Annotated in this window: 220 protein-coding genes (2 of these 220 running past the window's edge); 108 read left to right on the top strand and 112 right to left on the bottom strand. The window is 62.0% G+C overall.

Going from position 1 to position 225,690, the window contains the following annotated elements; all coding sequences use genetic code 11:
* From HU764_RS25610 to HU764_RS25595, 4 genes are all read left to right on the top strand, one after another.
* A protein-coding gene (locus HU764_RS25610) for an energy transducer TonB (RefSeq protein WP_027592144.1) crosses the window boundary here: on the top strand, positions 1–84 show its end. It extends 648 nt beyond the left edge of the window; the window shows 84 of its 732 coding nt (coding positions 649–732); its start codon lies beyond the left edge, outside the window; it ends in the stop codon at positions 82–84.
* Between the two features lie 94 nt (positions 85–178).
* A complete protein-coding gene (locus tag HU764_RS25605; protein ID WP_027592143.1) occupies positions 179–1,105 on the top strand; it encodes a hydrogen peroxide-inducible genes activator in 927 nt (308 codons plus the stop codon).
* 3 nt (positions 1,106–1,108) lie between these two features.
* Entirely contained in the window at positions 1,109–3,187 is a 2,079-nt protein-coding gene (gene recG, locus HU764_RS25600) for an ATP-dependent DNA helicase RecG (RefSeq protein ID WP_186703066.1), read from the top strand.
* Positions 3,188–3,265: 78 nt separating this feature from the next.
* On the top strand, positions 3,266–4,669 hold the full coding sequence (locus HU764_RS25595; RefSeq protein ID WP_186679410.1) for an aminoacyl-tRNA deacylase and HDOD domain-containing protein: 1,404 nt from the start codon (positions 3,266–3,268) through the stop codon (positions 4,667–4,669).
* A gap of 131 nt (positions 4,670–4,800) precedes the next feature.
* Here HU764_RS25595 and HU764_RS25590 read toward each other — a convergent pair whose 3' ends face one another.
* From HU764_RS25590 to HU764_RS25575, 4 genes are all read right to left on the bottom strand, one after another.
* On the bottom strand, positions 4,801–5,175 hold the full coding sequence (locus HU764_RS25590) for a helicase (protein ID WP_027592140.1): 375 nt from the start codon (positions 5,173–5,175) through the stop codon (positions 4,801–4,803).
* A gap of 147 nt (positions 5,176–5,322) precedes the next feature.
* Positions 5,323–5,622, bottom strand: a complete 300-nt coding sequence (locus tag HU764_RS25585) for an HU family DNA-binding protein (RefSeq protein ID WP_027592139.1) — start codon at positions 5,620–5,622, stop codon at positions 5,323–5,325.
* 188 nt (positions 5,623–5,810) lie between these two features.
* The gene (locus HU764_RS25580; RefSeq protein ID WP_186679399.1) at positions 5,811–6,959 is read right to left on the bottom strand and encodes an NAD(P)/FAD-dependent oxidoreductase; all 1,149 of its coding nucleotides are present in this window, start codon (positions 6,957–6,959) and stop codon (positions 5,811–5,813) included.
* A 34-nt stretch (positions 6,960–6,993) separates the two neighbouring features.
* On the bottom strand, positions 6,994–7,161 hold the full coding sequence (locus HU764_RS25575; RefSeq protein WP_027592137.1) for a rubredoxin: 168 nt from the start codon (positions 7,159–7,161) through the stop codon (positions 6,994–6,996).
* A 169-nt stretch (positions 7,162–7,330) separates the two neighbouring features.
* On the opposite strand from HU764_RS25575, the gene HU764_RS25570 reads away from it, so the two are divergent.
* Together HU764_RS25570 and ubiA are read left to right on the top strand one after the other, a co-directional pair.
* On the top strand, positions 7,331–7,888 hold the full coding sequence (locus tag HU764_RS25570) for a chorismate--pyruvate lyase family protein (protein ID WP_027592136.1): 558 nt from the start codon (positions 7,331–7,333) through the stop codon (positions 7,886–7,888).
* A complete protein-coding gene (ubiA, locus tag HU764_RS25565; protein WP_186679396.1) occupies positions 7,888–8,778 on the top strand; it encodes a 4-hydroxybenzoate octaprenyltransferase in 891 nt (296 codons plus the stop codon). Before HU764_RS25570 ends, ubiA begins: the two co-directional genes overlap by 1 nt.
* 109 nt (positions 8,779–8,887) lie before the next feature.
* Here ubiA and HU764_RS25560 read toward each other — a convergent pair whose 3' ends face one another.
* Entirely contained in the window at positions 8,888–9,256 is a 369-nt protein-coding gene (locus tag HU764_RS25560; protein ID WP_186679393.1) for a COG4315 family predicted lipoprotein, read from the bottom strand.
* 172 nt (positions 9,257–9,428) lie between these two features.
* Here HU764_RS25560 and phoB point away from each other — a divergent pair, with 172 nt between their 5' ends.
* From phoB to HU764_RS25545, 3 genes are all read left to right on the top strand, one after another.
* Positions 9,429–10,118: a phosphate regulon transcriptional regulator PhoB gene (gene phoB / locus HU764_RS25555; protein WP_003253341.1), complete on the top strand. Its 690-nt coding sequence runs from the start codon at positions 9,429–9,431 to the stop codon at positions 10,116–10,118.
* Between the two features lie 45 nt (positions 10,119–10,163).
* A complete protein-coding gene (phoR, locus tag HU764_RS25550; protein WP_027592133.1) occupies positions 10,164–11,471 on the top strand; it encodes a phosphate regulon sensor histidine kinase PhoR in 1,308 nt (435 codons plus the stop codon).
* A 139-nt stretch (positions 11,472–11,610) separates the two neighbouring features.
* A complete protein-coding gene (locus HU764_RS25545; RefSeq protein ID WP_027592132.1) occupies positions 11,611–12,951 on the top strand; it encodes a hemolysin family protein in 1,341 nt (446 codons plus the stop codon).
* A gap of 16 nt (positions 12,952–12,967) precedes the next feature.
* On the opposite strand, the gene HU764_RS25540 is transcribed toward HU764_RS25545, so the two are convergent.
* From HU764_RS25540 to HU764_RS25505, 8 genes are all read right to left on the bottom strand, one after another.
* Positions 12,968–13,864, bottom strand: coding sequence for a peptidoglycan DD-metalloendopeptidase family protein (locus HU764_RS25540; protein ID WP_027592131.1), 897 nt, complete (start codon positions 13,862–13,864; stop codon positions 12,968–12,970).
* 236 nt (positions 13,865–14,100) lie between these two features.
* Positions 14,101–14,991 (bottom strand): response regulator, encoded by an 891-nt coding sequence (locus HU764_RS25535; RefSeq protein WP_027592130.1) that lies wholly within the window; start codon positions 14,989–14,991, stop codon positions 14,101–14,103.
* 165 nt (positions 14,992–15,156) lie between these two features.
* Entirely contained in the window at positions 15,157–15,927 is a 771-nt protein-coding gene (gene phoU, locus HU764_RS25530; RefSeq protein ID WP_027592129.1) for a phosphate signaling complex protein PhoU, read from the bottom strand.
* Between the two features lie 94 nt (positions 15,928–16,021).
* The gene (pstB, locus tag HU764_RS25525; protein WP_027592128.1) at positions 16,022–16,855 is read right to left on the bottom strand and encodes a phosphate ABC transporter ATP-binding protein PstB; all 834 of its coding nucleotides are present in this window, start codon (positions 16,853–16,855) and stop codon (positions 16,022–16,024) included.
* 72 nt (positions 16,856–16,927) lie between these two features.
* Positions 16,928–18,598: a phosphate ABC transporter permease PstA gene (pstA, locus tag HU764_RS25520; RefSeq protein WP_027592127.1), complete on the bottom strand. Its 1,671-nt coding sequence runs from the start codon at positions 18,596–18,598 to the stop codon at positions 16,928–16,930.
* 17 nt (positions 18,599–18,615) lie between these two features.
* The gene (locus HU764_RS25515; protein WP_085272157.1) at positions 18,616–20,904 is read right to left on the bottom strand and encodes an ABC transporter permease subunit; all 2,289 of its coding nucleotides are present in this window, start codon (positions 20,902–20,904) and stop codon (positions 18,616–18,618) included.
* A 139-nt stretch (positions 20,905–21,043) separates the two neighbouring features.
* Complete coding sequence (locus HU764_RS25510) at positions 21,044–22,042, bottom strand: phosphate ABC transporter substrate-binding protein PstS (RefSeq protein WP_027592125.1); 999 nt, start codon at positions 22,040–22,042, stop codon at positions 21,044–21,046.
* Positions 22,043–22,254: 212 nt separating this feature from the next.
* Positions 22,255–23,544 (bottom strand): MFS transporter, encoded by a 1,290-nt coding sequence (locus HU764_RS25505; RefSeq protein WP_027592124.1) that lies wholly within the window; start codon positions 23,542–23,544, stop codon positions 22,255–22,257.
* Positions 23,545–23,900: 356 nt separating this feature from the next.
* Here HU764_RS25505 and HU764_RS25500 point away from each other — a divergent pair, with 356 nt between their 5' ends.
* Together HU764_RS25500 and HU764_RS25495 are read left to right on the top strand one after the other, a co-directional pair.
* Positions 23,901–24,299 carry an acyl-CoA thioesterase gene (locus tag HU764_RS25500; protein ID WP_003253317.1) on the top strand — a complete coding sequence of 133 codons (399 nt, stop codon included), beginning with the start codon at positions 23,901–23,903 and terminating at the stop codon, positions 24,297–24,299.
* A gap of 72 nt (positions 24,300–24,371) precedes the next feature.
* Complete coding sequence (locus tag HU764_RS25495; RefSeq protein ID WP_186703065.1) at positions 24,372–25,268, top strand: D-hexose-6-phosphate mutarotase; 897 nt, start codon at positions 24,372–24,374, stop codon at positions 25,266–25,268.
* A gap of 95 nt (positions 25,269–25,363) precedes the next feature.
* Here HU764_RS25495 and HU764_RS25490 read toward each other — a convergent pair whose 3' ends face one another.
* The 5 genes from HU764_RS25490 to HU764_RS25470 all read right to left on the bottom strand — a co-directional run bounded on the left by HU764_RS25490 (position 25,364) and on the right by HU764_RS25470 (position 28,988).
* Positions 25,364–25,897 carry a DUF3299 domain-containing protein gene (locus tag HU764_RS25490; RefSeq protein ID WP_412765760.1) on the bottom strand — a complete coding sequence of 178 codons (534 nt, stop codon included), beginning with the start codon at positions 25,895–25,897 and terminating at the stop codon, positions 25,364–25,366.
* Positions 25,898–25,945: 48 nt separating this feature from the next.
* Positions 25,946–26,191, bottom strand: coding sequence for a GlsB/YeaQ/YmgE family stress response membrane protein (locus HU764_RS25485; protein ID WP_186679369.1), 246 nt, complete (start codon positions 26,189–26,191; stop codon positions 25,946–25,948).
* Positions 26,192–26,299: 108 nt separating this feature from the next.
* A complete protein-coding gene (locus HU764_RS25480) occupies positions 26,300–27,382 on the bottom strand; it encodes a 5-(carboxyamino)imidazole ribonucleotide synthase (RefSeq protein ID WP_099455735.1) in 1,083 nt (360 codons plus the stop codon).
* 10 nt (positions 27,383–27,392) lie between these two features.
* On the bottom strand, positions 27,393–27,884 hold the full coding sequence (gene purE, locus HU764_RS25475) for a 5-(carboxyamino)imidazole ribonucleotide mutase (protein WP_016489856.1): 492 nt from the start codon (positions 27,882–27,884) through the stop codon (positions 27,393–27,395).
* Between the two features lie 171 nt (positions 27,885–28,055).
* Positions 28,056–28,988, bottom strand: coding sequence for a LysR substrate-binding domain-containing protein (locus HU764_RS25470; protein ID WP_172960396.1), 933 nt, complete (start codon positions 28,986–28,988; stop codon positions 28,056–28,058).
* Between the two features lie 182 nt (positions 28,989–29,170).
* Between HU764_RS25470 and aspA the strand changes: the two genes are divergently transcribed.
* The 4 genes from aspA (at position 29,171) to HU764_RS25450 (ending at position 34,136) form a co-directional block, all read left to right on the top strand.
* A complete protein-coding gene (aspA, locus tag HU764_RS25465) occupies positions 29,171–30,595 on the top strand; it encodes an aspartate ammonia-lyase (RefSeq protein WP_027592118.1) in 1,425 nt (474 codons plus the stop codon).
* A 178-nt stretch (positions 30,596–30,773) separates the two neighbouring features.
* Positions 30,774–31,766: an AraC family transcriptional regulator gene (locus tag HU764_RS25460; RefSeq protein WP_027592117.1), complete on the top strand. Its 993-nt coding sequence runs from the start codon at positions 30,774–30,776 to the stop codon at positions 31,764–31,766.
* Between the two features lie 223 nt (positions 31,767–31,989).
* Positions 31,990–33,033, top strand: a complete 1,044-nt coding sequence (locus HU764_RS25455) for a histone deacetylase family protein (RefSeq protein WP_186679364.1) — start codon at positions 31,990–31,992, stop codon at positions 33,031–33,033.
* Positions 33,033–34,136, top strand: a complete 1,104-nt coding sequence (locus HU764_RS25450) for a polyamine ABC transporter substrate-binding protein (RefSeq protein ID WP_186679361.1) — start codon at positions 33,033–33,035, stop codon at positions 34,134–34,136. The genes HU764_RS25455 and HU764_RS25450 overlap by 1 nt, the downstream gene beginning before the upstream one ends.
* An 18-nt stretch (positions 34,137–34,154) precedes the next feature.
* Here the strand turns inward: HU764_RS25450 and pdxR are convergent, their stop codons facing one another.
* A complete protein-coding gene (gene pdxR, locus HU764_RS25445) occupies positions 34,155–35,684 on the bottom strand; it encodes a MocR-like pyridoxine biosynthesis transcription factor PdxR (RefSeq protein ID WP_186703064.1) in 1,530 nt (509 codons plus the stop codon).
* A gap of 89 nt (positions 35,685–35,773) precedes the next feature.
* Here pdxR and HU764_RS25440 point away from each other — a divergent pair, with 89 nt between their 5' ends.
* From HU764_RS25440 to HU764_RS25430, 3 genes are read left to right on the top strand one after another with little or no spacing between them, the layout of a single operon-like run.
* Complete coding sequence (locus HU764_RS25440; protein WP_186703063.1) at positions 35,774–36,403, top strand: FMN-binding negative transcriptional regulator; 630 nt, start codon at positions 35,774–35,776, stop codon at positions 36,401–36,403.
* Positions 36,404–36,414: 11 nt separating this feature from the next.
* Positions 36,415–36,861, top strand: coding sequence for a GNAT family N-acetyltransferase (locus HU764_RS25435; RefSeq protein ID WP_186703062.1), 447 nt, complete (start codon positions 36,415–36,417; stop codon positions 36,859–36,861).
* A 7-nt stretch (positions 36,862–36,868) separates the two neighbouring features.
* Positions 36,869–37,540: a GNAT family N-acetyltransferase gene (locus tag HU764_RS25430; protein WP_186703061.1), complete on the top strand. Its 672-nt coding sequence runs from the start codon at positions 36,869–36,871 to the stop codon at positions 37,538–37,540.
* Here HU764_RS25430 and HU764_RS25425 read toward each other — a convergent pair whose 3' ends face one another.
* A complete protein-coding gene (locus tag HU764_RS25425) occupies positions 37,541–38,440 on the bottom strand; it encodes a homocysteine S-methyltransferase family protein (protein WP_033693890.1) in 900 nt (299 codons plus the stop codon).
* Between the two features lie 105 nt (positions 38,441–38,545).
* Here HU764_RS25425 and HU764_RS25420 point away from each other — a divergent pair, with 105 nt between their 5' ends.
* Both HU764_RS25420 and HU764_RS25415 read left to right on the top strand, forming a co-directional pair.
* A complete protein-coding gene (locus tag HU764_RS25420; RefSeq protein ID WP_186703060.1) occupies positions 38,546–39,367 on the top strand; it encodes an ABC transporter substrate-binding protein in 822 nt (273 codons plus the stop codon).
* A complete protein-coding gene (locus tag HU764_RS25415) occupies positions 39,364–40,185 on the top strand; it encodes an amino acid ABC transporter permease (RefSeq protein WP_085272153.1) in 822 nt (273 codons plus the stop codon). Before HU764_RS25420 ends, HU764_RS25415 begins: the two co-directional genes overlap by 4 nt.
* A gap of 132 nt (positions 40,186–40,317) precedes the next feature.
* Here the strand turns inward: HU764_RS25415 and oadA are convergent, their stop codons facing one another.
* Both oadA and HU764_RS25405 read right to left on the bottom strand, forming a co-directional pair.
* The gene (gene oadA, locus HU764_RS25410) at positions 40,318–42,126 is read right to left on the bottom strand and encodes a sodium-extruding oxaloacetate decarboxylase subunit alpha (RefSeq protein WP_027592105.1); all 1,809 of its coding nucleotides are present in this window, start codon (positions 42,124–42,126) and stop codon (positions 40,318–40,320) included.
* A gap of 11 nt (positions 42,127–42,137) precedes the next feature.
* On the bottom strand, positions 42,138–43,553 hold the full coding sequence (locus HU764_RS25405) for an acetyl-CoA carboxylase biotin carboxylase subunit (protein WP_027592104.1): 1,416 nt from the start codon (positions 43,551–43,553) through the stop codon (positions 42,138–42,140).
* 189 nt (positions 43,554–43,742) lie between these two features.
* Here HU764_RS25405 and HU764_RS25400 point away from each other — a divergent pair, with 189 nt between their 5' ends.
* The gene (locus HU764_RS25400; RefSeq protein ID WP_027592103.1) at positions 43,743–44,705 is read left to right on the top strand and encodes a LysR family transcriptional regulator; all 963 of its coding nucleotides are present in this window, start codon (positions 43,743–43,745) and stop codon (positions 44,703–44,705) included.
* Here HU764_RS25400 and HU764_RS27795 read toward each other — a convergent pair.
* Positions 44,647–44,865 carry a PA3496 family putative envelope integrity protein gene (locus tag HU764_RS27795; RefSeq protein WP_081717438.1) on the bottom strand — a complete coding sequence of 73 codons (219 nt, stop codon included), beginning with the start codon at positions 44,863–44,865 and terminating at the stop codon, positions 44,647–44,649. The genes HU764_RS25400 and HU764_RS27795 overlap by 59 nt on opposite strands.
* A 243-nt stretch (positions 44,866–45,108) precedes the next feature.
* The gene (gene hexR / locus HU764_RS25395) at positions 45,109–45,975 is read right to left on the bottom strand and encodes a transcriptional regulator HexR (protein WP_027592102.1); all 867 of its coding nucleotides are present in this window, start codon (positions 45,973–45,975) and stop codon (positions 45,109–45,111) included.
* Between the two features lie 103 nt (positions 45,976–46,078).
* On the opposite strand from hexR, the gene zwf reads away from it, so the two are divergent.
* The 5 genes from zwf (at position 46,079) to HU764_RS25370 (ending at position 51,719) form a co-directional block, all read left to right on the top strand.
* Positions 46,079–47,521, top strand: a complete 1,443-nt coding sequence (gene zwf, locus HU764_RS25390; RefSeq protein ID WP_186703059.1) for a glucose-6-phosphate dehydrogenase — start codon at positions 46,079–46,081, stop codon at positions 47,519–47,521.
* Between the two features lie 85 nt (positions 47,522–47,606).
* Positions 47,607–47,924, top strand: coding sequence for a hypothetical protein (locus tag HU764_RS25385; RefSeq protein WP_027592100.1), 318 nt, complete (start codon positions 47,607–47,609; stop codon positions 47,922–47,924).
* A 122-nt stretch (positions 47,925–48,046) separates the two neighbouring features.
* Complete coding sequence (gene uvrD / locus HU764_RS25380) at positions 48,047–50,230, top strand: DNA helicase II (protein WP_099430829.1); 2,184 nt, start codon at positions 48,047–48,049, stop codon at positions 50,228–50,230.
* A gap of 113 nt (positions 50,231–50,343) precedes the next feature.
* Positions 50,344–51,198 carry a Tim44 domain-containing protein gene (locus tag HU764_RS25375; RefSeq protein WP_027592098.1) on the top strand — a complete coding sequence of 285 codons (855 nt, stop codon included), beginning with the start codon at positions 50,344–50,346 and terminating at the stop codon, positions 51,196–51,198.
* Positions 51,199–51,311: 113 nt separating this feature from the next.
* Positions 51,312–51,719 carry an SMI1/KNR4 family protein gene (locus HU764_RS25370; protein WP_099455749.1) on the top strand — a complete coding sequence of 136 codons (408 nt, stop codon included), beginning with the start codon at positions 51,312–51,314 and terminating at the stop codon, positions 51,717–51,719.
* A 157-nt stretch (positions 51,720–51,876) separates the two neighbouring features.
* Here HU764_RS25370 and HU764_RS25365 read toward each other — a convergent pair whose 3' ends face one another.
* Entirely contained in the window at positions 51,877–53,637 is a 1,761-nt protein-coding gene (locus tag HU764_RS25365) for a cation:proton antiporter (RefSeq protein ID WP_027592096.1), read from the bottom strand.
* Between the two features lie 323 nt (positions 53,638–53,960).
* On the opposite strand from HU764_RS25365, the gene HU764_RS25360 reads away from it, so the two are divergent.
* Entirely contained in the window at positions 53,961–54,446 is a 486-nt protein-coding gene (locus tag HU764_RS25360; RefSeq protein WP_027592095.1) for an acyl-CoA thioesterase, read from the top strand.
* On the opposite strand, the gene pdxY is transcribed toward HU764_RS25360, so the two are convergent.
* Positions 54,443–55,315 (bottom strand): pyridoxal kinase PdxY, encoded by an 873-nt coding sequence (pdxY, locus tag HU764_RS25355; protein WP_085272148.1) that lies wholly within the window; start codon positions 55,313–55,315, stop codon positions 54,443–54,445. The genes HU764_RS25360 and pdxY overlap by 4 nt on opposite strands.
* Before the next feature lie 120 nt (positions 55,316–55,435).
* Here pdxY and HU764_RS25350 point away from each other — a divergent pair, with 120 nt between their 5' ends.
* Positions 55,436–55,825, top strand: a complete 390-nt coding sequence (locus HU764_RS25350; RefSeq protein ID WP_027592093.1) for a DUF3301 domain-containing protein — start codon at positions 55,436–55,438, stop codon at positions 55,823–55,825.
* On the opposite strand, the gene HU764_RS25345 is transcribed toward HU764_RS25350, so the two are convergent.
* From HU764_RS25345 to zigA, 3 genes are read right to left on the bottom strand one after another with little or no spacing between them, the layout of a single operon-like run.
* The gene (locus HU764_RS25345; RefSeq protein ID WP_186679335.1) at positions 55,826–56,797 is read right to left on the bottom strand and encodes a CobW family GTP-binding protein; all 972 of its coding nucleotides are present in this window, start codon (positions 56,795–56,797) and stop codon (positions 55,826–55,828) included.
* Between the two features lie 40 nt (positions 56,798–56,837).
* Positions 56,838–57,464, bottom strand: coding sequence for a DUF1826 domain-containing protein (locus tag HU764_RS25340; protein ID WP_186703058.1), 627 nt, complete (start codon positions 57,462–57,464; stop codon positions 56,838–56,840).
* Positions 57,461–58,669, bottom strand: coding sequence for a zinc metallochaperone GTPase ZigA (gene zigA / locus HU764_RS25335; RefSeq protein ID WP_186703057.1), 1,209 nt, complete (start codon positions 58,667–58,669; stop codon positions 57,461–57,463). Before zigA ends, HU764_RS25340 begins: the two co-directional genes overlap by 4 nt.
* Positions 58,670–58,777: 108 nt before the next feature.
* Between zigA and HU764_RS25330 the strand changes: the two genes are divergently transcribed.
* Both HU764_RS25330 and folE2 read left to right on the top strand, forming a co-directional pair.
* Positions 58,778–59,164 carry a glutamine synthetase gene (locus HU764_RS25330; RefSeq protein WP_189662566.1) on the top strand — a complete coding sequence of 129 codons (387 nt, stop codon included), beginning with the start codon at positions 58,778–58,780 and terminating at the stop codon, positions 59,162–59,164.
* Between the two features lie 23 nt (positions 59,165–59,187).
* The gene (folE2, locus tag HU764_RS25325; protein WP_186703056.1) at positions 59,188–60,093 is read left to right on the top strand and encodes a GTP cyclohydrolase FolE2; all 906 of its coding nucleotides are present in this window, start codon (positions 59,188–59,190) and stop codon (positions 60,091–60,093) included.
* On the opposite strand, the gene HU764_RS25320 is transcribed toward folE2, so the two are convergent.
* On the bottom strand, positions 60,077–60,604 hold the full coding sequence (locus HU764_RS25320; RefSeq protein ID WP_186703055.1) for a DUF3617 domain-containing protein: 528 nt from the start codon (positions 60,602–60,604) through the stop codon (positions 60,077–60,079). The two genes, folE2 and HU764_RS25320, sit on opposite strands and share 17 nt — an antisense overlap.
* A gap of 130 nt (positions 60,605–60,734) precedes the next feature.
* On the opposite strand from HU764_RS25320, the gene cls reads away from it, so the two are divergent.
* Positions 60,735–62,174: a cardiolipin synthase gene (cls, locus tag HU764_RS25315; RefSeq protein WP_027592086.1), complete on the top strand. Its 1,440-nt coding sequence runs from the start codon at positions 60,735–60,737 to the stop codon at positions 62,172–62,174.
* Between the two features lie 134 nt (positions 62,175–62,308).
* Here cls and cfaB read toward each other — a convergent pair whose 3' ends face one another.
* Positions 62,309–63,493 carry a C17 cyclopropane fatty acid synthase CfaB gene (cfaB, locus tag HU764_RS25310; RefSeq protein WP_099455757.1) on the bottom strand — a complete coding sequence of 395 codons (1,185 nt, stop codon included), beginning with the start codon at positions 63,491–63,493 and terminating at the stop codon, positions 62,309–62,311.
* A gap of 208 nt (positions 63,494–63,701) precedes the next feature.
* Between cfaB and lpdA the strand changes: the two genes are divergently transcribed.
* Entirely contained in the window at positions 63,702–65,102 is a 1,401-nt protein-coding gene (lpdA, locus tag HU764_RS25305; RefSeq protein ID WP_085272144.1) for a dihydrolipoyl dehydrogenase, read from the top strand.
* 155 nt (positions 65,103–65,257) lie between these two features.
* Positions 65,258–66,865 carry a tyrosinase family protein gene (locus HU764_RS25300; protein ID WP_186703054.1) on the top strand — a complete coding sequence of 536 codons (1,608 nt, stop codon included), beginning with the start codon at positions 65,258–65,260 and terminating at the stop codon, positions 66,863–66,865.
* A 45-nt stretch (positions 66,866–66,910) separates the two neighbouring features.
* On the opposite strand, the gene HU764_RS25295 is transcribed toward HU764_RS25300, so the two are convergent.
* The 23 genes from HU764_RS25295 to rpmH all read right to left on the bottom strand — a co-directional run bounded on the left by HU764_RS25295 (position 66,911) and on the right by rpmH (position 88,912).
* A complete protein-coding gene (locus HU764_RS25295; RefSeq protein WP_186703053.1) occupies positions 66,911–67,612 on the bottom strand; it encodes a copper chaperone in 702 nt (233 codons plus the stop codon).
* 181 nt (positions 67,613–67,793) lie between these two features.
* Positions 67,794–68,207, bottom strand: a complete 414-nt coding sequence (locus HU764_RS25290) for a hypothetical protein (protein ID WP_081717437.1) — start codon at positions 68,205–68,207, stop codon at positions 67,794–67,796.
* 357 nt (positions 68,208–68,564) lie between these two features.
* Positions 68,565–70,400 (bottom strand): glutamine--fructose-6-phosphate transaminase (isomerizing), encoded by a 1,836-nt coding sequence (gene glmS, locus HU764_RS25285; protein ID WP_085272141.1) that lies wholly within the window; start codon positions 70,398–70,400, stop codon positions 68,565–68,567.
* A 2-nt stretch (positions 70,401–70,402) separates the two neighbouring features.
* A complete protein-coding gene (locus tag HU764_RS25280) occupies positions 70,403–71,179 on the bottom strand; it encodes a DeoR/GlpR family DNA-binding transcription regulator (protein ID WP_027592080.1) in 777 nt (258 codons plus the stop codon).
* A gap of 287 nt (positions 71,180–71,466) precedes the next feature.
* Positions 71,467–72,834 (bottom strand): bifunctional UDP-N-acetylglucosamine diphosphorylase/glucosamine-1-phosphate N-acetyltransferase GlmU, encoded by a 1,368-nt coding sequence (glmU, locus tag HU764_RS25275; protein WP_186679316.1) that lies wholly within the window; start codon positions 72,832–72,834, stop codon positions 71,467–71,469.
* Between the two features lie 122 nt (positions 72,835–72,956).
* On the bottom strand, positions 72,957–73,376 hold the full coding sequence (locus HU764_RS25270) for a F0F1 ATP synthase subunit epsilon (RefSeq protein ID WP_016489909.1): 420 nt from the start codon (positions 73,374–73,376) through the stop codon (positions 72,957–72,959).
* 43 nt (positions 73,377–73,419) lie between these two features.
* Positions 73,420–74,796 carry a F0F1 ATP synthase subunit beta gene (atpD, locus tag HU764_RS25265; protein ID WP_016489910.1) on the bottom strand — a complete coding sequence of 459 codons (1,377 nt, stop codon included), beginning with the start codon at positions 74,794–74,796 and terminating at the stop codon, positions 73,420–73,422.
* Between the two features lie 27 nt (positions 74,797–74,823).
* Entirely contained in the window at positions 74,824–75,684 is an 861-nt protein-coding gene (gene atpG / locus HU764_RS25260; protein WP_016489911.1) for a F0F1 ATP synthase subunit gamma, read from the bottom strand.
* Between the two features lie 48 nt (positions 75,685–75,732).
* Positions 75,733–77,277 (bottom strand): F0F1 ATP synthase subunit alpha, encoded by a 1,545-nt coding sequence (gene atpA, locus HU764_RS25255; RefSeq protein ID WP_027592078.1) that lies wholly within the window; start codon positions 77,275–77,277, stop codon positions 75,733–75,735.
* A 21-nt stretch (positions 77,278–77,298) separates the two neighbouring features.
* Positions 77,299–77,835, bottom strand: coding sequence for a F0F1 ATP synthase subunit delta (locus HU764_RS25250; RefSeq protein ID WP_003253191.1), 537 nt, complete (start codon positions 77,833–77,835; stop codon positions 77,299–77,301).
* 12 nt (positions 77,836–77,847) lie between these two features.
* Positions 77,848–78,318 (bottom strand): F0F1 ATP synthase subunit B, encoded by a 471-nt coding sequence (locus HU764_RS25245; RefSeq protein ID WP_003253189.1) that lies wholly within the window; start codon positions 78,316–78,318, stop codon positions 77,848–77,850.
* A gap of 57 nt (positions 78,319–78,375) precedes the next feature.
* Complete coding sequence (gene atpE / locus HU764_RS25240; RefSeq protein WP_003097235.1) at positions 78,376–78,633, bottom strand: F0F1 ATP synthase subunit C; 258 nt, start codon at positions 78,631–78,633, stop codon at positions 78,376–78,378.
* 142 nt (positions 78,634–78,775) lie between these two features.
* Positions 78,776–79,645, bottom strand: coding sequence for a F0F1 ATP synthase subunit A (atpB, locus tag HU764_RS25235; protein ID WP_016489912.1), 870 nt, complete (start codon positions 79,643–79,645; stop codon positions 78,776–78,778).
* Positions 79,646–79,661: 16 nt separating this feature from the next.
* Positions 79,662–80,069, bottom strand: coding sequence for a F0F1 ATP synthase subunit I (locus HU764_RS25230; RefSeq protein ID WP_027592077.1), 408 nt, complete (start codon positions 80,067–80,069; stop codon positions 79,662–79,664).
* 148 nt (positions 80,070–80,217) lie between these two features.
* Complete coding sequence (locus tag HU764_RS25225; RefSeq protein ID WP_027592076.1) at positions 80,218–81,090, bottom strand: ParB/RepB/Spo0J family partition protein; 873 nt, start codon at positions 81,088–81,090, stop codon at positions 80,218–80,220.
* Positions 81,091–81,099: 9 nt separating this feature from the next.
* Positions 81,100–81,891: a ParA family protein gene (locus tag HU764_RS25220; protein ID WP_027592075.1), complete on the bottom strand. Its 792-nt coding sequence runs from the start codon at positions 81,889–81,891 to the stop codon at positions 81,100–81,102.
* Positions 81,892–81,909: 18 nt separating this feature from the next.
* Positions 81,910–82,560, bottom strand: a complete 651-nt coding sequence (rsmG, locus tag HU764_RS25215) for a 16S rRNA (guanine(527)-N(7))-methyltransferase RsmG (protein WP_186679315.1) — start codon at positions 82,558–82,560, stop codon at positions 81,910–81,912.
* The gene (mnmG, locus tag HU764_RS25210) at positions 82,557–84,449 is read right to left on the bottom strand and encodes a tRNA uridine-5-carboxymethylaminomethyl(34) synthesis enzyme MnmG (RefSeq protein ID WP_186703052.1); all 1,893 of its coding nucleotides are present in this window, start codon (positions 84,447–84,449) and stop codon (positions 82,557–82,559) included. The genes rsmG and mnmG overlap by 4 nt, the downstream gene beginning before the upstream one ends.
* Before the next feature lie 534 nt (positions 84,450–84,983).
* Positions 84,984–86,354 carry a tRNA uridine-5-carboxymethylaminomethyl(34) synthesis GTPase MnmE gene (mnmE, locus tag HU764_RS25205; protein WP_027592072.1) on the bottom strand — a complete coding sequence of 457 codons (1,371 nt, stop codon included), beginning with the start codon at positions 86,352–86,354 and terminating at the stop codon, positions 84,984–84,986.
* Positions 86,355–86,436: 82 nt separating this feature from the next.
* Positions 86,437–88,119, bottom strand: coding sequence for a membrane protein insertase YidC (gene yidC, locus HU764_RS25200; RefSeq protein ID WP_186679308.1), 1,683 nt, complete (start codon positions 88,117–88,119; stop codon positions 86,437–86,439).
* A 2-nt stretch (positions 88,120–88,121) separates the two neighbouring features.
* Complete coding sequence (yidD, locus tag HU764_RS25195) at positions 88,122–88,367, bottom strand: membrane protein insertion efficiency factor YidD (RefSeq protein ID WP_075046823.1); 246 nt, start codon at positions 88,365–88,367, stop codon at positions 88,122–88,124.
* Positions 88,360–88,764, bottom strand: a complete 405-nt coding sequence (gene rnpA / locus HU764_RS25190; protein WP_077068714.1) for a ribonuclease P protein component — start codon at positions 88,762–88,764, stop codon at positions 88,360–88,362. Before rnpA ends, yidD begins: the two co-directional genes overlap by 8 nt.
* Before the next feature lie 13 nt (positions 88,765–88,777).
* A complete protein-coding gene (gene rpmH / locus HU764_RS25185; RefSeq protein WP_003253163.1) occupies positions 88,778–88,912 on the bottom strand; it encodes a 50S ribosomal protein L34 in 135 nt (44 codons plus the stop codon).
* A 596-nt stretch (positions 88,913–89,508) separates the two neighbouring features.
* On the opposite strand from rpmH, the gene dnaA reads away from it, so the two are divergent.
* From dnaA to gyrB, 4 genes are read left to right on the top strand one after another with little or no spacing between them, the layout of a single operon-like run.
* Complete coding sequence (dnaA, locus tag HU764_RS25180; protein ID WP_027592069.1) at positions 89,509–91,038, top strand: chromosomal replication initiator protein DnaA; 1,530 nt, start codon at positions 89,509–89,511, stop codon at positions 91,036–91,038.
* A gap of 40 nt (positions 91,039–91,078) precedes the next feature.
* Positions 91,079–92,182 carry a DNA polymerase III subunit beta gene (gene dnaN / locus HU764_RS25175; RefSeq protein ID WP_027592068.1) on the top strand — a complete coding sequence of 368 codons (1,104 nt, stop codon included), beginning with the start codon at positions 91,079–91,081 and terminating at the stop codon, positions 92,180–92,182.
* A 15-nt stretch (positions 92,183–92,197) separates the two neighbouring features.
* A complete protein-coding gene (gene recF, locus HU764_RS25170) occupies positions 92,198–93,301 on the top strand; it encodes a DNA replication/repair protein RecF (RefSeq protein ID WP_027592067.1) in 1,104 nt (367 codons plus the stop codon).
* Positions 93,302–93,305: 4 nt separating this feature from the next.
* The gene (gene gyrB, locus HU764_RS25165) at positions 93,306–95,726 is read left to right on the top strand and encodes a DNA topoisomerase (ATP-hydrolyzing) subunit B (protein ID WP_027592066.1); all 2,421 of its coding nucleotides are present in this window, start codon (positions 93,306–93,308) and stop codon (positions 95,724–95,726) included.
* Positions 95,727–95,794: 68 nt separating this feature from the next.
* Here gyrB and HU764_RS25160 read toward each other — a convergent pair whose 3' ends face one another.
* A complete protein-coding gene (locus HU764_RS25160) occupies positions 95,795–96,217 on the bottom strand; it encodes an RcnB family protein (protein WP_186679306.1) in 423 nt (140 codons plus the stop codon).
* Between the two features lie 140 nt (positions 96,218–96,357).
* The gene (locus tag HU764_RS25155; RefSeq protein WP_186703051.1) at positions 96,358–97,659 is read right to left on the bottom strand and encodes a sigma-54 interaction domain-containing protein; all 1,302 of its coding nucleotides are present in this window, start codon (positions 97,657–97,659) and stop codon (positions 96,358–96,360) included.
* Between the two features lie 222 nt (positions 97,660–97,881).
* Here HU764_RS25155 and HU764_RS25150 point away from each other — a divergent pair, with 222 nt between their 5' ends.
* Genes HU764_RS25150 through HU764_RS25140 form a run of 3 tightly spaced genes read left to right on the top strand, consistent with a single transcriptional unit; the run spans position 97,882 to position 100,901 of the window.
* A complete protein-coding gene (locus HU764_RS25150) occupies positions 97,882–98,766 on the top strand; it encodes an MBL fold metallo-hydrolase (protein WP_186703050.1) in 885 nt (294 codons plus the stop codon).
* 39 nt (positions 98,767–98,805) lie between these two features.
* Complete coding sequence (locus HU764_RS25145) at positions 98,806–100,086, top strand: NAD(P)/FAD-dependent oxidoreductase (RefSeq protein ID WP_186679278.1); 1,281 nt, start codon at positions 98,806–98,808, stop codon at positions 100,084–100,086.
* Complete coding sequence (locus HU764_RS25140; protein WP_027592061.1) at positions 100,083–100,901, top strand: sulfite exporter TauE/SafE family protein; 819 nt, start codon at positions 100,083–100,085, stop codon at positions 100,899–100,901. Before HU764_RS25145 ends, HU764_RS25140 begins: the two co-directional genes overlap by 4 nt.
* Here HU764_RS25140 and HU764_RS25135 read toward each other — a convergent pair.
* A complete protein-coding gene (locus HU764_RS25135; RefSeq protein ID WP_027592060.1) occupies positions 100,890–101,777 on the bottom strand; it encodes a LysR family transcriptional regulator in 888 nt (295 codons plus the stop codon). The two genes, HU764_RS25140 and HU764_RS25135, sit on opposite strands and share 12 nt — an antisense overlap.
* A gap of 160 nt (positions 101,778–101,937) precedes the next feature.
* Here HU764_RS25135 and HU764_RS25130 point away from each other — a divergent pair, with 160 nt between their 5' ends.
* On the top strand, positions 101,938–103,584 hold the full coding sequence (locus tag HU764_RS25130) for a GMC family oxidoreductase (protein ID WP_186703049.1): 1,647 nt from the start codon (positions 101,938–101,940) through the stop codon (positions 103,582–103,584).
* A 97-nt stretch (positions 103,585–103,681) separates the two neighbouring features.
* The gene (locus tag HU764_RS25125; protein ID WP_186679273.1) at positions 103,682–105,301 is read left to right on the top strand and encodes an MFS transporter; all 1,620 of its coding nucleotides are present in this window, start codon (positions 103,682–103,684) and stop codon (positions 105,299–105,301) included.
* 180 nt (positions 105,302–105,481) lie between these two features.
* Here the strand turns inward: HU764_RS25125 and HU764_RS25120 are convergent, their stop codons facing one another.
* Genes HU764_RS25120 through glyQ form a run of 4 tightly spaced genes read right to left on the bottom strand, consistent with a single transcriptional unit; the run spans position 105,482 to position 109,839 of the window.
* A complete protein-coding gene (locus tag HU764_RS25120; protein ID WP_027592057.1) occupies positions 105,482–106,252 on the bottom strand; it encodes a lysophospholipid acyltransferase family protein in 771 nt (256 codons plus the stop codon).
* 60 nt (positions 106,253–106,312) lie between these two features.
* Complete coding sequence (gene gmhB, locus HU764_RS25115; RefSeq protein WP_027592056.1) at positions 106,313–106,840, bottom strand: D-glycero-beta-D-manno-heptose 1,7-bisphosphate 7-phosphatase; 528 nt, start codon at positions 106,838–106,840, stop codon at positions 106,313–106,315.
* Positions 106,841–106,843: 3 nt separating this feature from the next.
* Positions 106,844–108,895 carry a glycine--tRNA ligase subunit beta gene (gene glyS, locus HU764_RS25110; protein WP_027592055.1) on the bottom strand — a complete coding sequence of 684 codons (2,052 nt, stop codon included), beginning with the start codon at positions 108,893–108,895 and terminating at the stop codon, positions 106,844–106,846.
* On the bottom strand, positions 108,892–109,839 hold the full coding sequence (glyQ, locus tag HU764_RS25105) for a glycine--tRNA ligase subunit alpha (RefSeq protein WP_027592054.1): 948 nt from the start codon (positions 109,837–109,839) through the stop codon (positions 108,892–108,894). Before glyQ ends, glyS begins: the two co-directional genes overlap by 4 nt.
* A gap of 83 nt (positions 109,840–109,922) precedes the next feature.
* Between glyQ and HU764_RS25100 the strand changes: the two genes are divergently transcribed.
* Both HU764_RS25100 and HU764_RS25095 read left to right on the top strand, forming a co-directional pair.
* Complete coding sequence (locus tag HU764_RS25100; RefSeq protein WP_027592053.1) at positions 109,923–110,474, top strand: DNA-3-methyladenine glycosylase I; 552 nt, start codon at positions 109,923–109,925, stop codon at positions 110,472–110,474.
* Positions 110,475–110,515: 41 nt separating this feature from the next.
* Positions 110,516–111,403: a lysophospholipid acyltransferase gene (locus HU764_RS25095; protein WP_186703048.1), complete on the top strand. Its 888-nt coding sequence runs from the start codon at positions 110,516–110,518 to the stop codon at positions 111,401–111,403.
* Between the two features lie 369 nt (positions 111,404–111,772).
* Here HU764_RS25095 and HU764_RS25090 read toward each other — a convergent pair whose 3' ends face one another.
* From HU764_RS25090 to def, 5 genes are read right to left on the bottom strand one after another with little or no spacing between them, the layout of a single operon-like run.
* Positions 111,773–112,081 carry a tetratricopeptide repeat protein gene (locus HU764_RS25090; RefSeq protein ID WP_027592051.1) on the bottom strand — a complete coding sequence of 103 codons (309 nt, stop codon included), beginning with the start codon at positions 112,079–112,081 and terminating at the stop codon, positions 111,773–111,775.
* An 11-nt stretch (positions 112,082–112,092) separates the two neighbouring features.
* Positions 112,093–113,466 (bottom strand): Trk system potassium transporter TrkA, encoded by a 1,374-nt coding sequence (trkA, locus tag HU764_RS25085; RefSeq protein ID WP_027592050.1) that lies wholly within the window; start codon positions 113,464–113,466, stop codon positions 112,093–112,095.
* A gap of 23 nt (positions 113,467–113,489) precedes the next feature.
* On the bottom strand, positions 113,490–114,800 hold the full coding sequence (gene rsmB / locus HU764_RS25080) for a 16S rRNA (cytosine(967)-C(5))-methyltransferase RsmB (protein ID WP_186679269.1): 1,311 nt from the start codon (positions 114,798–114,800) through the stop codon (positions 113,490–113,492).
* Positions 114,797–115,729, bottom strand: coding sequence for a methionyl-tRNA formyltransferase (gene fmt, locus HU764_RS25075; protein WP_186703907.1), 933 nt, complete (start codon positions 115,727–115,729; stop codon positions 114,797–114,799). The genes rsmB and fmt overlap by 4 nt, the downstream gene beginning before the upstream one ends.
* Before the next feature lie 60 nt (positions 115,730–115,789).
* The gene (gene def, locus HU764_RS25070; RefSeq protein ID WP_027592047.1) at positions 115,790–116,296 is read right to left on the bottom strand and encodes a peptide deformylase; all 507 of its coding nucleotides are present in this window, start codon (positions 116,294–116,296) and stop codon (positions 115,790–115,792) included.
* Between the two features lie 207 nt (positions 116,297–116,503).
* Here def and dprA point away from each other — a divergent pair, with 207 nt between their 5' ends.
* Together dprA and tsaC are read left to right on the top strand one after the other, a co-directional pair.
* A complete protein-coding gene (gene dprA / locus HU764_RS25065) occupies positions 116,504–117,601 on the top strand; it encodes a DNA-processing protein DprA (RefSeq protein WP_085272127.1) in 1,098 nt (365 codons plus the stop codon).
* Between the two features lie 42 nt (positions 117,602–117,643).
* On the top strand, positions 117,644–118,201 hold the full coding sequence (gene tsaC / locus HU764_RS25060; protein WP_027592045.1) for an L-threonylcarbamoyladenylate synthase type 1 TsaC: 558 nt from the start codon (positions 117,644–117,646) through the stop codon (positions 118,199–118,201).
* A gap of 136 nt (positions 118,202–118,337) precedes the next feature.
* Here tsaC and HU764_RS25055 read toward each other — a convergent pair whose 3' ends face one another.
* On the bottom strand, positions 118,338–119,315 hold the full coding sequence (locus HU764_RS25055) for an NADPH:quinone reductase (protein WP_186679257.1): 978 nt from the start codon (positions 119,313–119,315) through the stop codon (positions 118,338–118,340).
* Between the two features lie 134 nt (positions 119,316–119,449).
* Here HU764_RS25055 and hemF point away from each other — a divergent pair, with 134 nt between their 5' ends.
* Together hemF and aroE are read left to right on the top strand one after the other, a co-directional pair.
* Entirely contained in the window at positions 119,450–120,361 is a 912-nt protein-coding gene (gene hemF / locus HU764_RS25050; RefSeq protein ID WP_186703906.1) for an oxygen-dependent coproporphyrinogen oxidase, read from the top strand.
* Positions 120,362–120,386: 25 nt separating this feature from the next.
* Positions 120,387–121,211: a shikimate dehydrogenase gene (gene aroE, locus HU764_RS25045; RefSeq protein WP_027592041.1), complete on the top strand. Its 825-nt coding sequence runs from the start codon at positions 120,387–120,389 to the stop codon at positions 121,209–121,211.
* Between the two features lie 142 nt (positions 121,212–121,353).
* On the opposite strand, the gene HU764_RS25040 is transcribed toward aroE, so the two are convergent.
* The 3 genes from HU764_RS25040 to betC all read right to left on the bottom strand — a co-directional run bounded on the left by HU764_RS25040 (position 121,354) and on the right by betC (position 125,517).
* Complete coding sequence (locus HU764_RS25040; RefSeq protein WP_186703905.1) at positions 121,354–122,919, bottom strand: SulP family inorganic anion transporter; 1,566 nt, start codon at positions 122,917–122,919, stop codon at positions 121,354–121,356.
* Between the two features lie 142 nt (positions 122,920–123,061).
* The gene (choX, locus tag HU764_RS25035) at positions 123,062–123,985 is read right to left on the bottom strand and encodes a choline ABC transporter substrate-binding protein (protein ID WP_186703904.1); all 924 of its coding nucleotides are present in this window, start codon (positions 123,983–123,985) and stop codon (positions 123,062–123,064) included.
* Positions 123,986–123,999: 14 nt separating this feature from the next.
* Positions 124,000–125,517: a choline-sulfatase gene (gene betC, locus HU764_RS25030; RefSeq protein WP_186703903.1), complete on the bottom strand. Its 1,518-nt coding sequence runs from the start codon at positions 125,515–125,517 to the stop codon at positions 124,000–124,002.
* A 109-nt stretch (positions 125,518–125,626) separates the two neighbouring features.
* Here betC and HU764_RS25025 point away from each other — a divergent pair, with 109 nt between their 5' ends.
* The gene (locus HU764_RS25025; protein ID WP_186679245.1) at positions 125,627–126,526 is read left to right on the top strand and encodes a choline sulfate utilization transcriptional regulator; all 900 of its coding nucleotides are present in this window, start codon (positions 125,627–125,629) and stop codon (positions 126,524–126,526) included.
* A gap of 112 nt (positions 126,527–126,638) precedes the next feature.
* Here the strand turns inward: HU764_RS25025 and HU764_RS25020 are convergent, their stop codons facing one another.
* Complete coding sequence (locus HU764_RS25020) at positions 126,639–127,187, bottom strand: NAD(P)H-binding protein (RefSeq protein ID WP_099452520.1); 549 nt, start codon at positions 127,185–127,187, stop codon at positions 126,639–126,641.
* A gap of 52 nt (positions 127,188–127,239) precedes the next feature.
* Here HU764_RS25020 and HU764_RS25015 point away from each other — a divergent pair, with 52 nt between their 5' ends.
* The gene (locus HU764_RS25015) at positions 127,240–127,572 is read left to right on the top strand and encodes a DOPA 4,5-dioxygenase family protein (RefSeq protein ID WP_027592035.1); all 333 of its coding nucleotides are present in this window, start codon (positions 127,240–127,242) and stop codon (positions 127,570–127,572) included.
* 118 nt (positions 127,573–127,690) lie between these two features.
* Here HU764_RS25015 and trpA read toward each other — a convergent pair whose 3' ends face one another.
* Both trpA and trpB read right to left on the bottom strand, forming a co-directional pair.
* Positions 127,691–128,500 carry a tryptophan synthase subunit alpha gene (gene trpA / locus HU764_RS25010; RefSeq protein WP_186703902.1) on the bottom strand — a complete coding sequence of 270 codons (810 nt, stop codon included), beginning with the start codon at positions 128,498–128,500 and terminating at the stop codon, positions 127,691–127,693.
* Positions 128,497–129,714: a tryptophan synthase subunit beta gene (trpB, locus tag HU764_RS25005; RefSeq protein ID WP_027592033.1), complete on the bottom strand. Its 1,218-nt coding sequence runs from the start codon at positions 129,712–129,714 to the stop codon at positions 128,497–128,499. The genes trpA and trpB overlap by 4 nt, the downstream gene beginning before the upstream one ends.
* Before the next feature lie 109 nt (positions 129,715–129,823).
* Here trpB and HU764_RS25000 point away from each other — a divergent pair, with 109 nt between their 5' ends.
* A complete protein-coding gene (locus tag HU764_RS25000) occupies positions 129,824–130,720 on the top strand; it encodes a LysR family transcriptional regulator (RefSeq protein ID WP_186679241.1) in 897 nt (298 codons plus the stop codon).
* Here HU764_RS25000 and HU764_RS24995 read toward each other — a convergent pair.
* Entirely contained in the window at positions 130,717–131,040 is a 324-nt protein-coding gene (locus tag HU764_RS24995; protein ID WP_027592031.1) for an ElaB/YgaM/YqjD family protein, read from the bottom strand. The genes HU764_RS25000 and HU764_RS24995 overlap by 4 nt on opposite strands.
* Before the next feature lie 149 nt (positions 131,041–131,189).
* Here HU764_RS24995 and HU764_RS24990 point away from each other — a divergent pair, with 149 nt between their 5' ends.
* Positions 131,190–131,405, top strand: coding sequence for a dodecin (locus tag HU764_RS24990; protein ID WP_027592030.1), 216 nt, complete (start codon positions 131,190–131,192; stop codon positions 131,403–131,405).
* 101 nt (positions 131,406–131,506) lie between these two features.
* Positions 131,507–131,728 carry a DUF1161 domain-containing protein gene (locus tag HU764_RS24985; RefSeq protein WP_027592029.1) on the top strand — a complete coding sequence of 74 codons (222 nt, stop codon included), beginning with the start codon at positions 131,507–131,509 and terminating at the stop codon, positions 131,726–131,728.
* A gap of 66 nt (positions 131,729–131,794) precedes the next feature.
* Here the strand turns inward: HU764_RS24985 and HU764_RS24980 are convergent, their stop codons facing one another.
* The gene (locus HU764_RS24980; protein WP_186679234.1) at positions 131,795–132,799 is read right to left on the bottom strand and encodes an LLM class flavin-dependent oxidoreductase; all 1,005 of its coding nucleotides are present in this window, start codon (positions 132,797–132,799) and stop codon (positions 131,795–131,797) included.
* Between the two features lie 171 nt (positions 132,800–132,970).
* Between HU764_RS24980 and HU764_RS24975 the strand changes: the two genes are divergently transcribed.
* Entirely contained in the window at positions 132,971–133,396 is a 426-nt protein-coding gene (locus tag HU764_RS24975; RefSeq protein ID WP_027592027.1) for an OsmC family protein, read from the top strand.
* 73 nt (positions 133,397–133,469) lie between these two features.
* Positions 133,470–133,703 carry a DUF1161 domain-containing protein gene (locus tag HU764_RS24970; RefSeq protein ID WP_027592026.1) on the top strand — a complete coding sequence of 78 codons (234 nt, stop codon included), beginning with the start codon at positions 133,470–133,472 and terminating at the stop codon, positions 133,701–133,703.
* A gap of 117 nt (positions 133,704–133,820) precedes the next feature.
* On the opposite strand, the gene HU764_RS24965 is transcribed toward HU764_RS24970, so the two are convergent.
* Both HU764_RS24965 and HU764_RS24960 read right to left on the bottom strand, forming a co-directional pair.
* The gene (locus HU764_RS24965) at positions 133,821–134,234 is read right to left on the bottom strand and encodes a PA0061/PA0062 family lipoprotein (RefSeq protein WP_099452524.1); all 414 of its coding nucleotides are present in this window, start codon (positions 134,232–134,234) and stop codon (positions 133,821–133,823) included.
* A gap of 55 nt (positions 134,235–134,289) precedes the next feature.
* Positions 134,290–134,703 (bottom strand): PA0061/PA0062 family lipoprotein, encoded by a 414-nt coding sequence (locus tag HU764_RS24960; RefSeq protein WP_027592024.1) that lies wholly within the window; start codon positions 134,701–134,703, stop codon positions 134,290–134,292.
* 67 nt (positions 134,704–134,770) lie between these two features.
* Here HU764_RS24960 and HU764_RS24955 point away from each other — a divergent pair, with 67 nt between their 5' ends.
* Positions 134,771–135,862, top strand: a complete 1,092-nt coding sequence (locus tag HU764_RS24955; protein ID WP_225935776.1) for an aminopeptidase — start codon at positions 134,771–134,773, stop codon at positions 135,860–135,862.
* A 136-nt stretch (positions 135,863–135,998) separates the two neighbouring features.
* Here the strand turns inward: HU764_RS24955 and HU764_RS24950 are convergent, their stop codons facing one another.
* Together HU764_RS24950 and HU764_RS24945 are read right to left on the bottom strand one after the other, a co-directional pair.
* Positions 135,999–136,649 carry an HAD family hydrolase gene (locus tag HU764_RS24950; protein ID WP_186703900.1) on the bottom strand — a complete coding sequence of 217 codons (651 nt, stop codon included), beginning with the start codon at positions 136,647–136,649 and terminating at the stop codon, positions 135,999–136,001.
* Between the two features lie 19 nt (positions 136,650–136,668).
* Positions 136,669–137,217 (bottom strand): gamma carbonic anhydrase family protein, encoded by a 549-nt coding sequence (locus HU764_RS24945; protein WP_027592021.1) that lies wholly within the window; start codon positions 137,215–137,217, stop codon positions 136,669–136,671.
* Positions 137,218–137,319: 102 nt separating this feature from the next.
* On the opposite strand from HU764_RS24945, the gene prlC reads away from it, so the two are divergent.
* From prlC to HU764_RS24820, 25 genes are all read left to right on the top strand, one after another.
* On the top strand, positions 137,320–139,371 hold the full coding sequence (gene prlC / locus HU764_RS24940) for an oligopeptidase A (protein WP_338109088.1): 2,052 nt from the start codon (positions 137,320–137,322) through the stop codon (positions 139,369–139,371).
* The gene (locus tag HU764_RS24935) at positions 139,368–139,649 is read left to right on the top strand and encodes a YheV family putative zinc ribbon protein (RefSeq protein WP_027592019.1); all 282 of its coding nucleotides are present in this window, start codon (positions 139,368–139,370) and stop codon (positions 139,647–139,649) included. The genes prlC and HU764_RS24935 overlap by 4 nt, the downstream gene beginning before the upstream one ends.
* Positions 139,650–139,745: 96 nt before the next feature.
* Positions 139,746–141,740 (top strand): M3 family metallopeptidase, encoded by a 1,995-nt coding sequence (locus HU764_RS24930; RefSeq protein WP_186703898.1) that lies wholly within the window; start codon positions 139,746–139,748, stop codon positions 141,738–141,740.
* 65 nt (positions 141,741–141,805) lie between these two features.
* On the top strand, positions 141,806–142,864 hold the full coding sequence (locus HU764_RS24925; protein WP_186703909.1) for a PA0069 family radical SAM protein: 1,059 nt from the start codon (positions 141,806–141,808) through the stop codon (positions 142,862–142,864).
* A gap of 563 nt (positions 142,865–143,427) precedes the next feature.
* A complete protein-coding gene (trbB, locus tag HU764_RS24920) occupies positions 143,428–144,384 on the top strand; it encodes a P-type conjugative transfer ATPase TrbB (RefSeq protein ID WP_027592016.1) in 957 nt (318 codons plus the stop codon).
* A gap of 14 nt (positions 144,385–144,398) precedes the next feature.
* Entirely contained in the window at positions 144,399–144,791 is a 393-nt protein-coding gene (locus HU764_RS24915; protein WP_186679219.1) for a TrbC/VirB2 family protein, read from the top strand.
* Positions 144,792–144,794: 3 nt separating this feature from the next.
* The gene (locus tag HU764_RS24910; RefSeq protein ID WP_186679215.1) at positions 144,795–145,106 is read left to right on the top strand and encodes a conjugal transfer protein TrbD; all 312 of its coding nucleotides are present in this window, start codon (positions 144,795–144,797) and stop codon (positions 145,104–145,106) included.
* Positions 145,103–147,661: a VirB4 family type IV secretion/conjugal transfer ATPase gene (locus HU764_RS24905; protein ID WP_186679213.1), complete on the top strand. Its 2,559-nt coding sequence runs from the start codon at positions 145,103–145,105 to the stop codon at positions 147,659–147,661. Before HU764_RS24910 ends, HU764_RS24905 begins: the two co-directional genes overlap by 4 nt.
* On the top strand, positions 147,658–148,407 hold the full coding sequence (locus HU764_RS24900) for a conjugal transfer protein TrbF (protein WP_186679210.1): 750 nt from the start codon (positions 147,658–147,660) through the stop codon (positions 148,405–148,407). Before HU764_RS24905 ends, HU764_RS24900 begins: the two co-directional genes overlap by 4 nt.
* 10 nt (positions 148,408–148,417) lie before the next feature.
* Positions 148,418–149,308 carry a P-type conjugative transfer protein TrbG gene (gene trbG / locus HU764_RS24895; RefSeq protein ID WP_186679206.1) on the top strand — a complete coding sequence of 297 codons (891 nt, stop codon included), beginning with the start codon at positions 148,418–148,420 and terminating at the stop codon, positions 149,306–149,308.
* A 2-nt stretch (positions 149,309–149,310) separates the two neighbouring features.
* Positions 149,311–149,754, top strand: coding sequence for a conjugal transfer protein TrbH (locus HU764_RS24890; protein WP_186703897.1), 444 nt, complete (start codon positions 149,311–149,313; stop codon positions 149,752–149,754).
* Positions 149,755–149,760: 6 nt separating this feature from the next.
* Positions 149,761–151,146: a TrbI/VirB10 family protein gene (locus HU764_RS24885; protein ID WP_186679190.1), complete on the top strand. Its 1,386-nt coding sequence runs from the start codon at positions 149,761–149,763 to the stop codon at positions 151,144–151,146.
* A gap of 22 nt (positions 151,147–151,168) precedes the next feature.
* The gene (gene trbJ, locus HU764_RS24880) at positions 151,169–151,969 is read left to right on the top strand and encodes a P-type conjugative transfer protein TrbJ (RefSeq protein WP_186679189.1); all 801 of its coding nucleotides are present in this window, start codon (positions 151,169–151,171) and stop codon (positions 151,967–151,969) included.
* Between the two features lie 10 nt (positions 151,970–151,979).
* Positions 151,980–152,225 (top strand): entry exclusion lipoprotein TrbK, encoded by a 246-nt coding sequence (gene trbK / locus HU764_RS24875; RefSeq protein WP_186679188.1) that lies wholly within the window; start codon positions 151,980–151,982, stop codon positions 152,223–152,225.
* A gap of 15 nt (positions 152,226–152,240) precedes the next feature.
* Complete coding sequence (gene trbL / locus HU764_RS24870) at positions 152,241–153,995, top strand: P-type conjugative transfer protein TrbL (RefSeq protein WP_186703896.1); 1,755 nt, start codon at positions 152,241–152,243, stop codon at positions 153,993–153,995.
* Positions 153,996–154,008: 13 nt separating this feature from the next.
* Positions 154,009–154,311, top strand: coding sequence for a TrbM/KikA/MpfK family conjugal transfer protein (locus HU764_RS24865; RefSeq protein ID WP_186679179.1), 303 nt, complete (start codon positions 154,009–154,011; stop codon positions 154,309–154,311).
* An 11-nt stretch (positions 154,312–154,322) separates the two neighbouring features.
* Positions 154,323–154,928: a lysozyme family protein gene (locus HU764_RS24860; protein WP_186703895.1), complete on the top strand. Its 606-nt coding sequence runs from the start codon at positions 154,323–154,325 to the stop codon at positions 154,926–154,928.
* 77 nt (positions 154,929–155,005) lie between these two features.
* A complete protein-coding gene (locus tag HU764_RS24855; RefSeq protein ID WP_186703894.1) occupies positions 155,006–155,632 on the top strand; it encodes a hypothetical protein in 627 nt (208 codons plus the stop codon).
* Between the two features lie 68 nt (positions 155,633–155,700).
* Complete coding sequence (locus HU764_RS24850; RefSeq protein ID WP_186703893.1) at positions 155,701–157,416, top strand: phospholipase effector Tle1 domain-containing protein; 1,716 nt, start codon at positions 155,701–155,703, stop codon at positions 157,414–157,416.
* Positions 157,417–157,421: 5 nt separating this feature from the next.
* A complete protein-coding gene (locus HU764_RS24845) occupies positions 157,422–158,132 on the top strand; it encodes a TraX family protein (RefSeq protein ID WP_027592002.1) in 711 nt (236 codons plus the stop codon).
* A gap of 11 nt (positions 158,133–158,143) precedes the next feature.
* On the top strand, positions 158,144–158,683 hold the full coding sequence (locus HU764_RS24840) for an IncP plasmid survival protein KfrC family protein (RefSeq protein ID WP_186679173.1): 540 nt from the start codon (positions 158,144–158,146) through the stop codon (positions 158,681–158,683).
* Positions 158,684–158,728: 45 nt separating this feature from the next.
* Entirely contained in the window at positions 158,729–160,552 is a 1,824-nt protein-coding gene (locus HU764_RS24835) for a type IV secretory system conjugative DNA transfer family protein (RefSeq protein WP_027592001.1), read from the top strand.
* Positions 160,549–161,088 (top strand): conjugative transfer signal peptidase TraF, encoded by a 540-nt coding sequence (gene traF / locus HU764_RS24830; protein WP_186703892.1) that lies wholly within the window; start codon positions 160,549–160,551, stop codon positions 161,086–161,088. Before HU764_RS24835 ends, traF begins: the two co-directional genes overlap by 4 nt.
* 392 nt (positions 161,089–161,480) lie before the next feature.
* Positions 161,481–162,200 carry a carbonic anhydrase gene (locus HU764_RS24825; protein WP_099452544.1) on the top strand — a complete coding sequence of 240 codons (720 nt, stop codon included), beginning with the start codon at positions 161,481–161,483 and terminating at the stop codon, positions 162,198–162,200.
* A gap of 198 nt (positions 162,201–162,398) precedes the next feature.
* The gene (locus HU764_RS24820; protein ID WP_172960331.1) at positions 162,399–163,925 is read left to right on the top strand and encodes a SulP family inorganic anion transporter; all 1,527 of its coding nucleotides are present in this window, start codon (positions 162,399–162,401) and stop codon (positions 163,923–163,925) included.
* Positions 163,926–164,044: 119 nt separating this feature from the next.
* Here HU764_RS24820 and HU764_RS24815 read toward each other — a convergent pair whose 3' ends face one another.
* Entirely contained in the window at positions 164,045–164,686 is a 642-nt protein-coding gene (locus tag HU764_RS24815) for a hypothetical protein (protein ID WP_186703891.1), read from the bottom strand.
* A gap of 368 nt (positions 164,687–165,054) precedes the next feature.
* Here HU764_RS24815 and coxB point away from each other — a divergent pair, with 368 nt between their 5' ends.
* From coxB to HU764_RS24795, 4 genes are read left to right on the top strand one after another with little or no spacing between them, the layout of a single operon-like run.
* The gene (gene coxB / locus HU764_RS24810; protein WP_085272114.1) at positions 165,055–166,182 is read left to right on the top strand and encodes a cytochrome c oxidase subunit II; all 1,128 of its coding nucleotides are present in this window, start codon (positions 165,055–165,057) and stop codon (positions 166,180–166,182) included.
* A 43-nt stretch (positions 166,183–166,225) separates the two neighbouring features.
* A complete protein-coding gene (gene ctaD / locus HU764_RS24805; RefSeq protein ID WP_027591995.1) occupies positions 166,226–167,815 on the top strand; it encodes a cytochrome c oxidase subunit I in 1,590 nt (529 codons plus the stop codon).
* A gap of 2 nt (positions 167,816–167,817) precedes the next feature.
* The gene (locus tag HU764_RS24800; protein WP_027591994.1) at positions 167,818–168,384 is read left to right on the top strand and encodes a cytochrome c oxidase assembly protein; all 567 of its coding nucleotides are present in this window, start codon (positions 167,818–167,820) and stop codon (positions 168,382–168,384) included.
* Positions 168,385–168,400: 16 nt separating this feature from the next.
* Positions 168,401–169,288: a cytochrome c oxidase subunit 3 gene (locus HU764_RS24795; protein ID WP_027591993.1), complete on the top strand. Its 888-nt coding sequence runs from the start codon at positions 168,401–168,403 to the stop codon at positions 169,286–169,288.
* A gap of 32 nt (positions 169,289–169,320) precedes the next feature.
* Here the strand turns inward: HU764_RS24795 and HU764_RS24790 are convergent, their stop codons facing one another.
* A complete protein-coding gene (locus HU764_RS24790) occupies positions 169,321–169,524 on the bottom strand; it encodes a twin transmembrane helix small protein (RefSeq protein ID WP_027591992.1) in 204 nt (67 codons plus the stop codon).
* 51 nt (positions 169,525–169,575) lie between these two features.
* On the opposite strand from HU764_RS24790, the gene HU764_RS24785 reads away from it, so the two are divergent.
* From HU764_RS24785 to HU764_RS24765, 5 genes are read left to right on the top strand one after another with little or no spacing between them, the layout of a single operon-like run.
* Positions 169,576–170,319 carry an SURF1 family cytochrome oxidase biogenesis protein gene (locus HU764_RS24785; RefSeq protein WP_186703908.1) on the top strand — a complete coding sequence of 248 codons (744 nt, stop codon included), beginning with the start codon at positions 169,576–169,578 and terminating at the stop codon, positions 170,317–170,319.
* On the top strand, positions 170,285–170,869 hold the full coding sequence (locus tag HU764_RS24780; RefSeq protein WP_186703890.1) for a hypothetical protein: 585 nt from the start codon (positions 170,285–170,287) through the stop codon (positions 170,867–170,869). The genes HU764_RS24785 and HU764_RS24780 overlap by 35 nt, the downstream gene beginning before the upstream one ends.
* A 9-nt stretch (positions 170,870–170,878) precedes the next feature.
* Complete coding sequence (locus HU764_RS24775; RefSeq protein WP_027591989.1) at positions 170,879–171,952, top strand: COX15/CtaA family protein; 1,074 nt, start codon at positions 170,879–170,881, stop codon at positions 171,950–171,952.
* Entirely contained in the window at positions 171,937–172,830 is an 894-nt protein-coding gene (cyoE, locus tag HU764_RS24770; RefSeq protein ID WP_186703889.1) for a heme o synthase, read from the top strand. The genes HU764_RS24775 and cyoE overlap by 16 nt, the downstream gene beginning before the upstream one ends.
* Entirely contained in the window at positions 172,827–173,459 is a 633-nt protein-coding gene (locus tag HU764_RS24765) for an SCO family protein (protein ID WP_027591987.1), read from the top strand. Before cyoE ends, HU764_RS24765 begins: the two co-directional genes overlap by 4 nt.
* Before the next feature lie 121 nt (positions 173,460–173,580).
* Here HU764_RS24765 and HU764_RS24760 read toward each other — a convergent pair whose 3' ends face one another.
* The 3 genes from HU764_RS24760 to HU764_RS24750 form a co-directional block, all read right to left on the bottom strand.
* Entirely contained in the window at positions 173,581–174,351 is a 771-nt protein-coding gene (locus HU764_RS24760) for a MetQ/NlpA family ABC transporter substrate-binding protein (protein ID WP_186703888.1), read from the bottom strand.
* Positions 174,352–174,415: 64 nt separating this feature from the next.
* The gene (locus tag HU764_RS24755; RefSeq protein WP_027591985.1) at positions 174,416–175,087 is read right to left on the bottom strand and encodes a methionine ABC transporter permease; all 672 of its coding nucleotides are present in this window, start codon (positions 175,085–175,087) and stop codon (positions 174,416–174,418) included.
* Positions 175,087–176,094 carry a methionine ABC transporter ATP-binding protein gene (locus tag HU764_RS24750; RefSeq protein ID WP_027591984.1) on the bottom strand — a complete coding sequence of 336 codons (1,008 nt, stop codon included), beginning with the start codon at positions 176,092–176,094 and terminating at the stop codon, positions 175,087–175,089. Before HU764_RS24750 ends, HU764_RS24755 begins: the two co-directional genes overlap by 1 nt.
* Before the next feature lie 226 nt (positions 176,095–176,320).
* Here HU764_RS24750 and katE point away from each other — a divergent pair, with 226 nt between their 5' ends.
* The gene (gene katE / locus HU764_RS24745; protein ID WP_186703887.1) at positions 176,321–178,465 is read left to right on the top strand and encodes a catalase HPII; all 2,145 of its coding nucleotides are present in this window, start codon (positions 176,321–176,323) and stop codon (positions 178,463–178,465) included.
* 108 nt (positions 178,466–178,573) lie between these two features.
* On the opposite strand, the gene HU764_RS24740 is transcribed toward katE, so the two are convergent.
* The 4 genes from HU764_RS24740 to zur all read right to left on the bottom strand — a co-directional run bounded on the left by HU764_RS24740 (position 178,574) and on the right by zur (position 181,439).
* A complete protein-coding gene (locus HU764_RS24740) occupies positions 178,574–179,281 on the bottom strand; it encodes a PA5502 family lipoprotein (protein ID WP_186703886.1) in 708 nt (235 codons plus the stop codon).
* Between the two features lie 127 nt (positions 179,282–179,408).
* Positions 179,409–180,191: a zinc ABC transporter permease subunit ZnuB gene (znuB, locus tag HU764_RS24735; protein ID WP_085272110.1), complete on the bottom strand. Its 783-nt coding sequence runs from the start codon at positions 180,189–180,191 to the stop codon at positions 179,409–179,411.
* A complete protein-coding gene (gene znuC, locus HU764_RS24730; RefSeq protein WP_027591980.1) occupies positions 180,184–180,957 on the bottom strand; it encodes a zinc ABC transporter ATP-binding protein ZnuC in 774 nt (257 codons plus the stop codon). The genes znuB and znuC overlap by 8 nt, the downstream gene beginning before the upstream one ends.
* The gene (gene zur, locus HU764_RS24725) at positions 180,954–181,439 is read right to left on the bottom strand and encodes a zinc uptake transcriptional repressor Zur (protein ID WP_186679163.1); all 486 of its coding nucleotides are present in this window, start codon (positions 181,437–181,439) and stop codon (positions 180,954–180,956) included. Before zur ends, znuC begins: the two co-directional genes overlap by 4 nt.
* A gap of 18 nt (positions 181,440–181,457) precedes the next feature.
* Here zur and HU764_RS24720 point away from each other — a divergent pair, with 18 nt between their 5' ends.
* Positions 181,458–182,414 carry a zinc ABC transporter substrate-binding protein gene (locus tag HU764_RS24720; protein WP_186703885.1) on the top strand — a complete coding sequence of 319 codons (957 nt, stop codon included), beginning with the start codon at positions 181,458–181,460 and terminating at the stop codon, positions 182,412–182,414.
* 173 nt (positions 182,415–182,587) lie between these two features.
* Here HU764_RS24720 and HU764_RS24715 read toward each other — a convergent pair whose 3' ends face one another.
* Together HU764_RS24715 and HU764_RS24710 are read right to left on the bottom strand one after the other, a co-directional pair.
* Positions 182,588–183,538: a homoserine kinase gene (locus tag HU764_RS24715; protein ID WP_186703884.1), complete on the bottom strand. Its 951-nt coding sequence runs from the start codon at positions 183,536–183,538 to the stop codon at positions 182,588–182,590.
* 68 nt (positions 183,539–183,606) lie between these two features.
* Positions 183,607–183,894 carry a DUF2782 domain-containing protein gene (locus HU764_RS24710; protein ID WP_010951520.1) on the bottom strand — a complete coding sequence of 96 codons (288 nt, stop codon included), beginning with the start codon at positions 183,892–183,894 and terminating at the stop codon, positions 183,607–183,609.
* Positions 183,895–183,968: 74 nt separating this feature from the next.
* On the opposite strand from HU764_RS24710, the gene polA reads away from it, so the two are divergent.
* The gene (gene polA, locus HU764_RS24705; protein WP_186703883.1) at positions 183,969–186,722 is read left to right on the top strand and encodes a DNA polymerase I; all 2,754 of its coding nucleotides are present in this window, start codon (positions 183,969–183,971) and stop codon (positions 186,720–186,722) included.
* A gap of 427 nt (positions 186,723–187,149) precedes the next feature.
* On the opposite strand, the gene yihA is transcribed toward polA, so the two are convergent.
* Positions 187,150–187,782 (bottom strand): ribosome biogenesis GTP-binding protein YihA/YsxC, encoded by a 633-nt coding sequence (yihA, locus tag HU764_RS24700; RefSeq protein ID WP_186703882.1) that lies wholly within the window; start codon positions 187,780–187,782, stop codon positions 187,150–187,152.
* A gap of 201 nt (positions 187,783–187,983) precedes the next feature.
* On the opposite strand from yihA, the gene HU764_RS24695 reads away from it, so the two are divergent.
* The 7 genes from HU764_RS24695 to HU764_RS24665 all read left to right on the top strand — a co-directional run bounded on the left by HU764_RS24695 (position 187,984) and on the right by HU764_RS24665 (position 195,202).
* Positions 187,984–188,286 carry a c-type cytochrome gene (locus HU764_RS24695; RefSeq protein WP_186655332.1) on the top strand — a complete coding sequence of 101 codons (303 nt, stop codon included), beginning with the start codon at positions 187,984–187,986 and terminating at the stop codon, positions 188,284–188,286.
* Between the two features lie 31 nt (positions 188,287–188,317).
* Positions 188,318–188,935: a c-type cytochrome gene (locus HU764_RS24690; RefSeq protein ID WP_186679138.1), complete on the top strand. Its 618-nt coding sequence runs from the start codon at positions 188,318–188,320 to the stop codon at positions 188,933–188,935.
* 203 nt (positions 188,936–189,138) lie between these two features.
* Positions 189,139–189,771: a thiol:disulfide interchange protein DsbA gene (gene dsbA, locus HU764_RS24685; RefSeq protein ID WP_085272105.1), complete on the top strand. Its 633-nt coding sequence runs from the start codon at positions 189,139–189,141 to the stop codon at positions 189,769–189,771.
* Positions 189,772–189,782: 11 nt separating this feature from the next.
* Entirely contained in the window at positions 189,783–190,637 is an 855-nt protein-coding gene (locus HU764_RS24680) for an endonuclease/exonuclease/phosphatase family protein (RefSeq protein WP_027591971.1), read from the top strand.
* Positions 190,638–190,664: 27 nt separating this feature from the next.
* Positions 190,665–192,608, top strand: coding sequence for a GGDEF domain-containing protein (locus HU764_RS24675; protein ID WP_186703881.1), 1,944 nt, complete (start codon positions 190,665–190,667; stop codon positions 192,606–192,608).
* Between the two features lie 78 nt (positions 192,609–192,686).
* A complete protein-coding gene (locus HU764_RS24670; protein WP_186703880.1) occupies positions 192,687–193,475 on the top strand; it encodes an N-acetylmuramoyl-L-alanine amidase in 789 nt (262 codons plus the stop codon).
* Positions 193,476–193,582: 107 nt separating this feature from the next.
* Positions 193,583–195,202 carry an EAL domain-containing protein gene (locus HU764_RS24665; RefSeq protein WP_027591968.1) on the top strand — a complete coding sequence of 540 codons (1,620 nt, stop codon included), beginning with the start codon at positions 193,583–193,585 and terminating at the stop codon, positions 195,200–195,202.
* Between the two features lie 15 nt (positions 195,203–195,217).
* Here the strand turns inward: HU764_RS24665 and HU764_RS24660 are convergent, their stop codons facing one another.
* Positions 195,218–196,996 carry a KinB sensor domain-containing domain gene (locus tag HU764_RS24660; RefSeq protein ID WP_027591967.1) on the bottom strand — a complete coding sequence of 593 codons (1,779 nt, stop codon included), beginning with the start codon at positions 196,994–196,996 and terminating at the stop codon, positions 195,218–195,220.
* Positions 196,993–198,339 carry a sigma-54-dependent response regulator transcription factor AlgB gene (algB, locus tag HU764_RS24655; protein WP_027591966.1) on the bottom strand — a complete coding sequence of 449 codons (1,347 nt, stop codon included), beginning with the start codon at positions 198,337–198,339 and terminating at the stop codon, positions 196,993–196,995. Before algB ends, HU764_RS24660 begins: the two co-directional genes overlap by 4 nt.
* Positions 198,340–198,548: 209 nt before the next feature.
* Between algB and HU764_RS24650 the strand changes: the two genes are divergently transcribed.
* The 6 genes from HU764_RS24650 to HU764_RS24625 all read left to right on the top strand — a co-directional run bounded on the left by HU764_RS24650 (position 198,549) and on the right by HU764_RS24625 (position 204,166).
* Positions 198,549–199,370: a BON domain-containing protein gene (locus HU764_RS24650; RefSeq protein WP_186679095.1), complete on the top strand. Its 822-nt coding sequence runs from the start codon at positions 198,549–198,551 to the stop codon at positions 199,368–199,370.
* Positions 199,371–199,544: 174 nt separating this feature from the next.
* Positions 199,545–199,835: a hypothetical protein gene (locus tag HU764_RS24645; protein WP_186703879.1), complete on the top strand. Its 291-nt coding sequence runs from the start codon at positions 199,545–199,547 to the stop codon at positions 199,833–199,835.
* A 55-nt stretch (positions 199,836–199,890) separates the two neighbouring features.
* Positions 199,891–200,052, top strand: coding sequence for a DUF1328 domain-containing protein (locus HU764_RS24640; protein ID WP_003252966.1), 162 nt, complete (start codon positions 199,891–199,893; stop codon positions 200,050–200,052).
* Between the two features lie 2 nt (positions 200,053–200,054).
* Entirely contained in the window at positions 200,055–200,525 is a 471-nt protein-coding gene (locus HU764_RS24635) for an inhibitor of vertebrate lysozyme family protein (RefSeq protein WP_027591963.1), read from the top strand.
* Positions 200,526–201,287: 762 nt separating this feature from the next.
* Positions 201,288–202,616: a glutamate/aspartate:proton symporter GltP gene (gltP, locus tag HU764_RS24630; RefSeq protein ID WP_027591962.1), complete on the top strand. Its 1,329-nt coding sequence runs from the start codon at positions 201,288–201,290 to the stop codon at positions 202,614–202,616.
* A 320-nt stretch (positions 202,617–202,936) separates the two neighbouring features.
* Complete coding sequence (locus HU764_RS24625) at positions 202,937–204,166, top strand: nucleoside recognition domain-containing protein (protein WP_099428017.1); 1,230 nt, start codon at positions 202,937–202,939, stop codon at positions 204,164–204,166.
* Here HU764_RS24625 and HU764_RS24620 read toward each other — a convergent pair.
* From HU764_RS24620 to HU764_RS24580, 9 genes are all read right to left on the bottom strand, one after another.
* On the bottom strand, positions 204,148–204,771 hold the full coding sequence (locus HU764_RS24620) for an ABC-type transport auxiliary lipoprotein family protein (RefSeq protein ID WP_027591960.1): 624 nt from the start codon (positions 204,769–204,771) through the stop codon (positions 204,148–204,150). The two genes, HU764_RS24625 and HU764_RS24620, sit on opposite strands and share 19 nt — an antisense overlap.
* Positions 204,768–205,706 (bottom strand): MlaD family protein, encoded by a 939-nt coding sequence (locus HU764_RS24615; RefSeq protein ID WP_027591959.1) that lies wholly within the window; start codon positions 205,704–205,706, stop codon positions 204,768–204,770. The genes HU764_RS24620 and HU764_RS24615 overlap by 4 nt, the downstream gene beginning before the upstream one ends.
* 3 nt (positions 205,707–205,709) lie before the next feature.
* Positions 205,710–206,501, bottom strand: a complete 792-nt coding sequence (locus HU764_RS24610; RefSeq protein WP_027591958.1) for an ABC transporter ATP-binding protein — start codon at positions 206,499–206,501, stop codon at positions 205,710–205,712.
* Positions 206,498–207,634, bottom strand: a complete 1,137-nt coding sequence (locus HU764_RS24605; RefSeq protein WP_186679092.1) for an ABC transporter permease — start codon at positions 207,632–207,634, stop codon at positions 206,498–206,500. Before HU764_RS24605 ends, HU764_RS24610 begins: the two co-directional genes overlap by 4 nt.
* A gap of 143 nt (positions 207,635–207,777) precedes the next feature.
* Positions 207,778–208,800, bottom strand: a complete 1,023-nt coding sequence (locus HU764_RS24600; RefSeq protein ID WP_099452569.1) for a DUF5924 family protein — start codon at positions 208,798–208,800, stop codon at positions 207,778–207,780.
* A gap of 133 nt (positions 208,801–208,933) precedes the next feature.
* Positions 208,934–210,340, bottom strand: a complete 1,407-nt coding sequence (locus tag HU764_RS24595; RefSeq protein WP_186703878.1) for a M16 family metallopeptidase — start codon at positions 210,338–210,340, stop codon at positions 208,934–208,936.
* 30 nt (positions 210,341–210,370) lie between these two features.
* Positions 210,371–212,029 (bottom strand): Na/Pi cotransporter family protein, encoded by a 1,659-nt coding sequence (locus HU764_RS24590; RefSeq protein WP_186703877.1) that lies wholly within the window; start codon positions 212,027–212,029, stop codon positions 210,371–210,373.
* Between the two features lie 324 nt (positions 212,030–212,353).
* Entirely contained in the window at positions 212,354–213,124 is a 771-nt protein-coding gene (locus HU764_RS24585; protein ID WP_027591953.1) for a TerC family protein, read from the bottom strand.
* A gap of 73 nt (positions 213,125–213,197) precedes the next feature.
* Positions 213,198–214,505 (bottom strand): CitMHS family transporter, encoded by a 1,308-nt coding sequence (locus HU764_RS24580; RefSeq protein ID WP_085272100.1) that lies wholly within the window; start codon positions 214,503–214,505, stop codon positions 213,198–213,200.
* 267 nt (positions 214,506–214,772) lie between these two features.
* Between HU764_RS24580 and HU764_RS24575 the strand changes: the two genes are divergently transcribed.
* On the top strand, positions 214,773–215,174 hold the full coding sequence (locus HU764_RS24575; RefSeq protein ID WP_085272099.1) for a GFA family protein: 402 nt from the start codon (positions 214,773–214,775) through the stop codon (positions 215,172–215,174).
* 62 nt (positions 215,175–215,236) lie between these two features.
* On the opposite strand, the gene HU764_RS24570 is transcribed toward HU764_RS24575, so the two are convergent.
* The 10 genes from HU764_RS24570 to HU764_RS24525 all read right to left on the bottom strand — a co-directional run bounded on the left by HU764_RS24570 (position 215,237) and on the right by HU764_RS24525 (position 225,070).
* Positions 215,237–217,192 carry a DUF7844 domain-containing protein gene (locus HU764_RS24570; protein ID WP_186703876.1) on the bottom strand — a complete coding sequence of 652 codons (1,956 nt, stop codon included), beginning with the start codon at positions 217,190–217,192 and terminating at the stop codon, positions 215,237–215,239.
* On the bottom strand, positions 217,189–217,509 hold the full coding sequence (locus HU764_RS24565; protein ID WP_027591949.1) for a DUF2388 domain-containing protein: 321 nt from the start codon (positions 217,507–217,509) through the stop codon (positions 217,189–217,191). Before HU764_RS24565 ends, HU764_RS24570 begins: the two co-directional genes overlap by 4 nt.
* A gap of 36 nt (positions 217,510–217,545) precedes the next feature.
* Positions 217,546–217,851 (bottom strand): DUF2388 domain-containing protein, encoded by a 306-nt coding sequence (locus HU764_RS24560; RefSeq protein WP_186679088.1) that lies wholly within the window; start codon positions 217,849–217,851, stop codon positions 217,546–217,548.
* Between the two features lie 84 nt (positions 217,852–217,935).
* Positions 217,936–218,253: a DUF2388 domain-containing protein gene (locus tag HU764_RS24555; RefSeq protein WP_186679086.1), complete on the bottom strand. Its 318-nt coding sequence runs from the start codon at positions 218,251–218,253 to the stop codon at positions 217,936–217,938.
* A 295-nt stretch (positions 218,254–218,548) separates the two neighbouring features.
* On the bottom strand, positions 218,549–218,764 hold the full coding sequence (locus HU764_RS24550) for a DUF1127 domain-containing protein (RefSeq protein WP_012269957.1): 216 nt from the start codon (positions 218,762–218,764) through the stop codon (positions 218,549–218,551).
* A 406-nt stretch (positions 218,765–219,170) separates the two neighbouring features.
* A complete protein-coding gene (locus HU764_RS24545; protein WP_027591946.1) occupies positions 219,171–220,664 on the bottom strand; it encodes an acetyl-CoA hydrolase/transferase family protein in 1,494 nt (497 codons plus the stop codon).
* 187 nt (positions 220,665–220,851) lie between these two features.
* Positions 220,852–222,288 (bottom strand): NAD(P)(+) transhydrogenase (Re/Si-specific) subunit beta, encoded by a 1,437-nt coding sequence (locus HU764_RS24540; protein ID WP_027591945.1) that lies wholly within the window; start codon positions 222,286–222,288, stop codon positions 220,852–220,854.
* A 2-nt stretch (positions 222,289–222,290) separates the two neighbouring features.
* The gene (locus tag HU764_RS24535) at positions 222,291–222,605 is read right to left on the bottom strand and encodes an NAD(P) transhydrogenase subunit alpha part 2 (protein ID WP_027591944.1); all 315 of its coding nucleotides are present in this window, start codon (positions 222,603–222,605) and stop codon (positions 222,291–222,293) included.
* Between the two features lie 12 nt (positions 222,606–222,617).
* A complete protein-coding gene (locus tag HU764_RS24530) occupies positions 222,618–223,739 on the bottom strand; it encodes a Re/Si-specific NAD(P)(+) transhydrogenase subunit alpha (protein ID WP_186703875.1) in 1,122 nt (373 codons plus the stop codon).
* Positions 223,740–224,167: 428 nt separating this feature from the next.
* Positions 224,168–225,070 carry a LysR family transcriptional regulator gene (locus HU764_RS24525; protein WP_099428023.1) on the bottom strand — a complete coding sequence of 301 codons (903 nt, stop codon included), beginning with the start codon at positions 225,068–225,070 and terminating at the stop codon, positions 224,168–224,170.
* Between the two features lie 162 nt (positions 225,071–225,232).
* On the opposite strand from HU764_RS24525, the gene HU764_RS24520 reads away from it, so the two are divergent.
* A protein-coding gene (locus tag HU764_RS24520) for an acyl-CoA dehydrogenase (protein ID WP_027591941.1) crosses the window boundary here: on the top strand, positions 225,233–225,690 show its beginning. The gene runs 724 nt beyond the window's last position; 458 of the gene's 1,182 nt are visible here — the first part of the coding sequence; its start codon is at positions 225,233–225,235; its stop codon lies off the right edge, out of view.

Below are 225,690 nucleotides of genomic sequence, written 5' to 3'. Positions count from 1 at the left end.
GTACCCAAGCCGCCACCCGAGTTGTTGAACAACGGCACGATCGAAGTCGTGGCGCCGTTCGTCTACTCGCTGGACCGCCGCTGAGACTTTTGTTTCTGTCACAAATCGGCAAGTCTGATAACGTGCGTCTATCGATTGCAGCCGCTATGCTGGGCTCGCAACTTCATGGACGCACGTTATGACCCTCACAGAATTACGCTACATCGTCACACTCGCCCAGGAACAACATTTCGGCCACGCGGCCGAACGTTGCCACGTGAGCCAACCGACCCTGTCGGTCGGTGTGAAGAAGCTCGAGGACGAGCTTGGCGTGCTGATCTTCGAGCGCAGCAAGAGCGCAGTGCGCCTGACCCCGGTCGGTGAAAGCATCGTCGCCCAGGCGCAGAAGGTACTGGAACAGGCCCAAGGCATCCGCGAGCTGGCCCAGGCCGGCAAAAACCAGCTGACTGCCCCGCTCAAGGTCGGTGCCATCTATACCGTCGGCCCTTATCTGTTCCCGCACCTGATCCCGCAGCTGCACCGTGTGGCGCCGCAGATGCCGCTGTACATCGAAGAGAACTTCACCCATGTACTGCGCGAAAAACTGCGCAACGGCGAACTCGACGCAGTGATCATCGCCCTGCCGTTCAACGAAGCCGACGTGCTAACCCTGCCGCTGTACGATGAGCCATTCTGCGCCTTGATGCCTGCCGACCACCCATGGACGGCGAAAAAGACCATCGACACCGCCATGCTCAACGACAAGAGCCTGCTGCTGCTCGGTGAAGGCCACTGCTTCCGCGACCAGGTCCTGGAAGCCTGCCCGACATTGAACAAAGGCGGCGAAGGCTCCCGGCACACCACGGTGGAATCCAGCTCCCTGGAAACCATTCGGCACATGGTTGCCTCGGGCCTTGGCGTCTCGATCCTGCCGCTGTCGGCAGTGCACAGCCACCACTACGCGCCAGGCATCATCGAAGTGCGCCCGCTGACTGCGCCAGCACCGTTCCGCACCGTGGCCATCGCCTGGCGTGCCAGCTTCCCGCGGCCCAAGGCCATCGAGATCCTCGCTGACTCGATCCGCCTCTGCTCGGTCGCCAAACCTCCTGTGGAACAGCCGGCCTGAGTCATGAGTGAGCTGTCGAAGGTCCCGGTCACGGTGCTCAAAGGGGTGGGCGATGCCATGGCGGAAAAACTCGCCAAGGTGGGCCTGGAGAACCTGCAGGACATACTGTTCCACCTGCCCCTGCGCTACCAGGACCGCACCCGTGTGGTGCCCATTGGCGAGCTGCGCCCGGGGCAGGATGCCGTGATCGAAGGTGTAGTAAGCGGTGCGGACGTCACCATGGGCAAGCGCCGCAGCCTCGTGGTGCGCCTGGGTGACGGCAGCGGCGTATTGAGCCTGCGCTTCTATCACTTCAGCAATGCGCAAAAAGAAGGCCTGAAACGCGGCACGCACCTGCGTTGCTATGGCGAAGCCCGCCCCGGCGCCTCTGGCCTGGAGATCTACCACCCGGAGTACAGGGCGCTCAACGGCGATGAGCCACCGCCCCCGGTGGAACAGACCCTGACGCCGATCTACCCGTCCACCGAAGGGCTCACCCAGCAACGCCTGCGCCTGCTCTGCCAGCAGAGCCTTGGCATGCTTGGCCCGCGCAGCCTGCCAGACTGGCTGCCCGATGAGCTGGCCCGGGACTACCAATTGGCGCCGCTGGACGATGCCATCCGCTACCTGCACAACCCGCCGGCCGATGCCGACCTCGACGAACTTGCCGAAGGCCAGCATTGGGCTCAACACCGCCTGGCCTTCGAAGAGCTGCTGACCCACCAGCTGTCGCAGCAACGCCTGCGCGAGAGCCTGCGCAGCCTGCGTGCCCCCGTACTGCCCAAGGCCAGCCGGTTGCCCGCGCAGTACCTGGCCAACCTAGGCTTCAAGCCGACCGGCGCCCAGCAACGGGTGGCCAACGAAATTGCCTACGACCTGGCCCAGGCCGAGCCCATGATGCGCCTGGTACAGGGCGATGTCGGGGCCGGTAAAACGGTGGTCGCCGCACTGGCGGCACTGCAAGCGCTGGAGGCCGGTTACCAGGTGGCGTTGATGGCCCCCACCGAGATCCTCGCCGAACAGCACTTCATTACCTTCAAGCGCTGGCTCGAACCGCTGGGCATCGAGGTGGCATGGCTGGCCGGCAAGCTCAAGGGCAAGGCCCGGGCCAGCTCGCTGGAGCAAATCGCCAACGGCGCACCGATGGTGGTGGGCACCCATGCGCTGTTCCAAGAAGAGGTCAAATTCAAGCACCTGGCCCTGGCGATCATCGATGAACAACACCGGTTCGGTGTGCAGCAACGCCTGGCCCTGCGCAAAAAAGGCGTGGCCGGCGAGCTGTGCCCGCACCAGCTGATCATGACTGCGACGCCGATCCCTCGGACCTTGGCGATGAGCGCCTACGCCGACCTCGACACCTCGGTCCTCGACGAGCTGCCACCCGGGCGTACGCCGGTGAACACCGTGCTGGTGGCCGACAGCCGCCGTTTCGAAGTGGTCGAACGGGTACGCGCCGCCTGTGCCGAGGGGCGTCAGGCCTATTGGGTGTGCACCCTGATCGAAGAGTCCGAAGAACTGACCTGCCAAGCGGCCGAGAGCACCTATGAAGAGCTTGGCAGCGCCCTGGGCGAGCTACGCGTCGGCCTTATCCACGGGCGCATGAAGCCTGCGGAAAAGGCCGAGATCATGGCCCAGTTCAAGGCCGGTGAGCTGCAACTGCTGGTGGCAACCACGGTCATCGAGGTGGGCGTGGACGTGCCCAATGCCAGCCTGATGATCATCGAGAACCCCGAACGCCTGGGCCTGGCCCAACTGCACCAGCTGCGTGGCCGGGTTGGCCGGGGCAGCGCGGTGAGCCACTGCGTGTTGCTGTATCACCCGCCACTGTCGCAGATCGGCCGCGAACGCCTGGGGATCATGCGTGAAACCAACGATGGCTTCATCATCGCGGAAAAAGACCTGGAATTGCGCGGCCCCGGCGAGATGCTGGGAACACGCCAGACCGGCCTGCTACAGTTCAAGGTCGCTGACCTGATGCGTGATGCCGACCTGCTGCCAGCCGTACGTGATGCCGCCCAAGCGCTGATCGCGCGCTGGCCGGAGCATGTCAGCCCGTTGCTTGACCGCTGGCTGCGGCACGGCCAGCAATACGGCCAAGTGTGACGCCAGTCCCACAATGGATCCAGATTTGCGGCGGGACTGGTTATACTTCGCGTTTAAAAGAATTAGTGGATACGGACCATGACTGAAGTTGCCCTGGACACCGCAACCCCACACACGCCCTCTGTCATCCGGCTGCTGCTCGATAAGGTTGGCGTCACCTACCGCGAAGTGCTCGAGCATGCGCAATTGCCTGCCGCCTCGCGGGTGCAGGCGGTGCTCCTCGACGACGAAGTCGGCGCCCTGATGGTGTTGTTCCCGCAGAGCCAGCTGCTTGACCTGAATCGCCTGACCGAGCTGACCGGCCGCAAGCTGACCGCCGTATCGGTCCCCCGGCTCAAGCAGATGCTCGACAAGCACCACCTCAAGCGCCTGCCGGGCATTCCGGCGTTGACCAGCTCGCCGTGCCAGTACGAAAAAAGCCTGCTCGACTGTGAGACGGTGCTGATTCAGTCCGGCGAAGCCGGGCTGCTGCTGGAAATCGACCGCACGGACTTCAAGCGCATGCTCGCCAAGGCCAGCGCCAGCAGCTTTGGCCAGGAGGTGAAGGCCATCAGCCCGAACCTCGACCGGCCTGATGACGACTCCCACGAAATCACCCAAGCGGTCCAGGCCTTTACCGCCCGACGTATCCAGAAGCGCCTGGAAGAAACCATTGAAATCCCGCCGTTGGCCGACACGGCGCAGAAAATCATCAAGCTGCGGGTAGACCCAAACGCCAGCATCGATGACATCACCGGCGTGGTCGAGACCGACCCTGCGCTGGCTGCGCAGGTGGTCAGCTGGGCGGCATCGCCCTACTACGCCTCACCAGGCAAGATCCGTTCAGTGGAAGATGCCATCGTGCGCGTGCTGGGCTTCGACCTGGTCATCAACCTGGCTTTGGGGCTGGCCCTGGGCAAGACCCTGAGCCTGCCCAAGGATCACCCGCAGCAGGCCACACCGTATTGGCAGCAGTCGATCTACACCGCAGCCATCATCGAAGGCCTGACCCGCGCCATGCCCCGGGCAGAGCGCCCGGAGTCCGGCTTGACGTACCTGGCGGGGCTGCTGCACAACTTTGGCTATCTGCTGCTGGCGCACGTGTTCCCGCCGCACTTCTCGCTGATCTGCCGGCACCTGGAGGTCAACCCGCACCTGTGCCACACCTATGTGGAACAGCACCTGCTGGGCATCAACCGCGAACAGATCGGCGCGTGGTTGATGAAGCTGTGGGACATGCCAGAAGAGCTCTCGACGGCGCTGCGCTTCCAGCATGACCCGTCTTATGACGGCGACTATGCAGCGTTCCCCAACCTGGTGTGCCTGGCGACTCGCCTGCTGCGTTCGCGCGGTATTGGCTCGGGGCCTCAGGAAGAGGTACCCGATGAACTGCTGGAGCGGTTGGGGGTGACTCGGGAAAAGGCCGAGGATGTGGTGAACAAGGTGCTGGAGGCCGAAACCCTGCTGCGGGAACTGGCATCGCAGTTTCACGCCCCGCACTAATAGCTTGGGGCGTAATGCGCAACCCTTGTAGGAGCAGCCTTGCGCTGCGAAGAGGCCGGTGAAAACACAGTAAATCTTCGCTGCAGTCACCGGCCTCTTCGCAGCACAAGGCTGCTCCTACAGGGCCAGGCTCAGCGCTTTTTCTTCGGCTTGAGGTACTTCATCAAGCCCTGGAACCACATCACCAACGCCGGATTGCCCTTGATCTGGATGTGCTTGTCCTGAATCCCCTGCATGAAGGCCAACTGCTTGTTGCTTGCCTGCAGCGTGGCGAACCCGTAAGCGGCATCTTTGAACGCAATGGCGAACGCCGGCTGCGGGTGCACACCACCTTTGCTGCTGATGCGCTCGTCGCTGACGATGAAGTGCCGGGCGATTTTGCCATCCAGGGTCTGCATCTGGAAAACCAGATCCTTGTCCTTGAGTTGCTGCTTGAACGCCGGGTTGTTACGGCTGGCCCTGGCCATCAACAGCCCCATGGCCCAGAGAAGAAAGCGGAACTTCATCAACGCGCCTCGAATAAAAAATGACTGAGTCGCGCAGTTTATCCTCTTCCAGAACTATTTATGCAAGTTCGCAACATATCCCTACAGAAAGCACAACGGGCGCCCTGGGGCGCCCGCTGAACCGACACTGGGGATGTCAGGATTCGATCACTTACCTTTCTTGGCTGGCTTGGCCGGCACGTTGACGCTGTCACGCAGGTTCTTGCCGGGCTTGAAGGCTACGGTGTTGCTGGCCTTGATCTTCACCGGCTCGCCGGTCTGGGGGTTCTTGCCGGTACGCGCACCACGGTGACGTTTTTCAAAGGTGCCGAAACCGACCAGGGTCACGGTGTCCTTGTCCAGCGCACCGGTAATGCTGTCGAGGATCGCATTCAGCACCACGTTGGCCTTTTCCTTGGTCAGATCGGCCTTTTCGGCGATGACAGCGGCGAGTTCTGGTTTGCGCATAGTGAAGCCTCTTTGACGGGATTTTTTGTTGTTATGCCGTGCTGCCTCTGGGAGCAGCGCTCAAGGCACCGCAGGCTCTAATCTGCGGCAGACGGGAGTGAGAATGGCACGCCCACCGAGGCCGCGCCAGTATCTGGGCGGCCATTGTGTGAGCAATAACAGGATAAACCCGACAGAACGCCCGCTATTTACGCCATAACCGGCGGTAACTGACGATTCAGGGCCAGCTTTTCCATCACGGCCGCACCGGTCAGGGCATAGCCCAGCAGCTTGCCGTCGGCATCGTGGCAGAGCACCTTGAGGTCGCTGCCCTGCCCCTCCACCTGCCAGTTGCCGTCGTGCCCTTGCGGGGGCGGCGAGACCACCAGCGGGCACGCTGGGGTCTTCACGGTGATCGGCATCGCCCCGTAACTGACGGCCGTTGGGTTACCGACCAGGGTTTGCGCCAAGGCGCGGGCACAGCTCATCAGCGGCATCACATAGAGCAGATTGATGCCGTCCACCTCGGCGCAGTCGCCCAGGGCGAAGATATTGGCGTGGGACGTGCGCAACTGCCGGTCCACCACCACGCCGCGATTAGTCTGCAGGCCAGCAGCGGCGGCAAGATCAGTACGGGGGCGCAAGCCGATGGCTGAAACCACCAGGTCGCAGGCGATCACGCTACCGTCGGACAAGTGCGCCTCAAGGCCCTGCGCAACCTGCTGCAGGCGCGTCAGCACCGGGCCCAGGTGGAAGCGCACGCCAAGGCCTTCTAGCCCGGCCTGCACGGCAGCGGCGGCGGCTGGGTGCAACAGGGTCGGCATCACCTGCTCGCACGGGGCCACCACCTCGACCTGGAACCCGCCCAGGCTCATGTCATTGGCGAATTCGCAGCCAATCAGGCCTGCGCCCAGAATCAGCACGCGCTGCTTACCGGCAGCGGCGGCGCGAAAGCGTGCGTAATCCTCCAGGTCGTTGATCGGGAAGACCTGCCCGCCAGCGTCACCCTCGATCGGCACCTGCACAGTCTGGGCGCCCCAGGCCAACACCAAGTCACGATAGGCCACGGCCTCTTCACCGATCCACAGGCGCTTGTGGCCGGGGTCGATGCCGCTGATACGGGTGTGGGTACGGATTTCGGCCTTGAGCTGCTCGGCCATCGCGCCTGGCTCGGCCATGCACAACCCATCGGCATCCTTGAGCTTGGCAAAACCCGTGGAGAGCATGGGCTTGGAGTAGGAACGACCATCGTCGGCGGTAATCAACAGCAGCGGCGTCTCGCCATCGAGCTTGCGAAATTCACGGGCCAGGTTGTAGCCGGCCAGGCCAGTACCGATGATGACTACGGGGGACGTCATGTCGTGCTTACCTCAGGGTGGGAACAGGGGATGATCAGCCGATGGCGATCATTTCGAAGTCGCTCTTGCCGACGCCGCAGTCGGGGCACAGCCAGTCTGCAGGCACGTCTTCCCAACGGGTGCCGGGGGCGATGCCGTCGTCGGGCCAGCCTTCGGCTTCGTCATAGATCAGGCCACAGACAATACATTGCCATTTTTTCATCGGTACGGATTCCTCGTTTCAGGCTCGGGCTTGTGTCGCTGCTGATGGCCCGCCAGGGGGCCGCCGCGCAATCTTTGGGGGCTTTTTACTGGCCCTGCCAGCAGTATGCAAGCAGTCGGGGCAATCATGCTAAGCTCGCCGCCTCTCTGGCTGTAACAAGCATACCGACGTGTCGTACGAATCCCCGCAAGCAGCCGCTGTCGCGTGGCTGCCGTATTCACAGCTGGCGACCGAGATCGACCAGCCGACCCTGGACTGGCTGTTCGACGAGGGCTCGCTGACCCGCCGCCTGACCCGCCTGTCCCACGATCATTTCTCCGTCACCCCGCTGCTGGAAGGCTGGCAGCCACTGCGTGATGACGAATGCCTGGCCCTGGGCATCGCGCCGGGGGCGCAAGGCTGGGTGCGCGAGGTGTACCTGCGTGGCCACGGCCAGCCCTGGGTGTTCGCCCGCAGCGTGGCCAGCCGCAGTGCCCTGGAGCGCGGTGGCCTGGACCTCGAGACCCTAGGCAGCCGCTCGCTGGGCGAGTTGCTGTTCTGTGACCAGGCGTTCATTCGCCACCCCCTGCAAGTGTGCAGTTATCCACAAGCCTGGTTACCGACCGAGGCCCGCCATGATGCGCTTTGGGGCCGACGCTCACGCTTTGAACGGGACGGCCTGGACCTGCTGGTAGCCGAGGTGTTCCTGCCAGCCCTGTGGCAAGCGGCCAAGGAGGAAAACCGCTGATGTACCTGCAACTGCTCAAGTCGCTCAACCGCGTGCACCCGCGCGCCTGGGACTTTGTCCAGCTCAGCCGCATGGACCGCCCCATCGGCATCTACCTGCTGCTGTGGCCGACCCTGTCGGCCGTGTGGATTGCAGGGCAAGGTTCACCGACCCTGGCCAACGTGCTGATCTTCGGCCTCGGCGTGGTGCTGATGCGCGCTGCAGGCTGCTGCATCAATGACTTTGCCGACCGCAAGGTCGATGGCCACGTCAAACGCACCGCCGACCGCCCCTTGGCCAGCGGCCGGGTCGAGCCGCGCGAGGCGCTGGCACTGTTCGCGATCCTGGTCGGGGTGAGTTTCCTGCTGGTGCTGTGCACCAACAGCCGGACCGTCTGGCTGTCGTTCGGCGCCGTGGCCTTGGCGTTCTGCTACCCGTTCATGAAGCGCTATACCTATTACCCGCAGGTGGTGCTGGGCGCCGCGTATTCCTGGGGTATCCCCATGGCCTTCACCGCTGCCGGGGGCGAGCTGCCGGCCAGTGCCTGGCTGCTGTACATCGCCAACCTGCTGTGGACCGTGGGCTACGACACTTACTACGCCATGGTCGACCGCGACGATGACCTGAAGATCGGCGTGAAATCGACGGCCATTCTGTTTGGCGAAGCCGATCGGGTGATCATCCTGACCTTGCAGTTGCTGTCGTTGGCTTGCCTGCTGTTGGCCGGGAGCCGCTTCGAGCTGGGCGGCTGGTTCCACCTGGGGCTGCTGGGGGCGGCGTTGTGCTTTGCCTGGGAGTTCTGGTCGACGCGCAAGCTGGACCGCGAGTCGTGCTTCAAGGCGTTTCTGCACAATCACTGGGCGGGGTTGCTGGTGTTCATTGGGGTCGTGCTGGATTACGCACTGCGCTGACTTTTCCGGCCCTATCGCCGGCAAGCCGGCTCCCACAGAGTTTGCATAGCTGCTGCCCCTGTGGGAGCCGGCTTGCCGGCGATAGGGCCGCACAGCGGCCCCGGCTATCTCACGGCTTGGCCACGTGCCAGACGTCTTTCATGCCGTCACCGGTGGTATCGCCAGCCTTCTTGTCCTTGACGAAGGTGTACAGCGGCTTGCCGTCATAGGCCCATTGCATCGTGCCATCGTCACGCTTGATCTGCGTCCACTTGCCCTCTGCCTTTTCACTCGCTTTAGCCGTCAACGGCGGCCAATTCTTTGCGCAATCGCCATTGCACATCGACTTGCCCCCAGCGTCTTTGTCAAAGGTGTACAACGTCATGCCGGCATGGTCGACCAGCATGCCGTTCTTCACCATCTCATGGTCGGCCGAGGCCACCCCCGGGAGTGCCAGCGCAGCAAGAAGGGCCATCCAGCTCAGCGTATGTCGTGTCATTGGATTCACCATTGTTTCCGGGGAAATGAGTTCTGATAGCCGCCGCAGCGGCCCTTTCAAGCCTAGTTCAGTCATGGAATGTCGCCAGAACAGCCAATGCTCTGTCACACAGCTGCAATAATTCCGTTATCTAATGCGGGCCAGACACGATTTTCCAGGAGAGGTTTTGAGCATGGTTGGCAGGAACATTCTGATCGTCGACGACGAAGCGCCTATTCGCGAGATGATCGCCGTTGCATTGGAAATGGCCGGCTACGACTGCCTGGAAGCGGAGAACTCGCAACAGGCACACGCGATCATCGTCGACCGCAAGCCTGACCTGATCCTGCTCGACTGGATGCTGCCGGGCACCTCGGGCATCGAACTGGCCCGCCGCCTGAAGCGTGACGAGCTGACCGGGGACATCCCGATCATCATGCTCACCGCCAAAGGTGAAGAGGACAACAAGATCCAAGGCCTGGAAGTGGGCGCCGATGACTACATCACCAAACCCTTCTCGCCCCGCGAGCTGGTCGCCCGCCTGAAAGCCGTGCTGCGTCGCACCGGCCCGAGCGACAGCGAGGCGCCGATCGAAGTCGGTGGCCTGCTGCTTGACCCGATCAGCCACCGCGTGACCATCGACGGCAAACCGGCCGAGATGGGCCCCACCGAATACCGCCTGCTGCAGTTCTTCATGACCCACCAAGAGCGCGCCTACACCCGTGGCCAGTTGCTGGACCAGGTTTGGGGCGGCAACGTCTATGTCGAGGAGCGTACTGTCGACGTGCACATCCGCCGCTTGCGCAAGGCGCTGGGTGAAGCCTACGAAAATCTGGTACAAACCGTCCGCGGCACTGGCTACCGTTTCTCGACCAAGAGCTGACACGCCTGCACGCCTGGCTGCACGACGTTGTACAAGGACCGTCAATTGAACCAGAACTGGCACGCGACCCTGATTCGCCACCTGCTGCTGCTGATCTCTGTCTGCCTGCTCGGTGGGCTGGTCAGCGGTTATTACGGCTGGAGCCTGGCCATCGGCCTGGCCCTTTACCTGGGTTGGACCCTCAAGCAGCTGCTGCGCCTGCATGACTGGCTGCGCAACCATCAACCCGACGAGGCCCCGCCAGACGGCTACGGCCTGTGGGGCGAAGTGTTCGACAGCATCTACCACCTGCAACGTCGCGACCAACGCGTACGCGGCCGCCTGCAGGCGGTGATCGACCGGGTGCAGGAGTCCACTGCCGCGCTGCGCGACGCGGTGATCATGCTCGACAGCGACGGCAACCTGGAATGGTGGAACCGCGCCGCCGAAACCCTGCTGGGCTTCAAGACCCCGCAGGACGGCGGCCAGCAGGTGACCAACCTGGTGCGCCACCCTCGCTTCAAGGAATATTTCGAGGCGGAGAACTACGTCGAACCGTTGGAAATCCCTTCGCCGATCAATGACCGGATGCGTGTGCAACTGCACATCACCCGCTACGGCAATAATGAGCACCTGATGCTGGTGCGCGATGTCACCCGCATCCATCAGCTCGAACAGATGCGCAAAGACTTCGTCGCCAACGTTTCCCATGAGTTGCGTACGCCGCTGACGGTGATTACCGGCTACCTGGAAACCTTGCTCGACAACGTCGAGGACGTGAACCCGCGCTGGACCCGGGCCCTGCAGCAGATGAGCCAGCAAGGCTCACGCATGCAGACCCTGCTCAATGACTTGCTGTTGCTGGCCAAGCTGGAGGCCACCGACTACCCCTCCGACAACCTGCCCGTGCCCGTCGATGCCCTGCTGCAGTCGATCAAGGGCGATGCCCAGGCGCTGTCCGGCCCACGTAACCAGCGCATCAGCCTGGAAGCCGCACCCGGCGTCAGCCTCAAGGGCAGCGAGGCAGAGCTACGCAGTGCGTTCTCCAACCTGGTGTTCAACGCGGTCAAGTACACCCCGGACGAGGGCAGCATTCGCATCCGCTGGTGGGCCGATGCCCAGGGTGCGCACCTCAGCGTGCAGGATTCGGGTATCGGCATCGATGCCAAGCATTTGCCACGGCTGACCGAGCGCTTCTACCGCGTCGACTCCAGCCGGGCGTCCAATACCGGGGGCACCGGGTTGGGCCTGGCGATCGTCAAGCATGTGCTGCTGCGCCATCGCGGGCGCCTGGAGATCAGCAGCGTGCCGGGGCATGGCAGCACCTTTACCTGTCACTTTGCGCCGGCACAATTGGCCAACGGCAAGGGTTGAGAAGGCTGCACCGCAACCCCATCAAGACCATCACCCTTTGCTTTTGCGGTTTCAACCGCTACATTGGACCCCCTGTGCCAGCCTGTGCTGGCACTTTTTTTCTCCATTCCTCAAAGACGGACCCCGTAAAAACTCCATCATGGACCCTTCCCCTGGTATCAGCCTCACCTCGTTATTCGCCGATTTCGGCATGATCATCTTTGCCTTGCTCCTGGTGCTGCTCAACGGCTTTTTCGTTGCCGCCGAGTTCGCCATGGTCAAGCTGCGCTCAACCCGCGTCGATTCCATCGCCGAACTGCACGGCTGGCGTGGCAGCATCCTGCGCAAGGTGCACAACCAGCTCGACGCCTACCTGTCCGCCTGCCAGCTGGGCATCACCCTCGCCTCCCTGGGCCTGGGCTGGGTCGGCGAGCCGGCGTTCGCCCACCTGCTGGAGCCGCTGCTGGCCTACATGGGCGTGGACACGCCAGAGCTGATCAAGGGCATTTCGTTCTTCGTCGCCTTCTTCGTCATCTCTTACCTGCACATTGTGGTCGGTGAGCTGGCGCCCAAGTCCTGGGCGATCCGCAAGCCCGAGCTGCTGTCGCTGTGGACCGCGGTGCCGCTGTACCTGTTCTACTGGGCGATGTACCCGGCCATCTACCTGCTCAATGCCAGCGCCAACACCATCCTGCGCATTGCTGGCCAAGGTGAGCCTGGCCCGCACCATGAGCATCACTACAGCCGCGAAGAGCTCAAGCTGATCCTGCACTCCAGCCGTGGCCAAGACCCGAGCGACCAGGGCATGCGCGTGCTGGCCTCGGCAGTGGAAATGGGCGAGCTGGAAGTGGTCGACTGGGCTAACTCCCGCGAGGACATGGTCAGCATCGACGCGCACGCGCCGCTCAAGCAGATCCTGGCCCTGCTGCGCCGCCACAAGTTCAGCCGTTACCCGGTCTACGACGCCGAGCGCGAAGAGTTCACCGGGTTGCTGCACATCAAGGACCTGTTGCTGGAGTTGGCCGAACTCGACCACCTGCCCGAAACCATCGACCTCGAAGACCTGGCCCGGCCGCTGGAGCGGGTTTCCCGGCATATGCCGCTGTCGCAGTTGCTGGAGCAGTTCCGCAAGGGCGGCGCGCATTTCGTGCTGGTCGAGGAAGCCGATGGCAAGGTAATCGGCTACCTGACCATGGAAGACGTGCTGGAAGTACTGGTCGGCGATATCCAGGATGAACACCGCAAGACTGAGCGCGGCATCCTCGCCTACCAGCCGGGCAAGCTGCTGGTGCGTGGTGACACGCCGCTGTTCAAGGTCGAGCGCCTGCTGGGCATCGACCTGGACCACATCGAGGCGGAGACCCTGGCTGGGCTGGTGTATGAAACGCTCAAACGCGTCCCCGAAGAGGAAGAAGTGCTTGAGGTTGAAGGCCTGCGCATCATCATCAAGAAGATGAAAGGGCCGAAGATCGTGCTGGCCAAGGTGCTGAAGCTGGATTGACCTTACGGTCCCTCGTTCAGGGGTTGCCCGCCGTAAAGTCGGGCAGCCCACTGATCGGCCTGTCGAACTGATAGGGTATCGACTCCAGCGCCAACCCTACGTTGCGCTGCACCACAAAATGCAGGTGCGGGCCAGTGCTGTTGCCGGTGTTGCCGGACTTGGCCAGCATCTGCCCCTGCTTCACCCGCTGCCCCTCAGCCACTACAACCGAACCGCGCATCAGGTGCAGGTACACGCCCATGGTGCCGTCGGCGTGCAGGACCCTGACAAAATTGCCCGACGGGTTGCTGCCACGCCCGGTCTGGCTGTTCTCGACATTCACCACCACCCCTTCCCGGGCCGCAATGATGGTCGTGCCCTCAGGCATGGCGATATCCATGGCATAGCGCCCCTTGGGGCCAAAATGGCTGAAGCGCCCGTTGGGCCCCTGCGTCACCCGAAACGGCCCGCCCAGCCAGGGGAAGGCGTACCGATAACCCTGAGGCCGCAGCCCCGGGTCGCCCATTGCCTGCAGCAGCGTCGAGCGATAGCCCAGCAACGTCCCAGGGCGGCCTCGCAGCACGCTGAGCATCTGGGTTGAACGCCCTGGCAGCACCCTGCGCACGATCCGCGGCGCATTGCCGCCTTGGGCGTTGATCAGCTTGTCCAGGTGCAATTCGACCTGCACCGGCACATGCGATTCATTGCGCGCAGAAAAGCTCACGCCGCCCTGGAACACGATCGCGTTGAGCCGCACCTGGCTTTCCTGCCGCTCGACCATGGATTCATGCAGCTCGATCGGCTTGGCCCCGGGGCCTGGCCGGTCGGTATAGGCACCCACACCGTTGGCATCGGTAATCGGGTAGAGGGTCACGCCCAGGCTCGACGCCGAGGCCATGAGCAATGCACAGAACAGCAGCAGGCGGGCGGGCATGATAGTGGCTTTTTGACAGTTGTGATCTGTCGAAGCCTAGCAGCCGGTTTGGCGGGGGATATGACAGTTGGTCGGATGGTTATTCCGCGCCAAATACGATCCCTTGTAGGAGCGGCCTTGCGTCGCGAAAGGGCCGCAAAGCGGCCCCAGCAATATCTGCGTCAACGTCGAAATCGTGGGGCTGCTGCGCAGCCCTTTCGCGACGCAAGGCGGCTCCTAAAAAGGGGCAGCGTGGATCAGGCGCCGGGCGTGAAGTGCTTCTGCGCCGTGCCGCGGGCAATCAGCCGCGACAGGTAGTCGAGCTTCTGCGCATCCTGATCGACGAACTTGAAGGTCAGCTGCAGCCAGTCACTGTCTGGCTTGGGCTCCAGCGCCGCAACGGCATGCAGGTAACCGTTCAGGCGCGCGACTTCGGCGTTTTCGCCTTGCTCCAGGTCCAGTACCGCGCCCTCCAGCACCTGCGGCAGCGCTTCGCTGCGGCGCACCACCAGCAGCGCCTCTTTCAGGCTCAACGCCTTGATCACGCACGGCTGTGTGCCGCTAGACAGGCGCAGCTGGCCTTGGCCACGGCCACTGGGTGCAGCCGCAGGCGGTGCCGGTGCATTGATCAACGGCTTGGCCGGCGCGGCAGCAGGCGCCGCGACCTTGACGGCTTCAGGCTTGCCGCCCGTCAGCGCGCTCAGCGAATCGTTGGCAAACGCCGAATTCGCCCGCGCAGGCCCAGTGGCCATCAGGCTGTCGAGTTTGCCGATCTTGGTCAGGGCTTTCTTTACCTTGGTCAGCAACTGCTCGTTGGTGAACGGCTTGCCGACAAAATCGGACACACCGGCCTGAATGGCCTGGATCACGTTCTCCTTGTCACCACGGCTGGTCACCATGATGAACTGCAGGCTCTTCAACGCGGGCTGCTGACGGCACCAGCTGAGCAGCTCCAGGCCCGACATCTCAGGCATTTCCCAGTCACACAGGACCAGGTCGAACGGCTCCTTGCCCAACATGGCCATGGCCTTGCGACCGTTGACCGCATCGTCGATGACCATGCCCGGAAAGGCATTGCGCAGGCACTTCCTGACCAGATCGCGGATGAACGGGGCGTCATCCACGACCAGCACATTGACTTTACTCATCGATACTCCTCTTGAATCCCGACTAGCCTACCGGCAAGTGATGGCTACTTGCCACAACTGCGCGTGGAGCGGGACTTCTTCACACCGTTCGCGGGTGCCTGATGGCTGCTCGACCGCAAACGAAAACGCCCGGCCTAAGCCGGGCGTTGAGGCTCGGGAGCAATACTATTTATCGTCCGCTTGGCCCGGAACATTAGCGCTTTCGGCCTCATCGCCGCTGGTGCCCTGCACTTCCGCCTTCATGCGCTTGAGGCCCATGTGGCGGACGTCGGTGCCGCGTACCAGGTAAATCACCAGCTCGGAAATGTTGCGGGCGTGGTCGCCAATACGCTCCAGCGAACGCAAGGCCCAGATGACGCTCAGCACCCGCGAAATCGAACGCGGGTCTTCCATCATGTAGGTCACCAGTTCGCGCAGCGCGGTTTTGTACTCGCGGTCGATGGTCTTGTCGTACTGCGCCACCGACAACGCCAGGTCGGCATCGAAGCGGGCAAAGGCGTCCAGCGCGTCGCGCACCATGTTGCGCACCTGGTCGCCGATGTGGCGCACCTCGACGTAGCCGCGTGGCGACTCGCCTTCTTCGCACAGCTGGATGGCGCGACGGGCGATCTTGGTCGACTCGTCACCGATGCGTTCCAAGTCGATCACCGACTTGGAGATGCTGATGATCAGGCGCAGGTCGGACGCCGCTGGCTGGCGGCGGGCGAGGATGCGGACGCACTCCTCGTCGATGTTGCGCTCCATCTGGTTGATCTGCTCATCGACCTCGCGCACCTGCTGGGCCAGGCCCGAATCGGCCTCGATCAGCGCGGTTACCGCGTCGTTGACCTGTTTCTCGACCAGGCCGCCCATGGCCAGGAGGTGGCTGCGCACCTCTTCAAGCTCGGCGTTGAACTGCTGGGAGATGTGATGCGTAAGGCTTTCTTTGTTGATCATCGTTTCGCTCCGCGAAAAAGCTGCAAGCCTCAAGCCGCAAGCTTCAAGTCGTTCGTGTTATCCCTTGGCCCCAGGCCTGCGGCTGGCAGACCGACTAGCCATAGCGACCGGTGATGTAGTCTTCGGTCTGCTTCTTCGCCGGGTTGGTGAACAGGGTATCGGTGTCCCCGAATTCGACCAGTTTGCCCATGTACATGAAGGCGGTGTAGTCCGAGACGCGCGCCGCCTGTTGCATGTTGTGGGTCACGATGACGATGGTGTACTTGGATTTCAATTCGTAGATCAGCTCTTCGACCTTCAGCGTCGAGATCGGGTCCAGTGCCGAGCACGGTTCGTCGAGCAGCAATACTTCTGGCTCCACGGCGATGGTGCGGGCAATGACCAGACGTTGCTGCTGGCCACCCGACAGGCCCAGGGCCGAATCGTGCAGGCGGTCTTTGACCTCATCCCACAGGGCGGCGCCCTTCAGTGCCCATTCGACGGCTTCGTCGAGGGTGCGCTTCTTGTTGATGCCCTGGATGCGCAGGCCGTAGACGACGTTCTCATAGATGGTCTTGGGGAACGGGTTCGGCTTCTGGAACACCATGCCCACACGGCGGCGCAGCTCGGCCACGTCTTCGCCCTTGCGGTAGATATTGGTGCCATACAGGTTGATGGCGCCCTCCACGCGGCAACCGTCAACCAGGTCGTTCATGCGGTTGAAGGTACGCAGGAGGGTCGACTTGCCGCAGCCGGACGGGCCGATGAAGGCGGTCACGCGCTGCTTGGGGATATTCATGCTGACGTCGAACAAGGCTTGCTTGTCGCCGTAGAACAGGCTCAGGCCCGGTACTTCGATGGCCACGGTCTCTTCGGCCAGGCGCAGGCTCTGCTTGTCGCGGCCCAGGGCAGACATGTCGATGCCGTGGGTATGGGATTCGTGCTGCATGGTCAACTCCATACGCTATCAATTCGTTTCAAAGGGCCGCCCGGCTTGCAGGCGGCACGCTTGTAATCAGGATCAGTGGTCCAGCGCCTTGTACTTCTCGCGCAGGTGGTTACGGATCCACACCGCCGAGAGGTTGAGGGTGGCGATCACCAGCACCAGCAGCAGCGCGGTGGCGTACACCAGCGGCCGTGCGGCCTCGACGTTAGGGCTCTGGAAGCCGACGTCATAGATGTGGAAGCCCAGGTGCATGATCTTCTGGTCCAGGTGCAGGTACGGGTAGTTGCCATCCAGTGGCAACGACGGCGCCAGCTTCACCACACCCACCAGCATCAGCGGCGCCACTTCACCGGCGGCGCGGGCCACGGCGAGGATCATGCCGGTCATCATGGCCGGGCTGGCCATCGGCAGGACGATTTTCCACAGGGTCTCGGCCTTGGTCGCGCCCAGGGCCAGCGAGCCCTCGCGCACGGTGCGTGGAATCCGCGCCAGGCCTTCTTCGGTGGCCACGATCACCACCGGTACCGCCAGCAGCGCCAGGGTCAGCGAGGCCCACAGCAGGCCCGGGGTACCCAGGGTGGGTGCCGGCAGCGACTCGGGGAAGAACAGCCGGTCGATCGAGCCACCCAGTACATAGACGAAGAAGCCCAGGCCGAACACGCCGTAGACGATCGCCGGTACACCCGCCAGGTTGTTCACCGCGATGCGGATCAGGCGCGTCACCGGGCCCTGCTTGGCGTATTCGCGCAGGTAGACTGCAGCCAGCACGCCGAACGGGGTCACGATCACGGCCATGATCAGGGTCATCATCACGGTACCGAAGATGGCCGGGAAGATGCCGCCCTCGGTGTTGGCTTCACGCGGGTCGTCGCTGAGGAACTCCCAGACCTTGGCGAAGTAAGTGCCCATCTTGGTCAGCCCGGACATGCCGTTCGGCTGGATAGCGTGCACCACCTTGCTCAGGTTGATCTCCACTTCGCGGCCGTTGGCATCACGTGCCACCAAGCTGTCACGGGAGAAGGCCTGGTGCAGGCCGCTGAGGCGGTCTTCGATGGCCTTGTAGCGGCTGTTCAGCTCGGCACGCTCGGCGTCCATGTCGGCCTGGGCAGCGGCGTCGAGCTTGCCCTCCAACTCCAGCTTGCGGCTATGCAAACGCAGGCGTTCGAGGCCATGGTTGATGGCGCCGATGTCTTTTTTCTCGAGTTGCTGCAATTCGCCATTGAGCTGGTTGGCGCGCTTGAGGCGGGCCTGCAGTTCGTTCCAGGCAGCAGGGCCTTCGGCGACCACGCGGCCTTCTTCCTTGACGCTGACCAGGTAGCCGTAGAAGTTGCCCCACTCGCGGCGTTCCAGCGCCATCAGGTCGACCGGGCGTTGCTCATCGACCAGCCAGTCGCCCACCACCCAAGTGAAGTCGCTGCCGTTGAGGTCGCGGTTACCGACCTTGATCAGCTCACGGGTCATGAATTCCGGGCCCTGCTCAGGTACCGGCAAGCCGGCACCCTTCAGGCGTGCACGGGGCACTTCTTCTTTTTGCACCACTTCGCCGACGACGATGTGATCAGCCTGGCCAGGCACCTTGTAGGTGGCCTGGACCAGGTCGGCCGGCCAGAAGTGGCCCAGGCCTCGCACGGCGATGACCGACAGCAGGCCGATGGTCATGATCACCGCCATGGCAACCGCGCCACCGCTGATCCAGACGCCTGGGGCGCCGCTCTTGAACCAGCCTTTGAGGGAATCCTTTTTCACGGATCTCTACCTTTCTATCAAAGCGACGAGTATTTCTTGCGCAGACGCTGGCGAATCAGCTCGGCCAAGGTGTTCATGATGAAGGTGAACATCAGCAGCACGAGGGCCGCCAGGAACAGCACGCGATAGTGGCTGCCACCGACTTCCGACTCCGGCATTTCTACCGCCACGTTGGCGGCCAGGGTGCGCATGCCTTCGAACAGGTTCATCTCCATCACCGGGGTGTTGCCGGTGGCCATGAGCACGATCATGGTCTCGCCCACCGCACGGCCCATGCCGATCATCAGCGCCGAGAAGATACCCGGGCTGGCGGTGAGGATGACCACGCGGGTCAGGGTCTGCCACGGCGTCGCACCCAGGGCCAGGGAGCCCAGGGTCAGGCTGCGCGGCACGCTGAACACGGCGTCTTCGGCAATCGAGTAGATGTTCGGGATAACCGCGAAGCCCATGGCGATGCCGACTACCAGGGCGTTGCGCTGGTCGTAGGTGATGCCCAGGTCGTTGGTGATCCACAGGCGCATGTCGCCGCCGAAGAACCAGGTCTCCAGGTAAGGGCTCATGGTCAGGGCGAACCAGCCGGTGAACAGGATCACGGGGATCAGGATCGCCGCTTCCCAGCCATCCGGCACGCGCAGGCGGATCGACTCCGGCAGGCGGCTCCAGACGAAACCGGCCAGCAGGATGCCGAACGGCATCAGTACGAACAGGCTGAACACACCCGGCAAGTGGCCTTCGAGGTACGGCGCGAGGAACAGGCCGGCGAAGAAGCCGAGGATCACCGTCGGCATCGCTTCCATCAGCTCGATCACCGGCTTGACCTTGCGGCGCATGCCAGGGGCCATGAAGTAGGCGGTGTAGATGGCGGCGGCAATGGCCAGCGGGGCGGCCAGGATCATCGCGTAGAACGCAGCCTTCAGGGTACCGAAGGTCAGCGGCGACAGGCTCAGCTTGGGCTCGAAGTCGGTGTTCGACGCAGTCGACTGCCAGACGTACTTGGGCTCGTCATAGTTCTCGTACCAGACCTTGCCCCACAGCGCGCTGAAGGAGACTTCCGGGTGCGGGTTCTTCAGGCTCAGCGGCAGCAGCTTGCCGCCTTCCTCGATGATGATGCGGTTGGCACGCGGCGACAGGGCCAGGATACCCGCGCCTTCTGCAGCCGGCTCGACCAGCAGGGTGCGGTGCGCGGTGCTGTGGAATACACCAAGCTTGCCTTCGGCGTCCAGGGCGATGAAGCCCTTGCGGCGCTCTTCGGCATCGATCTGGACGATCGGCGCGTTGCCCATCTGGAAGCTGCGGATCAACTTGAAGCGCGACTCGCCATCGGGATCGCGGGCCATGAACCACTGGTTCAAGCCACCTTTGGAGTCACCGAAGATCAGCGAGATACCGCCCACCAACTGGCCACTGGCCGTGATCTCGGCATTGCCATCTTCCAGCAGCTTGTAGCGGCCGTTGAGGCTCTTGTCACGCAGGCTGAAGACGTCGGCGGTGGCACGGCCGTTGACCACGTACAGCCATTGCTGGCGCGGGTCGACGTAAATGGCCTTGACCGGCTCGGTCATCTGCGGGAGGTCGATACGGTTCTGCTCGCTGGTGACCTCGCCGGTCATCATGTTCTCTTCGCGGGTCAGTTGGGTGACCTGCAGGTGCGAACCGGTGGAACCTGCCAGCAGCAGGGTTTCGCCGTTGACGTTGACGCTCACGTGCTCCAGAGGGCGGCCCTGGTCGTCAAGCACGAACGCGTCCTTGCCGTAGGGGTAGTCGATGCCTGGGGTGATGGTCTTCTTATTGTCCGGGTAGGTGATCTTGTAGGTGTGGTGGAACACCAGCGCCTGACCATTGGACAGACCCAGCACAACCAGCGGGCTACCCGGCTGATCGGTGCTGATGGAGCTCACCTGGGTACCGGCCGGCAGCGGCAGGTCGACGCGCTGCAGCTCGGCACCGGTCTTGGTGTCGAAGAACAGTGCCTGCCCCTTGTCGGAAACCCGCATGCCCACCAGGTTCTGCTCTTCAAGCGCGATCATCAGCGGCTTGCCGACATCCTGTTGCAGCCAGGTCGGCTCCAGGGCCTTCTTGCTGGTCAGCTCAGCGCCCTGGAACAGCGGCAGCACCACGTAGGCCAGGTAGAAGAAAATCAGGGTAATTGCCGCCAATACGGCAAGCCCGCCCACCAGTACATACCAGCGAGTCAGGCGGTCCTTGAGCGCACGCATGCGGCGCTTACGTTGCAACTCGGGCGTATTGAAGTCAATCCGCACGGGTTGGGAATTTTGGGTCATGGTGGAGTTGGCCAGATCATTCATGCGCACACCCTAGCGGTCCCGTATGACAAAAACATGACAATGCAGTGACGCAAGAAAGCCCGACGCTCAGGGGTTCTGGCTTCGGACTGAGAATTCGTGGAAGCGGCCGGGCTTAGGCACCGGCCGATTCCTCAGTTACTTACTTCTTTGCGACGTTACCAGCGTGGGACAGGCCCAGGTCAGCCAGGGTCTTGTCGACCACTTTGGCCGGCAGCGGGATGTAGCCATCCTTCACCACGACCTGCTGGCCAGCTTGCGACAGCACCAGCTTGATGAACTCGGCGTCCAGCGGGGCCAGAGGCTTGTTCGGGGCCTTGTTGACGTAGACGTACAGGAAGCGGGACAGCGGGTACTTGCCGTTCAGGGCGTTTTCTTCGTTGTCTTCGATGAACTCGCCGCCTTCTTTCTTGGCCAGGGCTACGGTCTTGACGCTAGCGGTCTTGTAGCCGATGCCCGAGTAGCCAATGCCGTTCAGCGAGGAGCTGATCGACTGCACGACCGAAGCCGAGCCAGGCTGTTCGTTGACGTTAGGCTTGAAGTCGCCTTTGCACAGGGCTTCTTCCTTGAAGTAGCCGTAGGTGCCCGATACCGAGTTACGGCCGAACAGCTGCACTGGCTTGTTGGCCAGGTCGCCGGTCACGCCCAGGTCGCCCCAGGTTTTGACATCGGCCTTGGCGCCGCACAGGCGGGTGGACGAGAAGATCGCATCGACCTGAGCCATGGTCAGCCCCTTGATCGGGTTGTCCTTGTGGACGAATACAGCCAGGGCGTCAACGGCGACCGGGATGGCGGTCGGCTTGTAGCCGTACTTCTGCTCGAAGGCCTGCAGTTCGACGTCCTTCATCTTGCGGCTCATCGGGCCCAGGTTGGCGGTGCCTTCGGTCAGCGCGGGTGGCGCGGTGGAGGAGCCGGCGGCCTGGATCTGGATGTTTACGTTCGGATATTCCTTCTTGTAGGCCTCAGCCCACAGGGTCATCAGGTTGGCGAGGGTGTCCGAACCGACGCTGGAGAGGTTGCCCGAAACACCGGTGGTCTTGGTGTAGGTCGGGATTGCTGGGTCGACAGCGGCTACCGCATTGGCGGTTGCAACGCCAGCGGCGGCGAAGGTAAGGGCCGCCATCAAACGCTTCAGTTTCATGCCTTGCTCCTAGCAGGAATATTGGGGGTGTTGGATGGATCGGGCCCAAGTATCTGCAGGCCGCATGAATACGATATGACTTCAATGTGACAATTGGATGAAAGGCCATCACCCGGTGCCGGGGATGGCCTTTTCAAGATGTTGCAGAGGCGCGGGGTAACCGCTCAGGCTCTTCGCCTACCCCAATGAGGGAGGCAATTGATGCAAGCCGATCAGCGCTTATTGGCGAACAGATAAACGCCTACGGCCAGCCCGACAGCACACAGCCCCGCCACATAATAGGCCGGCGCCATTGGGCTGACCTTCAACAGCGCGGTCACCACCATCGGCGTCAGCCCGCCGAAGATGGCGTAGGCGACGTTGTAAGAGAACGACAAGCCGCTGAAACGCACCACCGGTGGGAAGGCCTTGACCATCACATAGGGCACGGCGCCGACGATACCGACGCACAGGCCGGTCAGCGCATACAACGGGAACAGCAGGTCGGGGCGGGTCGGCAGGCTGTGGTAGAAGGTCCAGGAGCTGGCCAGCAACAGCAGGCTGCCGACGATGAACACACGCCCAGCGCCGATGCGGTCGGCCAGGCTACCGGCACCGATGCAGCCGAGGCTGAGCAGCACAATGGCCAGGCTGTTGGCCTTGAGCGAGTCGGTCGGGCTGATTTGGTAGAAGCTCTGCAGCAGCGCCGGGGTCATCAGGATCACCACCACGATGCCAGCCGACAGCAGCCAGGTCAGCAGCATCGACAAAATGATCGCGCCACGGTGATCACGCAGCACGGCACGCAGCGGCAGCTCTTCGGCCAGGGCCTTGCGCTGCTGCATCTCGGCGAACACTGGGGTTTCGTGCAGCCAGCGGCGCAGGTACACCGAGAACAGGCCGAACACACCCCCCAGCAAGAACGGTATACGCCAGGCGTAATCGGCAACTTCACCTGGGGTATAAATGCTGTTGATCAGGGTCGCGACCAGCGAGCCGAGCAAAATGCCCGAGGTCAGGCCGGCGGTCAGCGTGCCGCAGGCGTAGCCGGTATTGCGCGCTGGTACGTGCTCAGAGACGAACACCCAGGCGCCAGGCACTTCGCCACCAATCGCCGCGCCCTGAATGACGCGCATCAGCAGCAGCAAAACAGGTGCCCACAGGCCAATCTGCGCGTAGGTCGGCAGCAGGCCCATGATCAGGGTGGGCAGCGCCATCATGAAGATGCTCAGGGTGAACATCTTCTTGCGCCCGAGCAGGTCACCGAAGTGCGCCATGACGATGCCGCCCAGCGGCCGCGCCAGGTAGCCGGCGGCAAAGATGCCGAAAGTCTGCATCAAGCGCAGCCATTCCGGCATGTCGGCAGGGAAGAACAGCTTGCCGACCACCGTAGCGAAGAACACGAAGATGATGAAGTCGTAGAACTCCAGTGCACCGCCCAGGGCGGACAGTGAAAGGGTCTTGTAGTCGCTGCGGGTCAGCGGCCGTGAAGGCTGCTCGATACTGCTCGGCACGGAGGTCATCGATCTTTCTCTTGTAGGTCATGCAGGTCGCTTGGCGCGCGACTTCTGGATTGGTAGACGAGCGAAGATAGCAAATTGCCGAGGCGCGCCGAAAGCGATACAAAAACCATACAGATATTCATGAATGCGCGGTCGTCGCTGGCCGTTATGCTCTATATACTGGCAGTTCGTAGGAAAAGGTTGCTCCTAGCGTGGGATGTTGTGCGAAAACGCCGGTCTGCATGTCAGGCGGTTTCGCAGAGTTTCCCTACGGCCGCCCAGTGAAACGAAATCGGCGTAGTATGTTTCCAGCTGAATCGTTTACCCGGCCTTTGCGCCACACCAACGAAAGCGTCACGGGTCAGAGGCCCCATCGCATGATTGAGCTCGAACAAGAAGATCCAATCCCGCAAGGCGACCTGGCCTTGCAAATCACCGCACTCCCTCGTGAGACCAACGGCTTTGGTGACATCTTTGGCGGCTGGCTGGTCGCCCAGATGGATTTGGCCGGCACTGCCATGGCCAGCCGTGTCGCGGGTGGCCGTGTGGCCACGGTGGCCATCGATCGCATGGCCTTCCTGGTGCCGGTCGCCGTGGGTGCCCAGCTGTCGTTCTATACCCAGACCCTGGAAATCGGCCGCAGCTCGATCCAGATGATGGTCGAAGTGTGGAGCGACGACCCGCTGTCCAGTGAATGGCGTAAGGTGACCGAAGCGGTATTCGTCTTCGTCGCCATCGACGGCAGTGGCCGCACCCGCTCTGTGCCTCGTCGCTGAGCCACGCCGGCGGTAAACTCATTGCACGTGCCCGGGTCCAAGGCCCACAGGGCAATCAATGAGACGAGTGCAATGGCTACTTTCAAGGTCGACACCGAGCAACACGGCGAACTCAATTGCTGGCGCATCACCAGCGAGCATGCCGAACTACTGATCGCCCAGCAGGGCGCGCAGATCCTCAGCTACCAGCGTGTGGGCGAACCGCCGCTGCTGTGGCTGAGCGACCAGGCCATTTTCCGCCAGGGCAAATCCGTGCGCGCCGGGGTACCGGTGTGCTGGCCGTGGTTTGGCAACCTGCAGCGCAACCCCCAGGCTGTTCAGGCCATGTACCACGACGAGCAGGCGCCTGCCCACGGGCTGGCGCGCTCGCGAGACTGGCAGCTGCTGGGTATTGAGAAAGCGGGCAACGGCCTGCGTATCGAATTCGCACTGCCTGAAGCGCGGGGCGACCTGCCCGGCTGGCCTCAAGACGTCGAGCTGAAGCTGGTGGTGGAGCTGGATGAGGCGTTGAAGCTGAACCTGACCAGCCGCAACATGGGCAATACCCCCGTTACCATCAGCCAGGCCCTGCACAGCTACTTTGCCGTCAGCGACGTGCGCCAGGCGCGGGTCGAGGGTGTGGACGGGTTGAGCTACATCGAGACCTTGGCCGACTGGGAGCAGCGCCAGCAGCAAGGTGCGCTGGCATTTGCCGGGGAGACTGACCGGATCTACCTGGATACCCCGCAAACCCTGAGCATTGTCGACCCGCACTGGGCGCGGCGGATTACCCTGACCAGCAGTGGCTCGCGCTCGGCGGTGATTTGGAACCCTTGGACCGAGCGGGCGCGGGAGCTGCCGGACATGGCGGAAGATGGCTGGCAGCGGATGCTGTGCATCGAGACAGCGAATGTGTGGGATGACGTGGTGACGCTGAGGCCTGGGACGAGTTGCTCGCTGAGCGTCAGTATCGGCAGTGAAGCGATCTGAGCCTTGCGTTGATTTTACCGGCCTCTTCGCGGGGCAAGCCCGCTCCCACAGGATGGGAGCGGGCTTGCCCCGCGAAGAGGCCAGCACAGCCCCACTCAGAGGTCGGCGTCCTCCACCACCCTCACCTTCTGCGCATCCAGCGCATAGGCCGCATCCGCCAGGTCGTTGCTGACCTTCTCCACCTTCAACGCCCCGCTAACCCACAGCGGCGTGTAGATGTCGTCGATTTTCAGCCCCTTCGGGTAGCGCACCAGCACCAACTGGTTCGGTGGCGGTGGCGGCACGTGGATGCAGGCGCCCGGGTATGGCACCAGGAAAAATAGTGTGCTGTTGCCCTTGGCATCGCTCTCCAGCGGTACCGGGTAACCGCCCAAGCGAATCTGCTTGCCGTTCATGGCGGGCACGGTCTTGGTCGAATACATCACCGCCGGCAACCCTTTGCTCTGCTTGAGGCCGCCCTTGTCGGTGAAGGTGCCCATGGCCTCCGGCGAGTTGTGGTCGATTTCGGGCATCTGCTCAAGGGCCTTCTGGTCCGACTTGGGCATCAGCTCCAGCCAGTCGGTTTCGGGCAGCTCGGCACGGGCCAGGGTGCTGGCCAGAAGCAAGGGGATGAGAAATAAGGCACGCATGAAAATGCTCGGCAACTCGGATGAATTGCCGAGCATTCTAAACGGTATTCAGCGTTTCTTGATTAATCCGTAGATCACCAGAAGGACGACGGCACCGACCAGCGCGCCGAAGAACCCTGCGGCCTGCCCAGCCTGATAAATGCCCAGTGCCTGACCGCCGTAGGTGGCGATCAAGGAGCCGGCAATACCCAGCAGGATGGTCATGATCCAGCCCATGCTGTCGTCGCCCGGCTTGATGAAGCGGGCCAGCAGGCCAACGATGAGGCCGATGAAGATGGTTCCAATGATGCCCATGGCAATCCCTCTGCAGTGAAGATGGAACAAGCCAAAGCCTAGACGGGCTTTGGCCTGTTGCCATGTTCAGAGGGCAAGCCGCTTGCAGAAGTTCGATTTACAGCCCGATCAGTTGCTGATCAGCGCCTCTACTTCGGCAATCTTGCGCTTGAGGGTGGCCATGTCCTGGCAACGCAGGGTGGCATGGCCAACCTTGCGCCCGACCTTGAAGGCCTTGCCATAGTGGTGCAGGTGGCAGTCTTCGATAGCGACCACTTTATCCACCGCAGGTACTTCACCGATGAAGTTGAGCATGGCGCTTTCACCGACCTTGGCGGTCGAGCCCAGCGGCAGGCCGGCGACAGCGCGCAGGTGGTTCTCGAACTGGCTGCACTCGGCGCCTTCGATGGTCCAGTGCCCGGAGTTGTGCACACGCGGGGCGATTTCGTTGGCCTTGAGGCCACCGTCGACTTCGAAGAACTCGAACGCCATCACGCCGACATAGTCCAGCTGCTTCAGCACACGGCCGACGTAGTCTTCGGCCAGGCCTTGCAGCGGGTGCGCTTCGCTGGCCACCGACAGACGCAGGATGCCGCTCTCGTGGGTGTTGTGCACCAACGGATAGAAGCGGGTTTCGCCATCGCGGGCACGGACGGCCACCAGCGAGACTTCGCCGGTGAACGGCACGAAGCCTTCCAGCAGGCACGGCACGCTGCCCAGCTCGGCGAAGGTGTCGACCACGTCTTCAGCACTGCGCAGGACCTTCTGGCCCTTGCCGTCGTAGCCCAGGGTGCGGGTCTTGAGCACGGCTGGCAGGCCGATGCTGGCGACCGCGGCGTCCAGGTCTGCCTGGGAGAGGATGTCGGCAAAGGCCGGGGTCGGAATACCCAGGTCGCGGAACATGCTCTTCTCGAACAGGCGGTCGCGGGCAATACGCAGCGCTTCGGCGCTTGGGTAGACCGGGACGAACTGCGAGAGGAAGGCCACGGTTTCGGCCGGGACGCTTTCGAACTCGAAGGTCACCAGGTCGACTTCGTCGGCCAGCTGGCGCAGATGGTCCTGGTCACCGTAGTCGGCGCGCAGGTGCTCGCCCAGAGGGGCGGCGCAGGCATCTGCAGCCGGGTCGAGGAACGCGAAGTTCATGCCCAGCGGAGTACCCGCCAGGGCCAGCATGCGGCCGAGCTGGCCGCCACCGATTACACCGATCTTCATGGGGTCAGCCTCAAGCCTGGCGCGGGTCTGGATTGTCCAGCACGGTGTCGGTCTGTTCCGTGCGGAACTGCTTGAGCGCCGCGTGGTACTGCGGGTACTTGGCGCCCAGGATGCTCGCCGACAGCAATGCAGCGTTGATCGCGCCCGCCCGGCCGATGGCCAGGGTCGCGACCGGAACGCCCGCCGGCATCTGCACGATCGACAGCAGCGAATCGACACCCGACAGCATCGACGACTGCACCGGCACGCCCAGCACCGGCAGGTGGGTCTTGGCGGCGCACATGCCTGGCAGGTGGGCTGCGCCACCGGCACCGGCGATGATCACCTCGATGCCACGGCCTTCGGCCTCTTCGGCATACTGGAACAGCAGATCCGGGGTGCGGTGGGCGGAAACCACCTTCACTTCGTAGGGAATGCCGAGTTTTTCCAGCATATCGGCGGTGTGGCTAAGGGTGGACCAATCGGACTTGGAGCCCATGATCACGCCAACCAGTGCACTCATCGTCGAGCCTCTTCGCTTGTGCGCCCTTGGGCGCGTCAAAAAACAACAAGCCACGCGGGACGACCGGCGTGGCTTGTTTGCTGATCAGGACCGGAGCTATCCGGTCTAAAGGCCGCGCAGTATACCGTAACCCTGGGCGATGCTGGCACCCCCGGCGACCAACTGTCGGCCTTATTTTTCGGGGCTTTGGCTGACTTTTGGGTCAACCGCCGCCGCCCCTTCCAGCTTGCGCCACAACAAGCGCACGTTGGCCTTACGCACCAGGGCGCAGCGGTACAGGCGGATTTCCAGGGGCACGTGCCATTGGCTGCCACCGCAGATGGCCAGCTCACCCCGCTCCAGCTCGCCGCGCATCGACAGGCGTGGCACCCAGGCAATGCCCATGCCCTCCAGCGCCATGCTCTTGAGGCTGTCGGCCATGGCGGTTTCATAAACAGTGGTGTAGCGCAGGTTGCGCTGGCGCAGCAACAGGTTCACCGAACGGCCGAGGAAGGCACCGGCGGTGTAGGCCAAAAGTGGCACGCTGCCCTCGCCTTCCAGATCGAACAAGGGCTGGCCGTCGGCATCCACGGCACACACCGGCAACATTTCGGTGGTGCCCATGTGCAGCGACGGGAAGATCTCGGCATCCATCTGCAGCGCGGCATCGGGGTCATAGAAGGCCAGCATCAGGTCGCAACCGCCTTCGCGCAGGGCATGCACCGCATCACCCACGTTGGTCGCCACCAGACGGGTGGCAATGTTCAACCCGTCGTTGCGCAACTGGGCCACCCAACGTGGGAAAAACCCCGACGCCAGGGAGTGCGCCGCCGCCACTTGGATAACCTCGCCCTGGCCACCTTCGAGGTGGTGCAAATGGCGCAGAATTTCGCTCAACTGGTCGACAACGGTGCGCGCAGTGACCAGAAACAGCTGCCCGGCCTCGGTCAGTTCAATCGGGGTGCGGGAACGATTCACCAGCTGCAGGCCCAAGGCTGCTTCGAGGCTGCGAATACGTCGACTGAAGGCCGGTTGAGTGACGAAACGCCGCTCTGCCGCTTGCGAAAAACTGCGCGTGGCAGCCAGGGCGCTGAAGTCTTCCAGCCATTTGCTTTCCAGGTTCACGAAGCACATCTCCCGGCATGCACCAAAATGGAACACGCTCGAATGTCAATTGGCGTCACATGAAACACTATGCCGTTTGTGCATAGGTTAGCGTGCAACAGCATTGGCCGCAAAATCCTCTTCGGGCCTAGGATTAGCGCCATTCCGGCATGTGCCGGGTCAAATTCGAGATGATATACATCATGTCTGCCGCTGCATCGTTCCGCGTCGAAAAAGATCTGCTGGGTACCCTTGAAGTTCCTGCTGATGCCTACTACGGCATCCAGACCCTGCGCGCTGCCAACAACTTCCACCTCTCCGGTGTTCCGCTGTCGCACTACCCGAAACTGGTAGTGGGCCTGGCGATGGTCAAGCAGGCTGCTGCTGACGCCAACCGAGAGCTGGGGCACCTGAGCGATGCCAAGCACGCCGCCATCAGCGCCGCCTGCGGCCGGCTGATCAAAGGCGACTACCACGAGCAGTTCGTGGTGGACATGATTCAAGGCGGTGCTGGTACTTCTACCAACATGAACGCCAACGAAGTCATCGCCAACATCGCGCTGGAGGCCATGGGCCACCAGAAGGGTGAGTACCAGTACCTGCACCCGAACAACGACGTGAACATGGCGCAGTCGACCAACGACGCCTACCCAACTGCGATCCGCCTGGGTCTGCTGCTGGGTCATGACGCCCTGCTCGCCAGCCTCGACAGCCTGATCCAGGCCTTCGCCGCCAAAGGTAAAGAGTTCGACCACGTACTGAAGATGGGCCGTACCCAGCTGCAGGACGCCGTGCCGATGACCCTGGGCCAGGAATTCCGCGCCTTCGCCACCACCATGACCGAAGACCTCAACCGTCTGCGTTCGCTGGCGCCGGAGCTGCTGACCGAAATCAACCTGGGTGGTACTGCCATCGGTACCGGCATCAACGCCGACCCGGGCTACCAGATGCTCGCCGTACAGCGCCTGGCAACCATCAGCGGCCAGCCGCTGGTCCCGGCTGCCGACCTGATCGAAGCCACCTCCGACATGGGCGCCTTCGTGCTGTTCTCCGGCATGCTCAAGCGTACCGCGGTCAAGCTGTCGAAGATCTGCAACGACCTGCGCCTGCTGTCCAGCGGCCCGCGTACCGGCATCAACGAGATCAACCTGCCAGCGCGTCAGCCAGGCAGCTCGATCATGCCAGGCAAGGTCAACCCGGTTATCCCGGAAGCCGTCAACCAGGTGGCCTTCGCCATCATGGGCAACGACCTGGCCCTGACCGTCGCCGCCGAAGGTGGCCAGCTGCAGCTGAACGTGATGGAGCCGCTGATCGCCTACAAGATCTTCGACTCGATCCGCCTGCTCCAGCGCGCCATGGACATGCTGCGCGAGCACTGCATCGTCGGCATCACTGCCAACGAACAGCGCTGCCGTGAACTGGTCGAGCACTCGATCGGCCTGGTCACAGCCCTGAACCCTTACATCGGCTACGAAAACGCCACCCGTATCGCCCGTGTTGCTCTGGAAACAGGCCGCGGTGTGCTGGAACTGGTACGCGAAGAGAAGCTGCTGGACGAAGAGATGCTCAACGACATCCTGCGCCCAGAAAACATGATTGCACCGCGTCTGGTTCCGCTGAAGGCGTAACCGACCGCTTCAACTGTCTCACCAGGTCGAGGGACTAGACACCTCTCAACCTTTCAAAGGCCCGAGCGCATGCATCGGGCCTTTTTTTTTGCCTGCATGATCTAGCGCGGTTGCGCTGCCCCAGGTTTGCGGCACACAACTTGCTCCATAATGCATCCCAACCAACGGGATACCGAGCATGCTGCACAGCCACCTGACCACCCTCAACGCGGTTTCGCTGATCCTCAACGTCTTTCAGGCAGAGGGTTGCGAGGCTTCGGCCTTGCTCGCCGGCAGTGGCATCGGCCCGGCGGACCTGGGGCATGCAGACGCGCGCATCACCACCCAGCAAGAGCTGCAGGTGTGTGCCAATGCCGTCGCCCGGCGCGAAGACATCGGCCTGGAGCTGGGCCAGCGCATGCACGTGTCGTGCTATGGCATGCTCGGTTACGCCCTGCTCTCCAGTGCCACTTTGGGTGACGCCTTGCGCCTGGCGCTGCGCTTTCCGGCACTGCTGGGAACAGTCTTCCAACTGCGCCTGATCGACGACGGCCAGCGTGTCTGGCTCAGCGCCAGCGATTACCGCGACAGCCCGGCGCTGACTGCTTTCAATGCAGAGTTCTGCCTGGTCTCGCTGAAAGTGATTTGCGACGACTTGCTGGGCCGGCCCCTGCCACTGCTTGGCAGCCGCTTCGAGCATGCCCGGCCGGGCTACCACAGCCTCTATACCCGTGCCTTCCAATGCCCAATCGGCTTCGAGGCCGAGGACAACGCGTTTGCCTTCGAGCGGCGCTGGCTGGATACCCCGCTACCATTGGCCGACCCCATTACCCACAAAGCCATGAGCGAGCGCTGCCGACGCCTGAACCTCGAATTCACAGGGCGTCAGGCCTGGCTGGGCAAGATACGCCAGCTGCTGGCCCAGCAACTGGACGCAGCGCCGGGGCTTGAGGGTTTGGCGCGGCAGATGAACTGCTCATCGCGGACCTTGCGCCGGCACCTGCAGGCGCTGGGCAGCAGTTATCAACAGCTGCTCGATGAGCTGCGTTTCGAGCGGGCCAAGCAGTTGTTGGCCGATGAGCAGATGCCGATCTACCGGATTGCCGAAACCTTAGGGTTCAGCGAAACGGCCAGCTTCCGCCATGCATTCCAGCGCTGGAGTGGCGTGGCGCCCAGCCACTTTCGCGGTTGACCTGGGCGGGCCTCTTCGCGGGCAAGCCCGCTCCCACAGGATCTCCACAACTCTGGGATATTGTGGTGTACCTGTGGGAGCGGGCTTGCCCGCGAAAAGGCCGGCACATTAAACCCGGCCAGCGACCTTGGCCACATCGATCCCCTTTTGGCCGTTTGCGTCGTTCTCCGCTACCGGGCTGCCCCTGAAAATGGGCCCACGCCAGTCCAACCGGAGAACAACAATGCTGACGATCTATTCCGATGACCACCGCCTGCACCACGGCCGCTGCGAGCTGATCGACGGCAAGCTGATGCCCTGCTTCGAAATGCCTTCGCGCGCCGACCATGTGCTCGATCAAGTGAACAAGCGCCAGCTGGGCGACGTGAAGGCGCCGGACGACTTCGGCCGCGCGCCGCTGCTGCGCGTCCACAGCGCCGACTACCTGGACTTCTTTGAAGGCGCTTGGGCGCGCTGGGCCGCGTTGGGCCACGAAGGCGACCTGCTGCCTTTCACCTGGCCAGCCCGCACCCTGCGCCAGGTTAAACCCACCGGCCTGCATGGCGAGCTTGGCTACTACAGCTTCGACGCCGGTGCACCGATTACTGCCGGTACCTGGCAAGCCGCCTACAGCGCCGCCCAGGTCGCGCTCACGGCCCAGGCCGCCATCCAGCAAGGCGCCCATGCGGCGTTCGCCCTGTGCCGCCCACCGGGGCACCATGCCGCCGGCGAAGTCATGGGCGGTTACTGCTACCTGAACAACGCTGCCATCGCTGCCCAGGCCTTCCTGGACCAAGGCCGCGCCAAAGTCGCCATCCTCGACGTCGACTATCACCACGGCAACGGCACCCAAGACATCTTCTACAGCCGCAGCGATGTGTTCTTCGCCTCGATCCACGGCGACCCGCAGGACGAATTCCCGTTCTTCCTCGGCTATGCCGACGAAACGGGCGAAGGCGCAGGTGAAGGCTGCAACATCAACTACCCGTTGCCGGCCGGCAGTGACTGGGCCGCCTGGAGCGCAGCGCTGGAAGACGCGTGCCAGCGCATCGCTGCCTACGACGCCGATGTGCTGGTGATCTCGCTCGGGGTGGACACCTTCAAGGACGACCCAATCTCCCAGTTCAAGCTGGACAGCCCTGACTACCTGGAAATGGGCAAACGCATCGCCCAGCTCGGCAAGCCGACCCTGTTCGTGATGGAAGGCGGCTACGCTGTGGAAGAAATCGGCATCAATGCGGTCAATGTGCTGGAAGGTTTCCAGCGCGCCCAGCCAGGAGCCCGATAATGGCCCGACTCAAGCGTCTGCTCGCCCCGATCATCGCTGCCACCCTGTTCACCGGCGCCCTGCAGGCCCAGGCCGAACAGCGCACCCTGCGGGTCTACAACTGGTTCGACTACATCACCCCGCAGACCTTGGTCGACTTCCAGAAAGACAGCGGCGTAAAGCTGATCTACGACATTTTCGACACCAATGAGGCACTGGAAGCCAAGCTGCTGACCGGCAACTCCGGGTATGACGTGGTGGTGCCGTCCAACGTGTTCCTTGCCAAGCAGATCGAGGCTGGCGTGTTCCAGCCACTGGACCGCAGCAAGCTGCCGAACTGGCAACACCTGGACCCGGCACTGATGAAGCTGATCGAGGCCAACGACCCCGGCAACACGTTTGCCGTGCCCTACATGTACGGCACCGTGCTGATCGGCTTCAACCCGGCCAAGGTCAAGGCTGCGCTGGGTGAGAACGCGCCTGTGGACAGCTGGGACCTGATCTTCAAGGAAGAGAACATCGCCAAGCTCAAGCAGTGCGGCGTTGCCTTGCTCGATTCGCCCTCGGAGATCTTGCCACTGGCCCTGCAATACCTGGGCTTGCCGCCCAACAGCGACAAGCCGGCCGACTACAAGAAGGCCGAGGAGCTGCTGCTGAAGATTCGCCCGCACGTGACGTATTTCCATTCCTCCAAGTACATGGCCGACATCGCCAACGGCGACATCTGTGTGGCGGTGGGCTACAGCGGTAGCTTCTCGCAGGCCGCCAACCGGGCCCGCGATGCGAAGAATGGCGTGGTGGTCGACATGCGCCTGCCCAAGGAAGGTGCGCCGATCTGGTTCGATATGCTGGCCATTCCGAAAAACGCCGCCAACGCCGAAGACGCCCACACCTTCATCAACTACCTGCTGCGCCCGGAGGTGATTGCGCCGATCAGTGATTTTGTCGGCTATCCGAACCCGAACAAGGACGCCACCGAGAAGGTGAACCCGGCGATTCGCAATAACCCCAACCTTTACCCGACGGCGGAAGCGATGGCCAAGCTGTACACCCTCAAGCCGTTGCCACGCGATGCCGAGCGCGCGCGCACCAGGGCCTGGACGCGCATCAAGTCCGGCACCTAAATGTATGTAGGCCACAGCTCACATTCGCCAGGCACTGCGCAATCGCATCAGTGCATTGGCGATGTCGCCTTCCGGCACGGCCGCAAACCCCAGCACCAACCCTGCCCGCTTATCCACAGGCACCTCGCTGTCATCCAACCAGTAACTACTCAGTGGATTCACCTCAACGCCAACCGCTTCAGCCTTGGCGACCAAGGCTTGTTCCCGCGCAAAGTTATCCACATCCACCTTCACGTGTAGTCCTGCCGCCACTTCCGGCATGGCGCCCAAGCCTGGAACATCCACAGGCCAGCCCGCCTTGAGCACGTTACGCCGGCTCAACGCCGCCCGGCGCATACGCCGTATGTGCCGCTGGAAATGCCCTTGGGCCATGAACTCGGCCATCACACACTGGCTACTGACCTCCGAATGCCGCATGGCCAACGCCCGCCCCTGGCTGAAGGCCTGCACCAGGCGCCCAGGCAGCACCAGGTAGCCCAGGCGTAACGCGGGGAAGGCAATCTTGCCGAACGTGCCGATGTACAGCACCCGCCCCTGCCGGTCCAATGCCGCGAGCGGTGCCAATGGCGCACCGCTGTAGCGGTACTCGCCGTCGTAATCGTCTTCGATGATCCAACCATCGCTACGCTCGGCCCAGGCCAGCAATGCCAGGCGCCGTGCCAGGCTCATGGTTACCCCGGTCGGGTACTGGTGGGCTGGCGTCACATAGGCCAAGCGGCAGTCCGCCAGCTGCATCAGCCGCTGGCAATCCATACCCTCGTCATCCACTGGCACGCCCATCACCCTGCCACCCGCCACGGCGAAGGTATGCCCGGCGGCCCGGTAGCCCGGGTTTTCCACAGCCACCCCCTCGCCAGGCTGCAACAGCAACTGTGCACAAAGGCTGATGGCCTGCTGTGCACCACTGGTGATCACAATTTGTTCAGCCGTGCACGATAAGCCCCGCGAACGGCGTAAATAGGTGGCAATCAGCTCGCGCAGCTGCAGCTCACCTGCCGGTTCACCGTAGCCCAGCTGCGCAGGGTCCGGGTTACGCCAGAAACCCGCTTGCAGCTTGGCCCAGACGTCAAACGGGAACAGATCGAAGGCAGGAATGCCCACCCGGAATGCGCGCGGCGCACCACTTCTGGGAGGCGGCAAATGGTTACTTTTCAGACGCTCCAAAGGCTCGCTGGTACGCTCACTGCTGGATAAATCCTCAGTCTTTTCCGAGGAAAATGTGGATAACCCTGTTGATAAACCTAGGGATAACCCTGTGGACAGTTGTGTGGATAGTTTATCGAGCTGGGTCACATAGGTGCCGTCCCCCACCCGGCTCTCGATATACCCTTCGGCATACAACTGGTCATAGGCACGCACCACACTGTTGCGCGACAGCGCGAGGATGGCTGCCAGGTCACGGCTGGCCGGTAACCGCGTACCGCTGCTCAAGCGCCCATCCAGCACCCGTGCACGCAAGGCCTGGTAAAGCTGCTGGCTGAGCCCTCGCTGGCGGTCCAGCACGATGCCAGCGGGGTCGAAGGGCAAGATGAGGGGGCGCTTGTTCACCGTATTGGACCTGTCAAATCAGTCATAAATGGATCTTACACAGAACCAATAGCCTGCCTAGGATGGAGCCATTCGACAAGGAACCCACCATGTACAACAGCAAGCCCCACCAGGAACACGACCTCGATCGCCTGCACCAGCACATGGCCGATACTCGCCTTGCCGTGCTTATCAGCCACGGCGAACACGGGCTGCTGGCCACCCACCTGCCGGTGTTGATTGACCCCGAGCAAGGCGAGTTCGGCACGGTCTACGCGCACTTGGCGCGGGCCAATGCTCAGTGGAAAGACCTGGCGCAAGGCACTGAAGCGCTGCTGGTGTTCCCCGGCGCTGACGCTTATGTCAGCCCCAGCTACTACCCCAGCAAGGCCGAGAACCCCAAGGTGGTACCGACCTGGAACTACCTGGCGGTGCACGCCTACGGCCCGGTTGAAGTGATCCACGAAGCCGCGCCCCTGCTGCAGATCGTCAGCCGCCTGACCGACCGTCACGAGCAGGGCCGCAGTGAACCCTGGAAGGTCTCCGACGCCCCCAGCGACTACATCGACGGCATGCTGCGCGCCATTGTCGGCATACGCCTGCCGATCGCCCGCCTGCAAGGCGCCCGCAAGCTCAGCCAAAACCGTTCGGCCGAGGACATCGCAGGCGTGCGTGAAGGCCTGAGCGGCAGTGCCGACTACCCTGACAACCAACTGGCGGCGCACATGCGCCAACTCTGAAGGAAAAGCCCATGCCCAACGTCACTCTGCGCCCCGTCAGCGCCAACGACCATGCAGCCTGGCTTGCCCTGTGGCAGGCTTACTTGCGCTTCTATGAGACCGAATTGGCCGAAGCGATCAGCGCCAACACCTGGCAGCGCCTGCTCGACCCCAACGAGCCCACCCACTCGGCCCTGGCCTGGGTCGATGGCAAGGCCGTAGGAATGGTCAACTGGATCTATCATCGTTCCAACTGGAGCATCGAAAATTCGTGCTACCTGCAGGACCTTTATGTGGATAACACGCAGCGCGGCCTGGGCATCGGCCGCCAACTGATCGAGCATGTCTATGCCACTGCCAAGGCTGCCGGCTGCGCTAAGGTGCACTGGCTGACCCACGAGACCAACGCCACCGCCATCAGCCTGTACCAACAGGTCGCCGAGCGGCCGGGCTTCATTCAATTCCGCAAAGGGCTGTAGGCACGACATGACTGACGCACTGAACTGGAAACCCGCCACCGCGCCCACGGCAGCGCCCATCGAGGGCCGCTTCATCCGCCTGGAAAAACTCGACCCGGCACGCCACGGCGACGACCTCTGGGACGTACTGCAAGGCCCGGATGCCGACCCGGTTCTGTGGGATTACCTGCCTTATGGGCCATTCCCGGAACGCGGCGCCTTCGACCGCTGGCTGCAAGGCAATGCCGCCAGCCCGGACCCGTTGTTCTTTACCGTCATCGACCGCCCCACCGGCCAGGCCCAGGGCATTCTCAGCCTGATGTCGATCGTGCCCGACCATGGCCGCATCGAGATCGGCCACATCGCCTTCGGCGCCGCCATGCAGCGCACGCCCAAGGGCACCGAAGCGGTGTACCTGCTGGGCAAGCGGGCGTTCGAGCTGGGCAACCGCAGGCTCGAGTGGAAGTGCAACAACGCCAATGCCCGCTCCAAGCGCGCGGCAGAACGGTTTGGCTTTGTCTACGAAGGGGTTTTCCGCAAGCACCTGGTGGTCAAGGACCACAACCGCGACACCGCGTGGTACTCGATTACCGATGATGAATGGCCACAGGTAGCGGCAGGGTTCGAGCGCTGGTTGAGTGCCGACAACCAGCGCCCTGAGGGGCAAGCCAGGACGCTGGAAGCCTGCCGCAACGGGTGATCAGGCCAGGTTGGCCTTGAGCGCCGAAATGTGCTCCGGGCCAATCCCACAGCAACCGCCGAGCAGGCTCGCGCCGCGTTGCCGCCAGTTGCTGGCCCAGCTCAGGTAGCCCGGTGGGTCAAGGTCTTCACGCAGCTCATCGAGGCCATCGTTGGCGGTGGCGTCCTTGGGCTGTGGCGGGAAGGCATTGGCGTAGGCGCCGATGGCGATGTCCACGCCCAGGCGCTCGAACGTCTCGCGCGCTACATCCAGCGCCGCGCCAATCACCTCAGGCTGGCTGCAGTTGAACAACAGCGTACTGACACCCAGCCCGGCAATCGCTTCGGCCGCGTCGGCGACCGTTTGTCCGGAACGCAGCCGCGGCACGTCGATGTCACCTTCGTCCTGCAGCGTGAACGATACCCAGAACGGCCTGCCGTCCTGGGGCAGTTGCGCGCCGATGGCCCGAACTTCTTCGATCGAGCTCTGGGTTTCTGCCAGCCACAGGTCCACGTAGGGGGACAGGCCTGCCAGCAGGGGGGTCAGCACTTCGGCGACGCGCTCGGGCTGATACAGGTCCGGGCGATAAGAGCCGAACAACGGCGGCAGCGAACCGGCCACGCGTACCGGCGCGGCAGCCGCATCGGCTGCCGCACGGGCCAATTGCCCCGCCGTTGCAGCCAAGGTGCGCCCTTCCTGGGCGAACCGCTCTTCACCAATATGGAAGGGCACTACCGCATAGCTGTTGCTGGTGATGACCTGAGCCCCGGCCTCGATATACGCCGTATGCACCGCCAGCACCGCCTCAGGTGCTTCGCTCAAGGCCAGCGCTGACCACTCGGGCTGCCGAAACGGCGCACCACGACGCTGCAGCTCTCGCCCCATACCGCCATCCAGAATTACCAGCGATCGTTCGCCCATATGACTATCACTTATATGTTTATGAATAAAATTCATTAGTGTGTAACTTGTTATAACTATTAAATACCCAGCACCGATTGTCCAACAACTTTTTCAGGTACTTCCATGCGCTTGCTTACCTTGCTCGGCACCGGCCTCATCGCCCTGTGTGCCACCACTCAAGCCTTCGCAGGCGCCACGTTGGACCGAGTGGAATCGCGCAAGGAAATGGTCAACGTGCTGATGGAAAGCTATCCGCCGTTCTCGTTCCTGAACGCGCAGAACCAGCTCGATGGTTTTGACGTGGAGGTGGCCAAGGCCGTCGCCGAAAAACTGGGCGTCAAGCTGCGCCTGGAAACGCCGTCCTGGGATGTGATTGCCGCGGGCCGCTGGAGTGGCCGCTACGACCTTTGCATCTGCTCCATGACGCCAAGTAAGGCGCGCGCCGAGGTGTTTGATTTCCCGGTCGAGTACTACGCCTCACCCGCCGTGATCGTGGTCAACGCCAAGGACGATCGCATTCATTCGGCCAAGGACCTGGATGGCCGCAAGGTCGGCTTGACCAGCGCATCCAGCTACGAGAGCTACCTGAACAAGAACCTGGTCATCGAAGGCAACGAAGACAAAAAAATCGATTACCCCTTCGAAATGGTGCAAATCGCCCCCTACGACACCGACAACGTCGCCTTCCAGGACCTGGGCCTGGGTGCCGGCGTGCGCCTGGACGCGATCCTGACCAACCTGGTCACCGCCCAGCCCCGCCTCGACCAGGACAAACGCTTCAAACTGGCCGGCGCGCCGCTTTATGAAGAACCCAACTCGGTGGCCATCGAAAAAGGCGACCCGGAGTGGGATGCCAAGCTGCGCCAAGTTTTCGCCGAGCTCAAGGCCGACGGTACCTTGGCCAAGCTGTCCCAGAAATGGATCGGCGCCGATATCAGTAAATGAGTGCTCATCAACCTGCCCCTCGCCCGACTGCCAAAACCTCGGGCGCTGGACTGTTCGGATTCCGCACACGCCTATACCTGACCTGGGTTGGGCTGTTTGTGCTGTTTGCCGCGTTTTTCCTGAGCTTTGATCTCAAGTTTTCGATCATTGTCGAGAAATTCCCGTATCTGGCGGGGTTCAAGCTGGGGCCGAACGGGTTCTTGCAAGGCGCGGCACTGACCCTGTTCCTGTGCGTGTGCTCCATCGTCGTTTCCGTGGCACTGGGCTTCGCTGCAGCGCTGGCACGCCTGTCGAGCAGCGCAGTGCTACTGGGCATCGCCAGCTTCTACACGTCATTCTTCCGTGGCACACCGCTGCTGATCCAGATCCTGCTGATCTACCTGGGCTTGCCGCAGCTCGGTGTGGTGCCTGGGGCCATCAGTGCCGGCATCATCGCCCTGTCGCTGAACTATGGCGCCTACCTCAGCGAAATCTTCCGAGCCGGCATTCTTGGCGTGGCACCCGGGCAACGCCAGGCGGCGATGGCGCTAGGCCTCGGCCCTGCGCAGATCTTCTGGCACGTCACCCTGCCCCAGGCCATGCGCACCATCATCCCGCCAAGCGCCAACCAGTTCATCTCGATGCTCAAGGACTCGTCGCTGATTTCGGTGATGGGCGTGTGGGAAGTGATGTTCCTGGCCCAGTCCTATGGCCGTTCCAGCTACCGCTACCTGGAGATGCTGACGACCGCAGCGGTGATCTACTGGGTACTGTCGATTTTGCTGGAACTGGTGCAGGCCAAGCTGGAGCGGCATTTTGGCAAGGGCTATCAGCACTGAAAGCCGGCATCGTACAGATATGCATTAAATTGCATATCTTCGCCATGCATCGCTAAAAATATGCAATTTAATGCATAAAAAAGGGGAGCATCCGCTCCCCAGAGGTAAACCGTTTTTAGCTAAAGGTTTTTATCAACCTTCAATCTCGATCAGGATCTCGCCCGGGGTCACGCGGTCGCCCTTGGCCACGTGGATGGCCACGACTTTGCCGGCGATCGCTGCCTGCACTTCGGTCTCCATTTTCATGGCTTCGGTGATCAGCACGGCTTGGCCGGCCTTGACCATATCGCCTTCCTTGACCAGTACATCGACGATGTTGCCAGGCATGGTGGTGCTGACATGGCCAGGGTCGGTGGCCTGCTTACGCTTGCTGCCGCCGCCGCCGACGAACTCGTTGAGCGGCTCGAACACCACTTCTTCCGGCATGCCGTCGATCGACAGGTAGAAGTGACGCTTGCCCTCTGCCTTGACGCCCACACCGGTGATGTCCACACGGTAGGTTTCGCCGTGCACGTCGATGACGAACTCGGTCGGCACGCCTTCGCCGCCAGGTGCGGCAATAGCGCCGGCTTCCGGGATCGGCAACAGGGCTTCGGGGGTCAGGGTGCCGGCTTCACGCTCTTCGAGGAACTTGCGGCCGATGTCCGGGAACATGGCGAAGGTCAGCACGTCTTCTTCGCAGCGAGCCAGGGCGCCGATGTCGTTACGCAGCTTGGTCATTTCTGGCTTGAGCAGGTCGGCCGGGCGCACGTCGATCACTTCTTCGCTGCCAATGGCCTGGCGGCGCAGTTGCTCGTTGACCACGCCCGGGGCCTTGCCGTAACCGCCTTGCAGGTACAGCTTCACCTCGTTGGTGATGGTCTTGTAGCGCTCGCCGGCCAGCACGTTGAAGAACGCCTGGGTACCGACGATCTGCGAAGTCGGGGTGACCAGCGGAGGGAAGCCGAGGTCTTCACGCACCCGCGGGATTTCCGCCAGCACTTCGTTCATGCGGTTGAGGGCGCCCTGCTCCTTGAGCTGGTTGGCCAGGTTGGAAATCATGCCGCCCGGCACCTGGTTGACCTGCACGCGGGTGTCCACCGCAGTGAACTCGCTTTCGAACTGGTGGTACTTCTTGCGCACGGCGTAGAAGTACAGACCGATTTCCTGCAGCAGCTCCAGGTCCAGGCCGGTGTCGAACTCGCTGCCCTTGAGCGCCGCGACCATCGACTCGGTACCCGGGTGGCTGGTGCCCCAGGCGAAGCTGGAGATTGCGGTGTCGATGTGGTCGGCACCGTTTTCCACAGCCTTGAGCTGGCACATGGCAGCCAGGCCAGCGGTGTCGTGGGAGTGGATGAACACCGGCAGCGACTGCTCGGCCTTCAGTGCCTTGACCAGCTCGCCCGTGGCAAACGGGGTCAGCAGGCCGGCCATGTCCTTGATCGCCACCGAGTCGCAACCCATGGCTTCCATCTGCTTGGCCTGGTTCACGAAGGCTTCGATGGTGTGCACCGGGCTGGTGGTGTAGGCGATGGTGCCCTGGGCGTGCTTGCCGGCGGCCTTTACCGCTTCGATGGCCACGCGCAGGTTACGCACATCGTTCATGGCGTCGAAGATGCGGAACACATCGATGCCGTTGACGGCGGCCTTGGCGACAAAGGCTTTGACCACGTCATCGCTGTAGTGGCGGTAGCCCAGCAGGTTCTGGCCGCGCAGCAGCATTTGCAGGCGGGTATTGGGCAGCGCGGCGCGCAGCTTGCGCAGGCGCTCCCACGGGTCTTCCTTGAGGAAGCGCACACAGGCGTCGAAGGTGGCACCGCCCCAGACTTCCAGCGACCAGTAGCCGACTTTGTCGAGCTTTTCGCAGATCGGCAGCATGTCTTCGGTACGCATGCGGGTGGCCAGCAGGGACTGGTGGGCGTCGCGCAGGATCGTGTCGGTTACGTGGATTTTCTTGGACATTATTAGGTTCCTCACAGGCCTGCGTGGGCGGCGATGGCGGCGGCGATGGCCAGGGCCAGCTCTTCGGGTTTGCGCTTGATCGAGTAGTTGGTCAGTTCAGGGTGGCTTTCGACGAAGCTGGTGTTGAACTGGCCGCTACGGAATTCCGGGTTGCGCAGGATTTCCTGGTAATACGCTGCAGTGGTCTTCACCCCTTGCACGCGCATGTCGTCCAGGGCCCGCAGGCCGCGGTCCATGGCTTCTTCCCAGGTCAATGCCCAGACCACCAGTTTCAGGCACATGGAGTCGTAGAACGGCGGAATGGTGTAGCCGGTGTAGATGGCCGTGTCGGTGCGCACGCCTGGGCCGCCGGGTGCGTAGTAACGGGTGATCTTGCCAAAGCTGGGCAGGAAGTTGTTTTTCGGGTCTTCGGCGTTGATCCGGAACTGCAGCGCGTAGCCGCGGTGCTGGATGTCTTCCTGCTTGACCGACAGCGGCAGGCCCGATGCGATGCGGATCTGCTCACGCACGATGTCGATGCCGGTGATTTCCTCGGTGATGGTGTGCTCCACCTGCACCCGGGTGTTCATTTCCATGAAGTACACCTCGCCATCGGCGAGCAAGAACTCCACGGTACCGGCGTTTTCGTAATTCACAGCCTTGGCTGCACGCACCGCCAGGTCGCCGATGTAGGCGCGCTGCTCGGGGGTGAGCTGTGGGCTTGGGGCGATCTCGATGAGCTTCTGGTTGCGGCGCTGGATCGAGCAATCGCGCTCGAACAGGTGCACCACGTTGCCAAAGCTGTCACCGAGAATCTGCGCCTCGATGTGCTTGGGGTTGACGATGCACTTTTCCAGGAACACTTCCGCCGAACCGAAGGCCTTGGTAGCCTCGGAAATCACTCGGGGGAAGTTCTGCTCCAGCTCTTCACGGCTGTTGCAACGGCGAATACCGCGGCCGCCACCGCCGGAGGTGGCCTTGAGCATCACCGGGTAACCGATGCGGTCACCTTCGCTCAGGGCTTCATGGATATCGGCAACGTTACCTTCGGTGCCCGGTGTGACCGGGACGCCGGCCTTGATCATGGTGCGGCGCGCTTCGGTCTTGTCGCCCATGCGGCGAATGACTTCGGCAGCCGGGCCGATGAACTTGATCCCGCGCTCGGCGCAGATCTCTGCCAGTTCAGCGTTTTCCGACAGGAAACCGTAACCCGGGTGCAGGGCATCACAACCGGTTTCGACAGCGAGGTTCACCAGCTTGCGCGGGTTCAGGTACCCGGCCAGCGGCTCGGCACCGATGCTGTGGGCCTCGTCAGCGCGCTTCACGTGCAGCGCATGACGGTCGGCGTCGGAATAGATCGCTACCGAGCGAATGCCCATCTCGGCGCAGGCACGCACGATCCGAACTGCGATTTCACCTCGGTTGGCGATCAGGATTTTTTTTATCACTGGAGTCTTCCCAAAGCCGTAGGAACAGTCGAGCCGGTTCTACCGGTCGGCGCGTGACCAGACGTTGCTGGCCAGTCGCACATTCACCCTAGCGCTGTAGGTCGATAAACAAAAATCAATATTTGTTAGGGGCAGTATTAGCAAAAGCTTATAGTGCCGTAACAAGGTTTTGCCGGAGCCTGGATTAAAATGCGTAAGTCCTTGATGCGTATGACTTTACGTCAGTTACAGATCTTCAACGAAGTGTGCGATTTGCGCTCGTACAGCCGCGCGGCCGAGGAGATGGCGCTCACGCAACCCGCCGTTAGTCTACAGATCCGCCAGCTTGAAGAACTGATCGGCCAGCCGCTGTTCGAGTACGTCGGCAAGAAGCTCTACCTGACCGAAGCGGCCGAAGCGCTGCAGCGCGCCAGCCGCGACATCTTCGGCCGGCTAGAAAGCCTCGACATGCAACTGTCGGACATGCAGGGCTCACTGCAAGGGCAGCTGAAGCTGGCGATCGAGTCCAGTGCCAAGTACTTCGTGCCACACCTGTTCGCCGCCTTCAAGCAACGACACCCGGAGGTCAACCTGACGCTCACGGTGGTCAACCGCGCCCAGGCGATCCGGCGCCTTTCGGACAACCGTGACGACCTGATCATCATGTCCATGGTGCCGCAGGACATGGGCCTGGAATTCCTGCCGTTCCTGAACAACCCGATCGTCGCCGTGGCACCGCCGGACCATCCACTGTGCAAGCTCGAGCACCTGCGCCTGCAAGACCTTGAGCCTCATACCCTGCTGGTCCGCGAACAAGGCTCGGGCACCCGCAAGGCGTGCGAGGAGTACTTCAAGGACAAGCGCGTGCACTTCACCCAGACCCTCGAAGTGGCCTCGGCCGATGCCCAGCGCGAGTGTGTGATCGCAGGCTTGGGCATCGCCCTGCTGACCCGCCATGCGTTGAACATGGAGCTGGCCACGGGGGTGCTGAAAGAGTTGCCGGTGGAGGAACTGCCGCTGTACCGAAGCTGGTGCGTGGTACAGGCCAAGGCCAAGCGGCAGTCACCGGTGGCCCTGGCATTTTTAGCGTTCATCCGCAGCGAACGCGTGCTTATCAGCGCAATTGTGGAGCGTTTTTCGGGGAAGTCGCTGCCGACGCCTGCCACACCGTAAGTGCTTGTAGCTCAGGGTAGTCGGCCAAGTCACGAAGCAATTGACGCTGGTCGCAGTAGCTTTCGATCGCGCGGCGATACTCCATGCGGCGCTGATCCTTTTCCTGCTGCTTGCGAGCCTTGGCGTTGGGTTGGTACGTACCGTCGAAGTCACGAGCCATTGCCTGTCTCCCAGTTAGGATGCGGGAGTTTCAGACTGGCGCTGGCGGTTTACGGTTTTGCGGTGGGGAGGTTACAAAACCATGAATTTTCGCTGGCTTCATGCTCGGACATTGCCCCCGCTGTAGGAGCAGCCTTGTGCTGCGAAGAGGCCATTGATAGCAGCGAAGATTCATGGCGTTTTCACCGGCCTCTTCGCAGCGCCAGGCTGCTCCTACAAAGGGCCGTGCAGATGATCGCGAGGGTCAGTCGTCGGTAGCCTTGATCGACTTGGGCGACAACCGCAGGCTGCGCAAACTGCGCTTCACGCTCTTGAGGTGGTTGACCAGGCTCGGCCCACGCGCCATGGCAACGCCCATGGCCAGCACATCGATCACCACCAGGTGCGCAATGCGGGAGGTCAGCGGGGTATAGATCTCGGTGTCTTCATGCACGTCGATCGCCAAGTTGACGGTGGAAAGCTCCGCCAACGGGGTTGCGCTCGGGCACAGAGTGATCAGGTTGGCGCCACTTTCACGCACCAGGTTGGCGGTGATCAGCAGGTCTTTGGAACGGCCCGACTGGGAAATGCACACCGCTACATCGCCTGGCTTCAAGGTGACCGCCGACATGGCCTGCATGTGCGGGTCGGAATAGGCGGCGGCACTGAGCAGCAGGCGGAAGAATTTGTGCTGGGCATCGGCAGCCACCGCGCCGGACGCGCCAAAACCGTAGAACTCCACACGCTGCGCCTGCGCCATCGCGCTCACGGCCTGCTGCAGCGCCTGCGGGTCGAGGTGCTCGCGCACTTCCATCAGCGTGTGCAAGGTAGTGTCGAAGATCTTCAGGCTGTAATCGGCGACCGAATCATCTTCATGGATCGCGAACTGGCCAAAACTGGCCCCGGCGGCCAGGCTCTGCGCCAGCTTCAACTTGAGGTCCTGGAAACCTGAACAACCTATCGCCCGGCAGAAACGCACGATGGTCGGTTCACTGATACCCACGTTGTGCGCCAAGTCGGCCATCGAGCTGTGCATGACGGCAGCCGGGTCTAGCAGCACGTGGTCGGCCACTTTCAGTTCCGATTTGCGCAGCAGGTGGCGCGATTGGGCGATATGTTGCAACAGATTCACGGGCTGGACTCGGTTATGATCGGCTGGCCGGGATGTAGCTTTCTTGTAGTTATACTACATGGGCGCCAACCCGCCCAGTTAAACGAACGTGGAGAGTGGTGGTTTGACTATTCCTTGCGACATTCTGGTCTTCGGTGGCACCGGCGATCTGGCCCTGCACAAACTGCTTCCAGCGCTCTATCACCTGTTTCGCGAGGCTCGCCTGAACAACGCCGTGCGGATCATCGCCCTGGCGCGGCGCAACCTGCCACGTAACGACTACCTGAAGCTCGCCGAGCGCCACTGCCGGGCGCAAATTGCCCGTAATGACTTCGACGAAGAGGTCTGGCAGCGGTTCTCCGCCCGGCTCGACTACTTCGCCATGGACGCTGCGCAAAGCGCCGACTTCGGCCGCCTGGCACGCTACCTCGGCGAGCCCGGCGGGCTGACGCGGATCTTCTACCTGGCCACCGCCCCCAACCTGTTCGTGCCCATCGCCAACCACCTGCGCATCGCCGGCCTGGCCGACCCCGAGGCCCGTATCGTGCTGGAAAAACCGATTGGCCATTCACACGCGTCCGCCACAGCCATCAATGAAGCGATTGGCGCGGTGTTCGAGGAAACCCAGGTGTTCCGCATCGACCACTACCTGGGCAAGGAGACCGTGCAGAACCTGATGGCCCTGCGTTTCGCCAACGCCCTGCTGGAGCCGGTCTGGCGCAACAGCCAGGTCGACCATGTGCAGATCAGCGTCTGCGAAACCCTGGGTGTGGAGAACCGCGGCGGCTACTACGACCGCGCTGGCGCAACCCGCGACATGCTGCAAAACCACCTGCTGCAGTTGCTGTGCCTGGTGGCCATGGAGCCGCCGGCGCAGTTCGAGGCCGAGGCGGTGCGGGACGAGAAAGTGAAGATTCTACGTGCCCTGAAGCCGATCACCGGCCAGGACGTACAGGACACCACCGTACGCGGCCAATATGGCGCCGGGCGCATCGGCGGGCAGGAAGTGCCGGCGTACTACTTCGAAAAAGACGTGGACAACGACAGCGACACCGAGACCTTCGTTGCCGTGCAGGCCCACATCGATAGCTGGCGCTGGGCCGGCGTGCCCTTTTACCTGCGCACCGGCAAACGCATGGCGCGGCGCTCGTCGCAGATCGTCATCCAGTTCAAGCCAGTGCCCCACGAGCTGTTCAACGGCGGCCAGGTCAACCAGCTGCTGATCCAGCTGCAGCCTGAAGAACGTATCAGCTTGCGCATGATGACCAAGAGCCCTGGCAAGGGCATGCGCCTAGAGCCGGTCGACCTGGACCTGAACTTGGCTCAGGTATTTGGCCAGACGCGCCGCTGGGACGCCTATGAACGCCTGTTGCTGGACATTTTGGAGGGTGATTCGACGCTGTTCATGCGCCGCGATGAGGTCGAAGCGGCCTGGGCCTGGATCGACCCGATCATCAAGGGTTGGGAGGAGCACTTCCAGGCCCCACGCCCCTACGCGGCTGGCAGTAACGGGCCTGAGCAGGCCAACAGCCTGCTGGCGCACCAGGGCAGGCATTGGCACAGCTGAACTGTTTCTGGCTGCGATGATGTTCGTGGGTGCATGACCCTGTGCTCACGCGGCACTTCGTCGCGCAACTTCGGAGAACAGAAACATGACCCTCGACACTAAAGGCTGGGTTGCCCAGATGGACAACATGCCTGGCGCTACCGCATTTCGCGTATCCGGCAGCGTCATGGTTGGCCACCCCGGTATCCACCCGACCCTGAGCCTGCGCAAGATACAAGACAAGTCCTTCGCGCTGGCACTTGAATTGACGCTCGAAACCGACCAAGGCATTTATCCACAGGTGGTCACGCAAAAGCCGGTGAGCTTCAACATGCCAGGCGACCACAGCAACATCCCCAAGGTAGACATCTTTCACGATGGCGCCCTGATCACCAGCATCAGCGAGATCATGGTGACCTACTGAGCACCCGGCCTGCCTTTAAGGCAGGCCCTTGCTCGGGCACTCGGATGAACGGTGGGCCTGCAGGGTGAACATTTATACAGTAGACGTTTGCCCCATCCCTTGCCTCGCCCTAGAATGGCCCGATGCGCACAGATGACCTCTCCCTCCTGCTGAACTCCCTCAATGACGCCCAACGCCAGGCCGTAGCCGCCTCGCTCGGGCGTCAACTGGTGCTTGCCGGCGCCGGTTCCGGTAAAACCCGCGTGCTGGTGCACCGCATCGCCTGGCTGATCCAGGTCGAGCAGGCCTCGCCGCACTCGATCTTGTCGGTGACCTTCACCAACAAGGCCGCGGCAGAAATGCGCCAGCGGATCGAGCAGTTGCTGGGGATAAACCCGGCGGGCATGTGGGTGGGCACGTTCCACGGCCTGGCCCATCGCCTGCTGCGCGCGCACTGGCAGGAAGCCCGGCTGGTGCAGAACTTCCAGATTCTCGACAGCGATGACCAGCAGCGCCTGGTCAAGCGGGTGATGCGCGAGCTTGGCCTCGATGAGCAGAAGTGGCCAGCACGCCAGGCGCAGTGGTTCATCAACGGGCAGAAAGACGAAGGCCTGCGCCCCCAGCATATCCAGCCCGGCGGTGACCTGTTCCTGTCGACCATGCGCGACGTCTACACCGCCTACGAACAGGCCTGTGAGCGCGCCGGGGTCATCGACTTCTCCGAGCTGCTGTTGCGTGCCCTGGACCTGTGGCGCGATCACCCTGGCCTGCTGGAGCATTACCAGCGGCGCTTCCGCCATGTGCTGGTGGACGAGTTCCAGGACACCAACGCCGTGCAGTACGCCTGGTTGCGCCTGCTCGCGCGCGGTGGCGACAGCCTGATGGCGGTGGGTGACGACGACCAGTCAATCTACGGCTGGCGCGGCGCCAAGATCGAAAACATCCACCAGTACACAGCCGACTTCCCCGACGCCGAGATGATCCGCCTGGAGCAGAACTACCGCTCCACCGGCGGCATCCTCAAGGCCGCCAACGCCTTGATCGCCAACAACAGCGGGCGCCTGGGCAAAGAGCTGTGGACCGACATGGGCGAAGGCGAACCGCTGACCCTGTACGCGGCCTACAACGAACACGATGAAGCGCGCTACGTGGTGGAAACCATCGAGAGCCTGATCAAGCAAGGCAATGCGCGCAACGAAATCGCCATTCTGTACCGCTCCAACGCCCAGTCGCGGGTACTGGAAGAAGCCCTGCTGCGCGAACGCATTCCGTACCGCATCTACGGCGGCCAGCGCTTCTTCGAACGTGCCGAAATCAAGAACGCCATGGCCTACCTGCGCCTGCTCGAAGGCCGTGGCAACGATGCAGCGCTGGAGCGGGTCATCAACGTGCCACCGCGCGGTATCGGCGAGAAAACCGTCGAAGCCATCCGCGACCACGCCCGCCACAGCCAGCTGTCGATGTGGGAGGCGATGTGCCAATTGATCGCCGCCAAAGCCCTCAAGGGCCGCGCCGCCAGCGCCCTGGGAGCGTTCATCGAGTTGATCGAGGGCTTGGCCGCCAAGGTTGTGGACATGCCACTGCATACCATGACCCAAGTCACCATCGAACAGTCCGGCCTGATCCTCTATCACCAGGAAGAAAAGGGTGAAAAGGGCCAGGCACGGGTAGAAAACCTTGAGGAACTGGTCAGCGCTGCGCGCAACTTCGAGTCCAGCGACGAAGACGCCGACCTCTCGCCGCTCTCCGCCTTCCTTGGCCATGCATCGCTCGAAGCGGGCGATACCCAGGCCGACGAGCATGAAGACAGCATTCAGCTGATGACCTTGCACAGCGCCAAAGGCCTGGAATTCCCCTACGTGTTCCTGGTGGGCATGGAAGAAGGCCTGTTCCCGCACAAGATGAGCCTGGAAGAGCCTGGCCGCCTTGAAGAGGAACGCCGCCTGGCCTACGTGGGCATTACCCGCGCCATGCGCCAGCTGGTCATGACCTACGCCGAGACACGTCGCCTGTATGGCAGCGAGACCTACAACAAGGTGTCGCGTTTCGTACGCGAAATTCCGGCAGGCCTGGTCCAGGAAGTGCGCCTGTCCAACAGTGTCAGCCGCCCGTTCGGCGGGGCGAAGGCCACCACCAGCAACCTGTTCGCCAATGCCAACATTCCGCAAACCGCCTTCAATCTCGGGCAGCGGGTGCAGCATGCGGTGTTCGGCGAAGGGGTTATCCTCAACTTCGAAGGCTCTGGCGCCCAGGCCCGTGTGCAGGTGAATTTTGCCGAAGGCAGCAAGTGGCTGATGCTGGGGTACGCCAAGCTCGAGGCGGTGTAGGCAGCGCCTTGTAACATTCAGGCAAAAGCTCGAAACATTATGTCGCTGGTCATGTGCCCGGGAACCTGTGCACCATGACGCGCGTGCAATCCACAACAGGGGATATCCCACTTATGCAACGTTTTCTTAGCATCGCTCTGGCGCTCTGCGTCGGCTTGACGCTGAGCCTGGACGCCAACGCCAAGCGGTTCGGCGGCGGCAAGAGCTCGGGCTCCGCGCCTATTCACCAGACCCGTCAGGCCACGCCAACCACGCCTGCCGCCGCGCCGACCGCGCCAGGCCGTGCACCGGCTGCCGCCAGCGGTGCTTCGCGCTGGCTGGGCCCACTGGCCGGCCTCGCCGCCGGTGGCCTGCTGGCCTCCATGTTCATGGGTGACGGCTTCCAGGGCATGCAGATCATGGACTTCCTGATCATGGGCCTGATCGCCTTCCTGGTGTTCCGCTTCATTGCCGCGCGTCGCCGCCAGCAGCAGCCGCAAATGGCCGCACCGGGCCATGCGCCGTTCCAGCGTGAAGCCCACGCACAGCCTGCCCAGCCGTCGGTCTTCGGTGGCTCGGCCGCACCTGCCGCTGCAGCCGCTCCGGTGATCAACGCACCGGCCTGGTTCAACGAGCAGAGCTTCCTGGCTGCCGCGCAAAGCCACTTCCAGTCGCTGCAGCAGCACTGGGATGCCAACGAGATGGACAAGATCGCCGAGTTCGTCACGCCGCAGATGCTCGAGTTCCTCAAGCGCGAACGTGCCGAGTTGGGTGATGGCTTCCAGGCCACCTACATCGACAACCTCGAAGTGCAGCTGGACGGTGTAGACGACCGCGCCGACCGTACCGACGCCACCCTGACCTTCCGTGGCGTGTCGAAGACCTCGCGCTTCGACCAGGGCGAAGTGTTCAGCGAAAGCTGGCACATGGTTCGCGCCCAGGGCGAGAACCAGCCTTGGCTGGTCGCCGGTATCCGTCAAAACGGCTAACCGACAGGCGCACTACAAAAACCCCGGGCCTTGTCCCGGGGTTTTTGCTTTTGCCACACTGGGCTACTAGGGTATAACGCGCAGCGTTGTCATCAGGTAAGAGGAAGTGAACCGTGGAAGAAGTGATCGAACAACTCCGTGAAGCCAATGAACCGGTACCGGTACCTTTGGAGCTTCCCGATGAAGATCAGCTGGTAGAAATCGAAGAGCAGCTGTTCATCAACATTCCCTTCGTGTTCAAGGAGTTTCTGCTGACCGTCAGTGATGTGGTCTACGGCTCCCTGGAACCGGTCACGGTTACCGACCCACAGTCGCATACCTACCTGCCAGATGTTGCATCCAATGCCTGGGATGCCGGCGTGCCGCGCGAACTGATCCCGATCTGCCAGGACGGTGATAACTATTACTGCGTGGAAGAAGACGGCACTGTCGTGCTGTGGGACGCCGAAGAAGAAATCGTCCTTGAAGACAGCTGGGAGTCGGTCTGGCACTGGGCGCGGGACGTCTGGCTGGAAAGCTGATTATTCCTACAAAAGCATCAGAAATATCGCTAGGAAAAACAATGGCTCATAGCCATTAATGCGACTAAAATCGCCAGGCTTTCTGCGCCTGGCGACATCGCTACCGCTCCATCCCCTCGGACGACGGTGAAATCTTGCGCAGGGAGCATTACCTCCCTCAGTGCGAATTCTCGCGGCTGTTCTCCAGCGTCTCTAGCAAGGCAATCTGCATGCGCGTGTGCACGCGGATAAACCAACGCCACAGTAAAGCCACCACCACTGCCGCCACCACCGCAATGACCAATAGCAGTTCACTGGTGGGCAGGATGCTCGCCGACAGCGCCGACAACAGCAGGAAGATCACCAGCAGCGACAGCAGCGGGATCACCTCGGCAATCACACGACGCACACGCTGGGTGTGACGCCCCGCCATTTCAGGCTTAACGCCCATTTCCGCCAGCAGCATCGACAGCGCCTTGAGCTTGCGATAGGCCGCAATCAGGAACGGCAGCGACAGCAGCAATGCCGCCCCCCAGATCACCGCCTTTTGCTGGCTGACATCGGTGAACCACTCACTGAGCCAATTGCCAATGCGCCCAGCGAAGTAACCACCGGTGAAGAAGATGGCAATCACCAGTGCCAAGTTAACGCCAACCTGCAACAGGATGCGGCGGATCATGGCTGCCAGCATGGCACCCTCACCTTGCGGCTGAATGTTGCGCAGCCATTCGCCATACAGCGACAGCACACGCGCCAGACGGCTCGGCACCACCTTACCCAGCTTCAATGACAGGGGGTCGGCCGCACGGATCAGATAAGGCGTCAGCAGTGTGGTAATGGCCGAAACAGCAACCGCCACCGGATAAAGAAAATCGCTGGTGACCTGCAGGGTCATGCCCAGCGCGGCGATGATGAACGAGAACTCGCCGATCTGCGAAAGCCCCATGCCGACACGCAACGAAGTGCGGCCATCATTGCCCGCGATAAACGCCCCCATGCCACAGGACAGCATCTTGCCAAGTACTACCGCCAAGGTGATGACCACGATCGGCCAGGCGTAGTCGATCAGTACCTGAGGGTCGATCATCAGGCCGATGGCGACAAAGAAAATGGCGCTGAACAGGTCACGTACCGGCTCGATCAGTTGCTCAATCTTCAGCAGTTGGCGCGACTCGGCCATGATCGCGCCAATCAGGAAGGCGCCCAGGACCATGCTGTACTCCAGCTTCACCACCAGCAGGCAGAACCCGAAACACAGGCCCAACACGGTAATCAGCAACATCTCGTTGCTTTCGAATTTCGCCACATAGGCCAACAGCCGCGGCACCAGCAAGATGCCGATGACCAGCGCGACAATCATGAACAGCGACAGCTTGCCGACCGTGGAAAACACCTCGCCAGAACTGACCGTGCCGCTGACGGCGATGCCCGAGAGCAAGGCGATGATGCCGATACCGAGGATATCCTCGACGATCAGCACGCCGAATATCAGTTGAGCGAAGCGCTCGTTCTTCATCTTCAGGTCGTTGAGCGCCTTGACGATGATGGTGGTCGAGGAGATCGCCAGGATTGCGCCGAGGAACAACGAATCCATGGTGTTCCAACCGAACCAGCGACCGATCTCGAACCCGATCCAGATCATCAGCACGATTTCCAGGAACGCCGCGATAAACGCTGTGGCGCCGACCTTGAACAGCTTGCGCAGGCTGAACTCGAGCCCCAAGCAGAACATCAGGAAGATCACCCCGAGCTCGGCGAGGGTCTTGATGGTGTCTTCATCGTGGATCAGGCCAAACGGCGGTGTGTGTGGGCCGATGATGAAGCCGGCGACGATATAGCCCAACACGACGGGTTGCTTGAGGCGGTGGAAGAGAATCGTGACCACCCCGGCAACCAGCATGATCACTGCCAGGTCCTGGATGAAGCTGATGGCATGCATGGCGCGATACTCCTTTTATCGAATGCCCGGGCAGACCGCTCCTCTGCCAAGGCAAACCGAGCGAGCAGCAAGTACATACTGTATTGAATGCAGGAAAGCCCATGTTGCATGGGCGTACTCAGGTTAACATCGCACCCCGCCGCATAACGCCGGTGCAATATGTAGAAACAGATCGGCAGGTTAACCGCCGCCGATGGCGTGATCAGCGTGACCATGGCGCATTAGCCAACGTCCCGTACCAGGCAGGCAAACTCAAAGAGGGGAAACAGAACGTGTCAGAAGATACCCGCCCCGATTCAGCGCAACCTCACCGTGAGCACACTATGGAACCTGGAAACGCCCAGCTGAGCATGACCGTCCTGATGACCCCGGACATGGCCAACTTCTCCGGCAACGTGCATGGCGGCACCTTGCTCAAATACCTGGACGAAGTCGCCTATGCCTGTGCAAGCCGCTACGCCGGCAGCTACGTGGTGACCCTGTCGGTCGACCAGGTGATCTTCCGTGAACCCGTGCACGTGGGTGAACTGGTGACGTTCCTCGCATCGGTCAACTACACCGGCAACACCTCGATGGAGGTGGGCATCAAGGTGGTGACCGAAAACATCCGGGAACGCTCGGTACGCCATTCCAACAGCTGCTTCTTCACCATGGTGGCGGTCGATGACAACCGCCGCCCGGTAGCGGTGCCGCCGCGCCAACCGCACAGCAGCGAGGAGAAGCGCCGGTTCCTGCAGGGCCAGCAACGCCGGCAAATCCGCCAGGAGCTGGAAAAACGCTATCAGGACCTCAAGACCGACGCCGTTTAAAGCGCCAGGCGCTGCGCTTCGAAGCGCACGCGCGGGTGGGCGATACGATCCTGGGCCCGCACCAGCTGCAGCTCGTAGCTGGCACAGGCCTGGGTTTCGAGCAGCACTTCATGCACTGCCGAGGCCGTGAACTCGAACGCCTGCAGCCACGTGTCGCCAAGTAGCACACGGGCCAGGAACAGGCCGGACGTCAGGTCGCCCACGCCCACCGGCTGACGCGGAAAAGCCAGCAGCGGGCGGCGCAGGTGCCAGCTGTCTTCGGCGGTCACCAACAGCATCTCGAACTGGTCCTCGGCGCGCCCGGGATACGCCAGGTGCTTGACCAGCACCACTCTCGGCCCGCGCGCGAGCAGGCTGCGCGCCATCTGCACGCAATCTTCCAGCGACTGCGCACGGCGGCCACAAAAACTGTCCAGCTCCAGCTGATTAGGGCAAAGGATGTCGGCCCGGGCGGCCGCTTCTTCAAGCAGAAACTCGCTCACTTCCTGCGGCACGATGCAGCCTTTCTCGGGGTGGCCCATGACCGGGTCGCACAGGTACAGCGCTTTGGGGTTCACGCCCTTGATGCGCTCGACCCCCGCCAGGATCGCCCGCCCCTGTTCGGCACTGCCCAGGTAGCCAGAAAGCACCGCATCGCAGTGGCCCAGCTCGCCGATGTTGGAAATGCCTTCCACCAACGCAGGAATTTGCGCTGGAGCAAGCACGTCGCCTGCCCACTGGCCATACTGAGTATGATTGGAAAACTGCACGGTATTGAGCGGCCAGACATTGACCCCAATACGCTGCATCGGAAACACCGCGGCGCTGTTGCCGGCGTGGCCGAACACCACATGTGACTGGATGGCGAGCAGGTGCGGGGTACGTTTCATGCGGGAGATTTCCAAAGCTGTTTCAAGGATTGTGCGCAGCGCAGTATGAACTCGATTGCCACCTGTACGACAGGCCAGGGACGCAGTTAAGCTGGTTCGACCTGTTTGGAGCATACGCAAATGTTGACCCTGGAGAATCTCTTCGTCCTGATGCTGGTCGCCACGGCAGGCGCTTGGTTGTGGCACAACCATGGGTTGCGCGAGAAAGCCTTGGAGCGGGTCAAGCAGCATTGCGCCAAGCTAGACCTCGAACTGCTCGACGATGCCGTTGCCCTCAAGCGCATCGCTTTTGTCCGTGACGCCAACGGCAAAAAGCGCCTGGCGCGCATCTATGCCTTCGAGTTCACCGTGACGGGTGAGCAGCGTCACCCCGGCACCGTCACCCAGTTCGGCGCCCACAGCGTGCAGATCGAATTGGCGCCCTACCCGTTCGAGATCAAGACGCCACCGCGCACTGACAATGTGATAGAGATGCAGCAGTGGCGCCAAGAGCACAACCGCTGGCGCTGATCAACGCATAAGGCATTCCTTCAAGCCGGCCTCCAGGGCCGGCTGCGGTTGAGCGTGATCAAAAATCAGCTCGATGCGCGTATCCCTGCGCCAGTCGCTCGGCTGCCAGTCCGGTAGCAACCCATCCAGCCCATTGAAAGACTGCCAACCTTGCCCTGTGTGGATAACTCCCTTGGCGCGGCGCCACGGCCAGGCGTGCAAAAACGCTAATACGCGTTGTGGATAAAATTGCTGGCTGGGATGCCAGCGCCAGCCAATACTCCAACCTCCCTCCCCTTGCTGCGCACTGCAGATCGGCTCATTGGGCTTATTCCATAGGGTTGCAGGCGTATTTACCAGATTGTCGACAATCCTGTTATCCACATCTTGCGGCGAAATAGCTCCTGTGGATGAAATCGGAAGCCGCGAAATGGGCAGCATTCCCTGGCTTGTCCAAAGCATATCTTTTTGTGGAAATTTCTTAGTTATCAACAACCTATGATATTCATCCACAGCCTCAGATTTGTTGAAAACCACTGTCGTGCAGGCCTCGAAAGCGCGCAGTTGAGCCTGTGGAAGCGGCTCGTCGCGGAGCATTTTCTGAGCATCCACAACCATGAGAAATGGCTGGATTGTCAGCACTCCAACCCAAGGCGCTTGCTGAAGTTGAGCGAGCAACTGCAACGGATGGCCTAGGCCGGAGGGCTCTATGAACAATCGATCAGGTCGGGCCTTGCGCAACAGCCGGCCCAAACCCACCTGGAACGGCATGCCATTGACGCAGCACAGGCAGCCCCCAGCGACTTCACCGATGGCGATGCCGTCCTCGTCGCGGCTAAGCAAGGCGGCATCGAGCCCCACCAGGCCGAACTCATTGATCAACACGGCCCAACGCTCACCGGCGGGGCGTTGGGCCAGCAAATGACGGATGAGCGTGGTCTTGCCGGCGCCCAGTGGGCCGGCAATCACGTGGGTAGGGATGTTCTGCAACATGGCATGGCTTCAGGCTGGGGGTTCGCCTCACTATGCGCCGTCACGCCAGCCAGTCAAGGCTGAGCAACAAGCGCCCTTGGCGCCCGGAGGGTGAGCGATGAACCAACCCAGCACCCTCGTTGCCCTGCCACTTCTCGCCTTTGAGCAGGGCCACTTCGCCTGCCTGCAGGCACTGAATGTTATCCACAGGTGGCATGTCCTCCTGCAACCCGCGCCGGTTCACTGCACCTTCTTTCAGCCACTCGCTACCGGGGCCTGCATAGCTGGTAAGCAAGCGCACCGGCACGTGGTCCACATGGAAGCGCGGGCACATCGGCCCTTGCAGCACACGCAGGCGCAGGCCCACTCGGCGCGCGCCGAGCAGGCAGGTATAGGCAGCCACCAGCCAGCTGACATCGGCGACGAAGCTCTCATAGCCTTGCAGGTCGGCAGCTTCGCGCAACAGGCCGGTCAACGCCGGCATCTGCTGTTCGTCCACATCGATTACGCGCTGATCAGCCAAGGGTTGGCCTAGGCTGATGACCAGCTGTGCAAAATCCTCCAGCTGGGCCGGCAAGCGCCGACGCCATACCGCCAGGTTCACGCCGTCCTGCAAAACCTCGGTCAGCACCTGAGGCGAATCACCGAACACCTGAAAGATATCCACAGGGCTACGCGCGAGGTTCATGCTGCCGCCTCTTCATGCCAAGGGCCGAATGGATCGGGCAGACGCAACCAACCCATCGGGCCCAATTCCATTTCTGCATCCGTCAACAGGCAGCTTTCAAGCTCTGTGGATAACTTTTCGAAGTCGATATTCTGCCCGATGAACACCAACTCCTGGCGGCAGTCACCCGCCTCCTCATTCCAGTATTTCAGTATCGCCTCGGCGTTATCCACATCCTGCGGCCACTGTTCACGCGGTACGAATCGCCACCAGCGACCGGCCATGCCATGGCGCATCATGCCCCCTGCCTGAGACCAGCTACCGGCCTCCTGATACTTGCTGGCCAGCCAGAAAAAACCCTTCGAACGCAGCAGCCTGCCGTTGCTCCAGGGCTTGTGGATAAAGTCGAAAAAGCGTTGTGGATGAAGTGGGCGCCTCGCTTGCCAGGTGCTGGAGGCGATGCCGTACTCTTCGGTTTCCGGCACATGCTCGCCACGCAACTCCTGCAGCCAGCCGGGGGCTTGTGCGGCCTGGTCGAAGTCGAACAGGCCCGTGTCGAGGATGCGCGCCAGCGGTACCTCCCCCATCACCATGGGCACAATCTGCGCCCTGGCATTGAGGCTGCGCAAAATGGCCATAAGCTCTTCACGTTCGTGCTGGCTGATCAAGTCGATCTTGCTCAACAGCAACACGTCGGCGAACTCGACCTGCTCGATCAGCAGGTCGCTGATTGAACGCTCATCGTCATCACCCAGGGTCTCGCCACGGCTGGCCAGGCTGTCCGCTGCCTGGTAGTCGCGCATGAAGTTGAGGCCATCGACCACCGTGACCATGGTGTCCAGCCGGGCCATGTCGGACAGGCTGCGGCCCTGCTCATCGCGAAAGGTGAACGTCTCGGCCACCGGTAGCGGCTCGGATATGCCGGTGGACTCGATCAGCAAATAATCGAAGCGCCCCGCTTCAGCTAACCGCGCCACTTCCTCGAGCAGGTCTTCGCGCAGCGTGCAGCAGATGCAGCCGTTGCTCATCTCAACGAGTTTTTCTTCTGCGCGGTTCAGGCTTACGTTGCGTTGCACCTCGCTGGCATCGATGTTGATTTCACTCATGTCGTTCACGATCACCGCGACGCGCAGGTTGTCGCGGTTACGCAGTACATGGTTGAGCAAGGTGCTCTTGCCGGCACCAAGAAAGCCAGACAGCACGGTAACGGGGAGACGGTTGGGCATGGCGAAACCTCTTCAGGCAGACGCATTCGAAACGATGCATTGCATAATGTTATAAAGTAACAATACAATTTCGCCAAGCTGTTCTCGTCGGAAGAGTGATCGCCGGAGATGAAAATAAAGCCTCCACGCGCTGTGCTGATGCTGTTGCTGGCCATGCCCGCAACGCTGCTAGCCATGCCACAGAGCAACCCGTTGGCACTGTGTACCCGCAGCGCGACCTTGTTGGCCTGCCAGGATGGCAAGGGCAGTTACTACAGTGTGCGCACTGAAGGCAGCACGTTCTATCTGCGTGGCTATGAGCACGTGAGCCGCCGTTCATGGGCGCAAACCAACAGCCGCTATGGTGGGTTGACCTTCTACACCGGCCTGGCCAGCGACGGTGAGGCTTGGGTGGGCTATAGCCGCCGTATCGGCTGGACTACGTTGAACCGGGTGTCCAGCTCCAGTGGGCAGCGCTTCAACCTGCACTGCAGCTTGATCGGCGGTTGCCGCTGAAACCTTTTCGTTTGGAATGACACATGACCCAACTCACGCTTCCCGACATCGCCGCACAAGCTCAACAGTACGCCTTACCCCTCGACTGGGTAGGTATGTGCGGGATCGCTGTGCCTGTGCAATTCGAAGGTCGCACAGCCGCTGCCACTGTCGACGCGGGCGTGAGCCTGGTGGACGGTAGCTCACGCGGTATCCACATGTCGCGCCTGTACCTGGCATTGGAATCACTGGAACATCAACCGCTCACCCCCCTCGCGATTCGTCAGCTACTGGCAGATTTTCTGAGCAGCCATGAAGGGCTCTCTTCCGCTGCTTATCTGCGCCTCACCTTCGAGCACCTGCTGAAACGGCCAGCTCTGATCAGCCCATTGGCAGGTTGGAAAAGCTATCCGATTACCCTCGATGCCCGCATCGAAAGTGAAGTGTTCCACGTGGAACTATTTGTTTCTGTGCCTTACTCATCGACGTGCCCGTGCTCTGCAGCACTCGCAAGGCAGCTGATTCAGCAGCAGTTTCAGGCGGACTTTGCAGAGGAGCGCTTGGATAAAGACAGTGTGTTGGAGTGGCTGGGCAGCAGCCAGGGCATTGTTGCGACGCCCCATAGCCAACGCAGTAGCGCGAAAATTCACGTGCGCCTGAAACGTAATTTGCTAGCGCTGCCGATTACCGAGTTGATCGACCGTGTCGAGGCCAGCTTGGGAACAGCCGTGCAAACGGCGGTTAAGCGCGCGGACGAACAAGCGTTCGCATTGGCCAACGGGCAGAACCTCATGTTCTGCGAAGACGCCGCACGACGACTGCATCAATCGTTGCGACAAATAGAATGGGCCACGGCCTTCAAGCTCCGCGTGGAACATGCAGAGAGCCTGCATGCCCACGACGCAGTCGCCACCAGCCAATGGCAATGGAACCTCACGTGCGCGGTTTGACCGCGCCACAATCATTGCTCAACCAGACGGCTCGGGTGTTCATGCTGCCTTGCTGCTGCACCCCCGATGCGTTGAACGTACCACTGACCTGGGTGGTGAATTCCTTATCACTGAGGAAGGTAGCCTGCCCAGTGCCCTGAGCCTTGGGGCAGCTGAACTGGAACTTCCAGACATTACCGGTGCGGTCGGTAATCTTCTGCGTGCAACCCGACTTCGGGTCTTGCAGCGGGATATCGTTGGTTGCCACCTGCTCTTGCGTCAGGCACGAGCGCACGCCCTTGCCCCCCACTGTCACACCCTGTTTGGCCAGTACTCCTTCCATCATGGCGCGCTGCTCTGGCGGTAGGTTTTTCAACTGGCCGAGCATGAACTCCATGTCGGGTAACGGCTTGCCATCGACCTGCATGTTGCTGGTGGTCAGCTCCCACAAGCCGGGCTGCAACATCTGTGCATGCACCAATGGGCTGCTCAGGCCAAGGGCCAACGCCAACAGTGGCAGACGAATCTTCATGGACGAACGCTCCTGGAAAAACCGGCCAACGGGCCGGGCTGAGGCTTAGACGCCAAATCCAGCTGCAGGTTGCAAGCCGCACCTGGAACGTGTTCTGTTACCCACAGTGTACTCGGCAAGCAGGATGCATATGGATTACCACAGCCCCTACTTCTTCGGTTATGTGCTCGGCCTGATTCACCTGTTGGGCATCGTCGCCGCACTGCATGCAGTGTTCACCGTGCGCACCGCTCAAGGTGCGATTGCCTGGGCCATGCCCCTGGTCTTCATTCCCTACCTGACGCTCATCCCCTACCTGATCTTCGGTGCCCGCTCCTTCTATGCCTACATCAAGGCACGGCGCCAGGCCAACCAGGAAATGCACGTGGCCATGGCCAACCTCAACTGGCGCCCCTGGGTAGAAGAGGCCCTCACCGCCCGAGAGTCGGAAAGCTATGCCGCCCTGCGCGCCATGCCCAAACTTGGGCGCATGCCTTGCCTGGCGAACAACCAGGTAAAGCTGTTGATCGACGGCAAGGCGACTTTCGATGCCATCTTCGCCGCCATCCATCAAGCCCGCGACGTGGTGCTGGTACAGTTCTTCATCATCCACGACGACACGTTGGGCAAAGCACTGCAGCAGTTGCTGTTGCGCAAAGCGGCTGAAGGCGTGAAGGTTTTCGTGCTGTATGACCGCGTCGGCAGCCATGCCTTGCCGGCCAGCTACAGCCAGGTACTGCGTGACGGTGGCGTGGAGATTCATGCCTTCGCTACACGCCGTGGTTGGTTCAACCGCTTTCAGGTCAACTTCCGCAACCACCGCAAGATTGTGGTGGTGGATGGCCTGACGGGTTTCATCGGCGGGCACAACGTGGGTGACGAGTACCTGGGTGAGCACCCGCAACTGTCGCCCTGGCGCGATACCCATGTGCAGATCGGTGGCCCGGTACTGGCCTGTTTGCAGGAGTCGTTCGCCGAAGACTGGTACTGGGCGACGCGCCAGCTGCCGCCGTTGATCCTACCCGATACCTACCCGGAGAACGGCGTACTGTGCCAAGCCCTCGCCAGCGGGCCGGCAGACCCGCAGGAAACCTGCTCGCTGTTCTTCCTCGAAGCGATCCATTCGGCGACACGCAGGGTGTGGATCACCAGCCCCTACTTCATCCCGGACGAGGCCGTTTTTGCCGCGTTGCGCCTGGCGGTTCTGCGCGGTGTGGATGTGCGCATCCTCATTCCGTCACGGCCCGACCACCGGATTGTCTACGCGGCCTCCAGCCTGTTTGCCTTCGAAGCCGTACGTGCCGGTGTGCGCATGTTCCGTTACTTGCCGGGCTTTCTGCACCAGAAGGTGGTGCTGGTAGATGACGAGGTCAGCGCGATCGGCAGTGCGAACCTGGATAACCGTTCGTTCCGCCTGAACTTCGAAATCACCTTGCTGACCGTCGATCGCGTTTTCGCCGACCAGGTCGAACAGATGCTGCTGCGTGACTTTGATCAAGCCCGGGAAATCACCCCAGAAGACAGTCTCGATACCCATCGGCTGCAACAGCTTGGGATGCGAATAGCCCGGTTGATCTCGCCGATTCTTTGAGTTGAGATTCAAGCTTACTCAATCTCTGTAGGAGCAGCCTTGTGCTGCGAAGAGGCCGGTGCAGGCACCCGCAATCGAGGGTGTTTGCCCCGGCCTCTTCGCAGCACAAGGCTGCTCCTACAAAGGGTGGACGTTCAGCGGTAAAGATCCTCGCGGGTCCAAGGCAGGTCATGGTGACCATCGGCATAGGGCTTCACAGCCAAAATCTGGTGCAGGTTGATCCAGCCCTTCTCAAAGGCATAGGCACAACCGGCGAGGTACAGCCGCCAGATACGCAAGGTCTTTTCCGGCACCATCGCCGCGGCGCGGTGCAGCTGGTTCTCCAGGTTCTCGCTCCAGTGGTGCAAGGTCTTGGCATAATGCAGGCGAAGGCTTTCTACATCGACCACCTCGAGCCCTGTTTCACAGATGCTCGCACTGATCATCGACAGGTGGGGTAGCTCGCCATGGGGGAACACATAACGGTCGATGAACTCCCCTGCCCCCCGCCCTACCGGCCGGCCATCCACATGCTTGGCGGTGATGCCATGGTTCATCACCAAGCCACCTTCGCGCACGGCACCGAACAGCTTCTGGCAATACAACGGCAGGTTGGCATGCCCCACGTGTTCGAACATGCCGACACTGACCACCTTGTCGAAACGCCCATCCTGGGGAAGGTCACGGTAATCGAGGATCTGCAGGTCGACCTGATCGGCCAGCCCCTCCTCCTTCACCCGCTGACGGCCCAGCTTGAGTTGCTCCTTGCTCAAGGTAATGCCGAATACCTTGGCACCGTATTCGCGCGCGGCGAAGCGTGACAGGCCGCCCCAGCCACAGCCGACGTCCAGCAGGTAGTCGCCGGCCTGCAGGCGCAACTTGCGGCACAGGTGATCGAACTTGTCCTGCTGGGCCTGGGCCAGGGTGTTGTCTGGCTCACGGAAGTAGCCACAGGAATAAGCCATGTCCGGGTCCAGCCACAGCTGGTAGAACGCGTTGGACAGGTCGTAGTGGTAGGAAATGGCTTCGGCATCGGTGTGTTTGTCATGGGCGGTACGCTGTGGAACAGCGTCCTCGTCGTCACTCAGCAGCGCCTCGCTGAGTTCGTCGCATACCCGAATGACCTCGCCGATATCGCCTTCAAGCTCCAGCTTGCCTTCAACGAAAGCCTCACCCAGCTCGTTCAAGCTCGGGTGGGTCAGCTGGCTGATCAGTTGAGGCTCCTTGATCAGGATCGTGACTTGCGGGCTGGGCCCAAGATCGAACTGGTTGCCGTCCCACAACTTCAGACGCAAAGGTAAGTGCAGGCTCTGCAACGCAGGTGGAAGTTGCGCAAGCATCAATGACCCTCCCTTCAGGTAACGGGGCGTCACGCCTCATAATTTCGGACGCCTCCGGATCAGGGTAGTTCATTGGTGCCGATTTTGGGTTTTACACGACGATGGTCTAGAACAAACAGACATGAAAGACACGCAGATTGTATACAACTTTAAACGCACAGACTAACCTTGTGCCCCTCTCGCGCTTCTTCATCCTGGAGTTGAACCCATGAAATCCTATGACGTGGTGATCATTGGCGGTGGCCCTGGCGGCTATAACGCGGCAATCCGTGCAGGCCAGCTGGGCCTGACCGTTGCCTGTGTGGAAGGCCGCTCGACCTTGGGCGGCACCTGCCTCAATGTCGGCTGCATGCCGTCCAAGGCGCTGCTGCATGCATCCGAGCTGTACGAGGCCGCCAGCGGCGAGGAGTTCGCCCACCTCGGTATCGAAGTGAAGCCCACCTTGAACCTCGCCCAGATGATGAAGCAGAAGGACGAGAGCGTTACCGGCCTGACCAAGGGCATCGAGTACCTGTTCCGCAAGAACAAGGTCGACTGGGTCAAGGGTTGGGGGCGTCTGGATGGCGTTGGCAAAGTCGTGGTCAAGGCCGAGGACGGCAGCGAAAGCACCCTTCACGCCAAGGACATCGTCATTGCCACCGGCTCCGAGCCCACGCCCCTGCCAGGCGTGACCATCGACAATCAGCGCATCATCGATTCGACCGGTGCCCTGTCCCTGCCCCAGGTGCCCAAGCACCTGATCGTCATCGGCGCCGGCGTCATCGGCCTCGAGCTGGGTTCGGTATGGCGCCGCCTGGGCAGCGAAGTGACTGTCATCGAATACCTCGACCGCATCTGCCCGGGCACCGATGAAGAAACCGCCAAGACCTTGCAGAAGGCCTTGGCCAAGCAAGGCATGAGCTTCAAGCTCGGCAGCAAAGTCACCCAGGCCACCTCGTCGGCTGATGGCGTCAGCCTGACGTTGGAGCCCGCCGCCGGTGGCGACGCACAAACCTTGCAGGCCGACTACGTGCTGGTGGCCATCGGTCGCCGCCCCTACACCCAGGGCCTGAACCTGGAAAGCGTAGGCCTGGCGACCGACAAGCGCGGCATGCTCAGCAACGATCATCACCGCAGCTCGGTGCCTGGCATCTGGGTGATCGGCGATGTCACCTCAGGCCCGATGCTGGCGCACAAGGCTGAAGATGAAGCGGTGTCGTGCATCGAGCGCATCGCTGGCAAGGCCCATGAGGTCAACTACAACCTGATCCCCGGTGTCATTTATACCCGCCCCGAGCTGGCCAGCGTCGGCAAGACCGAAGAACAGCTCAAGGCCGAAGGCCGCGCCTACAAGGTGGGCAAGTTCCCCTTCACCGCCAACAGCCGCGCCAAGATCAACCATGAGACCGAAGGGTTCGCCAAGGTGCTCGCCGATGCCAACACCGACGAGGTACTGGGCGTGCACCTGGTGGGCCCGAGTGTCAGTGAGATGATCGGTGAATTCTGCGTGGCCATGGAGTTCTCGGCGTCGGCAGAGGACATCGCCCTCACCTGCCACCCGCACCCGACCCGCTCCGAGGCGTTGCGCCAGGCGGCGATGAATGTGGAAGGGATGGCGATGCAGATCTGACAAAACCTCGGCCACAGGGGCCGGTGCTGGCACGGTTGATACGGAGATCAACCGTCTGGCGCCCTCCCAGGCAGATTTTTACAACCCGGATATGCTGGACGATGGAGCAGTAAACCCCCGAGTTTTCGGGACCAGTGGCAACAAGGAGGTTCACCATGTCATCCACCCCGCGTGTACGTCGTTCGCTCAGCGATATCCAGGCCGACTACGACCAAGGCAAAAAAGCAGAACTTGAGAACCTGATCCGCGCCTGGAAGGGCATCAAGGATCTTCCCGCTAACGACCCAAACTCCTTCTTCACCCTCGGCGGCCTGCATGGCGAGCCATTCCGTGACAAGGGCAAGACAGACCCCAACTGGTGGGGCGGCTACTGCCAGCACGGGACGGTGCTGTTCCCAAGCTGGCACCGCGCCTACCTCTGGCGCCTGGAAGAGGCGTTGCGCAGCATCCCCGGCTGCAAAGACGTGACCTTGCCGTTCTGGGATGAATGCAGCGATGCATCACGGGAAAACGGTATCCCGTCGGCCCTGACCCAAGAATATTTCATGCTCGATGGCCAGAAGATCGCCAACCCTCTGCGCTCCTTCGTGTTCCCGAAAGCCATCACCGACGAGGTGGAGGACACGCCGATCATCTACAGCAAGCCGGAAGGCTACGAGACAGTGCGTTACCCGCTGTCCGGTTTGGTGGGCACTGATGAGGACCGCGCAAAGACCGACGCCCATAACGCGCAATTCCCAGACCCAGAGCAGAACATCGGCTACCTCAATAGCAACATCAGTACCTGGCTGAGCGGCAAGATCAAGATCGGTGGCAGGTGGCGTGGCGAGGTGTTCACCCGCTTCGAAAACTGCCTGGACGCGCCCACCTACACCCTGTTCTCCAATACCACGTCGGCCGCCGCGAAAAACAAGGCTGACCCAGCGGGCACTCACCATGTCTCCCTGGAAGAGCCGCATAACTTCATGCACCTGGCCGTCGGCGGCTTCGACTACCCGGGGCAAGGCAACAATTCGGCGATCCCGGGTGCCAACGGCGACATGGGCGAGAACGAGACCGCCGGCCTGGACCCGATCTTCTTCTTCCACCACTGCTTCATCGACTATGTGTTCTGGACCTGGCAGCGTCGGCAAGGCGCAACTGATGAATTCAGCATCGATGCCACCGATCCCGGCGCCAGCTACTACAAGCCCGATGGCGTGCAACCGCCAGCAGGGGCAGCAGGCCTGGACCCGAATGCCATCCTGAGCCTGGACACCACGCTTGACCCGTTCGTGAAGGCCGACGGCAGCCCTTTCACCACCCGTGACTGCTTCAACATCGAAACCCAGCTGGGCTATGGCTATGGCAAAGGCTCGCTGGACGCCTACACCCAACCCAACAAGCCGTTGCTGTTCAAGGCCGAGGCCGTGCAACCCGCTGGCAAGACCTTGCGCGTCAGCCGCATCAACCGGGGCAAGATCCGCGGTTCGTTCCTGATCAGCGCCTACGCCAAGGTCGATGGCAAGCGCGAATACCTGGGTACCCGGCCGATTCTCAGCCGCTGGCATGTCGAAGGCTGCATGAACTGCCAGACCCATCTGGAAGCCACCGCTACCTTCAAGCTGCCACTCAACGCCGACAACTCGGCGATTGATGAAGGCACAATCGAAGTGGAAGTACAGACCCGTGACACGGTGCTCAAACGGCCAGAGGGGGCCAAACTGCTCAATAGCAGCAACGCTGTAGCCGCTGACGTGCCATTCAAACTGGAAACCTACTGAGCCACCGCCGGCGCAGCATCCTAAGTCTGGCTTCGGGTGCTGCGCTCAGGCGCTTGAACGCTGTCGGTCCCTACGCTCATAGGCAATGATGATTGCACCGGCGATCATCACGGGCAGATGAACAGGCGGCAGGCAAAATGCGATCAGCATCAACGGCCAGCAGGTGGCGTAGCACCACACCCCATGCAGCGTCCCCTTGGCCAATGGGTTGGCGACGCGGGCGGGCCGATGGCAGTGCGCTAGGCAACGCGCCCTGAACGCGCACAACTGCCACCCCCCTGCCCCTATCAGCGCCAGCAATCCTGCTGCGAGTGGCGAGCCGGTGAAAGAAACCAGCAACAGCGCAATCATCAACAGCAGTGCACTGCCCGCCAGCCACACGCCAAAATACCCCAGCAGAAATGCCGCGACAGCGGGCGCTCGGTGGTAGGGCCTTGATTGATGCCACAGATGCGCCAATGGCCCCTGCAGCGCGGGCAGCATCATCGCGACCAGCATCAACCCCACCGCACCGGTGAAGACGGCGAAGTCCATGCTGGAATAATAGAGGCGCACGTTCAGCCATCCCTCGGTCAACATCGAGGGCGAGCCGGAAATACAGAACGATTCAAGATCGTGGTGGCTGTCGTTATTGAGCGCCATCCAGATAAAAGCAACGAGGCTGGCAGCCCATAACGCGCATTTGAGCGGATCACTGCAGGTATCGCGCACCCATGCTGGCAGGGGCGCATTAGCCTGGCGCGCCATCAGACGACCTCCCTGTCATCGGCTAGACGGCCTGGCTCATTGCCTGTGCCGCGCTAGTGACTATAGAGCAGGTTGCTAAGGCTTGCCGGTACGCCGACTGATGGTGACAGGCACGCCCGGATGCTACGCAGGCTATGCCGCAGCGCCCTGCAAACAAGAGCGCCGCAGCCTGGCATCACCTTCAGAACGTCGCGTTCTTGAGCGAGATGTGGCAGTTCTTGTAGTCGTAGTCGACCAGTGTCACGACACCGGAAACATTCGATTTTTTCCCAACGGAAAGCGCATTGACCATGCTGGTATTGGTCGATTCAGCGTGGATATCCACGTCGCCAACGCTCAGCACTACCCGATACGCCTCGAGCCCTTGATTGATCATGGCGACTTCACCGTTAGTGGAGAAGGTCTTGCCGCGGTACAGGCTGTTTGCACGCACCTTGTTTTCTTTCGTGACACGGCAGATTTCTGCAAGGCTTTGATCGATAGCAACTGGCGCGGTCGCCTTCTGAATTTCCTGCATTGTTTGCTCGAAATTCGCGCAACCCGAAAGGGCTACGAAAGGCAGCGCGGCGAAGAGGCAATTACGAAGAGCTTTCATGTGGACAACCTTACAGATGATTGAAGAAGTGCTTTGGCCTTGAGCACACCCTGACTGGAGAAATTTCAGACAGTTCCATACGAACCTCGCGGGCTAATGCAGGCGTGGCCGATAGGCGATGGCTAGGCGTTGGGCTGACTTGCGGAAAATCGGGCACTACCGGTCAGGACGACGGCGGCAGCGAAGTAAGAAGGGGGGACAGCAGGCATCAGTCATTCCTTTGAGGCGCGTTTGAATGTGTTCAATCCCTTGAACCGGCCGAAAGTTATACCAAAATCGGTTTTATTGCGCAAAAAAGCACCAGCACCTGCTGTTGATCACAGCGGGGCCGGTGCTTTTTAACGGTTGCCCGTAGGTTTATTCCACCGTCACCGATTTTGCCAAGTTGCGCGGCTGGTCAACGTCGGTGCCCTTGAGCACCGCCACGTAGTACGACAGCAACTGCAGCGGGATGGTGTACAGGATCGGCGCCAGGGCGTCAGCGATGTGCGGCACCTTGATCACGTGGGTGCCTTCACCATTGGTCATGCCAGCGTGCTCGTCGGCAAACACTACCAACTCACCGCCACGGGCACGCACTTCCTGCAGGTTGGACTTGAGCTTCTCCAGCAGTTCGTTGTTCGGCGCCACAGTCACGACTGGCATATCGTTATCCACAAGTGCCAGCGGGCCGTGCTTCAGCTCGCCTGCCGGGTAGGCTTCGGCGTGGATGTAGGAGATTTCCTTGAGCTTGAGCGCGCCTTCCATCGCTACCGGGTACTGGGCGCCGCGGCCCAGGAACAGGGTGTGGTGCTTGTCGGCGAACAGCTCGGCGATCTTCTCGACAGTTGCGTCCATGGCCAGTGCCTCGCCCAGGCGGGCCGGCAGGCGACGCAATTCTTCAACCAGCTCGGCTTCGACACCGGCTTCGAGGGTGCCGCGTACCTGGCCCAGGGCCAGGGTCAGCATCATCAGCGAGACCAGCTGGGTGGTGAACGCCTTGGTCGAAGCAACGCCGATTTCCGGGCCAGCCAGGGTCAGCAGGGTCAGGTCGGATTCACGCACCAGCGAGCTGATGCCGACGTTGCAGATCGCCAGGCTGCCGAGGAAGCCCAGCTCCTTGGCGTTGCGCAGGGCAGCCAGGGTGTCGGCAGTCTCACCGGATTGCGAGATCGAGACGAACAGGGTGTCGGGCTGCACCACCACCTTGCGGTAGCGGAACTCACTGGCGACTTCAACCTGGCAAGGGATGCCGGCCAGGCTTTCCAGCCAGTAACGGGCGACCATGCCGGCGTGGTAGCTGGTGCCGCAGGCAACGATCTGTACGTTGCGCACTTTGGCGAACAGGTCGGCAGCTTTCGGGCCAAAGGCCTGTACCAGCACGTGGTCTTTGCCCAGACGGCCTTCCAGGGTGCGCTGGACCACGCTTGGCTGCTCGTGGATTTCTTTGAGCATGAAGTGACGGTAGTTGCCCTTGTCCGCCGCTTCTGCACCTTCGTGATATTGCACGGTTTCACGTTGGACCTTGTTGCCAGCCTGGTCCCAGATGCTGACCTGGTCACGGCGGATTTCAGCGATATCGCCTTCTTCCAGGTACATGAAACGGTCGGTGACCTGGCGCAGGGCCAGCTGGTCCGAGGCCAGGAAGTTCTCGCCAAGGCCCAGGCCGATCACCAGCGGGCTGCCGCTGCGGGCAGCTACCAGGCGGTCTGGCTGTTTAGCGCTGATCAGGGCCAGGCCATAAGCACCGTGCAGGCGCTTCACCGCAGCCTTCAGCGCGTCGGTCAGGTCTGCAACGGTCTTGAGCGTGTGGTGGATCAGGTGGACGATGACTTCGGTATCGGTCTGCGAGGTGAACACGTAGCCGAGGCCTTTGAGCTCTTCACGCAGTTCTTCGTGGTTCTCGATGATGCCGTTGTGCACGACCGCCAATTCACTGCCCGAGAAGTGTGGGTGGGCATTGCCTTCGGTTGGCGCGCCGTGGGTAGCCCAACGCGTGTGTGCGATACCCAGCTGGCCGACGAGCGGCTCGGCGGCCACGGCAGCTTCCAGCTCGCTGACCTTGCCAATCCGGCGGCGACGCTCCAGCCCACCCTGCTGGCTGTAGACCGCCAGGCCGGCACTGTCGTACCCGCGGTACTCAAGGCGCTTGAGGCCTTCGATCAGGATGGCGGTGATATTACGTTCGGCTACGGCACCAACGATTCCACACATGTTCATTGCTCCTGGCTGATCGCGGCGCAAATCAGGTTGATGCCGCGGGCTTGAATTTGTTCGCGTGCCGCTGCGGGCAGGCGTTCGTCAGTAATGAGGGTATTCACGCTGCCCCACGGCAGCTCAAGGTTGGGGATCTTGCGCCCCACCTTGTCGGACTCGACCATCACGATCACCTCACGGGCGACCTCGGCCATGACTCGGCTCAGGCCCAGCAGCTCATTGAAGGTGGTGGTACCACGGTTGAGGTCGATGCCATCGGCACCGATGAACAGCTGATCGAAATCGTAGGAGCGCAACACCTGCTCGGCAACCTGCCCCTGGAACGACTCGGAGTGCGGGTCCCAGGTACCACCGGTCATGAGCAGTACAGGCTCATGCTCGAGATCGCTGATGGCACGGGCCACGTTCAAGGAATTGGTCATCACCACCAGGCCAGGCTGTCGGCCCAGCTCGGGAATCATCGCCGCAGTGGTGCTGCCACTGTCGATGATGATCCGCGCATGTTCGCGGATACGCCCTACCGCCGCACGGGCAATGGCCTTCTTGTAGGCAGACACGGGCTGGGCCGGCTCACCGAGCAGCTCTTGCGGCACCGGTACCGCACCGCCATAGCGGCGTAGCAACAGGCCGTTGGTTTCTAGGGCAGCGAGGTCTTTGCGAATGGTCACTTCCGAGGTTTCGAAGCGCTTGGCCAATGCATCCACACTCACCTCCCCTTGCTCACTGAGCATGGCCAGGATGTTGTGGCGGCGTTGAGGCGTGTTACGTTTCGACATGAGCGCTTAAGTTTCGTTTCGAAAGATAATGGTTGCAATCAAAACCTAAGACGCACGTTTCGTCAAGCAGTTGCTGCCCTGTGGATAGTTTCACCCTTGTAGGAGCGGCCTTGTGTCGCGATGGGCCGCAACGCGGCCCCAGTGATTTCGAGGTAAAGCTCCATTTTTGGGGCTGCGTTGCAGCCCATCGCGACACAAGGCCGCTCCTACAGGGACAGCAACTCACGCCCAAAAAAAAGCCGACTTATTCACATAAGTCGGCTTCGATCGAAACAGCTGTGTATAACTCAGCTCTTCTTGATCTTCTCCGGCCGCTTCCAGCCATCGATGTTGCGCTGGCGCGCACGGCCCACGGCGAGCTGGCCCGCTTCTACCGTCTGGGTGATGGTGGAACCGGCGGCCGTCGTAGCGCCGGATTGGATATCCACAGGCGCCACCAACGAATTGTTCGAACCGATGAACACGTCCTCACCCATCACGGTCTTGAACTTGTTGGCGCCATCATAGTTGCAGGTGATGGTGCCAGCGCCGATGTTGGTGCGCGCGCCGATTTCGGCGTCGCCCAGGTAGCTCAGGTGGCCTGCCTTGGCGCCTTCGCCCAAGTGAGCGTTTTTCAGCTCGACGAAGTTACCCACATGGGCCTTGGCATCCAGCACGCTGCCGGGGCGCAGGCGAGCGAACGGGCCGGCATCGCTGCCCTCGCCCATCACCGCACCTTCGATGTGGCTGTTAGCCTTGACCACCACACCCTTGCGCAGGGTGCTGTTCTTGATCACGCAGTTGGGGCCGATCTCTACGCCGTCTTCGATGACCACCTGGCCTTCGAGGATCACGTTGATGTCGATCAGCACATCGCGACCAACGGTCACTTCACCCCGTACATCGAACCGCGCCGGGTCACGCAGGGTGACGCCCTGGGCCATCAGGCGGCGGCCTGCGCGCAGCTGATAGTGGCGCTCGAGCTCGGACAGCTGGCGACGGTCGTTGGCGCCCTGCACTTCCATCGGGTCTTCGGGTTGCTCGGTGGCAACCACCAGGCCATCGGACACCGCCATGGCGATGACGTCGGTCAGGTAGTACTCGCCTTGGGCATTGTTATTCGACAAGCGGCTCATCCAGTCCGCCAGGCGCGCCGCAGGCAGAGCCAGAATGCCGGTGTTGCCTTCCTTGATCGCTTTCTGCGCGTCGCTGGCATCCTTGTGCTCAACGATGGCCGTCACCTTGCCCTGCTCGTCACGCACGATACGGCCATAGCCGGTCGGGTCTTCGAGGGTGACCGTGAGCAAGCCCAGCTGTTGATCATTGGCCTTGGCCAACAGGCGCTGCAAGGTCTCCACCTCGATCAACGGCACATCACCGTACAGCACCAGAACGGTGTCAGCGGACAATGCTGGCAGCGCCTGGGCCACGGCATGGCCTGTGCCCAGCTGCTTGTCCTGCATGACAAAGTTCAGATCGTCAGCTGCCAGGCGCTCACGCACCTGCTCGGCACCATGGCCAATGACCACGTGGATACCTTGCGGCTGGAGTTGACGCGCGCTGTGGATAACATGGCCAAGCATGGAGTTTCCGGCAACCGGGTGCAGCACCTTGGGCAGCGCCGAGCGCATGCGGGTACCTTGGCCGGCGGCGAGAATAACGATATCGAGTGACATTACTGGCTACCAATCCTGGGCGGTCAGTGAAATGACCGGGGGGAGAAATTCGGAAAAAGAAAAAGGGTAGCCGAGGCTACCCTTTTACTCAATCGCAACAGAAGTGATCAGCCCAGGGCCGATTACTTGCCTTTGCGCATTTGCTGGACGGTACGCAGCTGAGCTGCGGCCTCGGCCAGACGTGCGGCGGCGGCGCCGTAGTCGAAGTCCGCGCCTTTCAGATTCAGGGCGTTCTCGGCAGCCTTGAGGGCTTCCTGAGCCTGAGCTTCATCCAGGTCTGCAGCACGTTGCACGGTATCGGCAAGCACCTTGACCATGTTCGGCTGAACCTCGAGGAAACCACCAGAGATGTAGAACACCTCTTGGGCGCCACCCTGCTTGGTCAGCGTGATCGGACCTGGCTTCAGATTGGTGATCAGCGGCGCGTGGCCCGGAGCGATACCAAGATCACCCAGGTTACCGTGCGCAACCACCATCTCGACCAGACCGGAGAAAATCTCTCCTTCCGCGCTGACGATATCGCAATGGACTGTCATAGCCATCTGCTTGCCTCAACCTGATAGCGCCCCTTGCGGGGCGCAGGAATTACAGTTTCTTGGCTTTCTCGATCGCTTCGTCGATGCTGCCGACCATGTAGAACGCTTGTTCTGGCAGGTGGTCGTAGTCACCTTTGAGGATGCCGCTGAAGCCAGCGATGGTGTCTTTCAGGGAAACGTACTTGCCTGGCGAACCGGTGAAGACTTCGGCCACGAAGAACGGCTGCGACAGGAAGCGCTGGATCTTACGAGCGCGGGCTACCAGTTGCTTGTCGGTCTCGGACAGTTCGTCCATACCCAGGATGGCGATGATGTCTTTCAGCTCTTTGTAGCGCTGCAGAACATACTGAACGCCACGCGCGGTGTCGTAGTGCTCGTTGCCGATCACGTTCGGGTCCAGCTGGCGCGAAGTCGAGTCCAGTGGGTCGACCGCTGGGTAGATACCCAGGGAGGCGATGTCACGGGACAGAACGACGGTGGCGTCCAAGTGGGCGAAGGTGGTCGCTGGCGACGGGTCGGTCAAGTCGTCCGCAGGTACGTATACGGCCTGGACGGAGGTGATCGAACCTTCCTTGGTGGAGGTGATGCGCTCTTGCAGAACGCCCATCTCTTCAGCCAGGGTCGGCTGGTAACCTACTGCCGAAGGCATACGGCCCAGCAGTGCGGATACTTCAGTACCGGCCAGGGTGTAACGATAGATGTTGTCGACGAACAGCAGAACGTCGTTACCTTCGTCACGGAACTTCTCAGCCATGGTCAGGCCGGTCAGCGCTACGCGCAGACGGTTTCCTGGTGGCTCGTTCATCTGACCGTAGACCAGCGCTACTTTGTCGAGAACGTTGGAGTCCTTCATCTCGTGGTAGAAGTCGTTACCCTCACGAGTACGCTCACCCACACCAGCGAACACGGAGTAACCGCTGTGTTCCATGGCGATGTTACGGATCAGTTCCATCATGTTTACGGTCTTGCCGACACCGGCACCACCAAACAGACCAACTTTACCACCCTTGGCGAACGGGCAAACCAGGTCGATAACCTTGATGCCGGTTTCCAGCAGGTCGTTGCCGCCTGCCTGGTCAGCGAACGAAGGCGCTGGCTGGTGGATACCGCGACGCTCTTCTTCACCGATCGGGCCGGCTTCGTCGATCGGGTTGCCCAGTACGTCCATGATACGGCCCAGGGTGGCCTTACCAACAGGAACGGAAATGGCAGCGCCGGTGTCGACGACATCCAGACCGCGCTTCAAGCCTTCGGTCGAGCCCATCGCAATAGTACGAACCACGCCGTCGCCCAGCTGCTGCTGAACTTCGAGGGTGGTTTCCGCGCCTTGTACTTTCAGCGCGTTGTATACACTCGGCACGACGTCACGTGGGAATTCCACGTCGATGACGGCGCCGATGATTTGAACGATACGTCCGCTACTCATAGCTGGATCCTCTGAATATGTGAACCGTTAAACCGCGGCAGCGCCGCCGACGATTTCCGAGATCTCCTGGGTGATCGCAGCCTGACGCGCCTTGTTGTAGATCAACTGAAGCTCTTTGATCAAATCACCGGCGTTGTCTGTGGCGTTCTTCATGGCGATCATCCGGGCCGCTTGTTCAGCAGCGTTGTTCTCGACCACCGCCTGGTATACCTGCGACTCCACATAACGCACCATCAAGCCGTCCAGCAGCTCTTTTGCGTCGGGTTCGTACAGGTAATCCCAGTGATGCTTGAGATCCTGATCCGGGGTTGCCACCAACGGTACCAATTGCTCGACCGTTGGCTTCTGGGTCATGGTATTGATGAACTTGTTCGAAACCACGGAGAGGCGATCGATACGGCCGTCCAGGTAGGCGTCCAGCATCACTTTGACGGAGCCGATCAGATCGTTGATCGATGGCTCTTCGCCCAGGTGGCTGATCGCGGCTACGACGTTGCCGCCAAAGATGCGGAAGAAAGTCGCACCCTTGCTGCCGATCACGCACAGGTCGATTTCCACGCCCTGTTCGCGGTTTGCGTTCATGTCCTTGACCAGGGCCTTGAACAGGTTGGTGTTCAAGCCACCGCACAGACCACGGTCACTGCTCACCACGATATAACCGGTGCGCTTAACAGGGCGCTCGATCATGAAAGGGTGGCGGTATTCCGGGTTGGCGTTGGCCAGATGACCGATCACCTGGCGGATACGCTCCGCGTAAGGACGGCTAGCAGCCATGCGCATTTGTGCCTTGCGCATTTTGCTGACCGCCACTTTCTCCATGGCGCTGGTAATTTTTTGCGTGCTTTTGATGCTCGCAATCTTACTGCGAATCTCTTTTGCGCCTGCCATGTATCACCTATCAGGTTAGCAAGCGGGGGCCTGGGCCCCCGCTGCGGCTTACCAGGTCTGGGTGGCCTTGAACTTCTCGATACCGGCTTTCAGGCCAGCGTCGATTTCGTCGTTGAAGTCACCCTTCACGTTGATCTTCGCCATCAGTTCAGCGTGATCACGGTTGAAGAAGGCGATCAGTGCTTGCTCGAAGCTACCGATCTTGGAGACTTCTACGTCAGTCAGGAAACCACGCTCAGCGGCGTACAGCGACAGGGCCATGTCCGCGATGGACATTGGCGCGTACTGCTTCTGCTTCATCAGCTCGGTAACGCGCTGACCATGCTCCAGCTGCTTGCGGGTCGCTTCGTCCAGATCGGAAGCGAACTGGGCGAATGCAGCCAGTTCACGGTACTGAGCCAGAGCGGTACGAATACCACCGGACAGCTTCTTGATGATCTTGGTCTGAGCGGCACCACCTACGCGGGATACCGAAACACCGGCGTTCACTGCAGGGCGGATGCCCGAGTTGAACATGGCCGATTCCAGGAAGATCTGACCGTCGGTGATCGAGATCACGTTGGTCGGAACGAACGCGGAAACGTCGCCAGCCTGGGTTTCGATGATCGGCAGCGCGGTCAGGGAACCGGTTTTGCCAGTCACAGCACCGTTGGTGAACTTCTCGACGTACTCTTCCGAAACGCGCGATGCACGCTCCAGCAGACGGGAGTGGAGATAGAACACGTCGCCTGGGTACGCTTCACGTCCTGGTGGACGGCGCAGCAGCAGGGAGATCTGACGGTAGGCAACGGCCTGCTTGGACAGGTCATCGTAAACGATCAGTGCGTCTTCACCGCGGTCACGGAAGAACTCGCCCATGGTGCAACCGGCGTATGGCGCCAGGAATTGCAGTGCGGCGGATTCCGAAGCACTGGCAACCACCACGATGGTGTTTTTCAGTGCGTCGTTTTCTTCCAGCTTGCGAACGATGTTGGCAACGGTGGAACGCTTCTGGCCGACAGCAACATACACACAGAAAATACCGGAGTCTTTCTGGTTGATGATGGCGTCGATGGCCATGGCGGTCTTGCCGATCTGACGGTCACCGATGATCAGCTCACGCTGGCCACGGCCGACAGGGATCATGGCGTCAACGGACTTGTAGCCAGTCTGTACAGGCTGGTCTACCGACTTACGCCAGATCACGCCTGGAGCAACTTTCTCGACCGCGTCGGTCTGAGTGTTGCCCAGCGGGCCTTTGCCGTCGATCGGGTTGCCCAGTGCGTCGACGACGCGACCCAGCAGTTCCTTACCAACCGGAACTTCCAGGATGCGGCCGGTGCACTTGGCGCTCATGCCTTCGGCGAGGGTGTCGTATGCACCCAGGATCACTGCACCTACGGAGTCTTGCTCCAGGTTCAGGGCCATGCCGTAGACGCCGCCAGGGAACTCGATCATTTCGCCGTACATGACGTCGGCCAGACCGTGGATCCGCACGATACCGTCGGAAACCGAAACGACGGTACCTTCGTTACGGGCTTGGGAGCTCACATCGAGGTTGTCGATGCGGCCCTTGATGATTTCACTAATTTCGGAAGGATTGAGTTGCTGCATTGCTCTGCTGCCCCTTCAAACTCAAGATTTCAATGCTTCGGCCAGTTTCGCGATTTTGCCGCGAACAGAGCCATCGATTACCAGGTCACCAGCGCGGATGACGACGCCGCCAATCAGGCTGGCATCCTCCGACGCGTGCAGGCGCACTTCCTGGCCTAACCGTGCACTGAGAACCTTGGCGAGTTTGTCTTGCTGTTCTTGGTTCAACGCGAAGGCACTGGTGACTTCCACGTCCACGGATTTCTCTTGCTCGGCCTTGTACAGGTCGAACAGAGCGGCAATCTCCGGCAGAAGCAGGAGACGGTCGTTTTCCGCGGCAACATGAATGAAATTCTGTGCCTGTGCATTGAACTTGTCACCGCACACGTCAATGAACGTGGCGGCCTTTTCTGCGCTCGTCAGTCGCGGGGCCTTGAGCAGGCGCTGCATGGTGTCGTCTTGCGACACCGCAGCAGCCAGGCCGAGCATGGCTGACCAATTGGCCAGTTGCTGATGGGCCTGGGCATGCTCAAAGGCAGCCTTAGCGTAAGGTCGGGCCAACGTGGTCAGTTCTGCCATGATCGCCCTCGCTTAAATTTCAGCGGCCAGTTTGTTAACCAGCTCCGCATGCGCGTTTTGATCGATTGTGGCGCCAAGGATCTTTTCAGCACCGCCAACGGCCAGAGCACCCACTTGGGCACGCAGGGCGTCTTTAGCGCTGTTCAGTTCCTGTTCGATCTCGGCCAGAGCCTGAGCCTTCACACGGTCAGCTTCGACGCGGGCCTGTTCACGGGCTTCCTCGACAAGCTGAGCAGCGCGTTTCTTGCTTTGCTCAATGATTTCGGCTGCCTGTGCTTTAGCTTCACGCAGTTGCTGACCCGCTTTCTCTTGGGCCAGCTCCAGGTCGCGAGCTGCGCGGTTGGCAGCGTCCAAGCCATCGGCAATCTTCTTTTGGCGCTCTTGCAGAGCAGTGATGACCGGAGGCCATACGTACTTCATGCAGAAGAGTACAAAAATCAGGAAAGCAACGGATTGGCCAATCAGGGTTGCATTAATGTTCACGCCAACACCTCGCTCGGTCTTAATTCATACAGCAAATCAACTCGTGGTGACGAGTGATTAGCCGGCGATCTGACCAACGAACGGATTCGCGAAGGTGAAGAACAGAGCGATACCAACACCGATCATGGTTACGGCGTCGAGCAGACCGGCAACGATGAACATTTTAACCTGCAGCATCGGAACCATTTCTGGTTGACGAGCAGCGCCTTCCAGGAATTTGCCGCCCAGCAGGCCGAAACCAATGGCGGTACCCAGAGCACCCAGGCCGATCAGCAGAGCAACAGCGATAGCGGTCAGACCAACTACAGTTTCCATCTTTCCTCCCGACTTTTACGTCGTATTGGTTAGGTTTTTAGTTTGAAGCGGTAAAACAAATCGTGAGTACAGCTGCCCTTGCGGACTTTTTAAGCCCTCCCCCCGTACCGGCGAGGAAGGCTATCAGACACGCCAGGCGGTCTTAATGGTTATCTTCGTGCGCCATCGACAGGTAGACGATGGTCAGCATCATGAAGATGAAAGCTTGCAGGGTGATGATCAGGATGTGGAACACAGCCCACGCCCATTGCAGCACCACACCCAGGCCGCTCAGCCAGAGCAGGCCGGAGCCGAACATGACGGCGATCAGGATGAACACCAGCTCACCGGCGTACATGTTGCCGAACAGACGCAGTGCCAGCGAGATCGGCTTGGCGATCAGGGTGACGAATTCGAGCAGGAAGTTCACTGGGATCAGCAGGATCTGTACAAAGATGTTCTTGCTGCCGAACGGGTGCAGGGTCAGCTCACCGATGAAGCCGCCCAGGCCCTTGACCTTGATGCTGTAGAAGATGATCAGGGCGAACACGCTGAAGGCCATGGCCAGGGTCGCGTTCGGGTCGGTGGTCGACACGGCGCGGAACGGAATGTGCGGATCACCGGAGATCAGGATGGCCAGCTGAGGAATCCAGTCGACCGGTACCAGGTCGACGGCGTTCATCAGGAATACCCAGACGAAGATGGTCAGCGCCAGCGGTGCGATCACCGGGCTACGGCCGTGGAAGGAGTCCTTCACGCTGCCGTTGACGAAGTCGACCATCACTTCGACGAAGTTCTGCAGACCGCCAGGTTGGCCGGAGGTCGCCTTCTTCGCCGCCATGCGGAAGATGAACAGGAAGATCAGACCCAGCGCAACGGACCAGCCCAGGGTGTCCAGGTGGAACGCCCAGAAGCCCATTGCCTTGGCTTCTGCAGCCGAATGGGCGAAGCCCCAGCTGCCGTCTGGTAGTTGACCGTAGGTCAGGTTCTGCAAGTGGTGCTGGATATAGCCCGAAGCGGTTTCTGCTGCCATGGTTGCCTCAAACGCCCTAAGGTCTCGAAAGTCTTTTATTCATTAGCAGTGGCGCGAACCAGCTGACCATTAGGGTCAGCAGGAAGACGCCGAATACTGCTAACGGCGCCAATGGCTTCACTCCTGCGAAGGTCAGTGCAAACAGCACTGCCGTCAAAATCATTTTGCCTGCCTCGCCAGCGTAGAACGACTTGACGATGGCCTGCGCTGCCCGGGCTCCGCTGAAGCGAAATGCCTTCCAGGCGAAATACACATTGGGTAGCCAGGCAATCAAACCTCCGCAGAGACCTGAATATCCACTGACCGCCCCTTTCCACTGCCACAACACCAACGTTGCCAACAGCAGTACAACACATTGAGTCAGCAGTACCGGAAAAACCGCCCAGCGATGGAAAGGCAAGCGGTTTGGCGTGCGTATTTCCATCACAACTGCTCCTCGGAAGTCGACCAACAAGTCAGCTATGACTTGGCATAATTTGTGCCGACAAAATGCGCGCAGAGTATAGGGGTGGATTAACCCCTATTCAACTCTTCGTAGTGATTTCCGACTGCGCGCTACAACAGGAATTGTTTCAGCGGATGTGAGCAAGGACGCCTTGCAACTCGTCAAGCGAGTTATAGCGAATAACCAACTGGCCCTTGCCCTTGTTGCCATGACGGATCTGTACGGCAGAGCCCAGGCGCTCTGCGAGCCGCTGTTCAAGGCGTGCGATATCCGGATCAGGTTTGCTCGGTTCGACCGGATCAGGCTTATCGCTGAGCCATTGACGCACCAGTGCCTCGGTTTGGCGCACGGTGAGGCCACGTGCGACAACATGACGCGCCCCCTCTTCCTGACGATGCTCTTCAAGACCGAGCAAAGCGCGCGCATGACCCATCTCCAGGTCTCCGTGGGCGAGCATGGTCTTGATCGCTTCAGGCAGGGTGATCAGGCGCAGCAGGTTGGCCACGGTAACCCGCGACTTGCCCACGGCATCCGCTACCTGCTGCTGGGTCAGTTCGAACTCCTGCTGCAGGCGCTGCAGCGCGAGGGCCTCTTCCAGGGGGTTGAGGTCTTCGCGCTGGATGTTCTCGATCAGCGCCATGGCAATGGCCGTTTCGTCCGGCACTTCGCGGACCATGGCCGGCACGGTGTCCAGGCCAGCCTGCTGGGTGGCGCGCCAACGGCGCTCACCGGCGATGATCTCGTAGCGGTTGTCGGCAATCGGGCGAACCACGATCGGCTGCATCACGCCATGGGTGCGAATCGAGTGCGCGAGTTCTTCCAGCGCCACCGGGTCCATGTCGCGACGCGGCTGGTACTTGCCACGTTGAATCAGCTCGACCGGCAGGTGTTGCAGTTCTTTCTGGTCGATCTTGACAGCCTGCTCTTCGAGCGCGCTGACGGAAGGACCACTGAGCAGTGCATCCAACCCACGTCCGAGACCCCGTTTCTTAACGGCCATACGGATTCCTTAAGTTGTTTGTGCAGTGCGGGATGGACGGCGCTGACGGCGTACCAGTTCCCCAGCCAGGGCCAGATAAGCCAGCGCGCCACGCGATTGCTTGTCGTAGGCCAGGGCCGGCATGCCGAAGCTTGGGGCCTCGGCCAGGCGAATGTTGCGCGGGATGACCGTGTCGTACAGCTGCTCGCCGAAGTGTTCCTTGAGCTGGGCCGAAACATCGTTGTTCAGGCTCAGGCGCGGGTCGAACATGGTCCGCAACAGGCCTTCGATCTTCAGCTCCGGGTTCAACCGGGCGGCGATGCGCTTGATGTTATCCACAAGGTCACTGAGACCTTCCAGTGCGTAGTACTCGCACTGCATGGGGATGATGACGCCATCGGAGGCCACCAACGCATTCAGCGTCAGCATCGACAACGACGGCGGACAGTCGATGAGAATGAAGTCGTAGTTCTCGCGGATCGGCGCCAGGGCGTTGCGCAGGCGGCTTTCCTTGACCTGCATTTCCAGCAGCACCACTTCGGCGGCGGTCAGGTCACGGTTGGCCGGCAACAGCTGGAAACCACCGTGCTCGGAGTAATGCATGGCCTGAGCCAGGTCGCATTCCCCGATCAGCAGGTCGTATACCGAGTGCTCGAGCTCGTGCTTGTCGACACCGCTGCCCATGGTGGCGTTGCCTTGCGGATCGAGGTCGATCAGCAGCACACGACGTTTGGTCGCGGCCAGCGAAGCGGCGAGATTGATACAGGTGGTGGTCTTGCCCACACCACCTTTCTGGTTCGCGATTGCGAATACCTTAGCCATTGATGCGCGTGTTCCCAGTCATGCCTTGCGGCGCAGTATCAGCAGATGGCGCTGGCCCTGGCAACCCGGAACGGTCAGGGCCTGCTCGCTTTCCACTGTGAAGTCTGCGGGCAATGCTACCAGTTCATCGGCAGGATGCAGCCCCTTCATTGCAAGCCATTGCGTCCCGGTGTCGCCCAGATGGCGGGTCCAGTTGGTGAAGTTCTCCATGCTGCTGAAGGCACGAGAGATGATTCCGCTGAACGGTTGCGCCGGTTTGAATGCTTCGACCCGGCTGTGGATAACCTGCAGGTTGTCCAGCTTGAGTTCCATTTTGACCTGGGTCAGGAAGCGGGTCTTCTTGCCATTGCTGTCCAGAACCGTCACTTGCTTGTGCGGGTGCAGGATAGCCAAGGGTATGCCTGGCATGCCACCCCCACTGCCGACATCCAGCCAGTTATCGCGCTCGCTGTGGATAAACGACATGACGCTGAGGCTGTCGAGCAGATGCCGCGAAACCATCTCGTCCGGATCACGCACGGCAGTCAGGTTGTAGGCCTTGTTCCATTTGATCAACAGGGCCAGGTAGCCCAGCAGCATCTCGTGCTGCTGCGCGCTCAGCTCGATGCCGAGCTGGCGCGCGCCTGTGGACAATTCTTCGGCGTGTTGCGGGGTGACCAGGGAACTCAAGCGCTTTGCTCCAATTCGCGGCCTGCGCCGCGTTTTTTCAGATGAATCAGCAGCAGCGAAATGGCCGCTGGTGTCACACCAGGGATACGCGAAGCCTGACCCAACGTCTCGGGACGGGTCTGGCCAAGCTTGCCCTGGATTTCCTTCGACAGGCCAGAAATCGTGGTGTAGTCGATATCCACAGGCAGGCGGGTGTCTTCGCTGGCGCGCAGCCGAGCGATTTCGTCCTGCTGGCGGTCGATGTAGCCCGCGTACTTGGTCTTGATCTCGACCTGCTCGGCAACCTGTGGATCAATTTCATCACCACCGGTGGCCTCGATCAGGCCGGCGTAGTCGATTTCCGGCCGCGCCAGCAGGTTGAGCAGGCTGTATTCGTGGCTCAACGGCGTGCCGAACTTATCCACAACTGCCTGGCCCTGCGGGGTATTCGGGCGAACCCAGGTCGACTTCAGGCGCTGTTCCTCACGCTCGATGCCGTCACGCTTGGCGCAGAACGCGGCCCAACGCTGGTCATCGATCAGGCCCAGTTCGCGGCCTTTTTCGGTCAGGCGCAGGTCGGCGTTGTCTTCGCGCAGGATCAGCCGGTACTCGGCACGCGAGGTGAACATGCGGTACGGCTCCTGGGTACCCAGGGTGATCAGGTCGTCGACCAGTACGCCGATGTACGCCTCGTCGCGGCGCGGGCACCAGCTTTCGCGGCCTTGCGCACGCAGTGCAGCGTTGGTACCGGCCAACAGGCCTTGTGCACCGGCTTCTTCGTAACCGGTGGTGCCGTTGATCTGGCCAGCGAAGAACAGGCCGCCGATGACTTTGGTCTCGAGGCTGTACTTCAGGTCACGCGGGTCGAAGTAGTCGTACTCGATGGCGTAGCCCGGGCGCACGATGTGGGCGTTTTCCATGCCGCGAATCGAGCGCACCAGCTCCAGCTGCACGTCGAACGGCAGCGAAGTCGAGATGCCGTTGGGGTACAGCTCATGGGTGTTCAGGCCTTCCGGCTCGATGAATACCTGGTGGCTTTCCTTGTCGGCAAAACGGTGGATCTTGTCTTCGATCGATGGGCAGTAGCGCGGGCCAACACCTTCGATCACACCCGAGTACATCGGCGAACGGTCGAGGTTCGACGCGATGATTTCGTGGGTGCGGGCGTTGGTGTGGGTAATCCAGCAGCTCACCTGGCGCGGATGCATCTGCGCGTTGCCCATGAACGACATGACCGGGATCGGCGTATCGCCCGGTTGCTCGGTCATGACCGAGAAGTCTACCGACCGGCCATCGATACGCGGCGGGGTACCGGTTTTCAAACGGCCTACGCGCAGCGGCAGTTCACGCATGCGGTGCGCCAGGGCAATCGAAGGCGGATCGCCGGCGCGACCGCCGGAATGGTTTTGCAAACCGATGTGGATAAGGCCACCGAGGAAGGTCCCGGTCGTCAGCACCACGGAATCGGCAAAGAAGCGCAGGCCCATCTGGGTCACTACGCCTTTGACTTGGTCCCGTTCGACGATCAGGTCGTCGCAGGACTGCTGGAATATCCACAGGTTTGGCTGGTTTTCCAGGATTTCGCGAACCACAGCCTTGTAAATGGCGCGGTCAGCTTGCGCTCGGGTGGCGCGTACGGCCGGGCCTTTGCGGTTGTTCAAAACGCGGAACTGGATGCCGCTCTTGTCGGTGGCCAATGCCATGGCACCGCCGAGCGCATCGATCTCTTTGACCAGATGGCTTTTGCCAATACCGCCAATCGCGGGGTTGCAGCTCATGTGACCGAGGGTTTCCACGTTATGGGTCAGCAGCAGGGTTTTCACCCCCATGCGTGCAGACGCAAGCGCAGCCTCGGTACCGGCATGGCCGCCGCCGATGACGATCACTTCAAAACGGGAAGGGAAATCCACCACGCACCTCGTGCCTGTTTTGCGAATAGAGAAGGTAAGCGGACAAGTATAGGGACTTACCCCCTTGCAAAGGAACCGCTTGCGCAAAATTTGATCAGGCTGTGGATGAGTGGCAGACAACAAAAACAACGAAGAGAGATTTAAAAAAGCTTTGTTTTTATGTTTATTCTTATGCACACACCTTTCTGTGGATAAAGTTACACAGCCCTTACACTGCGCAGTGTACAGAGAAATTAAACCCTGTTATCCAAGTGCCATAAGGCCTCTGGATAACGTCCTTTAGCCTGTGGATTAAAGTGCTACTTATGCACAAGCGGTTTTTTCCTCAAGAAAAAGAGTGGGTTATCAAGAGAGCTGATGGAGGGTTTTCCACAGGGTACAGGCGAGTGTTTTGGCTGCTGTGGATGAAATAAAACCGGAAGTCGAGCTGTGCTTTTGCTCTCCACAGCCCCTTGCTAACCAATCGCCGGGCAAAAAAAAGCCGCTCCCAAAGGAGCGGCCTGGTGTTGCGAGTGCCTTTTGAAGGCCTGTGGGTTACTTACCGATGCAGAAACTGGAGAAGATGCGCCCCAGCAGGTCATCCGAGCTGAACGCCCCTGTGATCTCTCCCAGGGCTTGCTGAGCCTGTCGCAAGTCCTCAGCCAGCAGCTCACCGGCCCCCGCGAGGGTCAATTGCGCGCGGCCATGCTCCAGGTGATCGCTGGCCTGGCGCAGAGCATCGAGGTGGCGCCGGCGGGCGCTGAAACCGCTCTCGGCGGTCTGTTCATAACCCATGCAGGCCTTGAGGTGGTCGCGCAGCAACTGCAAGCCACTGTCGTCGTCCTTGGCGCTGAGGGTGATGGTCACATGGCCGTCGTCACACTGTTCCAGGCCCACGGCCTCACCACTGAGGTCAGCCTTGTTGCGGATCAGGGTGACTTTGCCAGGGTCTGGTCGCTGATCGAGGAACTCCGGCCAGAGGGCAAACGGGTCTGCGGCTTCCGGGGCTGTGGAATCCACCACCAGCAATACACGATCCGCTTCGCCAATAGCCTTGAGCGCCCGCTCGACGCCGATTTTTTCCACATGGTCATCGGTATCACGCAGGCCTGCAGTGTCGACCACATGCAACGGCATGCCATCGATGTGGATATGTTCACGCAGGATGTCGCGGGTGGTGCCGGCGATGTCGGTGACGATGGCGGCTTCGCGGCCCGCAAGGCGGTTCAGCAGGCTGGATTTACCCGCATTCGGACGGCCGGCAATAACTACGGTCATGCCATCGCGCAGCAAAGCGCCCTGCCCGGCTTCGCGTTGCACTGTGGACAACTCGCCACGCACCGCGTCCAGCATCGACAGCACGTGGCCATCGGCGAGGAAGTCGATCTCCTCCTCAGGAAAGTCGATCGCCGCTTCGACATAGATCCGCAAGGCGATCAGCGCCTCGGTAAGGCTGTGCACACGCTTGGAGAACTCACCTTGTAGCGAACGCAAGGCATTGCGCGCGGCCTGGCTGGAGCTGGCCTCGATAAGGTCGGCGATCGCCTCGGCTTGCGCCAGGTCGAGCTTGTCGTTGAGAAACGCACGCTCGCTGAATTCACCGGGCCGGGCCAGGCGGCAACCAAGTTGTACACAGCGTTGCAGCAGCATGTCGAGGACCACCGGCCCACCATGCCCCTGCAGCTCGAGCACATCCTCACCGGTGAACGAGTTCGGCCCCGGGAAGTACAACGCGATGCCTTCGTCCAGGACCAGGCCCTGGTCATCACGGAAGGGCCCGTAATGCGCATGGCGAGGCGTTAGGGTGCGGCCGGTGATGAGCTGGCCTGCCTTGGCCGCCAGAGGGCCAGACAAGCGGACAATGCCCACGCCACCGCGGCCTTGGGCGGTAGCGATGGCAGCGATGGTCTCACGCACAGTGTTCATGCTCGAAAGCCTCTACGACAAAAACGACAGATAGCAAAAACGCCCCACTAGGGGGCGTTTTTATTCACAGACTAGCAGCCCGTCAAGCAGCAGCTTTTTTAGTCGCTGCTTCGATATTGCGGGTGATGTACCACTGCTGCGAAATCGACAGGCAGTTGTTCACAACCCAGTACAGCACCAGGCCAGCCGGGAACCACAGGAAGAAGAAGGTGAAGATGATTGGCATCATTTTCATTACCTTGGCCTGCATCGGATCCGGCGGCGTCGGGTTCAGACGCTGCTGAATGAACATGGTGGCGCCCATGATGATCGGCAGGATGAAGAACGGATCCTTGATCGACAGGTCAGTGATCCACAGCATCCATGGGGCCTGGCGCATTTCTACGCTTTCCAGCAGTACCCAGTACAGGGCCAGGAATACCGGCATCTGAACCAGGATCGGCAGGCAGCCACCCAGCGGGTTGATCTTCTCTTTCTTGTACAGCTCCATCATCGCCTGGGACATCTTCTGGCGATCATCACCGAAGCGTTCCTTCAGCGCAGCGAGCTTCGGCGCCACGGCACGCATGCGCGCCATCGAGCGGTAGCTGGCAGCCGACAGCGGGAAGAACAGGCCTTTGATCAGCATGGTCAGGACGATGATCGACCAGCCCCAGTTACCCAGCAGGCTGTGGATATGTTGCAGCAGCCAGAAGATCGGTTGGGCAATGAACCACAGGAAGCCGTAGTCGACGGTCAGTTCCAGGCCTGGGGACAACTCTTTGAGCTTGGACTGGATCTTCGGACCGGCGTACAGCATGGCGCTGGTTTCGACCTTGCCGCCAGCCGGAACGCTGATGGCTGGGCCGGTGTAGCCGATGATGTAGTTGCCTTGGCTGTCCTTGCGGGTCTGGACAACGTTGTTGTCCGACTTGGCCGGGATCCAGGCAGTAACGAAGTAGTGCTGCAGCCAGGCGACCCAGCCGCCGGACACATTTTCTTTCAAACTACCTTTGTCGATGTCCTTCATCGACACTTTCTTGTACGGCTCGGCAGCTGTCCACAGGGCGGCGCCCAGGTAGGTAGCGGTGCCGGTCGCCGTGCTCGAAGACGGATCGCCACTGGCGTCACGCTTGAGCTGGGCAAACATGTTGCCGCTCCAAGCCTGGCTGCTCTGGTTGTCGATCAGGTAGCTGACGGTCAGGTCGTACTCACCGCGCTTGAAGCTGAAGCGCTTGATGTAGTTCACACCGTTGTCGCTGAACTTCAGGTCCACCACCAGTTGTTCCTGGCCATCGGCCAGCTGGTAGTTGCGCTGTTCAGCCGCGTACAGCGGGCGACCCGTGGAACGGGCGTCCGGGCCATTGGCGCCGGTCAGGCCGCTCTGGGCCAGGTAGACACGCTCGCCACCGTTGTCGAACAACTGGAACGGAATGTTCGGGTGGTCCTGACGGCGTGGGTACTTCGGCAGGTTCAGCTGGACGATGTCACCACCCACCGGGTCGATAGCCAGTTCCAGAACATCGGTCTTGACGCGGACCAGATCCTTGCTGAGTGCGACCGGTGCCAGTTCGGCAGGGCTCGATTCGGCGTTGGCGCTCGGTACATCGGCGCTGGCACCGTTGTTACCGGCCGGCACGCCATCGGGCAAGCCCGGAGCAACAGTGCTGGCAGCAGTATTCTGAGTCGGCAGGGCAGCTTGGCCGTAGTCATCGTTCCACTTCAGGACCATGACGTAGGACACGACTGCCAGCGCGGCGATCAGGATCGTGCGTTTAATATCCATGATTACTCGGCTATCGAAGAAGTTCGGGAGGAAGGAGCGGGTGGAACGGGATCGAAACCGCCGTCGTTCCACGGATGACAACGCCCCAGGCGACGAACGGCCAGCCACCCACCACGCCATAAGCCATGGTTTTCGATGGCTTCGTAAGCGTAACAGGAGCAGCTGGGGAAGAAACGACAGTGACTGGCCATCAGAGGACTGATGGCATAACGGTAAAACTGGATCGGAACGAGTGCCAGTTTACGCATCTTGGCTGTCTACCCCTGCGGAATCGGCGCTAACCGCTGGAGAAGGCCGGCTGCGCGCCAGGCGTTTCCAGAGCTTGCCAAAGTGTTGATGCAATTCCGGGTTTTCTACCTCACCCAATCCCTTGCGCGCGACGATCACGATGTCCAGGCCAGCGAGTATCTGCTGGTTCAGACGAAAGGAATCGCGCATCAAGCGCTTGAGGCGATTGCGTTGAACGGCGAGCTTGACGCTCTTCTTGCCGATCACCAGGCCAAGGCGCGGATGATCGAGGCCGTTCTCGCGAGCAAGGATCAGCAGGTTTTTCCCTGGAACCTTGCCGGTTGGGGAGTCGAAGACCGCTTTGAAATGTCGGGGTGTAAGCAGTCGCTTTTCCCGACTGAAGTCCTGACTCACCACCTGTGCCGAAAAATCAAATGGCCAGACGCTTACGGCCTTTGGCACGACGACGCGACAGAACAGCGCGGCCGTTCTTGGTAGCCATACGAGCACGGAAACCGTGAGTGCGCGCGCGCTTGATGGTGCTTGGTTGGAAAGTACGTTTCATGGCGTGTTACCTGGGTTTGTCGACGACGGCCGGGATGGCCCCCTTTTTAAGAGACCGGCGATTCTAGAGAAAGCAAGCCAATAGGTCAATTTCCAACCAGTCATTCCTTATAGAAGGCGTGACGGGCTCGGTCGATCAGACGCTGCCCAGACACGGCCTTAGCGTGAACGCACATCGGGGGATAACATGAAAAAAAAGAAGAGACATTTAAAAAGCTTTCTTAAAGAACTTATAAATCTTAAGTGGATAACTTTCTGTGGATAACGTTCTGCAGCCCAGAAATAGCGGGCTGTACAGAGTTTTGAAACCCTGTCGGTATCCGGTGCTGCGCTTGTGCTCCGCATGCGCAGAAGCTGTGGATTAAAGTGCTCATTATCCACAGGTGAATTATCCACGGATCTCAACCCAGGGTTGTGCATAGCCCTCAGGTGCGGTTATCCACAGAGCTTATGCACAGCGCAATAAAGCCGTTTTGGTCGATAAATGGCTGTTTTGTCATGGCTCCTAACGTATCCACATGTGGATAACTGATCGCTCGACCGGTACAATGGCGGTTTGTTTTTGCCTCATCCGGCTTTCAAACTCAGGGGATATCCGTGTCAGTGGAACTTTGGCAGCAGTGCGTGGAGCTTCTGCGCGATGAACTGCCTGCCCAGCAATTCAACACCTGGATCCGTCCGCTACAGGTCGAAGCCGAAGGCGACGAGTTGCGCGTCTATGCGCCTAACCGTTTCGTTCTCGATTGGGTCAATGAAAAGTACCTGGGTCGTCTGCTCGAGCTGTTGGGTGAGAACGGCAGCGGCATTGCGCCTGCCCTTTCCTTATTAATAGGCAGCCGTCGCAGCTCGGCGCCGCGGGCCGCGCCCAATGCGCCGGTCAGTGCCGCTGTGGCCGCTTCGCTGGCGCAGACCCAGGTACAAAAAGCCGCGCCTGCTGCGATGTCGGTAGAGCCTGCCGCTGCGCCTGTGGAAGCTGCGCAGGTCAATGAGGTTGCCGAGCCTTCGTCGCGTGACAGCTTTGATGCCATGGCCGAGCCTGCGCCGGCACCGGCTACCAACACCCGCACCGAACAGCGCACTGTTCAGGTTGAAGGTGCCCTCAAGCACACCAGTTACCTGAACCGCACGTTCACTTTCGACACCTTCGTCGAAGGTAAGTCGAACCAGCTGGCGCGGGCCGCTGCCTGGCAGGTCGCCGACAACCCGAAGCATGGCTACAACCCGCTCTTCCTTTATGGGGGTGTGGGCTTGGGTAAAACCCACTTGATGCATGCTGTGGGTAACCACCTGCTGAAGAAAAATCCGAATGCCAAGGTGGTCTACTTGCATTCGGAGCGTTTCGTCGCGGACATGGTCAAGGCGCTGCAGCTCAATGCCATCAACGAATTCAAGCGCTTCTACCGCTCGGTCGATGCGTTGCTGATCGACGACATCCAGTTCTTCGCCCGCAAAGAGCGTTCCCAGGAAGAGTTTTTCCACACCTTCAACGCCCTGCTCGAGGGCGGCCAGCAGGTGATCCTCACCTCCGACCGCTACCCGAAGGAAATCGAAGGCCTGGAAGAACGTCTGAAATCCCGCTTCGGCTGGGGCCTCACCGTTGCGGTAGAGCCTCCCGAGCTGGAAACGCGTGTCGCGATTCTGATGAAGAAGGCGGACCAAGCTAAAGTCGAGCTGCCGCATGACGCTGCCTTCTTTATTGCCCAGCGCATCCGCTCTAACGTCCGCGAACTGGAAGGTGCCCTGAAGCGGGTGATCGCTCACTCGCACTTCATGGGCCGCGACATCACCATCGAACTGATTCGCGAATCGCTCAAAGACTTGCTGGCGCTGCAAGACAAGCTGGTCAGTGTGGATAACATTCAGCGCACAGTGGCCGAGTACTACAAGATCAAGATCTCCGATCTGTTGTCCAAGCGTCGCTCGCGTTCTGTCGCGCGCCCGCGCCAGGTAGCCATGGCCCTGTCGAAGGAGCTGACCAACCACAGTCTGCCGGAGATCGGCGATATGTTTGGTGGTCGCGACCACACGACCGTGCTGCACGCCTGCCGCAAAATCAACGAACTGAAGGAATCCGACGCGGACATCCGCGAGGACTACAAGAACCTGCTGCGGACGCTGACGACCTGATGGCCGTCTGCGCAGCTAATTGAAGGCAAGGGACTAGACCATGCATTTCACCATTCAACGCGAAGCCCTGTTGAAACCCCTGCAACTGGTCGCCGGTGTCGTCGAGCGCCGTCAGACCTTGCCGGTCCTGTCTAACGTATTGCTGGTTGTGCAAGGCCAGCAGCTGTCGTTGACCGGTACCGACCTGGAAGTCGAACTGGTAGGCCGCGTGCAACTGGAAGAGCCAGCCGAGCCTGGCGAAATCACTGTCCCGGCCCGTAAGCTGATGGACATCTGCAAAAGCCTGCCAAACGACGTCCTGATCGATATCAAGGTCGACGAGCAAAAACTGTTGGTCAAGGCCGGCCGCAGCCGCTTCACCCTGTCGACCCTGCCCGCCAATGACTTCCCGACGGTGGAAGAAGGCCCAGGCTCGCTGACCTGCAACTTGGAACAGAGCAAGCTGCGCCGCCTGATCGAGCGCACCAGCTTTGCCATGGCTCAACAGGATGTGCGCTACTACCTCAACGGCATGCTGCTGGAGGTGTCGCGTAACACCCTGCGCGCTGTTTCTACCGATGGCCACCGCCTGGCGCTGTGCTCCATGAGCGCGCCCATCGAGCAGGATGATCGCCACCAGGTGATCGTGCCGCGCAAAGGTATCCTGGAGCTCGCGCGCCTGCTGACTGATCCGGAAGGCATGGTCAGCATCGTCCTGGGGCAACACCACATTCGCGCAACCACCGGCGAGTTCACCTTCACCTCCAAGCTGGTGGACGGCAAGTTCCCGGACTACGAGCGTGTACTGCCTAAGGGTGGCGATAAGCTGGTGGTCGGTGATCGTCAGGCGCTGCGTGAGGCATTCAGCCGTACCGCGATCCTGTCCAACGAAAAGTACCGCGGCATTCGCCTGCAACTGGCCGCTGGCCAACTGAAGATTCAGGCCAACAACCCTGAGCAGGAAGAAGCGGAAGAAGAGATCAGCGTCGACTACAACGGCAGCGCGCTGGAGATCGGCTTCAACGTCAGCTACTTGCTGGATGTGCTGGGCGTGATGACGACCGAGCAAGTGCGTCTGATTCTGTCCGACTCCAACAGCAGTGCGCTGCTGCAGGAGGCTGGCAATGATGACTCTTCCTACGTTGTCATGCCGATGCGTCTGTAACCTGTAGCAGACTGAATGTCCCTTCGACGTATCATGGTCACCGCGGTGCGCAACCTGCACCCGGTGACCCTCTCACCCTCTCCCCGCATCAACATCCTCTACGGTGCTAACGGCAGCGGCAAAACCAGTGTGCTCGAAGCTGTGCACTTGCTGGGGCTGGCGCGCTCGTTCCGCAGTACCCGTCTGAACCCGGTCATCCAGTACGAGCAGCCAGCTTGCACCGTGTTTGGCGAGGTTGAGTTGACGTCGGGGGGCACCAGCAACCTGGGCGTATCTCGCGAGCGGCAAGGTGATTTCACCATCCGTATCGACGGGCAGAATGCCAAAAGCGCGGCGCAGTTGGCCGAGTTGCTGCCCCTGCAGCTGATTAACCCAGACAGTTTCAGGCTGTTGGAAGGCGCCCCGAAAATTCGCCGCCAATTCCTGGATTGGGGAGTGTTCCACGTGGAACCTCGTTTTCTGCCTGCCTGGCAACGTCTGCAGAAGGCGCTCCGGCAGCGGAACTCGTGGTTGCGGCATGGTACACTTGACCCAGCTTCGCAAGCCGCCTGGGATCGGGAATTGTGCCTGGCCAGCGCGGAAATAGATGAATACCGTCGCAACTACATCAAGGCCTTGAAGCCCGTCTTCGAGCGAACCCTGAGCGAACTGGTCGAGCTTGACGGGTTGACCCTGAGCTATTACCGAGGCTGGGACAAGGACCGGGAACTCAACGAAGTACTCGCCTCCTCTCTTCTTCGTGACCAGCAAATGGGCCACACCCAGGCCGGTCCGCAGCGTGCTGATCTGCGTCTTCGTTTGGCTGCCAATAACGCAGCCGACATTCTGTCGCGAGGGCAGCAGAAACTTGTGGTGTGTGCGCTACGCATTGCCCAAGGGCACCTCGTCAGCCAGGCTCGCCGCGGTCACTGTATTTATCTCGTGGATGACTTGCCGTCAGAACTGGACGAGCAACACCGCCGCGCATTGTGCCGCTTGCTAGAAGAATTACGCTGCCAGGTGTTCATCACCTGTGTAGATCACGAATTACTGAGGGAAGGCTGGCAGACGGAAACGCCAGTTGCTTTGTTCCACGTGGAACAGGGCCGTATCACCCAGACCCACGACCATCGGGAGTGAAGGCATGAGCGAAAATCAAACGTACGACTCCTCCAGCATTAAAGTGCTGAAAGGTTTGGATGCCGTACGCAAGCGTCCCGGCATGTACATTGGCGACACCGATGATGGTAGCGGCCTGCACCACATGGTCTTCGAAGTGGTCGACAACTCGATCGACGAAGCCCTCGCCGGTCATTGCGATGACATCACTGTCATCATCCACACGGATGAATCCATCAGCGTGCGCGACAACGGTCGCGGCATTCCGGTTGACGTGCATAAAGAAGAAGGCGTATCGGCAGCCGAGGTCATCATGACCGTGCTGCACGCCGGCGGTAAGTTCGACGACAACTCGTACAAAGTTTCGGGCGGCCTGCACGGTGTGGGTGTTTCCGTGGTTAACGCCCTGTCCGAGAAGCTGGTGCTGACCGTGCGTCGCAGCGGCAAGATCTGGGAGCAAACCTACGTTCATGGTGTCCCTCAAGCGCCGATGGCGATTGTAGGTGACAGCGAAACGACCGGTACCCACATCCACTTCAAGCCTTCGGCTGAGACGTTCAAGAACATCCACTTCAGCTGGGACATCCTGGCCAAGCGGATCCGTGAACTGTCGTTCCTCAACTCGGGCGTCGGCATTCTGCTCAAGGATGAACGCAGCGGTAAGGAAGAGTTCTTCAAGTACGAAGGCGGCCTGCGTGCGTTCGTCGAGTACCTGAACACCAACAAGACGCCGGTGAACAACCAGGTGTTCCACTTCAACGTCCAGCGTGACGATGGCGTGGGTGTTGAAGTGGCCCTGCAGTGGAACGACAGCTTCAACGAAAACCTGCTGTGCTTCACCAACAACATTCCGCAGCGCGATGGCGGTACTCACTTGGTGGGTTTCCGTTCTTCGCTGACCCGCAGCCTGAACAGCTACATCGAGCAGGAAGGCCTGGCCAAGAAGAACAAGGTGGCGACCACGGGCGATGACGCCCGTGAAGGCCTGACCGCGATCATCTCGGTCAAGGTCCCTGACCCCAAGTTCAGCTCCCAGACCAAAGACAAGCTGGTTTCCTCGGAGGTGAAAACCGCCGTGGAACAGGAGATGAACAAGTACTTCTCGGACTTCCTGCTCGAGAACCCGAATGAAGCCAAAGCTGTTGTCGGCAAGATGATCGACGCCGCCCGTGCCCGCGAAGCCGCGCGCAAGGCGCGTGAAATGACTCGCCGCAAAGGTGCACTGGACATCGCGGGCTTGCCAGGCAAGTTGGCCGACTGCCAGGAGAAGGACCCTGCCCTTTCCGAACTGTACCTGGTGGAGGGTGACTCCGCCGGTGGTTCGGCCAAGCAAGGTCGTAACCGTCGCACTCAGGCGATCCTGCCGTTGAAGGGTAAGATCCTCAACGTCGAGAAGGCTCGCTTCGACAAGATGATCTCGTCCCAGGAGGTCGGTACGCTGATCACCGCACTGGGCTGTGGTATCGGTCGCGAAGAGTACAACATCGACAAACTGCGTTATCACAACATCATCATCATGACCGATGCTGACGTTGACGGTTCGCACATCCGTACCCTGCTGCTGACCTTCTTCTTCCGTCAGCTGCCGGAGCTGGTCGAGCGTGGCTACATCTACATTGCCCAGCCACCGTTGTACAAGGTGAAGAAAGGCAAGCAGGAGCAGTACATCAAGGACGACGAGGCCATGGAAGAATACATGACCCAATCGGCCCTGGAAGATGCCAGCCTGCACCTGGACGAGTCGGCGCCAGCGGTTTCCGGTGTTCAGCTGGAAAGCCTGGTGAACGAGTTCCGTGGCGTGATGAAGACCCTCAAGCGTTTGTCGCGCCTGTATCCACAGGAGCTGACCGAGCACTTCATCTACCTGCCGGAAGTTACCCTGGAGCAACTGGGCGACCACGCTGTGATGCAGGCCTGGCTGGCCAAGTTCCAGGAGCGTCTGAGCAGCACCCAGAAGTCGGGCTTGGCGTATCAAGCCAGCCTGCGCGAAGACAAGGAGCGCAATGTCTGGCTGCCGGAAGTGGAAATCACCTCGCACGGCCTGGCCAGCTACATCACCTTCAACCGCGATTTCTTCGGCAGCAACGACTACCGTACCGTGGTCAACATCGGTTCCAAGCTGGCAAGCCTGCTGGGCGAAGGTGCTTATGTGCAGCGTGGCGAGCGCCGCAAGGCAATCGTCGAGTTCAAGGAAGGCCTGGACTGGCTGATGAACGAAAGCACCAAGCGCCACACCATCCAGCGATACAAAGGGCTGGGTGAGATGAACCCGGACCAGCTGTGGGAAACCACCATGGACCCAACCGTGCGCCGCATGCTCAAGGTCACCATCGAAGACGCGATCGCTGCCGATCAGATCTTCAACACCTTGATGGGCGACGCAGTGGAACCTCGCCGCGAGTTCATCGAAAGCAACGCGCTGTCGGTATCGAACCTGGACTTCTGATCAGGTGTAGGTTGAACGACAAAAAAAGCCCGCGAAAGCGGGCTTTTTTATGCGTGCGATACGGTGGGTCAGTAGCCGCTGAGAATGTTCACGATCACCCCACTGGCAATCGCCACCAGCACATAGTCGCCATTCACAGCCAACCAACGGTGGTCACGCGGTGGCGCATAGAGGTGACGTGCACGCCAGTCGGTTACCCAGTAGCGATCGCCGCGGTAATGGGGGTCAACGGCATGCCCGCGTTGCCATTGCTGATGAGGTATCGGCATACCCGGCTGTGGACGGAAGTTCGGGTTTTGGTAAGGGGCTGGCGCATGGCCGTTACCCGGCCGACCCTGCGGCTGTTTGCCGTGCTGGCCGTTGCCATGCGGTGTGTTGCCCTGATGGGAGGGGCCGTTGTCATGCCCCGGGGGTGGGCCCGGTTGAGCAAAGCTGGCCAGCGGCGCGCTGAACATCAGCGCGGCGCACAGCACGGTCAGGGTTTTCTTCATGTGTTGCTGATCCTCTGCATGTTAATGCCCAGCGCAAGTTCTGTTCGCCTGGTGCGGTTAACGGATCAGACAGCGGTTTTGCCAAGCTACTCCTTGGCTCGAGGTAAAGGTCAGGTAAAGGTGGGCAAGGCCTAGACTGCCTACGTGCCCAGGCCCAGTGCCTTCAGGCGTCGATAGAGGGTGCGCTCACTCATGCCCAAGTGGCGCGCCAGCTCACTGCGTGGGCCCTGAAACTGCTCCAGCGCCTGCGCCAGCTCACTCAGGTCGCTATGGCCTCGGCCCCTGGTCACGCCGGGTGCAATCGGTGGGCCGATGTCGTCAGGCAGGTGCTCGGGACGGATCAGCCCGTCATCGGCAAACAGCCGTGCCCGCTCAAGGATGTTACGCAACTCGCGGATATTGCCCGGGAACGGATGCAGCCCGAGGTGCTTCAATGCGTCATCGGCCAACCTGGGCGCGGGCTGCCCAGCCATACGCTGGAGCAGGCTCTCGACCAGCAATGGCAGGTCCTCCACGCGCTCACGCAGGGCAGGCAGCCGTATAGGAAAGCCACTGATGCGGTAATACAGATCCTCACGGAACGTACCTTCGGCGACCATTCTCTTGAGCGGCTTGTGCGTGGCCGAGACCAAACGGAAATCCGAGTGCACGGTCCGCAGGCTGCCCACCGGGCGGAAGCTGCCGGACTCGATCAGGCGCAGCAGCTTGACCTGCATGGCCATCGGCACTTCGCCGATTTCGTCGAGGAACAACGTGCCGCCATGTGCGGCTTCGGCCAGGCCGATCTTGCGTTGGTTGGCGCCGGTGAACGCCCCTTTCTCGTAGCCGAACAGCTCGCTCTCGAACAGCGACTCGGTCAAGCCGGTGCAGTCGACCACGACCAACGGCCCGTTTGCGCGCGGGCTGCCCATGTGCAGGGCGCGGGCGAACAGCTCTTTGCCGGTACCCGATTCGCCCTGGAGCAACACTGGGATTTGCGCGGGCGCCGCGCGCTGCAGGCTGGCCAATGCTGCCTTGAACGCTGGCGCCCGCCCTACCAAGCCCTGCTGCTGAGGTTGCGCCGCGGCGAGCGTGATGGTGGTGAGGCGCTCGACAAAGGCCACCACCCTGCCCTGCTCATCCAGGATCGGCCGCAGCTCGACGTCCACATGCTCAGGGCCGCGTGGCGTGTGATGAATGTGCAGCACACGTTCCGGCACCTTGCTGTCCCATGCCTTGCGCATGGGGCAAGGCTCGCCGGCCTGGTCGCACGGCACGGCATAGTGATGCGAGACCTTGTGGCATTTTTCACCCAGCGGCGCCTGCTGGTCTCGGCCGAACTGGCGGCGGTAGGCCGCGTTGGCTGCGAGGATGTTGTAGTCCGTGTCCAGCACGATGGTGGGCAGGGCATCGTGTTCGAGGTAGGAAACCAACGCTAGGATGATGTGATGAGGCTCAGGCATGACGGCACCGATGTGATAACCCGGCGGAGGGTAGCAAGGACTGCCAAACACTGCCATTGGCTGACAGTCGACTGCCAACGTGGCTGCCATGTTGCCAGGCAAGCGCCAGCCTGGCCCGTATTCATTGGCCAAGGCCTGTGAAAAACCCTGGCATGCATCTTGATAAACCTCCGGTCACTGCCTACGCCTCTATAGGGGGCGTAGGAAACTTTGGAGAACGTGATGATCATCGGTAACAACCTTCACGTGGAAGCCTTCTTCGACGAGGCGACCTCGACCATCAGCTACTTGCTCATGGACGGCGAGACGCGCAAATGCGCGTTGATCGACAGCGTTTTGGATTACGACCCCAAGTCGGGGCGCACCTGCACCGCCTCGGCAGACCGGTTGATCACCCGGGTAAAGGCGCTCGATGCCGAGGTGCAGTGGATACTGGAAACCCATGTGCATGCAGACCACCTGTCGGCCGCGGCCTATCTGAAGGACAAGCTTGGCGGCCACACCGCCATCGGTGCGCAGATCACCCAGGTGCAGAAAGTGTTTGGCGCGCTGTTCAATGCCGAACCCGACTTTGCCCGGGATGGCAGCCAGTTCGATGTCCTGCTGGAGGATGAGGAAGGTTTCCGTATCGGCAACCTGCATGCCCGTGCTTTGCACACGCCGGGGCACACCCCCGCCTGCATGAGCTATGTGGTGGTCGATGGCGGTGAAACGGCGGTGTTCGTCGGTGACACGCTGTTCATGCCCGACTATGGCACGGCCCGTTGCGACTTCCCCGGCGCCGATGCCCGCACCCTGTATCGCTCGATCCGCCGCCTGCTGGCCTTCCCCGACCAGACCCGGTTGTTCATGTGCCACGACTACTTGCCGGGCGGGCGCGACATGCAATACGTCACGACCGTGGCCGAGCAACGAGGCAGCAACGTCCACATTCACCACGGCATCGACGAAGACAGCTTCGTGGCCATGCGCGAAGCCCGCGACAAGACCCTCGACATGCCCGTGCTGATCCTGCCATCGGTGCAGGTCAACATGCGCAGCGGCCACTTCCCTGAGCCCGAGGCCAATGGCGTGAGCTACCTGAAGATTCCTTTGAACACGCTTTAACCGCTTTTACCCATAACGAGATTTCCAGGAAATACCGCCATGCCTGCCTTGCTCCACCCTGCCAACACGCTCAATACCGACCACCACAAAGTGGTGATCGTCGGTGCCGGCGCTGCCGGTATCGCCACCGCGTCCAGCCTGATCAGCCGTGATCCGTCACTGGATATCGCCCTGATCGACCCCGCCGACGTGCATTACTACCAGCCCGGCTGGACCCTGGTCGGTGCCGGTGTGTTCAAGGCGCCAGACACGGCGCGCACCATGGCCTCGACCCTTCCTCGTGGCGTACATTGGATCAAGGCGCGCGTGCAGGGCTTCGACCCTTTGGGCCAGTTGGTCGTACTCGAAGATGGCCGCGCTATCAGCTATGAACAGTTGGTGGTTTGCCCAGGCCTGAAACTCGATTGGCAGGCCATCGACGGCCTGAGCGAGACACTGGGCCGTAACGGCGTGACCTCCAACTACCGCTACGACCTGGCCTCGTACACCTGGCAACTGGTGCAGCAGCTCAAGCAGGGCCGCGCCTTGTTCACCCAACCGCCGATGCCGATCAAGTGCGCTGGTGCGCCGCAGAAGGCGCTGTACCTGTCTTGCGACCACTGGCTGCGCCACGGGCACTTGGGGGATGTGAAAGCCAGTTACTTCAACGCCGGGGCCGTGCTGTTTGGCGTGGCCGACTACGTGCCCGCACTGATGGCTTACATCGACAAGTACGCCGTGGACCTTAACTACGCCCATCGCCTGGTGGCGGTCGATGGCCCCGGCAAGCGCGCGACGTTCGTGCGTACCTTGGCCGACGGCAGCACTGAAACCCGAGTCGAGGCCTTCGACATGCTGCACGTGGTGCCGCCGCAGGTGGCGCCAGACTTCATTCGCGAGAGCCCGTTAGCAGACAGCGCGGGCTGGGTCGACGTCGACCCGCAGACCTTGCGCCATCGAAAGTTCACCACTATCCATGCCCTGGGCGACGTGGCCAACACCAGTAATGCCAAGACTGCTGCGGCAGCGCGCAAGCAGGCGCCGGTAGTGGCCAATAACGTGCTGGTGGCGTTGGGCAGGCTCCCTACCCTTGCCATGTACGACGGCTATGGTTCGTGCCCGCTGACTGTCGAGCGCGGCAAGATCGTGCTGGCCGAGTTCACCTACGGCGGCAAAGTGGCGCCGAGCTTCCCCCGTTGGCTACTCGATGGCCGACGGCCGACGCGCCTGGCCTGGTTGCTCAAGGCGCGGGTACTGCCGCCGTTGTACTGGAAAGGCATGCTCAAGGGGCGTGAATGGTTGGCGCGGCCGCAGCCATTGGTAGCTGAGGCCAAACAGTGATCGAACACCAACTGTTGGGCGCAGGCTTGGGGGCGGTCATCGGTGCCGTGCTGGCCTTGACCGGTGCGGGGGGCGGTATTCTAGCGGTGCCATTGCTGGTGTTTGGCCTTGGCCTGTCGATGGCCGAGGCGGCGCCAGTCGGCCTGTTGGCGGTGGGCCTTGCTGCCGCCGTGGGGGCAGTGCTGGGTTTGCGTCAGGGGTTGGTGCGCTACCGAGCGGCGTTGTTCATTGCCCTGATCGGCATCGCGGTCGCGCCCTTCGGCCTCATGCTGGCGCACCGGGTGCCCAACACGCCGCTGGCATTGGTATTCGCCGGCGTGCTGGTCTACGCCTGCCTGCGCATTTGGCGCAAGGCGGCCAGGGAGCTGCGCGGTGAAGCCAACGATGCTCACCGCTACATCGAACCCTGCGTGCTCAACCCGCTGCAGGGCCGTTTACGCTGGACGTTGCCCTGCGCACGCGCCCTGGCCTTTACCGGCGCGCTGTCGGGGTTGCTGTCCGGGTTGCTGGGCGTGGGCGGTGGGTTTGTGATCATCCCCGCCTTGAACCGCTACACCAATTTGCGCATGGCCAGCATTGTCTCGACCTCGCTGGCGGTGATTGCACTGGTGTCCACGGGGAGCGTGGTCAGCGCCAGCCTGGCGGGGGTGATGCACTGGCAGGTCGGCGCACCGTTTGCGCTCGGTGCGGTGGTCGGTTTGCTGCTGGCGCGGCCATTGGCAGCCAAACTCGCCGGGCCGCGCTTGCAGCAGATGTTTGCCGTGGCCGGTTGGGCGGCCGCCCTGCTGTTGGCCGGCAAGGCGCTACTGGGCTAGCAGCTCGCCCTGTTCGGCGGCACACAGCGCCAGCAGGTAGTCCCACACTACCCGCAGGCGCACCGATTTGTGCAGCTCGCGACGGGTGCAGATCCAATAGCTGCGCTGGATGGTTTCGCTGGGCAGCACCCGGACCAGCGTCGGGTCATGGCGCGCCATGAAGTTGGGCAGCACGGCAATGCCAAGGCCCGCGCGCGCCGCGTGTTGCTGGGCGATCACACTGGTGCTGCGAAACGCTACGTTGGGCGCGCGGCAGAAACTGTTGAGAAACAGCAGCTCCTGGCTGAACAGCAGGTCATCGACGTAGCCGATCCAGCTGTGTCGAGCCAAGTCTTCGCGGTTGCGCAGCGGCGGTGCGCGGTCGAGGTACGCTTGGCTGGCGTAGAGCGCCAGGCGGTAGTCGGTGAGCTTGCGGGTGATCAGCAGGTCGGCGTTGGGCCGCTCCAGGTGGATGCTGATTTCCGCCTCGCGGTTGAGGATGCTGACGAAGCGCGGCACCGCCACCAGTTCCACCTCAAGGCCTGGGTAGCGCTCGAACAGCGCGTTCATGCGCGGGGTGAAGAACATGATGCCAATGCCTTCGGTCACCCCCAGGCGGATCTTGCCCAGCGGGGTGATGGCTTGGGTGATTTCTTCCTGCGCCAGCAAGGCGACGTTTTCCATGGCTTCGGCGTGCTTGAGCAGGGCCTGCCCGGACGGGGTCAAGTCGTAGCCTTGGGCATGCTGCACGAACAGTGGCGTGCCCAGGCTTTTCTCGATGCTCTCGATATGCCGGGCGACGGTGCTGTGGGTGGTATTGAGGCGTTTGGCGGCAGTGAGCAAACGGCCGCTGCGCTGCAACTCGAGGAAAAACCGCAGATCGTTCCAGTCGAACATGCTGATCCTTTTGGGCTGTTCACTCTGGCCGGCGATGGCCAAAGCAGACATGTCACTGTGCTAAAACGCACAGCGGCTGCGCGAAATCTCGTGTTTCCACAGCGAAATTAATCAATAAGATGGTTCGGGACAAGAACAATAATCAGGCGCGAGGTTGCACATGCCATCAGCCGATTCTGTCTTCGACTACGTGGTCGTGGGCGCCGGTCCAGCCGGGTGCCTGCTGGCCAATCGATTGTCCGCCGACCCTTCCTGCCGCGTGCTGCTGCTGGAAGCGGGTGGCCGTGACAACTATCCCTGGATCCACATCCCCGTCGGCTACCTCTATTGCATCGGCAACCCCCGCACCGACTGGTGCTTCAAGACCGAAGCACAACGCGGCCTGGGTGGTCGCAGCCTGGGTTATCCACGGGGCAAGGTGCTGGGCGGTTGTTCATCGATCAACGGCATGATCTACATGCGCGGCCAGGCGGCTGACTATGACCACTGGGCCGAGCAAGGCAACCCAGGCTGGGCCTGGAAGGACGTACTGCCACTGTTCAAGGCCAGTGAAAACCATTTTGCCGGTGACAGCGAGCACCATGGCGCTGCCGGCGAATGGCGGGTCGAGCGCCAGCGTTACAGCTGGCCGATCCTCGATGCGTTCCGCGAGGCGGCCGAGCAAAGTGGCATCGCCAAGGTCGACGACTTCAACACCGGTGACAACCAGGGCTGTGGATACTTTCAGGTCAACCAGCGCAGTGGCGTGCGCTGGAACGCGTCAAAGGCGTTTCTTCGGCCCGTGCTCAGCCGGTCCAACCTGATGGTGCTGACCGGTGTAGAGGTCGATCAGGTACTGCTCAACAACACCCGTGCCCGTGCGGTAAAAGCCCGCTGGCAAGGTGCCTGGCACGAGTTCGCTGCCCGTCGCGAGATCATTCTGTGCGCCGGCGCCGTAGGCTCGCCGGGGATCCTGCAACGGTCTGGCATCGGCCCGCGCAAGCTGCTCGAAGACTTGGGCATTGGCGTGCGGCATGACATGCCCGGTGTCGGCGGCAACCTGCAGGACCACCTGCAATTGCGCCTGATCTACCAGATCCGCAACACCCGTACCCTGAACCAGATGGCCAACAGCCTGTGGGGCAAGATGGGCATGGGCCTGCGTTATCTCTATGACCGCAGCGGCCCGCTGGCCATGGCGCCTAGCCAGTTGGGGGCGTTTGTGCGCTCCAGCCCCGAACAGGCCACGGCCAACTTGCAGTACCACGTGCAGCCCTTGTCGCTGGAGCGGTTCGGCGAGCCATTGCACCGCTTCCCGGCCTTCACCGCTTCGGTGTGCAACCTGCGCCCGCTCAGCCGCGGGCGCATCGACATCCGCGCCGCTGATATGCACAGCGCGCCACTGATCGACCCCAACTACCTCAGTGACCCACAGGACTTGCGGGTCGCCGCAGACGCCATCCGCATGACGCGGCGCATCGTCCAGGCCCCTGCCCTCGCGGCCTTCGCCCCACAGGAATACCTGCCGGGCCCGGCCCTGCAAAGCGAAGACGAGTTGTTTGAGGCCGCTGGCAAGATTGGCACCACCATCTTCCATCCCGTGGGCACCTGCCGCATGGGCAGTGGCCCAGAGGATGTTGTGGATAACCAGTTGCGCGTGCATGGCATCCCAGGCTTACGGGTGGCGGATGCCTCGATCATGCCGCAGATCACCTCCGGCAATACCTGTTCACCCACGCTGATGATCGCCGAAAAGGCGGCGCAACTTATCCTCAAAGGAGCTGCGACCCAGACCTACCTAAACGAAGACGCAATACCGACGCCCTGACCCGGGTGCGTGCAACACCGGCAGCTTGCGGTCGGAGGCTGCCGACAGTGGAACAAAAAGAATAATCACTGTGGCCTGTGGGCCGAGGACAGCAACGATGTCGGATTACATCCAAGAGCAGGGTGCGACGGCCAGCAGCGCCAGCCGTCGTGAAGAAAGAAAGATCATTTTCGCGTCATCCCTCGGGACGGTTTTCGAGTGGTATGACTTTTTTCTCTATGGCGCGCTGGCGGCGGTCATCAGCAAGCAGTTCTTTGCTGGGGTCAACGACACCACGGCCTTCATCTTTGCCTTGATGGCCTTCGCCGCCGGCTTCCTGGTTCGCCCCTTCGGTGCGCTGGTGTTTGGCCGGCTGGGCGACATGATCGGGCGCAAGTACACCTTCCTGGTGACCATCGTGCTGATGGGCCTGTCGACCTTTGCCGTCGGCCTGCTGCCCACCTATGCCAGCATTGGTATTGCGGCACCGATCATTCTGGTGATCCTGCGCATGCTGCAGGGCCTGGCGCTTGGGGGTGAGTACGGTGGCGCGGCCACCTACGTGGCCGAGCATGCCCCGCCAGGTAAACGCGGCTTCCATACCGGTTTCATTCAATCCACCGCCACCCTGGGCCTGCTGCTGTCGTTGCTGGTCGTACTGGGCAGTCGTTACATCAGTGGTGACCAGTTCGAAACCTGGGGCTGGCGCCTGCCGTTCCTGCTGTCGATTTTCCTGCTGGCGATTTCCACCTGGATTCGCATGAGCATGCACGAGTCGCCTGCCTTCGTGAAAATGAAGGCCCAGGGCAAGATCAGCAAATCGCCGATCCGCGAGTCGTTCACCTCCTGGCCGAACCTCAAGGTGGTGCTCACTGCCCTGTTCAGCATCAATGCTGGCCAGGCGGTGACCTTCTACACCGCGCAGTTCTACGTGCTGTTCTTCATGACCCAGATGCTCAAGATGGACCCCGCCCAGGCCAACACGTTGCTGATCATCAGTGTGGTGATCGGCGCGCCGTTCTTCGTGTTCTTCGGTTGGCTGTCGGACCGGATCGGGCGTAAGCCGATTCTGATGCTCGGTCTGCTGCTGGCCACGGTGCTGTACTTCCCGCTGTTCAAGGCGCTCAGCCATTACGCCAACCCGCAGATCGACGCCGCCAGCCGCCAGGCACCGATCGTCGTGACCGCCGACCCGCAGGGCTGCACCTTCCAGTTCGACCCGGTTGGCAAGGCGCGCTTCGACAGCCCATGCGACAAGGTCAAGACGTTCCTGGTCAAGCAAGGCCTGCCGTACAGCTCGGTGAGCGTGGCTGGCAGCGAGGTGGTGGTCAACATTGGCGACAAGACCATCAATGGCTTCGACGAGACCGCCATGCGCTCGGCGATCGAGCAGGCGGGGTACCCAGCCAAGGCTGATCCGGGGCAGGTCAACCAGGTGATGGTGGTGGTGCTGATCGTGGCGATGATCCTGATCGCGACCATGACCTATGGCCCACTGGCGGCGGTGATGGTCGAGCTGTTCCCGACCCGTATCCGCTATACCTCGATGTCCCTGCCCTACCACATCGGCAACGGCTGGTTCGGTGGCTTCCTGCCGACGGTGTCGTTCGCGCTGGTGGTGTATACCGGGGATATCTTCTACGGGCTGTGGTACCCGGTGCTGGTGACCGGCATCAGCCTGGTGGTGGGGATTTTCTGCCTGAAAGAAACCAAGGACGTGGACATCGACAAGGTCTGACGCGGCTCAGGTTCACCCATAAAAAAACCGGCTTTAAAAGCCGGTTTTTTTATGCCGCGAAAAAACTTATGCACGTTTTTCGCAAATCTGTCATGTGAAGAAATAAACAGCTAATTCAATCACTTACTGCATACATAGAACAGATCGCAGAAAAACTGCTCACAAGTTATCCACAGAAACTCAAGCAGTCTGCTCCTGTGGCTTTTCAGCCGCGGGTGGCAGCGAACCCAGGGCCCTTTGCGTGGCCTCGTTCCAGGCGGCGGCGCGGTCATTGAGCTCGGCAATTGCACGAGGGCCGGTGCCGTTGGCGTACATCGGCTCACCGATCACCACCTCGATGGTGCCGGCACGCTTGCCCCAGCCAGCCTTGGGCCAGAACTTGCCCGCGTTGTGCGCAATGGGCAGCACCGGCAGGCCGGCATTGACCGCCAGCGCGGTACCGCCACGGGAGAACTTGCCGACGGTGCCAAACGGCACGCGGGTGCCCTCTGGGAAGATCAGCACCCACACACCCTGCTTGAGCAGTTCATCACCTTGGCTGGCGACCTGACGCAGGGCTTCTTTAGGGTTGTCGCGGTTGATCGCGATGGGCCGCAGCATCGCCATGGCCCAGCCGAAGAACGGCACGTACAGCAGCTCGCGCTTGAGCACTTGGCTGAGCGGCGAGAAGTACTGGGAAAGGAAGAAGGTCTCCCAGGTGCTCTGATGGTTGGACAGGATCACACACGGCTCATTCGGCACATTCTCGGCGCCGGTGATCTTGTAATCGATGCCAAGGATGGTGCGGGTCAAAAATAACGCGCAACGGCACCAGTACACGTTGATGAACGTGTAACGCTTGGGGAACGACAAGAAGGGCGCGACAAAAAAGCTCAGGGAGCACCACAGCAACGAGCTGGTGCCCAGCAGCAGGTAAAAAAGAAAGATTCTGATCGCCTGCAGGATCGACATAGTGGCATGTACCGTTGCGGGGCGTGCCCGCCTGAGAAAATGCGCCCTAAGGCGCACTGTTTAAATTAGTTCTCTGGCGATAGCTGCCAGATCGTCGAAAATCAGTGTAGTTTCAGGGACACCTTTTTCCAGGGTCCGCTCGCCCTTGCCGGTTTTCACCAACACCGGTTGTGCACCGACGGCCAGGGCGGCCTGAAGGTCACCTTGGCTGTCGCCGACAAACCAAACGCCGCCAAGGTCGGCCTGGTAGTGCTCGGCAATCGCCCGCAGCATGCCCGGCTTGGGCTTGCGGCAATCGCAGCCTTCATCCGGGCCATGTGGGCAATAGACGATATGGCCCACTTCGCCGCCCTGCTCGGCCACCAACGCACGCAGGCGCGCGTGCATGGCCTCGAGGGTTTGCACCGGGTAATAGCCGCGGGCAATGCCGGACTGGTTAGTGGCCACGGCCACCGTCCAGCCCGCTTTGCTCAACTGCGCGATGGCCTCGACCGAGCCGGGGATGGGGATCCACTCCTCCAGCGACTTGATGTAAGCGTCGGAGTCATAGTTGATCACCCCGTCTCGATCGAGAATCAGCAGTTTCAAGGCTTACCCCAGCAGCGAGATGTCGGCCACACCCAGGAACAGACCGCGCAGGCGGCTGAGCAGGGCATAACGGTTGGCGCGGACCTTGGCGTCCTCGGCGTTGACCATCACCGCCTCGAAGAAGGCGTCGACCGGGTCACGCAGGGCTGCCAGGCGGGCCAGCGACTCGCTGTACTGGCGCGCAGCGGCCATCGGTTGCACGGCCTGGTCGGCCTGCTGAATGGCCGAGTACAGGGAGAACTCGTTGGCGTTGTCGAAGTACTTCGGCTCGACCTGTTCGGCGATGGCGCCTTCGGCCTTGCTCAGCAGGTTCGATACGCGCTTGTTCACCGCGGCCAGGGCTTCGGCTTCCGGCAGTTTGCGGAACGCCTGCACGGCCTGCACACGCTGGTCGAAGTCCAGGGCAGAGCCCGGCTTCAGGGCGCGTACCGACAGGTAGGTGGCCACGTCGATGCCTTCGTCTTCGTAGCGTGCACGCAAGCGATCGAAGATGAACTCCAGCACTTGCTCAGCCAGGCCGGCAGCCTTGACCTTGGCACCGAACTGCTTGACCGCGAACTCGGCCGCACCGGTCAGGTCCAGGTCCAGCTGCTTCTCGATCAGGATGCGCAGCACGCCCAGCGCGGCGCGGCGCAGTGCGTACGGGTCTTTGCTGCCGGTTGGCAGCATGCCGATGCCGAAGATACCGACCAGGGTGTCGAGCTTGTCAGCGATCGCCACGGCAGCACCGGTGACGGTCTCTGGCAGCTCGGCGCCAGCGCCGCGCGGCATGTACTGCTCGTTCAGCGCCATGGCGACGTCTTGCGGCTCGCCATCGTTGAGCGCGTAGTAGTAACCGGCAACGCCCTGCATCTCAGGGAACTCGCCGACCATCTCGGTGGCCAGGTCGCACTTGGACAGCAGGCCGGCACGCGCGGCGCGCTGGGCGTCGCCGCCAATCAGCGGGGCAATGAACGCGGCCAGCTTGGAAACACGCTCGGCCTTGTCGTACACGGTGCCCAGTTGAGCCTGGAACACCACGTTCTTGAGGCGCTCGTTGAAGGTTTCCAGCGGCTGCTTCTTGTCTTGCTTGAAGAAGAACTCGGCATCGGTCAGGCGTGGGCGCACGACCTTTTCGTTGCCTTCGATGATCTGCTTCGGGTCACGGCTTTCGACGTTGGCCACGGTGATGAAGCGCGGCAGCAGCTTGCCTTCGCTGTCCAGCAGGCAGAAGTACTTCTGGTTGTCCTGCATGGTGGTGATCAGGGCTTCTTGCGGCACGTCGAGGAAACGCTCCTCGAACGAGCACACCAGCGGCACTGGCCACTCGACCAGCGCGGTCACTTCGTCCAGCAGCGCCGGCGGCACGATGGCGCTGCCTTCCTGCTGCAGGGCCAGTTCGGCGGTGCGCTTGGCAATCAGCTCGCGGCGCTCGGCGAAGTCGGCCAGCACGTAGGCTTTGCGCAGGTCTTCGACGTAGTTGGCCGGGGTGGTGATAACCACGTTTTCCGGGTGGTGGAAGCGGTGGCCACGGGACTCACGGCCGGCCTGCTGGGCGAGGATGGTGCAGTCGACGACCTGGTCGCCAAGCAGCATCACCAGCCACTGGGTTGGGCGCACGAACTCTTCGCGGCTGGCGCCCCAGCGCATGCGCTTGGGGATCGGCAGGTCGTTGAGCGAGTCTTCGACGATGGTCGGCAGCAGGCTGGTAGTGGCCTTGCCCGGGATGTGCTGGGAGAAACGCAGCTTGGCGCCGCTCTGGTCGATTTCCGACAGCTCTACACCGCACTTCTTGGCAAAGCCCAGGGCCGCTTGGGTCGGCTCGCCGTCTTTGAAAGCAGCCTGCAGGGGCGGGCCGTCGATGTTGATGCTGCGGTCAGGCTGCTGCACGTCGAGTTGGCGGATCAGTACGGCCAGGCGGCGCGGCGCGGCGTATACCGATTTGCTGGCGTAGTTCAGGCCAGCGGCCTGCAGGCCTTTCTCGATACCGGCCAGGAAGGCGTCGCCCAGGCTGGCGAGGGCCTTGGGTGGCAGCTCTTCGGTGCCCAGTTCTACCAGGAAATCTTGAGCACTCATTGTGCAGCCTCCAGCTTAGCCAACACTTCGTCACGCAATTCAGGGGTGGCCATCGGGAAGCCCAGGCGTGCGCGGGCTTGCAGATAGCTTTGCGCCACGTCCCGGGCCAGGGTACGTACGCGCAGGATGTAACGCTGGCGCTCGGTCACCGAGATGGCGCGGCGGGCGTCGAGCAGGTTGAAGGTGTGCGAAGCCTTCAGGACCATTTCGTAGGTCGGCAGCGGCAGCTCCAGCTTGATCAGGCGGTTCGCTTCGCTTTCGTAGAAGTCGAACAGCTCGAACAGTTTCTCGACGTTGGCGTGTTCGAAGTTGTAGGTCGACTGCTCGACTTCGTTCTGGTGGAACACGTCGCCGTAGGTAACCTTGCCGAACGGGCCATCGGCCCATACCAGGTCGTAGACCGAGTCGACACCCTGGATGTACATGGCCAGGCGTTCGAGGCCGTAGGTGATTTCACCGGTGACCGGGTAGCACTCGATGCCGCCCACTTGCTGGAAGTAGGTGAACTGGGTCACCTCCATGCCGTTGAGCCAGATTTCCCAGCCCAGGCCCCAGGCGCCGAGGGTTGGCGATTCCCAGTTGTCTTCGACGAAACGGATATCGTGGACCAGCGGATCCAGGCCAATGGCTTTAAGCGAGCCGAGGTACAGCTCCTGGAAGTTGGCCGGGTTCGGCTTGAGCACCACCTGGAACTGGTAGTAGTGCTGCAGGCGGTTTGGGTTTTCGCCATACCGCCCGTCGGCAGGGCGACGGCTAGGCTGCACGTAGGCGGCGTTCCAGGTCTCTGGGCCGACGGCGCGCAGGAACGTGGCGGTATGGAAAGTGCCGGCGCCTACTTCCATATCGTAGGGCTGAAGCACCACACAACCTTGAGCTGCCCAGTAGTTCTGCAGGGCGAGGATCAGGTCTTGGAAGGTACGCACGGCTGGCGTAGGCTGGCTCACGAAATTCACCTGTATCTGGGGATGCGGATGTAAAGAGCGGGAGTATAACCTGATTCGCCTCGCCCTCTACTCATTGGAGCCTTATGCCACGCTGCTTTTGGTGTACCGACGATCCGTTGTACCAGGCCTACCACGACCAGGAATGGGGAACACCGCAGCGTGATCCGGCGTTGCTGTTCGAGATGCTTTTGCTCGAAGGGTTCCAGGCGGGGCTGTCATGGATCACGGTTTTACGTAAACGCGAGCGTTATCGCGAGGTGATGCATGGCTTCGACCCGGTGAAGTTGGCGCAGATGAGCGATGAACGCATCGAAGCACTGATGCTCGACGCCGGCATCATCCGCAACCGCCTCAAGCTCAAGGCGGCCCGGCGCAACGCCCAGGCCTGGCTGGCTGTGGATAACCCAGCCGAGTGGCTCTGGTCGTTTGTGGGCGGCACGCCCAAAGTCAACCATTTCAAGGACCGAAGCGAAATGCCTGCCGTTACCGATGAAGCGAAGGCAATGAGCAAGGCCCTGCAAAAAGCCGGCTTCACGTTTGTCGGCCCAACCATCTGTTATGCCTTCATGCAGGCCACCGGTATGGTCATGGACCACACCACCGATTGTGATCGCTACGCCGCCTTGGCGCGCTGACGGGGTACAATGCGCGCCTTGCTGAAATAAGGAATTCGCCTGTGGAAAAGTTCAAGGGCGCCCTGATGGTCGGGGTGCTTCGACTGTTCGCCAAGTTGCCCTGGGGCGCTGTGCAGCGCGTCGGCGCCGGTATCGGCTGGCTGATGTGGAAGGTCCCGAACGGGTCGCGCAACGTGGTGCGTATCAACCTCGCCAAGTGTTTCCCGGAGATGGACCCGGCCGAACGTGAGCAACTGGTCGGCCGTGCGCTGAGAGACATCGGCAAATCCTTTGTCGAAAGCGCTTGTGCCTGGATCTGGCCACCGCAGCGTTCGCTGGAACTGGTCAAGGAAGTGCACGGCCTGGAAGTGCTGGAGCAGGCCCTGGCCTCGGGCAAGGGCGTGGTGGGCATCACCAGCCACCTGGGTAACTGGGAAGTGTTGAACCACTTCTATTGCAACCAGTGCAAACCGATCATCTTCTACCGCCCGCCAAAGCTCAAAGCTGTGGATGATTTGTTGCGTGAACAGCGAGTGCAGATGGGTAACCGCGTGGCGCCTTCGACCAAGGAAGGCATCCTCAGCGTGATCAAGGAAGTGCGCCGCGGGGGCCAGGTGGGCATTCCGGCGGACCCGGAACCTGCTGAGTCGGCGGGTGTGTTCGTGCCGTTCCTGGGCACCCAGGCGCTGACCAGCAAGTTCGTGCCGAACATGCTGGCCGGTGGCAAGGCGGTGGGTGTGTTCCTGCATGCGTTGCGGCTGCCGGATGGGTCTGGGTTCCGGGTGATTCTGGAAGCGGCGCCGGAGGCGATGTACAGCACGGATGTGACCGAGTCGGCGGCGGCCATGAGCCAGGTGGTCGAGCGGTATGTGCGTGAGTATCCGAGCCAGTACATGTGGAGCATGAAGCGCTTCAAGAAGCGCCCGGCGGGTGAGCCGCGTTGGTATTGAGATAGTTGGGGGCGCTTTGCGCCCCATTCGCGGGGCAAGCCCGCTCCCACAAGGTACAGAGTGACCCTCAGGTTGTGCAGGACTTGTGGGAGATGGCCAGCCCATTCGCGGGGCAAGCCCGCTCCCACAAGGTACAGAGTGACCCTCAGGTTGCGCAGGACTTGTGGGAGATGGCCAGCCCATTCGCGGGGCAAGCCCGCTCCCACAAGGTACAGAGTGACCCTCAGGTTGCGCAGGACTTGTGGGAGATGGCCAGCCCATTCGCGGGGCAAGCCCGCTCCCACAAGGTATAGAGTGACCCTCAGGCTGCGCAGGACTTGTGGGAGCGGGCTTGCCCCGCGAATGGGCTGCAAAGCAGCCCCGGCAATCTCAGACTTTATTCAACTTCTTGAGAAATACAGTCATCTCTTTCTCGGCCTGCTTATCCCCATGGGCCTGCGCCGCCACGATCCCGTCCTCCCAGGCCTTGCGCGCCGCCGCCAAATCCCCCTGCAACTGATACGCCTTACCCAGCAACTTCCACGCTGCCGAATACTTCGGGTCCTGTTCCACGCAACGCGCCAGGTGCACCGCCGCCTCAGCGCCATTGCCCTCGTCCAGCCAGGCCTTGCCAAGGCCGAACCTCAACAGCGGGTTATCCACACCCTTGGCCAGCATCTTTTCCAGCGATTCGCGCATGCCCTCTTCTCCTAGAAGAAACTCAAGCCGACGTGGAACAGCTTCTCCACATCCCGAATGTGCTTTTTATCCACAACGAACAGAATCACATGGTCACCCGATTCGATCACTGTGTCGTCGTGGGCAATCATCACCTCTTCGTCACGAATGATCGCGCCAATGGTGGTGCCTGGCGGCAGGGCGATGTCTTCGATGGCCTTGCCGACCACTTTGCTCGACTTCGAATCGCCATGCGCCACGGCTTCGATGGCCTCGGCCGCGCCGCGGCGCAGTGAGTGCACGCTGACGATATCGCCACGCCGCACGTGGGCCAGCAAGGTACCAATGGTGGCCAACTGTGGGCTGATGGCGATGTCGATCTCGCCGCCCTGCACCAGGTCCACATAGGCCGGGTTGTTGATGATGGTCATCACCTTGCGCGCACCCAGGCGCTTGGCCAGCAGCGACGACATGATGTTGGCCTCGTCGTCGTTGGTCAGGGCCAGGAAGATGTCGGCGTCGGCGATGTTCTCTTCGAGCATCAGGTCCTTGTCTGACGCACTGCCCTGCAGCACCACGGTGCTTTCCAGGGTGTCGGAGAGGTGGCGGCAGCGGGCCGGGTTCATCTCGATGATCTTCACCTGATAGCGACTTTCGATGGCCTCGGCCAAGCGCTCGCCAATCTGCCCGCCACCGGCGATGACCACGCGCTTGTTGGTCTCGTCGATGCGTCGCAGCTCGCCCATCACGGCGCGGATGTCTTTTTTCGCAGCGATGAAGAACACTTCGTCATCGGCCTCGATCACGGTGTCGCCGCGTGGGGTGATCGGCCGGTCACGGCGGAAGATCGCCGCCACACGGGTGTCGACGTTGGGCATGTGCGCACGGATCTGGCGCAACTGCTGGCCCACCAGCGGGCCGCCGTAGTACGCCTTGACCGCCACCAGTTGCGCCTTGCCTTCGGCGAAGTCGATTACCTGCAGTGAACCTGGGTGCTCGATCAGGCGCTTGATGTAGTTGGTCACCACCTGCTCGGGGCTGATCAGCACATCGACCGGGATGTGGTCGTTGTGGAACAGCTCTTCGCGGGTGAGGTAGGCCGACTCCCGTACCCGGGCGATCTTGGTCGGGGTGTGGAACAACGAGTAGGCGACCTGGCAGGCCACCATGTTGGTCTCGTCGCTGTTGGTCACCGCCACCAGCATGTCGGCGTCGTCGGCACCGGCCTGGCGCAGCACCGTCGGCAGCGAGCCGCGGCCTTGCACCGTGCGGATGTCCAGGCGGTCGCCGAGGTCGCGCAGGCGCTCGCCGTCGGTGTCGACCACGGTAATGTCGTTGGCCTCGCTGGCCAGGTGTTCTGCCAGCGTACCGCCCACCTGCCCCGCGCCGAGGATGATGATCTTCATCCGCTACTCCCTAACCGTTGTGCTTATCCGCGTGACGCGGCGATCTTGATCAGCTTGGCATAGTAGAACCCGTCGTGGCCGCCTTCCTGGGCCAGCAACTGGCGGCCATGTGGCTGGCGCAGGCCGGCCTCGGTGGCCAGGTCCAACTCACGGGCGCCCGGGGTGCGGGCGAGGAAGGCGTCGATCACCTCGGTGTTCTCGGTCGGCAAGCTCGAGCAGGTGGCGTAAAGCAGCATGCCGCCCACTTCCAGGGTTGGCCACAGGGCATCGAGCAGCTCGCCCTGCAACATGGCCAGGGCCGGAATGTCGTCGGCCTGACGGGTCAGTTTGATGTCCGGGTGGCGGCGGATTACACCGGTGGCCGAGCACGGGGCGTCGAGCAGGATGCGCTGGAACGTTTTGCCGTCCCACCAGCTGGCGGTGTCGCGGGCATCGCAGGCGATCAGCTCGGCGTCCAGTTGCAGGCGATCGAGGTTCTCGCGCACGCGGGTCAGGCGCTTGGCTTCCAGGTCGATGGCCACCACCTGCGCCAGGCCAGCTTCGGCTTCGAGCAAGTGGCAAGTCTTGCCGCCCGGGGCACAGCAGGCGTCGAGCACGCGTTGGCCGGGGGCCAGTTCGAGCAGGTCGGCGGACAGCTGCGCGGCTTCGTCCTGCACGCTCACCCAGCCTTCGGCAAAGCCAGGCAGGCTGCGCACATCGCAGGGCTCATTCAGCACGATGCCGTCACGGCTGTACTGGCAGGCGCTGGCGCCCACGCCGGCCTCAGCCAGCAAGGCCAGGTAGGCATCGCGGCTGTGGTGGCGGCGGTTGACCCGCAAAATCATCGGCGGGTGGGCGTTGTTGGCGGCGCAGATGGCTTCCCATTGCTCGGGCCAGAAGGCCTTCAGCGATTTCTGCAGCCAGCGCGGGTGGGCAGTGCGCACCACCGGGTCGCGCTCCATGCCAGCGAGCAGCGCTTCGCCTTCACGCTGCGCGCGGCGCAGCACGGCGTTGAGCAGGCCTTTGGCCCACGGCTTTTTCAGCTTGTCGGCGCAACCCACGGTTTCGCCGATGGCGGCGTGCGCCGGAATGCGCGTGTAGAACAGCTGGTACAGGCCGACCAGCATCAAGGCCTGCACATCGGCATCGGCCGCTTTGAACGGCTTCTGCAGCAACTGCGCAGCGAGCAGGTCGAGGCGCGGCTGCCAGCGGGCGGTGCCGAAGGCCAGGTCTTGGGTCAGGCCCCGGTCGCGTTCGTCGACCTTGTCCAGTTGTGCCGGCAACGAGCTGTTCAGCGAAGCCTTGCCGCTGAGCACAGCGGCCAAGGCACGGGCGGCGGCCAGGCGAGGGTTCATTGGCCGAGCACCTTGCCGTTGGCGAATTTCTCGCGGCGGCTGTTGAACAAGTCGCTGAAGTTCAGTGCCTTGCCGCCGGGCAGTTGCAGGCGGGTCAGGCTCAGTGCCTGGTCACCGCAGGCGACTACCAGGCCGTCCTTGCTGGCAGACAGGATCTCGCCAGGGGCGCCGTTGCCTGTGGACAACGTGGCAGCCAGCACCTTCACGCTTTCGCCGTCCAGGGTGCTGTGGCACACCGGCCACGGGTTGAAAGCACGCACCAGGCGCTCCAGCTCCACGGCCGGGCGGCGCCAGTCAATGCGTGCTTCGTCTTTGTTCAGCTTGTGGGCATAGGTGGCCAGGGCGTCATCCTGGGCTTCACCCTGCAGCGAGCCGTCGGCAAGGCCAGCAATGGCCTGAATCACCGCAGGCGGGCCCATTTCGGCGAGGCGGTCATGCAGGGTGCCGCCGGTGTCTTCAGCGCTGATCGGGGTGACCACCTTGAGCAGCATCGGGCCGGTGTCCAGGCCCGCTTCCATGCGCATCACGGTCACGCCGCTCTCAGCATCGCCGGCTTCCACGGCGCGCTGGATCGGCGCCGCACCGCGCCAGCGTGGCAGCAAGGAGGCGTGGCTGTTGATGCAACCAAGGCGCGGAATATCCAGCACGGCCTGGGGCAGGATAAGGCCGTAGGCGACCACCACCATCAGGTCGGGCTTGAGCGCGGCGAGTTCCGCCTGGGCATCGGCATTGCGCAGGGTTGGCGGCTGCAGCACCGGGATGTCGTGGGCCACGGCCAGTGCTTTGACCGCGCTCGGCATGAGCTTCTGGCCACGCCCGGCTGGGCGGTCCGGCTGGGTGTAGACGGCCACGATCTCATAGGGGCTGTCGAGCAGTGCCTTGAGGTGTTCGGCGGCAAACTCTGGAGTGCCTGCGAAGACGATGCGCATGGAGTTCTCGCTGCAAAAAAGAAAAAGGCTTGCCGGAGCAAGCCTTCTGGAAGGTGGGGATCAGGCTTGCTGGCGGTGCTGCTTTTCCAGTTTCTTCTTGATCCGGTCGCGTTTGAGCGTGGACAGGTAATCGACGAACAGCTTGCCGTTGAGGTGATCGAACTCGTGCTGCACGCACACGGCCAGCAGGCCTTCGGCTTCGAGCTCAAACGGCTTGCCGTCGCGGTCCTGGGCTTTGACGCGCACCCGCAGGGGGCGGTCGACGTTTTCGTAGAAGCCAGGCACCGACAGGCAACCTTCCTGGTACTGGCCCATGTCGTGGGTCAGTTCTTCGACGACGGGGTTGATGAAGACCCGCGGTTCGCTGCGGTCTTCGCTCAAGTCCATCACCACCACTTGCTTGTGGACGTTGACCTGAGTCGCAGCCAGGCCGATGCCAGGCGCTTCATACATGGTTTCAAACATGTCGTCGATCAGCTGGCTCAGGGCGTCGTCGAACACCGTCACCGGTTTGGCGAGGGTGCGCAGGCGCGGGTCCGGGAATTCGAGAATGTTCAAGATGGCCATAAGGTCGGGCAGTCACTGTGCGTTCGGTTGAAAACTGAGCACACATAATAAAGGTAATCGGGGCATTCGGCACCTGGCAAAGCTCGGCTAGGGTTTAAACGGACGGCTTATCACCCATTTGATGGACAGGTTGTCAAAGCGTTATCAACACAGTTATCCACAGGTTGTGCCACGTCGATGGCCCCGTTTCGATCAAGGATGATCCTCATGTTGACCCACCATTCGTCGCCTTGCGCGCCTGCCGAACTGGAGGCGAGGTTGCGCCTGCACCGCCTGCCGGACACAGGGTTACGCCGCTTTCACAGCCTGCTGAAAGCTTTTGGCAGCGCGTCTTCGGCGCTGAGTGCGCCGGCCGCAGCCTGGCGCGCACTGGGCATTCCGCAAGCCAGCATCGAAGCCCGAAGAAGCGCCGAAGTGCGTGACGGTGCACTGGCTGCAATGGCCTGGTTAGAGCGCCCGGGCCAGCATTTACTGATGTGGGACAGCCCTGGCTACCCTGCTCTGCTGGCCGAAACCGACGACCCGCCGCCGTTGCTTTTCGTCGCTGGCGACCCCGCATTACTGGAAAGGCCACAGTTGGCAATTGTGGGCAGCAGGCGTGCTTCACCGCCCGCGCTCGACACTGCCCGGGCATTTTCTCGCTACTTGGCGCAGACGGGTTTCACCATTACCAGCGGCCTGGCACTGGGTATCGATGGTGCCGCTCATCGGGCAGCGTTGCAGGCCGGGGGCGGCACAATTGGGGTGCTCGGGACGGGGCTGCAAAAACTTTATCCACAGCGCCATCGCGAGCTTGCCCAAGCGATGATCGACAGCGGCAGCGCGCTGGTTTCCGAGTACCCGCTGGATGCCGGCCCGCTGCCGGGCAATTTTCCGCGGCGTAATCGCATCATCAGTGGCTTGTCGCTGGGCGTATTGGTTGTGGAGGCGAGCTTGGCCAGTGGCTCGTTGATCACGGCGCGCTTGGCGGCTGAGCAGGGCCGCGAGGTGTATGCCATCCCAGGCTCCATCCACCACCCGGGGGCCAAAGGCTGCCACCAGTTGATTCGCGACGGTGCGCTGCTGGTGGAGAGCGTGGAACAGATTCTGGAAAGCCTGCAGGGCTGGCAGAACTTGCCCCCGGCCATTGTTGAACAGCGTGATCACCCCCTGCTCGCCTTGCTGCATGCCGCGCCACAGACTACCGAGAGCCTGGCCCACTGCAGCGAACTGACGTTGGCTCAGGTGATGGCGCAGCTCACCGAACTGGAGCTTGAAGGGCGGGTCAGCAATGAAGCCGGGCGTTGGTTTGCCCGCGTTGGCTAAGTACACTGCTCACAAGCAAGGTATATAGGCGGAGAGACAGCAATGGTGAGCAGTTTTCGTGTGCAACAAGCCGCACGTGAGATCCGGGCGGGCGCGGTTATCGCCTACCCGACGGAAGCGGTCTGGGGCCTGGGCTGTGACCCGTGGAACGAGGACGCGGTGTATCGCCTGCTGGCGCTCAAGTCGCGGCCTGTGGATAAAGGCTTGATCCTGATCGCCGACAATATCCGCCAGTTCGACTTTTTGTTCGAGGATTTCCCCGAGGACTGGATTGACCGCATGGGCAGCACCTGGCCAGGCCCGAACACCTGGCTGGTGCCGCACCAGGACCTGTTGCCGGAGTGGGTGACCGGCCAGCACGACACGGTGGCGCTGCGGGTCAGTGACCACCCGCAGGTGCGTGAGCTGTGCGCGCTGGTCGGGCCGCTGATTTCCACCTCGTGCAACCCCGGCGGTCGCCCGGCGGCGAAGAGCCGCTTGCGGGTGGAGCAGTACTTCCATGGCCAGCTGGACCTGGTACTGGGCGGGGCGTTGGGCGGGCGGAAGAACCCAAGTGTGATTCGCAACCTGGCGACGGGCGAAGTCGTTCGGCCGGGCTAAATTGCCAAGCGCCAATACACCTCCTTGTGGGAGCGGGCTTGCCCCGCGAAGCGCCGCGCGGGCGGCGCTCGATTTCACAGGCGCTGAAATTCTCAAGCCAAGCACCTGCCCGCCCCGATGCGATCGCGTACCTAAATCAAGGCAACAAAACAGTCGACCCCACAGTCCGTCGAGCCGACAGTTCCGCCTGCGCCTTGGCTGCCTCACTCAGCGGATACCGCTGCTGGATATCCACAACCAGCTTCCCACTCGCAATCATCGCAAACAGGTCATCGGCCATGGCCTGGGTGTTCTCGGCATTGTTGGCATAGCTCGCCAGGGTCGGGCGGGTGACATACAGCGAGCCCTTCTGCGCCAGAATCCCCAGGTTCACCCCGCTCACCGCGCCCGAAGCATTGCCAAAGCTCACCATCAACCCACGCGGCTGCAGGCAGTCCAGCGAGGTCAGCCAGGTATCGGCCCCCACGCCGTCGTACACCACCGGGCATTTCTTGCCGTCGGTCAACTCCAGTACGCGCTTGGCCACATCTTCATGGCTGTAGTCGATGGTTTCCCATGCCCCCAGCGCCTTCGCCCGCTCGGCCTTCTCAGCGGAGCTGACAGTACCGATCAACTTGGCCCCCAGCGCCTTGGCCCATTGGCAGGCCAGCGAACCCACGCCACCGGCAGCGGCATGGAACAGGATCACTTCGCCCGGTTGCACCGCATAAGTCTGCTTGAGCAGGTACTGCACGGTCAGGCCTTTGAGCATCACCGCCGCTGCCTGCTCAAAGCTGATGTTATCCGGCAGTTTGACCAGGTTGGCCTCGGGCAGCGTATGCACTTCGCTGTAGGCACCCAGCGGGCCGCCGGCATGGGCAACCCGGTCGCCGACTTTCAGGCGGGTGACGCCCTCACCCACGGCGTCGACCACACCAGCGGCCTCGGTGCCGAGCCCGGAAGGCAAGGATGGCGGTGCGTACAAGCCGCTGCGGAAATAGGTGTCGATGAAGTTCAGGCCAATCGCCTGGTTACGCACGCGGACCTGCTGTGGCCCAGGTGGGGCGGGGTCGAACTCTACAAGCTGCAGAACTTCCGGGCCGCCATGCTGGCTGAACTGGATACGCTTGGCCATCTCGCACTCCTGTTGTCGGGATTGGTAACAGCCCTCTATCGGACGCCTTTGCTTGATCGCCGTCAACTGCGGCGCGTCAGCCGCCGGTGGTATGCTACGCGGCGAATTCTTCTCTGCCCGCTCCAGGTGACCCGATGACCAGCCGCACCGAGGCCGTGAAAGCCTACCTGCTCGACCTGCAAGACCGCATCTGCTCCGCCCTTGAACGTGAGGACGGCGGCGCCCGCTTTGTCGAGGACGCCTGGACGCGTGAAGCCGGTGGCGGGGGCCGCACGCGGGTGATCGGTGAGGGCAAGGTGATCGAGAAAGGTGGGGTCAACTTCTCCCACGTGTTCGGTGCCGGCCTGCCACCGTCGGCCAGCGCCCACCGCCCCGAGCTGGCGGGCCGTGGTTTCGAGGCCCTGGGGGTGTCGCTGGTGATCCACCCGCACAACCCGCACGTGCCGACGTCCCACGCCAATGTGCGCTTCTTCATCGCCGAAAAAGAAGGTGAAGAGGCGGTGTGGTGGTTCGGCGGCGGTTTCGACCTGACCCCGTACTACGGCAACGAAGAAGACTGCATCCACTGGCACCGTGTGGCCGAGCAGGCCTGCGCGCCATTCGGTGCTGACGTGTACCCGCGCTACAAAGCCTGGTGCGACCGCTACTTCCACCTCAAGCACCGTGGCGAACCACGTGGCATTGGCGGGCTGTTCTTCGACGACCTGAACGAGTGGGACTTCGACACCTGCTTTGCTTTCATCCGTGCCATTGGCGATGCCTTCGTCGAGGCCTACCTGCCGATCGTCCAACGCCGCAAGGACACGCCCTATACCGCCGAGCAGCGCGAGTTCCAAGAGTACCGTCGCGGTCGCTACGTGGAGTTCAACCTGGTCTACGACCGTGGCACCTTGTTCGGCCTGCAATCGGGTGGGCGTACCGAGTCGATCCTTATGTCGCTGCCGCCGCAGGTCCGCTGGGGCTACGACTGGAAGGCCGTGCCCGGCAGCGAAGAAGCGCGCCTGACCGAGTACTTCCTGCAAGACCGCGACTGGCTCGCCCAGTAAACCTGTGGATAACCGAGGAGCCCCCATGGACCAGTACGTCGTTTTCGGTAACCCCATCGGCCACAGCAAGTCGCCGCTGATCCACCGCCTGTTCGCCGAGCAGACCGGCCAGGACCTGGAATACGCCACCCTGCTGGCGCCGCTGGACGAGTTCAGCGATTGTGCCCGCGGTTTCTTCAAGCAAGGCAGTGGCGGCAATGTCACGGTGCCGTTCAAGGAAGAAGCCTACCGCCTGTGCGACAGCCTGACCCCACGTGCCCAGCGGGCGGGTGCGGTGAATACCCTGAGCAAGCTGGCGGATGGCTCGCTGCGGGGGGACAACACTGACGGTGCTGGCCTTGTGCGCGACCTGACCGTGAATGCGGGGGTCGAGCTGGCGGGCAAGCGTATCCTCATTTTGGGCGCGGGGGGGGCGGTGCGCGGGGTGCTGGAGCCGATTCTGGCGCACGATCCGCAGTCGCTGGTGATCGCCAACCGCACGGTAGAAAAGGCCGAGCAACTGGCGCGTGAGTTCGCTGAGCTTGGGCCGGTGGTGGCCAGTGGGTTCAGCTGGCTGCAGGAGCCGGTGGACGTGATCATCAACGCCACCTCGGCGAGCCTGGCGGGCGAGATGCCGCCGATTGCCGACAGCCTGGTCGAGGCGGGGCGCACGGTTTGCTACGACATGATGTACGGCAAGGAGCCGACGCCGTTTTGCCAATGGGCTACCAACCTAGGTGCGGCCAAGGTGCTGGATGGGCTGGGGATGCTGGCTGAGCAGGCGGCTGAGGCGTTCTTTATCTGGCGTGGCGTGAGGCCGGATACGGCGCCGGTGCTGGCTGAACTGCGCCGACAGCTTGCTCGGGGTTGACGCTGTCGGGGCCGCTTCGCGGCCCATCGCAGGCAAGCCAGCTCCTACAGGGATATCGCAAGGCCCGAGGTTGGCGCTGTACTTGTAGGAGCTGGCTTGCCTGCGATGGGCTGCAAAGCAGCCCCAAGATCTCAACCCAACCTCACTCTTCAAACCTGATGGGACACAAATCCACCCCTTCCAACTTCTGCAATTCCTCGACCACCTGCGGCCGCGCCCGCTGCAAGGTCAAACTCCCCCCTGCTCGCCGTAACCGCCGTGCCTCTCGGTGCAACATATCCACACCCGAATAATCGATAAAATTCACCTGCCGCGCATCAATCACCACATGCGGCCCCTGGCAGCGCTGCAAGCGCACCTGCAGGTAATGCGCCGCGCCAAAGAAGATCGACCCGCCCACCCGCAGCACGTCGGCCTGCCCTTCGCGGCTCTGCTGCACCCGTGGCCGGGACGTGCGTTTGAGGTAAAAGAACAGCGAAGCCAGCACCCCGGCATAGATCGCAGTCTGTAGCTCCAGCAGCAAGGTCGCGGCGGCGGTCAGGGCCATGACCAGGAACTCCGAGCGGCTGACCCTGAACAGCGCCCGAATGCCACGGTGATCCACCAACCCCCAACAGATCAGCAGGATGCTGCCCGCCATCGCCGGGATCGGCAGGTGGGCGATCAGCCCTGCCCCTGCGACGGCAAACAGCGCGACCCACAGGGCCGAGAACACCCCGGCCAGCGGTGAGCGGGCGCCGGCGTCATAACTTAAGCCTGAACGGGTGAAAGAGCCTGATGACAGGTAACCGGAGAAGAACGCGCCGACGATGTTCGACAGGCCCTGGGCGCGGATTTCCTGGTCGGCGTCGATCAATTGTTCAGAGCGCGCACACAGCGACCGGGCAATCGACAGGCTGGTGACCAGGCCGAGCATGCCCACCGCCACCGCCGTCGGCAGCAGCCGCAGCATCAACTCCACGTCCAGTAGCGGCAGTGGGCTCAACGGGGGCAATTGGCCAGTGAAGGCAGGTACCCGCGGCACATGGCCAAAAAAGCCAGGCAGTGACCAGGCCAGCAAACTGACCACGATCAGGCTTATCAACAGGCTCGGCCAGCGGGGCCGCCAGAGTTTGAAGGCCATGCCGATCAGCACCGTGGTCAGCCCCAGTATCAGCGACGGCAGGTCGACCTCCCCGGCGTGGCTGGCCAGGTCTTGCACGGTTTTCAACGCCGTGGCCTGGCTTGGCAAGTCCATGCCCAGCAGGTTGGGCAACTGGCCGAGGGCGATGACGATGGCGGCGCCCAGGGTGAAGCCGAGCACCACCGAGTGGGAGACGAAATTGACCAGTGCGCCGAAGCGCAGCAGGCCGAGCAAGAGCTGGAAGATGCCGGCGAGCAATGTCAGCAGCAGGACCAGCGTGATGTAGTCCGCGCTGCCCGGTACCGCCAGGGGGCTGACGCTGGCGTAGAGGACGATCGAGATGGCTGCGGTCGGGCCGCAGATCAGGTGCCAGGAAGACCCCCACAAGCAGGCGATGAGCACCGGGACGATGGCGGCGAACAGGCCGTATTCGGCGGGCAGGCCGGCGATCAGGGCGTAGGCGATGGATTGCGGCAGGGCAAGGATGGCACCGCTCAGGCCGACCAGCAGGTCCTGGCGCAGGCTGCGGCCCGATTGGCGGGGGAGCCAGGCAAGGAAAGGCAGCAGCTGGATGAGGCGGTGCATGGGTTATCCACATTCCTGAAGTTGCGCTGTGCCTCTGTGGGAGCGGGCTTGCCCGCGAAGAAGCCACCGCGGTGCATGGCACCGGCTTCGCCGGTATTCGCGGGCAAGCCCGCTCCCACAGGGGATTGCAGCGTGCGGTTGATCAGAGTTTGTCTTTGACGGCCGCGAGGGCATCGCCACCGGACTGGGTGCTGACCCCAGCCAACCACCCTTCCAGTACTTCGGGATGCGCCTTCACCCAAGCCTTGGCTGCTTCATCGAAGCTCACTTTCTTATCCACAACCTCGGCCATGATGCTGTTTTCCATGTCCAGGGTAAATGTCAGGTTGCCCAGCAGCTTCGCTGTATTCGGGCACGCCTGTGCATAACCTTTGCGGGTCAGGGTGTAGACCTGGCCCTTGCTGCCAAACCACTTTTCCCCACCCGTGAGGTAGTGCATCTTCAGCTTCACGTTCATCGGGTGCGGTGTCCAGCCAAGGAAGGTGATGAATTGCTGCTTCTTCACGGCACGGTCCACTTGCGCAAGCATCGCCTGCTCACTCGACTCCACCAGCTTCCACTGGCCGAGGTCGAACTGGTTCTCATCGATGATTTCTTTCAGCGACAGGTTGGCAGGCGCGCCAGCGCCGATCCCATACAGTTTCTTGTCGAACTGGTCCGCGTGCTTTTGCAGGTCGGCGAAGTCTTTGACCCCGGCGTTCCACACATAGTCGGGCACCGCGAGGGTGAACTCGGTGCCTTCAAGGTTGCGCGACAACTGCTGCACATCACCATTGGCGATGAACTTGTCATGAAACCCCTGGTGCGCCGGCATCCAGTTGCCGAGGAAGGCATCGACGCGCCCGTCCTTGAGGCCGCCATAGATGATCGGCACGGCCAGGCTGTCGATTTTTACTTGGTAGCCGAGGCTTTCCAGCAGCAGGCGGGCGATGGCGTTGGTGGTGGCGATATCGCTCCAGCCGGGGTCGGCCATCTTCACGGTGCTGCATTGCGCGTCGTCGGCGTGAGCCGTGGCAGCGCCCAGGCCGAGGGCCAGGGCAAGCACGGCGGCGGAGATTTTTTGCATGGCGAACTCTCTTCTCAATCCAGAGGGGCGGGCTGTGGATAACGGGCCTTGCGCTCGAGGTCGTCGAGATCGATGTGGTTGCGCATGTACTGTTGGCTGGCGTCCACCAACGGTTGGTGGTCCCAGCTTTTCAGCTTGCCGATGGCCAGGGCTTCGGCCACCAGGCGGCGGCGGCGCTGGCTGGCTAGCACCTGTTGGCGCAGGGTGGGGATGTCCCAGCGCTGCCGGGCTTCATCGGCAAATGCCTGCAGCAGCGCCTGATGGTCGGGGCTGCTGGCGAGGTTCTCCCGCTCGTGCGGGTCGCGACTCAGGTCATAGAGTAGCCATGGGTCGTCTTCGCTGTACACGAACTTGTACGGGCCACGGCGGATCATCATCAGCGGGCCGACCGTGCCTTCGGCCATGTATTCGCCAATGACCTCGTCGTGGCCACCCTGCCCTTGCAGGTGGCCCAGCAGCGAGCGGCCGTCCAGATGCAGGGACGTGTCCACGGCACCGCCGGCCAGTTCGACCAGGGTCGGCAGCAGGTCGCAGGTGGAGACCGACGCACTCACGCGCGCGGCGGCAAAGCGTTTGGGGGCGTGGATCAGCAGTGGCACGCGCGCCGACATTTCGAACCAGTGCATCTTGTACCAAAGGCCGCGCTCGCCAAGCATGTCGCCGTGGTCGCCGGAGAACACGATCAACGTGTCCTCCGCCAAGCCGCATTCCTCAAGGGTTTGCAGCAACTGGCCAATGTTGTCGTCGATGTAGCTGCAGGCGCCAAAGTAGGCGCGGCGGGCATCGCGGATCTTGTCCACAGGCAGGGGCTTGTTCCACAGGTCGTAGACCTTGAGCAGGCGCTGCGAGTGCGGGTCTTGCTCGCGCTGGTCAAACTCGGCGCTGGGCATTGGGATATCCACACCCTCATAGCGATCCCAGTAGCGCTTGGGAATGGTGTACGGGTCGTGGGGGTGAGTCATCGACACGGTTAGGCAAAACGGCCGGCCATCGTTTTCGCGCACATGGTCGTAGAGGTACTGGCGGGCTTTGAACACCACCTCCTCGTCGAAATCCAGCTGGTTGGTGCGCACGCATGGGCCGGCCTGCAGCACCGACGACATGTTGTGGTACCAGCTCGGGCGCGCGTCCGGGGCGTCCCAGTTCACGGCCCAGCCGTAATCGGCGGGGTAGATATCGCTGGTCAGGCGTTCTTCGTAGCCGTGCAACTGGTCTGGGCCGCAGAAGTGCATCTTGCCCGACAGCGCAGTGCGGTAGCCGAGACGGCGCAGGTAATGGGCGTAGGTGGGCACATCGGCGGGGAAGTCAGCGGCGTTATCGTAAGCGCCAATACGGCTGGGCAACTGGCCGCTGACCAGGGTGAAGCGCGACGGTGCGCACAGCGGGCTGTTGCAGTACGCCGAGTCGAACACCACCGCCTGGTCGGCGAGGCGGGCGAGGTTTGGCATCTGGATGGGCGAAGGGGCGTAGATCGGCAGCAGGGGGGCGGCCATCTGGTCGGCCATGATGAACAGGATATTCGGGCGCGTCATGGTTGGCTTCCATCGTTGAAGGTTATGCGAACCGCTTGCCTTCCAAGATGCGACTCTGGATAACATGGGTAAAGCCCATAGCGGGCAATGACTAGGATTAGCTGAGCTTATGTTTGAGCGCCTTGGCGAGCTGTCGTTGGATACCCTGCGTGTGTTCGAGGCCGCAGCGCGGTTGCGCGGCTTTACGGCCGCAGCGCTTGAGCTGGGGACCACGCAGCCCGCCGTGAGCCAGCAGGTGAAGCGCCTGGAAGCCCAGCTGGGTACCCGGCTGTTCGACCGGATCTACCGGGGCATTGCGCTGACCGAGGCCGGCCAGTTGCTGTTCGAACAGGTGCACCAAGGGCTACAGGCCATGGACGATGGGCTTGCCTTGGTCAGCGGGCGAGGCCAGCGCGAGGTGCTTCAGGTGGCGACCGACTTCGCCTTCGCGGCGTTTTGGCTGATGCCCCGGTTGCAACGCTTTCATGAAGCTTATCCACAGGTGGATGTGAGCTTGGTAACGGGTGAGCGCAGCCAGGCGATGCTGCGGCCGGATATCGATGTGGCGGTGCTGTTTGGTGATGGGCGTTTCCATCAAGGCGAGAGCCGGTGGTTGTTCGATGAGGAGGTATTCCCCGTCTGCAGCCCCCGCCTGACTCATGGCAAACCCTTGTCAGCCGTGGCTTTGCAGCGTTTGCCGTTGCTTCACCTGCGCGGTGAGCAGGCCAGCCGTTGGTTTGATTGGGCGGGTGTGTTTCGTGGGTTTGGCGTAGACAGCCCACCGCCACCGGGGCAGTTGCGTTTTGATAATTACACCTTGTTGATCCAGGCGGCGATTGCCGGGCAAGGGGTAGCGATTGGCTGGGGGCACCTGGTCGATGGGCTGGTTGAACAGGGGCTGCTGTGCCGGCCTTTGGAGGGCAGTTTGCGCTCGGAACGCGGGTATTATGCGGTTTTGCCACCGCGCAAGCGGCGTGGGGCGCTGATTGAGCGGTTTGTCGATTGGCTGGAGGATGAGCGGGGGGGGTGAGATTTTGGGGCTGCTGTGCAGCCCATCGCAGGCAAGCCAGCTCCTACAGAAGTGCGCGGTCCCCCTGTAGGAGCTGGCTTGCCTGCGATGGGCTGCGAAGCGGCCCCAAAATCTAGACCACGAAGTTCAAATGCTCGCCCCGATGCAACCCTAGGTCCAGCATATCGGCCATCCCCGCCGCTACCCTCTCCAGGTCGACCAACGTCTGGGGTGCATTGATCAGGGTCCAGTGCAACGCGCTGCGCTGCAACCCATCGACAACCTGGTCCACGCCTTCGCGCGCTTCATCGGTGTAATCGCCTGGCCTGTCCAGCACATCGAAATCGCCCACCAGCAACAGCCGGCGTATAGTCGTACGCGCAAGCCCGGCCACCAGCGCTTCGCTCATTTGCCATTGCGCAGGCAGGTCACCGGGTGCCAAGGCTGACACCAAGGCAACTACCGCCGAGCCGCCTGCGGCACCCTGCTCCGCCTGGTCGGCACTCGCCAGCCCGCCTATCTTGAAATGCAGGCCAGGGCGTGGCGCATGGCGGTTGAGGTCATCGACCACGGCGGTCACTTCGTGCTGGCGTGACAGCAGTTCGGTAATCAGCGCACTGCCAAGGCTGGACTCGGCCCCGAACAGGACCAGCTTGAATACTGGGGTTTCGGCGTTTTTCACTGCATCACTTCCTTTGCAGGGGGTGATGGTTTGACCGCAATCAGGAGTTATCGTGCAAAGGATCAAGGGCTATCACGCCCACGTGTACTACGACGCATCGACCCTCGAGCAGGCGCGAGAACTGTGTGAGGAGGCGGCGCGGCTGTTCCCCGTGACCATGGGGCGCATGCACCAGCAACCCGTGGGGCCGCATCCGGACTGGAGTTGCCAGCTGGCGTTCGGGCCTGAAGTGGTGGGGGTGGTGTTACCGTGGCTGGCGCTGTACCGCAAGGGGTTGGTGGTGTTTCTGCACCCGCTGACCGGGGATGAGCTGGCGGATCACCGGGATCATGCGATTTGGATGGGGGCTGTGCGGCCGCTGAAGCTGTCGATTTTTGGCGGCTAGATGGGGGCCGCTATGCGGCCATTCGCGGGGCAAGCCCGCTCCCACAGGTCGAGTGCTTTCTGACAGATTGCAGTGAACCTGTGGGAGCGGGCTTGCCCCGCGAAGAATGCAACGCCAATCAGCGTCGAGCGCCGCGTACCCCTTCAGCCAACGCCGAGCACAGGCTCAGCACATCATTGACGGCCTGATCGGCATCCTTGGCATGAGCGATCTTGTCGACCAGCGCCGACCCCACCACCACACCATCGGCGAGGCGGGCGATGTTCGCAGCCTGCTCCGGGGTACGAATGCCAAAACCAACGCTGATCGGCAGGTCGGTATGCCGACGCAGGCGGGCGATGGCTTCGGTCACGTGCTCGGTGGTTGCCGAGCCCGCGCCGGTCACACCGGCGACGGACACGTAATAGACGAACCCGGAGCTGCGCTCCAGCACACGCGGCAGGCGTGCGTCGTCGGTGGTCGGGGTGGTCAGGCGGATGAAGTCGATGCCCGAGGCCTGAGCCGGGGTGGCCAGCTCGGCATCATGCTCGGGCGGCAGGTCGACGATGATCAGGCCATCGACGCCGGCTTCCTTGGCTTCTGCCACGAACGTTTCCACGCCAAAGCGGTGGATCGGGTTGTAGTAACCCATCAGCACGATCGGCGTGGCTTGGTTGCCCACGCGGAATTCACGAACCATCTGCAGGGTCTTGGCCAAGGTCTGGCCGGCTTCCAGTGCACGCAGGGTCGCTAGCTGAATGGCCACGCCATCGGCCATCGGGTCGGTGAACGGCATGCCCAGCTCGATCACGTCGGCGCCGGCTTCCGGCAGGCCCTTGAGGATGCGCAGCGAAGCGTCATAGCCCGGGTCGCCCGCGGTAACGAAGGTGACCAGTGCCGAACGGCCTTCGGCCTTGAGTGCGGCGAAGCGTTGTTCAAGACGGCTCATGCCTGTTTCTCCTGGGCGGCCATGTGGTTCATCACGGTTTGCATGTCTTTGTCGCCGCGCCCGGACAGGCACACGACCATCAGGTGGTCCTTGGGCAGGTTCGGTGCGCGCTTGATCGCCTCGGCCAGGGCGTGGGAGCTTTCCAGGGCCGGGATGATGCCTTCCAGGCGACAGGTGGCGTGGAACGCATCAAGGGCTTCGTCGTCGGTGATGCTGACGTACTCGACGCGCTTCACTTCATGCAGGTAAGCGTGCTCTGGGCCGATGCCCGGGTAGTCGAGGCCGGCGGAAATCGAGTGGGCGTCGGTGATCTGGCCGTCAGCGTCCTGCAGCAGGTAGGTGCGGTTGCCGTGCAGCACGCCGGGTACGCCGCCGTTCAGGCTGGCGGCGTGTTTGTCGGTGTGCACGCCGTGGCCGCCGGCTTCGACGCCGATGATCTGCACGCTTGGCTCTTCAAGGAATTCGTGGAACAGGCCCATGGCGTTGGAGCCGCCACCGACGCAGGCCACCAGGCTGTCGGGCAGGCGCCCTTCCTTCTCTTGCAACTGGGCACGGGTTTCCTTGCCGATGATCGACTGGAAGTCGCGGACCATGGCCGGGTACGGGTGCGGGCCGGCGACGGTGCCGATCAGGTAGAAGGTGTCTTCGACGTTGGTGACCCAGTCGCGCAGGGCCTCGTTCATGGCGTCTTTCAGGGTGCCGGTACCGGCGGTGACCGGGACGATTTCGGCGCCCAGCAGCTTCATGCGGAACACGTTGGCCTGCTGGCGCTCGATGTCGGTGGCGCCCATGTAGATGACACAAGGCAGGCCGAAGCGGGCGGCGACGGTGGCGGTGGCCACGCCGTGCATGCCGGCACCGGTTTCGGCGATCAGACGTTTTTTGCCCATGCGCTTGGCCAGCAGCACCTGGCCGATGCAGTTGTTCACCTTGTGCGCGCCGGTGTGGTTGAGCTCTTCACGCTTGAAGAAGATTTTTGCCCCGCCACAGTGCTCGGTCAGGCGCTCGGCGAAGTACAGCGGGTTCGGGCGGCCGATGTAGTCGCGCTGGAAGTACGCCAGCTCTTCGAGAAACTTCGGGTCGGCCTTGGCGGCTTCGTATTCGCGGGCCAGGTCCAGTACCAGTGGCATCAGGGTTTCTGCCACGTAGCGGCCGCCGAACGAGCCGAACAGGCCGTTGGCGTCTGGGCCAGGGCGGTATTGAGTCTGGGTCATGGGGCGCTCCAAGGCGTAATGAATGAGTGATGGGCTTTACTCTAACCACGCAACGCCCGTCTGAAAACCGATAAGATTGCGCAAACCTGTCAGGAAAACTCACAAGACAATGGCCCAGGACCTTCCCCCGCTCAATGCCCTTAGGGCCTTCGAGGCGACTGCCCGGCTTAACAGCGTCAGCCAGGCGGCCGAAGCGCTGCATGTGACGCACGGCGCGGTCAGCCGGCAGATCAAAGTGCTTGAAGAGCACTTGGGCATTGCCCTGTTCGTCAAGGATGGGCGTGGCATCAAACTCACAGATGCCGGCATGCGCCTGCGCGATGCCAGTGGCGAGGCATTCGACAGGTTGCGGGGCGTGTGTGCCGAGTTGAGCCGGGATAACAGCGAGGCGCCGTTCGTCCTTGGCTGTTCCGGCAGCCTGCTGGCGCGGTGGTTCATCCCCAGGCTCGGGCGGCTCAAGGCCGACCTGCCGGAGCTGCGCCTGCACTTGTCTGCCGGGGAAGGCGACCTGGACCCCCGGCGCCCAGGCCTGGACGCCTTGCTGGTGTTTGCCGAGCCACCGTGGCCGGCGGACATGCAGGTGCACGTGTTGGCCGAAGAACGCATCGGGCCTGTGCTCAGCCCCCACTTCGCCGGCTTCGAGCGTTTGCGCGGCGCGGCGCCCCTGGCTTTGCTGGGCGAGTCGCTGCTGCATACCACCTCACGCCCGCAGGCGTGGCCTGCGTGGGCGGCGCAGCATGGGCTCGAGCCGGGCGCATTGCCGTTCGGCCAGGCCTTCGAACACCTGTACTACCTGCTGGAGGCCGCAGTGGCCGGGCTGGGTGTCGCGATCGCGCCGCAGCAGTTGGTGGCGGATGATCTGCGGGCTGGGAGGTTGGCGGCCCCTTGGGGTTTTTCACCCACGCACGCCGCGCTGGCGCTGTGGGTGCCACGGCGCGCCGCGGATGGGCGCGCCGAGCAACTGGCGCAATGGCTGCGCCAGGAGTTGCGGCTGCAGATCGCTTAATTGCGCTTGTACAGCAGCCATGCCGCCAGCAGGCCCAAGGCACCCACGGCTACCCCGGCGGTGGTGATGGGGTGCTCCTGGGCGTAGTCACGGGTGGCGATGCCGGTTTGGCGAGTGCGGGTCTTCACTTCCTCGTAGGCGTCGCTCAGCAGGCTGCGCGAATGTTTGAGTGCGCTCTCGGCGTTGCTGCGGATTGCCTTCACCGACTTCTGGGACTCCTCCGAGGCATCGTGTTTGAGGTTTTCCAGCGATTTCAGAAGGCTTTCGATCTCGGCTTCCATGCTTTCCAGGGATGTTTTACGCAGCGAGTTGCGGTGCATGTTGACTCTCCTTCGGGGATGGGCTGTAAGGATTGCGACTGCACCGCGCGGTGAAAGTGCGATCGAACTTTCATCCCTGGCGACGGCTCGCAGGTAAACCAGGCCTGCGCTGCTAGGCTCAATTTCACCGTCATCCAAGGAGAGTGCACATGTCCGATCATCACACGTACAAGAAGATCGAACTGGTTGGGTCGTCGCCCACCAGCATCGAGGACGCGATCAACAATGCCCTGGCCGAAGCGGGCAAGAGCATCAAGCACCTGGAATGGTTCGAAGTGATCGACACCCGGGGTCATATCCATGACAACAAGGCTGCGCACTTTCAGGTCACGCTCAAGGTTGGGTTTCGGATTGCCAATAGCTGAAGCAGTACCGGGCTAGCTGGCGCCGGCAAGATGGGGTAATAGAGAGGGGGCGCCGTTGCCGGCGCCCTCTTTGATTTTCATCTGTACAAGGAAAGCGATCGATGAAGAAACTGATTCTGGCGGCGGGCCTGATGGCACTGGCGGGTGGTGCGCTGGCGGCGGGCAAGCCGTGTGAAGAGCTGAAGGCCGAGATTGCCGCCAAGCTGGATGCCAAGGATGTAAAAGGCTACAAGCTGGAGATCGTCAAGAAAGGCGAACCAGCGGGCAAGGTTATCGGCAGCTGTGAAGGTGGCACAAAGGAGATTGTCTACCGGCGCGGCTGAACGGCGCCCCATTCGCGGGCATGCCCGCCTCCACGGCGTGTGGGGCGGGTTACCCGCAACGCGCGGCTACGCAGTCTTCAAGGCCTGCGCCATCAATTCATAGGACCTGACCCGGTCCGCATGCTCATACAAGTCGCAAGTGAAGATCAGCTCATCCGCGCCGGTCTGTTCCAGCAACACCTCGACGTTGGCCCGCACCTTCTGCGGGCTGCCAATCATCGCCAGGCCGAGGAAGCTCATCACCGCATCGCGCTCGTGGGGTAGCCACAGCCCATCCATGCTTGGCACGGGCGGACGTTGCATCAGGCTCTGCCCGCGAATCAGGGCAAGAATGCGCTGGTACACCGACGTGGCCAGGTACTCGGCCTGCTCGTCGGTGTCGGCCACCACCATCGGAATACCGAGCATCACATAGGGCTTGTCCAGCGTGGTGGAGGGTTTGAAATGGTTGCGATAGACGCGAATCGCTTCGTGCATGTAGCGCGGCGCAAAATGCGAGGCGAACGCATAGGGCATACCGCGCATGCCGGCCAACTGCGCACTGAACAGGCTTGAGCCGAGCAGCCACATTGGCACCTCGGTGTCATGCCCTGGCACGGCGATCACTTTTTGATCATCGGTGCGTGGGCCGAGGTAGCGCGACAGCTCTTCGACGTCATCGGGGAAGTCATCCGCACTGCCGGAGCGCTCGCGGCGCAGGGCCCGGGCGGTCATCTGGTCGGAACCAGGGGCGCGGCCCAGGCCCAGGTCGATGCGGCCTGGGTACAGGCTGGCCAAGGTGCCGAACTGTTCGGCGATCACCAGCGGCGCGTGGTTGGGCAGCATCACGCCACCGGAACCGACACGAATGGTCGAGGTACCGCCCGCCAGGTAGCCGAGCAACACCGAGGTCGCGGAACTGGCAATGCCATCCATGTTGTGGTGCTCGGCGACCCAGAAGCGGTTGTAGCCGAAGCGTTCCGCGTGCTGTGCAAGGTCCAGCGAGTTACGCAGCGACTGCGCCGGCCCGCCATCGGCGCGCACGGGCACGAGGTCGAGGGTGGAAATTTTCAGGTCACGCAGCTGCGTCATCGGAGCCTCCTTGAACGTGGTTGGCCAGAGGCCTTATGAACTCTGTATGGGCACATTCGGTGGATTCAATGCTTGCGGTCAGATTGATCTGAACTTGCCGTAGGTAGCTGACCTCTGAACCCTTAAGCATGTCACCCCCAAGATATGTAAACGTAGCGACCAGGAGGCATCATGAAAAAGACAGCATCGGCGATCTGGCAAGGCGGCCTGAAGGACGGCAAAGGCTTGCTTTCCACTGAAAGCGGCGCGCTCAAGCAGAACCCGTATGGCTTCAATACCCGTTTCGAAGGCTCGCCCGGCACCAACCCGGAAGAGCTGATCGGCGCTGCCCATGCCGGTTGCTTCTCGATGGCGCTGTCGATGATGCTGGGCGAAGCTGGGCTGACTGCGGACCGCATCGATACCATTGCCGAGGTGACGCTGGACAAGCAGGCCGACGGCTTTGCCATCACTGCTGTGCACCTGATCCTGAAGGCCAAGGTGCCGGGCGCGAGCGAGGCGCAGTTCCTTGAAATCGCCAACAAGGCCAAGGCCGGTTGCCCGGTGTCGAAGGTGCTCAACGCCACCATCAGCCTGGATGCCTCGCTGGTGGGCTAGGCGGCGCAACGAGGGCGGTTTGCTGTAGTCTAACCAGCAATGGCAGCACGACTGCCCTTTCAGGAGCCGTTCCATGATCCGCGTAGCAATCGCCGTGTTGGCCTCCCTGCTCGCCACCTCTACGCTGGCGGCAGTGAAACCGTGCGAAGAATTGAAAGCCGAGATCGAGGCCAAGATCCAGGCCCAGGGCGTACCGTCCTACACCCTGGAAATCGTGCCCAACAGCGAGGTCAAGGACCCGAACATGGTCGTGGGTAGCTGCGAAGGTGGCACCAAGAAGATCATCTACCAGAAGAACGACCGGTAGCGTCTGAATGCTGGGGCCGCCTTGCGGCCCTTCGCGACGCAAGGCCGCTCCTACAGGTACATGACTGACTGTGGGAGCGGCCTTGCGCCGCGAAAGGGGCGCAAAGCGGCCCCAACGTCACGGAATGCAAAACACGTTGCTGGGCTCGTTCACCAGCACCTTGCGGCTAGCGTCGTACAGCAGCACCTGCGGCTCCATCACGGGCGCCCGGGCCTCCAGGCGATAGCGTTCGCCGGCTTTGAAATTGTCATAGCGCACCGTCAGATAACAGGTACGGTCCCTCGGCTGGGACATGATGCCCCCGCCGTAAATCTCATAATCGAAACGCACCACCAGCTCGTGCTTGCCAGGCGTTACCTGGAAGTAACGGCCATCTTCCAGCCGCTGACCGTCGAGGCGGTCGGCCATGAGGACCCTGCCGGGGGTAATGGTAGAAAGCTCGACCCAGGCCTGCTTGGGGTCGACGGGCGGCAAGGGGCTGGCGCAAGCCCCCAGTGCACTGAGGGCGATCAGCATCATGGGCTGGCGCATGGCAAAACTCCCACTTGCGATTCACACGTTACAAGCATAGCGCCGATTGCGAGGTTCAGGTGCGCTGACAGCCCGCTGGCAGGCCTTGGCCCACCAGTTTTTGCTGGTGGTCATAAAGTTTGATCCAGGGGCGGAAGCCAATGCTGCCCGCCTGCAGCTGGTAGCGCTGGCCGGCGCTGAAGTCCTTGAAGGTGAGGTTGAGCTGGCAATCGCGCCACAGCGGCTCGTTGACCGGGCCGATATTGCTCGGGGTGACCGGGAACTGGTAGCGCACAGTCAGTTCGTGGCTGCCGGGGGCGACTTCGAAATAGCGTGTGTCAGCCCAGTCGCGTTCGTCCACCTGCACGGCGTGCAGCGACGTCTCGTCCACGGGGGTGAGGTCGACCCAGGCCTGGTTCGGATCCGGGTCCGGCAGGGTTGAGCACGCAGACAACAGCATGAGTGTGCTGGCGGCAAACAATGGACGCATGGCGAAACTCCCCCCTGGCGAGATAGTCTTGGAGCGAATTGGCCATGAGCGAGTCAGACAGTCCCAGATGCTTCGACTTTTTCTTTTTCAGCGCTCAGGCCCTGGGCCACTCGACCGCCTTTTCACCTGTTTTGTTCCCGTGTTGGCGGCCGTTCTGCTGAACGGTTGCAGCAGCGTCGGCTATTACGGCCAGTTAGCAGAAGGCCAATGGCAGCTACTGCGCGCGCGTCAGCCGGTGGAAAAGGTGCTGGCAGACCCGGCCAGCAGCCCGCAGTTACGTGCGCGGCTGCAGCATGCCGAACAGGCCCGTGTATTCGCCAGCCAGCAGCTGAAACTGCCGGACAACCGCAGCTACCGGGTTTACGCCGACCTGGGGCGCCCCTACGTGGTATGGAATGTATTCGCCACGCCTGAACTGTCGTTGCAGCCGGTCACGCATTGCTTCCCGATTGCCGGCTGCGTGGCCTATCGCGGCTATTACCGCCAGGGGGCGGCGCGGGGCGCGGCGGCGTTGATGCGCCAGGCGGGTATGGATGTGTATGTGGGCGGCGTCGAGGCGTATTCGACCCTGGGCTGGTTCGACGACCCGTTGTTGTCGTCGATGGTTGGCTGGGGGGATGAGCGGTTGGCGTCGTTGATTTTCCATGAGCTGGCCCATCAGCGCTTTTATGTGCAGGACGACACGGCGTTCAACGAATCGTTTGCCACCTTCGTCGAGCAGGAGGGATCGCGGCAATGGCGCGCAGCGCGTGGGCTTGCAGCGATCGAGGATGATCAGGCGCAGCAGCGTGACCAGTTCATTCGGCTGGTGCTGGCCAGCCGTGAACGGCTCCAGGTGATGTATGCCGGGCCGCTGGATGACGCGCACAAGCGTGTGGCGAAGCAGGCGGAGTTCGAGCGGTTGCGGCGCGAGTACCGAGCTGTGCGTGATAGCCAGTGGGCGGGCGACACGCGATATGACGCCTGGATGTATGGGCCGATGAGCAATGCCAAGCTGCTGCCGTTTGGGCTGTATGACCAATGGGTGCCGGCGTTTGCGGCGGTGTTTGGTGAGGTTGGTGGGGATTGGGGGCGTTTTTATGAGCGCGTTGAGGCGCTTGGGCGGTTGCCGGTTGAAGCGCGTAAGGCGGCGTTGGCGCGGTTTGTGGTTACCCAATGAGATTTTGGGGCCGCTGTGCGGCCCATTCGCGGGGCAAGCCCGCTCCCACGGGTACCGCATCGCTATGAATGGCAGTGCAAAACTTGTGGGAGCGGGCTTGCCCCGCGAATGGGCTGCAAAGCAGCCCCAATCATTATCAGGCGTTAATGAAGGCCCGATGCATCTCGGCCAACGTAGCGAAATGAAACGCCGGCGCTTGGGCCGTCAACTCTTCTTCGCTACCAAACCCATACCCCACCGCCACCGCCTGCAGCCCATTGCTGCGGGCCCCGATCAGGTCGTGCTTGCGATCGCCGATCATCAGCGTTTGCGCCGGGTCCAGCCCTTCCTCGTCGAGCAAGTGACGAATCAACTCGACCTTGTTGGTACGGGTGCCGTCCAGCTCACTGCCATAAATCACCTTGAAGTGATGGTCGAACGCAAAGTGTCGAGCAATCTCGCGGGCGAATTCCCAAGGCTTGGACGTGGCCACATAAAGTGTGCGCCCTTGGCCATTGAGGGTCTCGAGCAGCTCCGGTACGCCCTCGAACACCTGGTTTTCGTACAGGCCAGTGACGCGGAAACGCTCGCGATAAAAATTGACCGCCTCCCACGCTTTAGCTTCGTCAAAGCCGTAGAACTGCATGAACGCCTGCAGCAAGGGCGGGCCGATGAAGTGTTCGAGGCGGGCCAGGTCGGGTTCATCGATGCCCAGTTTGGCCAAGGCGTACTGGATGGAGCGGGTGATTCCCAACCGCGGGTCGGTCAGGGTGCCATCAAGGTCGAAGAGGATGTTCTGCTGGTGCATGTAAGCGATTCCACTCAAGTCATTCTGGTTGGTCGTAGCCTTCGGCCAGGTGCTGGTCCTTGAGCTTGACGTAATTGCTGGCGCTGTACGGGAAGAACGCGCGTTCTTTGTCGGTCAGCGGCCGGGCCTGTTTTACCGGGCTGCCCACATACAGGAAGCCGCTCTCCAGGCGCTTGCCGGGCGGTACCAGGCTGCCGGCGCCGATGATCACTTCGTCCTCGACGATGGCGCCGTCCATGATGGTGCTGCCCATGCCGACCAGAATCCGGTTGCCCAGGGTACAGCCATGCAGCATCACCTTGTGACCGATGGTCACTTCATCGCCGATGATCAGCGGGAAGCCATCCGGGTTGAACGGGCCGGCATGGGTGATGTGCAGCACGCTGCCGTCCTGCACGCTGGTGCGTGCGCCGATGCGGATGCGGTGCATGTCGCCGCGTACTACAGTCAATGGCCAGACCGAGCTGTCTTCGCCAATCTCCACGTCACCCAACACCACCGCCGAGCGGTCGACGAAGGCCCGTGGTGCAACTTTTGGAGTGTGTTGCTGGAAGCTTCGAATGGCCATGATAGGGTCTCTCATCTGTGCCGATAGGCAGGCTGCCTGCTGCGGTCGGCGTCGATTGTAATTAAGATGGTCCAGTGTTTCTTCTGCCAAGGTATCCAAACCGTGAGTGCGACCAACCCGCTTCTGCAGCCCTACGATCTGCCGCCCTTCTCGGCGATCCGCGCCGAACACGTGCTGCCGGCGATCGAAGAGATCCTGGCCGACAACCGCAAAGCCATTGCCGATATCCTCGAAAAGCAGGGCAAGAACCCTACCTGGGCTGGCCTGGTGCTGGCCATGGACGAACTGAATGACCGCCTGGGCGCTGCCTGGAGCCCGGTCAGCCACCTCAATGCTGTGTGCAACAGCAAGGAATTGCGCGAGGCCTACGAGTCTTGCCTGCCAGCGCTGAGCGCCTACTCTACCGAACTGGGCCAGAACCGTGCGCTGTTCGAAGCCTACGAGGCGCTGGTCAACAGCCCGGAAGCGGCGAGCTTCGACGTGGCGCAGAAGACCATCCTTGAACATGCCCTGCGCGACTTCCGCCTGTCGGGCATCGACCTGCCGGCCGACAAGCAACAGCGCTATGCCGAAGTGCAGAGCAAGCTCAGCGAGCTGGGCAGCCGGTTCTCCAACCAGCTGCTCGATGCCACCCAAGCCTGGACCAAGCACGTCACCGACGAAGCCGTGCTGGACGGCCTGACCGATTCGGCCAAGGCGCAGATGGCGGCCGCGGCCCAGGCCAAAGACCTCGACGGCTGGCTGATCACCCTGGAATTCCCCAGCTATTACGCGGTGATGACCTACGCCAGCGACCGCGCCCTGCGCGAAGAGCTGTATGCCGCCTACTGCACCCGCGCCTCGGACCAAGGCCCTAATGCCGGCCAGTTCGACAATGGCCCGGTGATGCAGGAAATCCTCGACCTGCGTCAGGAACTGGCCAAGCTGCTGGGCTACTCGAACTACGCCGAGCTGAGCCTGGCCACCAAGATGGCCGAGTCCAGCGACCAGGTGCTGAGCTTCCTGCGTGACCTGGCCAAACGCTCCAAGCCGTTCGCTGCCCAGGACCTGGAGCAGCTCAAGGCTTACGCTGCCGAGCAGGGCTGCCCGCAGCTGTCCAGCTGGGATGCCGGTTACTTTGGCGAGAAGCTGCGCGAGCAACGCTACAGCGTGTCGCAGGAAACCCTGCGTGCCTACTTCCCGATCGACAAGGTGCTGTCGGGCCTGTTCAGCATCGTTCAGCGCCTGTACGGCATCGAAATCGCCGAGCTCAAAGGCTTCGACAGCTGGCACCCGGATGTACGCCTGTTCGAAATCAAGGAAAACGGCCAACACGTCGGTCGCTTCTTCTTCGACCTCTATGCCCGCGCCAACAAGCGCGGTGGCGCCTGGATGGACGGCGCCCGTGACCGTCGCCGCACCGTTGAAGGCGCGCTGCAGAGCCCGGTGGCCAACCTGGTGTGCAACTTCACCCCTGCCGCGCCCGGCAAGCCTGCGCTGTTGACCCACGATGAAGTCACCACCCTGTTCCACGAGTTCGGCCACGGTCTGCACCACCTGCTGACCCGCATCGAACATGCCGGTGTGTCTGGCATCAATGGCGTGGCCTGGGACGCGGTCGAGTTGCCGAGCCAGTTCATGGAGAACTGGTGCTGGGAGCCGGAAGGCCTGGCGCTGATCTCCGGCCATTACGAAACGGGCGCTGCCCTGCCCCAAGACCTGCTGGACAAGATGCTGGCGGCGAAAAACTTCCAGTCGGGCATGATGATGGTGCGCCAGCTGGAATTCTCGCTGTTCGACTTCGAGCTGCACGCCACCCACGGCGATGGCCGCAGCGTGCTGGAGGTGCTCGAAGGCGTGCGCGACGAGGTGACAGTGATGCGCCCACCGGCGTACAACCGTTTCCCCAACAGCTTCGCGCACATCTTCGCGGGCGGTTATGCCGCGGGCTACTACAGCTACAAGTGGGCTGAGGTGCTGTCGGCCGACGCGTTCTCGCGCTTTGAGGAAGAAGGCGTGCTGAATGCCGAGACTGGCCGTGCCTTCCGCGAGGCGATCTTGGCGCGGGGTGGTTCGCGTGAGCCGATGGTGCTGTTCGTCGACTTCCGTGGCCGTGAGCCTTCCATCGATGCATTGCTGCGCCACTGCGGGCTGAGCGAGGACGCGGCGGCATGAGTGAGGTAGTTGTGAACAAGACCAAGAAGCGCTTTATCGCCGGGGCGGTCTGCCCGGCGTGCAGCGAGCCCGACAAGCTGATGATGTGGAACGAAGATGGCGTGCCGCACCGCGAATGCGTGGCCTGCGGCTTCACCGATACCCTGAATGAACAAGGGCTGTCGGTGCCTTCGGAGCTCGGCACGCGGGTCAACCACCTGGCGCCCAAGCCGGCGCCGGCGAAGGTGCAGACCGTGCAGTTCTTCCCCAATCCGAAGCTGAAGAAACCGGCCGAATAAGGCCGGCCTACCTGGCCGGGTGGTAGATAATCAAGCCTCTACCGCCCTGCCAGGTAGGCATGCTCGCCCGCTCCCCACTGAGCAAGGCGATGCGTCATGGACAATCCCCTCCTGCAAGGCAGCAAGACCCCCGTTGATTATTCCGCGATCACCCTGCAGAACATGCAGGCGGCATTCGATCATGTGCTGCAGGCGCACGAACAAGGCATCGCCCGCATCATCGAACGGCAACAGGCGCTGCCCACTTGGGATGACCTGGTGTTGGCAGTCGATGAGCTGGATGCGCAATTGCTGGCGGTGCTCTATGCCGTCATGCCACTGATGGGTAAGGCGCCGAGCTGGGGCGAGGCGATTATGGGCTTCTACGCCCGAGCGGTCGCACGCTTCGATCAAAAATTAATCAACGCCCGCCTACAGGCACTCTACGCACGCTTGGCCAGCAGTGCCCATGGCATGAACTTGGTTGCGCAGCAGCGCGCCACCCTGAGTTGGCACCTGGACAAGTTCGCCAGCAGTGGCGTTGCGCTCGGCGAAGCCGACAAGGCGCGCCTGGTCGAGTTACAGACGCAGATCGGCAACCTGCACCAAGCGTTCTTAGGCAACCTCGACCGGCCAGGGCTGCTGGTCGATGGTGAAGACGAACTGCGTGGCCTGCCACCCAGGCTGCGTGAGGAGCTGGCGGTGCGCGCTGAGGAAGCCGGCGAGCAAGGCTGGCTGGTCGCCTGCGAAAGCGCGTCCACCGAGGCCGTGCTGCGCCAGGCGGCCCATCGCCCCTTGCGTGAACGGCTCTACCGCGCGTTTCATACCCGTGGCGTCAGTACCGATCTGGCGCAGGATAACGGCACCCATCTGCAGCAACTGGCAGAATGCCTGGACGAAAAAGCCCGCCTGTTGGGTGCTGCCAACCACGTCGAACTGAGCCTGCGCAGCAAGAGCGCCGGGTCGCTCAGCGAGGTAGGCGATTTTCTCCAGGGCCTGGCAGCGGCAGTGAAGCCGGCAATGGCGCAGTGGCGCACGAAGCTTCAACAGCAGGCGACGGCGCAAAACCTGGGGCCTGTTCAGCCTTGGGACATCAGCTATCTACAGGCCACAGCGGGCGACGCCAGCGCCAATGAGGCATTTCGTGATTACTTTCCGTTGAGTGCAGTGGTCACGGCCTTGACTGGCCTGGCCCGGCAACTGTTTGCGCTCGACCTGCGTCCCAGGCAGCTGGCTGCCTGGGACGACAGCGTGCAAAGCTTCGAGGTCTGGCAGGACCACGCCCACATAGGCCTGCTTTACCTGGACGCGGTGCAACACACTGGCAAACAGCCCGACGCCGTGTTCACCACCTATGTGCGTAACCGGCGCATTGATGCCGAGGGCATCTACCAGCCTGCGGTGGTGGTGGTGAACAGCGATATCCCCGCCGCACTGGCGGGCGCCGAGCCGTTGCTCGATCACCTGTCGCTGCGCAAGCTGTACCACGAGTTCGGCCATGCCCTGCACCACTTGCTGGTGCGCACCACCAACCACGTCATGTCCAATGTGACCGAGCTGGGCAATGACGGCGTGGAGCTGTTCGGCAAGCTGCTGGAGCGCTGGGTGTGGGATGCGCGTTACCTGGCGGGTATCGCGGCGCAGCGTGAAGATGGCAGTGCGCTGAGCGAGGCCCAGGCTGAGGCATACCTGAGCCAGTTCAAGCAAGAAGGCATCGAGGAAATCGGCCGCGACCTGAGCCTGGCGCTGTTCGACCTCGACCTGCACGGCGCGCCCCATGACGGCAGAACGCTTGAGCAGCGCCTGCAGCAAGCCCGCGGCCTTTGCGGCTACTGGCCTTTGGCGGATTTCGAACACCCCGCGCATGCCTTCGATCACTTGGTCACTGGCTACGATGCCGGCTTTTACGCCTACCTGTGGGCAGACGTGCATGCCTTCGACCTGTTCACGCGTTTCGAAGCACACGGCTTGCTCGACCGTGAAACGGGGCGCGCGCTGCAAGAGACTCTGTTCGAACCCGGTGCCTCGCAGCCGCTGCGTGATGGCATCGAAGCCTTCCTCGGGCGCCTGCCCAGCCATGCCGCCTATGCACGTTGGTACGGCCTGACCTGACCAGAGGCGCTGGAATAAACCGCATACCACCTATACTGTATATGGATACAGTATAGGGATGGATGATGATTCCTCCAGCACCGCAAAAAGGCCGTGGCACGGCGCATAACCCACACAATCGCTTTGCCCCGAACCATTCGGTTGCGGAGGATGACGGCTGGTACCAGGAAGTACCGCTGACCCAAGGCACCGAGGTGCGGGTCGAAACCGCCAAGACCGTCATCAGCCGCAACACCTCGCCCGACCTGCCCTTCGACCGGTCCATCAACCCCTATCGAGGTTGCGAGCATGGTTGTATCTACTGCTATGCCCGCCCCTCGCACGCGTATTGGGACCTGTCCCCAGGCCTGGATTTCGAGACCAAGCTGATCGCCAAGACCAATGCTGCCGACGTGCTCGAACAGCAGTTGAGCAAACCGGGCTACGTTTGCGCGCCGATCAACCTGGGCTCGAACACCGACCCTTACCAGCCCATCGAGCGTGACCACCTGCTGACCCGGCGCTTGCTTGAAGTGCTGCTGCGCTTCCGCCACCCGGTGACCATCGTCACCAAAGGGTCGCTGGTGCTGCGTGACCTCGACCTGTTGTCCGAGATGGCCAGCCAGCGGCTGGTGCGGGTGATGATCAGCCTGACGACGCTGGACGACGACCTCAAGCGGGTGCTTGAGCCACGTGCGGCATCGCCCAGGGCGAGGTTGCGGGCGATCCGGGTGCTGCGCGAGGCAGGTGTGCCGGTGGGGGTCTTGTGTTCGCCGATGATACCGATGATCAACGACAGTGAACTGGAGCGCTTGCTAGAGGCCGCCAAGGAGGCTGGTGCGCAAAGCGCTGCCTACATGATGTTGCGCTTGCCGCTGGAAGTGGCACCGCTGTTCGAGCAGTGGTTGCAGGACCACTACCCCCAGCGTGCGGCCCATGTGTTGAGCCTGATTCGCCAGAGCCGCGGCGGTGAACTGTATGACAGTCGCTTTGGTGCACGCATGTGTGGCGAGGGCATTTTCGCCGAGCTGCTGGCGCAGCGGTTCGCCAAAGCCATGCGCAAACTGGCATTCGAAGGGCGCGAAGCACAGGCGCTCGATTGCTCGAAATTCTGCCCGCCTGGTGGCCAGTTGACATTGTTCTGAATGCCCGACAGTAACGCCGAAGTGGCACACTAGATATCAAAGTGGAATCTAATTGCCATTACTCAGTGGCACTTCAGCGGAGCCGGTGAAGTTGCGGTGCCTGCCGGGCCTATATTCATACTGGATTAACTTTCCCTGCCAGCGTTTACGTAAGAATACGTCGCGTGCAAGTGTGAACTCTGTCAAATTTTTCAAGCCATTTAATACTGGCAAAGATAGTGGCACTTAAATATCAAATTAATATAGATGTTCTGTTAAGCCCAGATTTTACGGTGCCTGCAGCCATTCCTGCCTGACTAGTCAATGGGACGTTAGTCCCAAGCGTGTAAGAGAAAGCTTACAAAGCCGTAAGAGATCGACTCTTTCGTTAGTAATTGTTGCCGGGTAACCTGCGCGCCCTTGTGAAGTGGCTCGCATAACACGAACAAATTCTGCAATTGCAGGTTAGTTCGCGGGCGGTGACATTCCACTTCGCCATTAGTTCAAAGAACTGCACGAGAAAAATATTTGGAGTGCCCTCCCCAAGACCTTGGGGTGGTATCTATTTTCATGGACGATCAAGTGTGGAAATCGCAGAAACTGCCAGCCTGAAAGAGCGCGCCAAAAAGAAACTGGAGCGCGATGCCGGCCCCCTCATCATCGATGCACTCAACGATCCGCAGACCGTTGAGCTGATGTGCAATGGCGACGGCAAACTCTGGCTGGAGCAGTTGGGCAAGCCGATGAGGCACATCGGCGACCTGCGCCCGGCCCAGGCCGAGTCCATCATCAAGACCGTGGCCGGCTTCCACGGCAAGGAAGTGACCCGCAGCAAGCCGTTGCTCGAGGGCGAGTGGCCGCTGGACGGTTCTCGCTTCGCCGGCCAACTGCCGCCCGTGGTGCGTGCGGCCACCTTTGCCATCCGTAAGAAGGCGGTGGCCATCTACACCCTGGACCAATATGTCGAATCGGGGATCATGACCCCGATCCAGTGCGACGCCATCAAGCGCGCCATCCGCGATCACCGCAACATCCTGGTCATCGGCGGTACAGGTACCGGCAAGACCACCCTGGTCAACGCCGTCATCAACGAAATGGTCGTGGAGTTCCCCAGCGAGCGGGTCTTCATCATCGAAGACACCGGCGAGATCCAGTGCGCGGCCAAGAACTTCGTGCAGTACCACACCACCGTCGATGTGAGCATGACCCACTTGCTCAAGACCTCCCTGCGCATGCGCCCGGATCGCATCCTGGTGGGCGAGGTGCGCGGTGAAGAAGCGCTCGACCTGATCGATGCCTGGAACACCGGCCACCCTGGCGGCGCGGCGACGTTGCACGCCAACAGCGCCAGCGAGGGGCTGACCCGCCTCAAATCCCTGGTTTCCCGCAATAAATCGGCCCCGGCCGAAATCGAACCGCTAATTGGCGAAGCGGTTCACGTCGTCATCTCCATCGCCAGAACCCCAGAAGGCCGCCGCATTCAGGAAATCCTCGAGGTTTCCGGGTACGACAACGGCCGCTACATCATGCGCAATCTTTAAGGAAAACACTGCACATGCACGCCAACACTTCGCTGTTCCGTTTCAATGCCCAAACGTTTGGCTACCTGGCCTTCAGCTTCCTGCTGCTGGCGGTGATGGTTGCGCCGGAGAATGCCTTTGCGGCTGGCACCGGCGGCGGTTTGCCCTATGAAAGCTGGCTGGAAAACCTGCGTAAATCGGTGACCGGCCCGGTAGCGTTTGCCCTGTCGATCATTGGCATCGTGGTAGCTGGTGGTGTGCTCATCTTCGGCGGCGACCTCAACGGTTTCTTCCGTAGCCTGATCTTCCTCGTGCTGGTAATGGCGCTGATCGTGGGTGCCAACAACATCATGCAGAGCTTCTTCACCTCCAGCGCCGAGCTGGCACAGCTGCTGCCTCAGCACAGCCTGGTACAGGGTCAGGTCTGAAGTATGGCGCTGCGCACGATTCCCATCCGGCGGGCCGGCAACCGGGACAACCTGTTCATGGGCGGGGATCGCGAGCTGGTGATGTTCTCCGGGTTGCTCGCCTTCGCGCTGATTTTCAGCGCCCAGGAAGTACGGGCAACCGTTGTGGGCCTGGTGCTCTGGTTCGGCTCGCTGTTCGTCTTCCGCGTAATGGCCAAGTCCGACTCCAAAATGCGCCACGTCTACCTTCGTCACCGCCGCTACAAGCCTTACTACCCGGCGCGTAGCACACCGTTCAGGGACAATCCTCCAAGTCAGGGAAGTCAATACAAATGATCGAAGGTATTGCGTACGCCATCGCAGCCCTCGGTGCTCTGCTGGTGCTGCTGCTGATCCAGCGTCTGCTGCAGGTGGATGCGGAGCTCAAGCTGAAGAAGCACCGTTCGACAGAGGCCGGGTTGTCCGACCTGCTGAACCACGCGGCGATGGTCGACGACGGGGTGATCGTGGGCAAGAACGGCGCCTTTATGGCCGCCTGGCTTTACCGGGGTGACGACAACGCCAGCAGCACCGACGCCCAGCGTGAACTGGTTTCGCTGCGGATCAACCAAGCCTTGGCTGGCTTGGGCAACGGTTGGATGATCCACGTGGATGCGGTTCGCCGCCCGGCGGCGAACTACTCCGCCCAAGGCGTCTCACACTTCGCTGACAGCCTGACCGAAGCCATGGACGAAGAGCGCCGCGCCTACTTCGAGTCGTTGGGGACCATGTACGAAGGCTACTTCGTGCTGAGCCTCACCTATTTCCCGCCGATGCTGGCCCAGCAGAAGTTCGTCGAACTGATGTTCGACGACGACACCGCGCCACCGGACGCCAAGCTGCGCACGCGCAACTTGATCGAGCAATTCAAGCGCGACTGCTTGAGCGTCGAGGGCAGCCTGGCCGCAGTGCTTAAGCTGACCCGCCTGAAGGGTAACCGTCAAATCACCGAGGAAGGCGCGCACATCACCCATGACGACTTGCTCAGCTGGGTGCAGTTCTGTGTCACCGGCGTGAGCCAGCCCGTCTTGCTGCCGAGCAACCCGATGTACCTGGATGCTGTCATCGGTGGCAAGGAGCTCTGGGGCGGCGTGGTGCCGAAGATCGGCCGCAACTTCATTCAGGTGGTGGCCATCGAAGGGTTCCCGCTGGAGTCGGCACCCGGCATTCTCTCGGCGCTGGCCGAGTTGCCCTGCGAGTACCGGTGGTCCAGCCGCTTTATTTTCATGGATACCCATGAAGCGGTGCAGCACCTGGAAAAGTACCGCAAGAAGTGGAAGCAGAAAGTCCGTGGCTTCTTCGACCAGGTATTCAACACCAACAACAGCAACATCGACCAGGATGCCCTGGCCATGGTGCAGGACGCGGCCGATGCCATCGCCGAGGTCAACAGCGGCCTGGTTGCGCAGGGTTACTACACCAGCGTGGTGGTACTGATGGGCGAAGACCGTGTGCGTGTCGAAGAGTCCGCACGTAGTGTCGAGAAGGCCATCGAGCGCCTGGGCTTCGCCGCCCGCATCGAGACCATCAACACCCTCGACGCCTACCTGGGCAGCCTGCCGGGCCACGGCGTAGAGAACGTGCGTCGCCCGCTGATCAACACCTTGAACCTGGCCGACCTGCTGCCCACCAGCAGCATCTGGACCGGCAGCGCCGATGCGCCCTGCCCGCTCTACCCGCCGCTGTCGCCAGCCTTGATGCATTGCGTGACCAGTGGTGCCACGCCATTCCGCCTGAATCTGCATGTACGCGATCTGGGGCATACCTTCATGTTCGGCCCGACCGGTGCGGGCAAGTCGACCCACCTGGCGCTGATCGCCGCACAACTGCGCCGCTATCGGGGCATGTCGATCTTCGCCTTCGACAAGGGCATGTCGATGTACCCGCTGGCGGCCGGTATTCGCGCCGAAAGCAATGGCCGCTCCGGGCGCCACTTCACCGTGGCGGCAGACGACGAACAGTTGGCCTTCTGCCCGTTGCAGTTCCTCGAAACCAAAGGTGATCGCGCCTGGGCGATGGAGTGGCTGGATACCGTGCTGGCGCTCAATGGCCTTGAAACCACTGCAGCGCAGCGCAACGAAATCGGCCACGCGGTGATGACCATGTTCCGCGACGGCTCCCGCACCCTGTCTGAGTTCTGCATCATCGTGCAGGACGAAGCCGTGCGCGAGACCCTGCGCCAGTACACGGTCGACGGCACCATGGGGCACTTGCTCGATGCCGAGGAAGATGGCCTGTCGCTCTCCGACTTCACCGTGTTCGAGATCGAAGAGCTGATGAACCTGGGCGACAAGTACGCCCTGCCGGTACTGCTGTATCTGTTCCGCCGCATCGAATGCGCGCTCAAAGGCCAGCCGGCGGTGATCATCCTCGACGAAGCCTGGCTGATGCTCGGCCACCCGGTCTTCCGCGAGAAGATCCGTGAGTGGCTCAAGGTACTGCGTAAGGCCAACTGCCTGGTGCTGATGGCCACCCAGAGCCTGTCGGACGCGGCGAACTCGGGGATTCTCGACGTCATCGTCGAGTCCACCGCTACCAAGATCTTCCTGCCCAATGTCTATGCCCGCGACGAGGACACCGCTGCCCTTTATCGCCGCATGGGCCTCAACGCCCGGCAGATCGAGATTTTGGCCACCGCTATTCCCAAGCGCCAGTACTACTACGTGTCGGAAAACGGCCGACGCCTTTACGACCTGGCGCTGGGCCCACTGGCCCTGGCTTTCGTCGGCTCTTCCGACAAAGAGTCCGTGGCTGCCATCAAGCGCCTGGAAGCCAAATATGGCAATGCCTGGGTGGCGGAATGGCTGGCTGCCAGGGGCCTGAGACTGAATGATTATGGAGTCGCCGCATGAACCTCGCAGACAGCATCAAGGGACTCATTTTCAAGCGTCCCGCCAATGCTACCGCCAAAGCAGAGACGCCCCAGGGCGCCGTCCTCGACAACCCGTACCTGACGGCCCGCCGCACCTGGAATGACCATGTCGGCAGTTTGGTGACCTCCCGCCAGTCCTGGCAGGTGGTGGGTATCCTCTCGATGATGGTCGCCCTCGCCGGTGTCGGCGGCATCATTCACATCGGCAGCCAGTCGAAGTTCGTGCCCTACGTGGTGGAGGTCGACAAGCTTGGCCAGCCAATGGCTGTAGCGCCTGCGCAGGTCGCGGTGCCGGTCGACCTGCGGGTCATCAAGTCGCAGATAGCGTCCTTTATCGCCGATGCGCGCACGGTCACCCCCGACGTCGCACTGCTGCGCAAGTCCATTTTCCGGCTATACGCCCTGCTTGGGCCGAATGACCCGGCGACCCAGAAAATGAACGAGTGGCTCAACGGCAGCAAGGAGGCCAGCCCGTTCGTACGTGCCGCCGAAGAAACCGTCAGTGTCGATATCCGTTCGGTCATGCAGCAGACCCCGGAGACCTGGCAGGTGGATTGGGAAGAAGTCACCCGTGACCGCCAGGGCATGCTCAAGGGCAAGGCCACCTGGCGCGCCCTGGTCACCACCTACACCGCCGAACCCACTACCCAGACCAGCGAGGAGCAAGTACGGATGAACCCGATCGGGACCTACGTCCGTGACTTCTCTTGGTCCAAGCAACTCTGAAGGATCGACCATGAACCGTTACCTTTGCGCCATGCTGGCGGCGGCTTTGCCCGCGTTCGCGCAGGCTGCGCCGGGCACCAGCGCCGCCGATCTGTACTTTTCCGATGCCAACCCGACCCTGACCGCGCAGGAGAAGGCCGCACTGGCGATTTCCCAGCGCTGGCAGCAGGCCAGTGCCACCGGCATCAAGCCAGTGGATGGCGGTGACGGCACCGCACGTTTCATTTTCGGCGCCCAGCAGCCGAGCATCGTCTGCGCCGTGCTGCAGGTCTGCGACATCGCCTTGCAGGCGGGTGAGCAGGTCAACTCGATCAACCTCGGCGACACCGCGCGCTGGACAGTCGAGCCGGCGATTACCGGCGTGGGCGAGAGCGAAGTCCAGCACCTGATCATCAAACCGATGGATGTGGGCCTGGAGACCTCGTTGGTGGTCACCACCAACCGCCGCACCTACCACTTCAAGCTGCGTTCGCACCGTACCGAATACATGCCGCAAGTGGCCTTCACCTACCCGGAAGAAGCGCTGGCGAAGTGGAACCTGATCAAGAACCGCGAAACCACCGAGCGCCGCAAGGCGACCATCCCGGAGACCGGCGAATACCTGGGCAACCTGAACTTCGACTACAGCGTCAGCGGTGAAACCTCCTGGAAGCCGGTGCGTGTCTACAACGACGGCAGCAAGACCATTATCCAGATGCCACGCACCATGGGCCAGACCGAAGCGCCGGCCCTGGTGGTCGTGCGCAAGGACGGTGGCTGGTTCAAGGATGATGAGACCGTGATGGTCAACTACCGGGTTCAGGGCGACCGCTACATCGTCGACACCGTATTCGACAAGGCCATCCTGATTGCTGGCGTCGGCAAGTCGCAGGACCGCGTCACCATTCAGAGGGGTAAATAACGATGCGCGCATGGATCGCACCCTTCGTTTGCCTGTGGCTGGCGGGTTGTGCTCACGGGCCCTACGGCAACTTTGCCGACCGAACCACGCCGGCGATCAATCAGCAGCTGGCGAGCGCCACCGCGCGCCAACTGGCAGTCGTGCACGCGCCGGCCCGCACGCGCTTGCGTATCGCCCAGGAAACCACTGACGGCTACGGCGTATCCCTGGTCAGCGCATTGCGCGCCTCCGGTTTCTCGGTACAGGAATTTGACCCTAAGGCTCAGCCGGTACCCGCAACGGCGCGTACGGTTGCGCCGCTGCAGGTCAACTACATCGTCGATGCGCCCAAGGACAGCGACCTCTATCGGGTCACCCTGCTGGTCGGGCGTGAGTCCTTGAGCCGTGTTTACGCGGTGCAGAACGGCCAGGTGCTGGCCGCCGGGGCCTGGGTACGCAAGGAGTGACGTGTGATGAGTAGCAAGAACGATGTCATGTCGCCGGACGCATCGCCCGGCAAACTGCATCGCAACAGCGGTGTGCGTCGGGTCAACAACTGGCCGATTTATCTGATTGGCGCCGCCGCCATGGTGTTTCTGCTGATCATGCTGCTGGTGGCGGCCGATCGTGCCGAAGAGCAGGACAAGCCTGAGGAAAAGAAAGCGGAAAAAGCCGGCAACAGCAGCATGTTTGCCCAGCAGATCAATGGCATGGACCAAGATGGGATCATCCCCAGTAAAGTTGAGCCGCCGGCCATGCCGACTCTGGACGACACGCCCGCACCGCAGCCCGCCAGCTTGCAGGTGGTACGCCCGAGCAACCTCGATGCCCCGCCTATGCCGCCGCGCGAGATGCCGCCGAGCGTCAACGGTGAAGAACTGGAACGCATCCGCCAAATGAAGATGCAGCAGTTCCAGGAGGCCGTCCGGGCGCAGAGTACCGTCCGGGTAGAGGCCCCGCGCAGCGCTGGCTCAAGCCTCGGCGCTGCCGGCGCCCCGTCCAGCCAGCAGGACGCCTTGGCCCGCATCGCTGCCGCACGCCAGCGTATGCAAGAGGCCTCGCGCAGTGACCCGACCGCAGCCTACAAGGCGCGCATGGCCGAGTTGAAGGCGATCAGCTCAGGCGGGGGCGGTGGCGGCGGTGCGCAGGGCGATTCGCCGTTCCTGGTGCAAGCCGCCAGCAACGCTGGCAAGGACTACAACCAGTTCGGCACCACGGAGAACAGCGACCGCTGGAAGATGGACGTGACCATGGAATCACCCCGTAGCCCTTACGAGCTGCGCGCGGGCTACGTGATCCCTGCCACGATGATTGCCGGTATCAACTCCGAGTTGCCTGGGCAGATCATCGCTCAGGTCGCGCAGGCTGTGTACGACACCGCTACCGGCAAGCACTTGCTGTTGCCACAGGGCTCGCGCCTGGTCGGTTCCTACTCCAGCAGCGTGGCCTATGGCCAGTCGCGGGTACTGGTCGCCTGGCAGCGCATCATCTTCCCGGATGGCAAGGCGATGGACATCGGTTCGATGCCGGGTAGCGACAGCGCCGGCTATTCCGGCTTCAACGATCAGGTCAACAACCACTATGTACGGATCTTCGGCTCGGCCTTGTTGATGTCCGGCATCGTCGCCGGCATCAGCCTCAGCCAGGACCGTGCCAGCAGTGACAGCAGTGACCGTGAGACCGCCAGCAGCGCCATGAGCGAGGCGCTCGGCCAGCAGTTGGGCGAGGTGACCGCGCAGATGATTTCGAAGAACCTGAACATCGCGCCAACCCTCGAAATCCGTCCGGGCTATCGCTTCAACGTGATGGTGACCAAGGACCTGACGTTCTCGAAGCCTTACCAGTCCTTCGATTACTGAACCATTTGCCAAGGAGAGCAACATGAAGCACACGGCCTTGTTGAAACCCACCATTGCGCTGCTGGCCGGTCTGGGGTTCACCCTGCAGGCGCATGCCGGTATCCCTGTTGTGGACGGGATACACGCGGGCATCAGCCAGCTGGGGGTAGCCGAGAACATTGCCCAGACGGCCAAGCAGATCGAAGAATACAAAACACAGATCGAGCAGTACACGACCCAGGCGTTGCAGTACAAGAAGCAGCTCGACCAGTACGAGAATATGTTGAAGAACACGGCCGCACCGGCTGCCTATATCTGGGACCAGGCCAATTCGACCATCAACAAGTTGATGGAAGCCCAGAGCATGATCAATTACTACACGACTCAGGCGGGGAGCCTTGATTCGTACCTGAGCAAGTACCGCGACACCAGTTACTACAAAAGCTCACCCTGCTTCGGCCTCGGCACCTGCACCGAGGAGGACCAGGCGGAGCTCGCCGAGCATGAAGCAATGGCCTCCGAATCGCAAAAAACGGCTAACGATGCGTTGTTCAAAAGCATCAAGCAGCAACAAGAGAACTTGCAGGCCGATTCCAGGCAGCTGGAGCGCCTTCAGCAAGCGGCCAGCACGGCAGATGGTCAGGTCAAGGCGATTCAATATGCCAACCAGTTGGCCAGTCAACAGACCAACCAACTACTGCAGTTGCGCAGCCTGATGCTGGCTGAGCAGTCTGCGACTGCCAACCGCGCGGCGGCTGAGTTGGATGAAAAGGCCCGCGGTGAGGCCCAGGCAAGACGCGTCACGACGTGGGAATACGAAAAAAGCCCTGAAGGCAAATACTGAGGAAAGCACCATGAAGAGCAAAATTCTGCAACTCGCCATCGCCGTGGGCGTGCTGTTCAACCTGGCCGGTTGTTCCGAGGAAAAAGTCCCTGAGCCAACGGCCGAAAACTGCGCCAAAGGCACCTATGAAAAGAACCTGTCGAGCCTCTCTAAAGAGGCCAATCGAAACGAATTCATCGACGGGTGCAGAAGCTTCAACGCGGCGCAGGAAATGACCGAGTGGAAGTTTGAGAAAAGCCCGGAAGGCAAATACTAAGGTGGGATTACGCACATGATTGGCACGCGTCGGGAACTGTTCCTGAGTGTACTGCTGGTTGCTGTTTGCCTCGCAACTCCGACGCTTGCCCATGCGGCGACAGGGCAGTTAGGCAGCTCAGGTGTCATGGATGAGGTGCTTGAGAGGTTCCATAGCGCCACCAGCACCTGGTTGCCAGCGATCCAAGGCGCTGCAACGCGGCTGTTCTTTGCCCTGGCGTCCATCTCCATGGTCTGGACGTTCGGCATGTTGCTGATGAAAAAAGCCGACATCGGCGAGTTCTTTTCCGAACTCATCCGTTTCATGGTGGTGTTTGGGTTGTATTGGTGGTTGCTGCAGAACGCGATGGGCGGGCTGAAAATCGCCGACAGCATCGTCAAGTCGATGAGCCAACTCGGCGCCACTGCGGGGCACATCGGCAATACCGAGCTGAAGCCGTCCTCCATCGTCGACCTGGGGTTCGAGCTTTATGACAAGACCGTCAAGGCAACCAGCAAACTGAGCTGGCACCAAATGGGCCGCCAGCTGACGATGGAGTTCATGGCCATTGGTATTTTGCTGGTGCTGGCCATCGTGTCTATCAACCTGCTGGTGCTGTTGGCATCAAGCTGGTTCCTGCTGTACGCGGGGGTGTTCTTCTTGGGCTTTGGCGGCTCACGCTGGACGTCTGATATGGCGCTTAACTACTTCCGCGCAGTACTGGGGCTTGGCGCGCAACTGTTCGCCATGGTGCTGTTGGTTGCGATTGGCAAGAGCTTTATCCTGACCTTTGCCGCCCGTATCAGTGACAAAGTTGCCGTGCAGGAACTCGCGGTCATGATGGTGACCTCGGTGCTGCTGTTGATACTGGTGAACAAGATACCGCCGATGATTGCAGCCCTGGTGGGCGGCGCCGGAAGTGCTTCTACCGGCATCGGCAACTTCAGTGCTGGCGCCGTAGTGGGGGCTGCAACCACCGCTGCGTCGATGATGGGCAAGAGCGCCTCGGCGATGATGACGGGTGGGGCGAACCTGATGGGCGCCGCGCAGGCCTTGCATTCCGCTTTCAAGGGCGCGCAGTCGACGGCCTCCGCCGGTGGGGATATCGCGTCGCGTATGACGGGGATGCTGGGGTCACCCAGTAGCTCAAGTGGAGGGAGCACTGGCGGCGGCAGCTCCAATGGCGGTGCCAGCCCGCTCGGCTCGGTAATGGGCTTGGCCTCCTCGGCATCTTCGGCCTCATCAGGCCTTGCCCAGGCGGCCTCGTCTGCGGGAGGCGAATCGTCCTCTCGGGGTGGATCCTCTGAATCATCGTCAGGTGCTGAATCATCCGGTGCATCTTCCGGTGGCGGTTCGTCCGAGGGGGCATCCGGCGCATCTGGCGCGGGTGGGGCATCAGAGTCATCTTCAGCAGGGGGCTCCGGCTCTGGCGCTGCAGAGGCGGCATCAGCCGGCGGCGGCGGATCTGCCGAGGGCAGTTCGGGTTCACAGGGTGGCACGGGTGCCACCGGTGGCAAGGATGGCACTGCAGAGGGGGGCAGCAACGCAGCATCCAGCAAGATGGCATCAGCAGGCCGCGTAGCCCTGCAAATGGGCGCCAACCTGGCCTCTGGCGTGGGGCGGGTTGCGCAGTCCCGCATCGACAAGTCGCTTGCCGGGCGCATTGCCAATGAAATCTCCGATCCCGGTTCCAGCAGCCGTTCGAACTTGGACACCCGATCGCCCAGCCGTGACTTCGAACCCGATGCTGAAGTGAAAAACTTCAGCGAAAGCAAACAGGACAGGACTTGAACAAGGAGTGCTCATGAAAATTGCAAAGGTTCTTCCAGCCGCCGTGCTAGCCGCCAGTTTCGCCGTCACCCTGCCCGCCCAGGCCAAAGACCCCTGCGCCACTGTGCTGTGCATGTGGGGCAAGCTCAAGGGGGCGGGTGTGGTCGATAACTGCAGTGGCCCGGTCAATGACTACTTCAGCATCGTCAAAAAGAAGAAGGGCAAGATCAAACTGAGCCAGACCTCGGACGCTCGCCAGTCCTTCCTCGACAAATGCGAGGCCGCCGACTCGGGAAAGACCAAGTCGATCAATAACAAGTTCGGCAAGGTCATCTGAGGCGCGCCACGATGCCATTCGTCGCTGACGTTCCGCCCCCGGCCTTGAGCGAACCCATCGCCTGCTCGATCATGGCGGCGGTCAAATACGAGCTGCCGGTGAACATCGTCCTGGCCGTGTCCGGCCAGGAAGGTGGCAAGCCTGGCCAGTGGGTGCGCAACCACAATGGCACCTACGACGTCGGCCCCATGCAGTTCAATACCGCCTACCTGCGCGAACTCTCGCGCTACGGCATCACCCCTGAGGATGTCGAGCAAGGCGGCTGCTACTCCTATGAGCTGGCCGCTTGGCGCATCCGTGGCCACGTGCGCAATGACCGCGGCGACTTGTGGACGCGGGTGGCGAATTACCACTCGCGCACCCCCGCCATCAATGCGCGCTACCGCCAACAGATCATGCGCCGCGCCGTCTACTGGGCCGATTGGCTGGATGCCCGCTTTGCCACCCAGCAGGTGGCGCAGAGCGCGGTATTCTCCGGCGCATCGGCCGAGGCGTCCGTGGCAGTGGTCGACACCGCGCAGGCGGTGAAGGCGGCTGTCGTGCAGCAGCCGGTCATGCCGCAACCCGTGGGCACGTCAGCCTACGTGCCACGTGGGCTGGTGATGGGGAGCAAATGATGGATTCGCTGGTCACAGTAGCCGCATCTCGAAACGATACAGGGACCCGCCGCGAGGCGGATGCAAGGAGAGAAAGATTGAACCTACCCACTCTCGGTATGGGCACCCCCGTTACCGACAAGGCATCGCGCCGCCCCAGCCGCCTCTGGCCGCGGCTGCGCCTTGGCGCGCTCGTACCCCTCGTGCTGGGAGCCTGCATGCTCCTGCCTGCCACCTCTTCTGAACTTCAAGCCAAGGAGCTTTCCATGCAAGACAATCAAGGCCAGTACCAGCCCTACACCCCGGGCATGAAACTCCCCGAAGGCGTGTTCCCGCCGATGAAGGGTTATACCCATGAGGACTTGATTGGCGCTGCTGCCCTACCTGTAGAAGCGGTGATGAAGGCTGAGGGAATTGACCCCACCCTGATCAAGGAGTCGCTCTTCGCGCTGGCCAAACACCTCAATGAGGCACTGGAGGCGCAGAACGTCGAGTATCAGATTTCGACCTGGTACCAGAAGCCTTACGACAATCCCGCTGACCGCACCAAGAGTGTTGCCGCCATGGGCGAAAGCTATGGTGCTTTGGCGATCCGTGCTGCCGGGCAGTCGCTGCGAGGGTCCCCACTCTTGAACTTGGGCGAAGCATTCTTCGAACGCTACACCCGAAGCGCCGGTGATGGTGTCCACGATCTGATCGTGACCCTAAACAAACCGGGTGCCTGATACGGGTTCGAGAATGTCTTGGAGCGTTCGTCCTGTCCTGGCGGCGGGATGATCCATAGGGATATGAAATGAGCGATGCAATGCGTTTTACGGTGTACTTCGACGGCACCGGTAACAATAAAGACCTGAATACACCTGAAGGCACGCAGACCAACGTTGCCCGCCTGTATGACCTGGACACCGCCAAAGGTACCAACCTGGCGCGCAATTCGGGGCATGAACCGCAGCAGTACGACGCCAAGGAGCGCTCCGGCCAATCGGAGAAGATCTACTTCGATGGTGTTGGCAGCCAATCCAGTACCAGCGGGCGTTCGCTGCTCGAAGGCGCAACCGGCCGGGGTGCCCAGGAGCGTATCGACCAGGCCTACGACTCCATCGTGGCCTTTCACAACAAGTACCCGGACCAGCAGATCGACGTCAACATTGTCGGCTTCAGCCGCGGTGCATCGCAGTCCCGCGCCTTGGCCAACGAGTTCATCGAACGTGGCGTCCCCAAACTCGATGACCAGGGCAAAGCGACCGGGGAATACTTGATTCCCCCAGGCCAGGCGCACGTCAACAAGCTGGGTATCTTCGACACGGTCGCCACTGACGGTTTGTCGAATACCGATACCCATCTGGGCAAGAACCTGGAGATCAGCAAGAACATCGATTCGACCACCCACCTGGTGGCGATGAACGAGTACCGCGACACGTTCCCCCTGACCAGTGCCCTGCGTAACGACGACAACTCGCGCATCGAGGAGTTGAAGTTTGCCGGCGCGCATTCGCAGGTCGGCGGTGGTTACAAGGACGATGTGCTGGCAGCCGGGCCATTGGCGGTGATGCACGATCGCCTGCAGTCGGCCGGTATAGAAATGAAGCCGATGCAGCAGGAGGATGTTCAGCGCATCGAGCAGTACAACACGTTGATCAAAAGCCCGGAGAAAGTTGAGCAAGCGCTCATCGACTCGCGCCTGTTGAAGGGTGAGAACGCGTTCAGCCGCAACGCGGATGGCTCGTTCCAGACAGTGGACAATATGCCCTTCCCGATGGAACGCGGCATGATCAACGTCTTTGACCGCCAGGCTCGCCCCTTCGATCACGAGACCAATGGCCGCGGGGTAATCTTCGAGAACGATGATCGGCTTAGCCGCAACAGCGTTTCCAGAGCCGTTGAGGGGATCGGTGATCGTCTTAAATCGCTGGGGCAAGATGCCTTGTCCGCTTCGAAACGCTTCCTGGGCATTGACACGCGCGAGCAGGCGATAGAAGAGGGCAAAGGGCTGTATGCCGAGCTCATGTCGGAAAGGGCCGCCACTTCACAGCAGCAAGTGGCTACGCTGTCTGGCGAGCTTAAGGCTTCACGGCCCAGCGCTGGTTATATCGAGAGCCTGAACCTGCAAGCGGTGCCAGTCCCTGAGGGCGCCAAGCAGGGCCAGCAGCAAGACCCGCAGGCCCAGCAGCAAGACCCGCAGGCCCAGCAGCGCAGCGACTCGTTCAAGGCCATGGAAGACAAAGCCCGCGGCCTGAACCCGTCGGCCAGCATCGGTGAAGCCTCGGAGAGTGGGCGCAAGGCCGTCAGCGGGATGGTCGTCGACATGGACGAGCACCACATCCTGCAGAAGGTCGGCCAGACCGACCAGTTCGTCATTCATGACCGCCGTGACGTCGACCCGAGCCGCAACTTCCAGGTAGGCAAGAGCACGGCGATCGTCCACGAGAAAGGCATCGGCGACCTGGCCCGTGATGTGGCGCCGAAGCTGGAGCTCGATACCGGGCTTTCTCAGGCGATGCGTCGGTGATTTCGATGCCGCGCCTGCAACTCGCCGACGGTACGGTAGAAGCGCTGAAGTGGCTGGCGCTGTTGCTGATGACCGGCGACCACGTGAACAAGTACCTGTTCAACGAGACCTTGCCTTACTTGTTCGAGGCAGGGCGCTTGGCGATGCCGCTGTTCGTGGTCGTGCTGGCGTACAACCTGGCGCGGCCGGGAACAGTGGAAAACGGTGCTTACCGGCGCACTGCGCTGCGCCTGTTTCTGTTTGGGGTGTTGGCGACGCCGCCGTTCATTGCCCTTGGAGGGCTGCTGTACGGCGGCTACCCGCTGAACATCCTCTTCACGTTGCTGGTGATTACCCTGGCGACCGAGGCCTGCGACCGTGCTGCGCAAGGGCGGCCGCTGTTCTGGGGGCTGGCGTTACTGGTGGTGGTCGTGGGCGGTGCCTGGGTCGAATTCTGGTGGCCGGCCGTGCTGCTGGGGCTGTGTGTGGGTTGGTACGTGCGGCGCCCGAACCTGCTGGCTGCTGTGGGGGCCGTGCTTGCACTTGCGGCGTTAACGCCGATCAACGGCAATGCCTGGGCGCTGGCCGCGTTGCCGGTGCTGCTGGCCGCCCGCTGGGTCAGGCCTGACCTGCCGCGCTGGCGCTGGCTGTTCTACGCCTATTACCCGCTGCACCTGCTGGCGCTGTGGCTGATTCGCATCCCAATGGCCAAGGCCGGATACCTCTTCCTGATATGAAGCAGATGCCCATGAACGAGCCTAAACCGCCCAAGCCGCCGCTCGACGATGCCGGGCAGGCATTGGAGGCGCAAGCTCAGGCGCTGGCCGCCGAGCAGACCGCGCTGCTGGACGCCAGCCCGGTGCAAGCACGCTACAACCAGGCCCTTGGCGAATGCGTCGAGCAAAAGGCCGAGCAGGCCGGGGCCCTGGAGCAGCGCCTGGAGGCCATGCTGGACCGCCAACAGGCGCAATTGCAGCAGAACCAGGCCTCGCGCCCGGGCTGGCTGGCCCTGCCCTCCACCCGCGCCGCCTGGGAGCAGGGCAACCAGCGTTGCCAGGCGCGGCTGCAGCAGTTGCAAGGCCGCCTGGAGCGGGTGCAGGAGCTGCACCACGGCATGGGCCTGTACACCCCACGCATCGAGGAGTTGGCGGTGCGCCAACTGCGCGCCGAGCAGCCAGAGCTGGTCGAGCAATGGAGCTTGCAGCGTCAGGCCGAGCGCACGCTTTCTGAGGCGCAGCGGCGTACCCAGGCCCAGGACATCGGGCGTTCGCGCACAACCTCGCCATGAACCAGCACCTTCCCTATCCCATCCTTTCGTTCACGGAGCGAACCCATGAAACATAACAACGCTGTGGGCCCGCAGATCCGCGGCGGCCAGCGCAGTGGCGGCAACACGGGGCAGGCCATCCTGGCCATTTTCTGCCTGCTGGCCGGCCTGGCTACTGCCACCCAGTACTTCGCCTACCTGTTCAATAACCATGCGGCGTTGGGGGCCAACCTGAATGGCGTCTACGCCCCATGGATGATTCTGGTATGGGCCGCCAACTGGTCCGATCAGTACCAGGACACCCTGCTGCGCGCCGGGTCCCTGGGGGTTCTGGTCAGCGGCGTCGGCATGATGGCGATGGTCGTGATCCGCATGATCAGCAGCAACAGCTCCAAGGCCAATCAGTTCCTTCATGGCTCTGCGCGTTGGGGCGAGCGCAAGGATATCGAGAGCGCCGGCCTGTTGGCTGATGATGGCGTGTACGTAGGCGCCTGGCTGGACAAGCGCAACAAGCTGCATTACCTGCGCCACAACGGCCCGGAGCACATCCTCACCTTCGCCCCGACGCGCAGCGGCAAGGGCGTTGGCCTGGTGATTCCGACGTTGCTGTCGTGGAAGCACAGCGCGGTGATCACCGACCTCAAGGGCGAACTCTGGGCGCTCACCGCTGGCTGGCGCCAGCAGCATGCGGGCAACCGGGTATTGCGTTTCGAGCCGGCCACCGCCAATGGCTGCGTGGGCTGGAACCCGCTGGAAGAAATCCGCCTGGGCACCGAGTTTGAAGTGGGCGATGTGCAGAACTTGGCCACGCTGATCGTCGACCCGGACGGCAAGGGCCTCAACGACCACTGGCAGAAGACCTCGCAGGCGATGCTGGTGGGTTGCATCCTGCACCTGTGCTACCGCTCGCAGGACGAAGGTGGTGTCGCCAGCCTGCCGGCGCTGGACGCCATGCTCGCCGACCCGTCGCGGCCAATCAGCGAGCTGTGGGCGGAAATGACCCACTACGGCCACCTCGATGGCGAAAACCACCCGCTGGTGGGGTCGGCTGCACGTGACATGCTCGACCGGCCTGCCGAAGAGGCCGGCTCGGTGCTGTCGACCGCCAAATCGTACCTGTCGCTGTTCCGTGACCCGATCGTGGCGCGCAACGTGAGCCGCTCGGAGTTCAAGATCCGCGACCTGATGAACCACGACGACCCGGTCAGCCTGTTCATCATCACCCAGCCCAACGACAAGGCGCGCTTGCGCCCCTTGGTGCGCATCCTGGTGAACATGATCGTGCGCTTGCTGGCCGACAAGATGGACTTCGAGGACGGCCGGCCCAAGGCGCACTACAAGCACCGGCTGCTGATGATGCTCGACGAGTTCCCGAGCCTGGGCAAGCTGGACATCATGCAGGAGTCGCTGGCTTTCGTGGCCGGTTATGGCATCAAGTGCTACCTGATCATCCAAGATTTGTCGCAGTTGCAGGAGTTCTACGGGCAGAACGAGAGCATCACCTCCAACTGCCACATCCAGAACGCCTACCCGCCAAACCGGGTGGAAACGGCGGAGCACCTGTCCAAGCTCACCGGGCAGACCACCATCGTCAAAGAGCAGGTGACCACCAGCGGGCGACGTTCCAGCGCATTGCTGGGCCAGGTGTCGCGCACCCTTCAGGAAGTGCAGCGACCGCTGCTGACCACCGACGAGGCCCTGCGCATGCCAGGCCCACGCAAGGATGGCCAGGGCAATATCCAGGAAGCCGGCGACATGGTGGTGTATTGCGCAGGCTACCCGGCGTTTTATGGCAAGCAACCGCTGTACTTCCAGGACCCGGTCTTCTTGGCCCGCGCCAAGGTGCCGGCACCGCGTGAAAGCGACCGCACCATCGAGTTGCCGGCATGAAACGGCCGTTGAGCGTGGCCGCTGTCGTGGCCATTCTGGCGTTTTGCGCAGTGCCGCTGGTGCTGTGGGGCGGCGCGCGGCTCAACGTCACCAGCAGTTTTCCGCCGGGCATTTACTGGGTGGTCGACAAGGCACCGGAAAAAGGCGACCTGGTGATGTTTTGCCCGCCGCAGGAGGCTGTGTTTCAGCTAGCGCACGCGCGCGGCTACCTGGCTGGGGGAACCTGCCCTGGGGGATACATGCACCTGCTCAAGCGGCTGGTCGCGGTATCGGGTGACGACGTGCAGATCACTGCCGAGGGGGTCAGGGTCAACGGGCAGTTGCAGGTGCCTAGCCAGCCGTTGCAGCAAGACCCCAGTGGCCGCCCCATGCCGCAGCCACCGTTGGCGCACTTCCGCTTGGGCAGCGACGAGGTGCTGATGCTCTCCGATTACAGCCGCTTGTCGTTCGATGGCCGTTATTTCGGGGCCGTGCCGCAAGCGCAATTGGACGAGGTGGTCGAGCCTTGGCTGGTTTGGCGAAAAACGCCGTTGTAACCCAGCCGCTCGATCGAGCCGTTGTAGGAGCAGCCTTGCGCTGCGAAGAGGCCGGTAGCCGCACCAAACATCCATTGCAGGCTACTGGCCTCTTCGCAGCACAAGGCTGCTCCTACAGGTAACCCTAGTACCACTAATCCAAGTGAATAATTACAGTAATGGTACTAGGCAATTGATGTTTTTTTGCTATTATTCAAATCCCGCCTTACCTATCTGGAACGCCTGTTCTAGAGCCTCCGAATTAAGTTTCAGTTAAGTTTTCCCCGCTAGCGTAGGCAATCAGTCAACGAAGACTGTGATCTGTGGCCTGTGCGCGTCATCTAAATCCCTGCATAGCCTGAATCTTTCACCGGTAAAATGGACTTACCTTCACACCGTCAAGAGGATGAATCATGCCCGTCAAGGACCCATCCAAGGTCGTTCCGGATGTACCCGCCGAGAGCGCCGATGCCGCCCTGAAGCACATCGTCGACGGCTTTCTGCGCTTTCACCATGACGTCTTCCCCGAGCAGCAAGAGCTGTTCAAGAAGCTCGCCACCGCGCAAACGCCACGCGCCATGTTCATCACCTGTGCCGACTCGCGCATCGTCCCCGAGCTGATTACCCAAAGCTCGCCAGGCGACCTGTTCGTGACCCGTAACGTCGGCAACGTGGTGCCCCCGTATGGTCAGATGAACGGCGGCGTCTCCAGCGCCATCGAATACGCGGTACTGGCACTGGGTGTACACCACATCATCGTCTGCGGCCACTCGGACTGCGGCGCGATGCGTGCGGTACTCAACCCGCAATCGCTGACCAAGATGCCGACGGTTTCCGCCTGGCTGCGCCATGCCGAAGTGGCACGCACCGTGGTCGAGAACAACTGCTCCTGCGGCAGCGAGCACGAGACCATGCAGGTGCTGACCAAAGAAAACGTCATCGCCCAGCTGCATCACCTGCGCACTCACCCCTCGGTCGCCTCGCGCCTGGCGGCGGGTGAGTTGTATATCCATGGTTGGGTCTACGACATCGAGACCAGCAAGATCGAAGCCTATGACGCTGCCAGCGACAGCTTCCTGCCCCTGGCTGCGGGCGAGCCGATCCCCTGCGCTACCCCGAGAGGCCGCTACTAAGCGACCCTTCCACCGCTAGAACCTTGATAGCCGGCTGCACCCTGTAGGGGTGTGGCGCGGCCTTCGGCTGCCTTGAATTCCCTGATTGCCTTGCCGGCATGCTCGCTGGCGGCCCGCGCCTGCGCGTCTTTCAGGGGCCAACGTGCTCACGGCCAGAGGAATGGCCGTGCAACAGACAAATGGAGAAACACGGTGAACATGACACAGTTGAAAGCGGCCTTGCCGCGAGAGTTGTTGGCGTCGGTGGTGGTATTTCTGGTCGCCCTGCCCTTGTGCATGGGCATCGCCATCGCCTCGGGGATGCCGCCTGCCAAGGGCCTGATCACCGGTATCATCGGTGGCGTCGTGGTGGGCTTCCTGGCGGGCTCGCCGCTGCAGGTCAGTGGCCCTGCCGCCGGCTTGGCGGTGCTGGTGTTCGAGTTGGTGCGCCAGCACGGCGTGGCCATGCTCGGGCCGATCCTGCTGCTGGCCGGGCTGTTGCAATTGCTGGCGGGGCGCTTGCGCCTGGGCTGCTGGTTCCGCGTCACGGCACCGGCCGTGGTGTACGGCATGCTGGCGGGTATTGGTGTGCTGATCGTGCTGTCGCAGGTGCATGTGATGTTCGACACGGCGCCGCAGCCTTCGGGCATGCAGAACCTGCTGGCGTTTCCGGCAACCCTGGCCGCAGCCCTGCCATTGGAAAGCGCGGGGGCCGGCTGGCAAGCCGGTGCACTTGGGCTGGGTACCATCGCCATCATGTGGGGCTGGGAGCGCTTGCGGCCGCAACAGCTGCGGTTCGTGCCCGGTGCCTTGCTGGGCGTAGCAGCGATGACCGCTATCAGCCTGTGGCTGGCGCTGCCGGTGAACCGGGTGCAGGTGCCGGCAGACCTTTCCGAGGCCATCGACTGGATCCGCCTGGATGACCTGATGAACCTGGCCGACCCGACCTTGCTGGTGGCGGCATTCGCCCTGGCGTTCATTGCCAGTGCCGAGACCCTGTTGTCGGCTGCCGCGGTGGACCGTATGCACAGCGGCCAGCGCTCGGACTTCGACCGCGAACTGTCCGCCCAAGGCATCGGCAACATGCTGTGCGGTGTGCTCGGCGCCCTGCCGATGACCGGGGTGATCGTGCGCAGCTCGGCGAATGTCCAGGCCGGCGCACAGACCCGAGCCTCGGCGATTTTCCATGGCTTGTGGCTGTTGGCGTTTGTCGTGGTGTTGAGCAGTGTGCTGCAGCAGATCCCGGTGGCGAGTTTGGCGGGTGTGCTGGTGTTTACCGGCATCAAGCTAGTGGACTTCAAGGCGTTTCGTGGGTTGGGCCGGTATGGCCGCATGCCGATGTTCACCTATGCGGCGACGGCCTTGGCGATCATTTTCACCGACCTGCTGACCGGCGTACTGCTGGGCTTTGCCTTGACCTTGCTCAAGCTGGCCTTCAAGGCGGCGCGGTTGAAAATCAACCTGGTGAGCCTGGGCAAGCCTGGGCACATGGAACTGCGCCTGAGTGGCGCTGCGACCTTCCTCAAGGTGCCGGCGTTGACCCAGGTGCTGGACACGGTGCCGGCGGGGACCACCTTGCATGTGCCGTTGGGTAACCTCAGCTATATCGACCACTCGTGCCTGGAACTGCTTGAGGACTGGGGCCGGAGCAATGCAGCCAATGGGTCGCGCTTGTTGATCGAGCAGCGGCGCTTGAAGCGGCGCATCGAGGGGCGGCTGCGGACGACGGCGGGGGTTGGGGCTTAGTATTTAGTTGTTGTGTTGCCTGAGCCGGCCTCTTCGCGGGGCAAGCCCGCTCCCACCGTGGGTATGCAATCCACTTTGTGGGAGCGGGCTTGCCCCGCGAAGAGGCCGGGACAGGAGTATCAGGCAGGCTGGCCCAGCTCCACACCCAGCTGACGCGACAGGCACGGCCAACGCTTCCAGGCGTTGCCGGTTTCCGGGCTGCTCAGTTTCTCGCGATAAGCCTCCACCGATTCCACCGCAAAGCTCTCGTCATTGAGCATCTCGTCGACCGAATGATGTACCACTTCATCGAGCTGGTTGGCGAAGGTCTCGCCGATCAGCTGATGGGCAATCAGGTTGGCCATCGTGGTGTCGAACGGAATCAACGGCTGCTTAAAGTGGCGGATGTACAGGTCGTTGACCTCCTCCACCAGGCGATGCGCCAGGTAGGCCTCGTCCAGCAGGCAATCCAGCCCGACATGCCCTTGCATTACCGTGGGCGGCTGCTGGAAATACGCTTCGGCAATTTTCAGTACCGGTTTGATCTGCGACTCGATCCCCGCTTCACAGGCTACTTCGTGGGCAGCCTCCAGCAGCTCTGGAACCTGGTCAATGTAGGCGCTGACGAAACGCGCCAAACTACCCTGGGCGTCCTGCTCAGGTAGCTGGATCGAGGGGTGCAAGTGCGGCAGTTGTAGCTCTAGACGTTCTTTCAGTTGGCCGGTTTCAAGTTCGTGTTGATGGGCTTGGCTAATCTGCTCGCGTACAGCAGCGATGTTCATGACAACTCCAGGGACATTACGTGTCAAACGGAAGACACTAAATTAGCTCGGTATACAGAATACCTAAGACGTATTTGTTATAAACCGCGCAAACGTGTGCTTGCTCTGGCATATCGGTATGCCACTATTGCGCCATATCCTATCAAGCGCGCGGTTTTCAGGGCATTGGGCAATTTCGTGAAGTTCATTTCACAGGCTGCATTGCGTGCCATTGGTCGCTGTCTATACTCCCGTTGAACGTGATTCGTTGATGAGGCCCGTCTGCTTTTGCAGGGGCTCGGTCGTCGAAGCCAGGCAGTCTTGACCGCCGTTCCCTCTTGCCGCAGGCCACGCCTTCGGGACTACAAGAATTAGAAGGGGAACCCGCAATGATGCGACATCCACATGTCTGGATGGGCCTCCTGTTGTGGACGGTTTTCGGACAGGCCAACGCCGCCTGGACCGTCAACATGCACCCGGGGGCGACGGAAGTCTCCAACGCCGTCTTCGACCTGCACATGACCATCTTCTGGATCTGCGTGATCATCGGCATCGTGGTGTTCGGCGCGATGTTCTGGTCGATGGTCGTCCACCGCCGTTCCACAGGCCAACAGGCAGCGCATTTTCACGAGCACACCTGGGTCGAAATCATGTGGACCGTGGTGCCGTTCCTGATCCTGGTGGCCATGGCCATCCCCGCGACCAAGACCCTGATCGACATCTACGACGCCAGTGAGTCGGACATCGACATCCAGGTCACCGGCTACCAGTGGAAGTGGCACTACAAGTACCTGGGCCAGGACGTGGAGTTCTTCAGCAACCTGGCCACCCCCGCCGATCAGATTCACAACAAGGCCCCCAAGGACGAGCACTACCTGCTCGAAGTCGACCAGCCGCTGGTGCTGCCGGTGGGTGCGAAAGTGCGCTTTCTGGTAACTGCGGCCGACGTGATCCATTCCTGGTGGGTGCCGGCGTTCGCGGTCAAGCGTGATGCCATCCCAGGCTTCGTCAACGAGGCCTGGACGCGCATCGAGAAGCCCGGCATCTACCGCGGCCAGTGCACCGAACTGTGCGGCAAGGACCACGGCTTCATGCCGGTGGTGGTCGAGGTCAAGTCCAAGGCCGATTACGACACTTGGCTTGGCGAACGCAAGGCCGAGGCGGCCAAACTCAAGGAGCTGACCAGCAAGGAGTGGACCCTCGAAGAGCTGGTCGAGCGCGGCGACAAGGTCTACCACACCACCTGCGTGGCCTGTCACCAGGCCGAAGGCCAGGGCCTGCCGCCGATGTTCCCGGCCCTCAAGGGCTCGAAGATTGCCACCGGGCCCAAGGAAGGCCACCTGAGCATCGTCTTCCACGGCAAGCCCGGCACGGCCATGGCCGCGTTCGGCAAGCAGCTCTCGGAAGTCGACATTGCCGCCGTGGTCACTTACGAGCGCAACGCCTGGGGCAACAACAAGGGCGACATGGTCACGCCGAAGGATGTGCTGGCGCTCAAGCAGGCAGAAGCGCAATGAACCGGGTTACTCGCGGCAATCAATGGATTGCAGGAGACAGGACATGAGTGCAGTGATCGACGACCACGCCCACGGCCATGAGCATGCCCACGGCCCGGCCAAGGGCCTGATGCGCTGGGTGCTGACCACCAACCACAAGGACATCGGCACGATGTACCTGTGGTTCGCCTTCATGATGTTCCTGCTCGGTGGCTCGTTCGCCATGGTGATCCGCGCCGAGCTGTTCCAGCCGGGGCTGCAGATCGTTGAGCCAGCGTTCTTCAATCAGATGACCACCATGCACGGGCTGATCATGGTGTTCGGTGCGGTGATGCCAGCCTTCGTCGGCCTGGCCAACTGGATGATCCCGCTGATGATTGGCGCGCCGGACATGGCCCTGCCGCGGATGAACAACTTCAGCTTCTGGCTGTTGCCTGCGGCCTTCCTGCTGCTGGTTTCGACCTTGTTCAGCCCCGGCGGCGGGCCGAACTTCGGCTGGACCTTCTACGCGCCACTGTCGACTACCTATGCCCCGGCCAGCGTGACCTTCTTCATCTTTGCCATCCACCTGATGGGCATCAGCTCGATCATGGGCGCGATCAACGTCATTGCCACCATCCTCAACCTGCGCGCCCCCGGCATGACCTTGATGAAAATGCCGCTGTTCGTCTGGACCTGGCTGATCACCGCGTTCCTGCTGATTGCCGTGATGCCGGTGCTGGCTGGTGTGGTGACCATGATGCTGATGGACATCCACTTCGGCACCAGCTTCTTCAGCGCCGCGGGTGGCGGTGACCCGGTGCTGTTCCAGCACGTGTTCTGGTTCTTCGGCCACCCCGAGGTGTACATCATGATCCTGCCGGCGTTCGGCGCGGTCAGCTCGATCATCCCGGCGTTCTCGCGCAAGCCGCTGTTCGGCTACACCTCGATGGTCTATGCCACGGGGGCGATCGCCTTCCTGTCGTTCATCGTCTGGGCGCACCACATGTTCGTGGTCGGCATCCCGGTGGTGGGCGAGCTGTTCTTCATGTACGCCACCATGCTCATTGCCGTGCCGACCGGGGTGAAGGTGTTCAACTGGGTCAGCACCATGTGGGAAGGGTCGCTGACCTTCGAGACGCCGATGCTGTTCGCCATCGCCTTCGTCATCCTGTTCACCATCGGCGGGTTCTCCGGGTTGATGCTGGCCATCGCGCCTGCCGACTTCCAGTACCACGACACGTACTTCGTGGTCGCGCACTTCCATTACGTGCTGGTGCCTGGGGCGATCTTCGGCATCTTCGCCTCGGCCTACTACTGGCTGCCGAAATGGACCGGCCACATGTATGACGAAACCCTCGGCAAGCTGCACTTCTGGCTGTCGTTCGTCGGCATGAACATGGCCTTCTTCCCCATGCACTTCGTGGGCTTGGCGGGCATGCCGCGGCGTATTCCGGACTACAACCTGCAGTTCGCCGACTTCAACATGGTCTCCTCGATCGGCGCGTTCATGTTCGGTGCCACGCAGATCTTCTTCCTGTTCATCGTCATCAAGTGCATCCGCGGCGGCGCCCCGGCGCCGGCCAAACCCTGGGACGGTGCCGAGGGCCTGGAGTGGTCGATCCCCTCGCCTGCGCCTTACCACACCTTCCAGACGCCACCGGACGTGAAATAGCCATGAACGGCCTGTCGCTCAAACGCCTGGTCATGCGCCTGCTGATGCTGACGGTGGTGATGTTCGCCTTCGGTTTCGCGCTGGTGCCGATCTACGACGTGATGTGCAAGGCCTTTGGCATCAATGGCAAGACCGGCGGCCAGTACGAAGGCAGCCAGGTCAGCGACCCGTCGCGCTCGGTACGGGTGCAGTTCATGTCGACCAACGCCAGCGACATGGTCTGGGATTTCTATTCCACGGCCGACCAGATCGACGTGAACCCAGGTGCGGTCAACCAGATGATCTTCGTCGCGCGCAACCCGACCGACCGGCCGATGAGCGCCCAGGCGATACCCAGCATCACCCCGGCCGAGGCCGCGGCGTACTTCCACAAGACCGAGTGCTTCTGCTTTACCCAGCAGGTGCTGCAGCCCGGCGAACGCATCGAGATGCCGGTGCGCTTCATCGTCGACCGCGATCTGCCGGCCAGCGTGAAGCACCTGACACTGGCTTACACCTTGTTCGACATCACCGCTCGCCACCCGCCGGTCGCGCATGTTGCGGCCCAGGACGTTCAGGGCGCCCGTTAAGGGAAGGAGAACAGCAATGGCAAGTCATGAGCACTACTACGTTCCGGCGCAGAGCAAGTGGCCGATCATCGCGACGGTCGGCATGTTCATCACGGTGTTCGGCCTTGGCACCTGGTTCAACGACATGAAAGCCGGGCACCCCGACTCCCATGGGCCGTTGATTTTCTTCGTCGGCGCGCTGTGCCTGGCCTACATGCTGTTCGGCTGGTTCGGGGCGGTGGTGAAAGAAAGCCGTGGCGGGCTGTACAGCCCGCAGCTGGACCGTTCGTTCCGCTGGGGCATGAGCTGGTTCATCTTTTCCGAGGTGATGTTCTTCCTGGCCTTTTTTGGCGCGCTGTTCTACGTCCGCGTACTGGCCGGGCCTTGGCTGGGCGGTGAAGGGGCCAAAGGCGTTGCGCACATGTTGTGGCCCAGCTTCGAGTTTGCCTGGCCGCTGCTGCACACGCCTGACCCGAAACTGTTCCCGCCGCCCAAGGAAGTCATCGACCCTTGGCACTTGCCGTTGATCAACACCATTTTGCTGGTGAGCTCCAGTGTGACCATCACCATTGCCCACCATGCCTTGCGGCGTGACCACCGGGGTGCGCTGAAACTGTGGATGGCGCTGACCATCGCGCTGGGCATCAGCTTCATCACGCTGCAGGCCTACGAGTACCACGAGGCCTATACCAAGCTGGGGCTGACGTTGGGCTCGGGGATCTACGGCGCGACCTTCTTCATGCTCACCGGCTTCCACGGCGCCCACGTGACGCTGGGCACGATCATCTTGATCGTGATGTTCGTGCGCATCCTGCGCGGGCACTTCAACCCCGACAAACACTTCGGCTTCGAGGCGGCCAGCTGGTACTGGCACTTCGTCGATGTGGTGTGGGTGGGGCTGTTCATCTTTGTGTATGTGCTTTGACACATGTGCAGGCCAGTCAAGGCGATACAGGTTCAGAAGGGGGCGTGTGACACCAGCTGGCCACTGATGAAGCCGTAGGCCACCAGGCCGATGGTCAGGGCCGCCAGGGTCACGCGCACGGTCAGTGCCTTCAGCAAGCGGGTCGAGTTTTCGTCGTCCTTGACCAGGAACACCAGGCCACTGAACAGGCTGGCAACCGTGGCCAACAGCATCAGGACAATCGCGGCCTTGAGCATGGCGCTTCTCCGGGGGGATGCGGTGATGTGGATAAGTATAGCGAGGCGCCTGTGAGGCCGTTTCGCCCAGGTTGGGTCCCGACCCTGGTGGTGCTTGCGCTGCTACCGGGGTTGATCGCGCTTGGCTGCTGGCAATTGGGCCGCGCCGACGAAAAGCGCGCGCTGCTGGCGACCTATGCCGAGCGCAGCCTCGACACGCCGCTCTCCACTGCCCAGTTGCAGCAACGCGACGATGCCGCCTACCGCCGTGTGCACCTGTACGGCCGTTTCGATGGTGAACACAGCCTGCTGCTGGATAACCGAATGCGCGACGGCGAGGCCGGCGTCGAGCTGTTGCAGCCCTTCCATGACCAGGCCAGTGGGCTGTGGTTGCTGGTCAACCGCGGCTGGTTGCCGTGGCCGGACCGCCGCGTGCCGGTGCACTTCGCCACCCCGGCGCAGCCGCTGGCGGTGGACGCGTCGGTGTATGTAGCGCCGGGCAGCACCTTCCAGCTGCACCCGGACCCCGCCGGCGGCCAATGGCCGCACTTGCTGACGGCCATCGATGCCGCCCAGCTGTGGCAGCAATTGGGCCGCGAAGGCTACGCCCATGAGCTGCGCCTGGAGCCCGGGCCGGCCAGCTATCGCCTGGCTTGGCCGGTCGTCGCACTGGGGCCGGAAAAGCACCTGGGCTATGCGGTGCAGTGGTTTGCCCTGGCCACCGCGCTGGTGCTGCTTTACCTCTACTTTGGCTGGCACAACAACAAAAAGGAGAACCACCATGGCCGCCGCCACCCGTCCACTGGACGTGCCTGAACGCAGCAAGCCCAGAACCCGCGGGCGTTTGCAGCTGATTCTGATTCTGCTGGTAGTGCTCGGCCCGATGATCCTGGCCACCAGCATGTACAAGCTCAAGTTCTGGGTGCCAGACGGCCGCAGCTACCACGGCGCGATGATCGGCAACGGCGAGAGCCGCAGCGATATCGGCATCGATGGCCAGGACGCGCGCTGGCAAGTGATGGTCAGCACGCCCGAGGCCTGCGCCGAAGATTGCCAGCGCTTGGTGTACCTGGCCCGGCAGATACAAGTTGGCCTGGGCCGTGATGCCGGCCGTGCCAGCCATGCGCTGGCTGCCGCGCAGCCGTTGAGCGCTGACTACCAGGCGCTGCTCGGCCGTGAGTACCCGCAGTTGCAACGCTACCCGCTGGATGCCCAGCGCTACCTGAACAAGGTCGGTGAGCTTGGCCCGCAACTGTGGATCGTCGACCCGCACGGCAACCTGGTGTTGCGTTACGACGCCAAGGTCAATGGCAAGCACGTGCTGGACGACCTGCGTCACCTGCTCAAGTTGTCCAACATCGGCTAGGAGCCTGTCATGGCCAGACCCGGATTCCGCCTCGCTGTGTTCGCCACCCTGCTGGCACTGCTGGTCGTGCTGCTGGGCGCCTATACCCGCCTGACCCATGCAGGCCTGGGCTGCCCCGATTGGCCCGGCTGCTATGGCTTTATCAGTGTGCCGAAGACCGACGCCCAGCTGGCCCATGCCGAAATGCACTTCCCCGAGCACCCGGTGGAAGCCGCCAAGGGCTGGGCCGAGATGGTCCATCGCTACTTCGCCGGCACCCTGGCGCTGGTGATTGCCTGGCTGGCGTTGCAGGCCGTGCGCCGGCATGCACGTGATGGCCAGCCCTACCGCTTGCCGGTGCTGTTGCTGGGGGTGGTGTTGGCCCAGGCGGCGTTTGGCATGTGGACAGTAACCCTCAAGCTGTGGCCACAAGTGGTCACCGCGCACCTGCTGGGTGGGTTCACCACCTTGAGCCTGCTGTTTCTGCTGTCTCTGCGTCTATCCCGGGCCTTTGCGCCATTGCCAAAACTGCCGTTGAGCCTGCGCCGGATCGCGGCCCTGGCGCTGTTGGTGGTGATCGGCCAGATCGCCCTGGGGGGCTGGGTCAGCGCCAATTATGCGGCGGTCGCCTGTATCGACTTGCCGACCTGCCACGGCCAATGGTGGCCGGCAGCGGACTTCAGCAACGGTTTTCACCTGACCCAGCACGTCGGCCCCAACTACTTGGGCGGGCAGCTGGACAGCGATGCGCGCACGGCCATCCACATCAGCCACCGGCTGGGTGCCTTGCTGGTCAGTGCCGTGCTGCTGATGCTGAGCTTCAAGCTTTACCGCTGCGGCCTTTCTGGCCTGGCCCGGCTGGTGTTGCTGGCCTTGGCCGTGCAGGTCGGCCTGGGCATTAGCAACGTGCTGTTCCACCTGCCGCTTGGCGTGGCAGTGGCCCACAACGCAGGCGGGGCCATGCTGTTGATGAGCATGGTGCTGGTCAATTACCGCATCCGCGTGGTCGACAAAGTGCGCGTCGGCCATGGCTGGCGCCTGACGCCGGTGGTGGGCGTGGATATCTCCCACCCTATGAGGAACGATTCGTGGCGACGCTTCTAAGCGTACGACGGGCAGGTTGGCGCGATTATCTGGAGCTGACCAAGCCCAAGGTGGTGGTGCTGATGTTGATCACCTCCCTGGCAGGCATGTTCCTCGCCAGCCGCGCAGGCGTTGCCTGGAGCGTGCTGCTGTTCGGCAACCTGGGCATTGGCCTGTGTGCGGGCGCCGCGGCGGTGGTCAACCACGTGGTAGACCGGCGCATCGACGCCTTGATGGCGCGTACCCACAAACGGCCGTTGGCCACAGGCCGGGTCGCGCCGCTACCGGCGCTGGCCTTTGCGTTGGCACTGGCGGTGCTGGGCATGGCGCTGTTGCTGGTGTTCACCAACAGCCTGACCGCCTGGCTGACCCTGGCGTCGTTGCTGGGCTATGCGGTGCTTTACACCGGCTTCTTGAAGCGTGCCACGCCGCAGAACGTCGTGATTGGTGGCCTGGCCGGCGCGGCGCCGCCACTGCTTGGCTGGGTGGCGGTCAGCGGCCATGTCAGTGCCGAGCCACTGTTGCTGGTGCTGATTATCTTCGCCTGGACCCCACCGCACTTCTGGGCCTTGGCCATCCACCGCAAAGCGGAGTACGCCAAGGCCGATATCCCGATGCTGCCGGTGACCCATGGCGAGCGCTACACCACGTTGCATATCCTGCTCTACACCCTGATTTTGCTGGCGGTGAGCCTGCTGCCCTATGCCATCCACATGAGCGGCCCGTTGTACCTTGCCTGTGCCCTCGCCTTGGGCCTGCGCTTCCTGCAGTGGGCCTGGGTGTTGTACCGTGGCAGCCGGCCGCACGCAGCGATTGGCACCTTCAAGTACTCTATCGGCTACTTGTTCGCGCTGTTCATCGCGTTGCTCATTGACCACTACCTGTTGTTGAACCTATGACCCGAACCCAGAAAACCGTCTTCATCCTCGTCGCCCTGGTCGCGTTGATCCTGGGCCTGACCGTCAACAAGGTGCTCAATGGCCGCGATCAGCCGAACCCCACCGAGCTGATCGACGCCGGCATCATCCTCTTGCCGCAGAGCCGTACGGTGGCGGACGTGACCATGACCAACCAGGATGGCCAGCCCGTGCAACTGGATGACCTCAAGGGGAAATGGTCGTTGCTGTTCTTCGGCTACACCTATTGCCCAGACATCTGCCCCACCACCCTGGCCCAGTTGCGCCAGGTGAAGAGCGAATTGCCCAAGGAAGCCGTGGACCGGTTGCAGGTGGTGCTGGTGAGCGTGGACCCGAACCGCGACACGCCGAACCAGCTCAAGCAGTACCTGGGCTACTTCGACAAAGATTTTGTGGGGGTGGCGGGGTCGATCGAAGACACCCAGAAGCTGGCGAATGCCTTGAGCATTCCGTTCATTCCGGCCGATACCAGTAAGCCGGGGTATACCGTGGATCACAGCGGCAACCTGGCGATCGTTGGGCCGGATGGGCGTCAGCGCGGGTTCATTCGTGCGCCGTTCAACAACCAGAAGCTGGTGGCGCAGTTGCCGGGGCTGGTCAAGCGGGACTAAACAGGCTTTAAAAGCTTCGCGGGGCAAGCCCGCTCCCACAGCATCATCCCAAAGCCTGAGGCTAGCGATGTACCTGTGGGAGCGGGCTTGCCCCGCGAAGAATCCAGTCTGATCTAGAGGCTCAGAACGCCGGTACGACAGCGCCCTTGTACTTCTCGTTGATGAACTGCTTCACCTCTGGCGAGTGCAGCGCGGCCGCCAGTTTCTTCATGTCTTCGGAGTCTTTGTTGTCCGGGCGGGCAACCAGGATGTTCACGTATGGCGAGTCGCTGCCTTCGATGGCCAGCGCGTCTTTCTCTGGGTTCAGCTTGGCTTCCAGCGCATAGTTGGTGTTGATCAGGGCCGCATCGACCTGGGTCAGCACGCGCGGGATGGTGGCCGCTTCCAGCTCACGGAACTTCACGTTTTTCGGGTTTTGTGCAACATCCTTAACGGTCGACAGGATGTTCTTGTTGTCCTTGAGCTTGATCACGCCGGCCTTGTCTAGCAGCAGCAGCGCGCGGCCGCCGTTGGTGGCGTCGTTGGGGATGACCACGGTAGCGCCGGAGGGCAGCTCGTCGAGCTTCTTGACCTTGGCCGAGTAAACGCCCAGCGGCTCGATGTGCACGCCGGTCACGCTGACCAGGTCGGTGCCCTTGGCCTTGTTGAACTCATCCAGGTACGGCTGGTGCTGGAAGAAGTTGGCGTCCAGGCGCTTTTCGGCCACCTGCACGTTTGGCTGGATGTAGTCGGTGAACTCCTTGACCTTCAGCTCCACGCCTTCTTTCGCCAGCTGCGGTTTGACGAAGTTGAGGATCTCGGCGTGCGGCACCGGGGTGGCGGCGACGGTCAGGGTATCGGCGTGGGCCGAGAAGGCCGCGACAGCGGCAGCAACAGCAAGCAGCTTCTTCATTGATCACTCCTTGTGAGGGCCGCGACGGCCCCCGAACGGGTCGGCCAGGCCGACCCCATTGGGGTTACTTACGGGAAAAATGCACGACCAGTTTGTCGCCCACGCTCTGCAGGACTTGAACCAGTACCAGCAACAGCACCACGGTCACGACCATGACATCGGTCTGGAAGCGCTGGTAGCCAAAGCGGATGGCCAGGTCGCCCAGGCCGCCGGCGCCGACCACACCGGCCATGGCGGTGTACGACACCAGGGTAATGGCGGTCACGGTGATGGCCGCGAAGATGCCGGGACGGGCTTCGGGCAGCAGCGCGCTGGTGATGATCTGGCGCGTTGTGGCGCCCATCGACTGGGTGGCTTCGATGATGCCGCGGTCCACTTCACGCAGGGCGGTTTCGACCAGGCGTGCGAAGAACGGCGTGGCCCCGACCACCAGAGGCGGAATGGCGCCGGCGACGCCCAGCGAGGTGCCGGTGATCAGCACGGTGATCGGGATCATCACGATCAGCAAAATGATGAACGGCAGCGAACGCAGGATGTTGACGACCAGCGACAGCAGCGCGTACACACCTTTTTGCTCGAACATCTGGCGCGGCCCACAAAGGAACAGCAGCACGCCCAATGGCAGGCCCAGCAGCACGGTGAAGAACAGCGAGCCGAACAGCATGATCATGGTGTCGATGGTGGCCAGCCAGATTTCGGCCCAGTCGACGTTGGCAAAGAAATTCAGGGCATCCATCAACGCAGTACCTCCATATGTACGTCAGCTGCCTTGAAGCGGTCGAACGCCGCTTCCATGTCGCCGCCGGTGACGGCCAGGGTCAGCTGCCCATAGGGGACATCCTTGATGCGGTCGATACGCCCGGCCAGGATGCTGTAGTCAACGCCCGTCTCGCGGGCGACGGTGCCCAGCAGCGGTGCGTAGGTGGCCTCGCCCTGGAAGGTCAGGCGTACGATGCGGCCGGGTACGTGGGCGAAGTCATCACGCTGCTCGCCTTCATCGACCTGCTCGTCCTCCTGGACGAAACGCTTGGTAGTCGCGTGCTGCGGGTGCAGGAACACATCGGCCACCGGCCCTTGTTCGACGATCTGCCCAGCGTCCATCACGGCCACGCGGTCGCAGACACGGCGGATCACGTCCATTTCGTGGGTGATCAGGACGATGGTCAGCTTCAGCTCACGGTTGATCTCGGCCAGCAGTTGCAGCACCGACGCAGTGGTCTGCGGGTCAAGCGCGCTGGTGGCTTCGTCGCACAGCAGGATCTTCGGGTTGGTAGACAGGGCGCGGGCGATGCCGACGCGCTGCTTCTGGCCGCCCGACAACTGCGCGGGGTACTTCTTGGCGTGGTCTTGCAAGCCGACGCGGGCCAGCAGCTCGGTGACGCGCTTGTCGATGTCGCTGCGCGACAGCTCGCCGGCCAGGGTCAATGGCAGGGCCACGTTGTCGGCCACGGTCTTGGAGGCCAGCAGGTTGAAGTGTTGGAAAATCATCCCGACCTGCTGCCGGAAGCCGCGCAGCTGGTTGGCGTTGAACGCGGTGACGTCCTCGCCATCGACAATGATCTTGCCGCCCGAAGGCTCTTCGAGGCGGTTAATCAGGCGCAGCAGGGTGCTTTTGCCAGCGCCGGAGTGGCCGATCAGGCCGAACACCTGGCCATCTTCGATGGTCAGGCTGGTCGGGTTGAGGGCGGGGATTTCCCTACCGGCGACGCGGTAGGTCTTGTGCACATGTTGGAACTCGATCACGTAGCGAACCTTGTGGGGCGCATGGAATTTGGGGCAGCGGTTAGCTGGGGTGGTGCATTTTAGCCTTTTCCCATAGCTGTTCTTAGCATTTATTTCGTAATGCACCAACCCGGCGGGCATAACGCGACAACCGGTAAAGCTTATTGAACGTAGCCAATCGCGCTCCAGTCACTAATAGAACAAGCCCTCACGGGCAATGCCTGATGACTGATGAGGAAAGCCGACCATGCCCAGCAAGAAAGTTGATGCACCCAAAGAAAGCCAGGCCGCCGGGGTCAACAGCCCTGATCATGCCAATACCAATACCAAGCTGCAGAGCCTTGAAGGCGTGCGCAGCGATGCCACAGGCCAGGCCCTGCGCACCAATCAAGGCGTGAAGATCGCCGACAACCAGAACACCCTAAAGGCCGGGCCACGTGGGCCTTCGCTGCTCGAAGACTTCATCATGCGCGAGAAGATCACCCACTTCGATCATGAGCGCATCCCTGAACGCATCGTCCATGCCCGAGGCACCGGTGCCCATGGTTACTTCCAGAGCTACGGCAACCACGCCGAGCTGACCAAGGCCGGTTTCCTGCAGGACCCCGAGAAGATCACCCCGGTTTTCGTGCGCTTTTCCACCGTGCAGGGCCCGCGTGGGTCGGGTGACACGGTGCGCGATGTGCGTGGTTTTGCCGTCAAGTTCTATACCGATGAAGGCAATTTCGACCTGGTTGGCAACAACATGCCGGTGTTCTTCATCCAGGATGCGATCAAGTTCCCCGACTTCGTGCATGCGGTGAAGCCCGAGCCGCACAATGAGATGCCCACCGGCGGTTCGGCCCACGACACGTTCTGGGACTTCGTTTCACTGGTGCCCGAGTCGGCGCACATGGTCATGTGGGCCATGTCTGACCGCGCCATTCCGCGCAGCCTGCGGATGATGGAGGGCTTTGGTATCCATACCTTCCGCCTGATCAATGCCGAAGGCGTGGCCAGCTTCGTCAAGTTCCACTGGAAGCCGCGCCAAGGCGTGCACTCCGTGCTGTGGGACGAAGCGCAAAAGCTTGCGGGCAAGGACACCGACTTCCACCGCCGCGACCTGAGTGAGGCCATCGAGACCGGCGACTACCCTGAGTGGGAGCTGGGCGTACAGATCGTGCCGGAAGCCGATGAGCACAAATTCGAGTTCGACCTGCTCGACCCCACCAAGATCATCCCCGAAGAACTGGTGCCGGTTACACCGTTGGGCAAGATGGTGCTCAACCGTAACCCCGACAATTTCTTTGCCGAAGTCGAGCAGGTCGCGTTCTGCCCGGGGCATATCGTGCCGGGCATCGACTTTTCCAATGACCCCCTGCTGCAAGGCCGGTTGTTCTCCTATACCGACACGCAACTGAGCCGGCTGGGTGGGCCGAACTTCCATGAGATCCCGATCAACCGCCCGGTCGCGCCGAACCATAACAACCAGCGTGACGCGCTGCACCGGCAGACCATCCACAAGGGTCGTGCGTCCTACGAACCCAACTCGATTGACGGCGGCTGGCCGAAAGAAACCCCTGCCGCGGCCCAGGATGGCGGCTTTGAGAGCTATCAGGAACGCATCGACGCGGTCAAGATTCGCCAGCGCAGCGAGTCGTTCGGCGATCACTTCTCGCAGGCGCGATTGTTCTTCCACAGCATGAGCCCCAATGAGCAGCAGCACATCATCAAGGCCTACAGCTTCGAGCTGGGCAAGGTGGAGCGCGAGCACATCCGCGTGCGTGAGGTGAACGAGATTCTGGCCAACATCGACCTGAAGCTGGCAGCAGCGGTGGCAGCCAACCTCGGCTTGCCTGCGCCCAAGGCTGGCACGGTGCAGGTCAAAGGCAGCAAGTTGGCGCAATCACCGGCCTTGAGCCAGATGAATCACCCAGGCAGTGTTGGTATCAAAGGCCGCAAGATTGCCGTACTGGTGGCCGATGGGGTGGATGGGGCGAGTGTCGATCAGCTGGTCAAGGCGCTGGAGGCGCACAGTGCGCGCATTCTGGTGCTGGGGCCAAGTTCGGCGCCGGTTAACACCGCCCAAGGCAAGCCACTGCCGGTGGATGCGTCGATGGAGGGCATGCCTTCGATCATGTTCGACGGCATTCTGGTACCGGCTGGCAAGGCGTCGCTGGAGGCGTTGGGCGCCAGTGGGCTGGCCAAGCACTTCTTGCTGGAAGGCTACAAGCACCTGAAGGCGATCGCGTTGGCCAAGGAAGGCAAGGCATTGCTGGGCAGCTTGGGGCTCAAGGAGGACAAGGGCTTGCTGCTGGGGGATGACCAGAAAACCGTGGATGCCTTTGTGAAAGCGGTAGAGGGGCATCGGGTTTGGGAGCGGGAGGCGGCGGCTGAGGCGGTGCCGGCCTAAGGGGGGCTGCTTTGCAGCCCATCGCCGGCAAGCCAGCTCCTACAAGTGCATCACAGTTCCCGAGGGCAGTGGTGGCATTGTGGGAGCGGGCTTGCCCCGCGAAGCTTTTCAGCGCTGATGCGGGACCAGTACCACCTGGGCTGGCAGCTTGCGCTGAATTTCGTGCTTTTGCTTTAGCTTGAACCCGCTGTCAATCTTGTGCACCCGCTTTTCCAGCAGTGTCTTCAACCAAGGCGCATCCTCGGTGCGCGGCACTTGGAACACCACGTCGCACTGATAACTCACCACATCGGCAGCAATCTCATCGAGCTGGCGGCGCATGGCGGCAATGTCCGTGGTCTTCAGCGCAATCACGGTGCTCGGTGCAGTCGGGTCGATCACTCGCGCCTGCGGCTTGGCCTCGGCCGCCTTCAGCGCAGCCTCGGCCTTTTCCAGCTCAGCCTTACGGGCCTGGCTGACGGCATCGCCACCGGTGACCGCCGGGGCCTGGGGCATCAGCGCGCGGGCACGTGCCAAGGCGGTGGCTGCAGCGTTGACGTCGCCCTTCTGCAGGACAATTTGGCTACGCTGCAGGTACGCTTCGGCCAGCTGCCGCTGGTACTGCTCCAGGCGCGGGTCAACGGGTGACTGGGCCTGCAAGGCAGCCAACTGGTCTTCGGCGGTAGCCAGCTCATTACTGGCGATGTTCTGTTGCAACTGCTGCCAGGCATCGGCTTGGGCAGGTGCATCGGCCTGTTCGACTGGGGCACTGGAACAGGCAGCCAGGAACAGGGAAAACGCGGCAACAAGCAGATAACGGGAGGCGAACGGCTTCATTCCTGCGACTCTCTATTTGCGCAAAAAGCGAGCAAGTCTACACCCAGGTGCGCACGCTCGAAAACAAGTCTTACAGACCTTTTACCCGCAAAAAGGTTGCAGGGTGCGCTGTTGCGCACCCCGGTTTTCAGCGTTTTGGCAGGGCCAGGCTCAGCAAGAATAGCACTGCCGCGCAGACCACGATGGAAGGGCCGGCCGGTGTGTCCTTGAACCAGGACATGGCCAGGCCGCCACACACCGCCGTCACCCCCAGCAGGCTGGCGCCCAAGGCCATCTGCTCGGGCGAGCGGGCGTGGCGTTGCGCGGCGGCGGCGGGGATGATCAGCAGCGAGGTAATCAACAGCACACCGACGATCTTCATTGCCACGGCGATCACCACGGCAATCAACAGCATCAAGGCCAGGCGCAGGCCCGCCACTGGCAGGCCCTCGACCATGGCTAATTCTTCATGCACGGTCACGGCCAGCAACGGCCGCCACAGCGCGGCGAGCAGCAGCAATACCAGCACGCTGCCGCCGAGGATCCAGGCAAGGTCGGTGGTGCTGATGGCCAGCAGGTCACCGAACAGGTAGGCCATCAGGTCGATGCGCACATCGTGCATGAAGCTCAGCACCACCAGGCCCAGCGAAAGCGTACTGGGGGCGAGGATGCCAAGCAGGGTGTCGGAGGCCAGCGGTTGGCGTTGCTGCAAGGTCACCAACAGGATTGCCAGCAGCAGGCAGCCCACGGTTACCGCCAGTGCCGGGCTGACGTCCAGGGCGAACCCCAGGGCTACCCCGAGCAGCGCGGCGTGGGACAGGGTATCGCCGAAATAGGCCATGCGCCGCCACACCACGAAAGAGCCCAGAGGGCCGGCCACCAACGCCAGGGACAGACCGGCAAGCAGGGCATAAAGAAGAAAATCAGCCATGCTTGCAGTGCTCTCCGTGAACATGGGTGCCAGGGGCGACCACCGAGCCGTGCAAGTCGTGGCTGTGGTCGTGATGGTGGTGATAGATCGCCAGGCTTGGCGCGTTCTGGCCGAACAGCTCGACGAAGGCCGGGTCGTTGCTGACCTGCTCGGGGTGGCCGGAGCAGCACACATGCCGGTTGAGGCAGACCACCTGGTCGGTGGCGCTCATCACCAGGTGCAGGTCGTGGGAAACCATCAGCACACCGCAACCGTGGCGGTCGCGCAGGCGGGTGATGAGGTTGTACAGCTCGGTCTGGCCGACCACGTCGACCCCTTGCACCGGCTCATCGAGCACCAGCAGTTGTGGCTCGCGCAGCAGCGCCCGGGCCAGCAGCACGCGCTGCATCTCGCCGCCGGAAATGGTCTGGATCGGATTGTCGATGACCTGCTCGGCCCCCACTTCCTGCAGCGCCGACAAGGCAGCTGCGCGGTCTACGCCGGGTACCAGGCGCAAAAAGCGCAGCACCGACAGCGGCAGCGTGGCATCCACCTGGATTTTTTGCGGCATGTAGCCAATGCGCAGCTTCGGCTTGCGCCAGACTTTGCCCCGGTGTGGCTTGAGCAGCCCCAGCACGGCGCGAACCAAGGTGGTCTTGCCTGCCCCGTTGGGGCCGATCAGGGTCACGATCTGGCCCGGTGCCACTGACAGGTCGATGCTGTCGAGCACCGCCTCGCCGGCGAAGGTCACACCGACCTGCTCCAGGCGGATCAGTGCGTCGCTCATGCCGCGCTCCGGCAGTTGCTGCACAGGCCGACCACTTCCACGGTCTGGGTTTCGACGCTGAAGCCGACGCCCTTGGCGCTGCTGATGATGGCGTCGCTGATGCTGTCCTGCTCCAGCTCGATGGCCACATGGCAGGTGCGGCAGATCAGGAACTGGCCCTGGTGCACATGCTCTGGGTGGCTGCAGCCGATGAAGGCGTTGAGCGAGGCGATGCGGTGCACCAGGCCGTTGTCGAGGAGAAAATCCAAGGCGCGGTACACGGTAGGCGGTGCGGCGCGGCGGCCGTCCTGCTCGCTGAGCACGGCGAGAATGTCGTAGGCCCCCAGCGGCTTGTGGCTTTGCCAGACCAGCTCCAGCACACGGCGGCGCAGTGCGGTCAGGCGCAACCCCTGGCGGGTGCACAAGGCATCGGCTTCGGCCAGTGCGCTGTGTACGCAATGGGAGTGATCGTGGGGGCGGTTGGCCAGCGGCGTGATGGACATGGGCAGCGACGGTTCTGGATGGAGACGTTATTATGTTACCTGTTTCTGTCGAGCCGAGTATTCACCGTGTCCCGATTCCTAGCCCTTTTTGTCGCTTTCATCGCATTTTCAGCCCAGGCCGACGTGCGTGTGCTGACCAGTATCAAACCGCTGCAGCAGATTGCCGCCGCCGTTCAGGACGGGGTAGGCAGCCCGGATGTGCTGTTGCCGCCTGGCGCTTCGCCGCACCATTACGCCCTGCGCCCCTCCGACGTACGGCGCGTCGCGGATGCCGACCTGCTGTACTGGATCGGGCCGGACATGGAGAACTTTCTGCCGCGCGTGCTGAAAGGGCGGGACAAGGCCACCGTTGCGGTCCAGTCGCTGACTGGCATGCAGTTGCGCCATTTTGGTGAAGACAGCCATTCGCATGATGAAGACGACCACGACGACCATGACCACGATCACCGCCCAGGCAGCCTTGACGCGCACCTGTGGCTGTCGTCGGTCAATGCCCGGGTGATCGCAGCGAAGATGGCGGCGGACCTGGCTGAGGTCGACCCGGCCAATGCCCCGCGTTACCAGGCCAACCTGAAGGCCTTTGGCGAGCGTCTGGATGCCCTGGATGGGCGTATCAAGGCGCGGGTGGCGGGTATCGCCAACAAGCCGTACTTCGTGTTCCACGAGGCGTTCGATTACTTCGAGGCCAATTATGGTCTGAAGCACACCGGGGTATTCAGTGTGGCTTCCGAGGTGCAGCCGGGCGCGCAGCATGTGGCCGCCATGCGCAAGCGCCTGCAGGAAGTGGGCAAGACCTGCGTGTTCAGCGAGCCCCCGCTGCGGCCGCGGTTGGCGGAAACGCTGACGGCGGGGTTGCCGGTGCGGTTGGCCGAGCTGGATGCCTTGGGTGGCACGGACCCGGTAGATGCCGAGGGCTATGAGCGCCTGCTGGAGAAGCTGGGTAGCGACCTGGCGGGGTGCCTGGAACAGCTCTAAGGCGCGCGGCCTTTTGGCGGGGTTGCGCCCGGCCTGCGGCCATGCGCGATCCTGGTAGGAGCAGCCTTGTGCTGCGAAGAGGCCGGTAAAAACACAGAAAATCTTTGCTGTTATTACCGGCCTCTTCGCAGCGCAAGGCTGCTCCTACAGGTTCATCATCGCCCTTGGTGCGTTCAGAGGGCGAACGGCAGGTGTAATGCCACCTGCTGGCGCTGCGCCAGGCGCACCTCGAACTCGCTCGGGTCATGGATCATCACATCCATCCCGGCAAACGATTCCGCCGCAATCAGGCGCGACAGCCAGAAACGCACACACCCGACCCGCAACATCTGGGGCCACAGCTCGGCCTCGGCGGCGGTGAACGGGCGCAGCGCCGCGTAGGCCGCCAGCAGCGCCTGGGCGCGTGGCACATCGAGGGCCCCGTGCTCATCGATACACCAGTCGTTCACGGTGATGGCGATGTCATATAGCATCGGCCCCGAGCAGGCGTTGTAGAAGTCGATCACACCGGTCAGGTGGGTGCCTTCGAACATCACGTTGTCGCGGAACAGGTCGGCGTGCAGGTTGGCCCGTGGCAAGGCCAGGATCTGCGCCTTGTGTGCATTGATTTCGTCCAGCGCTGGCTGCAACAGCGCAATCTGTTCGGCACTCAGGCGCGGCATCAGCTCGGCGCCAGACGCCAGCATCCAGTCCAGGCCACGGTCGGTCTTGCGCTCGATGACGTGGTTGCGGGTAGCCAGGTGGATGTGCGCGAGCAACTCGCCAACCTGGGCGCAGTGCTGGTTGTTGGGCACCTTGATGTGTTTGCCCGACAGCCGCGGCTGCAGCAACGCAGGCTTGCCACACAGTTCGCGCAGGCCATTGCCATCACGGTCACGCAGGGCGTACGGCACGGGCATGTCGGCGTCATGCAGCACGTCGAGCAGCTCGATGAAGAACGGCATGTCTTCGCTCGGGCCGCGCTCGATCAGCGTCAGGACGAACTCACCCTGTTCCAGGCTGACGAAGAAGTTGCTGTTTTCGGTACCGGCGGCGATGCCCTGGAAGTCGAGCAGACGGCCCAGCTGGTACGGCGCCAGAAAGGTTTCCAGCTCAGGCCGGGTCACGGGGGTGAAAACTGACATGATGAAAAATGCCCATACGGGCACTTCCGCCGGGAAGTGCCAGGTTAATGTGAACGATACGCGTCAGCTTACCACTCGAAGATCTTCCAGGACGGAATCAGCATGTCCGGCTGGTCGGAACGAATGAAATTGGCATCAGTGCCGTCGGCGCGTACCAGGAAATAAGGCTTGCCGTTTTTTGGCGTGATCTTGATCGCATACAGGAAGCCGTTCTGACGGTATTCCTGGATGGTTTTATCGCCTTCCGTGCGAATGGTCACCTCGGGATCGGCCGAGGGGGCGTCGTCCGCCGCCAGGGTGACGACTGGCATGGTTGCCAACAGACCGAGCAGTAACAGGCGATTGAGTGTACGCATGATAACCTTGTCCCTTTGTCGTCATTGATCCGGCTATTCTAGCTCCGGACCCGCCGAAAAGGTTGATTCTGCTCATGAGCCAAGCGCCCCTCGTCCTGGTGGACGGTTCCTCCTACCTCTACCGCGCTTTCCACGCATTGCCGCCGCTGACCACCTCCAAAGGCATGCCTACCGGCGCGGTCAAGGGTGTGCTGAACATGCTCAAGAGCCTGCGCAAGCAATACCCTGACAGCCTGTTTGCAGTGGTGTTCGACGCCAAGGGCGGTACCTTCCGCGATGCCATGTTCGCCGAGTACAAGGCCAACCGCCCGAGCATGCCCGATGACCTGCGGGTGCAGATCGAACCCCTGCATGCCAGCGTCAAGGCCTTGGGCTACCCCTTGTTGTGCGTCGAAGGCGTGGAGGCCGACGATGTGATCGGCACCCTGGCGCGCAGCAGCGCGGCGCAAGGCCGGCCGGTGATCATTTCGACGGGTGACAAGGACATGGCGCAGTTGGTGGACGGTCACGTCACCCTGGTCAACACCATGACCGGCAGCGTGATGGATGTTGCCGGCGTGCACGAAAAGTTCGGCGTTGGCCCCGAGCACATCATCGATTTCCTGGCCCTGATGGGCGACAAGGTCGACAACATCCCGGGCGTGCCGGGTGTGGGCGAGAAGACCGCTGCCGGCCTGCTGACCGGGATCGGTGGCGGCCTGCGTGATGTCTACGACAACCTCGACAAGGTCCCGGGCCTGAGCATCCGCGGCGCCAAGACCTTGCCGGCCAAGCTTGAGGAACACCGTGAGGCGGCGTTCCTGTCCTATGAGCTGGCCACCATCAAGATCGATGTGCCGCTGGATATCGAAGTCGAGGCGCTGGTTTGCGGCGAGCCAGACCGCGATGCGCTGCTGGCGTTGTACACCGAGATGGAGTTCAAGAGCTGGGTCGCCGACGTTCAGCGTGAAGCTGCCAGGGCCGGGGCAACCGTGGCCGTGCCTGAAGAAGCGGCGCCGGCGGCCAAGGCCGAACCGAAGTACGAGACGGTCCTCGACCAGGCCCGTTTCGACGCCTGGCTGGACAAACTGCGCCAGGCCCCGCTGTTTGCGTTTGACACCGAAACCACCGGCCTGGACGCGCAGCAGGCGCAACTGGTCGGCCTGTCGTTCGCGGTCGAGCCGTTCGAAGCCGCCTATGTGCCGCTGACCCATGACTACGAAGGCGCGCCGGTTCAGCTGGACCGCGAGGCTGTGCTGCTGGCGCTCAAACCCCTGCTGGAAGACCCGGCCAAAGCCAAGGTCGGGCAAAACGCCAAGTACGATATCAACATCCTGGCCAATGGCGCCCCGGCTATCCACATGCGCGGCGTGGCCTATGACACCATGCTCGAGTCCTATGTGCTGGACTCCACGGCCACCCGCCACGACATGGACAGCCTGGCGCAGAAGTACCTCGACCACACCACCATCACCTTCGAGCAGATTGCCGGCAAGGGCGCGAAACAGCTGACCTTCAACCAGATCCCGTTGGACAAGGCCGGCCCGTACGCCGCCGAGGACGCCGACATCACCCTGCGCCTGCACCAGGCGCTGCAGGCGCGCCTGGCCAAAACCCCAAGCGTGCAGCCGGTGTTGATGGACATCGAGATGCCGCTGGTGCCGGTGCTGGCCAAGATCGAGCGCCAGGGTGCGCTGGTGGATGCCGAGCTGCTGCACGTGCAGAGCGGCGAACTGGGCGTGAAGATGGCCGAACTGGAGCGCCGCGCCTACGAACTGGCTGGCGAGACATTCAACCTGGGCTCGCCCAAGCAGTTGGGTGCGATCCTCTACGACAAACTGGGCATGCCGGTGCTGAGCAAGACCGCCAAGGGCCAGCCGTCTACCGCCGAGGCGGTACTCGACGAACTGGCCGAGCAAGGCTACCCGCTGCCTGAGGTACTGATGCAGTACCGCAGCTTGAGCAAGCTCAAGAGCACCTACACCGACAAGCTGCCAGGGCAGATCAACCCACGCACCGGGCGCATTCACACCTCTTACCAACAGGCGGTGGCGGCTACCGGGCGCCTGTCGTCGAGCGACCCGAACCTGCAGAACATCCCGATTCGCACCGCCGAAGGGCGGCGTATCCGCCAGGCCTTCGTGGCCAGCCCTGGCTACAAGCTGCTGGCGGCGGACTATTCGCAGATCGAGCTGCGCATCATGGCTCACCTGGCCAAGGACGAAGGTTTGCTGCATGCCTTCCGCAACAACCTCGACGTGCACCGCGCCACTGCAGCTGAAGTGTTCGGCGTGCCGCTTGAGGCGGTAACCACCGACCAGCGCCGCAGCGCCAAGGCCATCAACTTCGGCCTGATCTACGGCATGAGCGCCTTTGGCCTAGCCAAGCAGATTGGCGTTGACCGCAAGCAGTCCCAGGACTACATCGACCGCTACTTCGCCCGCTACCCGGGCGTGCTGGCCTACATGGAGCGCACCCGCGCCCAGGCTGCCGAGCAAGGCTTTGTCGAAACGCTCTTCGGCCGTCGCCTGTACCTGCCAGACATCAACGCCAAGAACCCGGCCCTGCGCAAAGGCGCTGAGCGGACGGCGATCAACGCACCGATGCAGGGTACGGCTGCCGATATCATCAAGCGGGCGATGGTCAATGTGGACAACTGGCTGACCGAGAGCGGCCTGGATGCCCGCGTGATCCTCCAGGTGCACGATGAATTGGTGCTGGAGGTGCGTGAGGAGCTGGTCGAGCAGGTAAAAGATGAAATTCGCCTGCACATGAGCCGTGCCGCTCAACTGGATGTACCGTTGCTGGTGGAGGCAGGCATTGGCGCGAATTGGGACGAAGCTCACTGATTGAGCCGGCAAAGCTGTGTAGGATCTGCGACGTGGTGACGCGGATCCTGGCATGGCTAGATGCCATTAGTGCTGGAGTTTCATGAAACTATCGCAAATAGTTTTCAGGGCTTCGGAACTAAACCGGTGAAGCGGAACTCAGAGTAACTGAATGGCTGGTGAAGCCCTTCGATGCTCCTATGTTGTGTTAAGTGTTGGCAGATATCTGGACCCCGCCCTAGCGGTCCGGACTTGGACCCCGAACTTCCCCCTCCCCATACGAAGTCCGGGGTTTTTTTTGCCTGCGATTTGCCTGACAGGCGCTGCTGCTCCCCACTGTAGGAGCAGCCTTGTGCTGCGAAAGGGCCAATATGGGCAACAGATATCTACAGCCTGACATGGCCTCTTCGCAGCACAAGGCTGCTCCTACTGGAGTCTATCCAGGCTTTCAGGCCACGGGCTTGTCTTCCAGCTCCATCCAGCCCGCCAGCACGCGGTAGGCTTCGTCCAGCCCCAGGCGCTTCGGTGCCGAGAACAGCTGGATGGTGACTGCGTCGCCCCAGCCCTTGCGGATCTCCGACTGCACCTTGAGCAAGGTGTTCTTGCCGGCGCCGTGGGTGAGTTTGTCGGCCTTGGTCAGCAGGATGTGCATCGGCATGCCGCTGGCCTTGGCCCAGTCGAGCATCATCTTGTCGAAGTCGGTCATCGGATGGCGCACGTCCATCATCAAGATCACACCGCGCAGGCACTCACGGCTGCCCAGGTAGGCTTCCAGGTGGCGCTGCCAGTGCTGCTTGAGTGGAATCGGTACTTTTGCATAACCGTAGCCCGGCAGGTCGACCAAACGCCGTTCATCGTCCAGACTGAAGAAATTCAACAGCTGGGTGCGCCCCGGGGTTTTCGAGGTACGCGCCAGGCTGGCATGAGTCAGGGTATTGAGGGCGCTGGATTTGCCGGCGTTGGAACGGCCGGCGAAAGCCACCTCGTAACCCTGGTCGTCCGGGCATTGTTCGACCTTGGCTGCGCTGAGGGCGAATGTGGCTTTCTGGCAGAGGCCGAGGATGGGGTTCTTGACTTGCATGGGATATCCGATGTGGGTGTTGCCTGACTCTGAAGGCTCGAGCCTGGCAAGCGGTGTCGTTTCCGTTTGGATGGCGGAAGTATATAATGCCCCAGTTTTTGTGTGCTCATTCTCCCAGCGAAGGAGAGCGAGCATGGGGTGTCGAACAATAGCTCGCGCATCAGAACGCAGCGCGGCCCCCAACCCTGAAGGTCGTTCCGCATGGCGAAATGGCTGCTTGCTGTCGGTATGTTCCTGCCGTTTTTCAGCGCACAGGCTACACAGGATCCCGAGGTGTTGTACAACCGCACGTGTGCGGCCTGTCACGCCGGTCAGTTGCCACAGGCCCCCCAGCGGGGTGACCGGGCAGCATGGGAGCCAAGGCTGGCGCAAGGTGTGGATGTACTCGTGAGGCATGTGACCCAGGGTTTCAAGGCTATGCCGCCGCGTGGATTGTGCATGGACTGCAGTGCCGAGGACTACCGTTTGGTCATCCTTTGGATGAGCGGCAGTCCCGATACATAACATTTCACCCTTAGCCGTGTTGGATTAGCTGATGAACAAACTAGTCGTGAGTCTGCTGTTGACCATGGGTGTCGCAGGTGCGGCCATTGCTGCGGAACCTATCAAAGGCGATGCCGCCGCCGGCCAGGCCAAGACGGCCGTCTGTGGTGCCTGCCACAACCCCGACGGCAATAGCCTGGCACCGAACTTCCCGAAACTGGCAGGCCAGGGCCAGCGTTACCTCGAAAAACAACTGCACGATATCAAGTCCGGCAAGCGCACCGTGCTGGAGATGACCGGCATGCTGGCTGCCTTCAATGACCAGGACCTGGCCGATATCGCGGCGTACTTCGCTAGCCAAAAAGGTAGCGTCGGGGCGGCCGACCCCAAGCTCGTCGAACGCGGTCGCGCCTTGTTCAATGGCGGCGACCTGGAAAAAGGCATGCCCGCCTGTACCGGCTGCCACTCACCGAACGGCGCAGGCATCGCCCTGGCGGGCTTCCCGCACCTGGGCGGGCAGCACTCGCAATACGTGACCAAGCAACTGACCGAGTTCCGTGAAGGCGTGCGTACCAACGATGGCGATGCCATGACCATGCGTACCATCGCGGGCAAGCTGAGCAACCACGATATCGAAGCGTTGGCCAGCTACATCCAGGGCCTGCACTGAGGTAAATGGCGAGTGCTTCGCGGCCAAACCCGCGAAGAGGCTGGCGTATTAACATTCGGTTAATGTTGTAAGCCAAAGATGAAAGGGCGGCCGGACCGCCCTTTTTTACGTCCGCAGCCGTTACACTACAGAACTCGGGCCTGGCCCGGCCTGTCTCAACACAGGTCGCGTCGAGGCGACCCATGAATGCTCAGGAGTAAAGCATGCGTAAACTGATTCTCAGCGCTGCGCTGGTCGCCGCCAGCGTATTCGGTATGACCGCCGTACAGGCCGCCGAGCCTGTTGCCGGCAAGGAATATCTCGAGCTGAGCAACCCTGTTCCAGTTTCCGTGCCTGGCAAGATCGAAGTGGTCGAGCTGTTCTGGTACGGCTGCCCTCACTGCTACCACTTCGAGCCGGTAATCAACCCGTGGGCTGAAAAACTGCCGAAAGACGTCAACTTCAAGCGCGTACCGGCCATGTTCGGTGGCCCGTGGGACGCTCACGGCCAGATGTTCCTGACCCTCGAAGCCATGGGCGTCGAGCACAAGGTGCATGCCGCCGTCTTCGACGCCATCCAGAACCAGAAAAAGCGCCTGACCGACCCTCAGGACATGGCCGACTTCCTCGCCACCCAAGGCGTGGACAAGGACAAATTCCTCGCCACCTTCAACTCCTTCGCCATCAAAGGCCAGGTCAACCAGGCCAAGGAACTGGCGAAGAAGTACGAAATCACCGGCGTACCGAGCATGGTCGTCAACGGCAAGTACCGCTTCGACCTGGGCACCGCAGGCGGGCCAGAGGGCGTGCTGAATGTTGCCGACCAGCTGATCGCCAAGGAGCGCGCCGCTAAGTAAGCGGCGTACCCATGCCCCGCTTCCGAAGCACGCGTGGCATTGGCCTGCACCAGCCGCAGGTCAACGAACATCACCTGCAGGCGCCTGGCCTGCCAGAGGATGGGCGCCTGCGGCTGCTCAGTTTCAATATTCAGGTTGGCATCAGCACTGAGCGCTACCGGCATTACCTGACCCGCAGCTGGCAGCACCTGCTGCCGCACACCGGGCGTGCCAGCAACCTGCAAAAAATCGGCAAGCTGCTCAGTGACTTCGACCTGGTGGCCTTGCAGGAAGCCGATGGCGGCAGCCTGCGTTCAGGCTACATCAACCAGGTCGAACACCTGGCCCAACTGGGCGCCTTCCCTTACTGGTACCAGCAGCTCAACCGTAACCTCGGGCGCTTCGCCCAGCACAGCAACGGCGTGCTCAGCCGCCTCAAGCCGCAACACCTCGAAGACCACCCCCTGCCCGGCCCGGCCGGTCGCGGTGCCATTCTGGTGCGTTTCGGCGAGGGTGAAGATGCGCTGATCGTGGTGATGATGCACCTGGCGCTCGGCGCCAAAACCCGCGCCCTGCAGCTTGGCTACATTCGCGAGCTGATTGGCGGCTACCGCCATCAGGTGTTGATGGGTGACATGAACACCCATGCCACCGACCTGCTGGAGCACTCCCCCCTGCGCGACCTGGGCCTGGTTGCCCCGCAAGTCGAGGCCACCTTCCCCAGTTGGCGACCGCAGCGTTGCCTGGACCATATCCTGCTCAGCCCAAGCCTCACCCTTGAGCGCGTGGAGGTGTTGGCGCAGCCAATTTCCGATCACCTTCCCGTTGCCGTCGAGATTCGATTGCCTGATGCATTGACTGTGGATACGCTGCCGGTTTTGAGCTAATTGCCATCACCGTTTGCGGGCCCGGGCATGACTGACGACGCTGAGCGCTGGAAAGAGAAATACCTTAAGAGCATCGAGCAGCAAGAGAAGCTTGAACGCCGTTGGGACGCGCGTCTCGACCTGTTGCGTCGTGGGCTGGTGCGCAGCACCCTGGCTGCCGAAGGCAGTGACAAGGTGGTGGACCAGTGCATGAAGGAAATGCGTGAGGTCATCCGCAGCGACAACATGGACGCAGGCCTTGCCGGGCTGATTCCGCGCCTGGAAAAAGCCGTGCTGGATTCCGAGCAACGCCGGGAAACCCGCATGAACCAGGTCAGCGATGCGCTGACGGCGCTGGTCACTCAGCTGCAAGGCTTGCCGCTGCCAAGCGACATCTCGCGGCCGCTGAAAAAACTGGCGAAAAAACTCGACGGCGGGGTTGCCCAGTCGCGTGAGCTGCCCCCGTTGCTGGGGGAGCTGAGCGGCCTGCAAGGTCGCGCGCTGGATGCGTTGGGCAAGCCTGAAGAAGAGCGGCCAGGCTTTCTGCAGCGCTTGTTTGGTGGTCGTGACAGCGAGCAGCCCGACGAAGCAGAGGTTGCACTGGCGGCGGCGCCTGTTGTGGCAATGGCTGAGGCCGTGGCGCCGCCCGTTGCCGCCCCCGTTCAGCGCGTTGCTGAAGACCCGCAGCCCGAGGATGTAGACGCACTGCTGCCCTTGGCACCCCCAGCACTGCCTGAGCCAGCCTTGGTAGCGGAGCTGGAAGGGCCGGCACTGATCGAAACCGCAGACGTGCCGAGCGCGCCGCCACCCGAGCCTGTGCCGGATGAGGCGCCAGCGCCAGAGCCAGCCCTCAGCCAACCCACGCCAGAGGCCGTACCGCCGCAGACGCTGGAAGAAACGTTCGGTGAAGATGGCCCCTATGCCCTGCCCTACGCGGTAGAGCCGCCCTACAGCCAAGTGGCCGCCCATATCGAGCAGACGCTGATCGGCTTGCTCGACGACCTCAGCCTGCCCGAGCGGCACAAGGCCCAGGCCCTGGAAATGCGCGAGCGGGTGGCGCGGGGGCTGAACTGGTACGAACTGATCCCGGTGCTCGACGACTTGGCGGTGCTGATGTTGGCGATTACCGACAGCGGCCAGCACGAATTCGAGACCTACCTGCAACAGCTCAACGAGCGCCTGGAAGGTTTCCAGAGCCACCTGCACGAAGCCAGTGCCGGGCATGCCGACAACAGCACCGCCGCCGAGGCGCTGGACACCCAGCTCCGCCAGCAGGTTGATGGGCTGCAGAGCAGTGTGAAGGGCGCCGCCGACGTGGACAGCCTCAAGCACATCCTGGAAAACCGGCTCGAGGGCTTGCTGGTGACCATGGACGAGCACAAGCACGAGCGTGATCGCCGCGAGCAGGAACTTGCCGGTCGCCTGCAGGGCCTGTCCGAGCGTGTGGCGAACATGGAGCACGAGGCGCTTGGCTATCGCGAGCACCTTGAAGAGCAGCGGCAAAAGGCCTTGCTCGACCCGCTGACCGGCCTGCCTAATCGCGCAGCCTGGAGCGAGCACCTGGAACGCGAGATGCTCGACTGGCAGGAAAACGGCGGCCACTTGGCCATGGCGATTCTCGACCTGGACCACTTCAAGCGCATCAACGACAACTACGGGCACCTGGCGGGTGACAAGGTGCTGAAGATCGTCGCTGACCAGCTGCGCAAGCGCCTGCGCGGGCGCGACTTCATCGCCCGCTTTGGCGGTGAGGAGTTCGTCCTGTTGTTCCCGCAGACTTCACCCGCCGCGGCCGCACAGATGGCTGAGCTACTGCGTGCGACCATCGAAGCCTGCCCGTTCCATTTCAAAGGCGAGCGCGTGGTGATCACCGCCTCCATTGGCTTGGGTGCATTCCGTTCCGGCGAGCGCGGTGACCAGGTGCTCAAGCGCGCCGACACCGCGCTGTACCGTGCCAAGGACTTGGGGCGCAACCGAGTCGAGCAGGGGTAAGGGCGGCACTGACTCACGGCGAGCACAGGCCATTCAGAGCACGTTATACTGTAGCGCTTACACGCTGAGGCCGCCGACGTGCTTTCCACCGTTAAAAAAACACTGCTCACCTGCTTGCTGGTTGCTGTTGCAGGTTGCTCGACGGGCCTGCGCATCGACCGCAGCCACCCTTCGGCCAACCAGGACGAGCGTATCCAGTTTGTCGTCCTGCACTACACCAATGCCTCGCTCGAGCGCTCATTGGCGCTACTGACCCATGGCGAGGTCAGCAGCCACTACCTGATCGGCGATGGCCCGGCCACGGTCTATCAGCTGGTGGATGAAAGCCGCCGCGCCTGGCACGCCGGTGACAGCCAATGGCAAGGGCGCACCTGGTTGAATTCGACCTCGATCGGTATCGAAATCGTCAACCCAGGGTTCACCGATACGCCGAATGGCCGAGTCTGGCACCCCTACAGCGAAGCCCAGATTCAGGCCTTGATCGCGCTGCTCAAAGACATCGTCAAACGCAACAACATCGACCCCCGGCATATCGTTGGCCACAGCGATATCGCGCCGTTGCGCAAGCTCGACCCAGGCCCGTTGTTCCCGTGGAAGCGCCTGGCCGACGCGGGTATCGGTATCTGGCCCGAGCCTAACGCAGTGGCGCGGCAACAAGCCTTCTTCAGCGTCAACCCGCCGAGCGTGAGCTGGTACCAGCAGGAGCTGGCGCGTTTCGGCTATGCGATCGCGCAAACCGGTGAACTCGACGTGGCCACCCGGCATGTGATCGCGGCGTTCCAGATGCGCTTCCGCCCACAACGCTTCGATGGCATGCCCGATGCCCAGACGGCCGCCATGCTGCAAGTGCTCAACCGCATGCGTTGATGCAGGGGGAATGGGCTGCGCAGCAGCCCTTGACCCGTTAATCGCCCAACGGCGAGGATGATTCTCGATTCAGTTGCTATACCTTGGTAATCAACTGGATGCCCTTGATGTCAGCCCTCATCGCCACGCTGCGCCAAATTTTTTACCGTCCCTGGATGCTGGCCTCACTGGCAGCACTGGCCAGCGCCGCACTGTTGCTCAGCGCCAGCATCGGTATTGCCCTGCAGCAGATGAAACAAAGCGAGAGTGAACAGATGAATGCGCAGGGCGAGCGCTTTCTCGATCGCCTTGAGCAGGTATTCGGCCAGCTTCGTGAAGGGGTCGACACCCTGCAGGCGCAGCCCTTGCGCGGCTGCAGCCCAGAGATGCTGGCGGCATTGCAGCAGGTGGGCCTGAGTTCGCGCTTCATTTATGAAGCCGCGTACGTCGATGCCCATGTCGCCTGCTCCAACCGGGGGGATGAACGGGCCTTCGAACCACTGCGCGCGCCCGACATCAAGGGGCCGACCTACAGCTATTGGTTGAACACCACGATCGAACCCGACGAAAATCTGGCAGCCCTGATGCTGGGGCGTGGCAATTTCGTGGTGTCCACGTCGCGCGGGCACCTGACCGATGTTGTCGACCTGCCGCCCGGTGGCAGCCTAGTGGTGGTGCTGGACAACGGTACCCGGGCCATCCCGGTACTAGGCCCGCCGCAGGTGTGGCCACCGCCCTCGGCCTGGTCGGCCAGCCACAAGTCGCTGCTCGAATTGAGCGACCGCCTCATCTACCGCATGCCGACCAAATCGCCGGATTACCAATTGGTGCTGATTGCGCCACGCGCCAGCCTGCCCCTGCGCATGAACGGCATGCTCTGGCTGCTGTTCCCTGGCAGCGTACTGGCCGCCTGCTGCATTGGCTGGCTGGTGTTGCAGCTGATTCTGCAGCGCCGCTCGATGAGCTCGGAGCTGCAGAACGCACTGCGCCGGGGCGAACTGCAGGTGCTTTACCAGCCGATCATCGAGCTCGACACACGGCGTTGTGTCGGTGCCGAGGCCCTGGTGCGCTGGCGCCGCCCGGACGGCACCTTGACCAGCCCGGACCTGTTCATTCCGTTGGCCGAAAATACCGGGCAGATCCGCCAGATCACTGACTTTGTCTTGCAGCGGGTGCTTGAGCAGTTGGGCCAGTTGCTGCGTTCGCACCGCAACCTGTACATCTCGGTAAACCTTGCGGCGTGTGATGTGATGGTCCCGCGCATTGGCCGGGTGGCGGCGCGGCTGCTGGCCTTGCACCGGGTGGCGGCCAGCCAGATCGCCTTCGAGGTGACCGAACGCGGCCTGATCGACGTGGTGGTGGCGCGCGACAACCTGCAGGCTCTGCGTGCGGTGGGCCACCAAGTGTTGATCGACGATTTTGGCACGGGTTACTGCAGCCTCGCCTACCTGCAGACGCTGCCCGTGGACTGCCTGAAGATCGACAAGGCCTTCATTGATGCCTTGGGGCACGATGCCGCCAGCAGTGGTGTGGCCCCGCACATCATCCGCATGGCCCACGACCTGCACCTGCGGGTGATTGCCGAAGGCATCGAATGCGAAGACCAGGCGGTGTTACTCAACAGTGAAGGGGTTAATTACGGCCAAGGCTGGTTGTTCGCCCGGCCGTTGAACGCCCGTCAATTTGCCGAGCTGGTGACCCGCGGGTGGCGGGCGGTGCCGGCGCGGCGGGGTACCGATGAGTCTTGAGGGCAAACCCTGTCGTCAGACCGGCAATGCCATGTAGAACTGAGTGCCCTGCCCCGGCCGGGAAAATACGCCCATTCTGCCACCGTGCAGTTGCACGATTTCTTTGCACAACGCCAAGCCAAGACCCGCGCCACCTTTTTTGCGCCCTACCTGCACAAACGGCTCGAAGATGCGCCCTTGCTGCCCATAGGCGATACCCTCGCCGTTGTCTTCGACACTGATGATCACCCGCTCCGCATGCCGCCTGGCGTGAAGCCGTATACGGCCACCGCTGGGGGTATGGCGGACCGCGTTGTGCAGCAGGTTGTCCAACACCCGGTCGAGCTGGGCGATGTCGGCCTGAATACGTGGCAGCGGCAGTTCCAGCTCCTTGATCAATTCGATCTGCTTGTGCGCGGCCTGCTCGGTAAAACGCAGCTGCGCGCGCTCCAGCAGCTCATCGATGGCACAGGGGGCGAGGTCAAGCTTCTGCAGGCCGCTCTGGTAGCGCGAGAAATTGAGCAAGTCGTTGATCAATTGGGTCAGCCGCTGCATTTCCTCGCCGATGGTCTCGAGCAGGTCGTACTCGCGCGCCTCGGGCGGGAACTTCACCCGCTCGCGCAGCAGGCCGAACGCCATGTGCATGCCCGTGACCGGGGTGCGCAGCTCGTGCGAGGCACGCAGCACGAACTCGCTGCGTACGCGCTCGAAGGCCCGTTGTTCGGTGACATCGTGCAGCACCATCACCGCACCCAGGATCGGCCCCTGGGGGTGGCTGACCGGTGTCAGGCTGTAGGTCAGCAGGCGGGTTTCTTCATCGACGTCGATGCTCAGGTCGTCGGGTGGGCGATCAAGGCTACCACCGCGCAGCACTTGGCGTAGCTGTTGCTCCAGCTCCGGGCGTTGCAAGGCTTCGGCCAGGGTGTTGCCTAGGCGGCTGTCGCTCCAGCCCAGCTGGCGCTGCGCCACAGGGTTGAGGTGTTCCAGGCGGCCTTGGCGGTCAATGATCAGCAGGCCATCGTCGATGCTGTCGAGCACGGCCTGCAGGCGTTGCTGGCCGGCCAGCAGTTCATCGACGTTGGTTGCCTGGTGCTTGCGCAAGGCGTCGGCCATGAGCCCGAAGCGGCGGGTCAGTTGGTTCAGCTCGATGGCCTGGGTAACTGGCAGTGTTACGTCGAAGTCGCCCTTGCCCAATTGATCGGCCGCCTTGGCCAAGGCTTCGATCGGTTGGCCGAAGCGTCGCGCGATGTTGTGCGCCGTGATGAAACCCAGCACGAGGATCACCAAGCCCATCAGGCCAAGGACGCCGCTGACCATCAAGGCGCGATCGCGGGTATGTTCCTCGCTGCGGGTAATGTGATCCAGCGCTTGCTTGTGGGCGTCGATAAGGTCGGTGCGCACTTGGTTGAAGGCAGCCCCCAGGGGCTGGTCCATACCCATGCTGCGCGCCGGTGCAGGGCTGTCGCGGTAGGCCTCGAGGAAGGTCTGGTAGTTGCTGCTGGCCTTGCTGAAGCCGGTGCGTTCGCCGCCTTGTTCAAGCCCTTGGTTGAGCAGGGACTGGAAGTTGTCTTGCAGCACTTGCAGGCTTTGCGGCGCGGTGTCCTCGTCGAGGATCAGGGTCAGCTGTTCGCCGAGGTTCTGCCGCAATTTAAGCCCCACTTCCAGGGCGTGGGTGGTGTCTCGCACGAGCTGCTGTTGCACCGAGGCCATCTGCAGCACGCTCACCAGGCCCAGCATCAGGCCGAGCAAGGCCACCGTGACCAGCGCCGAAATGCTGAGGAAAAGCCGCGTGCGCAGCTTCATCTGCCACTTCATAGGTTGTACTGCTTACGTTTGCGATACAGGGTCGAGGCATCGATGCCCAGGGTTTTGGCGGCCTGGTCAAGGGTATCGCTGGCAGCCAGCACCGCACCGATGTGGGCGCGTTCCAGTTCATCCAGGCTCAAGGCTGCGCCAACCCGAGGTGCGTTGCCGGCGGGTTGTTCGCCCATGCCCAGGTGGCTGATCTCGACGCGCTCCTGCGGGCAGATGATGCTGGCGCGTTCGACCACGTTGCGCAGTTCACGGATGTTGCCAGGCCAGCGGTAGTTGAGCAGGGCTGCACGGGCTTCGTCGCTGAAGCCGCGGGCGGGCCGGGAGTATTCCTTGACGAAGCGGGCCAGAAAACGATCGGCCAGGGTCAGGATGTCTTCGCTGCGCTCGCGCAGGGGCGGCAGGTGCAAGGTGATCACGTTCAGGCGGTACAGCAGGTCTTCGCGGAAGCGGCTTTCGCGCACCATCTCCTCGAGGTTGAGGTTGGTGGCAGCCAGAATGCGCACATCGGCGCGTCGGGTGACCGGGTCACCCACACGCTCGTACTCCTTGTCCTGGATAAAGCGCAGCAGCTTAGGCTGCAAGGTCAGTGGGAAATCACCGATTTCATCCAGGAACAACGTGCCGCCGTCGGCCTGGCTGACCCGGCCAAGGGTGCTCTCGCTGGCACCGGTGAAGGCGCCGCGGGTATGGCCGAACAGCTCGCTTTCCATGAGCTCGGCATTCAGCGAGGGGCAGTTGATGGTGACGCAGGCTTTGCGCGCACGCTTGCTCCAGCCATGAATGGCGCGGGCCAGCTCGCCCTTACCGGTGCCGGACTCGCCCAGGATGAGGATGTTGGCATCGGTGGTTGCAACCTGGCGCGCCGTTTCCAGCACCACCATCATGGCCGGGCTGTGCGAGTCGAGGCCGTCCTTGGGTTTGCGCACCTCGCCTTCAAGGGCTTCGAGGCGTGCCGACAGTTGGCGCACTTCCAGCTGTTTGGCGGTGGCCAGGCGCAGCTGGTCTGGGCTGCAGGGCTTGACCAGGTAATCGGCCGCCCCTGCCTGGATGGCATCCACCGCGGTGTCGATCGCCGAATGCGCGGTCACGATCACCACCCGCATCCAGGGGGCCTGGATGCGCATCTGCGCCAGCACGTCGAGGCCGTTGTCCTCGCCCAGGCGCAGGTCGAGGAAGCACAGGTCGAACACCTGGCGTTGCAACAAGGTTTCGGCTTGGGCGGCACTGTTGGCGGTGGCCACGCTATAGCCTTCGTCTTCGAGGCAGTAGCGGAAGGTGCGCAGGATCGCGGACTCGTCATCCACCAGCAGAATGCGGCCTTGGTTGTCCTGGGCTGATTCCATTTCCTGCGCTCCTTAGGATAGATCTTCAATTAGTGTGGGAAAAATCGGGCAAGTTGCATGGTCAATTCTGAAGGATTCTGTCCTTTGCATGCTAGCCAATGGCCAAAGTAAGCCCGAAAACCGCGATATCTCGATGATTTGCTTAGAGCTACGCGCTGGCACATTGGTTGCGACTATTTTCTGTTTTTGCCAACAAAGGAGCCACAGCCATGCCCTTTTCCCCACGACTGGCCGTGTTGGCGGCCACCTTGCTGCCGGTATTGACCCCGGCATTCGCTGACCCTGTGCAGGACGCCCGCCTGGAGGGCTCGCTGCAAACCGCGTTATCGCTCAACAGGATGCTCAACCCGTTTCGCATCGATGTCGAGGTGGACGGCCAGCAGGCGCGGCTGACCGGTGAGGTCGAGAACGATGTCGAGCGCCAGTTGGCCGAGCATGTCGCCCTGGCTACCCGCGGTATCGAACAGGTCGACAACCAGTTGAAGGTCAATGCCCAGCTGGTGGAGCGCCCGCTGGAACTGCGGGCTTATGCACAGCGGCTGGAAGATGCAACGTTGGCTGCCGTGATCAGGGCACGGCTGCTGTGGAGCCGCACGACCGAGAAAGCGCCTATCGAGGTGCAAAGCAGCGATGGCGTGGTGACGCTTCGCGGCAGGGTCGACAGCGCGGAGGCCAAGGAGCTGGCCGGGGTGGTGGCGCGAACCACCGACGGCGTGCACCTGGTCAACAACCTGGTCAGCCTGGATACCGCCGCCATGGCCAAGGCTCGCGAGAACCCGGTGGGTGCCCCGACCGGGCCGCAACCCAGCGATAGCTGGATCGTCGACAAGATCCAGAACAGCTTCCGTTTCAGCCGCAACCTCGATGGCCTGAACCTCAAGGTGGCCAGCCAAGAGGGCCTGGTACGGCTGTCGGGAGAGGTGGTCAGCAGCGAGCAGAAAACCATCGCCGTGGAGATCGCCCGGCAGATCATCGGCGTGCGCGGTGTGGACGCCGACCTGCTCAAGGTCGCGACCAAGGTCGAGGGCTGATCGTGCAATTCGCACGACGTCAGGGACGGCATCGTGCAGGATACGTCCTTCGGTGCCATGCGTGATTATCTTAAGTATATGATTTTAAAGGAATTTTATTGAATTCAAAGGCTGGCATGCAGGCTGCAATTACCTGTTCAGGTTTGAACAACAATTACAGCAGGAGGAGCCGGCATGAACCGCCAATCTGTCAACCGCTCGCAGAACGCCGCACTGCCTTTGCGCCAGTTCCTGTTTCTCGGCATGGCGCTGCTGATGACCTTGGCCGCCGGCCTCTTCTACTACAGCTGGCAGACCGCGCGTCTGGCAGATCAAGTGGCGGCGCAGACCGCGCTGTTGACGCAGATTCAGGCAACCCGTGCCAGCACCCTGGTCAGGGCGGCTGACCCGCTGCCTTCGCCTAAGGCCAATGCCTCGTCGGCCACCGTAGAAACTGTCGTACCCCAGGATCGCTGGGTGTTCTGAGCCTGTCCTGGACGCCTAGGGCCGGATTGATTTCAAAAAAGAAAGGAGAACCACCATGCTGAGTTGGGCTATCACTTTCCTCATCATCGCCATTGTCGCCGCCGTACTGGGCTTCGGTGGTATCGCTGGCGCCGCTACGGGTATCGCGAAGATCCTGTTCATCGTCTTCCTGGTCCTGTTCGTAGCCTCCTTCTTCTTTGGACGTGGTCGAGGTTGACGATGAGCAGGAAGCTTTGCACTGCCCTGGCTGCCGCCTTGTTGCTGGGCGGCAGTGCAGGGGCGATGGCGGCCAATGACGGCCAGGTCCGGGTCGACCAATTGCTCGGCTCGGACCCTGAATACCGGGAAGCGTGGGAGGACACGATCAAGGGCGAGGAACGGCTGCCCGATTGGGTAGTCAACCTCACCGGCAGTGCCCAGGAGCAGATGTCGGCAGTCACCGAGGACGGTGACCAGTACCTGGTCGGCCCCCTGTGCGAAACGGCGGACAACTGCACCTACAAACGCCTGATCGTGGCGTTCAGTTGGGACAAGGACGATGCCTACGGGATGCTCGTAGAGGTACCCGAAGGCTTGCCGAGCGATAAGTCGCCTACCCGTCATGCGCAGTACCGCTGGCTTGGCAAGCCGGATGACGGCATGAAGGCGATGTTGCGCGAGCAACTCAAGCGTGACCCGAAATGGTACTGAGCGTTTAGCCAGCGCTGATGAACGGTAACGCACTGTCACGTAATAGAAGCTGAACCTTTTTATAGTTCAGGCTTCTATGATGCGCCGCCCCGAGGAGGGGCAGCACATGACCATGGGGCCGGGCTGTTCTGATTGTTGCAAGATCGGAGTGGCCTAGGGGTACAGGGAGTGCCTCCAGTATTGGGCCGGGTCAGGAAAGGCGGAATCGGAAGCCTCAGGTCGGGGGTGTCATCGGGGACACCGCACCGACCTGACTTCCGAGGAGCCATCAGCCATTTCATCAATGCCATCGTCCAATGGCCCTTCTTGCGTGTTTTTCGCTTCGGGACACATTTTGTCTCGACCGTACATCACATTTTTTTCCGTTCGATGCCGCTGCCGCAAGTGTCATTTCGGCCATTCGGATTGTCGAACAAGCCATTCATCCCCCTCCCTATGCACTGCCATATCGGCCCAAAAATGGCGCTTTGGTCTTGTTCGGGTTTCCGAACGTTATAAATCAAGCACTTGCGGCATGCCATTTTCAGCGCAAACCGTTATGCAGTATCGGCATGGGGTATGCGTTTCCGGCATTAGATTTCCCCCTTCCCCATCGCAATAGTTGCCGCCTTTTCGCTGGCCCGAGCGCCCTGTCGCTCGCTCGCGGTGTCCTTACATGAGGTCGCCGGACGGAAGCTTTTTCGCTCACCGTGACGTTGCCAACGGCTCTGTTACGCGCGTTTTCGTTCGACGCCCATGACCACTAGAACAAAGGGTAAAGACATGAAGAAGGCAAAACTGAGCCTCGCCTGGCAGATCGTTATCGGTCTGGTCCTGGGCGTTGCAATCGGCGCGCTACTGAATCATTTCAGTGCGGAAAAGGCATGGTGGATCAGCAACGTCCTCCAGCCCGCTGGTGACATCTTCATTCGCCTGATCAAGATGATCGTCGTCCCGATCGTGATTTCGTCGCTGATCGTGGGCATCGCCGGAGTTGGCGACGCGAAGAAACTGGGCAGCATCGGCCTCAAGACCATCATCTACTTCGAAGTGGTGACCACCATCGCCATCGTCGTCGGTCTGGTGTTGGCCAACCTGTTCCACCCGGGCGCCGGCATCGACATGAGCACCCTGGGTACCGTGGACATCTCCAAGTACCAGGCCACCGCGGCCGAAGTGCAGCATGAGCACGCGTTCATCGAAACCCTGCTGAACCTGATCCCGTCGAACATCTTCGCAGCGCTGATGCGTGGCGAAATGCTGCCGATCATCTTCTTCTCGGTAATGTTCGGCCTGGGCCTGTCGAGCCTGCAGGCAGAACTGCGCGACCCGCTGGTGCGTACCTTCCAGGCTGTGTCGGAGACCATGTTCAAGGTCACCCACATGATCATGAACTACGCCCCGATTGGCGTATTTGCCCTGATCGCCGTGACCGTCGCCAACTTCGGCTTCAGCTCGCTGCTGCCGCTGGCCAAGCTGGTGTTGCTGGTGTACTTCGCCATCGCCTTCTTCGCCTTCATGGTGCTGGGCCTGGTGGCGCGCGTGTTCGGCTTCTCGGTGATCAAGATCATGCGCATCATGAAAGATGAGCTGATCCTGGCCTACTCCACCTCCAGCTCCGAAACCGTGCTGCCACGGGTGATCGAGAAGATGGAGAAGTACGGTGCGCCGAAGTCGATCTGCTCGTTCGTGGTACCGACTGGCTACTCGTTCAACCTCGATGGTTCGACCCTGTACCAGAGCATTGCGGCAATCTTCATTGCCCAGCTGTATGGCATTGACCTGTCGTGGAGCCAGCAGCTGCTGCTGGTCCTGACCCTGATGGTCACCTCCAAAGGCATTGCCGGTGTACCGGGCGTATCCTTCGTGGTACTGCTGGCGACCCTGGGCAGCGTAGGCATCCCGCTGGAAGGCCTGGCCTTCATCGCCGGTGTCGACCGCATCATGGACATGGCCCGTACCGCACTGAACGTGGTCGGCAATGCCCTGGCCGCGCTGGTTATCGCACGTTGGGAAGGCATGTACGACGCTGCCAAGGGCGAGCAGTACTACGCCTCGCTGATGGCCGACAAGCAGGAAGCTGCAGTGGTTGGCCAGACCGCCAAACGCTGAAGCTAAAGCGTTGAACAAAAAGCCCCGACTTGTCGGGGCTTTTTGTTGCCTGTGGGATTGCCGGGGGCGCTTTGCGCCCCTTTCGCGACGCAAGGCCGCTCCTACACCGACCGCGTCATGCCCCTATTTACAGGGCATGTGCGGACACTGTGGGAGCAGCCTTGTGCTGCGAAGAGGCCGGTGACAACTGTCCTGTTCTCAGCGCCTGCCCCGGCCTCTTCGCAGCACAAGGCTGCTCCTACAGGGGGGTGGGCTACGTTTGGCGCTAATGAACAGCTCGATACGCTATCATTCGGGCATTTTTCAGGGGGAATACACGGATGCTCAACGGCCTTTGGCTCGGCTTTTTCCTGGTGGCGGCCGTGTCCGCCCTGGCCCAATGGCTGATCGGCGGTAACGCCGGCATCTTCGCGGCGATGGTCGAGAGCATCTTTGCCATGGCCAAGCTGTCGGTGGAGGTGATGGTCCTGCTGTTCGGCACCCTGACCCTGTGGCTGGGCTTTCTGAAAATCGCCGAGAAGGCCGGCATCGTCGAATGGCTGGCCAAGGTGCTTGGCCCGCTGTTCGCCAGGCTGATGCCAGAGGTACCCAAGGGCCACCCTGCCCTGGGCCTGATCACCATGAACTTTGCCGCCAATGGCCTGGGCCTGGACAACGCGGCCACGCCGATCGGCCTGAAGGCCATGCGGGCGCTGCAGGAGCTGAACCCCAGCAGCACCACCGCGAGCAACGCGCAGATCCTGTTCCTGGTGCTTAATGCCTCGTCGCTGACCCTGTTGCCGGTGACCATCTTCATGTACCGCGCGCAACAAGGCGCGGCCGACCCGACGATGGTGTTCCTGCCGATCCTGCTGGCCACCAGCGTGTCGACCCTGGTCGGCCTGCTGTCGGTGGCCGTCATGCAGCGCCTGCGTTTGTGGGACCCGGTGGTACTGGCGTATCTGATCCCCGGTGCGCTGCTGTTGGGCTGCTTCATGGCCTTTCTCGGCACGTTGTCGGCGGCCGCGCTGTCGAGCCTGTCGTCGATCCTGGGCAACCTCACGCTGTTTGGCGTGATCATGCTGTTTCTGGTAATCGGCGCGCTGAAGCGGGTCAAGGTATACGAAGCCTTTGTCGAAGGGGCCAAGGAAGGCTTCGATGTGGCCAAGAACCTGCTGCCTTACCTTGTGGCCATGCTGGTGGCGGTGGGTGTGCTGCGCGCCTCGGGCGCCCTGGAGCTGGCGCTGGATGGCATTCGCCATGCGGTGAACTGGATGGGCCTGGATACACGCTTCGTCGAAGGCCTGCCCACCGCGCTGGTCAAGCCGTTCTCCGGCAGTGCCGCGCGGGCGATGTTGATCGAGACCATGCAGACGCAAGGCGTGGACAGCTTCCCGGCGCTGGTCGCAGCGACCATCCAGGGCAGTACCGAGACCACGTTCTATGTGCTGGCGGTGTACTTCGGTGCGGTGGGCATCCAGCGGGTGCGCCACGCGGTCGGTTGCGCACTGCTGGCGGAGTTCTCCGGGGTGGTCGCGGCGATCTTCGTCTGCTACTGGTTCTTCGGCTGAGCCTGCGCGGCCTGGGCGACTGTCCAGGCCACCACCTGCCCTGCCAGCTGGTCGCTGGCCGCACCGAAGCCTGCGACGACAGCCGCGACCTGCTTGTCGGCCAACGGCCGGCGGATTTCGAACCGTTTGCTGGCCAGGATGCGCTGGCTACGGCCCTGGACCAGCCGCGCATCGTAACGAATCACCACCTCCACTGCCCCGTCCGGGCGGTACTCGCTTTGAAACGCCTGCAGTTCGCCGGCCAGCTCGTAGTCCGCCTGCAGGTTGCTGTCGTCGGCGCTCAGGCGCTGCACCTGGCCGTCACGCTGGAACCCGTCGAGCAGGCGGTTGCGTAACAGTACCGGCACAGCGTCGCTCCAGCGTGCGCCCTTGTAGCTGCTGACCACGTCCCCTTGTGGAATCACCGTGATCCGTGGGCCGGCCAGCACTTCGCTGGCCAGCGGTTTGTTCAGCCGCAGCGACCAGTCCAGCGGTGTGGCAACGCGGCTTGGCTGGTTCACGGGCAGGCGATAGAGGTCCACAGGTTCGCTTGGCGGCAGGATCGAGCAGGCACTGGCCAGGCTCATCGCGGCCGCCAGGGCCAAAAGGCGCAGCGAAGGTTTCATGGCTGGAACTCCTTGTTGTTGTCGCGGCCGAGCAGGTAGCCGCTTGGGTCGGCCTCCAGTTGCCGGGAAATGCCCTTCAGTGCGTTGAGGGTCTCGCGCAGCTCGCGGATTGCGGGGGTTAGCTGGTTCAGGCCCTGGGCACCGTCGCCAATGGCCTCACTGTTGTTCTTGAGCAACTGGTTGATGGTTGCCGTGCTGTCGGCCAGCGACTGCATGGCCTGCCCGGCATTGCCGATGGCTTGCTTGCCTTCGCTGCCGAGCAGGCCGTTGGCGTTGCGCATCAGTGCCTGGGTTTCGGCCAGGGTGGCGCTTGCCTGTTTGCCAACCTGCACCAGTTGTTCGATGGCCTGGGCAATGCCGCCGTTCTGGCCGGCGAAGGCACTGGTGGTCTTGTCGAGGTTGGCCAGGGTGCTGCTGAGGTGGCCAATGTTGTCGTCAGAGAACATCTGGTTGGCGTTGTGCAGCAGCAGGTTGATGTTGGTCACCAGGTCGCTGCTGTCGTTGAGCAGGCGTGAGATCGGCGAAGGCGACGCGATGATCACGGGCAACTTGCCGTCCTTGCCCTTGAGCTCCGGGCTGTGGGGCGTGCCGCCGCTGAGCTGGATGAACGAGTTGCCGGTGACCCCGGCCAGGGTCAGCTTGGCCTGGGTGTCTTCCTTGACCGGTGTATCGCCGCTCAGCCGTACGCGGGCGAGCACGCGGCGCGGGTCTTTGGGGTCGAGGCGCAGGGTCGACACGTCGCCGACCTTGATGCCGTTGTACTGCACCGGGCTACCCCGGGACAGGCCCGAGACGGCTTCGTTGAACACCACTTCGTAATCCTTGAAGGCATCGTCGACACTGGACTTGGTCAGCCACAGGCCGAACAGCATGGCACCGGCCACCACCAGGACGGTGACCAGGCCAATGAGGACATGATGTGCTCGGGTTTCCATCGTTCAGCGCTCCTGCCTCGGGCGGGCGGCGGCCTGTTCGGCTGCACGCCCGCGGGGGCCGTGAAAGTATTCTTGAATCCAGGGGTCGTTGGCTTGCTCGACCTCGGCCAGGGGGCCGGCCACCAGCACCTTCTTCTGCGACAGCACCGCGATGCGGTCGGTGATGGTGTAGAGGGTGTCCAGGTCGTGGGTGATGAGGAACACCGAGAGGCCCAGTGCGTCGCGCAGGGTCAGGATCAACTGGTCGAACGCGGCGGCGCCGATCGGGTCGAGGCCCGCGGTGGGTTCATCGAGGAACAGGATGTCCGGGTCCAGGGCCAAGGCGCGTGCCAGCGCCGCGCGCTTGATCATGCCGCCGGACAGCGAGGCCGGGTATTTGTCGGCGGCCGAAATCGGCAGCCCGGCCAGGGCCAGCTTGACCCCGGCCAGGTGCTCGGCATCCGCGCGGGACAAGCCAGCATGCTCGATCAGCGGCAAGGCGACGTTTTCGGTGATGGTCAGCGACGAGAACAGCGCACCCTTCTGGAACAGCACGCCGAAGCGCCGCTCGACCAACGAACGCTGCTCTTCGCGCAGCTCGGCCAGGTCTTGGCCGAATACCTTGATCTGCCCTTCGTTGGGCCGGCGCAGGCCAATGATGCTGCGCAGCAGCACCGATTTGCCGCTACCCGAGCCGCCGACCACGGCCAGGATCTCGCCCCGGTACAGGTCCAGGTCGAGGTTTTCATGCACGCTCTGGCTGCCGAAGCGGTTACAGATGCCCCGGGCCTCGATGACTGTTTCGCGCCCGCTCACCAGCCCATCTCCATGAAGAACAGTGCCGCCACCGCGTCCAGCACGATGACCACGAAAATCGACTGCACCACTGCCGAGGTGGTGTGTGCCCCTACGGATTCTGCACTGCCACTGACCTTGAAGCCTTCAAGGCAGCCGATGGCAGCGATCAGGAAGGCGAAAAACGGCGCCTTGGCCAGGCCGACGAGGAAGTGCTGCACACCGATGTCGGTTTGCAGCAGCGACAGGAACATGGCCGGTGAGATGTCCAGCGACAGCGCGCAGACCACCGCGCCGCCGACGATGCCACAGATCATCGCGAGGAAGGTCAGCAGCGGCAACGAGATCAGCAGGGCCAACACCCGGGGCACGACCAGCAACTCCATCGGGTTCAGGCCCAGGGTGCGGATGGCGTCGATTTCTTCGTTGGCCTTCATCGAGCCGATCTGCGCGGTGAAGGCACTGGCCGTGCGGCCGGCCATGAGGATTGCGGTCAACAGCACGGCGAATTCACGCAGAAACGAGAACGCCACCAGGTCGACGGTAAAGATGGTCGCGCCAAAGGCAGCCAGCACCGTGGCGCCGAGAAACGCCACCACCGCGCCTACCAGGAAGGTCAGCAAGGCCACGATGGGGGCGGCGTCCAGGCCGGTCTGCTCAATGTGAGCGACCACCGGGGTAAGCCGCCAGCGGTGCGGCTGGAAGGCCCTTCGCAGCAGGGTTTCCAGAATCAGGCCGACGAAGCCGAGCAATTGCCGGGTGTCTTGCCAAAGGGTATTGACGGCACGGCCGATGCGCTCCAGCAGCAACAGCAGCACCGGGCGTTCTGCTTCCTTGACCGGGATGCAGTAGTCCTGGACGGAGCAGTAGACGTTCTTGAGCAGGGCGCGGCTGGCGTCGGGCAGGCTGTCGGTGCAATGGGACAGGCGCTCGGAACCGAGCAGTTCGGCCAGCAGCGAGGCGCCGGCGGTGTCGAGGCGGCCCAGTTGGCTGAGGTCGGCAACGGTGTCGCTGCTGCATTGCGTGCGCAATTGGTCGCTTTCGCGCTTGAGGCTGGCGTAGTGGGCCAGGGTCCAATCACCGGTAATGCGCAGGCAGGCGGGGTGCTGGTTGGTGTCCAGGGTGGCGCTGGGGGGGGTGGTCATAGGCTCCATGCAACTGACTCGGCGCTAAGGCTTAGGGGCTGATCATAGCGCAGAGGGCATGGGCTGGTTTGTTGATTATGTGCTGAGTGTGGGCGCTGGGGGCCGCTTTGCGGCCCATCGCAGCGGTTTAGCGCCCCGGCAAGCCCCAACCATCACTTCGCCGCAGCGTCGTCGACCACCTTGAAGCGCAGCACACCAATCACCTGCCCGTCTTCGGTCAGCACCCTCACCTGCCATTTGCCCACCGGGTTAGGCGGGAAGTTCTGCTTGTGGGTCCAGGCGCGGTAGCCTTCCTTGCGCCCACCGTGGATGTCCAGGGCAATACGGTCGACTTCCGTGCCGTCCTTTTGCCACACGTGATAGATCCGCTCGTTCAGGCCTCGTGGTGCATTGATCGAGGTGTACGCATACAACCCGCTGCTCTTGATGCGGCTGGCAGCGATCTCGTCCAGCGACTCGCCGGGCTGGCGGTTGAGCACTTCGGTACTGACGGCCACTTCGGTCATCCACAGCGTCGCCGGTGGTACCCAGGAGCGGAGCAACCAGCCTCCGGCCCCGACCGACAGCGTCACCAGCACCAGGGCCACGCCGCGCCGCCAGGTATTCACCGGGAAGCTGCTGGCCAGGCTTGGGAAGGACAGGGCCATGGCGATGATCAACGCCAGCTTGAAGCTCTGGGCGGTGGTCAGGTGCAAAATGATTGGCAGCGCGGTCAGCAATGCTGCGAACAACGTCAGGGTGTGCAGCGCGAGGAACAGCCAGCGCCGTGGGGCCAGCCACTTGTAGTACAGCGGGTCGACGATCGAAATCAGCCCGGCAGCGCCCAGCAAGCCGGTAAACACCAGCTGGCCGCTGTTCCAGGTGGTGGTGATGAAGAAGAACGGCAGGACGAAGAACAGGGTTTCCTGGTGGATCATCTGCGTCGCGTAGCGCAGCAAGGGCTGCGGGATTTCGCGGTTGAAGGTGCGGGCGAACAGGCCGGTAAGGGTGTTTTCCAGCATCAGCCAGACCCAACTGACCAGCATCAGGACGGCTACCCAGCTGGCCAGGCCGGCCTGGCGGTCGACCAGGATGAAGCTGCCGATGCCAGAGAGGAAACCCCCAAGCGCAATGATGCCGGGGTAGCGTTTAAGCAGTTCGATGACGCGCTGGACGAAGCGGGGAATTGGGGGCATGGGTCTACAACAGGAGAGATAGGGTGGCTGTGCCGGCCGCTTCGCGGGCAAGCCCGCGCCCACAGGGGCAATGTCTACCGTTGTGGGAGCGGGCCCGCGAACAGGCCGGTACTGGCTAAAGGATACCGCCGAATCACTTCTGCCGTGTAGCACCGCTCGGTGGTTGCGGGGTGTGCCGGCGCCAACGCAGCAACCCTGCCGCCAGGAACAGCCCCAGCAGCAGGGCGAGCAGCCCGTACAGCTCGTCGTAACCCAGCAGCGGTTTCTCGATGCGCAGGTAACCCGGGTCCTTGAGCAATTCCTTCAGTGCCTCATTGGCCTGTGCCAGGCTGACCTGGCGCAACTTGCGCGCAGGGTTGGCAAAGCGGCCGTCGGTGTAGTCGTTCAACGCGCCCCAGTAATAGTCGGCCAAGGCGCTGTTGCCTTGGGTACTCCAGCTTTCCCGGGCAACGCTGGCGTCCTTGATACGGGCAAAGGTGTCCGGGTCGAGGCCTTCCTTGCGCAGGTGGTCGAACAAGCCCTGCATCACCTTGACCGCCTTGTCGATGTCGTCGCGTTCCAGGTCGGCGTTAAGGCTGAGCATGCCACTGTCGCCGAAGCTTTCGCGCTGCACCGATGGGCCGTAGGACAGCCCATTGCGCAGGCGCAACTGGTCGTACAGTGCCCAGTCCAGGTAGCGTGACAGCAGGTCGAGGGTCGGCTGGTGGTCGTTGTCCAGCACCGGCTCGATGAACAGCCAGTGCAACTTGACGCTGTCGCCCAGCCAGCCGCGGGTCAGGTCGCGGCGTTGGTCGGCCTGCTGGCTGATGCTCTCGAGGTTGCGGCGCTCTTCCGGTTCGGTGGCAGGCAGCTCGCCAAAAGTCCGCTCCAGGTAGGCCGGCAGCAGGCGGTCGAGGCCACCGACCAGGATCAGGGTCATGTTGTTGGCCGCGTACCAGCGGTCGCGCAGGGCCTGCACCTGTTCCAGGGTCATGTCGTCGATGTTCGAGCGCTCGGCGCACTTGAGGCCCAGCTCGGTGGCCAACTGGTCACTGGCGGGGTGGCCGATGTCCTGGCGGTCGAGCCAGCGCTGCAGGTGGCCATAGTGGCCGCCATCTTCGCGCTCGATGATCCTTTTCGCCGTGGCCAGGGCCTTGGCGTCGATCGGGGTGTCGCGGATTATCGCCAGCAGCAAGTCGAGGACTTTACGCTGGTTGCGCGCCGGCGCTTCGACCACGAAGGTGGTATCGGCGCTGCTGGTGTAGGCATTCCACTCGCCGCCCAGGGCTTGCAGGCGCTCTTCCAGGCCGCCCTCGCCCGTTTCGTCGATGCCGCTGAACAGCAAGTGCTCGAGCAAGTGCGGCAGCTCTTTCTGCTCGCAACTGAAGTCATCCAGGCCGACCCCCACCACCAGGCGGATGGCCACGTGGTCGCGTTCATAGCCGTTCTTGAGGATGACCTGCAGGCCGTTGGGCAGCAGGTAGCCTTCAACCCGCGAGCGGTCGAGGGCGAGCGTGGGCAGGCTGCAGATCAGTAGGCAAACGAACATCAGGCAACGCATGGGCGAGCTTGGATCTCCTGGTTGGCGAAATCACGGCAAGCGGGCTTCGTCCGGCACGCTGTCGAGCATTAGCCCGCCCGTGTCCGAGCCACCGAGTACCACATAGGCACTGCTGCAGAACAAAGAGTTCAACCGCTTCATGTCAGCGATCAGCTCCAAGTGTAGCGAACTGGTCTCGATACTTTGCACCACCTTGCGTTGCAGGCGGCTGACATGGGCGTGGGCAAGGCGCCGTTCCTGTGCACGAAACCGGCGTTTTTCACGCAGCAACAGCTGCGCGCTTTCCGGATCGGCGCTGAGGAATACGGACAGGCCTAGGCGCAGATTCGACAGCAACTGTTCCTGCAGGCCGGTCAGTTCCTCCAGGCCGACCTGGGAAAACGCGCGGCGCTGGCTGGTTTTCTGCTGCTGGACTTTGCGCAGCATGCGTTCGACCAGGTCGCAGGCCAGCTTGAGGTTGATCGCCAACTCGATGATTTCGGCCCAGCGCCGGTTATCGCGCTCGCTAAGGTCCTCCCGTGTCATCTGCGCCAGGTACAGTTTGATGGCGCTGTACAGGGCCTCGGCGTCCTCGGCCAAGGCGCGCACCTGCTGTGGCAGGGCGGTTTGCGTGCCGCGCAGGGCCCCGAGCATGGCTTCGAGCAGGCTGTCGACGATGTCGCCCAGGCGCAGGGTTTCGCGGGCGGCGTTGGCCAGTGCCAGGCTGGGCGTTTCCAGCGCTGAGGCATCGAGGTGGCGCGGGCGTACTTGGCCATTGCCGTTTTCGCGCTCGGGCAGTAAGAAGTTGCACAGCCGGCCCATGAGTTTGACGGTTGGCAGCATGAGCAAGCAGCGCAGGGTGTTGTAGAGCAGGTGGAACCCGATCACTAGCTCCTGAGGGCTGAAGCTCAAGGTGTCCATCCACTCCACCAGTGGGTGCAGCACCGGAATGATCAGCAACAGGCCGAACAGCTTGTACAGCAGGCTGCCCAGCGCGACGCGCCGCCCGGCGGCGTTCTGCATGCTGGTGCTGATGAAGGCCAGCAAGCCGCTGCCGATGTTGGCACCCACCACCAGGCCGATGGCCACCGGCAGGCTGATCACTTCAGCGCCGGCCAGGGTCGCGGTGAGCAACACCGCCGCCAGGCTGGAATAGGAGATCATCGCGAACAGCGCGCCGACCAAGGCGTCGAGCAAGATGTCCCCGGTCAACGACGCGAACAGGACTTTCACCCCTTGGGCATGGGTGATGGGCGCAGCGGCTTGCACGATCAGCTCCAGGGCCAGGATGATCAAGCCAAGGCCAATCCCTACGCGCCCCAGCTGGCCGACGCGGGTTTGTTTGCGCGAGAGGAAGAAGATCACCCCTAGGAAGATCAGCAGGGGCGACAGCCACGACAGGTCGAAGGTCAGCACCCGGGCCATGAGCGCGGTACCGACATCGGCGCCAAGCATGATCGCCAAGGCCGGTGTCATGGCCATCAGGCCTTGGCCGACGAAGGATGTGACCAGCATCGCGGTGGCGTTGCTGCTCTGCACCATGGCGGTAACCAGAATCCCGGCGATGAACGCCAGGGGGCGTTTGTTCATGTTCTGGCTGATGATGCGGCGCAGGTCAGAGCCGAAAACCCGGAGGATGCCGGTACGCACGATGTGTGTGCCCCAGACCAATAGCGTCACGGCCGAGAGCAGGTTGAGCAGGGTCAGCATGGCGAAGCCCCCTGTTGCCAATGGCCCATGTGGGCCAATAAGTGGAGCGTGGGCGTTTTTTGAAAATTTCAGTGCCCACTCAAAGCTTTAGTTGTTTTGTGCAGCGCTTGCCAGCTTCGCATGGCTGTCAGCGATTTGAAACAACCGGTCATGAATGATTGCCCTGCTGGCCTCTTCGCGGGTAAACCCGCTCCCACAGGGATCGTTGGCGGCCTGTGGGCGCGGGTTTACCCGCGAAGAGGCCGGCACAAAAAACTGCATACCCGCCGGGCAGACACGAAAAAGGGCCCCGAAGGGCCCTTGCTTGAAACGCGCTTCCTGGGTTTATTGACCCGGAATGTCCTTGCGCAGTTTCACCGGATCATGCTCTTTGCCATCTTTGCGCGACAGGGCGGTGCGCATACGGATGTTGATCGCTTCGACCGCTAGCGAGAACGCCATGGCGAAGTAGACGTAGCCTTTTGGCACATGCACGTCGAACGATTCGGCGATCAGCACGGTACCGACCACGATCAGGAACGACAGCGCGAGCATCTTCAGCGAAGGGTGCTTGTCGATGAAGTTACTGATGGCACCGGCGCACAGCATCATCACCAGCACGGCGACGACGATGGCGGCGATCATTACCGGCACATGGGAGACCATGCCCACAGCGGTGATCACCGAGTCCAGCGAGAACACGATGTCGATGATGGCGATCTGGATGATGGTGTAGAAGAACTTGCCGCCCGCGCCTTTCGGTTCGTCCGAGCTTTCGTCTTCGCCTTCCAGGCCGTGGTAGATCTCCTGGGAGCTCTTCCACAACAGGAACAGGCCGCCGAAGAACAGGATCAGGTCGCGGCCGGAGATGCCTTGGCCGAAGACCACGAACAGGTCGGCGGTCAGGCGCATGACCCAGGTGATCGACAGCAACAGCATGATACGCGTGACCATGGCCAGGGCCAGGCCGAAGATCCGGGTACGTGGCTGCATGTGCTTGGGCATGCGGCTGACCAGGATCGAGATCATGATTATGTTGTCGATCCCGAGAACGATCTCAAGCGCGGTGAGGGTGAAAAAGGCAACCCAGATTTCCGGGCTGGTCAGCCATTCCATGTGTATTCCTTCGAACGGTAAAGGCGATGCGCCCCAATTTGGGGCGCATCGCGGGAGGGCTAATACGTGTTTATTAAAGACTACTGAACAGCGGGAAAATCCCCATCAGCAGCGCGGCGAGCATTATGCACAGGCACACCAGAACTGCCCACTTCAGGGTGAAGCGCTGGTGGTCACCGAACTCGATGCCGGCCAGGGCCACCAGCAGGTAGGTGGAGGGTACCAAGGGGCTGAGCAGATGTACCGGCTGGCCGACGATCGACGCGCGGGCCATCTCGACCGGGCTGATGCCGTAGTGGCTGGCTGCCTCGGCAAGTACCGGCAACACGCCGTAGTAGAAGGCGTCGTTGGACATGAAGAACGTGAACGGCATGCTCACGATCGCGGTGATTACCGCCAGGTACGGGCCCAGGGCCTCGGGGATGACCGCCAGCAGGCTCTTGGACATGGCATCGACCATGCCGGTGCCGGACAGGATGCCGGTGAAGATACCGGCGGCGAAGATTAGCCCGGTTACCGCCAGAACGCTGCCGGCGTGTGCGGCAATGCGGTCTTTTTGCTGCTGCAGGCAGGGGTAGTTGACGATCATGGCGATGCTGAAGGCGATCATGAACAGCACCGGCAGTGGCAGCACGCCTGCGATCAGGGCAACCATCAGGGCTGCCGTCAGGGCACCGTTGAAGTACAACAGTTTTGGCCGGCGCGCCTCCGGGAACTGCGACACGGTGATTTCGCTGTGGTCGATGTCGTCGGTCGGCAGGTGCAATTCGCCCAGGCGGGCACGTTCACGCTTGCCGTACATATAGGCAATGGCCAGGATCGCCAGTACGCCGAACAGCATGGCTGGGATCATGGGCACGAAAATGTCCGACGGGTCCACGTGCAGTGCGCTGGCGGCGCGTGCGGTCGGGCCACCCCAGGGGGTCATGTTCATCACCCCGCCGGCCAGGATGATCAGGCCGGCCATGATCCGCGGGCTCATGCCCAAGCGGCTGTACATGGGCAGCATGGCGGCGCAGCAGATCATGTAGGTGGTGGCGCCGTCACCGTCGAGCGAGACCACCAGGGCCAGCACGGCGGTGCCGACCGAGACTTTCAGCGGGTCGCCTTTGACCAGCTTGAGGATCTTGCGCACGGCCGGGTCGAACAGACCGGAGTCGATCATCAGGGCAAAGTAGAGGATGGCGAACATCAACATCACGCCGGTTGGCGCGAGCTTGCTGATGCCCTCGAGCATCATGGGGCCGATCTTGGCGGAGAAACCGCCGAACAGGGCGAACAGGATCGGTACCAGAATCAGCGCGATCAAGGCCGACAGGCGCTTGGTCATGATCAGGTACATGAAGGTGATGACCATGGCAAAGCCGAGGAAGGTCAGCATGGCAATACTCCAGGCGTGGCGCGGCGAAAGGACAGTCGATTCGGGCGGATCAGCGCGTCAGGCGCTGTGCAGGGAGCATGCGGAGGGGGACGACATGAAGGCGGGCACAGGAATACATCAGAATCACCATTGTTGTTGTTGATTGGGCCGGGCGCGGAAGATTCCGGGTGCCCTGGCTGACCGGTCTTGTGCCGGTAGTGGGCGCTATCCTAAGAGGGCAAGCTTTCAGCCAGCTTTCGCTGTGACAAAGGCGACGGGAGGTAGGTGATGCAGAATGTGACCGAAGGTGGCTGCCACTGTGGTGGCTTGCGGTATCGGCTGGAGGGGGCGCTGACGGATGTCGCCCACTGCCATTGTTCGATCTGTCGGCGCGTCAGTGGCGGGTTGGTGGTGACTTGGCTGACGGTGCCGCGTTCCGCATTCCAGTGGTTGGCGGGCGAGCCGCGCTGCTATGTGGCGCCGGCCAGTTGCAGCCGGTATTTTTGTGGGCAGTGTGGGGCGCATGTGGCATTGGTCACTTCGCACAGCCCGGACAGCATCGACGTGACGGTGGCGACGCTGGATCACCCGGAGCGGGTGCGGGCCAACCGGCATATCTGGACGGGTAGCCGGTTGCCCTGGTTGCACCTGGATGAGGATTTGCCTGGGGAGGTTGGGGAAAGCTTGTAGGTCATCTGTTTGGTCACATGGCCTTCGCGGGCAAGCCCGCGAAGAGTCTGGTGCTGTCACGACTACAACTGCAACCCGCCTGCGGCCTTGTGCAGCGTTCGCAGATGCTCACCCACCTGCTTCACGTTGGTCTCGATCGCGGCAATCTCCTTGGCCCGCGAGGGGTCCAGCAGCGCCCTCACCTCTTTGTCCAGGTCGGTGCTCAGGCGCAGCAACTGGGCCTGCCGCTCGCTGCTGACTTTCTCCAGGTGCTTGCGCTCATCGGGCTGCGGTAGACCATAGCCTTTGGCGTCCAGCAGTTCTGCCGGGCGGCTGAGGAAGCCGCTGTTGGCGAGCATCTGCTGCAGCGTCTGGTTGGCTTTGTCGATACTGCCATCCTTCAGCGCCGCCGCGTTCAGGTAGCGCTGCTTGACCTCGTCCTGGGCCAGCAACAGCTGGCGGCGTAGGCTCGCCTGCTCGAGCAGCAGCAAGGCAGCGCTGGTGCGCAGGTCGGCCTGGGCGAACCAGCCGCGGCGCTGTTCGGCATCCAGGGCCAGCCAGTCCTCGACCTTGTCCTGCTTGATCGGCAGCTGTTTTTTCAGCACGTCGAACATGGCCTGGTAGCGGTCACGGTAGGAGTCGAAGCGGTAACCCAGGCGCAGGGCTTCGCGGGGGTCATCGAGCACACTGGTATCGGCAATGCCCCGCCCTTTGAGCACTTCCAGCAGGCCGTTGGGCATGATGCTGTCGAGGTCGTTCAGGCGCGGGTTGGCGGTGCCACTGCGCAGCAGTTTCAGCGATTCGACCGCGCAATTGTTGGACAGGAAGTAGTAATTGCCGTCGTAGCTCCAGTGCATTTCCGCCGCCTGGCGCACCAGGTTCTCGACTTCCTGGCGGTCGAGCTTGAGGGGGATCGACGCCAGGCTGCGCAGCTCGGTCTTGGTGTACTCGTCGATGACCTGGCCCAACGGCAACACGAACAGCCGCGACGGATAAGCACCGACCAGGCCGTCCCAGCTGGACAACTGCACATCGTTGACGAAGGCGCGGTACGACAGCACCAGGTGCTGGTCGAGGTCTAGGCGGCAATCCGGGCCGCGCGGTCGCCCAGGTTTGCAGATGACCAGGCGCAGCATGCTGTGGCCCCAGCGGCTGACCCAGTTCTGATTGGCCTCGGCCAGCAGGTAGTCGACTTCATAAACGCGTTCGGGGTCGATTTCGCCCAGTGGCTGGCGAGCGAAGTCGCTGCCCGCGTTGAGGAATGGCAAGCCCTTGGCGCAGCTCTCTTGTGCGGGTGCCCAGCCGAAGTGGTCGCGCAGGTACTGGTTCAAGGCGGGGCGCCGGCAAGCATAGCTCGGGTCGAGGAGGAAGTACTCCATGTTGACCGCGATGAATTCCTTGGGGCTGCTCAGCTCATAGGTGTCTGGGCTGCGCACGAACTGGCCGTTGTGCTGCTCGCGCTCACCGCGGCGGCCGACATATTGCTGCCAGCCAGCAAGGTCGAGCAGGCGTGGGTCATCGCTCAAGGTGAAGCGCCGTTCGGCCTGGCCGCGGCACGCCTCTGGCAAGCCGATTTTGCCCACGGTGCCTTGCTGGCGCTTGCAACGGGCGATCAGCGAGCGCTCGGTGGCCGGCCACAACCGGGCCCGGTCGTAAATATGGGTCAGTTCATGCAGGACAGTCGCCAGCAGCTCTTCGCGCACGGTGCCGTGTGGGCGGTGGGTGCGTTCGCGGGCGGCGCTGCCATCAACCAGCCCGGGCAGCAGGCGGCTGTTGAGCTCCAGGGTAGAAACCAGCGACGCCTGGCCGTACGCGTCGGCCGGCATGCGCGCAGTCCAGCTGACCTGCACACGCCGGTCCAGTTGCTGCTTGAAGCGCGGCGGCAGCTTGCTCAGTGCTTCGTCGAGCAGTGCCTGGCTGGCTTGGCGTTGTTGAGGGTCGAGGCCGGAAGCCTGCAGCTCAAGCTGCAGGTCGGCCAGGGCGGGTGTGCCGAGCAGCGTCAGGGCGCAGCCGAGCAGCCAGGCACGCACCTGGTTCACAGCGCGAGAATGGCTTCAGCCAGCACTTGGTCGCTGGCGCCTCGCGCTTCAGGCAGGCGCTCGCGCAGGGTATTGAACGCAGCTTCAAGCTGGGCGCCACGGATATCACCGTTGCTGGCGACGAAGCTGGCGGCATCGTCGTGCGCTTCACGCACGACTTTGGAGTCACGGATCGAGGTGGTGGTGTCGGACGTGAAATCGATCGAACGGCCAAAGGCACGCACGATGATGTTGCTGGTGGCCACCAGCGTCTGTGCCTGGGCCAGGTCGGCCAGCAGCAGCATGCCGAGGGTAGCGGCAATCAGCGGTTTACGCATGGAGCATCTCCGGAAAATACAGGGAGTCAGGTGTAGTCATTGGACGAGAATTGCCTGCGCCAGTTCCAGGTCGCCGACAGCCTGTGCGGCACCGTGCTGGCGCAGCGAGGTGAAGGCCGCTTCCAGGCGCGCACCGAGGATCAGGCCATCGCTGGCGACGAATGCCGCAGCATCGTCACGGGCCTGACTGACCAGTTTGCGGTCGAACGGCGCGGTGGTGACTTGGCTGGTGACATAGCCTGTGATGACCAGGCTTTGCGTGGTGGTGTCCAACGCATGGGCAGGTGCCATGCTCAGGGGGATGCCAACGGCGACTAACAACAACGGCAACAGATAACGCATGGGCTTCTGACGGCTGGGAACGAGGGGGTGAAGACACCTGCGGCTGTGGGCGAGCACCCGTACAGCCGCAGGGCTCAGTGCAGGTCAGATGGCCAGGATGGCCTGTGCCAGCTGTGCGTCGGTAGCCTGCAGGGTCGGCATTTGTGCGCGAATGTGCAGGAAGGCGCTTTCCAGCTTGGCGCCGCGAATGTCGCCTTGGCTGCCAACGAAGCTGGCGGCATCGTCACGGGCGGCTTGGACGATCTTGTCGTCGCGGAACGACGACGATACGTCGGAGGTGGCGTCGGTGGATGCAGCGACAGCGCCCACGACTGCGTCAGTGGTGACGACGAAGCTGGTGGCGCTGGCGGTGCCGGCCAAGCTCAGCATCAGGGCGGCGCCAATCAGGTGTTTAAGGGACATGATCGTGGACTCCTAGGGGATTCTGCTAATCGGACGCTCGCACTGCGCGTCTCGGTACTTTTCAACATCTGGTTTCTACCAGACTGTTAAGCCAAGCGTATCACGCGTCGATGTTTCTGGATGTTAATCAACAGCCCTTCCTAGTACTGTACTGGTATGTTTTTGCTTTATAAGAAACTGTACCTGTATGGCTGAGAGCCGCTCTGGCACGTAGGGTACAAACAAAAAACCCGCTGCAGTCACCTGCAACGGGTTTAGGAATTCGCGGTGCCGGGCATAGCCGGCAAGCCGGAGCTTAGCGCCAGAAAGGCTTGCTCAGCTCTTCGTAACGCTGCGACTCGCTGATACCGGCGTCGGCCAGCAGGCGGGAGTCCAGGCGAGCCAGTTGACGGCGGCTGGCCATGCGACGCTGCCACAACAGCAGGGTGGACAGGGCGCGCAGAGGCATCGAAGCGTTGGATTGTTGGGCGTTGCTTTCAAAAACCAGACCGGAACTGAGTGTACGTTCCATGATGTTTCATCCTTCCGCTTATGGCGGGATTAGGTAGTGATTTAACTGATGCCAATGATCCTCCTCTCTTGTCCATAACAGTAGATACAGTTCTGCGGCATTACGATGGTTCAGTTAACTGTGTAATCCTACTGTTGCACTCGAAATAGGCGCAACTGTACTGGTCTGCACTTATATGGTGCAAAATGCTCGGTAGGGAGAGGTGGTCAGCAGAGGGTCAGCTAAAAATACCAGTACAGTAGTACAGTTTTGTAGCTTGCTTAGACGTTATCGAGCGAGGGCTTTGACTGTACCGGCCGTATCGCCGGCAAACCGTCTTCAACCGGCACGGCGCTGACGACGAATCGCGCGCTGTTCCCGCTGAAGGCGGCTTGTTTGGAGCGGTGTAACTACAGGCGTGTGGGTATCAGCTGGCGAGCATGCGCCCGGTCTCTTCCAGGTTTTCGTGCCAGCTCAATGCTTCGCGCAGAATGTGCGGCGTATGGCCGCCGCGCTGGCAGGCGCGATCGAAGTAGTCGTTCAGCGCTGCGCGGTAATCCGGGTGCACACAGTTGTCGATGATTGCCCGGGCACGCTCGCGTGGCGCAAGGCCGCGCAAGTCTGCAAGCCCCTGCTCAGTGACCAGGATGTCGACGTCGTGCTCGGTGTGGTCGACGTGGCTGACCATCGGCACCACGCTGGAAATCGCGCCACCCTTGGCAATCGACTTGGTGACGAACACGGCCAGGTGCGCGTTACGGGCGAAATCGCCAGAACCACCGATGCCGTTCATCATCCGCGTGCCGCACACGTGGGTGGAGTTGACGTTGCCGTAGATATCGAACTCCAGCGCGGTGTTGATACCAATGATGCCCAGGCGACGGACCACCTCTGGGTGGTTGGAGATCTCCTGTGGGCGCAGCACCAGCTTGTCCTTGTAGCGCTCCAGGTTACCGAACACATCGGCATTGCGGCGGGTCGACAGGGTGATTGAGCTGCCGGAGGCGAAGCTCAGCTTGCCGGCGTCGATCAGGTCGAAGGTCGAATCCTGCAGTACTTCGGAGTACATAGTCAGGTCTTCGAACGGCGAATCGATCAAGCCGCACATCACCGCGTTGGCGATGCTGCCGATACCGGCCTGCAGTGGGCCGAGCTTGTTGGTCATGCGGCCAGCGTCGACTTCCTTCTTGAGGAAGTTGATCAGGTGGTCGGCGATGCCCTGGGTTTCGTCGTCCGGCGGCAATACAGTGGATGGCGAGTCCGGCTGGTCGCTGATGACGATACCGACGATCTTGGCCGGGTCGATCGGGATGGCGGTGCTGCCGATGCGATCATCGACCTTGACCAGCGGGATCGGTGTGCGGGTTGGGCGGTAGGTCGGGATATAGATGTCGTGCAGGCCTTCGAGGTTGGCGTTGTGCGACAGGTTGATCTCGACGATCACTTGCTTGGCGAAGATCGCGAAGCTGGCCGAGTTGCCTACCGAGGTGGTCGGCACGATATGGCCTTGTTCGGTGATGGCCACGGCTTCGATGACGGCGATGTCCGGCAGCTTGAGCTGCTGGTTGCGCAATTGCTCGACGGTTTCCGACAGGTGCTGGTCGATGAACATCACCTGGCCGTCGTTGATGGCCTTGCGCAGGGTGCTGTCGACCTGGAAGGGCATGCGGCGAGCCAGCACGCCGGCCTCGGTCAGCTGCTTGTCCAGGTCATTGCCCAGGCTGGCGCCGGTCATCAGGCTGATTTTCAGCGGCGACTGCTTGGCACGTTCGGCCAGGGCATGGGGTACGGCCTTGGCTTCGCCGGCGCGGGTGAAGCCGCTCATGCCGACGGTCATGCCGTCCTCGATCAGACCAGCGGCATCAGCCGCACTCATTACCTTGCTGTGCAGGGAGGACAAGCGGATACGATCACGGTACATGGATTGTTATCTCAGGCTACTGAAGCTACTGGAGCGCAGTCTAGAGATTTCGCCGGTTGCCGTCCCACGACCATGGTCGTATGAGAAGCCCGGAAGTAGAGCCGTTGATCTGGATCAGGCAAATGTAAAAGCCCCGCAGATTTCTCGGCGGGGCTTCTTATATAGCGCACGGTTTGCAGCCAGTGGGTTACTCCACGGCTTTGACCATATCCTCGATTACCTTCTTGGCATCACCGAATACCATCATGGTCTTGTCCAGGTAGAACAGTTCGTTGTCCAGGCCTGCATAGCCGCTGGCCATGGAGCGCTTGTTGACGATGATGGTCTTGGCCTTGAACGCTTCCAGGATCGGCATGCCGGCAATCGGCGACTTGGGATCGTTTTTCGCTGCCGGGTTGACCACATCGTTGGCGCCCAACACCAGTACCACGTCGGCCTGGCCGAATTCGGCGTTGATGTCGTCCATCTCGAACACCTGGTCGTACGGCACTTCGGCTTCGGCCAGCAACACGTTCATGTGCCCCGGCATGCGGCCTGCCACCGGGTGGATCGCATACTTCACGGTCACACCGTTGTGGGTCAGCTTCTCGGTCAGCTCCTTCAGCGCGTGCTGGGCACGGGCGACTGCCAGGCCGTAACCCGGCACGATGATTACCGTGTCGGCATTGCTGAGCAGGAAGGTAGCGTCGTCGGCCGAACCCGATTTTACCGGGCGAGCTTCCTGGGTGCCTGCGGGGCCACCGGCATCGGTCGCGCCGCCGAAGCCGCCGAGGATGACATTGAAGAACGAACGGTTCATCGCCTTGCACATGATGTACGAGAGGATGGCACCGCTGGAGCCGACCAGCGAGCCTGCGATGATCAGCATCGAGTTGTTCAGCGAGAAGCCGATACCCGCTGCTGCCCAGCCCGAATAGCTGTTGAGCATCGACACCACCACCGGCATGTCCGCGCCACCGATCGGAATAATGATCAGCACGCCCATGATGAAGGCCAGAACCAGCATCAGGGTAAAGGCACTGTAGTGGCCGGTGAAGGTGAACAGCAGGCCCAGGGCGATGGTGGTCAGGCCCAGGATCAGGTTCAGCTTGTGCTGGCCGGCGAACTGTACCGGTGCGCCTTGGAACAGGCGAAACTTGTACTTGCCCGACAGCTTGCCGAAGGCGATCACGGAACCGGAGAAGGTGATGGCACCAATTGCCGCGCCGAGGAACAGTTCCAGGCGGTTACCCGTCGGGATCGGGTCGCTGATGCTGGCGACGATGCCCATCGACTGCGGCTCCAGCACGGCGGCAATGGCGATGAACACCGCGGCCAGGCCGATCATGCTGTGCATGAAGGCGACCAGTTCCGGCATCTTGGTCATCTCGACCCGCTTGGCCATGATCGAACCGGCGGTACCACCGACCAGCAGGCCGACGATCACGTAGCCGATACCGGCCGTTGCCAGTTCTGCGCCCAGCTTATAAATGAGGCCAACCGTGGTGACGATTGCCAAGCCCATGCCGATCATGCCGAACAGGTTGCCGCGGCGTGACGTGGTCGGGTGCGAAAGGCCCTTGAGCGCCTGGATGAAGCAGATCGAGGCGACCAGGTAGAGAAGCGTTACCAGATTCATGCTCATGCTTACTTCTTCGCCTCGTTCTTGGCTTTCTTCTTGAACATCTCAAGCATGCGACGGGTGACCAGGAAGCCACCGAACACGTTGACCGCCGCCAAGGCCACGGCCAGCGTGCCCATCAGCTTGCCGGCGGGCGTTACGGTCAGCGCCGCCGCCAGCATGGCACCGACGATGACGATGGCCGAGATGGCGTTGGTGACCGCCATCAGCGGCGTGTGCAGCGCCGGGGTGACGTTCCACACCACGTGGTAGCCCACATAGATGGCCAGCACGAAAATGATCAGGTTGTAGATGCCATGGGAAATCAGCATGTCTTCCATTTGTCGTGCTCCTTAGCCGTTCTTGCGGACGACTTGGCCATCGCGGCACATGAGGCAGGCCGCGACGATGTCGTCTTCGAGGTTGATGACCAGCGCGTTGTCCTTGTCGAACAACAGCTTCATGAAGTCCAGCAGGTTGCGTGCGTACAGCGCCGATGCATCGGCCCCCACCTGGGCAGGCAGGTTGGTCGGGCCGACGATGGTTACGCCGTTTTCCTGCACCACCTGGTCGGCGACGGTCAGTGGGCAGTTACCGCCTTGGGCGGCGGCCAGGTCGATGACCACCGACCCAGGCTTCATCTGCGCGACGGTTTCGGCGCTGAGCAGGGTCGGCGCCTTGCGGCCAGGGATCAGTGCGGTGGTGATGACGATGTCGGCCTGCTTGGCGCGTTCGTGTACGGCCTGGGCCTGGCGCTGCATCCAGCTGGCCGGCATCGGCCGCGCATAGCCACCAACACCCTCGGCGCACTCACGTTCCTCATCGGTTTCGTAAGGCACGTCGATGAACTTGGCGCCCAGCGATTCGATCTGCTCTTTGACGGCGGGGCGTACATCCGACGCCTCTATCACGGCACCCATGCGCTTGGCGGTAGCAATGGCCTGCAGGCCTGCAACGCCTGCACCGAGGATCAGCACGCGGGCAGCCTTCACGGTACCGGCGGCCGTCATCAGCATGGGCATGAAGCGAGGGTAGTAGTGCGCTGCCAGCAGCACCGCCTTGTAACCGGCGATGTTGGCCTGGGACGACAGCACATCGAGGCTTTGTGCCCGCGAGGTACGCGGCGCTGCTTCGAGGGCGAAGGCGGTGATACCGCGCTCGGCCATCTTGCCAATCAGTTCACTGTTGAACGGGTTGAGCATGCCCACCAGCAGGCTGCCGCTGTTGATCAGCGCCATCTCCTGGTCGCTGGGCGCGACTACTTTAAGTACCAGTTGCGCGCCGTAGGCATCGGCGGCGGTACCCAGGGAGGCACCCACAGCCTCATAGGCACTGTCCGGAATGCTGGCGTTTAGCCCTGCCCCCCGTTGGACGGTGACCTGATGGCCCTGGGCAACCAGTTTTTTGATGGTTTCAGGGGTCGCGGCGACCCTTGTCTCACCCGTCTGCGTCTCGAGAGGAACACCAATGTGCACGACTATGTCTCCTGCGGTGACCTTTTGTCTTTGTTGAAGCCAGCGTACTTCGGCTGGTGCGCTGGTGCGGTCCAACCCGCCGAATCCTAGGCGGGCCAGGCATTTTGCAGATGAACCCAAGGGGCTTCAACCGGTTCTGGAGCGAAACGAAGTTAAAACTACAAGTCACCCTGTGACCGTATGTCGCAAGCCTTCGGTTGCAGCCCGTCAACCATGGGCCATTGGGAGATTAGGAGATAAAACTAAAAAAAATTGCGGTATTTCGCTTACGGTTCGCTCAATGTCGCAATTTAAGCCTGAAAGCCGCGCAGTCAGCAGGGTTAAACGGGATTTTCAGGCTTGCGTAACAGTTTTCGAATATGCGACAAATACATATATCTGTAGGTGTTTAAAATAATTGACTACGAAGTCAGGTTGATTGGCTGCGACTAGGCAGAGGCGGTGGTGTAAGCCTGCGCTTGTGCTACCAGCCAGTCGCGGAAAGCCCGTAGCGAGGCAGACTCCACTTTGCGCTCGGGAATCATCAGATAGTAGGCCTTGTCACTGCTCAGGGCATGCCTGTTAGCGACCACCAACCTACCCTCCTGCAACTCCCGCTGGATTAGAAAGGGGGGGATCAGCGCGATCCCCATTTCGTGCATCGCCGCCTGCGCGAGCATCGAGAATAGTTCATAGCGTGGGCCTGTCATGTCGCGCTCCACGTTCATGCCCAGGCCGCCGAACCATTGCCGCCAGGCATAGGGGCGCGTGGTCTGCTGCAGCAAGGGCAGTTGCGCAATGCGGCGGGCGTCTAGCATGCCCTGCCCGTCCAGCAACGCCGGGCTGCAAACGGGGACAGGGTTCTCGCCCATCAGCCTATGCGACTGGGTGCCGGACCAGTCGGCATCGCCGAAATAGATGGCTGCATCAAAGGCTGTGTCGGCAAACAGAAATGGCCGGGTGCGGTTGGTCAGGTTGACGGTGACGTCGGGGTGGCGCTGCTGGAAGTCCTTGAGCCTGGGGAGCAGCCATTGGGTGCCGAAGGTGGGTACCACGGCCAGTTCGATCACATTGGCGCCCTGCTGGCGCATGACCGACAAGGTATCGCGCTCTACCGCATCCAGCTGCGCGGCAACCTGGCGGCTGTAGGAAAGGCCAGCCTCGGTCAGCTTCACCCCGCGCCTTGAGCGGCGAAACAGTTCCACATTAAGGAAGGCCTCCAGGCCGCCGATCTGCCGACAAACGGCGCCCTGGGTCAGCGCGAGTTCTTGCGCGGCCTTGGTGAAGCTCTCGTTACGCGCCGCCGCCTCGAAACAGACCAGGGCGGCAGTGCTGGGGATCTTGCGGCGCATGTACGTCAACCTCACTTGTAAGGCTGTCAATGTGGCGTTTTGCTGATTTACGAAGTGACAAATTATCACTAATCCGTGCGCAATCCTCGTTTGTCCCGACGGCCGATCAGGCCTAGGCTCAAGGGCACAAGAATTTGCTCTCTCTTTTCGAGGATTTCGCTCATGGCCGGTAAAGCAAGCTTCAACTGGATCGATCCGCTGCTGCTCGATCAGCAGCTCACTGAAGAAGAGCGCATGGTGCGTGACAGCGCTTATCAGTTCGCCCAGGACAAGCTGGCGCCGCGCGTGCTCGAAGCCTTCCGCCATGAGCAGACCGACCCGGCGATCTTCCGCGAGATGGGTGAAATCGGTTTGCTGGGTGCCACCATCCCCGAGCAGTATGGCGGCAGCGGTCTTAATTATGTGTGTTACGGGCTGATCGCTCGCGAGGTCGAGCGGATCGACTCTGGCTATCGCTCGATGATGAGTGTGCAGTCTTCCCTGGTGATGGTACCGATCAACGAATTCGGCACTGAGGCGCAGAAGCAGAAGTACCTGCCCAAGCTCGCCACGGGTGAGTGGATCGGCTGCTTTGGTCTGACCGAGCCTAACCACGGCTCCGACCCGGGCTCGATGATCAC

It is taken from the genome of Pseudomonas kermanshahensis, assembly GCF_014269205.2.
Lineage (GTDB): Bacteria > Pseudomonadota > Gammaproteobacteria > Pseudomonadales > Pseudomonadaceae > Aquipseudomonas > Aquipseudomonas kermanshahensis.
Note: the sequence above shows the minus strand (reverse complement) of the source record. Positions and strands in the feature narration are given on the sequence as shown.

What these genes read in the sequence shown, in the direction of transcription:
- HU764_RS25605 (WP_027592143.1), top strand. Translation starts at nt 179, where the DNA reads ATGACCCTCACAGAATTACGCTACATCGTCACACTCGCCCAGGAACAA.
- recG (WP_186703066.1), top strand. Translation starts at nt 1,109, where the DNA reads ATGAGTGAGCTGTCGAAGGTCCCGGTCACGGTGCTCAAAGGGGTGGGC.
- HU764_RS25595 (WP_186679410.1), top strand. Translation starts at nt 3,266, where the DNA reads ATGACTGAAGTTGCCCTGGACACCGCAACCCCACACACGCCCTCTGTC.
- HU764_RS25590 (WP_027592140.1), bottom strand. Translation starts at nt 5,175, where the DNA reads ATGAAGTTCCGCTTTCTTCTCTGGGCCATGGGGCTGTTGATGGCCAGG.
- HU764_RS25585 (WP_027592139.1), bottom strand. Translation starts at nt 5,622, where the DNA reads ATGCGCAAACCAGAACTCGCCGCTGTCATCGCCGAAAAGGCCGATCTG.
- HU764_RS25580 (WP_186679399.1), bottom strand. Translation starts at nt 6,959, where the DNA reads ATGACGTCCCCCGTAGTCATCATCGGTACTGGCCTGGCCGGCTACAAC.
- HU764_RS25575 (WP_027592137.1), bottom strand. Translation starts at nt 7,161, where the DNA reads ATGAAAAAATGGCAATGTATTGTCTGTGGCCTGATCTATGACGAAGCC.
- ubiA (WP_186679396.1), top strand. Translation starts at nt 7,888, where the DNA reads ATGTACCTGCAACTGCTCAAGTCGCTCAACCGCGTGCACCCGCGCGCC.
- HU764_RS25560 (WP_186679393.1), bottom strand. Translation starts at nt 9,256, where the DNA reads ATGACACGACATACGCTGAGCTGGATGGCCCTTCTTGCTGCGCTGGCA.
- phoB (WP_003253341.1), top strand. Translation starts at nt 9,429, where the DNA reads ATGGTTGGCAGGAACATTCTGATCGTCGACGACGAAGCGCCTATTCGC.
- HU764_RS25545 (WP_027592132.1), top strand. Translation starts at nt 11,611, where the DNA reads ATGGACCCTTCCCCTGGTATCAGCCTCACCTCGTTATTCGCCGATTTC.
- HU764_RS25540 (WP_027592131.1), bottom strand. Translation starts at nt 13,864, where the DNA reads ATGCCCGCCCGCCTGCTGCTGTTCTGTGCATTGCTCATGGCCTCGGCG.
- HU764_RS25535 (WP_027592130.1), bottom strand. Translation starts at nt 14,991, where the DNA reads ATGAGTAAAGTCAATGTGCTGGTCGTGGATGACGCCCCGTTCATCCGC.
- phoU (WP_027592129.1), bottom strand. Translation starts at nt 15,927, where the DNA reads ATGATCAACAAAGAAAGCCTTACGCATCACATCTCCCAGCAGTTCAAC.
- pstB (WP_027592128.1), bottom strand. Translation starts at nt 16,855, where the DNA reads ATGCAGCACGAATCCCATACCCACGGCATCGACATGTCTGCCCTGGGC.
- HU764_RS25515 (WP_085272157.1), bottom strand. Translation starts at nt 20,904, where the DNA reads ATGAATGATCTGGCCAACTCCACCATGACCCAAAATTCCCAACCCGTG.
- HU764_RS25510 (WP_027592125.1), bottom strand. Translation starts at nt 22,042, where the DNA reads ATGAAACTGAAGCGTTTGATGGCGGCCCTTACCTTCGCCGCCGCTGGC.
- HU764_RS25505 (WP_027592124.1), bottom strand. Translation starts at nt 23,544, where the DNA reads ATGACCTCCGTGCCGAGCAGTATCGAGCAGCCTTCACGGCCGCTGACC.
- HU764_RS25500 (WP_003253317.1), top strand. Translation starts at nt 23,901, where the DNA reads ATGATTGAGCTCGAACAAGAAGATCCAATCCCGCAAGGCGACCTGGCC.
- HU764_RS25495 (WP_186703065.1), top strand. Translation starts at nt 24,372, where the DNA reads ATGGCTACTTTCAAGGTCGACACCGAGCAACACGGCGAACTCAATTGC.
- HU764_RS25490 (WP_412765760.1), bottom strand. Translation starts at nt 25,897, where the DNA reads ATGCGTGCCTTATTTCTCATCCCCTTGCTTCTGGCCAGCACCCTGGCC.
- HU764_RS25485 (WP_186679369.1), bottom strand. Translation starts at nt 26,191, where the DNA reads ATGGGCATCATTGGAACCATCTTCATCGGCCTCATCGTTGGCCTGCTG.
- HU764_RS25480 (WP_099455735.1), bottom strand. Translation starts at nt 27,382, where the DNA reads ATGAAGATCGGTGTAATCGGTGGCGGCCAGCTCGGCCGCATGCTGGCC.
- purE (WP_016489856.1), bottom strand. Translation starts at nt 27,884, where the DNA reads ATGAGTGCACTGGTTGGCGTGATCATGGGCTCCAAGTCCGATTGGTCC.
- aspA (WP_027592118.1), top strand. Translation starts at nt 29,171, where the DNA reads ATGTCTGCCGCTGCATCGTTCCGCGTCGAAAAAGATCTGCTGGGTACC.
- HU764_RS25460 (WP_027592117.1), top strand. Translation starts at nt 30,774, where the DNA reads ATGCTGCACAGCCACCTGACCACCCTCAACGCGGTTTCGCTGATCCTC.
- HU764_RS25455 (WP_186679364.1), top strand. Translation starts at nt 31,990, where the DNA reads ATGCTGACGATCTATTCCGATGACCACCGCCTGCACCACGGCCGCTGC.
- HU764_RS25450 (WP_186679361.1), top strand. Translation starts at nt 33,033, where the DNA reads ATGGCCCGACTCAAGCGTCTGCTCGCCCCGATCATCGCTGCCACCCTG.
- HU764_RS25440 (WP_186703063.1), top strand. Translation starts at nt 35,774, where the DNA reads ATGTACAACAGCAAGCCCCACCAGGAACACGACCTCGATCGCCTGCAC.
- HU764_RS25435 (WP_186703062.1), top strand. Translation starts at nt 36,415, where the DNA reads ATGCCCAACGTCACTCTGCGCCCCGTCAGCGCCAACGACCATGCAGCC.
- HU764_RS25430 (WP_186703061.1), top strand. Translation starts at nt 36,869, where the DNA reads ATGACTGACGCACTGAACTGGAAACCCGCCACCGCGCCCACGGCAGCG.
- HU764_RS25425 (WP_033693890.1), bottom strand. Translation starts at nt 38,440, where the DNA reads ATGGGCGAACGATCGCTGGTAATTCTGGATGGCGGTATGGGGCGAGAG.
- HU764_RS25420 (WP_186703060.1), top strand. Translation starts at nt 38,546, where the DNA reads ATGCGCTTGCTTACCTTGCTCGGCACCGGCCTCATCGCCCTGTGTGCC.
- HU764_RS25415 (WP_085272153.1), top strand. Translation starts at nt 39,364, where the DNA reads ATGAGTGCTCATCAACCTGCCCCTCGCCCGACTGCCAAAACCTCGGGC.
- oadA (WP_027592105.1), bottom strand. Translation starts at nt 42,126, where the DNA reads ATGTCCAAGAAAATCCACGTAACCGACACGATCCTGCGCGACGCCCAC.
- HU764_RS25400 (WP_027592103.1), top strand. Translation starts at nt 43,743, where the DNA reads ATGCGTAAGTCCTTGATGCGTATGACTTTACGTCAGTTACAGATCTTC.
- HU764_RS27795 (WP_081717438.1), bottom strand. Translation starts at nt 44,865, where the DNA reads ATGGCTCGTGACTTCGACGGTACGTACCAACCCAACGCCAAGGCTCGC.
- HU764_RS25385 (WP_027592100.1), top strand. Translation starts at nt 47,607, where the DNA reads ATGACCCTCGACACTAAAGGCTGGGTTGCCCAGATGGACAACATGCCT.
- uvrD (WP_099430829.1), top strand. Translation starts at nt 48,047, where the DNA reads ATGCGCACAGATGACCTCTCCCTCCTGCTGAACTCCCTCAATGACGCC.
- HU764_RS25375 (WP_027592098.1), top strand. Translation starts at nt 50,344, where the DNA reads ATGCAACGTTTTCTTAGCATCGCTCTGGCGCTCTGCGTCGGCTTGACG.
- HU764_RS25365 (WP_027592096.1), bottom strand. Translation starts at nt 53,637, where the DNA reads ATGCATGCCATCAGCTTCATCCAGGACCTGGCAGTGATCATGCTGGTT.
- HU764_RS25360 (WP_027592095.1), top strand. Translation starts at nt 53,961, where the DNA reads ATGGAACCTGGAAACGCCCAGCTGAGCATGACCGTCCTGATGACCCCG.
- pdxY (WP_085272148.1), bottom strand. Translation starts at nt 55,315, where the DNA reads ATGAAACGTACCCCGCACCTGCTCGCCATCCAGTCACATGTGGTGTTC.
- HU764_RS25350 (WP_027592093.1), top strand. Translation starts at nt 55,436, where the DNA reads ATGTTGACCCTGGAGAATCTCTTCGTCCTGATGCTGGTCGCCACGGCA.
- HU764_RS25345 (WP_186679335.1), bottom strand. Translation starts at nt 56,797, where the DNA reads ATGTTGCAGAACATCCCTACCCACGTGATTGCCGGCCCACTGGGCGCC.
- HU764_RS25340 (WP_186703058.1), bottom strand. Translation starts at nt 57,464, where the DNA reads ATGAACCTCGCGCGTAGCCCTGTGGATATCTTTCAGGTGTTCGGTGAT.
- zigA (WP_186703057.1), bottom strand. Translation starts at nt 58,669, where the DNA reads ATGCCCAACCGTCTCCCCGTTACCGTGCTGTCTGGCTTTCTTGGTGCC.
- HU764_RS25330 (WP_189662566.1), top strand. Translation starts at nt 58,778, where the DNA reads ATGAAAATAAAGCCTCCACGCGCTGTGCTGATGCTGTTGCTGGCCATG.
- folE2 (WP_186703056.1), top strand. Translation starts at nt 59,188, where the DNA reads ATGACCCAACTCACGCTTCCCGACATCGCCGCACAAGCTCAACAGTAC.
- HU764_RS25320 (WP_186703055.1), bottom strand. Translation starts at nt 60,604, where the DNA reads ATGAAGATTCGTCTGCCACTGTTGGCGTTGGCCCTTGGCCTGAGCAGC.
- cls (WP_027592086.1), top strand. Translation starts at nt 60,735, where the DNA reads ATGGATTACCACAGCCCCTACTTCTTCGGTTATGTGCTCGGCCTGATT.
- cfaB (WP_099455757.1), bottom strand. Translation starts at nt 63,493, where the DNA reads ATGCTTGCGCAACTTCCACCTGCGTTGCAGAGCCTGCACTTACCTTTG.
- lpdA (WP_085272144.1), top strand. Translation starts at nt 63,702, where the DNA reads ATGAAATCCTATGACGTGGTGATCATTGGCGGTGGCCCTGGCGGCTAT.
- HU764_RS25300 (WP_186703054.1), top strand. Translation starts at nt 65,258, where the DNA reads ATGTCATCCACCCCGCGTGTACGTCGTTCGCTCAGCGATATCCAGGCC.
- HU764_RS25295 (WP_186703053.1), bottom strand. Translation starts at nt 67,612, where the DNA reads ATGGCGCGCCAGGCTAATGCGCCCCTGCCAGCATGGGTGCGCGATACC.
- HU764_RS25290 (WP_081717437.1), bottom strand. Translation starts at nt 68,207, where the DNA reads ATGAAAGCTCTTCGTAATTGCCTCTTCGCCGCGCTGCCTTTCGTAGCC.
- glmS (WP_085272141.1), bottom strand. Translation starts at nt 70,400, where the DNA reads ATGTGTGGAATCGTTGGTGCCGTAGCCGAACGTAATATCACCGCCATC.
- HU764_RS25280 (WP_027592080.1), bottom strand. Translation starts at nt 71,179, where the DNA reads ATGTCGAAACGTAACACGCCTCAACGCCGCCACAACATCCTGGCCATG.
- glmU (WP_186679316.1), bottom strand. Translation starts at nt 72,834, where the DNA reads ATGTCACTCGATATCGTTATTCTCGCCGCCGGCCAAGGTACCCGCATG.
- HU764_RS25270 (WP_016489909.1), bottom strand. Translation starts at nt 73,376, where the DNA reads ATGGCTATGACAGTCCATTGCGATATCGTCAGCGCGGAAGGAGAGATT.
- atpD (WP_016489910.1), bottom strand. Translation starts at nt 74,796, where the DNA reads ATGAGTAGCGGACGTATCGTTCAAATCATCGGCGCCGTCATCGACGTG.
- atpG (WP_016489911.1), bottom strand. Translation starts at nt 75,684, where the DNA reads ATGGCAGGCGCAAAAGAGATTCGCAGTAAGATTGCGAGCATCAAAAGC.
- atpA (WP_027592078.1), bottom strand. Translation starts at nt 77,277, where the DNA reads ATGCAGCAACTCAATCCTTCCGAAATTAGTGAAATCATCAAGGGCCGC.
- HU764_RS25250 (WP_003253191.1), bottom strand. Translation starts at nt 77,835, where the DNA reads ATGGCAGAACTGACCACGTTGGCCCGACCTTACGCTAAGGCTGCCTTT.
- atpE (WP_003097235.1), bottom strand. Translation starts at nt 78,633, where the DNA reads ATGGAAACTGTAGTTGGTCTGACCGCTATCGCTGTTGCTCTGCTGATC.
- atpB (WP_016489912.1), bottom strand. Translation starts at nt 79,645, where the DNA reads ATGGCAGCAGAAACCGCTTCGGGCTATATCCAGCACCACTTGCAGAAC.
- HU764_RS25230 (WP_027592077.1), bottom strand. Translation starts at nt 80,069, where the DNA reads ATGGAAATACGCACGCCAAACCGCTTGCCTTTCCATCGCTGGGCGGTT.
- HU764_RS25225 (WP_027592076.1), bottom strand. Translation starts at nt 81,090, where the DNA reads ATGGCCGTTAAGAAACGGGGTCTCGGACGTGGGTTGGATGCACTGCTC.
- HU764_RS25220 (WP_027592075.1), bottom strand. Translation starts at nt 81,891, where the DNA reads ATGGCTAAGGTATTCGCAATCGCGAACCAGAAAGGTGGTGTGGGCAAG.
- mnmE (WP_027592072.1), bottom strand. Translation starts at nt 86,354, where the DNA reads ATGAACACTGTGCGTGAGACCATCGCTGCCATCGCTACCGCCCAAGGC.
- yidC (WP_186679308.1), bottom strand. Translation starts at nt 88,119, where the DNA reads ATGGATATTAAACGCACGATCCTGATCGCCGCGCTGGCAGTCGTGTCC.
- yidD (WP_075046823.1), bottom strand. Translation starts at nt 88,367, where the DNA reads ATGCGTAAACTGGCACTCGTTCCGATCCAGTTTTACCGTTATGCCATC.
- rpmH (WP_003253163.1), bottom strand. Translation starts at nt 88,912, where the DNA reads ATGAAACGTACTTTCCAACCAAGCACCATCAAGCGCGCGCGCACTCAC.
- dnaN (WP_027592068.1), top strand. Translation starts at nt 91,079, where the DNA reads ATGCATTTCACCATTCAACGCGAAGCCCTGTTGAAACCCCTGCAACTG.
- recF (WP_027592067.1), top strand. Translation starts at nt 92,198, where the DNA reads ATGTCCCTTCGACGTATCATGGTCACCGCGGTGCGCAACCTGCACCCG.
- gyrB (WP_027592066.1), top strand. Translation starts at nt 93,306, where the DNA reads ATGAGCGAAAATCAAACGTACGACTCCTCCAGCATTAAAGTGCTGAAA.
- HU764_RS25160 (WP_186679306.1), bottom strand. Translation starts at nt 96,217, where the DNA reads ATGAAGAAAACCCTGACCGTGCTGTGCGCCGCGCTGATGTTCAGCGCG.
- HU764_RS25155 (WP_186703051.1), bottom strand. Translation starts at nt 97,659, where the DNA reads ATGCCTGAGCCTCATCACATCATCCTAGCGTTGGTTTCCTACCTCGAA.
- HU764_RS25150 (WP_186703050.1), top strand. Translation starts at nt 97,882, where the DNA reads ATGATCATCGGTAACAACCTTCACGTGGAAGCCTTCTTCGACGAGGCG.
- HU764_RS25145 (WP_186679278.1), top strand. Translation starts at nt 98,806, where the DNA reads ATGCCTGCCTTGCTCCACCCTGCCAACACGCTCAATACCGACCACCAC.
- HU764_RS25135 (WP_027592060.1), bottom strand. Translation starts at nt 101,777, where the DNA reads ATGTTCGACTGGAACGATCTGCGGTTTTTCCTCGAGTTGCAGCGCAGC.
- HU764_RS25130 (WP_186703049.1), top strand. Translation starts at nt 101,938, where the DNA reads ATGCCATCAGCCGATTCTGTCTTCGACTACGTGGTCGTGGGCGCCGGT.
- HU764_RS25125 (WP_186679273.1), top strand. Translation starts at nt 103,682, where the DNA reads ATGTCGGATTACATCCAAGAGCAGGGTGCGACGGCCAGCAGCGCCAGC.
- HU764_RS25120 (WP_027592057.1), bottom strand. Translation starts at nt 106,252, where the DNA reads ATGTCGATCCTGCAGGCGATCAGAATCTTTCTTTTTTACCTGCTGCTG.
- glyS (WP_027592055.1), bottom strand. Translation starts at nt 108,895, where the DNA reads ATGAGTGCTCAAGATTTCCTGGTAGAACTGGGCACCGAAGAGCTGCCA.
- HU764_RS25100 (WP_027592053.1), top strand. Translation starts at nt 109,923, where the DNA reads ATGCCACGCTGCTTTTGGTGTACCGACGATCCGTTGTACCAGGCCTAC.
- HU764_RS25090 (WP_027592051.1), bottom strand. Translation starts at nt 112,081, where the DNA reads ATGCGCGAATCGCTGGAAAAGATGCTGGCCAAGGGTGTGGATAACCCG.
- trkA (WP_027592050.1), bottom strand. Translation starts at nt 113,466, where the DNA reads ATGAAGATCATCATCCTCGGCGCGGGGCAGGTGGGCGGTACGCTGGCA.
- rsmB (WP_186679269.1), bottom strand. Translation starts at nt 114,800, where the DNA reads ATGAACCCTCGCCTGGCCGCCGCCCGTGCCTTGGCCGCTGTGCTCAGC.
- fmt (WP_186703907.1), bottom strand. Translation starts at nt 115,729, where the DNA reads ATGCGCATCGTCTTCGCAGGCACTCCAGAGTTTGCCGCCGAACACCTC.
- def (WP_027592047.1), bottom strand. Translation starts at nt 116,296, where the DNA reads ATGGCCATCTTGAACATTCTCGAATTCCCGGACCCGCGCCTGCGCACC.
- dprA (WP_085272127.1), top strand. Translation starts at nt 116,504, where the DNA reads ATGTTGACCCACCATTCGTCGCCTTGCGCGCCTGCCGAACTGGAGGCG.
- tsaC (WP_027592045.1), top strand. Translation starts at nt 117,644, where the DNA reads ATGGTGAGCAGTTTTCGTGTGCAACAAGCCGCACGTGAGATCCGGGCG.
- HU764_RS25055 (WP_186679257.1), bottom strand. Translation starts at nt 119,315, where the DNA reads ATGGCCAAGCGTATCCAGTTCAGCCAGCATGGCGGCCCGGAAGTTCTG.
- hemF (WP_186703906.1), top strand. Translation starts at nt 119,450, where the DNA reads ATGACCAGCCGCACCGAGGCCGTGAAAGCCTACCTGCTCGACCTGCAA.
- aroE (WP_027592041.1), top strand. Translation starts at nt 120,387, where the DNA reads ATGGACCAGTACGTCGTTTTCGGTAACCCCATCGGCCACAGCAAGTCG.
- HU764_RS25040 (WP_186703905.1), bottom strand. Translation starts at nt 122,919, where the DNA reads ATGCACCGCCTCATCCAGCTGCTGCCTTTCCTTGCCTGGCTCCCCCGC.
- choX (WP_186703904.1), bottom strand. Translation starts at nt 123,985, where the DNA reads ATGCAAAAAATCTCCGCCGCCGTGCTTGCCCTGGCCCTCGGCCTGGGC.
- betC (WP_186703903.1), bottom strand. Translation starts at nt 125,517, where the DNA reads ATGACGCGCCCGAATATCCTGTTCATCATGGCCGACCAGATGGCCGCC.
- HU764_RS25025 (WP_186679245.1), top strand. Translation starts at nt 125,627, where the DNA reads ATGTTTGAGCGCCTTGGCGAGCTGTCGTTGGATACCCTGCGTGTGTTC.
- trpA (WP_186703902.1), bottom strand. Translation starts at nt 128,500, where the DNA reads ATGAGCCGTCTTGAACAACGCTTCGCCGCACTCAAGGCCGAAGGCCGT.
- trpB (WP_027592033.1), bottom strand. Translation starts at nt 129,714, where the DNA reads ATGACCCAGACTCAATACCGCCCTGGCCCAGACGCCAACGGCCTGTTC.
- HU764_RS25000 (WP_186679241.1), top strand. Translation starts at nt 129,824, where the DNA reads ATGGCCCAGGACCTTCCCCCGCTCAATGCCCTTAGGGCCTTCGAGGCG.
- HU764_RS24995 (WP_027592031.1), bottom strand. Translation starts at nt 131,040, where the DNA reads ATGCACCGCAACTCGCTGCGTAAAACATCCCTGGAAAGCATGGAAGCC.
- HU764_RS24990 (WP_027592030.1), top strand. Translation starts at nt 131,190, where the DNA reads ATGTCCGATCATCACACGTACAAGAAGATCGAACTGGTTGGGTCGTCG.
- HU764_RS24985 (WP_027592029.1), top strand. Translation starts at nt 131,507, where the DNA reads ATGAAGAAACTGATTCTGGCGGCGGGCCTGATGGCACTGGCGGGTGGT.
- HU764_RS24980 (WP_186679234.1), bottom strand. Translation starts at nt 132,799, where the DNA reads ATGACGCAGCTGCGTGACCTGAAAATTTCCACCCTCGACCTCGTGCCC.
- HU764_RS24975 (WP_027592027.1), top strand. Translation starts at nt 132,971, where the DNA reads ATGAAAAAGACAGCATCGGCGATCTGGCAAGGCGGCCTGAAGGACGGC.
- HU764_RS24970 (WP_027592026.1), top strand. Translation starts at nt 133,470, where the DNA reads ATGATCCGCGTAGCAATCGCCGTGTTGGCCTCCCTGCTCGCCACCTCT.
- HU764_RS24965 (WP_099452524.1), bottom strand. Translation starts at nt 134,234, where the DNA reads ATGCGCCAGCCCATGATGCTGATCGCCCTCAGTGCACTGGGGGCTTGC.
- HU764_RS24960 (WP_027592024.1), bottom strand. Translation starts at nt 134,703, where the DNA reads ATGCGTCCATTGTTTGCCGCCAGCACACTCATGCTGTTGTCTGCGTGC.
- HU764_RS24955 (WP_225935776.1), top strand. Translation starts at nt 134,771, where the DNA reads ATGCTTCGACTTTTTCTTTTTCAGCGCTCAGGCCCTGGGCCACTCGAC.
- HU764_RS24950 (WP_186703900.1), bottom strand. Translation starts at nt 136,649, where the DNA reads ATGCACCAGCAGAACATCCTCTTCGACCTTGATGGCACCCTGACCGAC.
- HU764_RS24945 (WP_027592021.1), bottom strand. Translation starts at nt 137,217, where the DNA reads ATGGCCATTCGAAGCTTCCAGCAACACACTCCAAAAGTTGCACCACGG.
- HU764_RS24935 (WP_027592019.1), top strand. Translation starts at nt 139,368, where the DNA reads ATGAGTGAGGTAGTTGTGAACAAGACCAAGAAGCGCTTTATCGCCGGG.
- HU764_RS24930 (WP_186703898.1), top strand. Translation starts at nt 139,746, where the DNA reads ATGGACAATCCCCTCCTGCAAGGCAGCAAGACCCCCGTTGATTATTCC.
- HU764_RS24925 (WP_186703909.1), top strand. Translation starts at nt 141,806, where the DNA reads ATGATTCCTCCAGCACCGCAAAAAGGCCGTGGCACGGCGCATAACCCA.
- HU764_RS24915 (WP_186679219.1), top strand. Translation starts at nt 144,399, where the DNA reads ATGCACGCCAACACTTCGCTGTTCCGTTTCAATGCCCAAACGTTTGGC.
- HU764_RS24910 (WP_186679215.1), top strand. Translation starts at nt 144,795, where the DNA reads ATGGCGCTGCGCACGATTCCCATCCGGCGGGCCGGCAACCGGGACAAC.
- HU764_RS24905 (WP_186679213.1), top strand. Translation starts at nt 145,103, where the DNA reads ATGATCGAAGGTATTGCGTACGCCATCGCAGCCCTCGGTGCTCTGCTG.
- HU764_RS24900 (WP_186679210.1), top strand. Translation starts at nt 147,658, where the DNA reads ATGAACCTCGCAGACAGCATCAAGGGACTCATTTTCAAGCGTCCCGCC.
- trbG (WP_186679206.1), top strand. Translation starts at nt 148,418, where the DNA reads ATGAACCGTTACCTTTGCGCCATGCTGGCGGCGGCTTTGCCCGCGTTC.
- HU764_RS24890 (WP_186703897.1), top strand. Translation starts at nt 149,311, where the DNA reads ATGCGCGCATGGATCGCACCCTTCGTTTGCCTGTGGCTGGCGGGTTGT.
- HU764_RS24885 (WP_186679190.1), top strand. Translation starts at nt 149,761, where the DNA reads ATGAGTAGCAAGAACGATGTCATGTCGCCGGACGCATCGCCCGGCAAA.
- trbJ (WP_186679189.1), top strand. Translation starts at nt 151,169, where the DNA reads ATGAAGCACACGGCCTTGTTGAAACCCACCATTGCGCTGCTGGCCGGT.
- trbK (WP_186679188.1), top strand. Translation starts at nt 151,980, where the DNA reads ATGAAGAGCAAAATTCTGCAACTCGCCATCGCCGTGGGCGTGCTGTTC.
- trbL (WP_186703896.1), top strand. Translation starts at nt 152,241, where the DNA reads ATGATTGGCACGCGTCGGGAACTGTTCCTGAGTGTACTGCTGGTTGCT.
- HU764_RS24865 (WP_186679179.1), top strand. Translation starts at nt 154,009, where the DNA reads ATGAAAATTGCAAAGGTTCTTCCAGCCGCCGTGCTAGCCGCCAGTTTC.
- HU764_RS24860 (WP_186703895.1), top strand. Translation starts at nt 154,323, where the DNA reads ATGCCATTCGTCGCTGACGTTCCGCCCCCGGCCTTGAGCGAACCCATC.
- HU764_RS24850 (WP_186703893.1), top strand. Translation starts at nt 155,701, where the DNA reads ATGAGCGATGCAATGCGTTTTACGGTGTACTTCGACGGCACCGGTAAC.
- HU764_RS24845 (WP_027592002.1), top strand. Translation starts at nt 157,422, where the DNA reads ATGCCGCGCCTGCAACTCGCCGACGGTACGGTAGAAGCGCTGAAGTGG.
- HU764_RS24840 (WP_186679173.1), top strand. Translation starts at nt 158,144, where the DNA reads ATGAACGAGCCTAAACCGCCCAAGCCGCCGCTCGACGATGCCGGGCAG.
- HU764_RS24835 (WP_027592001.1), top strand. Translation starts at nt 158,729, where the DNA reads ATGAAACATAACAACGCTGTGGGCCCGCAGATCCGCGGCGGCCAGCGC.
- traF (WP_186703892.1), top strand. Translation starts at nt 160,549, where the DNA reads ATGAAACGGCCGTTGAGCGTGGCCGCTGTCGTGGCCATTCTGGCGTTT.
- HU764_RS24825 (WP_099452544.1), top strand. Translation starts at nt 161,481, where the DNA reads ATGCCCGTCAAGGACCCATCCAAGGTCGTTCCGGATGTACCCGCCGAG.
- HU764_RS24820 (WP_172960331.1), top strand. Translation starts at nt 162,399, where the DNA reads ATGACACAGTTGAAAGCGGCCTTGCCGCGAGAGTTGTTGGCGTCGGTG.
- HU764_RS24815 (WP_186703891.1), bottom strand. Translation starts at nt 164,686, where the DNA reads ATGAACATCGCTGCTGTACGCGAGCAGATTAGCCAAGCCCATCAACAC.
- coxB (WP_085272114.1), top strand. Translation starts at nt 165,055, where the DNA reads ATGATGCGACATCCACATGTCTGGATGGGCCTCCTGTTGTGGACGGTT.
- ctaD (WP_027591995.1), top strand. Translation starts at nt 166,226, where the DNA reads ATGAGTGCAGTGATCGACGACCACGCCCACGGCCATGAGCATGCCCAC.
- HU764_RS24800 (WP_027591994.1), top strand. Translation starts at nt 167,818, where the DNA reads ATGAACGGCCTGTCGCTCAAACGCCTGGTCATGCGCCTGCTGATGCTG.
- HU764_RS24795 (WP_027591993.1), top strand. Translation starts at nt 168,401, where the DNA reads ATGGCAAGTCATGAGCACTACTACGTTCCGGCGCAGAGCAAGTGGCCG.
- HU764_RS24790 (WP_027591992.1), bottom strand. Translation starts at nt 169,524, where the DNA reads ATGCTCAAGGCCGCGATTGTCCTGATGCTGTTGGCCACGGTTGCCAGC.
- HU764_RS24780 (WP_186703890.1), top strand. Translation starts at nt 170,285, where the DNA reads ATGGCCGCCGCCACCCGTCCACTGGACGTGCCTGAACGCAGCAAGCCC.
- HU764_RS24775 (WP_027591989.1), top strand. Translation starts at nt 170,879, where the DNA reads ATGGCCAGACCCGGATTCCGCCTCGCTGTGTTCGCCACCCTGCTGGCA.
- HU764_RS24765 (WP_027591987.1), top strand. Translation starts at nt 172,827, where the DNA reads ATGACCCGAACCCAGAAAACCGTCTTCATCCTCGTCGCCCTGGTCGCG.
- HU764_RS24760 (WP_186703888.1), bottom strand. Translation starts at nt 174,351, where the DNA reads ATGAAGAAGCTGCTTGCTGTTGCTGCCGCTGTCGCGGCCTTCTCGGCC.
- HU764_RS24755 (WP_027591985.1), bottom strand. Translation starts at nt 175,087, where the DNA reads ATGGATGCCCTGAATTTCTTTGCCAACGTCGACTGGGCCGAAATCTGG.
- katE (WP_186703887.1), top strand. Translation starts at nt 176,321, where the DNA reads ATGCCCAGCAAGAAAGTTGATGCACCCAAAGAAAGCCAGGCCGCCGGG.
- HU764_RS24740 (WP_186703886.1), bottom strand. Translation starts at nt 179,281, where the DNA reads ATGAAGCCGTTCGCCTCCCGTTATCTGCTTGTTGCCGCGTTTTCCCTG.
- znuB (WP_085272110.1), bottom strand. Translation starts at nt 180,191, where the DNA reads ATGGCTGATTTTCTTCTTTATGCCCTGCTTGCCGGTCTGTCCCTGGCG.
- znuC (WP_027591980.1), bottom strand. Translation starts at nt 180,957, where the DNA reads ATGAGCGACGCACTGATCCGCCTGGAGCAGGTCGGTGTGACCTTCGCC.
- zur (WP_186679163.1), bottom strand. Translation starts at nt 181,439, where the DNA reads ATGTCCATCACGCCGCTGGCCAACCGCCCCCACGATCACTCCCATTGC.
- HU764_RS24720 (WP_186703885.1), top strand. Translation starts at nt 181,458, where the DNA reads ATGGAGACGTTATTATGTTACCTGTTTCTGTCGAGCCGAGTATTCACC.
- HU764_RS24715 (WP_186703884.1), bottom strand. Translation starts at nt 183,538, where the DNA reads ATGTCAGTTTTCACCCCCGTGACCCGGCCTGAGCTGGAAACCTTTCTG.
- HU764_RS24710 (WP_010951520.1), bottom strand. Translation starts at nt 183,894, where the DNA reads ATGCGTACACTCAATCGCCTGTTACTGCTCGGTCTGTTGGCAACCATG.
- polA (WP_186703883.1), top strand. Translation starts at nt 183,969, where the DNA reads ATGAGCCAAGCGCCCCTCGTCCTGGTGGACGGTTCCTCCTACCTCTAC.
- yihA (WP_186703882.1), bottom strand. Translation starts at nt 187,782, where the DNA reads ATGCAAGTCAAGAACCCCATCCTCGGCCTCTGCCAGAAAGCCACATTC.
- HU764_RS24695 (WP_186655332.1), top strand. Translation starts at nt 187,984, where the DNA reads ATGGCGAAATGGCTGCTTGCTGTCGGTATGTTCCTGCCGTTTTTCAGC.
- HU764_RS24690 (WP_186679138.1), top strand. Translation starts at nt 188,318, where the DNA reads ATGAACAAACTAGTCGTGAGTCTGCTGTTGACCATGGGTGTCGCAGGT.
- dsbA (WP_085272105.1), top strand. Translation starts at nt 189,139, where the DNA reads ATGCGTAAACTGATTCTCAGCGCTGCGCTGGTCGCCGCCAGCGTATTC.
- HU764_RS24680 (WP_027591971.1), top strand. Translation starts at nt 189,783, where the DNA reads ATGCCCCGCTTCCGAAGCACGCGTGGCATTGGCCTGCACCAGCCGCAG.
- HU764_RS24675 (WP_186703881.1), top strand. Translation starts at nt 190,665, where the DNA reads ATGACTGACGACGCTGAGCGCTGGAAAGAGAAATACCTTAAGAGCATC.
- HU764_RS24665 (WP_027591968.1), top strand. Translation starts at nt 193,583, where the DNA reads ATGTCAGCCCTCATCGCCACGCTGCGCCAAATTTTTTACCGTCCCTGG.
- HU764_RS24660 (WP_027591967.1), bottom strand. Translation starts at nt 196,996, where the DNA reads ATGAAGTGGCAGATGAAGCTGCGCACGCGGCTTTTCCTCAGCATTTCG.
- algB (WP_027591966.1), bottom strand. Translation starts at nt 198,339, where the DNA reads ATGGAATCAGCCCAGGACAACCAAGGCCGCATTCTGCTGGTGGATGAC.
- HU764_RS24650 (WP_186679095.1), top strand. Translation starts at nt 198,549, where the DNA reads ATGCCCTTTTCCCCACGACTGGCCGTGTTGGCGGCCACCTTGCTGCCG.
- HU764_RS24645 (WP_186703879.1), top strand. Translation starts at nt 199,545, where the DNA reads ATGAACCGCCAATCTGTCAACCGCTCGCAGAACGCCGCACTGCCTTTG.
- HU764_RS24640 (WP_003252966.1), top strand. Translation starts at nt 199,891, where the DNA reads ATGCTGAGTTGGGCTATCACTTTCCTCATCATCGCCATTGTCGCCGCC.
- HU764_RS24635 (WP_027591963.1), top strand. Translation starts at nt 200,055, where the DNA reads ATGAGCAGGAAGCTTTGCACTGCCCTGGCTGCCGCCTTGTTGCTGGGC.
- gltP (WP_027591962.1), top strand. Translation starts at nt 201,288, where the DNA reads ATGAAGAAGGCAAAACTGAGCCTCGCCTGGCAGATCGTTATCGGTCTG.
- HU764_RS24625 (WP_099428017.1), top strand. Translation starts at nt 202,937, where the DNA reads ATGCTCAACGGCCTTTGGCTCGGCTTTTTCCTGGTGGCGGCCGTGTCC.
- HU764_RS24620 (WP_027591960.1), bottom strand. Translation starts at nt 204,771, where the DNA reads ATGAAACCTTCGCTGCGCCTTTTGGCCCTGGCGGCCGCGATGAGCCTG.
- HU764_RS24615 (WP_027591959.1), bottom strand. Translation starts at nt 205,706, where the DNA reads ATGGAAACCCGAGCACATCATGTCCTCATTGGCCTGGTCACCGTCCTG.
- HU764_RS24605 (WP_186679092.1), bottom strand. Translation starts at nt 207,634, where the DNA reads ATGGAGCCTATGACCACCCCCCCCAGCGCCACCCTGGACACCAACCAG.
- HU764_RS24600 (WP_099452569.1), bottom strand. Translation starts at nt 208,800, where the DNA reads ATGCCCCCAATTCCCCGCTTCGTCCAGCGCGTCATCGAACTGCTTAAA.
- HU764_RS24595 (WP_186703878.1), bottom strand. Translation starts at nt 210,340, where the DNA reads ATGCGTTGCCTGATGTTCGTTTGCCTACTGATCTGCAGCCTGCCCACG.
- HU764_RS24590 (WP_186703877.1), bottom strand. Translation starts at nt 212,029, where the DNA reads ATGCTGACCCTGCTCAACCTGCTCTCGGCCGTGACGCTATTGGTCTGG.
- HU764_RS24585 (WP_027591953.1), bottom strand. Translation starts at nt 213,124, where the DNA reads ATGGAATGGCTGACCAGCCCGGAAATCTGGGTTGCCTTTTTCACCCTC.
- HU764_RS24580 (WP_085272100.1), bottom strand. Translation starts at nt 214,505, where the DNA reads ATGCTGACCTTCCTCGGCTTTGCCATGGTCATCACCTTCATGTACCTG.
- HU764_RS24575 (WP_085272099.1), top strand. Translation starts at nt 214,773, where the DNA reads ATGCAGAATGTGACCGAAGGTGGCTGCCACTGTGGTGGCTTGCGGTAT.
- HU764_RS24565 (WP_027591949.1), bottom strand. Translation starts at nt 217,509, where the DNA reads ATGCGTAAACCGCTGATTGCCGCTACCCTCGGCATGCTGCTGCTGGCC.
- HU764_RS24560 (WP_186679088.1), bottom strand. Translation starts at nt 217,851, where the DNA reads ATGCGTTATCTGTTGCCGTTGTTGTTAGTCGCCGTTGGCATCCCCCTG.
- HU764_RS24555 (WP_186679086.1), bottom strand. Translation starts at nt 218,253, where the DNA reads ATGTCCCTTAAACACCTGATTGGCGCCGCCCTGATGCTGAGCTTGGCC.
- HU764_RS24550 (WP_012269957.1), bottom strand. Translation starts at nt 218,764, where the DNA reads ATGGAACGTACACTCAGTTCCGGTCTGGTTTTTGAAAGCAACGCCCAA.
- HU764_RS24545 (WP_027591946.1), bottom strand. Translation starts at nt 220,664, where the DNA reads ATGTACCGTGATCGTATCCGCTTGTCCTCCCTGCACAGCAAGGTAATG.
- HU764_RS24540 (WP_027591945.1), bottom strand. Translation starts at nt 222,288, where the DNA reads ATGAGCATGAATCTGGTAACGCTTCTCTACCTGGTCGCCTCGATCTGC.
- HU764_RS24535 (WP_027591944.1), bottom strand. Translation starts at nt 222,605, where the DNA reads ATGGAAGACATGCTGATTTCCCATGGCATCTACAACCTGATCATTTTC.
- HU764_RS24525 (WP_099428023.1), bottom strand. Translation starts at nt 225,070, where the DNA reads ATGCGCCGCAAGATCCCCAGCACTGCCGCCCTGGTCTGTTTCGAGGCG.